Genomic DNA, 225811 nt, shown 5'->3' on the forward strand with positions numbered 1-225811 from the left:
ATGATTTTGCTGAAAATCGTTTCTTCTGCCATGACTGATTCCTTAATAATTTTTATACCGTGCTCTGGCCTGCCTCTGCAGGTAAACGCGGATGCACAGGATTCCCCTAAGAGTATGAGCGAGTTACTCCCCCTCTTTCAACCTGAATGCGTTTTTTCTTGCGCGACAAAGCGCTTAGCTGCTGATGGATTAAGCGTTTCTCAGCGGCATGCGGTGCAGCACCCGCGAAAGCAGCCTGCGGACCGCTATTTTTACCCTTGTTTACACATTAAATATTAATGCGTATATTTCTCATTTGCATTCATAACGCAAACAGTGCATTGACAATCGACCGTGGCCATAGCGCCGCAGCGAATAACGACTATCACATGATCAAGGGCTTATGATGTCTCTCTCCACCAATCCCCGGGATAGGCGAACCGCGCCGTCCCTGCTTGCTGTGGGCATAACGCTGGCGCTGTTTCCAAACCTTAGCCAGGCAGCCGGCGCCTCCGAAGACACTATCATTGTAGAAGGTTCCTCAGATAGCGCCTCGGATACACAAGAACAGGACTACAGCGTCAGAACTACCTCAGCCGGGACCAAAATGGAGATGACCCAGCGCGATATTCCGCAGTCGGTCAGCATCATCACCGGGCAGCGGATGCGGGATCAACAGCTACAAACCCTGGGCGATGTGATGGAACATACCATGGGGATCAGCGGCAGCCAGGCGGATTCCGACCGCACCAGCTACTACTCCCGCGGTTTTGAGATAGACAACTATATGGTCGATGGCATTCCAACCTGGTTTGAATCCCGCTGGAATCTGGGCGACGCGCTTTCCGATATGGCTCTCTTCGAACGGGTTGAGGTCGTGCGCGGCGCTAACGGCCTGCTGACCGGCACCAGCAATCCTGCCGCGTCGATCAATATGATCCGCAAGCACGCGACCAGCCGGGAGTTCAAGGGAGAGGTCACGGCGGAGTACGGCAGTTGGAATAAGCAGCGCTACGTTGCTGATATGCAGAGCCCGCTAATGGACGATGGCAGCGTAAGAGCGCGCATTATCGCGGGTTATCAAAACAATGACTCATGGCTGGATCGCTACAACAGCGAAAAAACGTTCTTCTCCGGTATTGTTGATGCCGATCTCGGTACATCGACCACTTTATCCGCTGGCTACGAGTATCAGCGTATCGACGTGAATAGCCCGACATGGGGCGGCCTGCCGCGCTGGAATACCGATGGCAGCAACAACCGCTATGACCGCGCCCGCAGTACCGCCCCGGATTGGGCCTATAACGATAAAGAGATCAACAAAGTCTTCATCACGCTGAAACAGCGCTTTGCCGAGACCTGGCAGGCGACGATGAATGCCACCCATTCCGAGGTCAAATTCGATAGCAAAATGATGTACGTGGACGCGTACGTCAATAAAGCGACCGGAATGCTGGTGGGCCCTTATAGCAGCTACGGTCCGGGCTATGATTACGTCGGCGGTACCGGCTGGAACAGCGGCAAGCGTAAGGTCGACGCCGTTGACCTGTACGCCGACGGCGGCTACGACCTGTTTGGTCGCCAGCACAACCTGATGGTCGGCGCCAGCTACAGCAAGCAAAATAACCGCTATTTCAGCGCCTGGGCCTACGTGTTCCCCGATGAGATTGGCAGCTTCAATAACTTTAATAGCAGTAATTTCCCGGAGACCAACTGGGGCCCGCAGAGCCTGGCGCAGGACGATACCACGAGAATGAAATCGGTATATGCCGCGACGCGTTTTTCCCTGCTTGACCCGCTGCATCTCATCGTTGGCATCCGCTATAACAACTGAAGTATCGCGACGTTGACTTACAACATGGAGAAAAACCATACCACGCCCTACGCCGGGCTGGTTTATGACATCAACGACAACTGGTCGGCCTACACCAGTTATACCTCCGTGTTCCAGCCGCAGAACAAGCGCGACAGTTCGGGTAAATACCTGACCCCAATTACCGGAAACAACTATGAAGTGGGCCTGAAGTCCGACTGGATGGACAGCCGTTTAACGACCACTCTCGCCCTCTTCCGCATTGAGCAGGATAATCTTGGCCAGGCGACCGGCGGGCAAATCCCGGGCAGCAACGGCGAAGCCGCCTATAAAACCGTCGATGGTACCGTGAGCAAAGGGGTAGAGTTTGAAATCAACGGCGCGCTCACCGATAACTGGCAGATGACCTTCGGGGCGACGCGTTTTGTCGCTGAAGACAATGAAGGCAATGCGGTGAACCCTAACCTACCGCGTACCAGCGTCAAGCTGTTTACCCGCTACCGTCTGCCGGTAATGCCTGAGCTGATCATCGGCGGCGGCGTAAACTGGCAGAACCGGGTATATAAAGATACCGCTACGCCGTACGGGACATTCCGTGCGGAACAGGGCAGCTACGCGCTGGTGGATGTGTTCACGCGTTATCAGGTCACTAAAAACTTTGCTGTGCAGGGGAACGTCAACAACCTGTTAGACAAAACCTACGACACCAATATAGATGGTTCAATCGTCTACGGTGAACCACGCAACTTCAGCATAACGGCCAGCTATCAATTCTGATAAGCAGTCAGCGTCACGGGAGCCGCCGGGTTCCCTTTTTTATGCCGGCTGCCCATTAAAAAAGGCAGCCAGTTGGCTGCCTTAGTCTCCCCAAATCACAACTTAGTTGCTGCGGATGTATTCATCCATTTCAGTTTTCAGGTTATCGGATTTGGTACCGAAAATAGCCTGAACGCCTGAACCTGCAACAACCACGCCTGCGGCACCAAGTTTTTTCAGGCCAGCCTGATCAACTTTCGCCACATCCGCTACGCTCACGCGCAGACGGGTGATACATGCGTCAAGGTTAGTAATGTTCTCTTTACCGCCGAAAGCGGCAATCAGTGCCGGAGCCATTTCGCTGGTGGCGCCAGCTTTGCTGTCTTCGGTTGCATCTTCACGACCCGGGGTTTTCAGATCCAGCGCTTTGATCAGCACGCGGAACACCACGTAGTAAACGATCGCATAGCAGATGCCGACTATCGGGAACAGCCACAGTTTGCTGCTGTTGCCGGACAGTACGATGAAGTCGATCAGACCATGAGAGAACGAAGTACCGTCACGCATACCCAGCAGGATACAGATCGGGAAGGCCAGGCCTGCCAGAATCGCATGGATAACGTACAGGATCGGCGCAACGAACATAAAGGAGAACTCGATCGGCTCGGTGATACCGGTCAGGAACGAGGTCAGCGCTGCGGAGATCATGATACCGCCCACTTTTGCGCGGTTTTCTGGTTTAGCAGAGTGCCAGATAGCGATAGCAGCGGCCGGCAGACCGTACATTTTGAACAGGAAGCCGCCGGACAGTTTGCCCGCGGTCGGGTCGCCTGCCATGTAGCGCGGAATATCGCCGTGGAAGACCTGACCGGCTGCGTTGGTGTATTCACCAATCTGCATCTGGAAAGGAACGTTCCAGATGTGGTGCAGACCAAACGGCACCAGGCAGCGTTCAATGAAGCCGTAGATACCGAACGCCACAACCGGGTTCTGGTAAGCAGCCCACTGGGAGAAAGTCTGGATTGCGGTACCGATCGGCGGCCAGATAAAGGACAGGATCACACCAGTGAAGATCGCTGCCAGACCGGAGATAATTGGCACAAAACGCTTGCCCGCAAAGAAGCCCAGATACTCAGGCAATTTGATGCGGTAGAAGCGGTTGAACATGTACGCTGCGATGGCACCGGAGATAATACCGCCGAGTACGCCAGTATCCGCCAGGTGTTTAGCCGCAATCTCTTCAGCAGGTAAATGCAGGACCAGAGGTGCAACCACGGACATGGTTTTCACCATGATGCCGTAAGCGACGACCGATGCCAGAGCGGATACGCCGTCGTTGTTAGTGAAGCCAAGTGCGACACCGATAGCAAAGATCAGCGGCATGTTAGCGAAGACCGAACCGCCCGCTTCCGCCATGACGTGGGAAACTACGGCTGGCAGCCAGCTGAAGTTTGCGGAACCGACGCCCAGCAGGATACCTGCGATAGGCAGTACGGATACCGGCAGCATCAGCGATTTACCGACCTTCTGCAGGTTAGCAAATGCATTCTTAAACATAATTGAGAGTGCTCCTGAGTATTTGGTGCTTTTTTACGTTTTCACGCATTGGCCCGGGGGGAGAACCGCGCCGTGGACAGGACATCTAAGCGCCCTTTATTTATTACACAGAGTAAAATAATTACCGGGATGATTGTTTGACGGCTATCACGTTTCAATCAGACATCCATTAAAAACTTACATTGGTTTACATAAATCGTGTCTGAATGTTGCCAAAAAACCTTCACCGCCCCATTTGTGGCGGTGAACTTTACTCGCTTTGGCTATTAATTACGAGCCTTAAAATAATAAGCAATATCAGAGAGGTTGCAGCCGGGAGGGGTCGATATGAAAAAGCGTAGCGAAATTTTCAGTGGTCTGTTGCGCCAGCTGCTCTAGCGACACGCCCTTAAGCACCGCCATATACTCGGCGACGTCCCTGACCAGGGCCGGCTGGTTCTCTTTACCGCGATGCGGTACCGGCGCCAGATACGGTGAATCGGTCTCCACCAGCAGGCGATCGAGAGGGACATAGCGCGCAGCATCGCGAAGCTGCTCCGCATTACGGAATGTCACAATGCCGGAAAACGAGATATAGAACCCCATATCCAAAAGCTTACCCGCGGTCTCCCTATCCTCAGTGAAACAGTGTAGTACGCCACCGCAATCCGTCACTTTTTCTTCGCGTAAAATTTCCAGCGTATCGGCGCGGGCATCGCGGGTGTGAACGATAACCGGCTTATTCAGCTCCCGGCCTATACGGATATGATCGCGAAAAGACGCCTGCTGACGGGCTTTCGTTTCCGGCGTGTAGAAATAATCGAGCCCGGTTTCGCCCATCGCGACCACGCCGTCCTCTGCGGCGAGTTTGCGCAGCTCTTCAACGTCATACTCTTCATCCTGGTTTAACGGATGCACGCCGCAGGAGAAAACGACGTCGTGACGCTGGCCTACCAGTTCGCGCATACCGCGGTATCCCGGCAGCGTCGTGGCAACCGCCAGGCAAAATTTCACATCGCGCGCGGCGGCCTTTGCCAGCACATCGTCCACATCTTTATGCAGCGCTTGATAATCCAGGCCATCGAGATGGCAATGGGAGTCGACTAAAAACATGATGTCTCTCTCAGAGATGGGATACGGGAAGGACCGCCCCGGGTTGCAGGTAATGTTCCCAGCGCAGAAGGCGCTCGGTTAGCAGCAGTTCGCGATTAATGCCGACCACGTTTAGCAACTGCTCGCGGCAGGCGCTGACGTCACGCGCGATCGCCTGCAGGCGCGCCGCCGGCAGCGCCGCGGCCAGCTGATTCACCAGAGGCCAGACATCAGGATTGCTGATAAGCGTAATCCCCTGCTGCCTTTTTTGCGCGTCGACCAGCAGCGATGCCAGCCAGTGCAGGCGAATCGCGGCCTGCTCATGGTTCAAAATCGGCAACAGCGTCAGCCAGTCGCCGTGGGTTAAAATATTCCCGAGGATCTGGCAAAGCTGCTGGCGTGGTGCCCAGTGTGCATCCTGAAGCAGATCCAGCGCCGCCGCTGGCGCGTTGGCGCTCAGACGCAGCGCTGCGAGAAGCGCGTCTTGTGACATTGTCACTTCACGCTCTAACCACGCCAGTGCGTAGCGTTCTGAAGGCGGAGCGAGGTGATATAACCGACAGCGGCTGCGCAGCGTCGCCAGCAGGCGAGCAGGTTCCTGACAGGCAAGGAAGAACCAGGTATTCTCCGGCGGCTCCTCCAGCGTTTTCAACAGCGCGTTTGCCGCCGCATCCGTCAGTATGGCGGCATCGCCGATCCACACCACCTTCGCGCCGCCCAGTCGGGCATGTTCATAGAGCTTTTCGCTCACTTCGCGCACGGCATCGATCCCGAGCGAGCTCTTTCCCTTTTCTGGGGTCAACGCATAATAATCAGGATGGGTGCCGGCCTGCATCAGCTGGCAGCTATGGCAATGACCGCAGCTTTTATGCCCTTCCGGCTGGCGGCACATCAGAAAGCGACAAAGCGCATAAATCAGCGCATCGCTCCCCATGCCCGGCAGCGCCTGAACCATTAGCGCATGGTGGCCGCGCCCCGCCTGATAGCTGGCAACCAGCTGTTCAAAGGGCGGGCGTAACCACGGATACCATTTCATGCGCCTTGCTCCGCGACCCATTGATTCACTACCGCACGAATGTCGCGCTCCACGGCCTCTAGCGGCTGGGTAGCGTCAACGGTGCGTATAGTGGCATCCTGCGCCGCCAGTTCAAGGTAGCGGGCACGAGTACGATTAAAGAAATCCAGTGACTCCTGCTCGATTCGGTCAAGTTCGCCTCGGGCGCGGGCGCGCTTAAGACCGACTTCCGGAGTCACGTCAAGGTAAAGCGTAAGATGGGGACGAAAGTCCCCCAGTACCGCGTTACGCAGGGTCGCCAGCATCGTTTGATCAATTCCGCGACCGCCACCCTGATAGGCCTGAGTTGAGAGATCGTGACGATCGCCAATGACCCACTGACCGCGGGCCAGAGCGGGTTTGATAACCGTCTCCACCAACTGCACGCGCGCCGCGTAAAACATCAGCACTTCCGCTTTATCATTAATCACTTCATCGCCGGTGGACTGAATATCCAGCACCAGGCTGCGCAGCTTCTCGGCCAGAATGGTGCCGCCCGGTTCGCGGGTAAACACCATATCGCTTACGCCCAGCTGTTTTAGCGTCTCTACCACACAATTACGCGCGGTAGTTTTCCCTGCGCCCTCCAGGCCCTCGATGACGATATAGTTACTGCGCATTTTTTTCCTTAAGTACTTTCAAATAGTCCTGAACCGAGCGGTTATGACTGGCCAGGTTAGTGTTAAACGTATGCCCGCCCTTACCGTCCGCGACAAAATAAAGGTACGGCGTTTTCGCCGGATGCGCGGCGGCGTTTAGCGAGGCCTCACCCGGTGCGGCGATAGGTCCCGGCGGCATGCCGTTTATGACGTAGGTATTGTAAGCGGTCGGAGTTTCCAGGTCTTTACGTGTCAACTTGCCATTATAACTCTCACCCATCCCGTAAATCACGGTCGGATCGGTTTGCAGACGCATACCGATACGTAAACGGTTGATAAATACCGATGCGACACGGTCGCGCTCGTCCGCTATCGCCGTCTCTTTTTCGATAATCGAGGCCATTGTCAGCAGCTGGTTCTTATCGTGATACGGCAGATTCTCCATCCGCCCTTCCCAGGCTTTATCGACCGCGGCAACCATCTTCTGATGCGCTCGCTTAAGGATGGCCACATCGCTGGTATTGGCGGTATACATCCAGGTATCCGGCCAGAACCAGCCTTCAACCCAATCAGGATGCTCAAGATCAAGAGCCTTCGCGACGGTTTCATAGCTGTCATCCGCCAACGTATGCTTGACGTAAGGCGCATCGCGCAGCTGGCGCAGGTAATCGCTCACCCGCATCCCTTCAACGAAGCGCAGCGGAAACTGCGCCTCTTTGCCGCTGGCCAGCAGCTGCAGCATCTGGCGGACCGTCATATCAGGCGTGAAGCGATAGGTCCCGGCTTTAAAATGGGAGAGCTCAGGCTCGATGCGCAGCAGCCACTGGAAAACCCGCGGTCGGTTAATGACTTTATCCCTATACAGCTGTTGCCCAAGCGCCAGGCGCCCCGTTCCGGTGGCAAGAGTGAAGATAGTCTCTTCTTTAATCAGCAACTTGCTATCCGCCAGCTGGCGAACTTTCCACATACCGATGCCCGCGGCGATGCCCAGCACCACCACCATCAGCAGGATGAAACGTAACATTTTCTTCATGACTAATCAGACAGCTCACACAAAGGGGCTAAAAAATGGTAAAGCTCGCGGGTGGACCAACATTTATCATTCCAGCGGCGAACAGGCACCAGCGGCATTAATGCGTTACAGACCACGACCTCATCGGCTTCGCGTAACGCCTCGGGGCGCATGGTGGCTTCGACAACGCGAAACGGCGATGGTGCCAGCTTAGCGAGAATGTACTGGCGCATAATACCGTTGACCCCCGCCTGATCGAGGCGCGGGGTAAAGACGTCGGATCCTTTACGCCAGAATACGTTCGCGGCACAGCATTCCGTAAGCCACCCGTCGCTGTCAAGGACCAGTGCCTCATCGGCGTCCGTCTGCTCAAGATGAGAACGAATCAGCACCTGCTCCAGCCGGTTAAGGTGCTTGAGTCCGGCGAGTGAAGGGTTTCGTCCCAGCCTGACAGGACTCAGCGACAGGGAAATCCCCTCCTCGCGCCAGCGCAGATAGTGGGCCGGCCAGGGCGACACGCTGAGAATTCTTGTGGGATTGACACAGCCCGCGGCGCTATAGCCGCGGCCGCCCGCTCCGCGGGTGATGATGACCTTCAGCACGCCATCCTGATGAGGCTGCGCCAGACGCGCCATCTCCTGCGCTAATAGCGCCCAGTCGCCATAGGGGATAAAGAGCTTTTCACAGGTCGTCTGCAGGCGATCCAGATGGGCTGAGAGCAGTTGAACCTGGCCTCTGAGGATGCGCGCAGTGGTAAAGCAGCCATCGCCAAACTGCACGCCGCGATCGTTCACCGCGAGCGTTTCGCTTTCAGCGCCATTGATTAAAAACATAAAAGACTCCTTATCGCTGGCCGGTTAGTTTCGCAGGAGGAGAGACATTGAACAAGCGGAGAAAACCGAATAAAAAAGGCCCGACAAGCGGGCCAATTTTCGATGGGCATTGACGTAAACTGGGATGTTACGTCAGGCGCGCATCACACCTTTTTAAAGATTAGCGAGCCGTTAGTGCCGCCGAAGCCGAAGGAGTTACACAGGGTATACTCCAGACCGCTTACCTGACGCGCTTCGTGCGGGACGAAGTCCAGATCGCAACCTTCATCCGGGTTATCCAGGTTGATGGTTGGCGGAACAGCGCCATCGCGCAGCGCGAGGATGGAGTAGATAGACTCTACTGCGCCCGCTGCACCGAGCAGGTGACCGGTCATTGACTTAGTCGAGCTCACCATTACGCGGCTGGCAGCGTCACCGAAGACAGATTTCACCGCCTGCGCTTCTGCTTTATCGCCTGCCGGCGTAGAGGTACCGTGGGCGTTGACGTAGCCAATCTGGCTAGCTTCAATACCCGCGTCGCGAATAGCGTTAACCATCGCCAGCGCTGCTCCAGCGCCATCTTCCGGCGGTGAAGTCATATGGTAGGCATCGCTGCTCATACCAAAGCCGACGATTTCAGCATAGATTTTCGCACCGCGTTTCTTCGCGTGCTCGTACTCTTCCAGCACGACCATGCCGGCGCCGTCGCCCAGCACGAAACCATCACGCTCTTTATCCCACGGACGGCTTGCCGCCTGCGGGTTGTCATTACGGGTGGACAGCGCGCGCGCTGCGCCAAAGCCGCCTACGCCCAGCGGGGTACTGGCTTTTTCCGCACCACCGGCGACCATTGCATCAGCATCGCCATAGGCGATAACGCGCGCGGCGTGACCAATGTTGTGTACGCCAGAAGTGCATGCGGTTGCGATGGAAATGCTTGGTCCACGCAGACCAAACATGATGGTCAGATGCCCGGCCACCATGTTAACGATTGTGGAAGGAACAAAGAACGGGCTGATCTTACGCGGTCCGCCTTTTACCAGCGAACTGTGGTTTTCTTCGATCAGGCCAAGCCCGCCAATACCGGAACCAATAGCGGCACCGATGCGGGTAGCATTCTCTTCCGTCACTTCAAGGCCAGAATCCTGCATGGCCTGAATGCCAGCGACAATTCCATATTGAATGAAGGCATCCATCTTGCGCTGCTCTTTGCGCGAGATGAAGTCATCACAGTTAAAATCCTTTACTAAGCCAGCAAATTTCGTTGCATAGGCGCTAGTATCGAAATGGTCGATCAGGCTGATGCCACTCTGACCGGCAAGGAGAGCTTTCCAGGTAGACTCTACGGTATTGCCGACAGGAGACAACATGCCCAGTCCGGTCACAACTACACGACGCTTAGACACGGTTGTCCTCCAGGGAGGGAAAATAGATTCTTGTGGGACAAAATTTAGATAAAACTCAGGCGGTCGAATGACCGCCTGGAGATGTTCACTTACGCCTGGTGGCCGTTGATGTAATCAATGGCAGCCTGAACAGTAGTGATTTTCTCAGCTTCTTCGTCCGGAATCTCAGTATCAAACTCTTCTTCCAGAGCCATTACCAGCTCAACGGTGTCAAGAGAATCAGCGCCCAGGTCTTCAACGAAGGAAGCATTGTTGGTAACTTCTTCCTGCTTAACGCCCAGCTGTTCGCCGATAATTTTCTTAACGCGTTCTTCGATAGTGCTCATACTCTTAAATTTCCTATCAAAACTCGCTTTCGCGATGGTTTTCGTAGTGTATAAAATGTTGAAAAATTTGCAACTAAATCCCGGCAGGTCTTACCACGATTTTACGCTATTTTGCGGCTGTTTGCCCTCATAACGCAAATCATTTTGTACAAAACATTACAGTGAACCGCACAGACTGCGCGGTTCCTGAGCGTTTTGCGCAAATCTCGGTCAGACCATATACATTCCGCCGTTGACGTGCAGAGTTTCACCGGTGATGTAACTCGCTTCGTCAGAGGCTAAAAATGCCACCGCACTGGCGATTTCATTTGGAGAGCCGAGGCGCCCCGCAGGAACTGCCGCCAGAGTACCCGCACGCTGCTCATCGGTCAGCGCACGCGTCATGTCCGTTTCAATAAAGCCCGGAGCAACAACGTTTACAGTAATACCGCGGGACGCAACTTCGCGAGCCAGTGATTTACTGAAGCCAATCAGACCCGCTTTCGCCGCAGCGTAGTTGGCCTGACCCGCATTTCCCATGGTACCAACCACAGAACCGATAGTGATAATACGTCCATGACGCTTTTTCATCATAGCGCGCATTACCGCTTTTGACAGACGGAAAACAGATGACAGGTTGGTTTCGATAATATCGTTCCACTCATCATCTTTCATGCGCATTAACAGGTTATCACGAGTGATCCCGGCATTGTTCACCAGGATATCAACTTCACCAAATTCTGCGCGAATATTTCCCAGAACAGATTCAATAGATGCAGGATCGGTCACATTCAGCAGCAAACCTTTACCATTAGCACCTAAATAATCGCTGATCGCCTGCGCGCCGCTTTCGCTGGTCGCCGTACCGATAACTTTCGCGCCGCGGGCAACAAGCGTTTCAGCGATTGCGCGGCCAATCCCGCGACTTGCACCGGTAACCAGCGCGATTTTTCCTTCAAAACTCATGGTTTTCCTCTTTTATTGCTCAAGCGCCGCAGACATGGCCGCCGGCTCGTTAAGCGCGGAAGCGGTCAGGGTGTCAACAATACGTTTAGTCAGGCCAGTGAGGACTTTACCTGGGCCAACTTCATACAAATGCTCTACGCCCTGTGAAGCCATAAACTCAACAGTTTTGGTCCACTGAACCGGGCTATACAGCTGGCGGATCAGGGCATCACGAATAGCCTCAGGCGCCGTTTCACTTTGCACGTCGACGTTATTCACAACCGGAATCGCCGGCGCGTTAAAGGTGATTTTCTGCAGCTCAACGGCCAGTTTTTCCGCCGCAGGCTTCATCAGCGCGCAGTGGGAAGGTACGCTGACCGGCAGCGGCAGCGCGCGTTTAGCGCCCGCAGCCTTACAGGCAGCACCAGCGCGCTCTACGGCCTCTTTGTTACCGGCAATAACAACCTGCCCTGGCGAGTTAAAGTTCACCGGAGAAACAACCTGACCTTCGGCAGACTCTTCGCAGGCTTTCGCAATCGCCGCGTCGTCAAGCCCGATGATCGCGGACATCGCGCCGGTACCTTCCGGTACCGCTTCCTGCATAAACTTGCCGCGCATCTCAACCAGGCGTACGGCATCGGCAAAATCGATAACACCTGCGCATACCAGCGCAGAATATTCGCCGAGGCTGTGGCCCGCCAGCAGAACGGGGGTTTTACCGCCCTGCTGCTGCCAGACGCGATACAACGCAACGGAAGCGGTCAACAACGCTGGCTGAGTCTGCCAGGTTTTATTCAATTCTTCCGCCGGGCCCTGCTGCGCAAGCGCCCACAGATCGTAACCCAACGCCGCAGAGGCTTCACGGAATGTCTCTTCAATTACCGGGTAAGCGGCCGCCATATCTGACAGCATCCCGACACTCTGAGAGCCCTGTCCCGGGAACACAAAAGCAAATTGCGTCATGTTTAAATCCTTATCCTAAAAACGAACCAGCGCGGAACCCCAGGTGAACCCACCACCAAAGGCTTCCAGCAGAATAAGCTGACCACGTTGAATGCGGCCATCGCGAACGGCTTCATCCAGCGCACAAGGGACGGAAGCCGCCGAAGTATTGCCGTGTCGATCGAGCGTGACGACGACATTGTCCATCGACATTCCCAGCTTCTTCGCCGTGGCGCTGATAATGCGCAGGTTGGCCTGATGCGGCACCAGCCAGTCAAGCGCCGAACGCTCGAGATTATTCGCGGCTAAAGTCTCGTCCACGATATGCGCCAGTTCGGTCACCGCAACCTTAAAGACTTCATTACCCGCCATCGTCAGATAGATCGGGTTTTCCGGTTCAACGCGATCGGCGTTCGGCAGCGTCAGCAGTTCGCCGTAGCTCCCATCCGCATGCAGATGCGTGGAGATAATGCCCGGCTCTTCAGAAGCGCCCAGCACGACGGCGCCAGCGCCATCGCCAAAAATAATAATGGTTCCGCGATCGGCAGGATCGCAGGTGCGCGCCAGCACGTCAGCGCCAATCACCAGAGCGTAATCAACCGCGCCGTTTTTCACGTATTGATCGGCAACGCTGAGCGCGTAGGTGAAACCCGCGCAGGCCGCAGCGACGTCAAACGCCGGGCAGCCTTTGATACCCAGCATTGATTGAATCTGGCAAGCCGAGCTAGGAAACGCATGGGTACCGGAAGTGGTCGCAACAATAATCAGACCAATTTGCTCCGGCTTGACGCCTGCCATATCCAGCGCATTCTTAGCGGCTTCAAGGCCCATCGTAGCAACTGTTTCATTCGGTGCGGCAATACGACGCTCGCGGATACCGGTACGAGTAACAATCCACTCGTCAGACGTATCAACCATATTTTCCAGTTCAGCGTTCGTACGCACGTGCTCAGGCAGATAGCTGCCGGTACCAATAATCTTCGTATACATGTACGCTCAGTCACTCTTGGGTAATATACCGGGTTAACTCAAACTGCGAGGCGTCAGTCGTTTCCGGTCATCCGGGTTTGAGGCCTGGAACTTCCGCTTCTGCCGCCTTCAGGCAATTCGAAACCTGCAGGGTATAAAGATTCCAGGCGAGCGGCAATTCGCTGAGGAACCTGCCGCTGCACAGCCTGCACTGCCTGCTCTATCGCGACGCAAAAAGCGCGCTGATTGGCAGCCCCATGACTTTTAATCACGGAACCGCGTAATCCTAACAGACAGGCACCATTATACTGGTCGGGGTTGAGGTGACTGAATCGCCTCGACAGGCTTTTTTGTAACCAACGCTTTAATAAAAGCAGCCACCACGACCTTTTTTTCCCCTCTCCCTGTGATTTCAACAGTGAAAGGAACATTCTGACAACACCTTCCATCGTTTTTAATGTGACGTTGCCCGTGAATCCATCACAAACTAAAACATCCGTTTTGCCCGTCAACAATTCGTTGGCTTCCAGATACCCAATATAGTTGAGGGTTGGCAGGGTTTTCAAAACCGCCGCCGCGTCACGAATGCTGCTGAGACCTTTCATCTCTTCTTCGCCGATATTCAGAAGCGCAACGCGGGGATTCTTAATACCGATAACTTCTTCGGCAAGAACCGCCCCCATGACGGCAAACTGCACCAGCATCGTGCTATCGCAATCGACGTTAGCGCCTAAATCCAGCACCACCGTTTTGCCCTTAAGCTGATGCGGTAACATGGTAACCAGCGCAGGGCGCTCAATTCCCTCAATAGGCTTGAGCAGCAGCTTCGCCAACCCCATCAGCGCTCCGGTGTTACCCGCGCTGACGCAGGCCTGCGCCCGTCCTTCTTTTACTAACTCGAGCGCAATGCGCATTGAGCTACCGCGACTGGCGCGAATGGCCTGCGCGGGTCTAGCATCACTGGCAATAACCGACTGCGCAGGGATAACCTGCAGACGTGAACGTTGTTCAAAATCAGCTTTGGCAAGTAATGGCGCGATAGCGTCGGGATCGCCGACTAAAAGAAGTGTGAGTTGTGAATTAGAGTTCAGTGCCTGCAATGCTGCAGGCACTGTCACGGAAGGGCCAAAATCCCCGCCCATGACATCTAACGCCAGGGTTAGACGTGTCAAGGTATCGTCGCTGCCCGGTTCGGTTATTCCCCAGTTACCCGGGGAAATCCTCACTAAGCTTCATCACGCTTTTACTCTTCGTCTTTCACGCTGCAAGTGCGTTGACTGCGCTCGTTCACACCTGTCACATAGTGAGCTATGCTCCCGGTGCTTCTCTCGCTTGCGTCTTCTTGCAACGCGAAATCCATGGAGTAATGCGTGATTACTTAGCGATAACCTTGCGACCGCGGTAAAAACCGTCGGCAGTGATGTGGTGACGCAGGTGTTTTTCACCAGAAGCTTTGTCTACAGACAGGCTGGTGACTGCGGTCAGCGCGTCATGGGAACGACGCATGCCACGTTTGGAACGGGTTGGTTTATTCTGTTGTACGGCCATGGACCTTACTCCTCAATTACTTATGCTTTAAGCTGGCTAATACGGCAAATGGATTTGGTTTTTGTGCCTCTTCAGGCAGTTCACCAAAGACCATGTCCGCGTCGGACACTTCACAGTGTTCAGAATCATGCACCGGAACTACGGGCAAGGCGAGGATGATTTCATCTTCAACCAGCGCCAGCAGATCGATTTCACCGAATTCGTTAACCTCAATCGGCTCATACGCTTCCGGCAGTGCCTCGGCCTGTTCGTCATTTCTGACGGGGCTGAAACAATACGTTGTGTGGACATGATGGGGGAACGGTTTCCCGCAACGCTGACATTCGAGGGTCACCGACACCGTCGCATCGCCGTTTAACACGGCAAGACGTTGGTTATCGATAGCGAACGACATGCTGCATTCCACATCGCTGTCCACGCTGACAACAGAATCAGCGACACGCACAGCTTGATCACGGGTATAGATACCTTGGTAATCTAAGCGTTTTTGAGCCGTGCGAACCGGATCGAGAGTCAGGGGTAATTTTACCTTTTGCATAGGGCGCGCATATTAACTTTGTAACGTCATAGAGTCAAAGAAAAAGGCAGCCTCAGGTTGCCTTTTGCCATTTATTCGCACACATTGCGGCGCATAGTTTAAAATGATGCTCTGCGAAGCGCTATATGTGGATGAAAAAATATGTCTGAACTAATCCTCGCGTCAACCTCGCCCTGGCGGCGAATGCTGCTGGAAAAACTGTCGGTGCCTTTTGAATGCGCGGCGCCGGAAGTTGATGAGACACCGCTGCCCGGCGAACCCGCCCGCCAGCTGGTGCTGCGTCTGGCGCAGGCAAAGGCGCAGGCCCTTGCTGCGCGCTACCCACACCACCTCATTATAGGCTCCGATCAGGTTTGCGTCCTGGACGGTGAGATCACCGGTAAACCGCACACGGAAGAAAACGCCCATCGCCAGTTGAGAAAGGCCAGTGGCACCATCGTCACGTTCTATACCGGCCTGGCGCTGTACAATTCCGCCAACGGTCACCTGCAAACCGAATGCGAACCTTTTGACGTTCATTTCCGTCGTTTAAGCGATCAGGAAATTGAGAGCTATATCCGCAAGGAAAACCCGCTGCAGTGCGCCGGAAGTTTTAAAAGCGAAGGGTTGGGCATTACGCTGTTCGACCGCCTCGAGGGGCGCGATCCCAACGCGCTGGTCGGTTTGCCGCTCATTGCCCTCTGCCAGATGCTGCGCCGGGAGGAGTGTAACCCTCTGCTCACCTGACCGCGATTCCATGCGGCCTCTTTATGAGGCCGTCAGCCGCCTTTAAACAACGTTTTAGCCGCTGACCGGCGGCGCGGAATCCGTTTTACCCCAACTTAATTAATGCATCGCCTGTCACAGTTTATTTTTCCAGCGCCATTACAATCCAATTAAATAATGAAACGATGTTTTATTTTTAAATGGAGACATTATGCCTACCCGCGCTACGCTCTTGTCCCTCGCCCTGCTGGCCGCCGCCAGCGCCAATGCCAATGACTGGCAGCGCCAGGGCATCGTAGAGGACAATCTTCCCGCCTCTTGGCAGCAGCTGAAATCGCAGATGACCTACCCGGACTCGTGGCTTTCTGGCAACTATCGTAATTTTAATCAATGGCGTCAGCAGGCTCGTACGCTGCTTCGGCAGTCTCTGCTGACCCCGGCGTCGACAATCCCCTACGCGCCGCAAACGCTCATGAGAGAAAACCGGGGAACCTATATCGCCGAGAAGCTGGCCTTCAACGTAACCGACGAAAACAGGATTGCCGCGCTGATGTTGACGCCAAAATCACCCGGCCCTCACCCGGCTATTGTCCTGTTACACGATCATGGCTCAAAGTTTGATATTGGTAAGGAGAAGCTGATCCGACCCTGGCGTGACGCCGCGCGGCTAGCCAGCGCTCAGGCGTGGGCGGATAAATTTTTCAGCGGTCGGTTCATCGGTGATGAACTGGCGCAGCGTGGTTACGTCGTGATAGCCATCGATAGCCCAGGCTGGGGAGATCGAGGGCCTATGGTCTACGAGCAGCAGCAGGCCCTGGCCAGTAACTACTTTAACCTTGGGCGTTCGCTGGCAGGTGAAGTCGCCTATGAAGATCTGCGTACCGTTGATTTCCTCAGCACTTTAAAAACGGTTGATAGTCAACGCATTGGGGTACTGGGTTTCTCAATGGGCGGTTTCCGCGCCTGGCAACTGGCCGCCCTGTCTGACAAAGTGGCCGCGACTGCCGTTATCTCCTGGTTTGGTACCTGGCGCGGCCTGATGCAGCCGGGCAACAACGTCCTGCGCGGGCAATCGGCCTTTTATATGCTTCATCCAGGCTTATCCGGCCGTCTCGACATTCCCGATATTGCCAGCATCGCCGCGCCAAAACCGATGCTCATTTATAGCGGCGGCAAGGATAAGCTGTTCCCGGCAGAAGCCGTTAACGATGCCTTCGCAAAAATGCATAAAGTGTGGGAGTCGCAAAACGCGCAGGATAAGCTGGAAACGAAGACGTGGCCGGAACTGGGCCACGTCTTTTATAAAGAACAGCAGGATGAGGTTTTCCCCTGGCTTGCCAGGTGGCTCAAGCCCTGAGCCTGGTGGCGGTTATTTGGCGCTACGCAAAACCTGCAGGCAGCGCTTAAGCTGATTATCCAGAGGCGCTTCAACACGCATTATCTCGCCGCTCCCCGGATGGGTAAACTTCAGCGCCGCCGCATGGAGAAACAGTCGGTTAAGGCCGGTGCCTGCCAGCTGCTTATCAAATTCACGGTCGCCGTAGCGATCGTCGAAAGCGATGGGATGGCCGGCATATTGCGTATGCACGCGGATTTGATGCGTACGACCGGTTACCGGGCTGCAGCGCACCAGGGTCGCATGGGTAAAACGCTCTTCGACTTTAAAACGCGTCTCAGAAGGTTTCCCCTCTTGGTTAACCCGCACAATACGCTCACCGCTCTGCAGAATATTTTTCAGCAGCGGGGCCTGCACCACTTTAGTATGCGATTGCCACTGCCCGCGCACCAGCGCCAGATAATCCTTCTGCATGCCTTTGTCGCGCAGCTGCTCATGCAGGGAACGCAGCGCTGAACGCTTTTTGGCGACCAGCAGAACGCCAGAGGTGTCGCGATCCAGGCGATGCACCAGCTCCAGGAAACGCGCTTCCGGGCGCAGCGCGCGCAAACCTTCGATCACGCCAAAGCTCAGCCCGCTACCGCCATGGACCGCAGTGCCTGAAGGCTTGTTAAGCACCAGAATATGATCGTCTTCATATAAAATCACATCGGCCAGCGCGGCCACTTTTTGCAGGTGCGGAGAGACCGCCTCTTCTTCTTTCTCAGTTACGCGGACCGGCGGGATGCGCACTTCATCGCCGGCTTCCAGCTTATATTCCGGCTTCACGCGCTTTTTGTTAACCCGCACCTCGCCTTTACGCAAGATGCGATAAATCATGCTCTTCGGTACGCCCTTCAGCTGCGTACGCAAAAAGTTGTCGATACGTTGCCCGGCTTCATCATCAGCAATGGCAACCATTTTTACGCTTGGGATCTCAGTTTTCATGGTGCGCGATTTTAAATAGCCCGACGCATTAGCGCCACTCATTTTTATATGCTTATATTTATCATCATCCGGATTTCACCGTATGCTTCATCATCGTTTTGTTTGTTATTAGAACAATCTGTATACGCAGGTGAAAAAACTGTGAGTAACCGGGTGATAAAAGGTGAAAGTCAACTTGCTATAACAAGCTTAGCAATGGAATAATGATGCAGTATTCCGTGCTGAAACTTGTTAGAACAAGAAATTAGCGGAATGACCAATTTTGTCTGACCGATCATCAACGCAGCAATGGCGTAAGACGTATTGATCTTTCAGACAGTTAGCGGGCTGCGGGTTGCAGTCCTTACCGGTACAGGCTCTATGGATTTCACGTCGCAGGAAGGCGTTCACACTGGGATATCCCGGCGCTCATCTGGATCCAATGATTAAGATGAGCAGGTTAAGCCGCCACGCCGGCTACGTGAAAAACGATGGGTATAAATGGAATCTTCTCTGGTGATACATCCCAGGCAGTTCCCCTGATAATTGCGCTGTGTTTCCGTTTGAAATACAGGCGACCGACACTCTGCGCCTCTTAAGCGCGCGACAACCGTGAGGTTGGCGACGTGAAACAGACACGAGGCCATCGGTTTCCCCCGGTAAGGCGTTACTCTGCCCGTAGCTTAGTCGTCAATGTAAGAATAATGAGTAAGTTACGATGAAAAGAATGTTAATCAACGCAACTCAGCAGGAAGAGTTGCGCGTCGCCCTTGTTGATGGGCAGCGCCTGTACGACCTGGATATCGAAAGCCCCGGGCACGAACAGAAAAAAGCGAACATCTACAAAGGCAAAATCACTCGTATAGAACCTAGCCTCGAAGCCGCGTTTGTTGATTATGGTGCCGAGCGTCATGGTTTCCTCCCTCTTAAAGAAATCGCCCGCGAATACTTCCCTGCCAACTACAATTCTCATGGTCGTCCGAACATCAAGGACGTGCTGCGTGAAGGTCAGGAAGTTATTGTCCAGATTGATAAAGAAGAGCGTGGCAATAAAGGCGCCGCGTTGACGACCTTTATTAGCCTGGCGGGCAGCTATCTGGTGCTGATGCCAAATAACCCACGCGCTGGCGGTATTTCACGCCGCATTGAGGGTGACGATCGCACCGAACTTAAAGAAGCGCTGGCCAGCCTTGAGCTACCGGACGGCATGGGACTTATCGTTCGCACCGCAGGCGTCGGCAAGTCCGCCGAAGCGCTGCAGTGGGACTTAAGCTTCCGCCTGAAGCACTGGGAAGCCATCCATAAAGCCGCAGAAAATCGCCCAGCTCCATTCCTGATCCATCAGGAAAGCAACGTGATTGTGCGCGCTTTCCGCGACTATCTGCGCCAGGATATCGGCGAAATTCTGATTGATAACCCGAAAGTGCTTGAGCTGGCTCGCCAGCACATCGCGGCGCTGGGTCGTCCGGATTTCAGCAGCAAAATTAAACTGTACACTGGGGAAATCCCGCTGTTCAGCCACTATCAGATCGAATCGCAGATTGAATCCGCTTTCCAGCGTGAAGTGCGTCTGCCTTCCGGTGGTTCTATCGTTATCGACAGTACCGAAGCGCTGACCGCTATTGATATCAACTCCGCACGCGCCACCCGCGGCGGCGACATCGAAGAAACAGCGTTTAACACCAACCTTGAAGCGGCAGATGAAATCGCTCGTCAGCTGCGTCTGCGCGACCTTGGCGGCCTGATCGTTATCGACTTCATTGATATGACCCCGGTTCGCCATCAACGTGCGGTGGAAAACCGCCTGCGCGAAGCTGTCCGTCAGGACCGAGCGCGGATCCAGATCAGCCATATTTCACGCTTTGGACTGCTGGAGATGTCGCGCCAGCGCCTCAGCCCATCGCTCGGCGAGTCCAGCCATCACGTCTGCCCGCGCTGTAGCGGAACGGGTACCGTGCGCGATAACGAATCGCTGTCGCTTTCCATTCTGCGTTTGATCGAAGAAGAAGCGCTGAAAGAGAACACCAAAGAAGTTCACGCTATCGTGCCGGTGCCGATTGCTTCTTACCTGCTGAACGAAAAACGTGCTGCGGTAAGCGCGATTGAAACCCGTCAGGCCGATGTGCGCGTCATTATCGTGCCAAACGACCAGATGGAAACGCCGCACTACTCCGTTCTGCGCGTGCGTAAAGGCGAAGAAACCTCCACGCTGAGCTATCTGCTGCCGAAACTGCACGAAGAAGAGATGGCCATGCCTTCTGATGAAGAGCCGGCTGAGCGTAAACTCCCGGAACAACCAGCGCTGGCCGCTTTTGTCATGCCAGAAGCCCCTCCGGCTCCGGCACAGGAAGAGCCGGCCAGGGCAGCGGCTACCGTTACGCCTGCCGCATCCGCACCGAAGGCCGCAAAACCGGCCCAGCCGGGTCTGGTTGCCCGCTTCTTCAGCGCGCTGAAAAATATGTTCTCCGGTGCGGAAGAGACTAAACCGGCAGAAGTTCAGGTTGAGAAAAAAGCGGAAGAGAAATCCGAACGTCAGCAGGAGCGTCGTAAACCGCGTTCTAACAACCGCCGCGATCGCAATGACCGTCGTGACAACCGGGATAATCGCGATAGCCGCGATAATCGTGCCGAGAATAGCGAAGGCCGGGAATCTCGCGAAGAAAACCGCCGTAACCGTCGTGAGAAGCAGCAGAACGCCGAGCCGCGCGATATTCGCCAGACCACGGTAGAAGATAGCGAAAAAGGCAAAGCTCGCGACGAGCAGCAGCCGCGTCGCGAACGTAATCGTCGTCGTAACGATGATAAACGTCAGGTTCAGCAGGAAGCCAAAACGCAAACCCGCGAAGAGCCAATCGTACAGGATAGCGAGCAGGAAGAACGCGTGCAGACTATGCCGCGTCGTAAACCGCGCCAGCTGGCGCAGAAGGTTCGTTTCGAATCTGCTGCCGTTGAGCAGGTTGTCGAGCCGGTAGCCGCAGCGCAGGTAACAGAAGCGCCTGTCGTCCAACCGGAAACCGCTGCTCCACGTACTGAACTGGCAAAAGTCGATCTGCCGGCGGTTGTTGAGACAGCTGCGGAACATGACGACAACGGTGAAGCTCGCGAATCTAACGGCATGCCGCGCCGTTCGCGCCGCTCGCCTCGTCACCTGCGCGTAAGCGGCCAGCGCCGTCGTCGTTACCGTGATGAGCGTTATCCGACACAATCCCCGATGCCGCTGACCGTTGCCTGCGCATCACCGGAAATGGCGTCTGGTAAAGTGTGGATCCGCTATCCGGTGGTTCGCCCGCAGGACCAGCAGCAGGAAGACGCTCCGGTTCAGGAGTTCTCCGTCGCTGCGGCTGAGCCGATCATCACGCCAGCGGCTGCCGCCGAGCCGGTTGTTTCTGAAGTGATTGCGCCGGCAGCAGCCGAAGATAGCGCAGCCATCTCCGAACCTGTGGCGGTGATTAACGAACCGGAAGTTTCGGTCGTTGAAACTACCCATCCGGAAGTTATCGCCACCCCGGTTGATGAACAGCCGCAGCTGATTGCGAAAGCCGATGAAGCCGTAGTTGAAGACGTTGTCGCAGAAGCCGTCGAAGTTGATGCGAAAGACGCCGTCGAGCCGGAAGCAACGGCCCCTGTGTCTGAACCAGTTGTAGCCGAAGAAGCGCCTGAGGTTGTTGAAGAAACGCCTGAGGTTGTTGAAGAAGCGCCTGTCGTTTCTGCGCCAGCGCCAGTAGCGGAGCCGGTGGTTGAGACTAAGCCAGCAGTCGACGCCGCGCCGGTAGTTAAGGTCGCCAATCGTCACGCGACGGCGCCGATGACGCGTGCGCCTGCACCGGACTACGTGCCTGAAGCGCCGCGTCAAAGCGATTGGGTTCGCCCGAACTTTGATTTTGACGGTAAAGGCTCTGCTGGCGGCCATAGCGCCACGCATAAAGCCACAGCCGGACCTACCCGTCCGCAGTCCGTAGAGTAACCTCTACAAGACCGGCCCTGGTGGCCGGTCTTTTTTATTCCCCTTCCGGCCGCTGCATCCCCGCCACCTGAGGCATAACCTCGCGCATCAGATCGAGAAACTTACGCAACCGCGTCGGATAGTAGCGCGCCCAGGGATAGACGAGGTGTACCGGCAGCGGCGATGCTTGCCACTGCGGGAACAGCTCTACCAGCCGCCCGGCGGCGATATCTTCCACGACCGCCCAGCTCGACACGATCGCCGCGCCTAGCCCCGCCAGCGCGGTATTACGAGCAACATGCACGCTATCGGTACTCAGGCACGGCGCGATACCGAAGGTGACGATTTGCTCATCCGTCTGAGACCGCAGCGTCACCTCATGCTGATAGAACGTGCTGATGGCTATCCACGGTAGCATTGACATCTCCTGCGGCGCGTTTAACGGCGGCGAGTTCGCCAGCAGCGCCGGCGAAGCGACTACGCTACGCGGAACCTCGGCCAGCAATACCGATACCGTAGCCGGATCCACCTCCGCTCCCACGCGAATCGCGCAGTCGATACCATCGCTCAGGAAATCAACCGTCTTATCGTTCAACATCCATTCCACCGACAATTGGGGATAGCGCTGCAAAAAATCCACCAGCGGCCCCAGCAGCTGCTGCTGACCGAACGCATGCGGCGCCCGCACTCGTAATATTCCCACGGGCCGATCATCGGTAATCCGCAGGTCGTCCTCGAGTGCCAGCCAGGCATCGACGACCTGTCGGGCGTGCTGATAGCAGCGTTCACCATCATCGGTCAGCTTCATCGCGTGGGTGGTACGCAGAATCAGCTTTGCGCCAAGCAGCGCCTCCAGTGACTGAAGCCGTCTGCTTACCGTCGCCTGGGTCGTATTCATCTGTGCCGCCGCAGCGGAGAGAGAACCGGCCTCGACAATACGAATAAACGTACGCATCAGTTCGATCCGATCTATACGCTCTTGCTTCTTCATTTTTATTTTGCCTATACGTTTAACGTATAACCGTTTTACCACCGGGCTATCTACCGCGCCAGCGCGATTAGGGGAAAAATAGCGCCATCGCTTCTAAGAGGAATCCATCATGACACCAGTTCCACTCACCTCCCGCGCCGCCGGGTGGGTTATTTTCATCCTTGCGCTGGGCGCGGGCTTCAGCGTCGCCTCAATCTATTACGCGCAACCACTGTTACCCCTGATGGGAGCTAACCTGCATTTGAGCGTTGAGGGTATGGGCCTGGTTCCGACTTTGACCCAGGCCGGCTACGCACTGGGCATACTGTTTCTTCTCCCGCTTGGTGACCGTCACGACCGCAGGAAATTGATCCTGATGAAAAGCGCCGCGCTGGCCGTCCTTCTGCTGCTTTGCAGCCTCACCGGTCAGCTGACCTCCCTGCTGATTGTCAGCCTGCTTATCGGTATGGCCGCGACCATGGCCCAGGATATTGTACCGGCAGCCGCGATTCTGGCTCCCGCGGGTAAGCAAGGGAAAATGGTAGGGACGGTGATGACCGGACTGCTGCTGGGGATCCTGCTGTCGCGTACCGTCAGCGGACTGGTGGGCGCCCTCTTCGGCTGGAGGGTGATGTATCAGGCGGCGGCGGTCAGCATCGCGCTGATTGGGCTGGTGATGTGGCGCGTCCTGCCGCGCTTTGAGATTCACTCAACCCTGTGCTATCCGCAGCTGATGAAATCGATGGCCCATCTGTGGAAACGCTATCCGGCCCTGCGTCGCGCCGCATTCGCTCAGGGATTCCTCTCTATCGCCTTCAGCGCCTTCTGGTCAACGCTCGCGGTCATGCTACTGGCGCACTACCAGATGGGCAGCGCGGTAGCCGGCGGTTTTGGTATCGCAGGTGCCGCCGGGGCGCTCGCCGCGCCGCTGGCCGGTGGCCTGGCCGATAAGTTCGGCGCGGAAAAAGTTACGCAAATGGGGGCCGCGCTGGTTACCGTTTCGTTTGCCCTGATGTTTCTGCTGCCTGCACTACCGCCGCATGGCCAGCTGATCCTGATTGCCATTTCGGCCGTCGGTTTCGACCTTGGACTGCAATCCAGCCTCGTGGCTCACCAGAATCTGGTGTACGGTCTGGAACCTCAGGCGCGCGGTCGACTCAATGCGCTGCTGTTCACCGGCGTCTTTATTGGCATGTCGCTGGGTTCAGTACTGGGAAGCAAACTGTATGTGATGGCCGGCTGGAGCGGTGTGGTGACGCTGGCCGTCATTACCGGCGCAATTGCCCTTGGGATCCGCCTACTGGAAAGCGCCAGGGTCGTATCCGCGCAGCGAACCCTCAGATAAAAAAAGCCGCTCTGCAGAAACTGCAGAGCGGCTTTTACTGCGTTCAGTCAGTTCAGGCCGTACGGCGAGCAAACTCTTTCACGCGAAATCCCAGCAGCAGCAGCGTCGCGAAATAGGCGATAACGCCCGCGATTACGACCACCATTAAACGCAGCAGACGGAACGGCATCGTCCCCTGCGACCACTCTGGCATCAGGTACATCACGCCCAGCAGCGCCGCTGACATGATAATCACCGCAATAACCAGGCGCAGCAGAAACAGGAACCAACCCGGCTGAGGCGTAAAAATTTTCTGTTTCCGCAGCTGCCAGTAGAGCAGCGCGGCGTTAAGACAGGCCGCCAGGCCAATCGACAACGACAGGCCAGCATGCTTCAGGGGGCCAATAAAGGCGAGGTTCATCACCTGCGTCATGAGCAGCGTGACGATAGCAATTTTCACCGGCGTTTTAATGTCCTGGCGCGAATAGAATCCGGGAGCCAGCACTTTCACCACAATAAGCCCCATCAGCCCGACAGAATACGCCACCAGCGCACGCTGGGTCATCGCGGCATCAAAAGCGGTAAATTTCCCGTACTGGAATAGCGCGACCGTCAGCGGCTTGGCCAGGATCCCTAACGCCACCGCGCTCGGTAGCGCAAGCAGGAAGCACAGGCGCAATCCCCAGTCCATCAAACGGCAGTATTCATCGTGATTGCCGCTGGCGAAGCTTTTTGACAGCGACGGCAGCAGAATGGTCCCCAGCGCCACGCCCAGCACGCCGGACGGAAACTCCATCAGACGATCGGCGTAGTACATCCACGACACGGAGCCGGATACGAGGAATGAGGCAAAGATCGTGTTAATAATCAGTGATATCTGGCTGACTGAGACGCCGAGGATCGCCGGCCCCATCTGTTTCACCACCCGCACCGCGCCAGCATCTTTAAGGTTGACCCGCGGCAGCACCAGCATGCCGATTTTTTTCAGATGCGGCAGCTGCCAGGCAAGCTGCAAAATACCGCCAACCGTTACCGCCCACGCCATTGCCAGCATCGGCGGATTAAAATAGGGGGCCGCAAACAGCGCAAAGCCAATCATGCTGACATTAAGGAAGGTTGGGGCAAAAGCGGGAACCGAAAAGCGGTTCCAGGTATTCAGGATAGCGCCAACCAGTGACGCCAGGGAGATCAGCAGAATATAGGGAAAAGTGATGCGCAAGAGCTGAGTGGTCAGGGCGAACTTTTCGGGCGTATCGGCAAACCCCGGCGCGGTGACGGTAATCACCCACGGCGCCGCCAGCATACCGGCGACGGTGACCAGCGCCAGAACCAGCGTCAGCAATCCCGATACATAGGCGACGAAAACGCGGGTCGCATCCTCGCCCTGTTTGCTTTTATATTCCGCAAGAATCGGCACAAAAGCCTGAGAAAATGCGCCCTCAGCAAAAATACGTCGTAAAAGGTTCGGGAGTTTGAAAGCAACGAAGAAGGCGTCGGTGGCCATCCCCGCGCCAAAAATACGTGCGACAATCGCATCGCGCGCAAAGCCCAGCACGCGCGAAAACATGGTCATCGAACTGACGGCCGCCAGTGATTTTAAAAGATTCATTAACGTGTTATTCCACAACCCTGGAGTAAAACGCCCGCAAATGCGGGCGCGGGAAAGTGGCGATAGTCTACCGGGTTCATACTGAATTACTACTGCCAGTTGTTACAACGGATTATTCGCTCATCGCTTCGCGCCAGAGCTTATCCACCACCCGCTGAGCCAGCAGCGCCTGCTCCCCGGACGTTTCAGGAACCGTCTGATTTTGCACGCATTCGATAAAATGCCGCGCGCAGCCGGTGAAGCCTCGCTGCTCAAGTGTTGTCTGCCAGCCGGGAATTGGGCGCTGTATCACTCCGCGTCCCCGCTCCTCCTGCCACTCCCGCATATCGCGGACTTCATATAATCCGCCGTCGGTTACCGCCTGAACCCACTCCCGCTGGCTTCCGGCGCGGCGGTGCATACTGGTTGTGATCTGTATCATCCCGGACGTGAAATGATGCTCGGCATACAGCATCTCGCCTTGAGCCGTGGTATGCAGCGCTCCGCCGCTTAAACGCGCCTTATCGCCCGCCAGCCATAAGGCCGTATCAACCACGTGCAGATAGTCATCCAGCAGCGTGAAGCGCAGATCGTGGCCGACGCTGTCGCTGCGATGTTTGTCCATCCGCAGCGACGCTGCGTTTCCGAGCTGCGCCTTCAGCTCGCGATAGAGCGGAGCAAAACGGCGATTAAACCCGACCATGAGCGTGAGATGACGGCGGGCGGCCAGCTCAACCAGTGTCTCCGCATCGCTAAGCTTATCCGCAAGCGGTTTATCAACGCAGACATGAACGCCGGCATTGAGCAACCGACAAACCACTTCATAATGTGAAGCCGTGGAAGTATGCACGAACACGGCGTCACACTGAGCCGCCAGCTGTTCCAGAGAATCCGCATAGGGGATCCGCCAGGTTTCGCAGATACGCTGCGCTTTCTCTTTGCCAGGCGACCACGCTGCCTGTAGCGTCCAGCCATCGGCGGCCCCCAGCACCGGTAGCCACGCCTTTTGCGCAATACCGCCCAGGCCAACCACTCCTATACGTAGTTTTGCCGACATGCTTAATCTCCCAAGTGAGCCAGCAGTGAATCCAGTCGCGCTTTCAGCTCGGCGACTTCCGCTTCCAGCGCCTCTACGCGCATCTGCAGATCGTCGCCAGCGGGCGACACGGCCTCAACGACGGTAATCAGTGAATCCATATCATCGCAAAACAGATGCATATAGCGGCTTTCACGCTTGCCGGGCTCCCGCGGCAGACGCGCGACATAGGGGCCATCTTCCCGCGTCGCCAGATTTTCGAGGACGCTTTCAACCTCCGCCATATCGCTGAATTCATGCATCCGCTGCGCGCGACCGCGAAGTTCACCAGGCGTCTGCGCCCCGCGCAGCAGCAAGGTGGTAATAATAGCGACTTCCGCCGGGGATAATTTCAGATCGCCAAATTCAGAGTTGCAGAAACGCTGCTCATATTTGGTCACCCGATTGCCGAAACCGCTGACCGTTCGCAAATAATGGCGCTTCACTAAGGTATCGAGCAGATCCTGGACATCGCTTTCGCTGAGCGACATCACCGGTTCACGGTTCGTTTTTTGGTTACAGGCGGTGACCACCGCGTTGACCGATAGAGGGTACTGCTCCGGCGTGGTGACCTGCTTTTCCAGCAGGCAGCCAATGACCCGCGCTTCATGCAAGGTTAACTGATATTTCATGATGTCTCCTTAGCGACCCGGGGTCCAGTCCGGTGTCGTCAACGCCGTCAGTACGTGATCGCGCCACTGCCCATCAATAAGCAGGTAATCTTTGGCGTAACCCTCTTTTTCAAAGCCCAGACGCGCCAGCAAATCGCCGCTGCGCTGATTATGCGGCATGTAGTTTGCCATTATGCGATGGATATGCTGCGTGCGCTGCATATAGCGAATCGCCGAGGTCAGCGCTTCATACATTAGCCCTTGCCCCTGCCATTTCTCACCGATGGAGTAGCCGAGGTAGCAGGCATGAAACGAACCGCGCACCACGTTCGAAAAATTCGCCACGCCGATGATCTCTTTTTCCTCCGGGTCAAGCAGGGCAAAATAGAACGCCGAGCCCTGCTTATGGAACTCAGAAATCATCGATAAACGCGCCTGCCAGCCGGAAGGATAACAGTGGCTGTCGTCGCGCACCGGCTCCCAGGGTTTTAAGAACCCTTTATTTTCCGCGTAATAATCGGCCAGACGCCAGGCGTCACGATCGTGCACCAGCCGTACCACCAGCCGGTCCGTCGTCAAACGCACCTTCGGTACGTTACTGCGATAGCCAAACATTCCCCTCTCCTGTTCCCCAGACGAAATACTTGCTGACTTTACTATACCTGTCCTGCGCGGTTGAGTGAAAACAGCAACATACCATTTTCTGCACCACCTCTGCTTTTCGATGAATAGGCTCTATCGTTCTTGCATTTTGATAAAAAAATATTGTCGCAAGTTAGCTGGGAAAATAGCCGTTATCCCCGCAGAATATCAACGCTTATCCTTATTTTTCCCGGGAGGGGAAATGTCCCGCGTATCGCAGGCAAGGAGCCTGGGTAAATATTTCCTGTTAGTTGATAACATGCTGGTCGTACTCGGCTTTTTCGTCGTATTCCCGCTTATCTCCATTCGCTTTGTCGACCAGATGGGGTGGGCTGCGCTGATGGTCGGGATTGCGCTCGGCCTGCGTCAGCTGGTGCAGCAAGGTTTAGGGATATTTGGCGGCGCCATTGCCGACCGTTTTGGCGCCAAACCGATGATCGTCACTGGTATGCTGATGCGCGCGGCCGGTTTCGCGGCAATGGCCGTCGCCCATGAACCCTGGGTGCTGTGGCTCTCCTGCATTCTCTCAGGTCTCGGCGGCACGCTGTTCGATCCCCCGCGGGCGGCGCTGGTGGTCAAGCTGGTACGCCCGCACCAGCGCGGACGTTTCTTTTCTATCCTGATGATGCAGGATAGCGCAGGGGCGGTGATCGGCGCGCTGCTGGGAAGCTGGCTGCTGCAATATGATTTTCGTCTGGTGTGCAGCGCCGGGGCGGCCCTGTTTATCGCCTGCGCGGCATTCAACGCCTGGTATCTCCCGGCCTGGAAGCTGTCGACGGTCAAAACGCCGGTTCGTGAAGGGCTGGGACGCGTGCTGCGCGACAAACGCTTTGTCACCTACGTATTGACGCTTACCGGATATTACATGCTGGCGGTGCAGGTGATGCTAATGCTGCCGATCATGGTTAACGATATTGCGGGTTCTCCAGCGGCGGTAAAATGGATGTACGCCATTGAAGCGACCATTTCGCTGACGCTGCTGTACCCGATTGCCCGCTGGAGCGAAAAGCGTTTCCGCCTCGAGCATCGCCTGATGGCCGGCCTGCTGATCATGACCCTCGCGATGATGCCGATTGGCCTGAGCAGCAATCTACAGCAGCTGTTTACGCTGATCTGCGTATTTTATATGGGTTCAATTATCGCTGAACCCGCGCGCGAGACGCTGGGCGCTTCGCTGGCTGATGCCAGAGCGCGCGGCAGCTATATGGGCTTTAGCCGTTTAGGATTAGCCTTCGGCGGCGCTTTCGGTTACGCAGGCGGCGGATGGCTGTTCGACGCCGGGAAGGCCGCAGGTCAGCCGGAGCTGCCATGGCTGATGCTGGGCGTTATCGGCCTCGCGACGTTTATCGCTCTGTGGTGGCAGTTCAGCCCGAAACGTTCGGCCTCCGGAATGCTGGAGCCGCGTACCTGATTTGCCGGGCCTTCGTTTCTCCTCCATACTGAATTGAGGATGTTCAGCCACTATGGAGGAGAAACGTGAAGTTATATATCTACGATCACTGCCCGTTCTGCCTTAAAGCCCGCATGATTTTCGGCCTGAAAAATATCCCTGTCGAACTGATCGCGCTCCTGAACGATGATGAAGTAACCCCAACCCGAATGATCGGCCAGAAGATGGCGCCAATCCTGCAAAAAGACGATAGCCGTTACATGCCGGAAAGTATGGATATCGTGCACTACGTCGATAAGCTGGACGGAAAACCGCTGCTTACCGGCGCGCGTAATCCGGCGATTGAAACCTGGCTCAGGAAGGTCAACGACTACGCTAACCGCTTGTTAATCCCTCGCTTTGCTAAATCCGCTTTTGATGAATTCGCAACGCCAGAGGCGCGTGCTTATTTCGTGAAAAAGAAAGAGGCGGCTATCGGCAGCTTTGCCGACCATCTCGCCCATTCCCCCGGTCTGGTCAAGAACATCAGCGATGATCTGCGGGCGCTGGATAAATCGATCGTCCAGCCTAACGCCGTTAACGGTGAACTCTCTGAAGATGATATTCATCTCTTCCCTCTACTGAGAAATCTGACGCTAGTTGCCGGCGTGAACTGGCCGAGCCGTGTGGCCGCCTATCGTGACAACATGGCCAAACAGACGCAGATCAACCTGCTTTCCTCAATGGCTATTTAACCTCAAGGCAGTGGATGGGTTTGCCCTTCGCTGCCATACGCCTCTTTTTCAGTCTTTTCCGCTAGCACCTCCTGCGCTGGCGAGCCATGCTGCTTTGTGTCAGGATGAACCCATGGCATGACATTAAGGAATCCAATGAAAAAGATGTTTATCGCGGCCGTGCTTATCGTTAGCGGCCTGCTCAGCGCCTGTAACCAGCTCACGCAGTATTCCGTGAGCGAGCAGGAAATCAATCAGGCGCTGCAGAAACGTAACCACTTCGCTAAGGATATTGGCCTGCCAGGCGTAGCGGATGCCCATATTGAACTGCAAAATCTTACCAGCGCTATTGGCCGTGAAGAACCGAACAAAGTGACGTTAAGCGGCGTGGCTAATTTAGATCTGAATTCACTCTTCGGGAACCAGAAAGCGACCATCGATCTGAAGCTCAAAGCGCTGCCGGCGTTTAATAAAGAAAAGGGAGCCATTTTCCTGCAGGAGATGGAGGTGGTCGATGCCAAAGTTCAGCCGGAAAAACTCCAGTCTGTGGTACAGACGCTGATCCCTTACCTGAATCAGTCCCTGCGTAGCTACTTCAATCAGCAGCCTGCCTACGTCCTGCGCGAAGATGCCAGCACCGGTGAGGCGCTGGCGAAAAAGTATGCTAAAGGTATTGAGGTGAAGCCCGGCGAGATTATTATCCCATTCACAAACTAATATCTCGGGCGCTGAAGCGCCCGATTTTTTACGGAAGTTGATGCAAAGGAAAACGTTTACGCTTATCCTTAGTGCCCGGCAAAAACAGCCCTGATGACTGAACCTATTAGCCGGAGCCTTCCATGACAGCACAATCCCAGGTATTGAAAATCCGCCGCCCTGACGACTGGCATATCCATCTGCGCGATGACGATATGTTAAAAACCGTCGTGCCTTTTACCAGTGAATTTTATGGCCGGGCGATCGTGATGCCGAACCTGGTACCGCCAGTCACTACCGTCGAAGCCGCCCTCGCCTATCGCCAGCGTATCATTGATGCGATCCCTGCGGGTCATGATTTTACGCCGCTGATGACCTGCTATCTGACGGATACGCTCGACCCGGCGGAGCTGGAGCGCGGATTTAACGAAGGCGTATTCACCGCTGCCAAACTCTACCCGGCCAATGCCACAACCAACTCGAGCCACGGCGTCACCAGCACGGATGCCATCATGCCGGTGCTTGAGCGCATGGAAAAACTGGGTATGCCCCTACTGGTTCATGGTGAAGTCACTCATCCTGATATCGATATTTTTGACCGGGAAGCGCGATTTATCGAAACGGTCATGGAGCCGCTGCGCCAGCGCCTGCCCGGTCTGAAGGTAGTCTTCGAACACATCACAACCAAAGATGCCGCCGAATACGTGCGCGACGGTAACGATTTGCTGGCAGCCACCATCACCCCGCAGCACCTGATGTTCAACCGCAATCATATGCTGGTTGGCGGCGTGCGGCCCCACCTTTACTGTTTGCCGATACTGAAACGCAATATTCACCAGCAGGCGCTGCGCGAACTGGTGGCCAGTGGTTTTGACCGCGCTTTCCTCGGCACCGATTCCGCACCCCATGCCCGTCATCGTAAGGAAGCCAGCTGCGGATGCGCAGGCTGTTTTAACGCGCCGACCGCGCTGGGCAGCTACGCAACGGTGTTTGAGGAGATGAATGCTCTACAGCACTTTGAAGCCTTCTGCTCGCTCAACGGCCCACGCTTCTATGGCCTGCCGGTCAATGAGGGCTATGTTGAGCTGGTGCGCGAAGAGAGCCAGGTGGTCGAGAGTATCGCCCTGCCCGGCGACGCGCTGGTGCCGTTCCTTGCCGGGGAAACCGTGCGCTGGACGATGAAAAAATAAATAGTACGCCCCCTGTTGAAAATGCTCACCAAAGACTGTATAAATAAACAGTACACTATCCAGGGGGCAATTATGCGTATTGAAGTCTCTATCGCCAAATCAACAGCCTTACCCAACGGCGCCTTAGATGCGCTGAACAATGAACTCTCTCGTCGTATTGAACAGCAGTTTCCCTCTACATCAAGCCAGGTAACGGTTCGATACGCGGCTAATAACAATCTGTCGGTTATCGGCGGCCTGAAAGAAGACAAAGACCGGATTAGCGAAATCCTGCAAGAAACCTGGGAAAGCGCTGACGACTGGTTTGTCCGCGACTAGTCAATTAAATTTGCTCCCTCATTGTGCTTTTTTTGCCGGGTCGCCCCGGCTTTTTTATTTTTTCACACTCAGATTTTCCCCTATTGCTTTTACTTAGCACCTTCAAAAATAACAAATAACCCACCCTTTTCTGCCTAAAAAAGCAGCATATTCGCGCGTATGTATCTCTATTTCATTTAATTTCTCGAGTTTATGCTTGACTACTGATATAATTAACTTGCTTCAAAAAACATGCATTAAACCTCGAGAACTGTTGTCTTTTAACATATGAATAAGGGGTTATGATGGAAAAGAATAATGAAGTCATCCAGACCCATCCCCTCGTCGGATGGGACATCAGCACCGTTGATAGTTACGATGCGCTGATGTTGCGCCTGCACTACCAAAACCCCGCTCAAGAAAGTAGTAAAGACGCAGAAATTGGCCAGACGCTATGGCTAACGACGGACGTCGCACGTCAGTTTATTTCTATTCTGGAAGCAGGTATTGCGAAGATTGAATCTGGCGAATACCAGGAAAATGAGTATCGAAGGCATTAATATTTAGCGCTAATGTCTGAATATTCACCTAACAGGCACCTCCGGGTGCCTGAATTATTTTCGGGCTTGTATAACAGCAGGTTGTTATTTACCCTGCTAACAAAGCAATAACCTGGAACCCACCATGCAATACGATCTTATCATTATCGGTAGCGGCTCGGTCGGCGCTGCCGCAGGCTTTTATGCGCGGCAGGCAGGGCTTAACGTGCTGATGATCGATGCTCATCAGCCGCCGCATCAGGAAGGCAGCCATCATGGCAGCACTCGCCTGATTCGTCACGCCTACGGTGAAGGCAAAAGATATGTTCCCCTGGTACTGCGCGCGCAACAGCTGTGGGATGAGTTTGCCGCCGCCAGCGGTGAAGCCGTCTTTGAACGTACCGGGGTGATTAACCTCGGGCCTGCCGATTCCGACTTTCTGCGCAATGTTGCCAGCAGCGCGCACGAGTTCCGGCTGAATATTGAAGAGATGGATGCGCAGACGGTAATGACTCGCTGGCCGGAAATTCGTGTACCTGATGATTATCGGGCGATATTTGAACCCGCATCCGGCATACTGCGCAGCGAGCTGGCCGTTGAAACCTGGATCCGTCTGGCGCGCGAAGCGGGCGCCGCCCAGCTGTTCAACTGTCCGGTGTCAGCCATTCACCACCAGCCGGACGGCGTTACCGTCGAGACGCTGGATGGCGAGTACAGCGGTAAAAAACTCCTGATCAGCGCCGGAACCTGGGTCACACGCCTGTTGCCAGAACTTCCGGTCCAGCCGATACGGAAGATTTTTGCCTGGTTTCAGGCTGATGGCCGCTACAGCAGCAAAAATAACTTCCCGGCGTTTACCGGTGAGTTACCGAATGGCGATCAGTTTTACGGTTTTCCCGCCGAAGATAATGAATTGAAAATCGGTAAGCACAACGGCGGGCAGCTCATTTCCACGCCGGAAGAGCGCAAACCGTTCGGTGCGGTAGCCACGGACGGCGCCGAGTCTTTCAGCTTCCTGCGTAACATATTGCCCGGTATTGGCGGCTGTCTGCACGGCGCATCCTGCACCTATGATAACACAGCGGACGAAGACTTTATTATTGATACACTACCCGGCCAGCCGGATACGCTGCTGATTACCGGCCTGAGCGGTCACGGCTTTAAATTTGCACCGGTTTTAGGCGAACTGGCCACACGGTTCGCGCTTGACGAACCCTTTGGGTTTGATCTATCTGCGTTTTCACTGGCGCGGTTTAAGAAATAATCGCCCGCCGTATGACCAGACAACCACGCTAAAGAAACGGCCTCACTTGAGGCCGTGAATAATGAGAGAGATGATGCGTCGCCTGTTCGAATTACTGGTTAACAACGTCCGTGAACATTTTATGATTTATCTGGCGCTGTGGCTTCTGCTGGCGTTTATCGATCTTATCTGGCTATGGTTTTTCTGAAGGCACAGGATCCGGGATGCCCAGCTTCGTATTCAGACGACCGCGAGATTTATTAAAGATCTTATTGCCATTCTCGCGGCCGGCGCGCAGTTTTCTCTGCTCCTCTTCCGGCAGCTTATGCTCTTCCATGCAGACTTCGCTACAGCAACCGGCAAATTTCTCCGCACAGGAAGGACACTGAATAAACAGCAGGTGGCAACCATCGTTCAGGCAGTTGGTATGGCTATCGCAGGGCGCGCCGCACTGATGGCAATGGGCGATAACATCATCTGAGATACGCTCTCCCATACGCTCATCGAATACAAAGTTCTTACCGACAAAGCGAACCGGCAGCCCCTGTTCGCGCGCGCGTCGCGCGTACTCGATAATCCCGCCCTCAATATGCGAGACTTTAGTGAATCCATTATGTTTCATCCACGCGCTGGCTTTTTCGCAACGGATACCGCCGGTACAGTACATGACAATATTTTTATCTTTATGTTCCTGCATCATCTCAACGGCCTTCGGCAGCTGGTCGCGAAACGTATCCGCCGGGATCTCCAGCGCGTTCTCGAAATGGCCGACCTCATATTCGTAATGGTTACGCATATCAATAAAGACCGCATCCGGGTCGTCCAGCATCGCGTTGACCTCCGCAGCCTTTAAATAATCACCCACGTCCGATGCATCAAACGTCGGATCATCAATCCCATCCGCGACGATCCGATCGCGTACCTTGAGACGCAGAACCCAGAAGGATTTACCGTCATCATCAAGAGCGATATTCAGGCGCAGACCATTCAGGGCGGGATCGAAAGCGTATAAAAATTCGCGCAGCGCATCGACCCGGCTCTGCGGAACGCTAATTTGCGCGTTAATACCTTCGTGAGCCAGATAAATTCGGCCAAAGACATTCAGCTTAGTCAACGCAATCCACAGCGCATCGCGCGTGGCTTTTGGGTCGATAATAGTGAAATATTTATAAAACGAGATCGTCGTGCGCGGCTCGGTCTCAGCCAACATTTGCGCCTTTAACGTCTCATTTGAAATGCGGTTATGTAACACTGGCATGGTGTACCTGCTCGGCATAGTCAATGAGTAAAATAAACGGCGGGCATCATATAGCAAACAGGCTTAATTTACATCCCCACATTTTGCGCTACATTTTTCTCACCCAAATTTGCTCGCATTAACATTAAATGCCATCAACAGCCGGTATTTTGGCTGAAGCATAAAAAAATGCGATAATAGAACACGTTGCTTAATTGAACAGGTATGAGATGAGCCATTTACCTAAATTTTCCGCAGCGTTGCTGCACCCGCGTTATTGGTTGCTTTGGTTCGGAATCGGTCTGCTCTGGTTAGTTGTACAGCTTCCCTATCCGGTGATATATCGGTTAGGAACCGGTCTTGGCCACCTAGCAAGACGGCTGATGAAGAGACGGGCAAAAATAGCTTATCGTAATCTGGAACTCTGTTTTCCCGATAAGAGTGAGCAAGAGCGTCACCGGATGGTGGTGGCAAACTTTGAATCCGTCGGCATGGGGTTGATGGAAACCGGCATGGCCTGGTTCTGGCCAACAAAGCGTATCGCGCGCTGGACTGACTCGATTGGCGTCGAGCATATCCGGGACGTACAGACGCAAAAGCGCGGCATTTTGCTGATTGGCATTCATTTCCTGACGCTGGAGATGGGCGCGCGCATGTTCGGTATCAATGAGCCTGGCATTGGCGTCTATCGCCCAAACGATAACCCGGTTATCGATTGGCTGCAGACCTGGGGACGCTTGCGCTCCAACAAAGACATGATCGATCGTAAGGATCTCAAAGGCATGATCCGCGCGCTGAAAAAGGGCGAAGTGATCTGGTACGCGCCGGACCATGACTATGGCCCCTCCGCCAGCGTATTTGTACCGTTTTTCGCCGTTGACCAGGCCGCGACGACCTCGGGCACCTGGATGCTGGCAAAGATGTCTAAAGCCTGCGTTGTGCCGTTCGTGCCGCGCCGTAAACCCAACGGTAAAGGCTATGAGCTGATTATCCTGCCGCCGGAGTGCGATCCGCCGCTGGACGATGCGGAGACTACCGCCGTCTGGATGAACAAAGTGGTAGAGAAGTGCATATTGATGGCGCCGGAACAGTATATGTGGATGCATCGCCGCTTTAAAACGCGTCCTGAAGGCGTTCCTTCTCGTTACTAACGCACTCTCCGCGCTCAGTCGCGCGGCGATCCCGCATTCGAATACGGATGCGGGGTCAATTCCCTCTCTTTAGCTTTAAAAGCTCCCCTGCATTGCGGCAATCATTTCTCAGGCGCATAATTAGCGTGCTCATATTTTCAATTATTTGACCTGCGCTGCAGGCCAGTGGAATCCTATGCCGTCTGCTGATACCCCCATTAACTGGAAACGCAATCTTACCGTCACCTGGCTCGGCTGTTTTTTAACCGGCGCCGCTTTTAGCCTGGTGATGCCGTTTCTCCCCCTTTACGTCGAACAACTGGGCGTAACCGGTCATAGCGCCCTCAATATGTGGTCAGGTCTGGTTTTTAGCGTCACTTTTTTATTTTCAGCCGTCGCCTCCCCCTTCTGGGGCGGCCTTGCCGATCGTAAAGGGCGTAAAATCATGCTGCTGCGCTCAGCCCTCGGTATGGCAATCGTCATGCTGCTGATGGGCCTGGCGCAGAATATCTGGCAATTTCTGATCCTGCGCGCGCTGTTAGGCCTGCTCGGGGGATTTATTCCCAACGCCAATGCCCTGATAGCGACGCAGATCCCCCGCCATAAGAGCGGCTGGGCGCTGGGGACGTTGTCTACAGGGGCCGTCAGCGGCGCGCTGCTAGGGCCGCTGGCTGGCGGCTTCCTTGCCGATCACTGGGGATTGCGTACCGTCTTCTTTATGACCGCAAGCGTCCTGTTTATTTGTTTCTTATTTACCCTTTTTCTCATCCGCGAGAATTTTGTCGCGGTCAGTAAAACAGAGATGCTCAGCGCGAAAGACGTTTTCTCGTCGCTTAAAAATCCGAAGCTGGTGCTGAGCCTGTTTGTCACTTCGTTGATTATCCAGGTTGCAACCGGCTCGATTGCTCCGATTCTGACGCTATACGTGCGAGATCTTGCAGGCAATGTGAGTGATATTGCGTTCATCAGCGGCATGATTGCTTCAGTCCCAGGTATTGCCGCTCTGCTTAGCGCGCCTCGTCTCGGGAAACTCGGAGACCGCATCGGCCCGGAAAAGATCCTGATCGTCGCGCTGGTGATCTCCGTCTTGCTTCTGATACCGATGTCGTTCGTTCAGACGCCGCTGCAGCTGGGGATCCTGCGCTTCCTGTTAGGCGCTGCCGACGGCGCGCTACTGCCCGCCGTACAAACCCTGTTGGTGTATAACTCTACCAGCCAAATCTCGGGCAGAATCTTCAGCTATAACCAGTCGTTCCGCGATATCGGCAACGTTACGGGACCGCTTATCGGCGCGTCAGTTTCCGCCAACTACGGCTTCCGGGCGGTCTTTTTAGTCACCGCCGGTGTGGTCTTGTTCAACGCGGTCTACTCGACCCTGACTCTCGGCCGCTCTCGCCGCCCTCGGGCAACCAACAATCCGGGTTCCGGCACGCATTCGGTAAATTAATGCCCCATCCTTGACGCATCGCCAACCGCATTCTATAGATTGAATCGTGTTCATTTCTATTCATCTTAGGAGGTTAGCCATGCCAAAGGATTCGATGTTCTATGCCACGCTTGAAGAAGCAATCGATGCAGCCCGCGAGGAGTTTCTGGCTAATAATCCCGATAGCGACGAAGAGAACGCCAGCATCGAGCAATTAAATATTCAGAAATACGTACTCCAGGACGGCGACATTGCCTGGCAGGCAGAATTTTTTGCCGACGAGGATGAACAGGGTGAATGCCTGCCTGTTCTTAGCGGTCAGGCAGCGCAAAGCGTCTTTGACGGCGATTATGATGAGATTGAGCTTCGCCAGGAGTGGCTGGAAGAAAACACGCTGCACGAGTGGGATGAAGGCGAATTTCAGCTTGAACCCTCTCTCGATACCGAAGAGGGCCAGGCCGCAGCCGATGAATGGGATGAACGCTAATTAGTTATAGGGGCCATGACTGGCGTCAAGCGGCAGCAGTAGCGTATCAAATACCAGTGAAAAGGGCAGATCGAGAATGGTGATATAGCGCCATGAGGAATCGCGGACATCCCACTGAACGCCGGGATAGTACTGGTTTCCATGCCCCTGCCCAGGCACTGTGCGACTGATAATACTACCGCAGCCGCTGATAAGCAGCGTCATTGCGATAACCAGTAAAACTCTCATCAACAACCTCGATTCTCAGATAAAAAAATACCGGCACCATTGCCGGTATTTTCCTTTACCTACGACTTACTTCGTTTTTAACGCCAGCGGGTTCAGCGTCAGCTGCTGATAGGCACCCACCCACGAAGAGTATTTCTCCGGCGCGGCCCACACGCGATAGTGCATGCGAGACATCGTGACCGGATCGCTTAGCAATACCAGACGACGGTCGCGGTTGAGCTTATCCGGCGTCTCGTTGAGCGCCTGTTCAACATGGCGCTCGCGAGCAATATCCAGAATATGCCCGTGGCGGTGACGCGCGGTAGCCATCGCCGTTGCCAGCGCGTTAAATGATGGGTTAAATACCGCATGCATAAAACCATCTTCCAGAGAACGCTGACGGTTAAGCGTCAGGTAAGCATCGGTATCTTTAAGCACCTGCGGCGGCGAATACTCTTCCGGAATCAGGAACAGCTTCCAGCGCTTGGTGCGCAGGCCAATGGTAGCGCGGCTGGAAATGGCCGACACGAACGGCGACAGAATCAGCGAGACCACGATCGGCGCCAGCCAGAACAGGAAACGCAGATCCAGCCACGCCATACCCACCGCCCAAACCAGCCCCAACAGCATCTGCGAGCCGTGACGCATAAACGCTTCGCCCCACGGAGTCGAGTCGTCATCACGCTGCGGCGAGTTCCACACCACTTCCCAGCCGAGGAACGCGCTGACCACAAACACGGTGTGGAACAGCATGCGTACCGGCGCCAGCAGCACCGAAAAGAGCACCTCCAGCAGCAGAGAAAGGGTCACACGGATAAAGCCGCCGTACTCTTTCGGCCCTTTACACCACACCAGAATAATACTCAGTAGCTTCGGCAGGAACAGCAGCACCATGGTTGAAGCAAACAGGGCGATAGCCAGCTCCGGGCGCCACTGCGGCCAGACCGGGAACAGCTGACGCGGTTGCAAAAAGTACTGCGGCTCGGTCAACGCATGCACAACCTGCAGCGCAGTAGAGAGCGCAAGGAACATGAACCACAGCGGCGCCGACAGGTATGACATCACGCCGGTCAGGAATACCGCTCGGTGAACCGGGTGCATCCCTTTGACCAGGAACAGGCGGAAGTTCATCAGGTTACCCTGACACCAGCGGCGATCGCGCTTCAGCTCGTCAAGCAGGTTCGGCGGAAGCTCTTCATAAGAGCCTGGGAGATCGTAAGCAATCCATACCCCCCATCCGGCGCGACGCATCAATGCCGCTTCCACGAAGTCATGCGACAGAATGGAACCTGCGAAGTTACCCTCACCCGGCAGCGGCGCGAGAGCACAGTGCTCAATAAACGGTTTCACCCGGATAATGGCGTTGTGTCCCCAGTAGTGCGACTCGCCCAGTTGCCAGAAATGCAGACCGGCGGTAAACAGCGGGCCGTAGACGCGGGTGGCAAACTGCTGACAGCGCGCATAAAGCGTATCCATGCCCGACGCGCGCGGCGATGACTGGATGATGCCGGCATTCGGGTTCGCTTCCATCAGGCGCACCAGGCCACTCAGGCACTCACCGCTCATCACGGAGTCGGCATCCAGCACCACCATATAGCTATACTGGCTCCCCCAACGACGACAGAAGTCATCAATGTTACCGCTTTTGCGTTTCACGCGGCGGCGGCGGCGGCGATAGAAGATCTGCCCTTCGCCCTGAACTTCAGCAATGAGCTCCATCCACGCTTTTTGCTCCGCCACACAGATGTCCGGGTTGTAGCTATCGCTCAGGATATAGACATCAAAGTGCTCGGCGTTGCCGCTGGCCTTTACCGACTCCCAGGTCGCACGCAGGCCCGCGAACACGCGGTCAACGTCTTCGTTGCAGATCGGCATAATCAGCGCCGTGCGATGCTCCGGGTTCAACGGCTCATTCCCAACGGTCGAGGCTGAGATACTGTACTTGTCGCGCCCGATCAGCAGCTGCAGGAAGCCCATCAGCGCGGTCCAGAATCCAGCGGAAACCCAGCAAAAAAGCACGGCGAACAGAATCAGGATCCCCGACTGCAACACATATGGCAGCAGCTGCATAAAGGAAACCCATAGATTCTGCCCCACCATATCGGCCGGGTTAATCAGCGCCCAGCCCTGGTAGGGCAAAATGGTTTTCATGTACCAGGTCGCCACAACGGTCTGCGCCAGCGTCAGCAGCAGAAGAATATAGCGGCGGATAGAGCCGACGGTACGCCATTTCTGCTCGCTCTCCTGCTCTTCTTTGCTCAGGCGAGAAAGATAGCGCGGAGTCACGTCGCGTCCGCGCAGCCGATCCCAGAAACGGCCGACCGGGTTGGTACGCCAGGGGTCCGGAAACATAGAGGAACGTTTTGCTTTCGGCATGGCGTTCAACTGAGTGCGCCCTTCGTCATCCTTAACCAGCTGGTTACCGGCCAGCGAATCAGGCCAGCTATGCTCCAGCCGCGATTTTACCGACCCCAGCGGGGCGTCATCTTCGCGTTTAAAAACGTGATGTTCAGCGTCCAGTGCTTCATGTACGGCCTGCAGACTTACGTCAGGTAACGCGCGTTTTTCTGCATCCGACAGCGGCAATGCGTCGATGTACTTCGTTATCTTATTCATTGGCAGGCAGCTGATAGCTCCAGGTTTCGCTCAGCGTCTGGTCGGTATTGACCAGCGCAGCGCGCATATCCGTGGTTTTCTTAGGATCTTTCACTTTGACGCGCAGGATCATACGCCAACCCTTAGTTACCGGGTTGTAGCGCACGGTATTTTCGACGATTTCAGCGTTATCACCGATGCTTGCCTGCGCGGTTACCGGGGTATCTGCGGGCAGCTTTTTCATCTCGGCGCCGGTGAAATCAACAATGAAGGCAATGGTGCCATCAGGCTGGCGGATCAGGTTCGATTGCTTGACATCGCCGGTAGAGCGGCGGGTCTGCATCACGTAGGCGTTATCCGGCGCATGCAGCTTGTCTTCGTCGCGGCTGAAAGTGATGGTGTATTTGAAGTTCATCTCTTTGCCGGGTTCCGGCAGTTGATCCGGCGTCCAGTAGGTCACGATGTTATCGTTGGTTTCATCGTTGGTCGGGATTTCGACCAGTTCGATTTTCCCTTTACCCCAATCACCTTTCGGCGTAATCCACGCGCTTGGGCGCAGATCGTAGCGGTCATCAAGATCTTCAAAACGCGAGAACTGGCGGCCGCGCTGTAGCAGGCCAAACCCCTGCGGGTTCTCCATTGCGTAGCTGCTGACGGCGAGGTGCTTCGGATTATTCAGCGGACGCCAGATCCATTCGCCGTTGCCGGCAAGGATCGAAAGCCCATTTGAATCATGCAGCGACGGACGATAGTTGGTAGTCGGAGACGGCTGATGCGGCCCGAACAGGAACATACTGGTCAGCGGAGCCACGCCCAGCTTACCGACTTTGTCACGCAGATAGACCTTAGACTGCACGTCCACCACGGTATCGCGACCGGGCATGATCACAAAACGATAGGCGCCGGTTGCGCGCGGGGAATCAAGCAGCGCATAAATCGTCAGACGTTTATCGGTGGCTTTAGGACGCTCAATCCAGAATTCACGAAAACGCGGGAACTCTTCTCCAGACGGCAGCGCGGTATCGATCGCAAGCCCACGGGCAGAAAGACCGTATACCTGACCCTGGCCGAGCACGCGGAAGTAGCTGGCTCCGAGCATGCTGACGATCTCATCGTTCTTGTCTTTGCTGTTGATCGGATACAGCACCTTGAAGCCCGCAAAGCCGAGGTCTTTAACCGTGTCTTTATCGTGCTGCACGTTGCCAAAATTAAAATAGTCCGGGCTGTATTTAATTTTGCGCACGCTGGTTGCCGTCACTTCATTAATGGTGACCGGCGTATCGAAATACATTCCCTGGTGATAAAACTCGAGTTTGAACGGGCTTTTCAGATTATTCCAATAAGCTTTATCGTGATTAAACTGAATTTGCTGATAGTCCGCATATTTCATGTCGCGGAAGGCAGAGGGCAGGTTACTTTTAGGCGCTTCAAAGCCTTTGCTGGCTAACGTTTGTGCCTCTTTTGCGACGTCATCAATGCTGAATGCCCATGCAGATGAAGTACACAGGGACAACATTACGGCTGCGCTTAACCAACGCATTTTCATCATCTGTGGTTTATGTTTCATATAAGTAAGCACTTCCCCCTTTGTGTGCTTAAATCGATCCGATCTATTTTAATGGAAACTCAGGCATTCCGACAACATAATCCCTGCATTGTTCGGCATGGCGGCACAGGGAATACACAGTTCACTGCCCCGATTGCACTTTGCGTGCTTATCCTGGAGACAGTTAACCAGAGTTCATGTAGGGTTGCAGTGAATTTAAACGTTATCACGTTGAGTGATAAGACGAATTGTCTGAGAATGTAGTGATATTGTATGAATAATACTCCGGTACAGCGTGAATATTTTTTCGATAGCATCCGCGCATGGCTGATGCTATTGGGTATCCCTTTTCACATTTCGCTCATTTACTCCAGTCACAGCTGGCATGTTAACAGCGCCGAGCCTTCATGGTGGCTGACGTTGTTTAACGACTTCATTCATGCCTTTCGCATGCAGGTCTTCTTTGTGATTTCCGGCTATTTTTCCTACATGCTTTTTCTGCGCTATCCGCTGAAGAAATGGTGGAAAGTCCGCGTTGAGCGCGTCGGCATCCCCATGTTAACCGCGATCCCCCTCCTGACCCTACCGCAGTTTATTATGCTGCAGTACGTCAACGGTAAGGCGGATAACTGGCACACGCTTTCCGGCTATGACAAATTCAACACCCTCGCCTGGGAGCTGATTTCCCACTTATGGTTTTTGTTAGTGCTGGTGGTTCTGACGTCGCTGGGCGTAGTGATGTTTAAATGGCTGACGCGCCCGCGTTCTGCCGCGGCACCAATCTTTGGTGACACCGTCACATTAGGCCAACTGTCGATGATTTTTCTCGCGCTGGGCGTGCTGTATGCGGTCATTCGCCGCACCATTTTTATCCTCTACCCGCCCATTCTTAGCAATGGCCTGTTCAACTTCATCGTGATGCAGACGCTATTCTATCTGCCTTTCTTTATCCTCGGCGCCCAGACGTTTATTAACGCGCGCCTGAAGACGATGTTTACAACCCCATCGCCATGGTGCTTTGCGGCGGCTTTACTCGGGTTTATCGCCTATCGGCTGAATCAGCAGTACGGCTCTGGCGACGGCTGGATGTATGAGACGGAGTACGTGATTACCATGGTGCTGGGGCTATGGATGGTCAACGTGGTCTTTTCGCTTGGCCACCGCTTGTTGAATTTCCAGTCAGCGCGGGTGACCTATTTCGTTAATGCATCGCTATTTATCTACCTGGTGCACCACCCGCTGACCCTTCTCTACGGGGCGTGGATAGCGCCGGTCATTAAATCCAATACCCTTGGGTTTATGACCGGGCTGGTTTTTGTGGTCGGGATTGCTCTGGTGCTATATGAAATCCATCTGCGGATACCGCTGTTGCGCTTCCTTTTCTCCGGAAAATTCCAGCAAAAGACGGCTAAGCCGCAAATATCCGCCAGTTGAAACAGCAAGCTGCTGTGTGGAACGCACATAGCAGCGCTATTTTTGTGCAAACAGCAGTTGAAAAACATCGCGGTACAGGTTTTCCATTGCTGCTTTATCTACCGTCGGGGTCGTCGCAAAGTCGCAACGATAGGCAGCCCCTTCGGTTAATATCGCGATAAATTCGCAGGCGACGCTAATTTGCGCCTCGGTCATCTCAGGGTGATAGTGCCGGGTTAGCCGCCCGCCCTCCTCTTTCAGGCGGCGATCGGCCTGGTTCATGATTTCGCGCAGGCGTGGATTTCGGGACGCCTCGGCGTTAATTTCCATCAGCAGATAATTATCGTTTTTCGTAGACCCGGTCACGAGTGTTGCGCCGGCTAATACTGAAGCCATGCGGGCTAAATCATGATTCCCGGCAACGATTTCGCCCACTCTGGCATTCACGATCTCACTGACGATGACTTCAACGATCTCTTCTTTGCTGGCGAAAATGCGATATAGCTGACCTACGCTAAGGCCAGCCTGATGCGCAATATCCGCTACGGAGGCGCCGTGCAGGCCCTTTTCCGCAAAGCATTTCTGTGCCGCGGCTACGATTTCCATCCGCCGAAGCCGTTGCTTTTGTAGAACCTTCCCTTCAGCCACCGATACCTCTCCCGTTATGATAATTCCAGGCCTGCGCAGGAAACTATCATATCTTATTCTGATGGCCGAGTTGCGCGCGACTTGCCTCAAGTAATCGCGTATAAATGCCGGCGGTTTCGGCATCAAAGCATACGAAACACACGCGTTCCAGCGGGTTATAGCGAGTGAGGAAAGCATTCACCGTCCGTACGGCTATCTCCGCGGCGGCCTCTTTAGGGTAACCATAAACGCCGGTGCTGATAGCAGGAAATGCAATAGAACGATAATTGTTTGCCGAAGCCAGCAGCAGGCTATTTTTATAGGCGTCAGCCAGTAACTCCGCCTCCTGCCTGTCACCGCCGTGCCAGATGGGTCCAACGGCGTGAATAACCGCGCTGGCGGGCAAATTTCCTGCCGCCGTAATCACCGCATGACCTGGCGGACACTCTCCCTGCTGTTGCCGCACCACTTTACAGGCAGCAAGCAGTTCTGGCCCTGCCGCGCGGTGAATCGCGCCGTCCACGCCACCACCGCCAAGCAGCGACGGGTTTGCCGCATTGACGATAACGTCCACCGCGAGCTTTGTAATATCGCCGAGAACAACCTCAGGTTGAACAGCCATTTCTCCTCCTGTCGGCATAGGTCTTCAAATGAATACACGAGGATAATATGGCACGATAGCCCCCGGGACGAAAGCCTGGGGGCAGAGGGTTACCGATAATCAACATCCAGAATAGCGAGGGTCCGTTGCGGATTAATATATCTTAATTGCGCAGAGCGAATATTTTCGTTGTGTATATTCCCTTTCTCAAGCTGTTGAGCAGAAATTTTAATCGCATCCGCCCTCGGGCAATCCATAATAATTTGGTCTTTTATCGTATTGAGCTGGCAGGGTGCTTCCACCACCCGCCCGTAAAAATGGATGACGCCAGCCACGGTCTGTTCTGCGAGCACAGGGTTAACAAAAGAAGGTAAAATAAACAGCGCGGCAAGTGGTGCATATATGATTGTTTTCATTATAAAACTCCTCTGCATATCGGTATAGCTACTGAAAAGCACCAGCCATCCATGAGTGCATCGAGTTATATTTTTTTACTTCAAGTTAATTATATTAACAATTTGAAAACAAAAAATATCATTTATTTAAATATGCTAACAAAATCGATTCACTGACTGTCGGTACAGTTAAAGTCTCAGATATATAAGGAAAAATAGAATACAGGGAATATTAATGATGGGGTAAACAGGCAGCAAAAAAGCAAAAGAGCCCGGCGGGCCCTTTTGTGATGGAGACGGGGATAAATTAAAAGCGATTAGCTGCTTTGGTTAGCAAGAGATTTATTTTTCTCAGCCCGGGTCGCCAGCCACAGGCCGCTATTTTTCATGGCGTAGCCAAATACCAGACCCAGCGCGAGTGAAGGCACAACCAAACGCCAGTCGCCGCTGCCGGCAAACGTCGCGCACGCGCCGATAAAAGTTCCCGGCACAAAAGAGAGCATCAGCTGACGCGCCTGAATGCACATCAAAAACGCCACGATGCCGGTCATAATATAGCTGACAATTTCCAGCTGCGGCGCCAGCGCGCTGCCGTGAATAATTACCAGCGCCCACACAACGCCGCTCATGACCGTACAGGTTGAAATAAACAGCCCTTTTAACCCACCTTGCGGACAGGCAAAGTAAGCCGTACAGCCAAGGAACCCCGCCCAGCTCAGCAGACCCAGTGCGACAGCCACCCATCCCCAGATACCGGAGAGAATGCCTGTCGTTAATGCGATTGCGAAGAGTATGTTCATGGCGCGTATCATAGCAGAAACGCACCCGTCAAATGCGACTCAGAGCACACTAAATGAAATCAAAAATATTTCATTGCATTTAAAGTGTGATTTTAATCACAAATTATTGTTCGTTTTCTTCCTGCAGCTCATCCCACATGGCGGAGACCGCTTCGCGAGTCAGCGGGGCCATCGTGCGCCAGAACGGCGTGGTGGCATGCGCTTCAACTTTGCCCAGGAACTCACCGCACCAGGGCAGGATATATTCCGCGAACAGGGTTTCCAGAACTTCGCTTTCATCTTCCGCCGCGTGATCTTCCAGCCAGGAAGCGGCCAGCAGTAAGGAGCCGAAATGATCCGCCGCCCCCTCCCCCGTAGGTACGCCATGCGCGGCGAGGAAACCACGGACTTCAGCTTCCGTCGCGCCGTCTACCCATGCGCTACGGTAAGGCGCCACGCGGCACTCTTCACCGACAAACAGCACGTTGTATTCGGCGGCCAGCGACTGCATATCACAGCTTTTTTGCAGGCGCTCCAGCAGTTCATCCTGTTCCAGCGGCCAGCTCGCCGCCAGCTTCCCTTCGCGGATAAGGGTAAAGAGCGGAACCAGCAGCGGGTCCTGCGGCTGACGATAATAGAGAGAGCCCAGCACGCGGCAGAGGATTGAAAACTCGTTCATTCATTTATTCCAGTTATTCAAATTAAAGTTCAGCCAGCTCAGGAATCGCAGGCATGCCGCGCGATTCAAGAAAATTAAGCAGACGCCGGGGCGTTACGTTAAGAATTCGGTCTTCCGGAAAACCGACGGCATCAAGAATTTTTCGGCATTCGCTAAATTCACCGAGCGTAAATGCCGTATGGGAATCCGAGCCCAGCGCCACCCAGCCACCGGCATCGCGTACGGCCGCCGCAACGGCACGGCAGTTATCTTCGCTGCCGATACGCGACGAGACAAAAGAGGAGTTATTGATTTCCAACGCCACATGGTGCTTCGCCGCGGCGGCGGCAATGGCAGGGATATCCACGGGAAATTTAGGGTTACCCGGATGGCTGATGATATGCACCGCGCCGCTCGCTATCGTGGCGATCATCGCTTCGGTATGCGTCGCTTTATCCTGAGGAGGGAATACCGGCTCATGAAAGCCAGCGATAATCAGGTCCAGCGAGTTCAGCATCGGGCCGGTACAGTCGATTTCGCCCTGGGTATTTTTGATATTGGCTTCGATACCTCGCAGGATGCCAACGCCATCCACTAGCCGCGGCCAGATACGCATATTAATAAAATGCCAGTAGTGCGGCGCATCGGCCATATCGGGCCCGTGGTCGGTAATGGCAAAGAGTTTGATCCCCTTGCGCTTTGCTTGCGCGATATAATCGTGCAGGGTGCTGTAAGCGTGGGTGCTGGCGACGGTATGCATGTGCAGGTCAACAGGATACATCACAATCTCCTTCTCTGTTTGTGGCAAGAATAGCAGGAATCTGCGCCCATGATCAGCAAAAACCCCGCTCAGGCGGGGCTATCGCTTAGTATCCCAGTTGGCGATCGACCTGCCCGCTGACCGTTTCGCCCCGTTCTAACTGACCGATGGTTTTAGCGATATAAGCGATGGCTTCCAGAGGCCGGGTGACGGCAGCAATATGCGGCGTCATCGCCACTCGCGGGTGCCGCCAAAGCGGGCTCCCTTCCGGCAGCGGTTCGCGGCTGAACACATCCAGCATCGCCCCTTTTAACTTGCCGCTATCCAGCGCGGCCAGCAGATCCTCTTCCACCACATGAACCCCGCGAGCGAGATTCAGCACATAGCTGTTATCCGGCAGCTGCGCCAGGCGCGCGCTATTAATAATGCCAACGGTTTCCGCCGTGTTGGGCAGCAGGTTAATCAGCACTCGTGTACCGCTCAGGAAGTCTTCCAGCTCGGCTTCCCCCGCAAAGCTCGTTACCTGAGGCCAGGATTTGCGGCTACGGCTCCAGACGCGTAGCGGAAAACCCCAGCGTTGCAGGCTTTCTGCCACTTTCGCGCCCAGTACCCCCGCCCCCATAATGCCGATGGCGAAGTCCTCACGCTGATACTCCTCCAGCGGCTGCCATCGCGCCTCCTGCTTTAAGGCCTGATAGTCATCAAAACGACGGAACCAGTGCAGCACCTGGCTCACCGCATACTCTTGCATCTGCAGACCCATGCCGGTGTCTTCCAGACGGAACAGCGGCGTCGACAGAGGCAGCATTTCCGGGTTTTCCCGCAGTTTGCTTAGAATTGAATCAACGCCGGCGCCAAGGGCAAAGACGGCTTTAAGTTTGCGGCCTTGCAGCATTTCAACCGGCGGATGCCAGACCAGCGCATAGTCAGCGGGTTGATTATCACCGGATTTCCATTCGCGGACTCGCGAGCCGGGGAGCTGTTTTTCCAGCTCCGCAATCCAGAAAGGGGTATCGAACGTCGGGTGGTAAAAGATGATATCCATAAGGGCTCCTGACAGCTGACGCTATCGGCAGGTTAGGCTAGCGTCGCGTTTTACTCGTTGTTTTCTATTGGTTTGCCAGCATAGCAAATTTCGTCAGGCGAGCGTGTGAAAAAGGGAATGGCGACAAAAAAATCGATTCTCGCGCATTTAGAGAGCAAGTTGCTTGAAGTTTGGCTAAACGGTCGATTTTTTAAAAAAGTTGATTGACGGGAGATACGTATTTCCCTAAATTAGCGCCCGTTCCCGGCAACAACGGGAAAGACAATATGGTGAGGTGTCCGAGTGGCTGAAGGAGCACGCCTGGAAAGTGTGTATACGGCAACGTATCGGGGGTTCGAATCCCCCCCTCACCGCCATACTCAAAGAAGAGCTCGTACGCAAGTACGGGCTTTTTTTTCGCATATAGCACCTGCCGGGGGGAGGAGAAGCCCCGACCGGGGTTCGACAACTGGCGACAGCCAGTTGGACAGATGACGAGCCTGCGAGGAATCTGCCCCCCTCACCGCCATCTTCGAAGAAGAGCTCGTACGCAAGTACGGGCTTTTTTTTCGCCTGTTGCACTCCGCCCGGTAGCCCGGACAGGCGCATCGCGCCGCCTCCGGGAACAGTCGCCATCCCGCGGCTTCAGACTCTCTCCGATAGCGCAGCGCCGCCGGGATAGCGGCAAATGCTAATCCTCCTCCATCCGCTGATACTCTTCGCTCAGGAAATCAACCAGCGCCCTGACCGAGGGCAGCAGCCCGCGGCGCGAGGCAAACACCGCATGGATCACCTCCCTGCGCGGTTGCCACTCATCAAGGACAACCACCAGCTCTCCGGCGGCCAACTGATCGCGCACCATTAATAAAGGAAGCTGTACCACCCCAACGCCGGCAATGGCCGCTTCACGAAGCGCCAGCATATCCGTGGTCACCAATCGGGGAGTGAAATAGATCTCCGCCCTTGCGCCCTCTGGACCGGTCAACTGCCACTTATGCTGATGTTTACCTGCGCCCAGGCTCAACCCCGGCCAATCGCTTAATTCTGATGGAACCCGCGGCTGCCCTTGCCGCTCAACCAACCCGGGACTGGCGACCAGACGGTGCCCGCGATCGGCCAGGACACGCATCACCAGGTCGCTGTCTTCTATCGGTCTTGGGCGCACGCGAATCGCCACGTCGACGCCCTCGCCAACGACATCCACTCGCCGATTGGTGGCTTCCAGTTGAAGATTGACGCCCGGGTAGCGCACCATAAACCGTGCCAGCATCGGCCCAATATGCGCATGCAATAACGTTACCGGACAGGTCAGCTTCACGCTGCCGCGCGGTTCGGAACGCAGGGTTTCCACCGCCTGTTCTGCCGCTTCCGCCTCGATCAGCATCGCCTTGCAGTGTTGATAAAAAGTAAGCCCAACTTCCGTTACCGCAAATTGGCGGGTTGTACGTTGAATCAAACGTACGCCAAGGCGTTCTTCTAACTGGGCGATTCGACGGCTCAATTTTGATTTGGGTTGATCGATCGCCCTTCCCGCCGCAGCAAATCCACCGTGATCGACCACCTGCACAAACCAGGCTAAATCATTAAGATCCTGCATCCTTCCTCCATCGTTCCATTTTTAGAACAGTATAGGTCGTTTTTGCTATCTAGCGGACTATTAGTGGCGAATATATGCTTATTCACATCAGAAACAGACATTCAGGAGACTGCCATGAAACAAATTACAGGTATCTACACTGCGCCTTCACAGCACTGGGTAGGCGACGGTTTCCCGGTTCGCTCAATGTTCTCTTATCAGACACACGGCGAACAGCTAAGCCCCTTCCTGCTGCTTGACTATGCAGGACCGCATCACTTCCCGGCGGGAACGGAGAAACGCGGCGTCGGCGAACATCCGCATCGCGGATTTGAAACCGTCACCGTGGTCTATTCCGGCGAAGTTGAACATCGTGACTCAACCGGTAGAGGCGGCGTTATTGGGCCGGGTGATGTGCAGTGGATGACCGCGGGCGCCGGGATCCTGCACGAAGAGTTCCACTCCGCGGCGTTCACCCGTACCGGCGGCGAGCTGAAGATGATCCAGCTCTGGGTCAACCTTCCGGCTAAAGACAAAATGACGCATCCGGGATACCAGAGCATTACGGCTGATGTGATTCCTGACGTTGACCTGCCGAACAATGCCGGCCGCATACGGGTTATTGCCGGGCGCTACGAGGATACGGTTGGCCCCGCCCACACGTTTTCTCCGCTGAACGTATGGGATCTTCAGCTTAACCAGAGTCAGGAGATCACCCTGCATCAGCCTGCTGGCTGGAGTACGGCGCTGGTCGTCCTGGAAGGTGAGATTGTCGTGAACGGCGAGGGCAACGCCCACGAGAGACAGCTGGTTGTGCTCAGCCAGAAAGGAGAAGCGCTCCACCTCGCGGCCAGTACCAACGCAAAAGTACTGCTGATGGCCGGCGAGCCGCTGCAGGAGCCGATCGTGGGCTACGGCCCGTTTGTGATGAATACCAAAGCGCAAATCGCAGAAGCGGTTCGTGATTTTAATAGCGGCCACTTCGGCCAAATCTGATACTGAATGAGGTGTAGAATATGTCTACCCCAGCTAACTTTAATGGTTCTCGTCCGGTTATTGATGTCAATGATACCACCATGCTGCTGATCGACCACCAGAGCGGTCTGTTCCAGACCGTGGGCGATATGCCGATGCCGGAGCTACGGGCGCGCGCCGCCGCGCTGGCGAAGATGGCCTCGTTAGCCGGCATTCCAGTGATCACCACGGCGTCAGTGCCGCAGGGCCCGAATGGCCCGCTGATCCCTGAGATCCATGAAAATGCGCCGCATGCGCAATATATTGCGCGTAAAGGAGAGATTAACGCGTGGGATAACCCGGAATTTGTTGCCGCGGTAAAAGCGACCGGGCGTAAAACGCTGATTATCGCCGGTACCATTACCAGCGTCTGCATGGCGTTCCCGTCCATTGCCGCCGTCGCCGATGGCTATAAGGTTTTTGCCGTCATTGATGCTTCCGGTACCTATAGCAAGATGGCGCAGGAAATCACACTCGCCCGCGTCGTCCAGGCTGGCGTCGTGCCAATGGATACCGCGGCGGTTGCTTCTGAACTGCAGCGCACCTGGAATCGACCGGATGCCGCTGAGTGGGCCGAGGTGTATACCAAGGTCTTCCCGGCATACCAGCTGCTGATCGAGAGCTACGCCAAAGCTCAGGACGTGGTCAAGAACAACGAACAGCTTGATTCACAGCGTTAAAATGCCTGCCTCGCCGCACTACGGCGGGGCAGTGTTCATTGCTTAACCGAACGATAGCAAAAGAATAAATACTGCTTGACCGTTTTAGCGCAACTCCCTATAGTAGCGCCCCGTTGCCCACCCAAGGTGAGCAGCAAAACAATATGGTGAGGTGTCCGAGTGGCTGAAGGAGCACGCCTGGAAAGTGTGTATACGGCAACGTATCGGGGGTTCGAATCCCCCCCTCACCGCCATATTCAAAGAAGAGCTCGTACGCAAGTACGGGCTTTTTTTTCGCCTGTTGCACTCCCCCGGGGGGGATGAGAAGCCCCGACCGGGGTTCGACAACTGGCGACAGCCAGTTGGACAGATGACGAGCCTGCGAGGAATCTGCCCCGACAAAATTGCCGGGAGCAATTTTGAACAGCGCCTGCGCTGACCCCGAAGGGGCGAGGCCCAGGGATGGGCCGAGTAACGGCGAGCGCAGCGAGTCAATCCCCCCCTCACCGCCATATTTTAAGAAGAGCTCGTACGCAAGTACGGGCTTTTTTTTCGCATATAGCACCTGCCGGGGGGGGAGAAGCCCCGACCGGGGTTCGACAACTGGCGTCAGCCAGTTGGACAGATGACGAGCCTGCAAGGAATCTGCCCCGACAAAATTGCCGGAAGCAATTTTGAACAGCGCCTGCGCTGACCCCGAAGGGGCGAGGCCCAGGGATGGGCCGAGTAACGGCGAGCGCGGCGAGTCAATCCCCCCTCACCGCCATCTTCGAAGAAGAGCTCGTACGCAAGTACGGGCTTTTTTTCGCCTGTTGCATTCCACCGGGGGCAACCTGTTTTATCAAGCGGCGTGACGCCTTTTCCAGTATCTCCCCATCTCCAGCAACATGCTAAAAGACGCCGGAAGCACGGTTAACGTGACGAGCGTGGCGACGATGAGCCCGCCAATGATGGCATACGCCATCGGCCCCCAGAAGACCTGGTGAGAGATGGGGATCATGCCCAGGATCGCGGCGCAGGCGGTCAGAAATATTGGCCTGGCCCGGTGCTCTGCGGCGGCAATAATGGCGGCCTCGCTTTCCATACCCTGAGCCAGATTATTATCGACCTCACTGATAAGTATCACGGCATTGCGGATAATCATCCCCGCCAGCGCGATCGCGCCGAGCAGAGCCACAAATCCCATTGGCGTATCGCTCGGCAGCATGGCCATGACGATCCCCGGTAAGCCGAACGGGGCCATTAACAGAGCCAGCAGCATACGAGAATAGCGCCGTAGCTGGAGCATCAGCAGTAACAGCATCACCCCGAGGGTGACGGGTAAAATATCAAAAACCGAGCTATTGCCTTTTTCGGACTCCGCGACCACCCCGCCTTCTACAATGCTGTAACCGATGGGTAGACCCGCGCGCAGTTTATCCACCGTCGGGCGCAAACCGTCCGATACGCCTTCTGCCCGCATCCCCGGCGCGAGGTCGGTTTGCACGGTGATGAACGGCAACCTTTGCCGACGCCAGAGTACCGGATCGTCCACTCCCCAGTCCGGCGTGGCTACCGCGCCAAGGGGAATTTTTTGTCCATCGCGCCCCTCCACCGTCAGCGATGACAGGGTAGCAAGATTCAACCGCTCGCTATCATTCGCCCGCAGCACCACGTCAATCAGCCGATCGTCATCCCTTATCGACGTCACCGTCGTGCCGGACCAGACAGTATTAAGCGTCTGCGCCAGACTCTGCGACGACACCCCCGCCGCCCGCGCAGCAGTCTGGTTCACCTGCAGAACGAGGGTTCTCTCCGGCTCGCCCGCGGTCTGATTCACCTCCCGGGTTAACGGCGAGCGCCCTATCGCCTCGGCCAGACGCCCGGCATACTCTCTGACCTTGAGATAATCCGGACCGCTGATCCGGTATTTGATCGGCCAGCCCACCGGCGGCCCCAGCTCCAGCGGCGAAACGCGCGAAGTCAGATCGCTGAATTGCGTGGCCAGCAGCGTATTTAACTGTTCCCGCAGGCGGTCCCGGGCGGCCAGATCCTTCGCCACCACCACCAACTGCGCCGTATTTTCATTATCCAGCAGAACATCCATCGGTAAGTAAAAGCGTATAGCGCCCGAACCCACATAGGTCGAGTAATGATCAATATTGCGATTCCCGGCAAGCGCCCGTTCCAGCCTTTCCGTTTGTTTCTCCGTGGCAGACTGCGAAGCATTGGCCGGCAGCGTCAGGCTGACCAGCAGCTCCGGACGATCGGATGAAGGGAAAAACTCCCCCTGCATAAACGTTGTGCCATACACCGATACCCCTAGCGCGGCCAGCGCAATTCCCAGGGTGGCGAGCCGGTGGCGCAGCGCCGTTCGCAGAAGTCGTCCATATCCCCGCGCCATTCGGCCCGGGCCCGCGGCATGATGTTTAAGCTTTTCCGGCAGCAGCCATGCTCCGGTCAAAGGAGAGAACAGAATCGCCACGATCCATGAACTCAGCAGCGCCATCAGTACCACGGCAAACAGCGAAAAGCAGTATTCGCCAGCGCTGGATGAGGCAAAACCGACGGGAATAAACCCGGCAATCATAACCAGCGTACCGGTCAGCATTGGAAATGCCGTGGTTTTGAAAGCATAGGTCGCCGCCAGCCGTCGCGTATCCCCGGCCTCCAGCCGGGATACCATGGTTTCCACGGCGATCATGGCATCATCCACCAGCAGCCCAAGCGCAATAATCAGGGCCCCGAGAGAGATTCGCTGCAGGCCGATGCCTGCCAGCATCATTCCGGCAAAGGTCATCGCCAGCACCAGCGGGATCGCCGCGGCCACCACCAGCCCGGCCCTTAATCCCAGGGAGACAAAAGAAACCGCCAGCACAATCAGCACGGCTTCCACCAGCACCCGGACAAACCCGCTTACCGCGCCGCTGACCACCGCCGACTGGTCAGCCACTTTCACCATCTCGATACCGTGCGGCAGCCCGGCGCCGATGGCGCTCATTCTGTTGTTCAACGTCGCGCCAAAGCGCAGCATATTTCCCGTTGGCGCCATGGAAATCGCCAGTCCAATGGCAGGACGCCCGTTAACGCGAAACGCCGCAGAAGGCGGTTCGGCCGCTCTTCTCTCGATGGTGGCAATGTCGGTCAGGGGAAGATAGCGATCGTTAATGCGCAGGGTGACGGCGCGTAAGCTCTCTTCGCTCCTGAGCGCCCCGCTGACTTTTATCGTCATCTTCTCCTGCCCGGTGCGCAGAACGCCGGCCGGAACTACCGCATTCTGGGCCCGCAGAGCATCCGTAACCTGCTGAATGCTGAGCCCCATACCGGCCAGTCGGGCGGGTGAAAAAGCGATCGCAATCTGCTCCTGCTGTTCGCCAAGCAGAACCGTTTTGCCGATATCCGGCACGGACATCAGTTCACGGCGGATCGTCTCCACCTGCTGGCGCACCTCCTGGAGGGTATATCCGTCAGGAACAAAGCCATAAATCGTGCCGTACGTGTCGTCAAACTCATCGTTCACGCTCGGCCCCTGCGCGCCTTCGGGCAGCGATGGCGCGATATCCTGCATTTTTTTGCGGATCTGATACCAGATCGCCGGGACTTTTTGCGCTGGCGTGTCATCGCGGAGATTAATATAGATAACCGTTTGTCCGGCCCGGGTTTCACTTTCGATATAATCGAGCCAGGGCGTTTCCTGCAATTTTTTTTCCAGCACATCCGTCACCAGATGGGTCGTATCCGTTACCGATGCGCCCGGCCACTGTGCGGATACCACCGCCGTTTTGATAGTGAACGCCGGATCTTCATTACGCGGCAGCAGCGTATAGCTGAGCGAACCGATAACTATAATCAGCAGCATAAAAAAGCTGACCATTTGCGGATTTTCCAGCGCCCAGGCGGAGAGGTTAAAGGTATATTTTGACGACGCTATTTTCACGGCTGCTTCTCTCCGGCGACGACTTTTTCCCCCGGACGAAGTTTACTCACGCCAGCGGTAATAACCCGGTCGCCGGGCATAAGGCCTGAGGCGATGATAACGAAAGAAGCCGTGTAGCTAGCGGGAACGACAACGCGCAGCTGCGCCTGCATCTGCGGGGTAATCACAAAGACGGCCGGTTTTTCTCCGCAACGGCTCAGCGCCGAAGCCGGTACCGCGTAACCCGCCGAGCCTGATGCCGGTAGCCTTACCGTGACGCTGGAGCCCAGCGCCATCGCAGCGGGCGGTTTCTTGAGAGTAGCCCTGACGCGCCATGTCCGGGTCTGGGGATCGGCCTGTGGGCTAATATCACGCAAAATGGCGAAGGCGTTCACTCCGGCATCGCTGAGCAAAGCAACCTGAAATTCCTCCGCCTTTTGCGCCTCAATCTTAGCGGGATCCGGGATATCAAACACCACGTCGCGCGCCTGCCCGGCCGCCAGCGTCACCACCGTCTCACCGGCGTTGACGACCTGACCGGGAGAGGCGCTGACCGCCGTAATGATCCCCTCGCCCGGCGAGGTCAGCCGAGTCCAGCCAAGGCTTTCCCTGGCGTTGCGCAAAGCGGCCTCGCTGCTCTTCACCCGGGCGCTGGCGACCAGCCAGTCCGCCCGCGCGCTGTCGAGCTGGGAGCGGGCGATTGCCCCTGTCGCGATGAGTTTTTGCATCCGGCTAACGTTCAGCGCGGCTACCCGGGCGGTCGCTCTGGCGCTCTCTTCGTCAGCCGTCGCGCTATCCAGCTGGTTTTGTGCGCTGGTATCGTCAAGCGTGGCCAGCAGCTGCCCGTAATTGACCCGATCGCCAATATCCACCGCGCGCGTCATCATCCTGCCCGCCGTGCGGAAGCTCAGGGCCGTCTCATCGTGCGCATGGATCTCGCCGGTTCTTTCCAGAGAGGGAAGCGTTGCCGGGGAGCCGATGACCACGTAGCGCACCGGGCGGGCGGGAGCCGGCTTATCGCCGCTTTTATCGCCACAGCCCACCAGCGGTACGATCATCAGGGCCAGTACGATCGGCGGCAACAGCGCAAACCAGGGTAGCGACCGCTCGGCGCCGAGCAAAGCGTACACGCACTGACGAAGGGAAAGAACTAACTCATATAACATAACGCCACTCCGTTCGGGAAATGGCGCCATTACATGACACATTAATCGAGAATGGCTCGACGTTCTGTCAAGGGATTATCAAGACGGGCTCTTTTCTTCCACGCCGGGATCGTACGGCAGATGAACGCGAATCAGCAGACCGCCGCTCGCCGGTAACGACGCGCTAATGCGCCCCCCGTGCGCCGCGCAGATAGCGCGCGCAATGGATAATCCCAGGCCGCTGCCGCCGGAGTGTCTGGCGCGGGACGCCTCCTCGCGGGTGAAGCGCTGGAACATTTCCGGTAAAAAATGCCGCGCCACGCCGGGCCCGTCATCAATAAAATCGATGAGGTAAGCCCCCTCTTCGCGGCGCAGTTTAATGGCGAGATGGCCCCCCTTGCGCCCATAGCGAACGGCATTTTCCATCACGATGGTAAAGACCTGCCCCATGCGGAAGGCGTCGCCGCGAAAGGGGCATGACGGCGAAGGCTGAATGGCGATCGTGACGCGCTGAGCGTCCGCCTGCGGCGTTAACCATGCGGCTCGCTCCTGAAGGAGCTCATCCAGAGAGAATGGCTGGTCATCCAATACCAGATTGCCGGCATCCGCGAGGGAAAGGAGATGCAGCTCATCCGTCAGCCGATTCAGATGCTGGAGCTGTTTCATCACCATCTCCAGCTGCTGCGGCTGGGTATCAAAAACGCCATCCAGCATGCCCTGCAGACGGCCAATCGCCGCCGTCAGCGGGGAGCGAAGCTCATGCGCCATCGCCACATGCGAGGCGCGGAGTTCTTTATCGTAGCGGGCCAGCTGGCCGGTCATTTTGTTAAAGTCGGCGGCAAAGCGGATCATTTCCGCCGGCGCGTCCTCAATCAGCTCCGCCTGGCGGCCAAATTGCCCTCCGGTCACATCCTTCGCCGCATCATGAAGACGGCTGAACTGCAGCGATAGCGGACGGGCGTAGCGCAGCCCCATAACAACAATGAAGGGGATCATGACCAGCACCAACACCGCTACGGTCACCCAGTCCGCCGAGGCGATAGAGGGAGTGGAATAACTCAATCCCCACCAGGTATCGACAATCTGATGAAAACGCGCCGGATTGGCCTCAGGATTGCGGCTGAGCGCGACAAATTCCTCGCGCAAGGCGGGCGGCATTTTGTACATGATCCAGTAGTTCTGCACGGCAAAGCGCAGCCACATACAGGTGGCGATAACAATCACGCTGCCGATAGCCAGCGCCAGAATACGCCCGCAAATCCAGCGCCAGAGAGAAGAGTGTCGGGTCTTGATCATGGTTGTCTGAACCTGTAACCCACGCCGCGAACGTTGACCAACGCGCCGGATACTCCCGCGGCCTCCAGTTTTTTACGCAGGTTATAAATATGCGTATCCACCACGCGCTCCAGCGCTTCGCTCTCGGGAAGGCAGCGCTCCAGCAGATATTGTCGCGAAAAGGGGCGAACGGGGGCGCGCATCAGCGTGGCCAGAAGCGAAAACTCGGTCGGAGTCAGGTCGAGAATAGACGCAGGTTCCCCCGAGCGACTGACGGTCGCGACAATGGCCGCGACATCGACCTCCAGCCCCTGCCAACGCAGAATGTCTTCCCGGGCGTCGTCTTTGCGACTACGCCGGAGCACGGCCTGAACGCGCGCCACCACTTCGCCAGGGTGGTAGGGCTTGACCACATAATCGTCGGCGCCGTAGCGCAGCGCGCCAATACGATCGGGCATGTCTCCCATTGCGGTCACCATAATCACCGGCACATCGCTTTTTCGCCGCAAGCTGGCCAACACCTCGGTTCCGTTTAGCCCGGGCAGCATCACATCCAGCAAGATCAGGTCAGGCTTCCAGCGCTGCGCCATATCCAGCCCGGAGAGTCCGTCCATGGTCACCGCCACGTCATAGTTTTCCCGGCGTAAATAGGCCTCAAGCACGCCGGCCGCGTCAGCGTCATCTTCAATTATCAGCACTCTTCTGGACAACATCTGTTCACCTTGACCGTTTCTTAACACTATCCCGACCGTTTATTGATTTAGCAAAACCATACTGCAGCAGCATTCTGCGGCGTCCCCGATCGGACGGCGCCCGTTTCCATATGGAGAACAGTATGATAGCCAGAAAAATTTCGCCGTATATGGTCGTGCCGTTTTTAATGGTGATAACGCCCGGCGCGCGCGCCGATGAAGCCGCCGCGCCTTCCGATGGGCTGACTATCGGGGTGGGGGGAAAGTACGCGCCTCGTTACAGCGGTTCTGACAAGCAGATTTGGCAGGTGGTTCCCGTAATACAGGGGCGGAAAGGCGCTTTCTTTATTGATAGCCAAAAAGGCATAGGCTACGACCTGTCAGGCGACAGCGGCCTCTACTTCGAGCACACGCTCGGTTACGACCTCGGGCGAGCGGAAAAAAACTCGAGCTGGCGCGATGGGGCTAATACGCTGAAGGGGATGGGTAATATTAAAGCCACCATGAATACCGCCTTTGCCGTCGGCTGGTCGGTCACGCCGTGGCTCACCGTTGAAGGCAAGGCTACACTTCCGCTCACCGACGCCCAGGGCGTGCATTATCAAACTTCCGCCACCCTCCTGCTGGTTCAAAACACGCAAGATATCGTTGCTTTAAAGTCCGCCGCGCTGTTTGGCGACAGCCGGTACGTCAATACGTTTTACGGCGTTGACCACCGGCAGAGCCTCCGTTCCGGCTATCGCCCCTATCGCTCAGCCGGCGGATTTTACGGCATCGATAACGCGCTGACCTGGAGCCATCAATATGACGAGCATTGGGGCTCCATTCTCAGCGCCGGCTATAGCTGGCTCGGGGAACACGCCGCTGACAGCCCGCTCGTCTCCCGGCGCAATGAAGGTTCCGTAACGGCGGCAATCACCTGGACATTTTGAGCTATAGGTCAGCAACAATTATCCGCTCTATAGCAGTAAACCGCCGTTATTTTCGTTTGTAGCGCGCCTGGATAACGTGATGAAAAAAGCCAGAAACCCCATCCACGCTAATGATAAACTTCTGCAGCGTTACCTTTAAATGTTAAGGAAGGAATATGAGCACCATTGCCGTTGTTGTTCTGACTTACGTTAAACCGCTTGAGGAAGTTGACGCCCAGCTTGCTGCACACGTGGAGTGGCTGAAGCAAGGGTACGCTGACGGAATATTTCTCGCTTCGGGGCGTAAAATCCCCAGGTCCGGCGGCGTGATTCTGGCTAAAGGCGATGATCTGGATGCGCTGCAAAACTGGCTGAGCCAGGATCCGTTTCAGCAATCGGGCGTAGCGAAAGTCGAGATCATTCCTTTTGAAGCAACGATGGCCAGCCCCTCGCTGCAGGCTCTTCTGTAGTGCGCTAAAAACAAAGCCCGGTCGCCCGGGCTTTGCAGACTCAAAAGGACTCAGTAATAGGCTTTCAGCGCGCGCTGGCAAAGCGTTGAGCGCACGCAATCGTCGGTCGTAAAACGCACAATACCGACCATCTCATCCTCCTCAAAACGCGCCAGCGCATCGCTCAGGCCCGAGCGGACTCCAGAAGGCAGGTCGCACTGGGTAATGTCGCCGTTGACGATAACCGTCACGTTCTCCCCGAGGCGGGTCAAAAACATCTTCATTTGCGCAGCGGTCACGTTCTGGGCCTCGTCCAGAATCACTACCGCATTTTCAAATGTACGTCCGCGCATGTAGGCGAACGGCGCGATTTCCACCTTGCCGATTTCCGGGCGCAGGCAGTACTGCATAAAGGAAGCCCCTAGCCTTCTCACCAGCACGTCATAAACCGGGCGGAAATAGGGAGCGAACTTCTCGGCGATATCTCCCGGTAAGAAGCCGAGATCTTCGTCGGCCTGCAGAACGGGACGGGTAACAATAATTCTGTCCACATCCTTATGGATCAGGGCTTCAGCTGCTTTTGCCGCGCTAATCCAGGTCTTACCGCACCCGGCCTCGCCCGTGGCGAAGATCAGCTGTTTATTGTCGATGGCATTCAAATAATGCGCCTGAGCCTCATTCCGTGCTTCGATTGGCGATGCATCGCGGCTGTCCCGCGCCATGCCAATGGCTTCTACGCCACTCATTTGCACAAGCGATGTGACCGATTCTTCTTCGCGCTGCTTATGGCTTCGCGAATCCTGTCTCAGCACACGTTTGGCCTCACGACGAGCTCTGGTCACTGCTTTTTGTCTTCCCATGGATAGCACCTTGCGTTGTTGGTTTACATCACACGCGCCACGATCGACGCGATTATGCGCACTAACGATTGAGGTTTGGCTTCCTTGTAAGCCATTGCTTGCCTGACGAATTGGCAGAGGGTCACGGCTACGCGCACCGGTAACCTTGCCTGGGTTCGGGTTTTCTTTGCGAGAGGAGGAGGATTTTGCGGTGTGAAAATCGCGGCCGGAAGTTGGGCTCCCGTGCTGATGAGTACGGTCTGGGGTTTGACGTTTTCCGTTACAGCAATCGGGCATTCGCGATCTCCATAATGAAACGAGACTACTGCCGAGAACTACCGCGCCTGTAATAAGTACATCAGAAATAATTCTAAGCGCAACTTATTTTTCACATACAGACAACAAATAATTCTCATCACAGCTGAGGAGAGTTTCCGACTATAAGATTACAGAAAAATGAAACAAGGCAGGAAATACAAAAAATGAATGGAAAAACAGCAGAAAACGCCCTGCCCTTGCGGGCAGGTACGTCAGGCTTCGAGCAACGATTGCCCAAGATAATGCCGATCGTTGATAACCCCCGGCAGAACAAAGAAATAGCCGCCGCCAATGGGCTTCACGTACTCCTCCAGCGCTTCTCCGTTCAGGCGCTTTTGCACCGTCAGGAAGCCTTTTTCCAGATCGTGCTGATAGCAGACAAACAGCAGCCCCATATCCAACTGCCCGGAATTGGTCACCCCCAGCGAATAGCTGTAGCCCCGGCGCATCATCAGGCTGGATTGCGTTTCCGGGGTGCGCGGATTGGCCAAACGAATATGGCTATCGAGCGCAATGGTATCGCCGTCAGGGTCTTTGCTGTAATCCGGCACGTCGTGCTCGTGCTGCATCCCAAGCGGCGCGCCGCTCAGCTTATCGCGGCCAAAAATGGTCTGCTGCTCTTTCAGCGGCGTACGATCCCAGAACTCAACGTGGAACTGAATAATCCGCGCCGCCTGATAGCTGCCGCCCGTCGCCCACGCGGGCTCTCCCTGGTCGGCGGTAACCCACACCACCTTATCCATTAGCGCCTTATCGGTGCTGATCGGATTCGCGGTGCCATCTTTGAAGCCCAGCAGATTCACCGGCGTCTCTTTACCCTTGCTGCGCGCGGCGCTGTCGGAGATGAACCCTTCCCGCTTCCAGCGCACGCTGAGCAGATCCGGGGTGTGCTTAATCACGTCCCGCAGGGCGTGAATCACCGTATCCTGGGTATTGGCGCAAATTTGCAGCAGCAGATCGCCGTGGCACAGCGCCGCATCCAGCGAATCGTTCGGAAAACGCGTCATCTTCTGCAGCGCCTTCGGCGCCTGATTAGCCAGGCCGAAACGCTCGTCAAACAGCGAATGCCCCACCGAGACGGTGATCGTCAGGTTATCCGGCGCGATCCACGGCCCGAGAATACCTGAGTCCATCGGCGGCAGCCGCGGGTTCGGCGTCTCCGGCGCAGGGCCGCCTTTGGTCAGAAAGGCGATACGCCCGGTCAGCAGGCGAAACAGCCGCTCAAGGTCCGCTTTATCGCTGGCGAGCACGTCAAAAGCGACCAGCATCATCGATGCCTGCTGCGGCGTCAGCACGCCGGCCTGATGCGGACCATAAAACGGCTGCGCTTCCATACGCGCGTTTGGCGACAGCGTGCCCGGAGAGCTATTGTCTTTTGCCGCGTGCGCCACCGGACAGCCGCCGGTTATCGCCAGCGCGCCGCCAAGCGCGCCGATCCCTTTTAATAACCGCCGCCGGGACGGTTCATTAACATCATATTTTTGCTCAGCCATCGACTTAGTCCAGACCCAGGATCCCGCGCAGCTGGGCCAAATCTTCCGCCAGCGTGGTGATCGGGCCTTTCAGCGCGTTACGATCGGCATCCGTCAGCTTGTCATAGGTCTCGAAGCCGTCTTTGGTGCGGTATTTGCTGAGAATGGTATCCACTTTTTTGAAGTTGGCGTCCACCTTCGCCAGCAGCGCGCTGTTCTCTTTCTGCAGCTGCGGACGCAGCAGGTCGACGATTTTCTGCGCGCCGTCAATGTTGGCCTGGAAATCCCACAGGTCAGTATGGCTGTAGCGATCTTCTTCGCCGCTGATTTTGCTGGCGGCCACTTCTTCAATCAGACCGGCAGCGCCGCCGACCACTTTTGACGGCGGGAACGCCAGTTCGCTAATGCGTTTTTGCAGATCGAGAACGTCGGCGTTCAATTGATCGGCATAGTTATCCATTCCCTTGACGCTATTATCGCCAAACAGCGCTTTTTCCAGCCGGTGGAAACCGGTGAATTTCGGATCTTCGGCTTTTTTCTCGTAGTCATCCTCGCGGGCGTCGATGCTGCCATCAAGATCGGAGAACAGTTCGGCGATCGGTTCGATACGTTCATAGTGCTGGCGCGTCGGCGCGTACAGCGCTTTCGCCTTCTCGATATCGCCCGCTTTCACCGCATCGGTAAAGGCTTTGGTGCCGCTAACCAGCTCCGCGGTCTCGGCGGTAACGTAGGCTTTATAGGCGGTAATAGCCTCACCCAGGCTGAGCAGCGCATCGGCTTTGGCGGCATCTTTGGTCGCCTCGCCGGTCACCGTCAGTTTGCCTTTCGGGTTGGTCAGCAGACCACAGGTCATATCATATTCGCCCGGCTGCAGGTTGGCCGTCAGCTTTTGCGTAAAACCGGGAGCGATATTCTCCCGCTCCTCCACCACCATCACCCCTTTCAGAATTTCCCACTCCAGCGCTTTCTGGCTGTGGTTCTGAATGATGAACTGGGTTTTACCCGCCTTCACGGTGACGTTCATCGGCTCGCACTGTTTGTCGGTGACGGTCACTTTGACCTGCGGAATATCGGCCGCCTGGGCGTAAAAAGCCGAGCTGAACAGCGCAGCGAGCGTAAGCTGCAGCGCATTACGACGAAAATGATTCATCATGACCATCCCTTTCGATAAGTATGTTGTCACTATTGCAATCCGCGATGCCCGACTACGCTGCCCGGGATGCGGTGGTTTTTTTACCCGGCGGCGAGACGTACAGCGCCAGCGCCGGGATCAAATAGATAAAGTATACCGCCACTTCGCTGACGGTCGGCGTTTCCTGATAGCCAAAGATCCCCTCCAGCAGCGTGCCGAATAGCGTGTGCGTCGAAATGACGTTGCTCAGGTCGAAGGCGACCTCCTGGAAGTGGTTCCACAATCCGGCCTCATGGAAGGCGCGGATAGCTCCCGCGGTGAGGCCAGCGGCCACCAGCAAAATAAACAGGCTGGTCCATTTGAAGAAGACGCCGAGATTCATGCGGATACCGCCCCAGTAGATCAGGAACCCTAAAACGATGGCCGTCGCCAGACCGAGCATCGCCCCAATGGGCGGCCAGATCCCGACATCCTGCTGGAAGGCGGCGAGCAGGAAAAAGACCGATTCCAGGCCTTCACGCGCGACGGCGAAAAAGACCATCATCACCAGCGCCCACCCGTGATTGTTCCCGCGCTGGAGGGCATTATCGACCGCCTGCTCAAGCTGCTGTTTGACATTGCGCGACACTTTACGCATCCAGAACACCATCCACGTCAGAATGCACACCGCCACCACCGCCACGATGCCCTCAAACAGCTCCTGCTCGCGCTGCGGAAACTCACCGGTGGTTTCGTTGATAAAGATTCCCAGGCCCAGGCACAGCGCCGCCGCAAGCAGCACCCCAATCCACATTACGCCAATCCAGCTGCCGCGCTGGGTGCGTTTCAGATAGCTGGCAATCAGGCTGACAATCAGCGCAGCTTCCAGGCCTTCACGTAACATGATGAGAAATGGGACAAACATGCCAACACCCTTAAATGTGAACCGCAGTCAACTGATGCAAAGATAGGTAAATATTTCTGATAGTGATTATCATTACAATAATCAGAAACACAAGTGAAATGTGGAGTGAATGATGACGATTTGTAAATTAGTCGCGAACAAATAATGACTTGCGCGATTATCTCGCAGCCCTGGCCCCACGGGTCAGGCGGACGGGATTTTTAGCGCCAGATATTTACCCGGCAGCCCAGCTGTGGCTAAATGGCGGCCTTATTGACCTGCGAAATAAACGACATGACTCAATTCTTGCACTTCCTGCTGGCGCTGGTGGTTATCCTCGCCCTTGCCTGGCTTGCCAGCTATGACCGTAAAAAAATCCGCATTCGCTATATTATCCAGTTAATTGTTATTGAAGTTGCCCTGGCTTTCTTTTTTCTCCACGCCGAAAGCGGCCTGTGGCTAGTGAAAAATATCGCTTCCTTTTTTGAGTCCCTACTCGGTTTTGCCGCCGAAGGTACCAATTTTGTATTTGGCGGCATGAGTGAAAAAGGACTGGCGTTTATTTTCCTTGGCGTGCTGTGCCCCATCGTCTTTATCTCCGCGCTCATCGGTATTCTTCAGCACTGGCGTATTCTGCCGATTTTCATTCGCCTGATTGGCACCCTGCTGTCAAAGGTTAACGGAATGGGTAAGCTGGAGTCCTTCAACGCGGTCAGTTCGCTGATCCTCGGTCAATCAGAGAACTTTATTGCCTATAAAGGCGTGCTCGGCGACCTCTCTTCACGCCGCCTGTTCACCATGTCGGCCACCGCGATGTCGACGGTTTCGCTCTCCATCGTCGGCGCTTATATGAGTATGCTCGACGCGAAATACGTCGTCGCCGCGCTGATCCTGAATATGTTCAGCACCTTTATTGTGCTGTCGATCATTAACCCGACGCGTCCGGGCAGCGAGGAGGAGATCAAGCTTGAAAAACTGCATGAGTCGCAGAGTTTCTTTGAAATGCTCGGTGAATATAATCTGGCCGGTTTTAAAGTCGCGATGATTATTCTGGCGATGCTGATTGGTTTTATCGCCTTAATTAGCGCGATTAATGCCCTATTCGCCACGATATTTGGCCTGAGCTTCCAGCAGATCCTTGGCTACGTCTTTTATCCGCTGGCGTGGCTGATTGGTATTCCGCTTAGCGATGCGCTGAATGCCGGGAGTATTATGGCGACGAAACTGGTGGCCAATGAATTTGTCGCCATGATTGAGCTCCAAAAAATAGCCGCCAGTATGACGCCGCGCGGGCTGGGAATTTTATCTGTGTTTCTGGTTTCCTTCGCCAACTTTGCCTCTATCGGCATTATCGCCGGGGCAATTAAAGGCCTGAATGAGCAACAGGGGAATATCGTTTCCCGCTTCGGTCTGCGCCTGGTGTATGGCGCAACGCTGGTCAGCCTGCTCTCCGCCAGCTTTGCGGGACTGGTACTGTAACCGAAGCGCGTTTGGCCAGTTATCCCGGGGGCGGCGCAGAGCGCCTTACCCGGGAATGTCATCGGATTCAAGTTAAAAATGTACGCACACCGGCTGGTCAACGCGCATCACCGACTCCTGCGCAAAGCGTGATTTATAGGTAGTGCGCAGCGCCTCAATCCCCTCTTCGCTCTTCGCATCTTTACCGTGAATCAGCATCAGCGCCTTGCTCTGCTCGCGCGCCACGGTACCGTCATTGCCCAGCCACTGCCCGCGCGCGTCAAAGACCGTCAGACCATCGCGAAAGCGCGGCGTCACGTCGCGGTCAACGAACTGCTGCCACTCCTGAGCGGTGATATCCTTCCCGGCCGGACGGCTTAAGCCGAAATAAAGCGTGGTTTGCACCATCGCGTTATCCGCCGGGCAGGCGTTTGCATCGACCGCCGGGGTGGTCTTCGCGGCAGGCGCTACGCAGCCGCTCAATAATCCTGCCAGCACCAGCGCCACTGCACCCTGTCTGAAACTCATTTCGCTACCCTCATTGTTATTTGTGCTGAGATATCAGCGTATTTTCAAACGATTAGCAAGAGGCATAAATAACAAAGCCCGCAGAGCGCGGGCTTGATGGGGTTGCAGGGGCTTACTCGGCGGTCGCGCGCACCGGCGGCGCGGAGTGATAATGGGCGTCCGCTTCGGCAAAGCGTCGCTGCATCTCGGCGGAAGGCGCTTTACCCAGCAGGCTGAAGACCACAATCCCCAGGCTACCAAACATAAAGCCAGGGATGATTTCATACAGGCCCAGCCAGCCGAACTGCTTCCAGACGATGACCGTGACCGCGCCGATGATCATCCCGGCCAGCGCGCCGTTACGGGTCATTCGTGACCACATCACCGAGAACAGCACTACCGGGCCAAACGCCGCGCCAAAGCCTGCCCATGCGTAGCTTACCAGGCCCAGTACGCGGTTCTCCGGGTTGGCCGCCAGGGCGATCGCAATTAACGCGACGACCAGCACCATAAAGCGTCCTACCCATACCAGCTCTTTCTGACCGGCATTTTTACGCAAAAACGCTTTATACAGATCTTCGGTAATCGCGCTGGAGCACACCAGCAGCTGGCAGCTCAGGGTCGACATCACCGCCGCCAGGATCGCCGACAGCAGGATCCCGGCAATCCATGGATTGAAGAGAATTTGCGCCAGTTCGATAAAGACGCGTTCGGCGTTCTGATTAACCGCACCGGCAAGGGCCGGGTTGTTATTGAAGTACGCAATACCAAAAAAGCCGACGGAACAGGCACCTGCCAGGCAGAGGATCATCCAGGTCATGCTGATGCGACGAGCGTGAACGATGCTGTGATGCGAATCCGCCGCCATAAAGCGCGCCAGAATATGCGGCTGACCAAAATAGCCCAGCCCCCAGCCCATCAGCGAAATAATCGCCACGAAGTTCAGGCCCTTGAGCATATCAACGTTCTCGATGCTCTTTTGCTTAATCACCTCCAGGGAATCGCCAAAACCGCCGACGGAAATCACCACCATCACCGGCGTCAGGATCAGGGCGAATATCATCAGGCTGGCCTGAACGGTATCGGTCCAGCTCACCGCGAGGAAGCCGCCGACAAAGGTATAAATAATGGTTGCCGCCGCGCCAGCCCACAGCGCGGTTTCGTAGCTCATGCCAAAGGTGCTTTCAAACAGACGCGCGCCGGCCACAATACCGGAAGCGCAATAGATGGTGAAAAATAACAAAATCACCAGCGCCGAGATAATTCGCAGCACGCGGCTTTGATCTTCAAAGCGGCCGGTAAAATAATCCGGCAGCGTCAGGGCGTTATTATTCGCCTCGGTATGCACCCGCAAACGCCCCGCCACCAGCTTCCAGTTAATCCATGCGCCTAACGTCAGGCCAATGGCAATCCAGCTTTCGGAAATACCGGAAATAAATATCGCCCCCGGCAGCCCCATCAGCAGCCAGCCGCTCATATCTGAGGCCCCGGCGGAGAGCGCGGTGACGAATGGGCCAAGGCTGCGGCCGCCGAGAATATAATCATCAAAGTTCTTTGTCGAACGCCATGCAATAAAACCGATGAGTACCATGCCAAAAATATAAACAATAAAAGTCACCAACATGGGTGTGCTAATAGCCATGTAAAAATCTCCAGAATTTTTGTCGACAGCGTCCAAATTTGTCGTTTTATCCACTACCGGAACGGGGCAATGGCCTATTGGTTGTATTGGGCGACCGTATCCTGACGGAAGCTTTGTTTTTTCACAAACGATTTAACACAGCATTTACACGAAATGCTTCCAGGACCAAACTTCATTTTGTTATAGGTTGCACTCTCTCACGTTTTTAACGGTTGCACCACGCAAAAGTGTTAACTGACGCATAGAAATACCTTATTAGACAGGGGATAAATACCTGCTATTTTCGTCATTATTTTTAACATTACCGGCGTTTTACTACCTGCCACACATTTATCAATTAACAAGGTTGCACAAAGTTGCAACATGGTAGATATTTCTACGCAACCTCATCTTGGCACGAAGACGTTCTATTACAGGAGTTCCTGACATGGGCACCACCACCATGGGTGTAAAACTTGACGACGCGACGCGCGAACGCATTAAATCCGCGGCGAGCCGTATTGACCGCACGCCGCACTGGCTGATTAAACAGGCCATTTTCAACTATCTGGAAAAGCTGGAAAACGACGAGACGCTGCCGGAGCTGCCGGCGCTGCTGTCCGGCGCGGCCAACGAAAGCGATGAGGCCGGTAACCCGGCTGACGAACCTTATCAGCCCTTCCTCGATTTCGCCGAGCAGATCCTGCCGCAGTCCGTTTCCCGCGCGTCGATCACCGCCGCCTGGCGCTGGGCCGAAACCGACGCCGTACCGATGCTGCTGGAGCAGGCTCGCCTGCCGCAGACTCTCGGCGAACAGGCGCACAAGCTCGCGTATCAGCTGGCGGAAAAGCTGCGCAATCAGAAAACCGCCAGCGGCCGTGCCGGAATGGTTCAGAGCCTACTGCAGGAGTTCTCGCTCTCCTCGCAGGAAGGCGTGGCCCTAATGTGCCTGGCGGAAGCCCTACTGCGCATTCCGGATAAAGCCACCCGCGATGCCCTCATCCGCGACAAAATCAGCAACGGCAACTGGCAGTCGCATATCGGCCGCAGCCCGTCGCTGTTCGTCAACGCCGCCACCTGGGGACTGCTGTTTACCGGCAGGCTGGTCTCGACCCATAACGAAACCAGCCTGTCGCGCTCGCTGAACCGCATTATCGGCAAGAGCGGCGAACCGCTAATCCGCAAAGGCGTCGATATGGCGATGCGCCTGATGGGCGAGCAGTTCGTTACCGGCGAAACCATCGCCGAAGCGCTGGCCAACGCCCGCAAGCTGGAAGACAAAGGCTTCCGCTACTCCTACGATATGCTGGGCGAAGCGGCGCTGACCGCCGACGATGCCCAGGCCTATATGGTCTCCTACCAGCAGGCGATCCACGCCATCGGCAAAGCCTCCAACGGACGGGGCATTTATGAAGGACCGGGCATTTCGATTAAGCTCTCCGCGCTGCACCCGCGCTACAGCCGCGCCCAGTACGACCGGGCGATGGAAGAGCTGTACCCGCGCCTGAAGTCGCTGACCCTGCTGGCGCGCCAGTACGATATCGGCATCAACATTGACGCCGAAGAGGCCGATCGGCTGGAGATCTCTCTCGATCTGCTGGAAAAACTCTGCTTTGAGCCGGAGCTGGCGGGCTGGAACGGGATTGGCTTTGTGATCCAGGCCTACCAGAAACGCTGCCCGTTCGTGATTGACTACCTGATCGACCTCGCCACCCGCAGCCGTCGTCGCCTGATGATTCGTCTGGTAAAAGGCGCCTACTGGGACAGCGAAATCAAACGCGCGCAGATGGACGGCCTTGAAGGCTATCCGGTCTATACCCGCAAGGTCTACACCGACGTCTCCTATCTGGCCTGCGCGAAAAAGCTGCTGGCGGTGCCGAACCTGATCTACCCGCAGTTCGCGACCCATAACGCCCACACCCTGGCGGCGATTTATCAGTTGGCCGGGCAGAACTACTACCCTGGACAGTACGAATTCCAGTGCCTGCACGGCATGGGCGAGCCGCTGTACGAGCAGGTCACCGGTAAGGTCGCCGATGGCAAACTGAACCGCCCGTGCCGTATTTACGCGCCGGTTGGCACCCACGAAACGCTGCTGGCGTATCTGGTGCGCCGTCTGCTGGAAAACGGCGCCAACACCTCATTTGTTAACCGTATCGCCGACAGCACCCTGCCGCTGGATGAGCTGGTTGCCGACCCGGTCGCCGCGGTGGAAAAACTGGCCCAGCAGGAAGGTCAGGTGGGTCTGCCACACCCGAAAATCCCGCTGCCGCGCGATCTTTACGGTCAAGGGCGCAGCAATTCCGCCGGCCTGGATCTCGCCAACGAGCATCGTCTGGCCTCACTCTCCTCCTCGTTATTAAACAGCGCGCTGCATAAATGGCAGGCGCTGCCGATGCTGGAGCACCCGGTGGCCGAAGGCGAAATGCAGGCGGTCGTGAACCCGGCGGAGCCAAAAGATATCGTCGGCTACGTGCGCGAAGCCACCGATGACGAAGTCCAGCAGGCGCTGACCAGCGCGGTTAACAACGCGCCAATCTGGTTCGCCACCCCGCCGCAGGAGCGCGCGGCGATCCTCGAACGCGCCGCGGTGCTGATGGAAGGCCAGATGCCGACTCTGATGGGCATCCTGGTACGCGAAGCGGGGAAAACCTTCAGCAACGCGATTGCCGAAGTGCGCGAAGCGGTGGACTTTCTCCACTACTACGCCGGTCAGGTGCGTAACGATTTTGACAACGAAACTCATCGCCCGCTGGGCCCGGTCGTCTGTATCAGTCCGTGGAACTTCCCGCTGGCGATCTTTAGCGGACAAATTGCCGCCGCGCTGGCGGCCGGCAATACCGTGCTGGCAAAACCCGCCGAGCAGACGCCGCTCATCGCCGCTCAGGGCGTGGCTATCCTGCTGGAAGCGGGCGTGCCGCCGGGCGTTATTCAGCTGCTGCCGGGCCGCGGGGAAACCGTCGGCGCCGCGCTAACTTCCGACGAGCGCGTACGCGGCGTGATGTTCACCGGCTCTACCGAAGTCGCCACCCTATTGCAGCGCAACATCGCCAGCCGGCTTGACGCTCAGGGCCGCCCGACGCCGCTGATCGCCGAAACCGGCGGCATGAACGCGATGATCGTCGACTCTTCAGCATTAACCGAGCAGGTGGTGATTGACGTACTCGCCTCGGCGTTCGACAGCGCGGGACAGCGCTGCTCCGCCCTGCGCGTACTCTGCCTGCAGGATGATATCGCCGACCATACGCTGACCATGCTGCGCGGCGCGATGGCCGAGTGCCGGATGGGTAACCCGGGCCGTCTGACTACCGATATCGGGCCAGTGATTGACGCCGAAGCCAAAGAGAATATCGAGCGCCACATCCAGACGCTGCGCGCCAAAGGGCGCAAAGTCTTCCAGGCGGTGCGCGAAAACGGCGAAGATTCCCGCGAATGGACCAGCGGCACTTTCGTTCCGCCGACGCTTATCGAGCTCGACAGCTTCGACGAGCTGAAAAAAGAGGTCTTCGGTCCGGTGCTGCACGTGGTGCGCTATAACCGCAACGAGCTGGACGGGCTGGTCGAGCAGATCAACGCCTCCGGCTACGGCCTGACCCTCGGCGTGCATACCCGTATTGACGAAACCATCGCTAAGGTCACCGGCAGCGCCAACGTCGGCAACCTGTACGTCAACCGCAATATGGTCGGCGCCGTGGTCGGCGTGCAGCCGTTCGGCGGCGAGGGCCTGTCGGGTACCGGTCCAAAAGCCGGCGGTCCGCTGTATCTGTACCGACTGCTCTCCAGCCGCCCGCAGAACGCCGTCGGGATCACCCTCGCCCGCCAGGACGCGGAGTACCCGCTGGACGCGCAGCTGAAGACGCTGCTGGAAAAACCGCTGGTCGCTTTACAGCAGTGGGCGGGGGATCGCCCGGAACTGCAGGCTCTGTGCCAGCAGTTCAGCGAGCAGGCGCAGGCCGGAACCCAGCGTCTGCTGCCGGGGCCAACCGGCGAGCGCAACACCCTGACCTTTATGCCGCGCGACCGGGTGCTGTGCGTGGCCGATAATGAGCAGGATGCGCTCACCCAGCTGGCGGGCGTGACCGCCGTTGGCTGCGAAGTGCTGTGGCCGGACGCCCCTCTGCAGCGCGAGCTGGCGAAAAAGCTGCCGCGAGAGGTCAGCGAGCGGATCCACTTCGCCAAAGCGGAAACCCTGACGACCGAGCCTTTCGATGCGGTTATCTACCACGGCGATTCCGATCAGCTGCGGGAGCTGTGCGAACAGGTAGCGGCGCGCGATGGCGCGATCGTTTCGGTGCAGGGCTTCGCCCGCGGCGAGAGCAATCTGCTGCTGGAGCGCCTCTATATTGAACGTTCGCTCAGCGTCAATACCGCCGCGGCCGGCGGCAACGCCAGCCTGATGACGATTGGCTAAGCCTGCTTCCCGGGTTGCGGCTGATGCCTTACCCGGGCTACCCCAACGCAGGCCGCGCGTACCTGTAGCCCGGGCAAAGCGCTTTGCGCCGGCCCCGGGAAAGCAGACGGCACGATGTCAGCTAATGACACCAGACGCAGGCTGTGGTTAATTAAGGCTCCCGGACGGGAGCTTTTTTTATGGGAGTTGACCAATGAAACGCACTTTACTCGCTTTTGCCGCGCTGCTGGCAAGCACCCATGCGCTGGCGGACGAATGCAGCAACGCCAGCAATCAAACGGAAATGAACCAGTGCACCGCCGCGCAGTACCAGGCTGACGACAAAAAATTAAATGAAACGTATCAGGAAGCGCTGAAGCGCGCCTCCGGCAAGCAGCAGGAATTGCTGAAAAAAGCGCAGCTGTCGTGGATTGCGCTACGCGACGCCGACTGTCAGTTCCTCGCCTCCGGCGCTGAGGGCGGCAGCGTACAGCCGATGCTGATCAACCAGTGCATGTCCGATAAAACCGTCGAGCGCGAGTCGTTCCTCGCCTCGCTGCTGCAGTGCGAGGATGGCGATCAGAGCTGCCCGCTGCCGCCCGCCAATTAACGCACGCGGATCCCTTCAATAATCATCCGCTGGACATTATCGACGGTTTGCTGAAAAAACGTCTCATCGCGCAGCGTCGCGCCGGTTACCGCCTCAACCTGAGTGGCGAAATCGGCGTAATGCTGTGTGGTCGCCCAGATCATAAAGATCAGATGCTGCGGGTCAACCGGCGCCAGCCGGCCGCTCTCGACCCAGCCGGAAATAATCGCCGACTTTTCATCCACCAGCGCTTTCAGATCGCCGGTCAGTTCACCCATCAGCAGCGGCGCGCCCTGCAGCATCTCCAGGCAGAACAGCCTTGACGCTTGCGGGTGATCGCGGGACACCTCCAGCTTGAGGCGAATATATTCGCCGATAGCCACCAGCGGGCTGATATCTTCGCGAAAGGCCTTCAGCGGCGCCAGCCAGATAGCCAGAATCTGCTGCAGCACGGCAATATACAGCGCCTCTTTCGACGGGTAGTAGTAGAGCAGGTTCGTTTTCGATACCCCGGCCAGCTCGGCGACCTGCTCAAGCCGCGTACCGTGGATACCAAACTGCGAGAACGCATCGAGCGCGGCGGCCAGGATCGCCTCTTTTTTCGCGCTCACCGCCAGTGAACGTTTGCCGATCTTTTTCACGCTGCCCTGTGCCATTCGTCATCTCCTTCTTTTCACGCCATCAGCATAGCAAATGCCCAGCGCCGACACGACTCTCTGCACCCTGATTGCGCACGACTGCGGTTTTTTCGTGCACCGATTTTGACCATTCAGTCCACTTTTATTGCTGCTATTTTCGGCAACCATCCAGTAACACATTAATAACATTAGCCTTTGTAAAACTGGCATCGCCTTTGCTTTATTTTTCAGGCGAGGTGATTGAGGGAGATGCAGGATGCAGCGCCGCGCGCCTTCTTGTTCAACGACATGCAGAGAGGTAGGTATGAAAATTGGTGTTTTCGTTCCGATTGGTAATAACGGCTGGCTGATTTCCACCCATGCTCCCCAGTACATGCCGACGTTTGAGCTGAATAAGGCCATCGTGCAAAAAGCCGAACACTACGGCTTCGATTTCGCGCTGTCGATGATTAAACTGCGCGGCTTCGGCGGTAAGACCGAATTCTGGGATCATAATCTGGAGTCCTTCACCCTGATGGCCGGGCTGGCTGCCGTCACTTCGCGCATTCAGATCTACGCCACCGCCGCCACGCTGACGCTGCCACCGGCGATCGTCGCCCGCATGGCCTCGACCATCGACTCCATTTCCGGCGGCCGCTTTGGCGTCAATCTGGTGACCGGTTGGCAAAAACCGGAATACGAGCAGATGGGTATGTGGCCGGGCGACGACTACTTCGCCAGCCGCTACGACTATCTCACCGAATATGTCCAGGTGCTGCGCGACCTGTGGGGGACCGGGCGTAGCGACTTTAAAGGCGACTACTTCACCATGAACGACTGTCGCGTCAGCCCGCAGCCGTCGCAGCCGATGAAAGTGATCTGCGCCGGGCAAAGCGACGCCGGTATGGCGTTCTCCGCCCAGCACGCGGACTACAACTTCTGCTTCGGTAAAGGGGTCAACACCCCAGCCGCCTTCGCCCCCACCGCCGCGCGTATGATGCAGGCGGCGGAAAAAACCGGCCGCGACGTCGGCTCCTACGTCCTGTTTATGGTGATCGCCGACGAGACCGACGAGGCGGCCCGCGCCAAATGGGATCATTACAAAGCCGGCGCCGATGACGAGGCGCTGGCGTGGCTTACCGAACAGAGCCAGAAAGACACCCGTTCCGGCAGCGACACCAACGTGCGCCAGATGGCCGACCCCACCTCGGCGGTCAATATCAACATGGGTACCCTTGTCGGCTCTTACGCCAGCGTCGCCCGCATGCTCGACGAAGTGGCGGCAGTTCCCGGCACCGACGGCGTGCTGCTGACGTTTGATGATTTCCTGATCGGAATTGAAGCTTTTGGTCAGCGCATTCAGCCGCTGATGCGCTGCCGCGACCATATCGCCACCATGACTCAAGAGGTTGCCTGATGATTACCCTACCCGCTCGCCCGGAATCCCTGACCTTCGCGCCGCAGCAGAGCGCGCTGATCGTCGTCGATATGCAGAACGCCTACGCCAGCCAGGGCGGCTATCTCGACCTCGCCGGATTTGACGTTTCCGCCACCCGACCGGTTATCGACAATATCAACCTCGCCGTGGCCGCCGCGCGTGCCGCCGGGATGCTGATTATCTGGTTCCAGAACGGTTGGGACGACCAGTACGTAGAAGCAGGCGGCCCCGGCTCGCCGAATTTTCATAAATCCAACGCGCTGAAAACCATGCGTAAGAACCCGGAGCTGCAGGGTAAGCTGCTGGCAAAAGGCGGCTGGGACTACCAGCTGGTCGATCAGCTGAAACCGCTGCCAGGCGATATCGTGCTGCCGAAACCGCGCTACAGCGGCTTCTTTAACACCGCGCTCGACAGTATCCTGCGCAGCCGCGGCATCCGCCATCTGGTGTTTACCGGTATTGCCACCAACGTCTGCGTGGAATCAACCCTGCGCGACGGCTTCTTCCTCGAATATTTCGGCATCGTGCTGGAGGACGCCACCCATCAGGCCGGTCCAGCGTTCGCCCAGCAGGCCGCGCTGTTCAATATTGAAACCTTCTTTGGCTGGGTCAGCGATGTCGCCAGCTTCTGTACCGCCCTTGAGCCCGCCGCGCCGCGCGCCTTTTCCGAGGAGAAACGTTATGCCTAAACAGGTGATTATTCCGCCAGGCACCACCACGCCTATCGCCCCATTTGTCCCGGGCACGCTGGCCGACGGCGTGGTTTACGTCTCCGGCACCCTGCCGTTCGATAAGCAAAACAACGTGGTGTATATCGGCGACCCAAAGGCGCAAACCCGCCACGTGCTGGAAACCATCAAGAGCGTTATCGAGACGGCGGGGGGCAGTATGGCGGATGTGACGTTCAACAGCATTTTTATCACCGACTGGAAAAACTACGCCGCGATTAATGAGGTCTACGCGGAGTTCTTCCCCGGCGACAAACCGGCGCGTTTCTGCATTCAGTGCGGGCTGGTGAAGCCCGATGCGCTGGTGGAGATAGCGACCGTCGCGCATATCGGGAAACCGGCATGATGAAGCTGAACATCTCCCCGGCGCCTTATCCGGGCGCGCCGGTGGTGGTTCTGAGCGCCGGGCTCGGCGGTGCGGGCGGCTACTGGCTACCGCAGCGGGCGGCGCTCGAACCGCACTATCAGCTGGTGAGCTATGACCATAACGGCACCGGCGAAAACGGCGGCCCGCTGCCGACAGGCTACAGCATGGCGGCCATGGCGCAGGAGCTTAACGCGGCGCTGCAGGCGGCGGGAATCGAACGTTTTGCGCTGGTCGGCCACGCCCTGGGTGCGCTGATTGGCCTACAGCTGGCGCTGGACTATCCCGCAGCGATAAGCGCCCTGGTACTGGTAAATGGCTGGCTGACGCTCTCCCCGCATACCCGCCGCTGCTTCCTGGTGCGCGAACGCCTGCTGCACGCGGGCGGCGCGCAGGCATGGGTGGAGGCGCAGCCGCTGTTCCTCTACCCGGCGGAGTGGATGGCCTCGCGCCTGCCGCGGCTGGAGGCCGAAGACGCGCTCGCCATCAGCCATTTCCAGGGCAAAGAGAATCTATTGAAGAGGCTGAACGCCCTCAAGCAGGCCGACTTTTCGCGCCGGGCGGCAGCGATAACCTGTCCGACGCTGATTATCAGCGCCGCTGACGATCTGCTGGTCCCGGCCTCCTGCTCCCGGGTGCTTCAGGCGGCAATCCCCGGCAGCCAGCTGGCGGAAATGGCCTGGGGCGGCCACGCCTGCAACGTCACCGATACCGCCACCTTTAACCCTATTTTATGCGACGGGCTGGCCGCGATGCTGCCCGTCCCCCAGGAGAACCTATGAGCGAAGCCATTAGCCCGGCCGCCTGCGCCGCGCTGTTTACCGAGGCCCGAACCCACAACGGCTGGCTGGATAAGCCGGTCAGCGACGAGCAACTGCGTGAAGTCTACGACTTGCTGAAAATGGGGCCGACCTCCGCCAACTGCTCCCCGGCGCGCATCGTCTTCGTGCGCACGGTGGAAGGCAAAGCGAAGCTGCGCCCGGCCCTGTCGAGCGGCAATGTCGAGAAAACCATGCAGGCGCCGGTCACCGCTATCGTCGCCTGGGACCGCGCATTTTACGATCGGCTGCCGGAGCTGTTCCCCCACGGCGACGCCCGCAGCTGGTTTACCTCCAGCCCGCAGATGGCGGAGGAAACCGCCTTTCGCAATAGCTCACTGCAGGCGGCATACCTGATTTTCGCCTGCCGCGCACTGGGCCTGGACACCGGCCCGATGTCGGGCTTTGACCGCGACAAAGTCGATGCGGCGTTTTTTGCCGACGGCGCCTGGAAGAGCAACCTGCTGATCAATATCGGCTACGGCGATCCCGGCAAGCTGTATGGCCGCCTGCCGCGTCTGCCGTTTGATGATGCCTGCCAGCTGGCATAAGGAGCCCGTATGTCTCTTGCCGATAAACAAAGCTTTCGCGACGCCATGGCCCACGTCGGGGCGGCGGTGAACATTATCACCACTGATGGTCCGGCTGGCCGCGCCGGCTTTACCGCCAGCGCAGTCTGCAGCGTCACCGACGCGCCGCCCACGCTGCTGGTCTGCCTGAATCGCTCCGCCTCGGTGTGGCCGATCTTCAGCCAGCACCAGGCGCTGTGCGTCAACACCCTGGCGGCTGGCCAGGAAGAACTCTCGAACGTTTTCGGCGGTAAAACGCCGATGGCGGAGCGCTTCGCCGCCGCCGACTGGCAAACCGGCGCGACCGGCTGCCCGCGTCTGGAAGCGGCGCTGGTCAGCTTCGACTGCCGCATCAGCCAGATCGTCAGCGTCGGGACTCATGACATTCTGTTTTGCGAAGTGGCGGCGATTGTACGCCATCCGGAACCGCGCGGACTGATGTGGTTCGACCGCGGCTACCACACGCTGATGCGTCCAGCCTGTTAACCCTAAACCCAGGATCTCATCATGGCTCTCTTCGATTTTCCTCGCTGGCAGTTAACCTCCCCCTCCGCCGCCTCCGGCGTCGTCGCTCCCGATGAACGGCTGTCGGTCGGGCAAACCATGGTGATGGGCGTGCAGCACGCGGTGGCGATGTTTGGCGCAACCGTTCTGATGCCAATCCTGATGGGGCTGGATCCCAATCTGTCGATCCTGATGTCCGGCGTCGGCACCCTGCTGTTCTTTTTGGTTACCGGCGGGCGCGTGCCGAGCTACCTGGGCTCCAGCGCCGCCTTCGTCGGCGTGGTGATCGCCGTCACCGGCTTCAACGGCCAGGGGCTTAACCCGCACCTCAGCGTCGCGCTGGGCGGGATTATTCTCTGCGGACTGGTTTATACCCTGATTGGCCTGGTGGTGATGAAAATCGGCACCCGCTGGATCGAGCGGCTGATGCCGCCGGTAGTCACCGGCGCGGTAGTCATGGCGATCGGTCTTAACCTCGCGCCAATCGCGGTGCGCAGCGTATCAGCGACGCCATTTGACGGCTGGATGGCGGTGCTGACGGTGCTGTGCATCGGTCTGGTGGCGGTGTTTACCCGCGGAATGCTGCAGCGGCTGCTGATCCTCGTCGGGTTGATTATCGCCTGCGCGCTCTACGCGCTGTTGGCCAACGGCCTCGGGCTGGGCAAGCCCCTGGATTTTAGCTTGCTTGCGCAGGCAGCGTGGTTTGGCTTGCCGCAGATAACCGCCCCGACCTTTAACGGCCAGGCGATGATGCTGATCGCCCCCGTAGCGGTGATTCTGGTGGCAGAAAATCTCGGTCACCTGAAGGCGGTGGCCGGGATGACCGGACGCAATATGGACCCGTATATGGGGCGGGCGTTCGTCGGCGACGGACTGGCAACGATGCTTTCCGGCTCGGTTGGCGGCAGCGGGGTGACCACCTACGCGGAGAATATCGGCGTAATGGCGGTCACCAAAGTGTACTCAACGCTGGTGTTCGTCGCGGCGGCGCTGATTGCGATGCTGCTTGGATTTTCACCGAAATTCGGCGCGCTGATCCATACCATTCCGGGACCGGTGATCGGCGGCGCATCGATTGTGGTGTTTGGCCTGATTGCCGTCGCGGGCGCGCGAATTTGGGTGCAGAACCGCGTGGATTTGAGTCAGAACGCGAATCTGATTATGGTGGCGGTGACGCTGGTGCTGGGGGCGGGCGATTTCGCGCTTTCTCTCGGCGGCTTCACCCTCGGCGGGATCGGTACGGCCACCTTCGGCGCGATCCTGCTGCACGCTCTGCTTAACCGCCGTCCGCGTGAGGCCGGGCAAACCAACGTCACCCCGGTATGAAAGCGTGCGACGCCTGAAGACCCGTTAACGGAAGCGGCGCTTAACGCGCCTTGCCCCGGATACCGGTCCGCAGGCAACGGTAAACCCGTAGCCCGGTTAAGGCGTTTACGCCGTGAGCCGGGCGTTCCTCCCGCTCAACGGCAGCTGCAAAGAGACAAAAAAACCGCCGACGTGACGTCGGCGGCGAGGGTGATGGGGTCGGGCCCGGGAGATTAACCCCCATCAGCAAACAATCAGGGGACGCTAGCTTTCGCGGCTGCCATGACTGTTTTTACCCCCTTTCTTACCCGCTTCGGATGCGCGTTGAGGATCGTTTTTAAAATTCCCCCCGCTGTGCTGGCCACCTTTACGACCTGCTTCTGATGCTCTTTCACGGTCTTCGGCAAAGTTGCCGGCACCGCCACGATGGTTTGCCATTACTGACCTCCATTTAGGTTAGACATCATGCTGCATTAGGTGAAACACGAGGCTCAGGCCTCCGCGATACGGGTTGCGTATCACGTGCTTTTAAGGTTAGCGAAGGAAAACCGCGTCGGAGGGATATCGTCACATTCTGAAATAGATTTTGTATAAGAACTGCTGCTATTACGCCGGGTGCGCGCTAAGCGGCTCTTATGACAGCCTAAAATAGCGCCACTAAAGATGTATCTTTTTGCAACAGCCCTCGTTTTTTGCAATTTTGTTATAAATCAAATAAATGATTGTTGCATTTGCACTCTTCGCCACAAGTCTTATCTTTAAAGATAGCCAGTCAACTGGCTGGCACATAACGCAACCGAGGAGTGATGCAAATGGCTAAGATTCTGGTGCTTTATTATTCTATGTACGGACACATCGAGACCATGGCGCATGCCGTCGCCGAAGGGGCAAACAAGGTAGATGGCGTTGAAGTGGTCGTGAAGCGCGTACCGGAAACCATGCAGGCAGAGGTTTTTGCCAAAGCAGGCGGGAAAACGCAAAACGCGCCCGTCGCCACGCCGCAGGAGCTGGCGGAGTACGACGCCATCATCTTTGGTACCCCTACCCGTTTCGGCAATATGTCCGGACAAATGCGCACCTTCCTCGATCAGACCGGCGGCCTGTGGGCATCCGGCGCGCTGTACGGCAAGCTGGCCAGCGTGTTCAGCTCAACCGGCACCGGCGGCGGCCAGGAACAAACCATTACCTCAACCTGGACCACCCTTGCGCACCACGGGATGATTATTGTGCCGATCGGCTACGGCGCCCAGGAGCTATTTGATGTCTCGCAGGTTCGCGGCGGTACGCCTTACGGCGCCACCACCATCGCCGGCGGCGACGGCTCGCGTCAGCCGAGCGAAGAGGAGCTGGCGATTGCCCGTTATCAGGGAGAGCACGTTGCGGGCCTGGCAGTAAAACTACACGGTTAATCTTCAGCAGGAGGAAAGCATGCCGAATCAAGAAGCAAAGGCCCATCGCGTCGGTGAGTGGGCAAGTCTGCGCAATACGTCTCCTGAAATTGCCGAGGCGATTTTTGAATTAGCCCATTACGATGAAAAGCTGGCGGAGAAAATCTGGGAGGAAGGCAGCGATGAAGTCCTGCCCCTCGCCTTCGCTAAAACGGACAAAGACTCCCTGTTCTGGGGCGAACAAACTATCGAACGCAAGAACGTGTAGCCCGAACAGGTACACAGTACCGCCTCCGGGAATTCTTGCATGAGCTTCCCGGAGGCGACGCGTTGCGCCTGTCCGGGCTACAAGACCAGGCTAAACATCGGCAGTAAGACCCGGATTGCTCCGGGTTTTTTATGCTCTGTTATTTTGTCGCCTCGGCCATCACCTTTTTAAAGGTGTCCATCGGGCAGAAGCCGTTATCATCGACCGGACAGCCGTTCAGCGCCAGCGTCACCCGCTGCGGCGGCGACTGCAGGGTTAACGCATCGGCATTGCGCAACTGCTCGGTGCTTTGATAGACGTACTCAATCTTCATCAAATCACGATTGCCGCCGTTATCATGCCAGCGCTGGAATACCAGCTTGCCGCCGATAGGCGTGCGCTCGTACTGGTTATGCAGCTGATAGGGTTTAAAATCCAGCGCCGTCAGCAGCGAAGCGATGTTGGAGTCGTGTCCCACCAGCAGCGTCACTTTCGCCGCCTTCGCCGCATCGCCCACCAGCGCGTTATCAATATATTTCACCAGCGGCTTAGCCACGTTGCGCGCCACTTCAGGGGAAGTAAACAGGCTATCCTGATAGCCGTTTTTCAGCTTCGACAGCACCTGCCACTGCTTATCGGTTTTGATTTCGCCCCAGGCGACCTGGTCTTTCGGGAACCCCTCGTAATACTGCAGCGTAAAGGCGTCAACCAGCGAGTTACCGACCTTAAGCGGACCGGAAACGCCCGGCTCCTGCTGATATTTGGCGCTAAAGGTATCTTTCCCTTCGCTCAGGGAGCACTGCTGTTTCTCTTTGCAGGACGGAGAATTGCGGTAGTCGGTTATCGCCTCCAGCAGCTTATAACTTTCGCCCAGCTGCATCCCCTGCAGCTCTTTCTCCATCGCCTGCACCGCCTTTTCGCTGAAAGCGGCGGAATCGTCGACGATCACCGGATTAAACGTTGGGTCCATGGTGCCCATTTTTTCCTGATGGTGCACCGTCACCCCGCAGCCGGGAAACGCGCCGGTAATAAAGAACTGCGCGGTCGCGACGGTACGCTGCAGGCTATTGGCATAGGCGTAGACCGCGTTCTCCGGCGGACATTCGCCGCTGGTCACTAGCCCCTGCTGCGCCAGCCATTCACGCATATAGTGCCCCATATAGACTTCCAGTACTCCGCCCTTGGTCGTCAGCTGACCGCCGGGAACATCCCACTCCGGCCAGGATTTCGGCGTGGATTGCTCCAGCACGCTGCCGTTGTTCGCCAGCGGCGCGCGCAGGTTATGGCGGCTCATGATCAGTACCTGCTGAAGCTGATACCCTTCCGGTGCGGCCTGCTCCTGCGCCTGGACGCCAGCGGACAGTAAGACAACGCCGGCCACGGCGGCGGCGAGTAGACTTTTTCTCATCCCTTAACCCTCAGTCAGTGATTATCATCGCCTTAATTGTGACAAATTTATGACATTTTTCCGGGCAATGGCTCGCAAAGTGCGGAAAGAATTACGCTTTCCGCCATGACGCAGGAAGAGTGAAATCAGAGGGATGGCGTTACTCCGGCAGCGGCACCGCCGCAAGGGTACAGATAGCTTCATGCTTGCCGCCGCGATGGTCGACGATCAGCACTTTATCGCCGGCTTTTTTACCTTCGCAGGGTTTTAAAACCTGATCGACAATACGTTCGCGAATTGACGGGTTCCCGGGTTCGGCCAGGCTATTGAATGACGTCAGAACCAGCAGCGGCCCAACAACAGCGATGATTTGCTTATTAACCATTTGTTACTCTCACCCCTTATTTAGCGGGCCAAGGGTAGCAGCCCGTCGCGCGCTCGTCTGTAAATTCGCTTAACCGAGTGTTACTCGTTCATTTTTTCACCATCATCGCGCTTTACTCTTCACATTTATTCATGTAAATAATAATTTCAGTGCATTGCTGGCAGTCTATTCTCGTCTGATTCATCGGGTCATCTTTAAGAAATATCCCGATGCTATTATCCCGATATCACGGTATTTTTTCTTCATGTTAAACATAACATTAGGTTAATCTATGTCAGGTATCCTGCTCTTTATCGTCGCGGTGGTTTTGCTGGGAGTAGCCATCTACAGCCTGGTCTCCTATGTCAAGGATCGGCGCTCCGCACAGCTGCCAACCCATAAGAAAAAGAAATAATTCATCCTCACTATTCTTACCTTCTGCCCCTGCTATTTCTCCCCGACTGCCTGATTTCAAACGAGAATGAAAAAAAGAAGGCAGGCTCGCCGGCCTGCCTTTATGTGTGAGTTAAAAATCGTTACGATTCCCAGGCCTGTTCCGCTTTAGCCCCGTCAAACTGCGGCGGCGGGTTACGGAAGCGGCGGGTCAGATAAGTCAGATACAGCAAACCCAGCCCCGCCCATATCAGACCGAGCGTCAGCGAGGTCGCCTCCAGGTTAATCCACAGAACGCCCACCGTCAGCGCACCGACCATTGGCAGCAGCAGATAGTGAAAGCGATCTTTCCAGGTTTTGTTAAACCCCTTACGCCGCCAGAAGTGATTAAACACCGACAGGTTAACGAAGGTGAACGCCACCAGCGCGCCAAAGTTAATTAGCGCCGTGGCGGTAACCAGGTCGAAGAACAGCGCCGACAGCGCGACGATGCCCACCATGATCACATTCAGCGCCGGAGTCCGCCATTTTGGATGGACATAGCCGAAAATGCGCTCCGGGAAAACGTTATCACGGCCCATAACGTACAGCAGGCGAGAAACGCTGGCGTGTGAGGCCAGGCCTGACGCCAGGGTATTCACAAAGGTGGTGCACAGGAAAATCGACTGGAACAGCTTGCCGCCGACGTAGAGGGCGATCTCCGGCAGCGCCGCGTCCGGGTCTTTAAAACGGCTAATATCGGGGAAAAAGAGCTGCATAAAGAACGAGGCGGCAATAAAAATCACCCCGCCGTAGACCGCGGTCAGGAAGATGGCTTTCGGGATCACCCGCGCGGCGTCCGGCGTCTCTTCGGAAAGGGTCGTCACCGCATCAAAGCCGAGGAACGAAAAGCAGACTATCGTCGCCCCGGTAATAATCGGGATCAGGTGCGCATTCTGGCTAATAAACGGCTGGAGCGACCAGACGGTACCGACGCCCTCCCCCTTATGCAGCCCCTGCACCACCAGCACGATAAAGACCACCATGATTGAGATCTGCACCAGCACGAACAGGGTATTGAAGTTCGCCACCAAATTGACGCTTTTCAGGTTCGCTGCGGTCAGAATGGCCACAAACGTCACCACCCATACCCAGGGCGGCACGTCCGGAAACAGCGCGGAAAGATAAATTTTGGCCAGCAGAACGTTGATCATCGGCAGGAACAGATAATCCAGCAGCGAAGACCAGCCCACCATAAACCCGACGTGCGGGCTGATCGACTTTTGCGCGTAGGTATACGCCGATCCCGCCTGCGGAAACTGGCGTACCAGCTTACCGTAGCTAATGGCGGTAAACAGCACGCCGGCCAGCGCCAGCAGATAGGAGGCCGGAACGTGGCCGTTGCTAATGCCGGAAACGATGCCGAAGGTATCAAAAACCGTCATCGGGGTCAGATAGGCGAGGCCCATCATCACCACCTGCCACAGCTTGAGAGACTTACGCAGCCGTGGTTTGCCCGCTTCAGAGGCGTTATCGAGAGAGGTGTTAATAGCCATGGCCATTTCCCCCGCTGCACATCCGGGTTTGCGGTCGTAGAGACCGGGAAACCAACCTGCTTCGCAACGGGGTTAATGGCAAATCAAAAGGTAAAAAGAACCGACGAGCGGTGGCGGCGCACTCCATGCGGCCATGACGGCCCCCTTCTCCCTGCGGATATTTAAACATCTGCATCATTTCCTACCTCGTTACACACTGTGTCGTTAACTGAAGCCCCGTTGCCGCCTGCGCTCCTTAACGCGGCATCCGGGAATGGCTGGGCTCCCAGCAAAAACGTCCGACCAGGCTCCGCTCAGGCCGTATGATGCTACTCGTGATAACGCTAAGCTGCCCCCTGCGGGGCGGCAATCAGGCGTTTTTCAACATCCACTCGATTTCGGTTTCCGTGATCAGCCGCTCAAACTGCAGTAATTCGTCGTTTTTACAGGCGTGATAAACGTGGCAGAAACGTTCGCCAAGCCGTTCGCGCAGGTGATCGTTTTGCATAAACTCCCACAGCGCATCGCTCTGGCGAATCGGGAACGGCAGCCCCTCCTGCTCAAGGCCGTTGCCTTCCACCTCTTCCTGTAACGGCAGCGGATTATCCAGACCGTGGAGGATGCCGGCGAAAATCGCCGCCATCACCAGGTACGGGTTGGCGTCCGCCCCGGCCACGCGATATTCGACGCGGTGGTTGTGCCGATCGCCGCACGGAATGCGCAGCGCCACCGTTCGGTTGTTGTGCCCCCACGACGCCTGGGTCGGCACGTACATTCCCGGTTGGAAACGACGATACGAGTTGACGTTCGGTGCCAGCAGCGCCATCGACGCCGGCATCAGATCAATCATCCCGGCGAGCGCGCGTTTTAACATCGCGGAATCTTCGCCGTCCGCGTCCGCCAGCACGTTCTCGCCTTTGTTGTTCTGCATGCTGATATGGATATGCATCCCGCTACCGGCGTGCTCTTCATAGGGTTTGGCCATAAAAGTGGCGTGCATCTTATGCTTCTCCGCCATTAAACGCACGAGACGTTTTAACGCCAGCGCGTCATCGCAGGCGTCGAGCACGTTATCGGTATGGTGGAGGTTGATTTCAAACTGACCGGGAGAGGCTTCCGCCACCGCGCCGTCGGCGGGGATCAGCTGAAGCTGGGCGATCTCATCGATTTCGTTCAGCACGTCGGCAAAGTGGTTGAGGTTGTCGACGGAGTAAACCTGGCTTTGGGTATTGCGATCGCCGGTTCCCGGCGCGCACGGCGGCTGCAGGTAACCTTCCGCGTCGCGCTTGCGGTCAAGTAAATAGAACTCCAGCTCTACCGCTACCACGGGGAACAGCCCGCGCTGGCGCAGCTGCTGCCAGAGCCGGTTAAGAACGTTCCGCGGCTCAACGTCAAAGGGAGCGCCATCTTCATCAACCATGGTCAGCAGAACCTGACCAATGTATTCCGGGTCCGCCGCCGACGGCGTTAAGGTTCCCAGCACCGGTACGCAGGTGCGATCCGGTTCGCCCATCTCCTGGCCGAGTCCCGCCTCTTCCACCACGTTGCCGAGAATGTCCATCGCGAACACCGAAGCCGGGAAATAGCAGCCCTTCTCCAGTTTGCTCAGGCCAGACACCGGGATCCGCTTACCGCGGAAGCAGCCGTTCAGGTCGGTTAACAGTACATCTACGTATTGCGTATTGGGGTAACGCTCGAGGTAGCGCTTCACTTCCCAGGTGAATGCGCTGACCCGTCTCTCTTCCGACTGCTGAACAAAATTCTCAACTTCTACGATATTAGTTTCCATGATTCACCGCCGTTGTTTAGTTTCGGACCCTGAATGGCACTGTTAAATATAATGTCCACTATTGGAATGTGTATGCAAACAAATTGTTTGTCAAATGTTAAATTAAGTTTGCAAAGGGCTATATCCACTGCTAGATTGAGAAAATATTGAACGAAATGGCCGTTTTACCCGCTAATCCGGTCATAATTTAGTCCACTTTGTGAGGGCGATCATGGAAAATATAATGTACAAGCCAGTTATTGGCGTGGTGATGTGTCGAAACAGGCTTAAGGGTCACCAGACCCAGACTCTGCAAGAGAAGTATCTGAACGCGATTGTTAACGCCGGCGGCGTGCCGATTGCCCTGCCGCACGCGCTGGCGGAGCCGGAACTGCTTTCCGCGCTACTGCCAAAACTGGACGGCATTTATCTGCCCGGCAGCCCGAGCAACGTACAGCCGCACCTCTATGGTGAAAACGGCGATGAGCCTGACGCCGATCCCGGGCGTGATCTTCTGAGCATGGCGCTGATCGACGCCGCGCTCGAAAGGCGCATCCCCATTTTCGCCATCTGCCGTGGACTACAGGAACTTGTTGTCGCCACCGGCGGGACTCTGTATCGTCGTCTGTTCGAGCAGCCTGAGCTTCTTGAGCACCGCGAGGACCCCGAACTTCCCGTCGAGCAGCAATATGCGCCCTCGCATGAAGTTCAGGTTCAGGAAGGAGGATTACTTTCTCAGTTAATACCGGGCTGCAACACGTTTTGGGTAAACTCGTTACACGGACAGGGAGCGAAAACCACGGGTCCACGGCTGCGCGTGGAGGCGCGTTCTCCCGACGGGCTGGCGGAAGCGGTCAGCGTTAACGACCATCCTTTCGCCCTCGGCGTGCAGTGGCATCCTGAATGGAACAGTAGCGAATACGCCCTGTCGCGAATGTTGTTTGAGGGTTTTATCACCGCCTGTCAGAACTATAGCCAAAATAATTCAAGTTGCAGGAAAGCGGCAAGTGAGCGACAAATTCGTCGGGAACGAATTTGACCAGCCGAAGGCTGGCCTCCGGTGAGAGGCAGGAGCCTCTCATTAATCCCCAGGAGCTTACTGGAGTAAGTGACTGGGGTGAGCGAGCAAAGCCAACGCGCAAGCGACTTGAAGTATGACGGGTATATGTCGCTGAAAAACAGCGACTCTGACCACTACCGTTAAGGAAATGCAAATATGAGCGATGACGGACTGGCGCCAGGGAAACGTCTGTCAGAGATCCGCCAACAGCTGGGTCTCTCACAGCGTCGTGCCGCCGAACTGTCTGGGTTAACACATAGTGCCATCAGCACCATAGAACAGGACAAAGTCAGTCCTGCCATCAGTACGCTGCAAAAGCTGCTGAAAGTCTACGGGCTGTCGCTCTCGGAATTCTTTTCTGAACCAGAAAAACCGGCTGAACCTCAGGTGGTTATCAATCAGGACGATCTGATTGAAATCGGCAGTCAGGGGGTGTCGATGAAACTGGTTCACAATGGCAATCCGAACCGCACGCTGGCGATGATTTTTGAAACGTACCAGCCTGGAACCACAACCGGGGAGAGGATTAAGCATCAGGGTGAGGAGATAGGCACCATACTGGAGGGTGAAGTCGTGCTGACCATTAACGGTCAGACGTATCACCTGGTGGCTGGGCAAAGCTATGCCATTAACACCGGCATACCGCATAGCTTCAGCAACACCTCGGCGGGTATCTGCCGAATCATCAGCGCCCATACTCCCACCACATTCTGATTTTTTAGCCTGAGGTTTTCTCAGGCTTTCTTCAGGCCTGCACCGTCGGAGTTTATTCCGGCGGCGCGAAGAAAACGCAGTTCACCTTGCGCGATGCGGAAAAACGTATTCCGCTGGCCCCGGATAATTTACGCCCGTTAACGGGCAATTTAAACGGTACTCAACCCCGGGGACGCCCTACGCCCTGAGGGTCTGAAATCACCACTTTTTTATTTTTCCGATTATGTCATTAAGGAGTCATGATGGATTTTCACAACCTGGCTTACTGGCAACAAAAAGCACGCGAATTGACGATTGAAACGCGGCTATTTATTAACGGCGAGTACAGCGCCGCCGCCGATAATAGCGTGTTTACCACCGTCGACCCGGCGGCGCAGCAGACCCTTGCCGAGGTCGCGCGCGGCAAAAAAGCCGACGTCGATCGCGCGGTCCAGGCCGCCCGCGGCGTTTTCGATCGCGGCGACTGGTCGCAGGCGTCTCCTGCCCAGCGCAAAGCGGTGCTGCATAAATTCGCCGACCTGATGGACGCCCATCGCGAAGAGCTGGCGCTGCTGGAAACCCTCGATACCGGCAAACCGATCCGTCACAGCCTGCGCGACGATATCCCCGGCGCCGCTCGCGCGATTCGCTGGTATGCCGAAGCTATCGATAAAGTCTACGGCGAAGTCGCCCCCACCAGCGGCAACGAACTGGCCATGATCGTTCGCGAACCGATTGGCGTGATTGCGGCGGTAGTGCCGTGGAATTTCCCACTGCTGCTGGCCTGCTGGAAGCTTGGCCCGGCGCTGGCGTCAGGCAACAGCGTGGTGCTTAAGCCGTCGGAAAAATCCCCCCTTACCGCTCTGCGTCTGGCGGGCTTAGCAAAACAGGCCGGACTGCCGGACGGCGTATTTAACGTGGTGAGCGGTTTCGGCCATGAAGCCGGTCAGGCGCTGGCGCTGCATCCGGACGTCGAAGTGATTACCTTTACCGGCTCCACCCGCACCGGTAAACAGCTGCTGAAAGACGCGGGCGACAGCAATATGAAGCGCGTCTGGCTGGAGGCGGGCGGTAAAAGCGCCAATATCGTCTTTGCCGACTGCCCGGACCTGCAAAAAGCGGTTAACGCCACCGCCGGCGGTATTTTCTACAATCAGGGCCAGGTCTGTATCGCCGGTACTCGCCTGCTGTTGGAAGAGAGCATCGCCGACCGCTTTCTCGATCTCCTGAAAGAGCAGGCAAAGGCCTGGCAGCCGGGCAATCCGCTCGACCCGAATACCACCATGGGCATGCTGATCGACAACACCCATGCCGATAGCGTCCATAGCTTTATTCGCGCCGGCGAGGCGCACAGCACGCTGCTGCTGGATGGACGTAAAAATCCGTGGCCTGCGGCGGTCGGCCCGACCATCTTCGTCGATGTCGACCCCGCCTCCCCGCTCAGCCAGGAGGAGATCTTCGGCCCGGTGCTGGTGGTGACCCGCTTTCACACCGAAGAGCAGGCGCTGGCGCTGGCCAACGACAGCCGCTACGGCCTCGGCGCGGCGGTCTGGACCCGCGATCTCTCCCGCGCTCACCGCGTCAGCCGCCGTCTGAAAGCCGGCTCTGTCTTCGTGAACAACTACAACGATGGCGATATGACCGTGCCGTTCGGCGGCTATAAGCAGAGCGGTAACGGACGCGATAAGTCCCTGCACGCCCTGGAAAAATTCACTGAACTGAAAACTATCTGGATTGCCCTGGAGTCTTAATCATGAGCGAACATACCACCAGCTATTATGCCGCCAGCGCCAACCGCTATGAGCCGTTCCCGATGCTGGACGAATCAATCAGCTGCGACGTCTGCATCGTCGGCGGCGGCTATACCGGCCTCTCATCGGCGCTGCATCTGGCCGAAATGGGCTACGATGTGGTGCTGCTTGAAGGCGCGCGCATCGGCTTCGGCGCCAGCGGGCGGAACGGCGGCCAGCTGGTTAACTCCTATAGCCGCGATATCGACGTTATCGAGAAAACCTACGGCCCGGACGCCGCGAAGATGCTCGGCAGCATGATGTTTGAAGGTGGCGACATTATTCGCGAGCGCATCCAACGCTATCAAATCCAGTGCGACTATCGCCCCGGCGGGCTATTTGTCGCGTTGAACCATAAACAGCTGGAGACGCTGGAAGAGCAGAAGGCGAACTGGGAGCGCTACGGCAATACCCAGCTGGAGCTGCTGGATGCCAGCGCTATTCGCCGCGAAGTGGACAGCGACCGCTACGCCGGCGCCCTGCTGGACCACAGCGGCGGCCATATTCATCCGCTGAACCTGGCGATTGGCGAGGCGGACGCCATTCGGCTGAACGGCGGTCGGGTTTACGAACAATCACCGGTCACCCGCATTCAGCACAGCAGCCCTGCGGTGGTGACCACCGAACGCGGCCAGGTCACCGCCCGCTACGTGATCGTCGCCGGTAACGCCTATCTCGGCGATAAGCTCGAGCCGGAGCTGGCGAAGCGCAGCATGCCGTGTGGCACCCAGGTGGTCACTACCGCGCCGCTGGCTGAGGATCTGGCGCGCTCGCTGATCCCGAAAAACTACTGCGTGGAGGATTGTAACTACCTGCTGGATTACTACCGTCTGACCGCCGATAACCGCCTGCTGTACGGCGGCGGCGTGGTGTATGGCGCGCGCGATCCGGACGACGTTGAGCGACTGATTATGCCGAAGCTGCTGAAAACCTTCCCGCAGCTGCAGGGGGTAAAAATAGACTACCGCTGGACCGGCAACTTCCTGCTGACCCTCTCGCGGATGCCGCAGTTTGGCCGTCTCGATAACAATATCTATTATATGCAGGGCTACAGCGGCCACGGAGTGACCTGTACGCACCTCGCCGGACGGCTGATTTCGGAGCTGCTGCGCGGAGACGCCGAACGTTTCGACGCCTTCGCCAGGCTGCCGCACTATCCGTTCCCCGGCGGGCGCAGCCTGCGCATTCCGTTTACCGCCATGGGCGCGGCGTACTACAGCCTGCGCGATCGCCTGGGCGTTTAATCCCCCCGGCCGACGGCACCTGCCGTCGGCAATATTGCCTCGTCGTACTGCTGCGGAAAGCGCTGCTGGAAGTAGCGGCGCAAAAACTCCACGGTGGCGCGAATTTTGGCCGAGGTCGCCAGCCGCGAGACGTATACCGCCCAGATATTGGCGGGCTGATAGTACTCCGGCAGCAGATGCAGCAGATTGCCGCTGGCAATATTCTCCCTGACGTCCCACCATGAGCGCAGCGCGATCCCCTGCCCCTCGAGGCACCACTGATGGACGATTTCGCCGTGGTTTGACGACAGCGGTCCGGTTACCTTAATAGCGTGCTCACCCTCTTTATCGCGTAGCTGCCAGACGCCAAAGGGCCGGTCGCGCTCTTTGATCACCAGACACGGCAGCGCGGCGAGATCGCTTAGCTGTCTCGGCCGGGGATAGCGGGCGACAAACGCCGGCGAGGCGCAGAGGATGCGGTGATTGCTGGCAAGCTGGCGGGCAATCAGGTTGGGGGCGATATCGTCGCCAACGCGAATATCCAGATCGACCCCTTCATTGGCTAAATCCACCAGCCGGTCAGCAACATCAAAACGGATTTCCAGCTGCGGGTAGTGACGGGCCAGCTCGGAGAGCGCCGGCGCGACTACTCGCCGGCCAAAGCCAAAGCTGCTGATAATCCGCAGCGTCCCCTGCGGTACCTGCCGCACATCGGTGAGCTCATCCATCATCTGATCGACGTCCTGCAGGATGCGCTGCCCCCATTCGTAGATGCGCTCCCCCTCCTCGGTGATAGCCACGCGCCGGGTGGTACGGTGCAGCAGCTGGACGTTGAGCGTTTGCTCCAGCAGCGACACGCGCTTGCTGACGAAAGCCGGAGAGACCCCCAGCTCTTCAGCGGCGGCGGCGAAACCGGCGCGGCGGGCAACCAGCATAAAAACGCGCAAATCGTTCAGCAGCGGCAGATTATTCATGATTCGTGTTTTATGTTTCACCAGTTGGCGGGATTAATTATGAATCAGTCAATTATAGGATAGAGATGAAGTCAATTTCCCTTACCTGAAACTGAGAACAATGATGAATAAAACCTTACGTATTGCCGCCATCCCCGGCGATGGCATCGGTAAAGAAGTGCTGCCGGAAGGCGTCCGTGTGCTGCAGGCCGCCGCCGAACGCTGGGGGCTGGCGTTAAGCTTCGAGTATTTTGAGTGGGCCAGCTGCGACTATTACGCGCAACACGGCGCCATGATGCCCGACGACTGGCGCGCGCAGCTGCAAACATTTGATGCGATCTACTTCGGCGCGGTCGGCTGGCCGGATATCGTGCCGGATCACATCTCCCTGTGGGGCTCGCTGCTGAAGTTCCGTCGCGAATTTGACCAGTACGTCAACCTGCGTCCGGTGCGCCTGTTCCCCGGCGTCCCCTGCCCGCTGGCGGGTAAACAGCCCGGCGATATCGATTTTTACGTGGTGCGCGAGAATACCGAAGGGGAATACTCCGCCCTCGGCGGGCATGTGAATCCGGGTACCGAACATGAAGTGGTAATTCAGGAGTCGGTATTTACCCGCCGCGGCGTTGACCGTATTCTGCGCTACGCCTTTGAATTAGCGCAAAGCCGCCCGCGCAAAACCCTGACCTCGGCGACTAAATCTAACGGTCTGGCCATCAGCATGCCCTTTTGGGACCAGCGCGTTGAAGCGATGGCACAGGAATACCCTGAGGTGAAATGGGATAAGCAGCATATTGATATTCTGTGCGCCCGCTTCGTGCTGCAGCCGGAGCGTTTTGACGTGGTGGTCGGCTCTAATCTGTTCGGCGATATCCTCTCCGATCTCGGCCCGGCCTGTACCGGCACCATCGGCATTGCCCCATCGGCAAACCTCAATCCGGACCGTACCTTTCCGTCGCTGTTTGAAGCGGTGCACGGTTCGGCGCCGGATATCTACGGCAAAAATATCGCCAACCCGATTGCCACCATCTGGGCCGGCGCGATGATGCTCGACTTTCTCGGCAACGGGGACGCGCGCTACCAGGCCGCCCACGACGGTATTCTGGCGGCGATTGAGCAGACCATTGCCAGCGGACCGAAGACGCCGGATATGCAAGGCAGCGCCTCCACCCAGCAGGTGGGCGAGGCGATTTGTCGGGCGATTGCCGGGCAGTAGATCGCCCAGACGGGCGCGGCAGCGCCGCCTCCGGGACGATGTTCGTGCAGCTACGATATGCCTCTGAAACAACGTGATATGCAGCGATGCCCTGGTGCCCGCTGAAATCGGCGAACCGGAGGTCGGAAGACAAGGGCTGGCCGCCAGGGATGGCGGCCAGAGGCGAATCGAGACAGCGATGTCGAGTTGAGCCGACCGCGGGCTGAGGACCGGGAGGTGAGCGCAGTGCGCAGCACCGATTTCTTTGCGGGACCGCGGGGATTGTAAAGGGGGAGACGGTTTTCTCCCCCTTTACCCGTTCACCTACCACGGTGAGACATTTTCTGCAGGATAGCGGTGAACGGAACCCCTGCACGCTTTCCCGGAGGCGGCGCTTGACGCGCCTGTCCGGGCTACCCAATCTGCCTCCCTCAGGCACCGGGCCCGGAAATCCCGGGTCGCGGCGTAAACGCCTTACCCGGGCTACTCCCCACTACCGTTTCGCAAACGGCTGGAAACCCGTAGCCCCGGTAAGCGCAAGCGCCACCGGGGAGATGCTCCGGACCGAATTACAACTCCAGTTCGCGCTGCAGCAGCGCCGCGATCGCCTCGCTGCTCTGCGCCGTCACCAGCGATTGCCGGAACTCCGCATGCATAATGCGCCGCGCCAGCCGCGAGAAAATACGCATATGCTGATCGCCCGCCGAATGTTTGTTCAGCGTCAGCATAATTACAAACTGCGCCTCGTCGTCGCCCCACGCTACCGGCTGCGCCAGACGGGCGACGCTGATGGTCGACTGCTCGATATGCTCCGATTTACTGTGCGGAATGGCGAAGCTAAACCCTAACCCGGTGGAGAACACCGCTTCGCGGGCCCACAGATCCGCTTCCAGCTTACGCGGATAGCGGCAGCGACCAGCCAGCAGCAGATTGTCGGTCATGCCCTTAATCACCTCCTCTTTACTGCGCCAGTCGCTGTTCAGCGTAATGCACTGAGGGGTAATCAGCGGCGCGTCCTGCTGGGTCATACGGAACTGGGCCAGCAGGTGCTCGACCTCCAGCGAAGTACGGCACTGCATCGCCTGGTTAAGCAGCTGACGGCAGGCGCGGCTGTCAAGCTGCGCCAGACGCGCCTTGGTCGCGGGGATCGACGGCGCGCTCATGCTCAGCTCATCCAGCCCCAGCCCTACCAGCAGCGGCAGCACGGAACCTTTAGCCCCGAGTTCACCGCACAGGCCGATCCATTTACCCTGGCGATGCACCGCCTGAACCGCGTAATCCAGCGCGCGCAAAAAGGCCGGATTGAGGCTGTTGTAGTGGCGCGTCACCTTGGCGTTATCGCGATCCACCGCCAGCAGATACTGGGTCAAATCATTGCTGCCGATACTAAAGAAATCAATCTCTTCGCAGCACTGGTCAATGATAAACATCACCGACGGCACCTCGAGCATAATGCCCAGCGGGATCTTTTCATCGAACGGAATATGTTCGCTGCGCAGCGACTGCTTTGCATCCGCCAACTGCTCCTTCACCCACAGAATCTCCTCCATCGAGGAAATCATCGGGATCATGATTTTCAGCGCGCCGTGCGCCGAAGCGCGTAGAATCGCCCGCAGCTGGGTGCGGAACAGCGCCTGATACTCTGCGTAAATACGTACCGCCCGGTAGCCGAGAAACGGGTTGTTCTCCGCCGGAATGTTGAGGTAGGCCACCGGCTTGTCGCCGCCGATATCCATGGTGCGGATGATAATGCTGCGCCCGTTGGCCGGCTCCAGCGCCTGGCAAAATATGTTGTAGAGCTCGTTTTCCGACGGCGCGCTGGGCCTGTCCATATAGAGCATTTCGGTGCGGAACAGGCCTACCGACTGCGCGCCGTTGTTAAAGGCCGCCGTCGCCTCTACCGAATGGGCGATATTCGCCGCCACTTCCAGACGAATACCGTCTTCGGTACGCCCCTCTTTATCCAGCCAGGCCTGCTGCTGGCGGCGGATCTGCGCCTGCACCCAGGCCTCCTGCTGATAGTAACGCGCCACCGCTTCATCAGGATTCACCACCACCAGCCCGGCGTTACCGTCAATCTGCACTCGCCGATCGACCCACGGCAGCAGCGCCTCCATATCGACACCCACCAGGGTGGGAATATTGAACGAACGCGCGAGAATCACCGTATGTGAAGTTGTGCCCCCACTGCGCAGCAGCAGGCCTTTCAGCAGGGTTTTATCCAGCTCAAGGAACTGGCTGGGAGTGAGCTCATCGGCGAGGCAGATGGCCTCTTCCGTCAGCTTACCCGGCGCCGGAAAGCGCGCTTCGCCGTAGATATGCTGCAGCAGCTGGAAGCAGACATCGCGGACGTCCAGCACGCGCTCCTGCAAATAGTCGTTGCCGGAAGCGCTGAACTGGGCGCAAAAATGCTCCCCGGTGGCGACCACCGCCTCGGCGCAGCTCAGGCCGCTCAGCAGCCCGCCCAGCAGATGCTGGCGCAGCGAGGCGTCGGTGGCCAGGGAGCGATGCGCTTCCAGGATCGCGCTGGCGGTGCCGTCGTTATCCAGCAGGCGAAACTCAATGTTTTTTACCAGCAGGGTCAGCCCTTTATCGAGCGCCGCCTGCTCCTGTTCGGTGCCGCCCGCCGCCGGTAGCGCGCCTAAATCGTGCAGATCGAGGGACTTAAGATGGATAAGCCTGCCGCCCGCGCTGCCGGCGCAGACCGGTAAGGCGTGAAACAGCGTGGGATTAAGGCGCGAGAGGGATTCAGGAACCGGCTGAACGTCCATTTGTTCCACCGTCGGCAGCGGCGCATCGCAGTGCGGAAATTCGTCGCGGATAAACGCCGACAGCGCGGTGAACGCCTGTTCTTCGTCTTCCCCGCTGACGATCAGCTCACAGCGGTCCCCCTTTAAGGTATTAGTGCCGATAATCGACAGCGCGCTTTTCGCGTTCCCGCGCCCTTCCGTGCGGATATTTAACCATTCGACCGAAGACGAAAAAGTATTGCACAGCGTTTCGACCAGGCTTGCCGGGCGCGCATGTACGCCGTTGGGCAAATCACATATGAATTCAATTACCAGAGCCATCGCCTTCCTCCTGAATAATGCGTATTAGCCAAAAGGTAAAGAAAGAAGTCGCCCGCCACTACGCGATAAAAGTGGTAATTACTGGATAATTGTATGCCCGACTCTTTTTTATGCTCGTGGTCACAAATCCCCCATTAACGTCGTCAGAAAGCCGCCAGGACTAAGATTTGAGGTGGATCGCAATTTTCTTTTCGTCTTACAAATATCCAGTAAATGCACTTTTTCTCTACTATTTTATGCGCCGCCCTTTTTCTAATGTTGAGACATCAACTCAGTCACGGGCCACGCAGCGCTCAGGAGAAAAATAATGAATGAACTGGTGCAAATATTAAAAAATACACGCCAGCACCTCATGACCGGGGTTTCACATATGATCCCGTTTGTCGTGTCCGGTGGGATCTTGCTGGCAGTCTCCGTCATGTTGTACGGCAAGGGCGCGGTGCCCGATGCCGCCACTGACCCTAACCTGAAAAAACTGTTTGATATCGGCGTGGCCGGACTGACGCTGATGGTGCCGTTTCTGGCAGCCTATATCGGCTACTCCATTTCCGACCGCGCGGCGCTGGCCCCCTGCGCCATCGGCGCCTGGGTCGGCAACAGCTTCGGCGCCGGCTTCTTCGGCGCGCTGATTGCCGGGATCATCGGCGGGCTGGTGGTCTACTACCTGAAGAAGATCCCGGTGCACAAAGTGCTGCGCTCGGTGATGCCCATCTTCGTTATTCCGATTCTCGGCACTTTTATTACCGCCGGGATCATGATGTGGGGCCTCGGTGAGCCGATTGGCGCGCTCACCGCCAGCCTGACCGGCTGGCTGCAGGGCATGCGCGAAGGCAGTATCGTGATTCTCGCCATCATTATGGGCCTGATGCTGGCCTTCGACATGGGCGGTCCGGTGAATAAAGTCGCCTACGCCTTCATGCTGATTTGCGTTTCCCAGGGCGTCTACAGCGTGGTGGCCATCGCCGCCGTCGGCATCGCCGTGCCGCCGCTGGGCATGGGCCTGGCAACGCTGATTGGACGTAAATACTTCTCCGCGGAAGAGCGTGAAACCGGTAAGGCCGCGCTGGTGATGGGCTGCGTAGGCGTGACCGAAGGCGCGATCCCCTTCGCCGCCGCCGATCCGCTGCGCGTTATCCCGGCCAACATGATTGGCGCCGCTGCTGGCTGCGTGACCGCCGCGCTGCTCGGCGCCCAGTGCTATGCCGGCTGGGGCGGGCTTATCGTTTTGCCGGTCGTTGAAGGAAAAGGCGGATTTATTGCCGGCCTCGCGGTTGGCGCCATCGTCAGTGCCGCCTGCGTCATCCTGCTCAAGGCCCTGGCGAAAAAGAAAACGTCTGACGCCAAAGCCGATGACGAGATGGATCTTGATTTCGAAATTAACTGAGACACTGGAAGGAATATTGTATGACTAAAATTATCGCCGTTACCGCTTGCCCGTCTGGCGTCGCCCACACCTATATGGCCGCCGAATCCCTGGAGAGCGCCGCTAAAGCTAAAGGCTGGCAGGTCAAAGTAGAAACTCAGGGCTCCATCGGCATCGAAAACGAGCTGACCCCGGAAGACGTCGCCAGCGCCGATATGGTGATTCTGACCAAAGATATTGGCATCAAGTTCGAAGAGCGTTTTGCCGGTAAAACCATCGTGCGCGTCAACATCAGCGACGCCGTGAAGCGCGCCGAAGCCATTATGAACAAAATCGACAGCCACCTTTCACAAAATGCCTGACTGAATACACGGGGCGCGGCCTGCGCCCCGCAAAATAACATGGAGTTTGTCATGACCAATCGCACTCAACGCTTAAAAGATCGTCTGTTCGCCAACCCGCGCGAAATCTCCCTCGAGCGGGCCCTGCTCTACACCGCCAGCCATAAACAGACCGAGGGGGAGCCCGTGATGATCCGCCGGGCGAAAGCGACCGCATGGGTTCTCGACCATGTGCAGATTTCGATTCGTGATGATGAACTGATTGCCGGAAACCGCACGATCAAACCGCGCGCCGGGATTATGTCGCCGGAGATGGATCCCTACTGGCTGCTTAAGGAGCTGGACCAGTTCCCGACCCGCCCACAGGACCGCTTCACCATCAGCGAAGAAGACAAGCGCATCTACCGCGAAGAGCTGTTCCCCTACTGGGAGAATCGCTCAATGAAGGACTTCATCAACAGCCAGATGACCGATGAAGTGAAGGCCGCCGTCAGCACACAGATTTTTAGCGTTAACCAAACCGACAAAGGCCAGGGGCATATCATTATCGACTACCCCCGCCTGCTGGAAAACGGCCTCGCCGCGCTGGTGGCAGAGCTTAAGGCGCTAAATAAGCAGCACCCGCAGAACAGTTTTTATCAGGCGGTGCAGATCCTGCTGGAAGCCTCCCAGCGCCATATTCTGCGCTATGCGGCGCTTGCCGATGACATGGCCGCCGGCTGCGTCGACGTTCAGCGGCGCAAAGAGCTGGAGACCATCGCGGAAATTTCCCGCCATAACGCGTTGCACCGGCCGGAAGATTTCTGGCAGGCCTGCCAGCTCTTCTGGTATATGAACATCATTTTGCAGTATGAATCCAACGCCAGCTCCATTTCACTGGGGCGCTTTGACCAGTACATGCTGCCGTACTATCAGGCTTCATTAAATCGCGGCCAGGATCCGCAGTTTCTTCAGGAGCTGCTGGAGTCGCTGTGGGTGAAGTGCAACGATATCGTCCTGCTGCGCTCCACCAGCAGCGCGCGCTACTTTGCAGGCTTCCCAACCGGCTATACCGCCCTGCTCGGCGGTCTGACCGAGACTGGGCGCAGCGCGGTCAATATCCTGTCGTTTTTATCCCTCGACGCCTACCAGAACGTGCGCCTGCCGCAGCCGAACCTCGGCGTGCGGGTCAACGAGCTGATCGACCGTCCGTTCCTGCGCAAAACCGCCGAAACCATTCGCCTCGGTACCGGTATTCCGCAAATCTTTAATGATGAAGTGGTGATCCCGGCGTTTCTCAACCGCGGCGTCTCGCTGGAAGACGCGCGGGATTACTCGGTGGTCGGCTGCGTTGAGCTGTCGATCCCGGGGCGCACCTACGGCCTGCACGATATCGCCATGTTTAACCTGCTGAAGGTGATGGAAATCGTGATGCTGGAAAACGAAAGCAATCCTGATATCACCTGGGATGGGCTGATTAACCAAATCCGCGACAAGATTCGCTATTACATTAAGCTAATGGTCGAAGGCAGCAATATTTGCGATATCGGCCACCGCGACTGGGCGCCGGTTCCCCTGCTCTCTTCCTTTATTGAAGACTGCGTGCAGCACGGCCGGGATATCACCGAAGGCGGCGCGCGTTATAACTTCTCCGGGGTGCAGGGCATCGGCATCGCCAATCTCAGCGACTCGCTGCACGCGCTCAAAGGGATGGTGTTTGAGCAAAAACGACTGAGCTTCGCCGAACTGATCGCGGTGCTGAAAGCCAACTTCCAGACGCCGGAAGGCGAAAAGATCCGCGCGCGCCTGATCAACCGCTTCGAGAAATACGGCAACGATATCGATGAAGTGGATAACATCAGCGCCGATCTGCTGCGCTTCTACTGCAAAGAGGTTGAGCGTTACCAGAACCCGCGCGGCGGTCATTTCACGCCGGGCTCCTATACCGTCTCCGCCCACGTGCCGCTAGGGTCTGTGGTTGGCGCGACGCCGGACGGACGCCTGGCCGGGGAGCAGCTGGCGGACGGCGGGCTGTCGCCGATGCTTGGCCAGGACGTTCAGGGACCGACCGCGGTGCTCAAGTCGGTCAGCAAGCTGGATAACTTTCTGCTCTCCAACGGGACGCTGCTGAACGTCAAATTCACCCCGGCGACCCTTGCCGGCGATAGCGGCCTCAACAAGCTGGCCGACTTTCTGCAGGCCTTCACCAAGCTGAAGCTACAGCATATTCAGTTCAACGTGGTCAACGCCGACACCCTGCGCGAAGTCCAGCAGCGGCCGCAGGACTTCGCCGGTCTGGTGGTGCGCGTCGCCGGCTATAGCGCCTTTTTTGTCGAGCTGTCGCAGGAGATTCAGGATGACATTATCCGCCGCACCGCGCATCAGCTGTGAGGTGATGGAAACGCGCGCCGATAAGGCGCGCATTTTTAACATCCAGCGCTACTCTTTGAATGACGGTCAGGGGATCCGTACCGTCGTGTTTTTTAAAGGCTGCCCGCACACCTGCCCGTGGTGCGCCAATCCGGAATCGATCTCGCCGAAAATTCAGACCGTGCGCCGGGAGAGCAAGTGCCTGCGCTGCTCCCGCTGCCAGCAGGACGTGGTCGAGTGTCCCTCCGGGGCGTGGGAGCAGATTGGCCGCGACGTCACCCTGGATAATCTGCTTAAAGAGGTGCTGAAGGATGAAGTCTTCTTCCGCGCCTCCGGCGGCGGCGTTACCCTGTCGGGCGGCGAGGTACTGATGCAGGCCGAGTTTGCCGCGCGTTTTCTGCGCCGCCTGCGCGAATGGGGAGTGAGAACGGCGATTGAAACGGCGGGCGATAGCGCCTTTAGCCGTTTTTTTCCGCTGGCGCAGGCGTGCGACGAAGTGCTGTTTGATCTGAAAATCATGGATGAAGCGCTGGCCCGAGAGCAGCTGCGGATGAATATGCCACGGGTGCTGGACAACTTCGCCCGTCTGGTGGAAGCGCATATTCACGTGATACCCCGAGTGCCGCTGATTCCGGGGTTCACGCTGAATGACGCGAATTTCCGTCAGATTCTGGCGTTTTTGGTCCCCTTTAAGCTGCCCGAAATTCATCTTCTGCCGTTCCATCAGTACGGCGAACCCAAATATCACTTACTGGGAAAAACATGGTCGATGTCGATGATTAAAGCTCCTGCGGAATCTGAGATTCAACCATTCAAGACGCTGGCCGAACAGGCCGGTTTTAGCGTGACCATCGGCGGATAACGCCTGGAGGATGCTATGGATTTCAATATCGTTGCCGTCACGGCCTGCGTCAGCGGCGTCGCTCACACCTATATGGCGGCCGAGCGGCTGGAAAAAGTCGGCCACCAGGAGAAATGGAATATCAAAATAGAAACCCAGGGCGCGTTGGGGGTGGAGAACAAAATCACGGCTGACGATATTGCCCACGTCGATGTCGTTCTGCTGGTGACGGATATTGAAATTGACGATGCCCAGCGTTTTAACGGCATCCGCACCATTAAGACCAGCATTAAAACCTTTCTGCTGCAGCCGCAGCAGATTGTCGAGGCGGTGAAATGCATTATGAAAAAACCGGTGGTTTATATCGAGCTCCCCTGAGGGCGTCGGTGATTTTGTCGCCCGGACAAAGCACTTGCGCCGCGGCCCGGGGAAATAGCACTGCGCCCGCTCAGACTTCCCCCGGTCGCGCTGCGCTTACCGGGGCTACAGGTTCACCGCCGTTTGCCGTTTTGTAGCCCGGGCAAGGCGCTTGCGCCGCGGCCCGGGGAAATAGCACTGCGCCCGCTCAGACCTCCCCCGGTCGCGCTGCGCTTACCGGGGCTATAATTCCATGCGATTTTTACGCCACCCCCAGCAGCCATTTCTGCGCGGGCGTCAGGCGGCTGGCGGTTTCCGGCGTCAGCCAGCGCTGCTGATCCTGCTGCGCGGTATCCGCTCTGTCGATATATAAACCGTGCAGCACGCGCCTTCTGCTGCCAACGCGGTTGCGCGTCCCGCCGTGCCAGGCGTGGGCGTTATAAATCATCACGCTACCCGCCGGCGCGGCGAACACTACCTCATCAGGATGCGCCAGCTCTGGATCGTCCAGCACCTCTTCAGGCAACTCCGGGCGAAGATGGGTACCGGGAATAATGCGCGGCGCGCCGTTTTCCGCACTCAGGTCATCGATAGCCCAGATGGTATTCACCAGATGCACTTTCGGAAAATCGGGACGCGGCTTTTTCCAGTCCGCATGCAGCGGCTGATGGCCGCCGTTAAACAACGCTTCCCGCGCGTTCAGGCTGGAGACTTTAAAATCCCCCTGAAAAACATGCCGACAGGCGGAGAGAATCAGCGGGTGGGACCAGACCTTTTCCCAAATCGCGCCTTTGTTAATCAGGTTGGCGATGCGGGTTGCCGTCGCTTCCTGGTGGTGCTCCATCGCCAGATTATCGCCCTCCCTCTCGACGATGGCGTCGATAAGCGTACGCATCGCCGCCAGCCACTCCGCGTCCGCCACGTTATGCACGACGGTGTAGCCCAGGGTATCCAGCTCCTGTTTCATTGTCGGGCTCAACGTAACGTTCGCCCCCAGCGCATCCAGATAAACCGCAGATTGTTGTTCCATATTTATATTCCTTAACTTATCGATAACACAAAACAAACTCTAATCTGCGGCGGGCGGGAATACATGAGGCCAAAACTACGAAAAACTGGACAAGCGTACGCGGCAGGGAAAAGTGTGATGGCCATCAAAATCCAGCTTTTCCCCCTTTCTGCAGGGCCATCATTAGTGAAGTCGCCTGATACAGAACAAACCTGTGTAGATAAAATAGATTATAATCAACAGGATAATTGCTCTCTTCTAAGGCATACGGAATGATTGACGATCTGGCGGATATTTTAAATCGTTTAGTAAATCAGAAAGATAATCTGCACGTCAGGTTCCCCGACCCGGATATCTCCGAGCCCGCGCTGGCGTTTAAGGTACCCTTTCCACGGCTGGAAATTGTGCTCGAGGGTGAGCTTAAGGAGAGCGGGCTTCCGCTGTCGGAGACGATGCTCTCCGCCTCGCAGGTACTCTACGTTCAGGCGGGTAAATGGACGCTGCCGGAATGGACCGCGCCGGCGTCGACGTTAAGCATTCTGTTTGGCCGCCAGAAGCTCGGGTTTTGCGTTCAACACTGGGACGGCAGGCAGCTGCGCACGGAAAAGCAGAATGTCGCCCGCCTGGGGCCGCGCGTGGGCTCCTACCTGCTGCTGTCGCTCAATGAAATCTGCCTGCAGCCGGACCCAGTCACCGCCAGGCTGGTGGTCGCGGCCCTGTTGAGCCACTGCCTTGAGCAGCTGGTCGGGCTGGAGATGCGCGTCAGCCGCAGCCGCGATCTCTTTCTGGCGGTACAGGATTATCTCGAAGAGCATCTCAGCCAGCCGCTGACCCGCGAGTCGGTGGCGAAGCGCTTTCATATTACGCCCAACTACCTGTCGCATATATTCCAGAAATCCGGCTCCGTCGGTTTTAATGAATTCCTCACCAGCGTGCGCCTGGAAAAAGCGAAAAAGCTGCTGCGCGGTTACGACCTCAAGGTCAAAGAGATCGCCCACAACTGCGGGTTCGTCGACAGCAACTATTTCTGCCGGGTGTTTAAACGCTATACCGAGCGCTCGCCGTCCGAATATCGCCGCCACTGCCGCAGCGCGCAGCAGGGATAGTTCACACGGCCCATTCAACCCGCCCGCGGCCATTATTTTTTGCTTTATAGAGCGCGTCATCAACCTTTTTAATAAACTGATTCTGCGGCTCGTCTTGATGCCGCAGGCCAACGCCAATGCTAATCGACAGCGGGTTGTCGTGGTTAATCAGGATTGCCCGGGCGTTTTGCAGAATAGAGTGCGCCAGTTCATCCACTTCCTGCGCCGACAGGCCATCAACGATAATGGCAAACTCTTCGCCGCCAATCCTCGATGGCAGCACCTTATCGCTGGTGAGTTTTGCCAGCTGTTTGCCGAGGGCAAACAGCACTTCGTCCCCCACCAGATGGCCGTAGGTGTCATTAATTTTCTTAAAGTAGTCGATATCAACAATCATTAGCGCCTGCGTATTCCCCGCCTTTTCGCGGACGGTGTCGATAAAGAAACGGCGGTTTGGTAGTTGAGTCAGCTCATCCTTAAGCGATTGAGAACGCGCGTCGACGTACAGAAGATTGATGCGCTCGATGATTTTGTAGACCCCGACCGCGCTCAGCAGCATGCCGGTCAGACGCAGCAGATCTTCACAGTAGTATCCCATCCAGCGCGGCTGGCGGAAGATTTCGTCCATCAGATCGAACGTGCCTCCGGCAATCCATAGCAGCAGCCCGTAGCGTACCCAGTTGACCGCCACGTGGTTCATGCGCACCTTGGTTGAGCTCCAGAGCATAAACAGCAGAAAAAGCAGCGCCAGAAGATCGATATACATACCGGGATTAGACAAAATCACGCGCCACGGCCCCAGCGGCGGCGAGACGAACGCGCACAGGCCCGTTACGGCGGCGATCGCCAGCAGCGCCGGAAAGATATGGGTTCGGGAAATAGAAGACGAGGGTTGAATATGGATGTTTTTTTCGCGTTCGGCCATGGTCAGGTCTCTTTACAGCGCGGCTTGCCAGGGTGTTAGCATAACAGCGGAAAGCGTTTGCGCGAACTGTAAAGGCGCGATGCCTGACGATGCGCAGCAGCGAGCAGAGGAGAGTGGCCTGACCCCGCGGAATGTTCCAACCTACTACCAATCCATGGCGACGAAGTCAGTGGCGCGAATAATAAAGAGTTAACGCTACGAGGATGTGGCAATCGGTGCTGGGGGAAAGGCCTTTTCTGGACTCCGGGAGCGGTCTTCCATTTTTAGCCCGATGGCCGATGCTGAAGGGGCGGACTCCGCTATGCAAATAAGGCAGTGCTGACGCAGTTTATAACGCTCTGGTCCGCCGCAGACTCAGCCTCAAGGCTATCTCGAACTATCAGCTTCAACGTAAACGCTGACGTTCAGTCTCTTCGCCTCCATGGTTATTATCTTCCGGGCAAGGGCCCTGTCGCCGCCGTGCACCCGATCTATCAGCGCCTGGACGATTGTCATCATAAGAAAGTGCTGATTAGCCGGAGAGAAATCGGTCATATCAATCCCGCAATCCGCCAGCTGCTGGTGCGCATCGCGCTCTGTCTGAGTAATAAGGTCAGTCACTTGCTCTTTCATTTGTTCGACGCGCGCAAAAACCACGCGATTAATGATTTCGATTTGCTCAGGTGTAAAATTTTTGTCCATTATTATGCTCTCATCACAGTCTGAAGTAATTAATCAGCCAACCAGCCTCAACCCTTTCGCCACCACTCTTTTGAACTCTTCACAATGCCTATGCTCCGGCTGCGTGCAGCGCGCTGCGTGCTTCAGCCCGCGGCTTAACAGCTGCAGCTTGCGCACGGTGGCATCAATCTCTTTCGCACGCTGGAGGAGCAGCCCCCGGTCAATCGTGACCCCGGCTTGCGAACCAAACATCGCGGCGAGTTCATCCAGCGTAAACCCTGCCGCCTGCCCCAGCGCAATGAGCTGCAGCTTATTGAGCACATTTTCATGGTACTGCCTTCGCAAACCATTACGGCCAATAGGCTGAATTAATCCCTTTTTTTCGTAATAACGCAATGCTGAGGGTGTAACGCCGGAGAGGTCGGCAATTTGTCGGATATCCAGCGCTTTCATGGTTGACTTAAACCTCGCTTTAAGTTGCACACTGGCTACCAGCCTGACATGCATTGGAAAAGGAGTACACCCTGGATACGATTATTGTTGTTAAAACTGTCATAACGGGTATTGGCGCAACGCTGCTCATGGATTTGTGGTCATGGTGTCAAAAATACATCCTCAAGATACCGCCGCTGAACTATGCCCTGGTCGGTCGCTGGATATTATGGCTAGCCAGAGGAAAGCTCTGCCATCGCACCATCATCTCAACGCCGGAAATGGCTGGGGAGAGGCTTACCGGCTGGGTATTTCACTACCTGACCGGGATCGCTTTTGCTTTTGTCCCTCTGCTACTGAGCGGCGCCGTCTGGCTGGACGCCCCCTCGCTTACATTAGGCCTGCTGGCAGGCGGGTTAACCTTATTTGCGCCGTTCATCATTCTTCAGCCCGCATTGGGCTTTGGCATCGCGGCGTCGCAAACACCTCGCCCATCGCTGGCTCGCTTGCTCAGCGTGCTCACGCATCTGGCCTGGGGATTCGGACTCTATATCGCGGCTCTGGCAATCAGAGCGTGGGAATAATGGCTTAACAGACCACCGGGGGTCAGAGTGAGGCTAACTGCCCCCTTCGCGGTACGGGAATATTGCGCGGCTCGCTCACCCGACCAACCGTTAGCAACCCATATCACCTGTTTTGCCGCTGTAGCTGATTATGCTGCTCAAGCTCATACTCAATAAAGGCGTCTATCATGGACCGATACACTTTCTCAATAATCACTTCGGGCAACCCTGCCGCAGCCGCCTTCTCGCGAACCCGATCAATAACCTGCTGCACGCGTTCTGGCGCGCGTACGGCTGCGTGGTCTGTTTTAAATGCGGCGGCGGCCTGAACACACTCAGCGCGCTGAGCAATCAGGCTCACCAGTTCGCTATCAATCGAATCGATCTGACTTCTGACATCGGCAAGGGTGGAAAACGTCATTATTTGAACCTCCAAACTAGTACGTGGGTTCATAATGATATAGTAAATTTCGCCCGATTCCACGCCTGGCGTCTATTCAGGCAGCGTTGGCCAGCTTTTCTTCAAGGCCGATGCCGGCGGCGCGCTGCAGCGGTGACCTTTCGTTTTTATCCGCGGACGCGCGTATTTGTTAGTGATAGAGCTTAGCCGGACAGCGGTGGTCGCTGGGTACGCATAGCCGCATAGAGGGAACAGAGCTCCTGCAGGCTGTTGGTCCCCATACGCTTCATCAGCCGGGTACGCTGGACGCTGACCGTGGACGGACTGACCCCGCGGATACGGGCAATATCATCCAGAGAATGGCCGCGTAAACTGAGCCTCATGATCTGTTGCTCGGCGTGGGTAAAATTAAACGTATCGGGCAGATAAGCAACGCTTTGGTTCTGGGCCGAAAACAGGCCCATCACTTTTAACGCCTGACGCAGTTCTTCGACCGTCAACCTCTCTGACAAACAGAGCTTTAGCAGGCCAGGAAACAGCCGATTGATGGCCTCAAAATGGCGCTCAGAGGTGATGAAGATGGCGTAGTGCTCCGGCGGATGGCGAAAGAACAAAGCATAAATCTCCTGGATATCCATCCCGCAGGTGACATACACACAGTTGCTTAACCCTGCATCCGCGCCATCGCTCAGTTCCTGCAATAGAGTCTCTACGCCAGAAATAAATACACGATCCTTTCCATGAATAGTCATCTTGAAGTCCCGAGGTTACTGTCTTTTATTATCCTTCCATATGGATACTTTTCTGAGAGTGTTATGTCGTCAGTCTGGCAGATCAATAGCGCAATCTTTTCCGTTTAGCTTTCGTTTAGGTTAAAGGAATCGGAAGTATTGACTTCGGTTTAACCATTGAAACTATCAGAGTATTTTTAAGTTTTAACAAAATGAGCATTTAAAAATATAGGAATACGATTACCGCCAGTTCAAATAAAGCCTTAAATTAAGGTATAAAAAAGCGTCAAAAAACCACAAAATAATATGTAACTCCATGATAAAAATGGCAAAAACATAATTAGGATTATCTTTATAAATAACATAAAAAATATTTCTTCTCTCTTTTTAATATTCAGATCTCGATCTCAAAACATCATTTCATTTTGTGTAAAAGTTATTTTCAATAAAATTACAAACAGTGTGAGTTAGTCATCATCAGGGAATAAAGAATAATGTGTGGTGAATCCCCCTAAGCGGCGGGGTCATGCTGAATGGAGGAATACCCTCATCTACGTTTCGTTTTTATTGACGAATCAGGAAGTCAGCGCCTGATTCACCGGGAGGCACCCGGCACCACACCACCATCTAATAATTTAATGTGTATCGTTCTGCCTGCTTTACGGCAGGTAATTTCTTGTACCTTTGGAAAATATAAAAAGTAGAGGCACCCTATGTTTCGCTCATTATTATTAGTCACGATTCCTTTTATCAGTATTGCTGCCCACGCGGTGACGTTTGATTATCGTCATGAAACCAATGACAAAGCCGGCAATAATCATAAAGACAGACTGTTGATGTCGCACCGTTTTGCTAATGGTTTTGGCTTGTCGCTGGAAGGGAAATGGAAAGGTTCGCAGGATAAAAATAAAGCCTATGATGAAACCGTCAGTAACGGCACCGAAGTGGTGGCGAGCTATGTGCATAAAATAAATAAAACCTTTCAGATAGAGCCTGGCTTCTCTCTGGATACCAGTTCGTCTTCAAACAACTACCGCCCTTATCTGCGCGGCAAAGCCAACCTGACGGATGACCTCAGCGCCTCACTGCGCTACCGCCCTTACTACAAGCGCAATTCAGGCAATATCGGTACATCTAAAGATACCTCAGAGAACGGTTATAATCTGACCAGCGTTATTTCCTGGAAATTCCTCAAAGATTATCAGCTCGATTATGAACTGGACTATAAAAAAGCCAACTCCGCCGGGGTTATTTTAGCGGATAACGAAAGCTACGACTGGACCCATGATTTTAAGCTGACCTATAAATTCGATAAAAACTGGTCCCCTTATATGGCCATCGGCAACGTTTCCGGCAGTAAAGCCACCGATGAACGCCAAACGCGTTATCGCGTTGGTGTGAAATACTCCTTCTGATAACTTCCTGTCAGCCAGATAATAAATAAGGGTTTCATTAAACCCTTATTTTCATTAAGAGGAAAATAATGAAGATTGCAAAAATCACCCTGGCATTGGGCGCACTGAGTCTCTTCTCGCTGAGTGCTGGCGCCCAGGAGAACGCGCGGCTGAGCAGCGTAAAGCAGTTCGCCGACGTCGTGCTGGATAAAGCGGGAGATCGGTACGGCCATCACTCTCCTCTGCTGGCAAACGGCGTGGATCCTCGCACCGGCAAGCAAATGGAGTGGGTTTTTCCGGACGGTAAAGTTACCGTACTGTCGAACTTCTCCGCCCAGCAAAATTTGATGCGGGTGCTGGTAGGGTTAAGCAACCTGACCGGCGAAGCAAAATATAAGCAGCGGGTCGCGGAGAATATTCGCTACTACTTTGACCACTATCAGGACGCCAGCGGGCTGCTGCTGTGGGGAGGGCATCGCTTTGTTGATTTGAAAACGCTGCAACCTCAAGGCCCAAGCGAAAAGGAGATGGTCCATGAACTTAAAAACGCGTACCCCTATTACGACATGATGTTTGCCGTCGATGACAAGGCCACCGCGCGCTTTATCAAAGCGTTCTGGAATGCCCATGTTTACGACTGGAAAACGCTGGAAACCAGCCGTCATGGGGAGTACGGCAAAGCGATGGGCGCGCTCTGGCAAAGTGATTTTGAGCAACAGCCGCCGTTTTTCGCCACCAAAGGCCTGAGCTTTCTCAATGCCGGCAACGACCTTATCTACTCCGCATCGCTGCTCTATAAATACGATGGCGACGCAGGCGCGTTGACGTGGGCGAAGCGTCTGGCCGAACAGTATGTACTGCCGCGAGATAAGAAAACCGGACTGGGCGTCTACCAGTTTACCCAACCGCTAAAACGCGCCGACACCACCGATGATAGCGACACGCACTCGAAATACGGCGACCGTGCGCAGCGTCAGTTTGGTCCCGAACTGGGCCCGGACGCGCTGGAAGGCAATATGCTGCTGAAGGGCCGGACCAGCACGCTCTACTCAGAAAATGCGCTGATGCAGCTTGCCCTGGCCAAATCGCTGGGCACAGCCGGCGACGATCTCAAAAAATGGACCCTTGATGGCCTCAAGGCCTTCGCGACCTACGCTTACGATGAGCAGAACAATACCTTCCGCCCTCTGCTGGCCAACGGCACGGACCTCTCCGGCTATGTGTTAAAACGCGACGGCTATTACGGTAAAAAAGGCACGGTGCTGAAAGCCTATCCGGCAGGAAATGAATTTCTTCTCTCCTACGCTCGCGCCTGGACGCTTGAACCGGATCATGCCATCTGGAAAGTCGCCCGCGGTATCGCCAAAGGCCAGGGACTGGGTGATATTGGCGAACCCGGAGGCGCAAACCGCAGGCTGAACAGCCAAACGGAAAATCATCAGCCGTATGCGATTTTCGCGCTTATCGACCTGTGGCAGGCCACCGGGCAGCAGGACTATTTGATGCTGGCGGATCGGATCAGCGCTAACATCATCAAAAACCAGCGCATCAACGGCTTTTTTGTCGATGATCCTGAGGCCGAATATGCCAGTATCGATAGTATCGCCCCCTATGCGCTTCTCGCCCTGGAAGCCGCCTTCCGCAACACCCCGGAAGCGGTGGCGCCGTTCCTGAACGGCGCGGGATTCACCGAGGGTGCTTATCGACTGGCTGACGGAACGGTTCGCTACTCCACCCGCGATGACGAGCTATTCCGCCTTAAACCCGGTGAACAGCTCAAACCGAACGGCAAAAAATAAAACGGTCCCCCTCCGCCACCGGTGGGGGACCGTTCCGCGACGGGACAGCTCCACTTGCACAGCGCCGGACCGCCCGGCGCTTACTTCCCGACATCCAGCGCCGACACCGCGCGCGAATAGGCGTCTATCGCCAGCGCCACATCGTCGGCGGTGACCGACTCGGCGGGATGATGGCTGATGCCGCCTTTGCAGCGCACAAATAGCATCGCTGACGGCCAGCGTTCGGCAATGGCGATGGCGTCATGCCCGGCGCCGCTCGGCAGCGTTAGCGAACGCCCCTGCACCGCCTGCACCGCTTCGCTCAATACCTGCTGCAATCCGCTTTCGCAGGCGGTAGCGGCAATCCGGTAAAACTCTTCGGCGCTGAACCGCAGCTGGCGACGGGAGGCAATGACCTGCGCCTCCATCAGCAGCGTATCCAGCAGCGCATCCAGCGGCTGGTCGTTCGGCCCGCGAATGTCGAGGGTCAGCGTCACTTCGCCGGGAATGACGTTAACCGCGCCGGGCGCGCAGCGCAGCGTCCCCACCGTGGCGACCAGGTTTCCGCCCTGTTCGCGGGTCAGCGTCTCTATCAGCACCATCCACTCGGCGGCCGCGGCCAACGCATCTTTCCGATGGCTCATCGGTACGGTCCCGGCGTGTCCCGCCTCGCCGGTAAAGCGGCAGTTCAGGCGACGCGCGCCGTTAATCGCTTCCACTACGCCTAAGGCCAGTCCTTCCTGCTCCAGGCACGGCCCCTGCTCGATATGCAGTTCCAGATACGCGGCGATCTCCTCCTGGCTGCGGGCGGCCAGGTGAATGCGCGCCGGATCCAGCCCGGCCAGCACCATCGCCTGCGCCACGCTGACGCCATCGGCATCGGTCTGCGCCAGCCAGCTCTCGGGCCAGGTGCCGGTCAGCCCGCGGCTGCCGAGCAGCGTAATACCGAAACGCGTCCCTTCTTCATCGCAAAAGCCGACAATCTCGATCGCCTTTTTCAGCCTACGCCCCTGTCGATGCAGGCTGTCCACCACCTCGATCGCCGTCAGGACGCCGAGCATACCGTCATAGCGCCCGGCGTTGCGCACCGTATCAAGGTGCGACCCCAGCAGGATGGCGGGCGCCCCCTCCTGCTCTCCCTCGTAGCGCCCGCAAATATTGCCGACGCTGTCCTGCCAGACGGTCATCCCGGCCTGGGTCATCCACAGCGCCGCCCGCTGGTTTGCCGCAAGATGCTGAGGAGAGAGATAAACCCGGGTCAGGGCGTCCGGCGTTTCGCTGATCGCCGCCAGCTCGTCGGCGCGGGCCATCACTCGCGCCGCGGCCTGCTGCATATCCGCCTGCTGGCGTTGTGTTTGACTCATTGCGCGCGCTCGCTGCGATAGTGGTCCCACGCGGCCTGCATCGCGGCGCCCTGGGTGGTCGGGAATTTGAGGTAGTTCAGCACCGACTCCAGGGCGCTGAGCGTAGTCATCACGCAATCTTTCCGCGCGTTATAACCCATGGTGCCGATCCGCCACACCTTGCCGTGCAGCGGGCCAAATGAGGTACCGATTTCAATGCCGAAATCTTCCAGCATCAGCTTGCGCGCCTGGTCGCCGTTGATGCCCTGCGGGATGACGACGCCAAGCACGTTGTTCATCTTGTGTTTCAGATCGCCGAAGGTCTCCAGCCCCATCGCCTGGATGCCTTTAACCAGCGCATCGCCGTGCAGCTTATGCCGGGCAATGCCGTTATCCAGCCCCTCCTGGAGGATCAGGCGGGCGCATTCCCGGGCGCCGAACAGCGCGGTAGTGGCCTCGGTATGGTGGTTAAGGCGCTCCGGCCCCCAGTAGTCCATCACCATGCCGAGATCGAAATAGTTGGAGTAGATCATCTCCTCGTCGCCGTCGCGGTGGGCATCGGTGCGGATCCCCTCTTCCACGCATTTGCGGCGGCGAATCGCCTCTTCCATGCGCGCGCTGAGGGTAATCGGCGAGGTGCCGGACGGGCCGCCAAGGCATTTTTGCATCCCAGCCGAGACCGCATCCAGTCCCCAGGCGTCGGTTTCCAGCGGGTTGCCGCCCAGCGAGGCGGTGGCGTCGGTGTAAAACAGGACGTCATAGCGGCGGCAGATCTCCCCCAGCTCCGCCAGCGGCTGCAGCATGGTGGTCGAGGTATCGCCCTGCACCGTTAGCAGCAGACGCGGACGAATACGTTTGATGGCATCTTCCACCTGGTCCGGGGTGAACACTTCGCCCCACGGCACTTCAATGGTATGCACTTCCGCCCGGCAGCGGCGGGCGATTTCGCACAGCAGATGGCCGAAGCGGCCAAATACCGGTACCAGCACCTTGTCGCCCGGCCGAATAGCCGAAACCAGGATCGCCTCAATCCCGGCCCTTGAGGTTCCATCCACCAGCATCGTCCAGCGGTTTTCGGTACGAAATACGCCGCGGTACAGCGCCATCACTTCGTTCATATAGTGGGTCATCGCCGGGTCGTACTGGCCGATCAGCTGGCTCGACATGGCGCGCAGCACGCGCGGGTCGGCGTTAATCGGGCCGGGCCCCATCAGCAGGCGCGACGGTGGGTTGAGTTGCGAAAACTGGGAGATATCCATCTTTAAGTCCTTATTGATTGAGGCCGCGCACGGAGGAAATAAACTGCTTCAGTTCGCTGGTTTGCGGGTTGGCGAACAGCGTTTTGCTATCGCCCTGCTCCCAGACGCGTCCCTGATGCATAAATACGACGCGGTCGCCCACTTCGCGGGCAAAATTCATTTCATGGGTCACGAGAATCAGCGTCATGCCCTCCGCCGCCAGCTGCTCCAGCACCTTGAGCACTTCGCCCACCAGCTCCGGATCCAGCGCCGAGGTGATCTCGTCGCAGAGTAAAACTTTTGGCGACATCGCCAGCGCGCGGGCAATCGCCACGCGCTGCTGCTGGCCGCCGGAGAGACTGGACGGGTAGTAATCGAGCCGGTCGCCCAATCCGACCTTTTCCAGCATCCGCTGGGCCAGTTCACGGCACTCGGCGGCGCTCTTCTTCAGCACCCGACGCGGCGCCAGCATCACGTTTTCCAGCGCCGTCATATGCGGGAACAGATTAAAGTTCTGGAACACCATGCCGATAGAGCGGCTGATCTCACGCGCCTGCGAGTCGCGGTCGGTAATGGTCATCCCGCCGAGCTTAATGCTGCCTTCCTGATAGCCTTCCAGCCCGTTGATGCAGCGCAGCAGCGTGCTTTTTCCGGACCCGCTGCGGCCGATAATCGAAATAACTTCGCCCATATCGATATCCAGATCGACGCCCTTGAGCACGTGGTTATCGCCGTAATACTTCTGCATCTGATTAATGGTGATGAGAGGCATTGAATTTGTTCTCCAGATAACGGCTGTAGCGGGACAGCGGATAACACAGAATGAAATAGCCCAGCGCCACCAGCGCAAAGACTTTAAACGGCTGATAGGTGACGTTGGTCAGCATGGTGCCCGCTTTGGTCAGCTCGACGAAGCCGATAATCGACGCCAGCGCCGTGCCCTTGATAACCTGCACAGCGAACCCCACCGTCGGGGCGATGGCGATCCGCAGCGCCTGTGGCGCGACGACGCGATACAGCGTCTGGCCAAAGCTCAGCCCCAGACAACGCGAGGCTTCCCACTGCCCCTTTGGCAGGGCGCGAATGCTGCCGAACCAGATATCGAGCAAAAAAGCGCTGGTGTACAGCGTCAGCGCCAGCGAGGCCGCGGTCCACGCCGAAACGTCGATGCCGAAAAGCGCCACGCCGAAAAAGGCGAGGAACAGCTGCATCAGCAGCGGCGTCCCCTGAAACAGTTCGATATAGCCGCGGATCAGGCGTTTTACCTGGCGCCCGCCGGTCATGCGCAGCAGCAGGAGCGGCAGAGTCACCAACGCGCCGCCGAGAAACGCCACCAGCGACAGCAGCACCGTCCAGCGCCCGGCCAGCAGCAGATTGCGGACAATGTCCCAATCGGTAAAGGTGGTCATCATGCCTGTACCCCCAGCCATTTACGTCCCGCCGCCAGCAGCAGCTGACGCATCGTTATCGATAGCGCTAAATAAATCCCTGTCGTCACCAGATAGACCTCAAAACTGAGGAAGGTGCGCGACTGAATCAGGTTGGCGGCAAAGGTCAACTCTTCATAAGAGACCTGCGACACCACCGACGAACCGAGCATGACGATGATGCACTGGCTCACCAGCGCCGGATAAATGCGCTGTAGCGCGGGCGGCAGAATGACCTGAATGAAGGTCTGCGACCGGGTCAGCCCCAGCACGCGCCCCGCCTCCCACTGCCCTTTCGGCGTCACCTGAATACCGGCGCGCACGATCTCAGTACTGTAGGCCCCGAGGTTCACCACCATCGCCAGCAGCGCGGCCTCGCCCGCCGTCATCTTCAGCCCCAGATTCGGTAAGCCGAAGACGATAAAAAACAGCTGTACCACAAACGGCGTGTTGCGAATCAGTTCGACATACCCGCCCCATATCCGGCTGAACCACGTCGGACGTCCGCTGCGAACGGCGGCGCCGAAAATGCCAATCGTCAGGCCGCCTATGGTCGCCAGCACGGTCAGCTGAATGGTCACCCACAGCCCCGCCAGCAGCTCCGGCCAGTGCGGCCAGAGCTCAGAGAAATGAAGTTGCTCCGTCATGCCCGAACCTTACGCGCCGAGGCTGGCAGGCAGCGGCGCTTTCAGCCACTTCTCGGACAGCCCGTTGAGGGTGCCGTCTTTTACGCCCTGCTCAATCAGCGCATCCACTTTCGCCTTCAGGGCCGGTTCATTTTTCTTCAGGCCGATAAAGCACGGCGAGTCTTTCAGCATAAAGCTCGGCACCGGGGCTTTGTCAGCGTTCTGCCGGGAGATCGCCGCCACCACCAGATTGCCGGTCGCGACGTACTGCACCTGGCCGGAGAGATACGCCGACAGCGTGGTGTTGTTGTCCTCGTAGCGCTTAATCTGCGCCTCTTTCGGCGCCACGCTGGTCAGTACCATGTCTTCCACCGCGCCGCGGGTTACGCCAACGCTTTTACCACTCAGCGCCGCCGGGTCTTTCAGCTCTGCGCCCTTCGGACCAAATACGCCGAGGAAGAACGGCGCGTAGGCGCGGCTGAAATCGATCACCTTCTCGCGCTCGGCGTTTTTACCGAGGCTGGAAATCACCAGGTCCACCTTATCGGTTTGCAGATAAGGCACGCGGTTGGCGCTGGTGACCGGCACCAGCTGCAGCTTGAGCTTCATCTGTTTGGCGAGGTAGCGCGCCATATCGATGTCGTAGCCCTGCGGCTGAAGGTCGGTACCCACCGAGCCAAAAGGCGGAAAATCCTGCGGCACCGCAATGCGGATCGTGCCGCGCTTTTCAATATCCTGGAGCTGGTCAGCCTTCGCCGCCGAGAGGTTGGTTAACAGACAAGCGGCCCCGGCCAGTGCGATCAACAGTTTCTTCATGATGTTTACCCGTTACGTTAGCATGAAACAAAAGATTCTTTAAAGTCACTTTTGCAACTAATGTGCCAGATAAATCGCCGCGCATCGTGTTAGCCCGGCATTTGGCTAAACAGAGGTAAAACAAGGGAAAGTGAGGAATTAAGAGGAAACGACTGCGCGTTTCCTCATTATTTTATCGCACCAAAACCATGCAAGGCACCACGCTGGCGCCCCATTATCGTTGTTCCAGCTCGTCCAGCTGCTGATAGAGGGTGGCAATATCGTGAATCCGCGGGCGGCCTTTATCGAGAATTTCGTGCAGAAATGCGTTCGACAGTAGATTGATCAGGCTATTGACCGACGCGTAGCTATCGTAGGCCGATACGCTATCCAACGGCGCGCAAAGCTGCCAGCGCGCCAGCGGAAACAGGCCGTGGGCCTGCGGTTCGCACATCAGCAGCGCCGGAATACCGCTGCTCTGTAGCTGCTGCAGCAGCGGGCGAATAATTCGCGGACGGCGGCGAAATGCCATCACCACCACCACATCGTCGGCGGTTAAATCTACCAGCTCCTCGCTTAAGCTTTGTCCCGGCTGCGGCAGCACCAGCACCTGCCCGCGCGCCTGTAAAAGCTGCTGGCGCAAATGCAGCGCCGCCGGATAAGCATTGCGCATGCCGATAATCACGATACGCCGGGCGCTCACCAGCGCCTGAATCGCCTCGGCGAACTGCTGGACATCAAGGGCGTTAACCCACTGGGTCAGGTTGGCCATCTCCTGTTTATAATGGCGCGCCAGCAGCGTGTTGCCCTGCACTGCATCGCGATTATCGGTCAGCGGCATTCCGCTCTGGCGCAGGGTGCGCAGCTCATCGCGCATATCTTTATATTTCTCATAGCCCAGGCGCTTGAACAGCCGGCTGACTGTGGCTTTCGATACCCCGCTAAGCTGCGCCAGCTCCGCGCTGTTGTAGCTAATCAGGTCATCAAAATGATCGAAAATAAAATCCGCCACCCGCTGTTCCTGCGGCGATAAAGACGGGTACTGCTCTTTTAGTCGTTCATCAAGCTGTTGCATAAGACCTCTGTAACTTTCGTTTCACCGCACTATACCGTTAACGCCTTTCATAATGCATGCCAGTTCGGCAAAAAACGCCCCTCACCAGCAGCGATTGAAACTTTACGTTCAGACATGGAACAGCTTTTGCAACCCTCTCGGACGATTTGGTTAATTGAGGACACCCCATGCAAAGTCATGTTGCCGCCCACGGGATGGCGGTCGCACCCCATCATCTGGCCAGCCAGAGCGCGCTGGCGGTTCTGCGCGAAGGCGGAAGCGCGATAGAAGCGATGGTCGCCGCCGCCGCCACCATCGCCGTGGTTTATCCGCATATGAACGGCCTCGGCGGCGACGGCTTCTGGCTTATCGTGCCGCCCGAAGGCGACCCCATCGCCATTGACGCCAGCGGCGCGGCGGGCTCGCTGGCGACGCCGCAGGCCTACGCCGGCCTGGCGCAGATCCCCCACCGGGGTCCACAGGCGGCCCTCACCGTGGCGGGTACCGTCAGCGGCTGGGAAGAAGCGCTGAAGGTTTCGCGCGAGTTAAGCGGAAGATCGCTGCCGCTGTCGCGGCTGCTGGAAGACGCCATCGGCTACGCCGCAAGCGGCATCCCGGTTACCGCCTCGCAGGCCAGCGCCACCGCCGGGAAATTCAGTGAACTGCGCGACCAGCCCGGCTTCGCCGAAACCTTTCTGGTGGACGGCCAGCCGCCGAAAGCCGGGAGCCGCTTTTTGCAGCCGGCGCTGGCGAACACCCTGCGCCGGCTAAGCGAGGAAGGATTGGACAGCTTCTATCGCGGGCCGCTGGCGGAGCATCTGGCCCGCGGCATGGAACAGTATGGACTGCCCGTGACCCTCAGCGATCTGCAGCAGCATCGCGCCCGCCGCCCGCTGCCACTCAGGCTTGAGCATCAGCACGGGGAACTGTGGAACCTCGCGCCGCCGACCCAGGGGCTGGTTTCGCTGGCCATTCTCGGCATCACCGACCGGCTGGCGATGGCCGAGGCCGACGATGCGATGACCATCCACCGCATTGTTGAGGCGACCAAGCTGGCCTTCGGCCTGCGCGACGCGCATATCACCGATCCGCGTCACCTTGATGTCGATATCCAGAGCCTGCTGGCAGCGGCGGCGCTGCAACCGCTGGCGGATAACATCGACGACCAGCAGGCCGCTCCGTGGGGCGCGGGCAAAGGTCCTGGCGATACCGTATGGATGGGGGTTATCGATAAAAGCGGACTGGCGGTCTCCTTTATTCAAAGCCTTTATCACGAATTCGGCAGCGGCGTGGTGCTGCCGGAGAGCGGAATTGTCTGGCAGAACCGCGGGGCCTCTTTCAGCCTCGACCCGAGCCACCTGCTGGCGCTGGCGCCCGGCAAACAGCCGTTTCACACCCTCAACCCCGCCGCCGCAAGGCTGAACGATGGCCGGGTGATGGTGTACGGCTCCATGGGCGGCGACGGCCAACCGCAAACCCAGGCCGCTATTTTCACCCGCTACGTGCTGCAAAACGCGCCGCTGCAGGAGAGCATCACCCGACCGCGCTGGCTGCTGGGACGTACCTGGGGGCAAACTTCCGACTCGCTCAAGCTGGAAGGCCGCTTCAGCGCCGAATGCGTTGCCCGCCTGCGTCAGCTGGGGCACGACGTTGAAGTGCTGGCCGATTTCAGCGAAGCCATGGGCCACGCCGGGGCGATCGTTCGCCACCCCAACGGTCTGTTCGAGGGGGCCAGCGTGATGCCGGGCGCGATAAATGCAGATGTGGATGCGCGATAAATGCAGAGAATGTCTTTTACAGTGGATGAAAAGGAATTGCAGTTTTCTATTAAAAACTGCAATTCGTCAGAAACTATAGTTCGGTTATTCCCCAGGCTGTACTGAGATACGCGCTAACGCTGTCTAGTACTGATGCGACTTGTGCCTGAGTCAATGCAACATCGAATATGAGTTCAAGCCCCATAGTAATATTGGCACCGGCAGGATAGGCAGCAGGTGCATGATGTGACCCGATACGAATAGTCCGGTCGGTGTATGCCGTCCTGTTGGTCAGAGCCTTTGAGTTTTGCCAGTTAAGAGATCCTCCTTGCCGGGCGGCAATCCTCGCTATACCGTTATCACCATCAACCAGTTCCACGAAAGCTGCCCACTTCGATGTGTCATATGCTGCGCTGTAGTAGTTGATCATGTTCAACGGTGTAGCACCATTGTCTTCTACGAACGCTCCATACAGACTTTGCCCGGAGAACAGAAAAGCGAGCCCGTCACCACGGTAGACTGCAGGCGCACCGGAATAGCTGTAATTCCCCATCATAAAAGCCTGCTGGGTCTCGGTGGCCGCCGTCGGCTTTACCGGTTTGCAGATCACGATGTGAGTCTGGTTTTTTGTGGAAACTTTTCCAGTATCAAAACATTTTCCAAAACCACATACCGCCCCAAATCCGCTGGCAATCTCGGGTGAGCCGACCAGGGTCAGTGGTGCTGAATTATCAGCCCGGTTTCTGATGCTCAGATCAACCGAACCGCCGTGGATGTACATCGCTTTTAACCCTGCAGTGACAGGCAAGTCAGGCTGCATAAAATGGCCGATTTTGGGATGTGTGCCCGGAATAACGACGTCACCGAGTTTTGGAATGTAGATATCATTTGTCATAATTCATTCAGCCTTTAATCTGTGCGGTATTCAAAGTGGATGCGATCAGGTTGCTGCCTGTAGCACTGGGGTGCAGATTGTCAACAAAACAGCCCAGGCTGTTCATCTCAGTCCAGGTATCAAACAGGTCGTAAATACTGAAGAACTCAACATTCAGTGTCTGCGAGAGGTCGAACATCACGTCGCGGAAATCCACAAGGGGAGTGACTGCCGTCCCGTTTGTTCGCGGTGGTGCCATCAGAATAAAGCCGACGTCCGGCAATACTGAGCGACAAGAAGCCATATAGGTTTGCAGAGCAGTACGGAATGTGGCTGTCGATTCTGAAATTCGGTAATCGTTATTCCCGATCACGATGCAAATGACGTCTGGCTGCATTGTGCTCAGGTACTCCGCTATTTTGTCTGAGAACAACAGGAACTGGTCCGCCAGAATCCCCGCATTACCCGCTTTGCTCATCACACAGCCTGCCACGCCACTGCGCCAGAGATAGAATCCGTGGATAGCAACACGTCCGGCGTTGCCATCGGTTTTAACATAGATAGTTCGGACCTCATCCGGCATTCCCGTCAGCAGCACTGATTTGGTCGTGCCGGAATTCCCGCAGATAACTTCAGTCCACTGCGTGACGCCGCCAACGTCGTAACCGTACTGAAACTTGCCGTTCAGGTCCTGATAGTAAATCCGGCAATCAGTACAGCGCACGTTAGTCACATTGAAATAGGCGGTGTTTGTCGTCGTATTAATGGTTTGCCCATCAATACCGCAGCCATAAAGCGGCGCTCCGCTGGTCGGTGACGAGTCGTACAGGTCCCACCCGGCGGAGCGGAAAATATTTGAACCGTCCCGCGCGGCACCATAGTTAACGGTACGCCAGCCTAAACCAGCATCGCCGTAATCCGCGTGCAGTATTCCCGCAATAGCGGTTGCAAGTTCGTTATTTTGCGTCCAGCTGTCCCCCGTCAGCATGAAGTGTGGACGGACTGCCAGGCCTGCTTTGAGCTGTGCTTTCTTCGCTTTCCAGCGCCAAAGGGTTCGACCGTCAGTATGTAGCGGAATGCTATAAGCGGCGGTATACATCCGGCGCTGGTACAATCTGGCTAGCGATCCGCCAATGTTTGGACCAATACCGCCTGCATCCAGCTCACCATTCTGGAACCAGAACAGCACATTCCCTGCACCGTCAGTCATCCCAGGGACAAATCCAGGCGAGATACCCGTAACTTTTAAATTCAGGGCATCAGCAATAATTGTATTGATGTAAGCCCATATTTTTTCCAGCAGCCCTGTTGATATTGCTGATGCGCACAGTCCGCCATCCCAGTACACAGGAACATTACCGGCGCTGTCAGTGAATAACGGGAAAAAACCTGGGGAAACCCCTGTTACCTGCTTATTCAGTGCATCCCCCAGGCGTGCGTGAACATCAGCATAAATCATCTGATACAACGATGTGGCAATGCGGGAAACAGCGAAACCATTATCCCAGTACACAGGTACATTTCCTGTCCCATCCACGAAAAAAGGGAAAAAATTGTCATCAACCAAGGCGATGGTAGACAATTTTTTGATAAGTTCACGAATTGCCTCAATAGCTTCATGTGTTGGAATTTTTCGTCCAGTGGGCTGCAATGCCCCTGCGTCGTTAATAAACTCATCTGCAAGAATGGAATCAGAAGAACTAACAATCCAGCAATAAGCACCGGCAAGGATATTTCCTGCATCTACATCTTGCTTCGCTTTAATATCAGAAGAGTAAATGCGAATGTTGTTGGAAATAGAGCCCTGTCCAATCAACCATGCAATTAACCTTGGAGTGCCTGAATCGTTCAGGTAATATTTGAATGAAATAACTTCAGCAATACCCTGAGCAACCCGGAAAACCTTTCCGCTCTCAGTCCCCTGAACCCCTGCAATAGTGCCATCAGGATCAGATTCTGTTTTATAAAATGTATACTCTTTCCAGTCAGCAATAGATTCCATCATTGCTTTTAAATATTGGGTACGATTAGCAAGCTGTTGCGCCTGAAGATTTGCCGGGCCATCCCCCGGGACATCATCCTGCTTACCGAGTACCGGGGTCTCTTCAGTAAGCTGGTAGATACCACTTACCCAGACAGGAGTTTCCTGCAGATTTGACATACTACTTACCTCGGTATTGATATTGCCCGTCATAATTGGCCCGACCATCATAAGTCAGGGCGATTTGCGGTGGTTGCGGTGACTGCGGAGCAACAACCTGCATCCGCCCGAAATAGCTGAAAGCCTCTCCTGTCTGCTGATTAAAATCAGGAAGGATCAGCGAGGTCATATCCATGACTGCGATGTCCGTGCCGCTACTAATCATTTCTAATGTCGCCAGGGGATCAACAGAAACTCTGTACAGTTCCAGCAGTACAGGATCTGAATCCTCAGCAATATTCACTCCCTGAAAACGCAAATAAAACTCCTGCGTTTTCGCTGAGAAAAACGGTAACCACTGGTTAAACAGGTGCTCGTAAGCAACAACAAGACCTGTCGATTCAGGGGACACCAGAAACTCAATCGTGCCGAACTGGCGGTCAACAACATAATCGGAATTACGTTCCAGCCCATTAATATTGACGTTAAAAACCGTGGTATGGGGCAGCGCGATAATATCCCCTTTAACCACTCCATCAGGTACGGCGAACTGCTCATTAAATGAAAACGGTTCATCCACCGGTTGAGCACCCAATAACAGCGCCAGATTTTCAACCGAGAAATTATGCCAGGTTGAACTGATAGAGCCGCTGGCTCCGGTAATGATTCGCTGATTCTGATAGAGCTGTCCGCCACGTGATGCTTTTGTTATTTGTTGCTCATACGAAAACGCTATTTTCAATGATGAAACATCGCCGACCCAACGGAATGCGCGTTTATTATCTCTGGGTGCCAGGAACACCTTACCCTGACCATAATAATAGTTTTCCCTCATGGCCCGATACTCCGTTCAGTCAGTTCCAGGGAAATTATGCCCTCGTTCAAAACGGGACCGCCTGCCGTGAAAATAGTGATATCCGTTTCTGCGAGATAAATACCGGCATCCCATTCGATAGCTGCGGCTGACCCGGTTACGGAATCCAGCAGCAGCGCAGAGGCATCTCCTTCCAGCGCCAGCACGGTCAGTGGCCCGCTGGTTTCAGTCCACTGCGCGATGGCCAGCACCGGATGGGGGCCGAACGACCACGGCGACGTTGGCCAGGTACCGGCTGGCCATTCAATATCATCGCCTGGAATGGAAAGACTGCTGGCCAACAGGTCGGGTGGATACCAGGCCGTGACTCCGGCAGCATCAGCAATAGCGTGCAGCTCTGGCACTGCACCAGAAGTGGTATCTTCCGGCGTTACCGTGGCCCAGTCGCTACCATCAACAATAGTCAGGGACAGGGTGACGGTGAGCGGGAACGCCTTATAACGACCTGAAGGCAGTCCCGTCCCGAATGTATAAAGCGACATCAGTCCATCACGGCGGCTCTGCAGCGTCAGAGTATGCACATCAGCATCATCATCACCGGTGACATAGGGGATCGGGATGCTGGCGTCACTGGTGGCCAACGACCAGACCTCGCTCCCGGTGCTCTGAGCAATCAGTTTCACCACATACTCTGTTCCGGGTTCGGGGCCGATGCTGTTTTCGGTACAGTCAATCAGGCGGTCGGCCTGCAGCAGGCGATCACGATGAGAGAATGCCAGAGTAAAGTTATCTGCGCTGGCCGCCACATCGGGATACAGCACGCCATTCACACGGATATTCCCGGGCAAATACGGTCGGGCCTGACGCCCGGTTATGGTCAGCGCCGCCACCGGAGCAGCTGATTCCCCCAGCGTCTCCGTGCTGGTCCGGGTGAGCAAACGAGCCTCAACCGTTTCACCGGACAGGTATTCCAGCCCGTCCGAGTCCAGCGCATCCTGATACGCCCAGCAGCGGTCCCCTGCAAAATGCCCTGACGGCAGGGAGTCCATGCAACCACGCCCGACCGCGAGGGTGCCAGCAGGAATATCGACCGCGTCCACACGCATGATTTCATCATTAACCATCAAACCATCACCAACGGTCGGGAAGATGGCCATGTTGACATGCAGGACGGTATCGAGTCGCCCGACGGGAGCCGTCAGCGTTCCTGATGGCGTCCAGTCACCCTGGCCACGGTCGGCGAACGTGGCTCCCGCTGCGCGGGTCTGCAGTTGATAGTTGATGCTGAGTGAGGTTGGTGCGATGGCCATCACGCCAGGATAGCCGGATTCAGGTTTCAGATAGTTCAGCTCAGCCTCGCTGACGGTCCCGGCCAGAACAGCATAAGGCAGCTCAATCAGCCGCTGAATGGTGACAGGTCGGGCGGATTTATCCGGCGGTGTCCAGCCGCTGTCCTGTTGCCCGGAGCTGTAAGAGGTGGATGGGAGGCCAAAAACATCCTGAACCACAGTCAGCGTCAGGACGCCGGTGTCGCCTTCCTCTATTTTCCCCACGCGCAGCACCATATTGTCGATATTGCGGTCGGGCAACCGGACGCGAAAAACATCACCCGGGCGCAGAATACCCCCGCGCCGGTCAAACTGGATGACCAGGCGGGTCAGTTCTGACTGGGCCGTCTCCAGGTCTCGCTGGGCTACGCGGGCGGCAAGTGAATGTGTGGGGATCGCTTTGTACTCGACCGAACTGCTGTTGAGTCCGGTATTCTGTATCGCCCCGAGGTTCTGCGCCCGGACCTCGCCATCAGCATTTGTAACGGGGTCATTCCAGGTCACGACAATCTCATTCGGATTCGACGTGGTGCTGGCGCTGTCGTCATCCTGAACGGCGATAATGCCGTTATCGTAAGTGAAGAGCGGCAGGTCATCGACACGGTAATCCCCGCGCAGCAGCTTCAGGGTCAGTTTGCCGGTTTCGAGGTCGGCATACTGCACCGCGCCCACGTGGTCGAGGATCTGCTGCACAAACGTGTCCAGGCCATCTTGGCGGTTGTAGCGAAAGCACAGGCCAAAACCTTCATCAAACAGTGTGTCGGCGGCGACACGGTAGCTATCGAGGTTCAGATCATCTGCGAGCGTCAGCTGGCGTCCCCAGTCGCGGTTAGTGGCACATTCCACAAGGATGTGGGCCGGGTTCATGGCATGAATGGCCCGGAGGTTGGCGAGCTGCTCCGAAAGGAGATCAGCTTCATCATCAAGCTGTGCCTCGCTGTTCTCCAGCATGATGGTGGCTTTCTCAGGGTACCAGACATCACCGTCCCAGCCTTTTGTTGTACGGCGAACCCGGTATAACCACGGTTTGGGGCTGGCGCTGTAGCAACTGACCAGGCCACTGAAGAAGGTGGTCACCACGCCACGGAACCCCGGCACTAACCCCGTCAGCAACTTCAGGAGCGATGCCGGTGGCACCTGATCCGGTTCGCCCATCATGATATCCAGTTGACCCTGTATGCCACCCTCACCACCGGTATCATCGCCGCCGAACAAACCGGGTTTGTCGATGTACACCGAGGTGCTGGATGAAATCTGCCCCGGCGTACCGGCAAAGACCGTCTTTTTATCGGCCATGATCGACACAATTTCGTTAACCGGACCGCGCCCCAGCCCCGCCTGTACATCCCAGGAATAGCGATAGCCAACGGTGACTTTTTTTGAACCTTTACCGCCCATTTATGCTCCCGCTTCTTTCTGAGTCTGTTGCGCCAGTTCGACGATCTGAATCGCCAGCGCGTCGCCGGTTCCGGCCAGCTGGTCTGAATCAATCCCGCCGTCACGGATGAACGCCTGCAGGTCGAGGTTATAGCGGGAAAAGAAGGTCCGCAGCCCCCATGCACAGCCGCCACCTGCGCGAATATGTTCCATCGTGATCCACATAGCGCCTCCGTTATTTTTTGATGGCCTGATAGCGATAATTGCCGTACCCGAGCACGAACCAGTCCGCCGTCCAGCAGTCACCAAAGAAGACGCACTGCGGTGTGCCCTCATCGGGCATGGGCATGTTCCAGTCGTCCTCGGTGGCCGCTTCCGGCGTGGAGTTTTTTTGCTTGGGTGCTAAGGCCGTGTTGAGGACATACGATGCGACCAGAATCGCCACATATTTCGCTACAACCCACCACATGGCATATCCCTCCTAAAACAGTTTGATGATGGTATACGGCGACTTACCCGGCATATGCGGCTGGCCACCGTAGTTGAGATGGTTGGAAAACTTGCTGTCACAGGTTGCGATCGTGCGGTCGCAACCCGGGTACAGCGTGACGGACTGCCCGACCTGCAGACCGGCTGTGCCGCCAAACAGATGCAGCGTGTTTCCGTTCTGCGCACGCAGGCCGCGCCGCTCGGTATAGCCACTGCGGTCAAACTCAATGTAACCGCCCGAGAACCAGTCACTGGCCAGCCCGGCTGGCAGGCTTGCGGTAATGGAGGAGCCATCAAGGGCGGTGACCACCACACCGCTGACCGCAAATCGGAGAGGATCAACACGGCAGTTATGGTCGTACAGCGCATACGGGCACTGACGCCCCCAGGTGAGACGGAGTCCGACCCGTGTAAACGTGCTGGCCAGGCTGATGGTGATCAGCTTGCAGGATTCAATCTGCTCACGTTTGACGCTGCTGATCTCCCCGATCCAGACGACGCGAAACTCGCCGGAGGAATCCGTCGCGTGCCAGCGTATGACCCGCACCCTGACGGTGCGCGAGGGTGGTGTGGCACGAAACAGTAGCGCCACCGGATTACTGGCCGGAACAGTGATATCCATTCCGTCACCGCTGCCGGAACTGAGGCCGCTGTTGCTGATGGCCTGTGCCTCCCAGACCTGACCGGCAAAGTCGATATCTTTGTCGGCGTTGCTATAACGCCAGAACAGGCTGTCGCCCAGCCGGAACTCATACAGCGTCAGCGGCTGGCCATCGGCCACGGAATATTCAAACTCACTCCAGCTCATCACGTACTCCGGTAAAAGTGGTGGCAATCCGGGCCACGCCGTCGGCGTCGGTCGCATGCTCCCAGGACACGCTGTCGGCGTCCTGGCGAGCCAGGGTCATCAGGGAAATGGAAACAATCTGGTGCTGGCCTGCTGAAATGGCGTCGCCGTCAAGTGCAAGACGCTCCGCACCGCTGACCAGACTGACTGCGGTGATGCGGCGATAATGCCGGGAGCCATCCGTTAGCAGAATGCAGATATCGCGGCGACCCGGGCGGATGCCCAGTTCAGTAAAGCCTGCCTCGACAACATCAACAGCATTGCCGCTGATGGCGGACGTCGGGGAAAAGTCCAGTGTCTGCCCCGGCACCCATATCGGGCGCTGACGCCCCCGTAGGTACCACAGAAGCTGACGCAGGGAAGTCTGTGCCGGACGATTGGTGGTGAACCAGTTGTGCGTCTGCCGCCAGAACGGACGACCTGCAGTATCAATGCGAAGAGGCATGCTACTGCCGTTATCCAGCTCACGGATCAGAGGCTGATAGCTCCCGCTGACCGATTCACCCCAGTCGGTTTCGGACTCGAGCACCGGGTGGCCACGGTACTGTGTGAGCACCGGCGCATCGCTGAAGGCATTGTGCTCTGCGATGCGGAAGCGCACCTGCGCGGTCGTCGCGGTATCGGTGATACGTGACAGCGACGGCGGCTCCGTCAGCACTGCCGGGCGTACCGGATAAACCAGCGAGCCCGCAGGCCAGCTGTCGGTCAGCGGAGAGCCCAGCTGCAGGGTATCCCCGGTTATACCGGCAATGGTGGCCATCCGGCTGGTTGCATCAGAGGACTCATCGGTTTTCAGCAACACCGTTCCGCCGACGGTAAAGTCACGCCCGGCGGTCGGAATGGAGAGCGCGGTCGCGCCACTGGACACCGCTGCCGGCAGCGCGTAAACATCCGGATAAACCGGCATGGCCCAGGTACCTGCGCAGCCCTGCCAGAGCATATGCTCGAAGCGCTGGCGGGCGGTGTCATACAGCATTACCGTGAACTCAAACGTCCGGCGCGGTGAAAGTCGACGGGAAATCCGCTGCTCAGCACCGGTTGGCGACTGCAGTACCTCGGTCTTCCACTCCAGTGTCTCAGTCACGCCACGGGACCAGTCGGGATCTGCCAGCCAGGGAAATATCGTTGTCATTTATTCAGCCCCAGCCATTGTTTCAGGGTCGGCACCTGCGCCTTGAGCGACGTGGTGAACTGGCGCTGGCCAGCCAGCGTCTGCGCTCCGGCGGTATAAACCTCGGACGGGTCCAGCACCAGTTGCTGCTGCAGGCTGATGGGCTGCTGCGACGCAGCGGCGGGTGTGGCCATCGCGGTTTCAGGCACGGAGGTCGGGACCGGCATATTCTGCGCGGGGATGCCCGCCAGACCACCGGTGGCATGACGAACGCGCGGGAGCCAGCCTTCAACCGCAGCCATACCGTGGCGGTTAAAGGCGTGCAGAAAGTCCAGCGCACCAGGCTGCTGAACCACAGCGGCGCGGGTCACAAACTCCTGGTCGGAGAGCATCGCCGGAATGGAGTCGGACGTGGTGCTGCCCGGACCGCGAACCTGACCGCCATCGGCGGCAAAGACGCTGGCCATCAGTCCGCCCATACCACCTGAAGCTCCCATCAGGCTGGACGTCGCCATCTGCGCCAGCTGCTGTGCCGCCAGCTGTGCCATGCTGTTAATGATGGTGAGGGCGAGGTTTTTCACCGCATCACGCAGGTTCATGGTGCCTTTGGCCAGCCCCATCAGAGAGCTTTCGATACCGCTCTGCAGACCGTCGCGGAATGCCTGAGTCAGCTCATTACCCGCCTGATTTAGCTTGCCGAGTTCTTCTTCAAGTTGGCGGATCATCTCCCGGATTTTGTCACCGGCTTCACCGGGGGCGGTGGCCATCTCTTTCAGCTGCGGGAGGTAGCCCTTGATTTTGTCGCCAACTTCCTGGTGAAGCTGAACGAGGCGCTGCCGCCCCTGAATCTCATTAAGCAGACCACCCTGAACCTGCGCCTGAATGCTGGTTTCCTGCTGGGACTGCCAGGTGAACAGGTCGTCGAGCTGCTTTTTGAGGTCATCGACGCGGATTTTGGTTTCAGCGACCGGCAGCAGCTTATCGAGCCAGTTCAGACCTTCGGTGTTGCCGCTGGCTTCAAACTCGCGGCGCAGGTCAGATACGCGATTCTGTAGCTCGAGCATTGATGCGCCAGCGGTGTCGCCGGTATCGCGCATGTATTCCAGCTGCAGCTGGAGGTTCTGCCCCTTAAACTCCTGGGCGGTGATGGCGGCGTTGGCTGCTTCCGCCTGGCGACGTTGCTCGGCGGTCAGGTTGCGGGTGGCAATCTCCTGGGCGCGGGTCGCTGCGGCACCCTGAGTGCGTTTTGCGGCCTGATCCTCAAGCTGTTTGACGAAGTTTTTATTCGAGGTTTCCTGCTGCTTGGCCAGCGACTGTCCTTCTTTTGTCGCCTTATTGGCCGCGTTGGCCGCGTCAATTTTTTTGGCCAGCGCCCGGGCTTCATCCTGTTGTGCTTTGGTCGCACTTGAGAGCGTGCCGTTGCGGATTTCAGCCTCGACGCGGTCCAGCTCGGTGATGGCTTTTTTCTGGTTCAGCGTCTGCTGCAGCTGTTTGTTGTACTGCTCCGCCTTCTGGCCAGATTTATCCAGCGCTTTTGTGTCGGTATCCCACTGACCGCCGGAAAAGTTTTTACCGTCGGTGGAAGTGACGCCACGGGACTGGAGCATGTCCCGACCGCTGGCGCTCTTCCATAACGTTTCATAGTTCTTACGGGTTTCTTCTACCGCATCTGCTTCTTTTTCAATCTCGGAGCGGTTGCCTTTCCAGAGTTTCTGGAGTTTCTCGGCTGCAGCAATGCTCTCGGCATCGGTTTGTTTGCGCTTTGCTTCGACTGCAATGGCTTTTTCTTCAGCCTGTTGCTTTTCCTTCAGTACAGCCAGATCCTCTTTGTATCGCTTCACTGACTCCTGGTATTCACGAGGCTGCATGGCAACCTCAGTATCACTACCCGCAGCTGCAATTTTGGCTTCTAATTCCTTAATTTTATCTGTCAGTTCGTCAGCCGGAACATCCAAACCAAGAGCACCACCGGCTTTATCTTTAAACGATTCCCATGCGCCAGTGGCCGCAATTTTTACATTATTCCATGCTCTCGCAGCCCGGTTGAGCTGTTGCTCCATTGTGCGAAGGCGTTCTTCGCTTGCCTTCTTAAATGCCTGAGATGCGACTTCTATCGCTTCTTCTTTTCTCCCCTGGTCTTCCAGGCTCTGGATGCGCTGATAAGTCTCCAGATCCAGAAAATGATATTGCTGGTTGGTGTTGGCGGCCCACGTGGTTGCGCTGTCGCTCATCTTCAGGAAGTTTGACACAACCTGATCAGCCGAGTCGCCGGACAGCTCTGCCATCAACGTCGCAGCCTGGGCCACAGAGGTCAGCGTTTCGCCGGTAAAGCGGCCGCTACTGACCAGACCATTCAGGATATCGCGTACCTGACTGTAATTACCGCGCAACTGGCCACCTTGCTGCGCCATCTGCTCCAGTTCGCCGGAGGTCACACCGGCATAGTTGCCGGTTTTCTGGATCGAGCGGTTTAATTCATCCTGGTCATTCATCGCCGAAACAGCTGCAATGCCCACAGCAGCAACAATACCAGCCAGCCCTCCCATCGCTAAACGGGCGGGGGTGATGATACTCAGAAGCGCTTTAAAGGTGTTGCCCACGCCCCCAAACGAGTCCTTGATTTGCCCGCCTTGCTGAATGGCCACGAGCCATACCGGCATTCCGCTGGCCAGCGAGGTGACGACGTCGGTTATCTGCATTGGCAGGTAGCGCATGGCCTGAGCATACTGACCGGCGCTGATGCCACCTTTGTTCATGGCGGCGTTCTGGTCGGTAATCTTCTGGATAAACGGCGCAGCTTCCGCCGAAATGCCAAGCTGTGCCGCTTTATACTGCAGCAGCTCGGCGGTGGTCAGGTTCATGGTCTCGGCCTGCTCGCGCAGCCGGTTGATGAACTGTTCTTTAGTGGCCGCAGCCTGTGCTTCAGCCTGAGCGGCTTCCCGGGCTGCAGCCGCTTCCTTGCGCCCGGCATCGGACGCGGCATGAGCGGATTTTTCCACCTGCAGGCGCAGTTCGTTCAGACGCGAGGAATACTGCTCGAAATCATCATCACCAACGAGACCCGCGCCACGGAATGCACTCAGCTGCTCCTGCATGTCATCCAGTCGGCCATAGGCGGCGACGACTGGATCGATACGGTTGACCAGGGCGCTCAGCGCAGCACGCTGGGTATCAATATCTGCCGTGGTGCCGTCCATACCATTCTGGAGCGAGCCCATCTCGGCCCGGGTACGGGCGATTGCTGCCTGATAACCGGCATAATCTGTCGCCGCCTGCTGGGCCGCATCGCCGGTCTGTGACGCAGCGGCGGCGGCGCTCTGTTCTGCCTGAGCGTGGCTACGTGCTGATTCGGCGACGCTATCCTGTGCCCGGGCAGTGGTACTGAGTTTCTGCGAGCTGGTTGTTGCTGCAGAGCCAACGTCTTCCACATCTCCGGCCAGCCCCTGCAGGGCACGGCTGGCATCCGCGAGGTCGGCGCGGATTTTCAGCATTAAATTGAGGGTGGAGTTATCGGCCATGACGCACCTGTATATAAAGGAAGAAAAAGCCCCGATCAGGATTTCAGGGCATTCACCCGCTGGGTGGCGGTATTGCCACCGGCAAATGCGGCATTGACGTCAAATACGCGGTCAATGCACGCCTGCCGGTGTTGCCGTAGCGCTTCGCTGTAATACAGCGTCAACTGGCGGAGGGTGTAGGTTCCGAGCCTGCCCGGGTCGTGTCCGGCCCGGATGAGGGTTGCGAAGATGCTGCCGAAGCCGACAATTTCGCCCGTGTTGCCCTGATGGTTTCCAGCCGGACGACAGCGTTCATAAAAAAACGGCGGTTCTGGGTCCACCACCAGTCCATCAGAGTCTGCCCCTCACCGGCGGGCAGCAGCGCCACCCACGGGATAGGTTGTTCTACGGTACAGGCAATGAGTTCCGGGATATCTCCTGCATGCTTTCGCAGCACGGATTCAACCTCTTCCAGCGGTGGCCACGGTGTCTGCATGACCTCTGCAAGACTGTGGGTGAGCGCATCAAGCTTGTCGCCCAGCTGCAGCATGTCCATCAGGGTGTATTCGCGGATAACCAGCCCCCGGCCCGCAATGGTGATATTGCGGGTCGAGAGCAGCACGCTCAGCTCGTCTTCGGTATCGGCGGGTTTCTGCTTGCTCATGCTACAGGCTCCGCAACATCAATGACGCGGCCAAAGCGACCGATGGTCGGGTCGTCCGGGCGGGCATTGTCGTACAGCACGGTGGAGGTGGTTTCCAGCCCGGCCAGCGAGGTATCGCCCTGAATCAGCGCCAGCGCTGAGGCCGGGGAGAAGGAGATTTTGTAAAGCTCCAGAATCTTCGCCGCACCGCCTTCGGCAAGGTTGATCCCCTCGAAACGCAGGTAAAAATCTTCCGGCTGCTGCGTGAACAGTGTGGTGTTGACCGAACCTGCATACTCATAATTCACGGACGGTGCCGTTGCCTGAGCGGTCAGGAAGGTGATCGCCCCGTAGGTATAATCCACTTCATAGTCGGTCCCTTCCACCAGAGTACCGATAACCACGTCACTGACGCGCTGATGGTCCAGAATGTAGCGTTCACCCGCCGCAATACCTGCCGGAAGAAGTTCGCCGGTGATGGTGCCTGCGGGGATCACAACCTGCTCACCGTACAGCACCACGGCCAGATTCTCCGGGGCCAGATCGTGCCACGTTGACGTCAGCGTACCGTCCTGGTTGGTGACAAAGCTGCGCACCGTGCCCCGGCGTCCGGAATAACTCTCTTTGTGGTTAAGACGCTCAACCGTCAGCGCCAGCGATAAGGCCGATACATCGCCAACCCAGCGGAATGCACCGGGCTTGCCGTTAGCCAGACGACGGGCCAGAAACACTTTCCCCTGGCCGTAGTAGTAGGTTTCAAGCTGTGCCATTGTCTTCCGGCTCCTGTTGTTTGCTTTTGCCACGGTTGCCCTGAGTGTCGCTGACGACCGGAGTGGCAACCCCGATAAGTTGATGGTCCCGGAGCCAGACTTCTTCGGCTTCGGTCACGGTGATGGTTTCACCGGCTGCAAAGCGCTTACCCTGATGGGTATGCGGCTGCAGGAGTTTTACGTCGGGCATCGTCTGCCTCCGATAACATGATTGACCTGGAAGGTATCCATCCAGAGCAGGGTACCGCCGTCATAGTCCAGAATGTCGCCCTTGAGCCACTGGATACCGGTGGTCGCGAGCTTGCCGGGCACCCAGCCAATCAGCTGGTCGCGTATCTGGCCTACCAGCGGGCTGATTTCATGGGTCAGACCGTCTGCACCCTGGCCATAGTTGCGCACGGCAACGGCCACGCCGAAGACCGCCTCGGCAACCTGTGCCCGACTCCCGTTCCCCGGAACGCCGCGCTCAGGCCCCATCAGCACATACGCCCCGGGGACCGCAAAACCGGATAACTCCGTCACCTGGCTGTATTCGACGATGGTGCCAAGGAAGCTCAGCGGGGACGGCGTCAGTGGGTGCAGGCGCTCGACGATCAGACTGATGGAAAACGGTTCGCTGCTCATTTTCCGAAATCCCTCAGTGAGTCCATGCTGAACGTGCGACCGGGGCCATCCACCATCGGCGGACCGCCAGCGGGTTTCTGCGTATCGGTTGCGCCGAGGCTGAATTTGCCGTTGGCCAGCTGCTCCATCAGTTTCATTGCATCGCGGTAATCACGGACGATAGGGTCTGTCCGTTCATCAGAAATACGATGCTGATGCAGTTTGTAGCGGACAACTGAGCGGCCCCAGCTGCTCAGAATTGGGTGGACCTTCACCAGCGGCAGGGTGTAACCGCGCTGACGGAGATAACCATCAATGAGGTTCTGGGCTTCCTCCACCGCCCCGCCAATGCGCTCCACCACCTCAAGGGCCACCGCCACTTCAGCAGGAGGCCATGACGTGGTCTCTTCCCCACGCAATACCGCATCCAGCAGCTCCGGTCGGGCCGGAGGCTTGCCCGGAAGCTGAGTCACCTGAGACAGCTCGACCGCGCCCGGGCGGTCAGCCAGTTCAGCAAGGGAGATATACCAGGTCACGGCCATCACTCGCCTCCGCTTATGCCGATACGGCATTCTGGAAGAAGTAGCCGCAGTCTGGAGCAACAATCAGCTCGCGCACTGACTCACCGACACGGACGCGCTGGCCACCGCGCATACCCATGTCCGGATCAGGAATAGAACCGGAGACACGGGAGCCAAACTGCGCGGTAAAGCCGAAGGTCACGCCACCCTGGGTATCAGCCAGCAGATTACGGTAGATAAAGGCGGCATGGTTGGCCCAGGCACGCACCAGTACAGGCTTCTGGCCCGGTCGGGCGATATTGACGAACGCCGAACCGACGACGATTTCGTCGAGTTCCAGCAGGCCGCGAAGGAAGTCCAGCGGTACCAGGCCATCTTCGCCCAGTGTGCCGTTATAGGCTTTCACGACCGACGGGTTCTGACGCAGGGCTGTTGCCGTAGAGCGTCCCAGTACTGCCACGTTCGGACGCATGATCATCTTGTCGAGCGCAGTGACAATTTTCTTAATCGGTTTGCTCGCGTCGTTGTCCCACTGGTCAGCAGCAGCCAGATTTTCTTTATTACCCACAGGGTAATTGGCCGCGTTAAACACCTCTTTACTGGTGCGAACTTCGCGGTCGAGCATGATGATATCGGACACGCGCTCGGTCGCACGGCCCAGTGGATCGTAATTGGCCGGAGCATTGTCGATATCGGACTGCGGAACCGGTGCATCAAGGGCGTAATCGTTGGTCGAGGAGGTCTCATCCTCTGCATCAAACTCAATCTGATTGGGTTGCGACGTCCGTCCGACGGTGGTGGTCGGTACGGTGAAGCCCTGACCGAGATCGAACTTCCACCATTTAAATTCTGCTTTCCCAACCGGCACGCGCGGTAACACGCTGTCGGCAATCAGGGAGAGGTTACGGTACCCGATGGCAATCGCCGTCAGGTGGGGGTCAATGGGAAACGGTGCTTTGGACATACTCTTGAACTCCTGAAAAGGGCCGGATAAACCGGCCATAAACGTTAAATGGCCGGTTACTGGTCAGCTAACTGCAGTACGCCGCTTTGCTCTGATTCGGAATAAACAATCAGGCCGGTATATTCGGGAACCACCGAGCCATCGTCAGCTTCAAAAGCCGGGATGCTTCCGTCGGTGATGATGTAAGCGGGCTGTCCTTCACCCTCAGCAAAAGAGTAAAGACTCCGTATCTGGTCGAGGGTCAGTACAATACGCGACATAGTGTTCTCCTGATGCTGCTGCCGGTTTAGCTGTCAACCGCCACTGGCGGCCGGAAGTTTGCCTGGAGCAATCCAGACAGAACCGAGATCGTCTTCGGCACCGTCATACTCCGCAAAGCCGAGATAGAACTGACCCGCTGTAGCCGGAATTGCACGACCGTCAGCATCAGCCGTCAGCGGGTCACCGGCGACAACATCACCACCATAGATGACCGGGGTCAGTTGGCTGCGAACCACATCAGCGGGTTCACCGACGCTGGCAGCAACGAGGGTGGTGACACCGATAATCAGCTTGCTGCCATCGACGGCCAGAGTGATTTCGTCCGGCACCGTTCCATGCGTGACCATACGACGCGCAGCCAGTGCCACTTCTGCCTTATGGCAGGTAATCAGACCCGGAATATTCATTGCTGGGCTCCTTTCTTCACGTGGTTAACGGCGTCCGTCATGGAGATGGTGCGACCCTGTTTAGCCTGCTCTGCCTGATAGTTCTGTGCGGCAGTGGCCAGCGCGGAAGCGTCGGCGAAATCGACCGGAGCATCAGCCGTGCCGGTTTTTTCGCTGAAGTCCATCACTTTGGGCTTCTGGCTCAGCACATCACGCAGCAGCTCTTCCGGAGTTTTGTTCACCGTGGCGTCGCCATCAGCAAAAGACAGCGGTGTGGAGTCAAGGCAAAGCAGTACCTCAACCACAGTATTCTTCTGGCGTGGCAGGATAGATCCCGCTTTAACCAGCCCGTCTGCATAGCTGACAACCGCGTCGCGGCGCACCTTCGCATCGCGTTGTTTTGCGGCTTCTTCATCCTTGCGTAGTTTCTCTTCACGCTCTGCCAGCGCTGTTTCGCGCCGGGCGAGCTCCTCCGCCGTAACGGTGGGCGTTTGGTTCGGATCCACATTATTCTCCTCGGCATATGCCAGTGGTGAGATTGACTTACGTTCATCGGTGGCCGAGTCCAGAATCGACTGGATACGCCACTGAGGAATGATGGAATCGGCCTGCTCGATGGTTGTCTCCTGAATCACCCAGTCGCGAATCGACTGAAACAGGCTGGCCAGATTGTCGGCTTCCCACGGCAACGCGAACTCCAGCGGGCCGTTATCGCCGCTGGCCTCTGCGAACTGCGCATCAGGGAGCCCTTTGACGCCAGGAGGGACGGCCCCCAGAAAACCCACGTGGCGGGCATAGAAATGACCAGGTTTCGGGTTGCCGGGGCTGTCAGGCTGATAAATAGAGAGGGAGCGTTTTTTGTAGCTGCCCGCGTTGAAGGCTTCTGCGAAGGCCGGATTCACCTGACGCGGCGCGGCGTAGACGATGCCGTCACGGTATTCAAGGCGTTCCGCCCAGCCATACGCCGGAGCGGTCAGGCTCGGGTGCCCGATGACAAAAGGGGCTTCCGATACTGAAGGATCGTAGCTGTTGGCCAGATCAATGCAGTCTTCAGGGGTGAACGTGATGGTCCGGCCATCCATCGCGGTGTGGGTGCCGGGGGCAAAAACCGCAAGTGTCGCTTTAGCTGTGCTCGTCGTCATGGCTGTCGTCATTCTGGTTGTCAGGGGTTATGGCGACATCATGACGAAACGTGCTCAGGGGGTAATCTGCCCACGGACAGATAAAACGGGACGGAAGGTAAAACTGAGGGCCAGCGCAGGGGAGGAAAAGGGCCGGGAACCGTATTAAAACGTATTATAATACGGGTCGCCAGCGTGGATTGCGTCATCGTAGCCTGGCGACCACCAGAACGCGTTACAGGGCGTCTGACGGCGACATCAGTTAAACGCCCCCTGCAGGTAGTTTTTTGCCATATCGATAAGGGTTTCCCCTTCCGCTTTCGACACACCCAGCCACTTTCTGGCGGGGATCGTGATTTTGTAGGCCGGAATGGTGTGCCACTGTGAGTAGTTTGATTTCGACTTACGGACGAACTGACTGGCAACCTTGCCGTTTTTCTTCTGCCGGTAATACGCCTGCTGACTGCGGGCGGCGATTTCGATGGTCCCGCCAAACTGGTGAATGGCACCATAGACCCGGTTCGTACCGAACAGCAGTTCATCAGCATTCACCTGCCAGCGCAGGGTGTTATGCAGATAACCGTCGCGGGTGAGAACCTTGTCCGCATTTTTCCGCTTATGTTTCCGGTACCGGGCCGACAGCTCCTGCCACGGTACGCCCTCCGGCGATGTCTGCTCCGTGAAACGCTGCTGGTGAAACTCCAGCAGGCGCTCTCCCATTGAACGCAGCAGCGGTGCCGGGCGCATCATTTCGGTCCGTGCATCCCACAGTCGGTTCAGCGCATCCTGAGCATCAAACGTCAGCGTCACACCCGACATCGTCAGTCCTCCCGCGACCACAGGCTGATACCCTGTCGCAGGGACTGCAGCAGCGTATCATCAGTTGAAATATTCCCGGCCCAGCCATCGCGCCCGGTCGCGAACACCACCGACAGTGGGTCCGCTTCACCTTCCTGCTGCAGGCGTGCCAGGTAATAGCGCCTCACCAGCGACTGCTGTTCTTCCCAGACAATCTGCGCCCATATTTCATCGGGGTGACGGACAGCCTCGGCCAGCTGAAGTGCCTGCGCCAGTGTCAGCGGTATCTGGCCCTGACCGTTCGGCGATGTGAACATGTCGCTGCCAATGGCAATGCGCTGGCCTGTCGGGTCCCGGAACGCTGCATCGCGATCAGCGGTCGCGCCAAACAGTTGCAGGAAGGTGTCCACCGCATCAGTATCGCCTTCAGGCACCGGAGCCGGACGGGGCGCTGGCAACGGTGCCGCTGTGGCTGGCGATTCCGCCACCGGCGTGAATGGTCCGTCACCGACCGGGTTACTGCCCCGGGGTGGGGGCACCTCGCTGAAATACCGGCTGCGGCCCGGGGTATGCTCAAAGCCCGGGTCAATCCCCTCCGGCACAATAACGGTCCTCGGGCCACCCGGGCTGCGCTGACCAATCACGCGGGCCATGAATTTAATCGGGGGCGCAGTATCCGGGCCGTCTTTGCCCATGCGTCGCAGGTCGTCTTCGGTGCGGGCAATCACACTGCACTGACAGCCCCAGGCATTGATCGGGAAATGGTAAATCCACCACGGGTCATCTGCCCGCAGCACCATACCGTTCCAGCCCAGATGCTCCTGGCGGGGATGCTCCACCGCATCGCTGTGGACATACTCCCAGTACGGATGGGTGTCGCGCATGTCCATCAGCTGCTGGTAGCGTCCGGCCATGTAAGCGCTGCGCAGGTTCGTCTCGTAAATGGTGCGGGAGCGCCACTCAAAGCCGCCGTTATAACTCCAGCCATATCGCGCAACGATGGCCGCAAAATCCTTGCGGAAGGTTTCCAGCGTACCACCGTCAAGACTTTTCTCGACTGCGGTACGCAGGTCTGCCAGCAGGGCATCCCGGCTGGCTCCGGCAACCATAAACTCATTGTCATGCGCGGAGCCATAGACATCTGTCCAGGCATCGGTCTTCGTGCTGAACTTGCGACGGAAGAAGGCGATCTGCTCGCTGAACGGCAGCGAGCCATAGCTGACGTTACCGGCCATTCATTTCCTCCAGCAGATCGTTACGTCCTGCCAGGGCGGCAGCGGACATGGCTTCGCCCAGAATACGGGCATAGTCATCAAGCGACATCTCAGGTATCAGCGCCGTCAGGCCGTCACGCAGCTCGTCGGCGGTCTCCGCAGAGTCGACCAGCGCTTTTATCTGATTGATCCAGCCATCCATGACCGGTCGCAGTTCGGTGTTGAGGCGACCGGCCATCAGCGTGGCGGTATCGTTATGGTCCGGGTCATGCTCCGCAAATGACGATGGCGCAGCGCCCCGGGGAACGGATACCGGCTCAGGCTTCGGCTCCCACTCGCCACCATAGGTCTCTTTGACGTAAGCCAGCGTCGGGCGATAGCCGGTGCTCTCGCTGATGGTTTTGTCACGTTCGGACCGGTCTTTCAGGTCTTCCGCCTCTTCGAAGACGCGGGACACCACCGGCACTGCGGCATCGGGGAAATTAAACTCGGTAAACCATTTCCCCGGCCCCCGGTTCCAGGACTCGCAGATAACATCCGCATCGGCCTTGACGATGGAGTCCAGCACCTTGTCCTGCAGGGACTCGTTACCACCGATACCTTTTGCCGCACCACCTGAGCTGGATATCTGCCCCACCGTCACGCGGCGGATGGCCTCATTCATCGCGTTGTACATCGCCTGATAGTCAGCTGCACCGGAACGGGCAGCAGACATCAGTTCGACGCTCATCCCCTCGGGCATAATGACGCCGCTGTCGGTAGAGATGGCCCGGGTCAGCGCCAGCAGGTTACGTTTCTGCTCCTGCGTGGCCCCTTCGGGGTGTTTCCCGGCGACGGTCGGCATTCCGAACTTGTCCAGGAAAATCAGCCAGAACTTGATATCGTTGCGCTTGAAGAACGTCGGCCAGTACAGCCAGTGCGCCAGCCCCAGACCGTAGGGTTCATCATCATGATCTGCGCCGGTGGAAAATGACCAGAAGTACGGCCCCTCGCAGGGCTCACCGGCCATCATGTTCTGTGGGGTCAGCAGGCGCAGTTCGCCTTTCGGGCTGAAACGGAAGCGGCGACGGTCGCGGACCTTAATGTCGTCAATCCACAGTAAATTATCCCGGACACCATAAATCAGCTCTGACACCGCATAGCCATAGAACACGCCATAGTGCATCAGACGGGTGATGCGGTCGAAGCCCAGCGCGTCTATCTGCTGGCGCATGGCGTCTGCCGCCTCGATATCCACTGGGCGCTCGCCTCCGGCCTCGACCTTAATCTCACGGGATATCAGCGCATCCTGCCGCTGGCTGAAGGCTGACTTGACCTCATCGTCACTCAGTACCTCGCGGTAAATCTTCAGGTCAGGTGCGCCGCGATGCTGCAGAACGCTGTCATCGGATAATGCCAGCGCACCAATCCACGGGCGGGTGATATCGCGCCCGTCACCGGTCGAGGCAAACTCGCGCCCCAGTTCAGGACGCGGTGTGGATGAGGGTTTTGATGGCATTTGTCTTTTTTGTTTTTTGCGACTCACAGGAATCCTCCAAAGTCATTAATGCCACGCACGGTACCGAACCCGGTGTCAGTGAATTCACCGGCGCTGCTGCTGTCGCCGAAGCCTGACAGCACGCGGAAAATATCGCGCTCACCGGTGGACTCAAATGCTATCTCAGTGGCCAGATTCAGGGCGGCATAGTTCGCCAGACAACCGGCAATCGCCGTATCGCCGTGACGCACCAGTTCGGGGTCTTTGAGGTCTTTTTTCTCCAGACTGGCCACCATCGGCACGCCATCGATATTTTCCACTGCCCGCAGATCCTGCGCCGTGTTCTCATCGCGTGGCAGAATGATCATGCAGTCCTCAAACAGACCGGTGAATTTCGGCATCCAGAAGCCGTACCACTTGCGGTTCAGGGTAATCTCGGCGATGCGCGGGCGACCATAGCGGTCGGCGGTATACTCGGCCAGTACCATCCCCGGTCCGGTGGCATCCATCGCACCGCCTGACTGGCGGGGAAGATGCTCGATGATCCAGAACAAAATCTGCTGCTGCAGCGCTGAGGGCACGTTGTTCAGCTCCAGCAGGAACGGAACGTCGCGACACAGGTTCTGCATGATGGCCATCGGTACGATGGAGGAGAAGTGACGGTGGCGGGCGAAGTCCATACCAAACACGTGACGCAGCTCCGGGTTCAGAGTCTCTGCCATCACCGGGCGCAGCTCCCTGTCAATCCAGTCATTACCCCATGACGCGCGCTCTGCCTCGGTCATATGGATAAAGTCATCATCAAGCGCGAGACGTATGACTGGCCGTTCCTCCGGCATGGCCCGCTCGATCCAGACACCGGGAATACAGATACCGTTACCGTCACGCGGGATGGCGTCCAACTCCTCGCGCATCGCCGCTTTACGCGGGCCATAGGCGTTACGGATGCGGTTATACCAGGTCTTTTTCCCTTCGACGGTTGCCGCTTCGCCTTTCATCGCGCAGACCCGCTCAAACAGGCCATTGGCGACAGCATCATCAAAGGTCACGGTAAATACGGCGGCGTCATTGCCATAGCGGCCCGCTTCAATATCGTTACAGAACTGACAGAACGGGTTGTTCTTGCCGTTATGGGAACTGATGATAACGATACGCCCGCCCCAGATAAGCAGTGCCGTCGCTGCATCCAGTACGCCCTGTACATCCTGGTGGAATGCCGCTTCGTCGATAACCACCACGCCCTGCAGACCACGGATGTTGGCTGGCCTGGACGAGAGCGCAGCAACCTGGAACCCGCTGGCAAAGCGGACCCGATAGGCCGCAATCATCCGGGTGTTGCCCTGTTCGTCCTGGTCCTCGAAGAGAAACTCCTCGATGGCAGAGACGTCCTGTGCCTGCTGTGCTGCGATGACCCTGGCGAACTTGGCCACGTAGCCGATGAATTCCAGCCCTTTCTCTTTGGTATCACCGATGTAGTAGACGTTGTCGCCGCCAGCGGCTTTCTGCGCCCCGGCTATCAGGGTCGAGTTAAGCCCCCAGGCAAAGGTGATGCCGGTACGACGGCCTTTCGGGATAGCCAGAATAGAGACGTCATACTTAAGGCATTCGACCTGGTGGGCCATCAGCACGCCGTCGGCAAACGGGTTGAAGCCGAACGGGATTTCCCTGGCCCGCGCCGGAAGCTCATCCCATTCAACGGTACGGATAGTGGACGCTAATGGTTTCATCACTTGATCCCCAGCACGCGCTCACGCCAGAACTGCACCTGGTCTTCGCTGAGTCCCTGCGCTCTGGCCGTCTCTTTCAGATTCTCTTCCTGCTCGCGCAGCAGCCGCTCACGGGCGGCACGCTCAATCTCGCGGCGCTCATCGAGGCTGGCCTTACGCGACTGCAGGACGTCTTTTGCTGCCCGGGCAAGGTGGCGCACCGTATCAATATCCGGATCTTCTTCCTGTTGGGCGGTAAAGGCGGCATGGGTGGTGAGCGTGGTGACAGCCTGAACCATCAGGGCACCGGCGCGTTCGTCGGGATTCTCACCCAGCTCACTCACCAGCAGGCGGGCCATCTGGTCCTGCTCGCGCATGCGACTGACCATTTCGCCAAACGTCTGCTTATAACGACCCAGCGCACTGCGGCTGGGTGCATCCTCGCCCGGGAAGTGCTCGTGGATATCGGCCAGCAGCTCATCCAGCGTCATACGGTCTTCCCGCAGACGGCGCTCGATATGGGCGCGGACGTCAGGCTCCAGACGGTGAATCGTGGACTTTCTTCCCATATCAGCCCCCCGCGCCGGGACGCTTCACACCAGGCACAATCGCCCGACCCGCAGCCACATCAGCGCCGCGTTCGGTCAGGCGGGCAACCAGCACCGTCCCGATATCTTCAACTGTCACCAGACCCTGCTCTTCAAGCCAGCGCAGCTCTGATTTAATCTGATCGCGGCTGGGGGCGTGGCCATAGCGGGTCAGTGCCTGGTAAATGACGGAACTGTTGGAGCTGTAGCTCGGCATTTCGGATAAAAAACGCAGCATGACGAGGCGCTGGTCCTCACGCAAAAAACTGGCAAAGTTCATGGGTCCTCCGTTATTTCTTCTGCAGCAGATAGGCTTCAATATTCTCAGTACGACGATAGGTGGCCGCTATCTGCTCCTGCATCCCGTGCATCTGGGCTTCAGTTCGGCTCAGTTTTGCGATGAGTTCGGTGATTTGCGACTGCGTTGGCACCGATTTAATCTGCGCCTCAACGGTGGTGATGCGGGTGCGCAGCTCCAGCAATTCCTTCTGACTGGCGGACTGGCGACCAATCAGCCAGGTATAGACACCGACCACCGCCATCACTGCCCATTGCAAAAATGCCCAGTCGAATCTCAGTTCATTTATTCCCACAGTTACCCTCCTGGGCACACTTGATGACTTCAACCAGTTGACCGGCGCACAGGCCGTACTGGTCATATAACTGCTTCTGAGCCACCGCGAGATCGTCCATGCTGCTACTTGCCGGAAACACCGGACGAGGGCATGGTACGGTCATCCTCGCGGGCAAGACCCGAGGAAGCGGCTGTTGCTGCTCTCTCACGGGCTCCGGCGAGTTCCTGCATGACGTCAGCATCAAACCTGCAACCAGCACGGCTGGCAGCGTTCTTTTTGAGAGCCTCACGAATGGCCTCCGTGGATTTTTCATCCGCCTGCTGGCGGGCGTTAATTTGCTGTGCCAGTAAGCTGCTGGCCTGATTCGCCTGCGCAGTCAGTTGCCTGGCCCCGTCGATAAACTGATTCAGGGAGTCGGCGGCCTGCTGAGTCTTCTGATTCGCAACCTCAAGTCGCACATCCGCTTCCCCGCGCTCGTATCCCTGATGCCAGATAAACCAGACCGATCCCAGTATCAGCGCTGCCCACAACAGATAACGGGCGAACACTTTCACCCACTCAGTCGACGTCATGGCACTCTCCCGGTCCCCAGCCCGCTGCCAGATAGCGCGGTTGCCAGGTGTAGATGATTTTCAGGGGATAGCCCCGGTTCTCGCGAAAGTTGGCTGCGCTCCGGCCCGCATTCACCTTTTCGACCTGGTTCCAGTAACGACTGGCATCCAGCCCGCGACTGGTGGCCAGCTTCCGGTCTTTCTGGACCCAGCCCAGACCGCCATTATAGGCCGACAGCACAAAAGCCATGCGGTCACAGTCGCTGGCGGTACCCGGGATACGCTGCCAGTGCCAGCGGTTGTACTGTACCAGCGCCCGCATGGCCCACGACGGGTTGTATGGCTGATGGTTTTTCAACTGGTCGGGGTAAATACCGGCAATCCAGCTGGCGGTGGCAGGCATAAACTGTGCCAGCCCCTGCGCTCCGACCGGAGAACGGGCGCGAGCGTTCCACTGTGATTCCTGATGGATTTGGGCGGCGAAGGTGGATACCGGAGCGTTGAGCCCCCAGACAGCGCGGGCATTGCGGGTCAGCTCGCGCTGGTATTGCCGGGCCTCAACCGGAATGCTGGCCGCAAAGACCGGATGGCAACCACTCAGCAGGCAAAGCAGGACGAGGGACAGCGCGAGTCGGATCATCGTCAGAGCCCCATCGTCACGCCGATACAAATCGCCGCGACAATCAGTGCCCGTCGCAGCAGAACGGCGGCAAAAATCAGCTCATAGCCGTGCGAGACCGGAAATTCCACTCTTCCCTCGCAACCGTGAGGTAGTGGTGGAGGGGCATCAGAATGGCTGTTATTTCCGGTGCTTCGCTTCTTCGCTTCTCGGGTTTTCCAGTTCTCAGTCAGATAACTCCCCGGGCTGGCATAGGGAAACAGTGCCCGATCAAGGTGGTAGCCGAGAATGGCGGCGATAGAAACCAGCGACAGCTTGTACAGCGTGACGCCGAGCTGTTCCGGGGAAATGACGGCAATAGCGGCCAGCAGCGCAACGGCAAGGATGATCCAGTTGCGCAGCCGCTGGTGACGGACCTTGTGAAGTAACGACATGAGGTGACTCCTGAAGATGAATGTGCCCGTGGGCTAAATAGATCAGGAGATAGTGTGTGTCAGAATGGGGTGCAGAGTAATTTGCCCCCGGGCAGAAAAAAGCCCGACAGATATCGGGCTTCCTGAAGGTTAATTCTGTTGTTGAGGTGTATTACCTATTTTCTTCAGTTGATCGCTGTGAACGTCAATAAAAGGAGCCATCTTACGCTGGAACCAGCCGATGTTAACCATTTCTGATTTCGGATAGTTCATTGCACGAAGCTGCTCGTTATAACACAACGCATCCAACACGCGGAGAACCGGTGGCTCATCCATTTCGATGGTCAGGCGCTTATCTGTGAATTCAGCAATGTTTTCCTCCGAGGGTTCGGTTTTCATCATCGCCTTCTCGATCTCTACAAATTGACGTGCCAGATCGAAGTGAAGTCGAGCCCTCTGAGAAGACCCCAACACCAGATTAATAGCTGATAGACCAGTCACCAACCCAAGGGCAACAAGTGCCACGGTTTTCCACGATTGTTCGAGTACCCCGTAAATGGCTGTTGAACCCAGCATCACGGATAACATATTGCTGACTTGATCTAACCTGTCGTAAAACGCCCGACGACGGTTGTGATATCTTACAGAACGACGGATATCAAACAGCAAGTGATGCCATTTTTTGGTGATGTTATCTTGTGCTTCCTCCATTTTTATCCCCTTTTGTTGGAAGTGGGTCCGGTGGAGCGAATGTGTTCGATATTACAATACCATCACGGATATCGCCAAAGTCAGTTGGTCGCTTGTCCTTATGGCTTTCTGTTATTGGGCCGGAGGGTCTTTGAGGCCTGCCATTAGATGGTTTTTGTTTTGATTTATCATTCATCTTTAATATCTCCTCTCAAGTCTACAGATTTGTCAAATAAATCCAATACGTCTAACAGGCTGTTGGGACGCGAGGAAATTTTCGAGATCGCCCTCGTAAAGAGCCAGTATTATTTTATGTAATGCATTGAAAAAAACGGTATAGCTTGCATCCTTATCAGGTTGAATGTCATGGATTTTATCAATGTGCTTAACCGCAACCTGGAAATCACCATCCGATTGTCTCCTCACCATGAAAACAATCTCAATTTGTGGTCTGAAATCACTTTTTTGCTTATCAAATACCGTAATTCGCACCCCAAAATGCCAGAAGGTATCATCATCCAGATACATAGCGCCTGGTATAGTGACCCTACCCTCGGACGGCTCAACAGTATCAGGGTTAAACCATTCAACGTTTTCTTCAGGCACCTCAAGGTATCTGATAAAACGCATTCCAAAATCACGAGCGAACTTATGACAATGGGCGCGATACACAATAAATTTTTTTTGTGACTCATCAAACGCTGCGCAAATCTCTTCAAATTTACTCATCAAATCCCCCAGAGTTTATTAGTCCACGGACAGATTAATTCTTGTTTTCTTAGTGTTAGCGTTTCTGGAGAAAGAGCGGCCTGCGGGATGCGTCAACATCCTGCAGGCCAGTAACACACAGAGCATTCCTGTGAGTCACATCATGGCTCAGTCCGTCTCGCGAGACAGATTCAGCCTACTGCATTTTCATTCAATGAAAAAGGCTTACAGAATATGAAATCTCAGTTTTTGCCAGTATTACCGTGGATGGGGGGCAAACGCCGCCTGGCCAGACATATTCTTCCGTTATTTCCGTCACACACCTGCTACGTGGAGCCGTTCTGCGGTGCAGCTGCGCTCTACTTCATGAAAGAGCCCAGCAAGGTAGAGGTCATCAACGATATCCACGGAGAACTGATTAACCTGTACCGGGTGATCAAGCATCACCTTGATGAGTTTGTCCGGCAGTTCAGGTGGGCACTGGTCAGTCGGCAGATATACCGCTGGATGAAGGATACCCCGGAAGAAACACTGACCGACATTCAACGGGCGGCCCGCTTCTTCTACCTGCAGAAACAGGCGTTTGGCGGCAAAGTGGCCGATCACACCTTTGGCACTACTACCACCAGCGCACCACGCCTTAACCTGCTGCGCATCGAAGAAGAACTGTCGCTGGCTCACCTGCGACTTTCCAGAACCACCATTGAGCACCTTGACTGGGCTACCTGCATTAAGCGGTACGACAGGCCACATACGCTTTTTTACTGTGACCCACCGTACCTGAAAACTGAGGGGTATGGCGTTGAATTTGGGCTGGAGGAATATGTGCGCATGGCGGAACTGGCGCGCACCATCAGCGGGAAAATGGTTATATCGGTGAACGATATTGAGGAAATGAGGGAAACCTTTGCCGGACTACGGATTCAGACGGTCGATATCCGCTACAACCTGCAGACAACGGGTAAAGCTGAACTCAAGCGAGAGCTAATTATCTGCAATTTCTAATCATATCCTGAAGAGAATGGCCGATATCGGCCATTCTGACTCTAGTTCAATTACTCTGCGTTCTATGCGTTTGAGGGCGTTTTGGACACACCTGGAGTACAGCCATTTTTTACCCTAAGTAGTTGCAGTTGTGACAGTCGGGTATTTGCACTCTCAAGAGCACTATTTTTTTCCATAGTATTGCCGATGCCAAAATCACCCAAAAAGGAAAGAACTGAACGACCATCGAACTCACTTTCTTTATCAACATGTTGCAGAAAACCATGAACTTTGGCTTCCTCTAACTCTATTTCACGGCAAGACATAGTCTCCTTCTCATACTGAGTAAGTTCACCTTGTCGACCATAATTCTTTGTTGAACACCCAGTCACTAAAACCAAAGCAACTGCACTAACCCAGAGATAACGCATATTTATTCCTTACTTTGCTGTGCTAGTGGGGCAAATCAGCCCCAAAGACATCCCCGTAGCTCAATTATTACTATCGGGTGACGTTTTATTTTTCAGATAGTCAGCAATGCTCACCACATTACTTTTCCCAAACTCTCATTACTAGCTTGCGAACTTGCTTGGTTTTGGTTGTGCAAGCCCTTTGCCGACCTCAAGAATCGCCCTCCGTTGCTCTGGTGTCATCCCATCGAATGCATCCAGTAACTCTTTTTTTTCTGGAGACATCGCCTGCACCTCCTTTACAGAATGATCATTGCTCACTCCTGTGAGCAACCATGTTATATCAACGCCGAACTCCTGATGTATCCGTAGGAGGAAATCTCCGCCAGGCATAGCTTTACCATTTTCAATTTGGCTAATGCCTCCATTGGATATCCCCAGGCGAGCGGCAAAATCACGCTGGTTTAATCCAGCTTGTTTTCGAATAGAAATCACTCTCTCACCCACAGAAATGCTCATAAAAATGAATCTCGACATTGATATGCTCAAAATAATGAGCAATAATCTAACACACATAAGGCAAACATCATTGCATCAATAAAGGGGACAACGATGACTGCAGAACAAGTCAAAGCACTCTTTCGCCAGCGAGGGGTCACTTTCACCCAGTGGGCTGAAGAGCATGGCTACTCCCGGAACGAGGTCTACCGGGTTCTCAACGGCCAGACCAAAGCCAACTACGGTAAATCGCACGAGATCGCCGTCAAGTTGGGCCTCAAATCCGGCAACGTTGCAGCCTGAAATACCTGCAATAAGTGTAACAGTGTTTCGTATATAGAAAAGAGGTATGTGACATGAACAAGGTAATCACATCCACATCCGGTGGTCGCATCCTGCGGGTGCTCAAGGCGCTTAAAGGTGCCTCACTAACAGGCCGCTCCAACAGCGAGCTTGCTAAAGCACTGGACGAATCACCGGCCAATATCAACCGCGCCCTCAATACCCTTATTGAAGAAGGATTGGCCCAGAAGCTGGACAATGGTCGTTTCGCTCTGAGCGTTCAGCTTCTGCAAATTGCCCTTGCTCACAGCAATGAAATGGCTCGTGCTCAGGGCCGCATTGATGAGATGAACCAGCGCATCGTCTCTGGTAGCCACTAATTAAGGAAAGACACAAATGGCACGTACCAAATCGCAACCTGCTGAACTAATACCGGACGTCGCGTTAAATCCAGAACTTGAGGCCACCCAGAACCTGATAGCCACGGTCAGCAGCCAGATGAATGACGAACGTGACCTGCTGAACCAGCTACTTGGTCAGGCTCAGATGGCGGGTGCTTTCGAAGATTTTTCCCGCACGGTGCGGACTTCTAAACTGGCTTTTGTTAAGGAAAACAAGCTGTACCGGAATTTAAAGGATGCAAAAAATCCGCACGGTGCGGAAAAACTATCTGGAACTTGGGAAGAGTTTTGCGGCTTGCTGGGCAGGTCTGTTGATCAAGTAGACAGAGATATTGCCAATCTTACCGCCTTCGGCGAAGAAGCCCTTGAATCCATGTCCCGCATGGGCATCGGCTACCGCGAACTGCGCCAGTTCCGTCGCCTGCCGGAAGACCAGAAAAGTGCCCTGATCGAAGTGGCCAAAGAAGGCGACAAAACCGCGCTGCTTGAACTGGCCGAAGAAATGATCGCCAAACATGCTCGCGAGAAGGAAGAGCTGAAGACCGACCTTGAAATCAGTCGCCAGATGCTGGCCGAGAAAAAGGAAGAACTCGGCACGATGCGCAATGAAAAAGAAGAACTCAAGTCCCGTCTGGTTCGCCGCACCACCACTGAAACCCCGGACGAAGAAGGCGTGGCGCTTGAGACGGAAGTCACCGGCTTTAAAAGCGGGGTTCTCAGCGCATTCTTTGACCTTAAAAGCGGTTTCAACGCGCTGACCGAGCACACCGAACGCACCGGCATCAACCATACCGGCATGATGGCGGGCCTGCTCGATGACCTTCAGGCGCAGTTTGAAGAGCTGCGTCAGGAATTCAGCCTGCCGGAAGCCCGCGAGACCAGCGTGATACCGGACTGGGTAACAGAAGCACAGCAAGAGGCCAGCAATCATGATGACGAATAAAACAAACCAGTTACTGCAGGCTGCAACCAGAGCTAATGGTAAATGTCTGCTTAATCAGGACGATGTAAATCAAATGCCCCCTGAGTTTTCAGCATCCCATAAAGCATCTTTCGGGCCTCAAGTAATCGGGCAGACTGCCCTACGTGGCGGTTCTGAACAGCATGATTGTAATCGTCATATGCCTCTTTCCACTGGGGTTCAAGGCGGCTCAGGACTTCAGGATGCTCATGCGCCATTGCCATTAGTACATCAAACAATGCAACAAAAACCCCACTCGCCCAGTCGTCCGTGTGGTCGGTTTCTTTCTTTAATTGCTCGTATTCGTTGCTTTTCATTATTTAAACATCCTGCCTCAAAGGAAGAGAGTTCAAGGTATCACAATAAATAAGGGCAATAACTATGAATCCAGTCCTTACTCAGCGACTCGTTGCCATTGCTGAAGCGGCCAGTGCAGCCGGTCATGGCAACAAAGAAGCGGTGTATCAGGCCGCCTGCGAGGAATTGTGTATGTCACGTGCCACATTGCTCAAAAAACTGAATGCTGTCCGCCTGCAGAAGCCGAGAAAACAACGCTCTGATGCCGGTGATTCCGCGCTGACCCGCGAGGAGGCGATGACCATTTCCGGCACTCTGATGGAAACCATTCGCGGGACGGGCAAACGTACCCTCAGCGTGGAAAAAGCCATCAACAGCCTGCGCGATAACGGTCTGATCGTCAGCGGCAGGCTTGATGAGACCACCGGTGAGATTGTGCCGCTGTCGGCCAGCGCCATTATCCGCGCCCTGCGCCAGTACCGCCTGCACCCTGACCAGCTGCGGGCACCGGCTCCGGCAGTGCAGCTGGCCAGCCGCCACCCGAACCACGTCTGGCAGCTGGATGCGTCTATCTGCGTGCTTTATTACCTCAAGAACCCGGCCAAAGGGGTTAAAGGTGATACCGGACTGCGCATCATGGATGAGAAAGAGTTCAACAAAAATAAACCTGCCAACGTGGCCAAAGTCGTCAATGATCGCGTCTGGTCTTTTGAAGGAACCGACCACACTACCGGGTGGATCTACCTGGAGTACCGGTTCGGTGGCGAAACCACCGAGAACTTCACCTCGGTGCTCATCAATATGATGCAGGAGCGCGGCGGCGCTGACGTGCTGCACGGGGTGCCGAAGGTGCTGTTCACAGACCCCGGCGCAGCCCTGAAGTCCCCCACGATGGGCAATCTGTGCCAGGCGCTGGGTATCAGGCTGATTGCGCACAAAGCCCGCAACGCCCGGGCCACCGGCTCGGTGGAAAAGGCCCGTGACATTCTCGAACGGGATTTCGAACATGGCCTGCGCTTCTGTCGGGTGGAGAGCATCGACGAACTGAACCGCCTGGCGCGTCTGTGGCGGATGAAGTTCAACCGCACGGCCATTCACAGCCGTTACGGCATGGCCCGCACGGATAAATGGTTGCTGATCACCGAAGAGCAGCTGGTCAAGGCCCCCTCTGTTGAGGTCTGCCGGGAAGCAGCAGTGTCAGCGCCGGTCTGCTGTAAGGTGGACAGCTTTGTCCGGGTACGTTTCCGGGGGCGGCAGTACGACGTTTCCGCTGTGCCGGGTGTCTGTGTGAATGACCGGGTGATGGTTGCCCGCAACCTCTACCGGGACGATCAGGCTCAGGTGGTGATGACCGGTGAGGATGGTCTGAAATCGTTCTTCCTGGTTGACGAGGTGCAGAAAGACGAACACGGCTTTGCTGTTGATGCCCCGGTTATCGGTGAGAGCTTTAAACCGCTGCCCCAGACCGTTGCTCAGCAGCATCTTGATGAAGTTGAGCAGCACGTCTTCGGCACGGCCAGTAAAGAAGAAACCGAGGCCGCGAGAAAAGGCAAAGCCCTGCCGTTCGGGGGACGTTTCAACCCATATCTCGATATTGAACGCGACGATCACCCGACCTACCTGCCAAAACGCGGCCAGGAAAGTCAGGTTCGTGGCCCGCGCATCGAGCAGCGTCCGTTATCCCATGTTGAGGCGGCTAAATTACTGCGTGAGCGTCTGACGGCAACTGGCCATAACTGGTTCCCGGAACACTACGCGCAGCTGGTCAGTCGCTTTCCGGAAGGCGTTCCGGCAGAAGATATTGACGCCATCGCGCAGGAGCTGGCCGGGAACAAAGCGCCACGGCTCAGCATCGTTAACGGCCATTAACGGGAGGCACCCATGCTGGTATTGAAAGACCTGATGAAGCAGCACGGTATTGAACAGACGGAAGTCGCTGCAGCAGCAGCTGTTTCGCAGCCCGCCGTTTCACAGCTGATTAACCACGGCATCTGGCCAAAGCGTCGCCCTGAAGAAGTGCGGCAGAATATTATGACATTCCTGGCATCACGCGGGCTCGGGGAGGAATTATCCCGGGCGTTTGATGAGGTACTGACGGCGGAACCCGCCAGTACCTCCGTCCCGCAACAGGCAAATAACGAAGAGGACGAAAATATGTTACTGGCAAAACAGGTATTAAATCCAGTCACCAAAAAGCAATTCGGTATTTTCCGTGACCCGTTTGCGGATGACGCCATGCAGAGTTCAGAGGACGTGTTCACCACGCCGGATATTCGCTATGTCCGCGAGGCACTGTATCAGACGGCCCGTTTTGGCGGATTTATGGCGGTTATCGGGGAATCCGGCGCGGGGAAAAGCACGCTGCGCCGCGACCTGATTGAGCGTATTCACCGCGAAAATGCGCCGGTCATCGTCATTGAGCCCTATATCATCGCGATGGAAGACAACGACAACAAAGGGAAGACCCTGAAAGCGGCCAGCATCGCCGAAGCCATCATTAACACCATTGCGCCTCTGGAGAACGTCAAACGCAGTCAGGAGGCCCGTTTTCGCCAGTTACACCGCGTACTGAAGGACTCCAGCAACGCCGGTTACAGCCACGTTCTGGTGATTGAGGAGGCACATTCACTGCCGCTGCCCACGCTGAAGCACCTGAAACGCTTCTTTGAGCTGGAGCATGGCTTTAAAAAGCTGCTGTCCATCGTGCTGATTGGCCAGCCGGAACTGGCGATGAAGCTGTCTGAACGCAACCAGGAAGTCCGTGAGGTAGTTCAGCGCTGCGAAGTAGTTGAACTGCTGCCGCTGGACACAGAGCTGGAGCGCTTTCTGAAGTTCAAATTCGAACGAGCCGGAAAACCAATAACTGATGTGCTGGATAACACCGCTGTCGACGCTATCCGTGCCCGCCTCAGTAACAATATCGGCGGTCGCAGAGGGGTTGTCAGCCTGTTATATCCTCTGGCGGTCAGCAATCTGGTGATTGCAGCCATGAATATGGCGGCGCAGCTCGGTGTTCCGGTTGTTAATGCCGACGTTATTAAGGCGGTTTAAATGAAAACAATACCGAACGTTAATAAACAGCTGGCTGATTTGATGAATGCCATTGCGGCACTCAATGCAATGAATACGCCTGTCACCAGCATCATGATTTATTCAGGAAAGCCGGTTATTCGTGTTTCTCGCGACAGTCCGTGCGTCAGTCATTTCAGGGGGAAAAAGTCGGGTTATACCATGACAGGTATTGACCATCAGGGGCGTTACCGTCAGGGGGAAGTTGAGATGTATGGTTGCAGGGTTATCTGGTCAGAGTCATTACTTCACTGAAGGGAAAATATAATGGCAATAAAGATAGAGATTTTAATCGCGCTGACGCCAGAAGGATTTATCTATTGCAAAATGACCGGCGCAAATACAAAAGACGCGAGTGAAAGTGAGCTGGCGACGCTTGAGTCATTAAAGCCCGTTGTAAATGAATCTGTTCTCAACAAACTGAAACAGAGCGGATATCGGGTTGCAGCTGATTATCTGCAGCCTTCCGGCAAATCACATTAAACACTGAGGTCATATTATGACGACAATTAATCAGGACGAATACATGAAAGACCGTAAAGGTCGCCTGGTTCCGATAAGCCAGATTTCTGATTACGATCTGGCAATGGACAGTTTTGTCCGGGAACAGGTTTCTGCTGCAAAGATAAAGCGTGATGAACTCAGCGAGTTTAAACGTCGCGCCTTTGATGAATGTTATGCCTGGCTTGACCTTGTGGCTGAAAAATATGGCAGAACTCGCGGCGGCGCAAAGGGTAATGTGACATTCAGCAGCTTTGACGGTAGCGAGCAAATCACTATTCGTGTACAGGAAACGCTGACGTTCGGGCCGGAGCTACAGATTGCTAAAGATCTGTTTGATGAATGCGTCACTGAATGGTCGAAAGATGCCAATGTTAACCTGCGGGCTATTGTGAGCGATGCTTTCCAGGTTGATAAAGAGGGACAGCTTAACACCGGGCGTATTCTCTCCCTGCGAAGGGTAAAAATCCAGGATGAGCGCTGGATTAAGGCAATGGATGCGATATCGGAATCGCTGCAGGTGGCCATGTCCAAAACCTATATTAATTTCCGGGAGAAAGATAAGTCCGGGAAGCTGGTTAATATACCGTTAGATATCGCTGCTATTTAATTTATTTCTCCATTTCTTTTTAATCCGGCGTCAGTGCCGTGGGATTCTGCACGCCGGATTTAGCAATAGGACTATTTATGCTGACATTAGCCGGTTTTATTTTACTGGTATCAGCCTGCGGAACAGATGCCTGTGACGCACTGCCTGTTACTGAAGATATCTATCTGAATAAGCAGTCCTGCGAGCTGGTCGCAGACGTCATTCATGAGCGTTCACCGGGCGCTTTATTGATTTGTGGGGAAGTCTGGCGGGAGGAAGAATAAATGTCTCTGTTATGCAAACGTTGCGACAACCCGGTCGATGATCTGGATTTTGAGCAAGCGACCATTATGGAAAGTTTTGATGGTACGTGGTGTATCGACCTGATTCTGAAATGCCCTCACTGCGGACTTTCCTATAACGCTTTTGTCCCCACCGCTGAATTACAACCTCTGACTGGTGATGAAAATGACAAATGAAACTGAAAAGTACCTGGCAAAAATCAAAAAGCTTCTGAATCTGGCCCGTCGCAGTTCGAATTCTCATGAAGCGGCCACTGCGCTCAATCAGGCGCAGGCATTGATGCGTAAGCACAAGCTGAGCCAGAATGATATCGATCTGATGGATATCACCAGCAAGGCCAGTAAAGGTGCGCCATCCCATGCACAAAGCATCCCCCGTTACATGACGTTTCTGGGCCAGTTAATTTGCCGTGCTATGGGTGTTAACTGCTATTACTCTTTCCGCCGCAACTATATGAACGGCCAGAAGCAAAATACCGTCATTTTTTATGGTCCGGATGAGCGCCCGGAAATTGCCGCTTATGCCTTTGATGTGCTTTCCCGCCAGATGGTCAAAGCCCGCCGTATCTTTATTAGCTCTCTGCGTAAGAATATTAAGCCTTCCACTAAAACGGCCCGCGCAGACCAGTTCTGCGAAGGGTGGGCTGAAGGCGCGTATCAGGCGATAGAGCCATTTATAGTGACTGAAAGCGAAGAAACATTGATGGCGAATTTTCTGGCGAAGATGAAGAAAGAGCAGGAATTATCCGATCTGAAACCCCGTGAAGCTAAAAAATGCCGGGGTGATCAGGATGCAGCGGAAGCGGGGTTTAACGAGGGATTAAAAGCGCGTTTAAATCACGGCGTATCCAGTAAAGATTCTGCCCTTTCTCTGGAGTACAAGTCATGAAGCTGACTGTCGGGAATATCCTTTTATTGTGCGTACTGGGCTGCCTTGTCATCTGGGTTGCTGTCGGGTTTATCGGTTATTACACCGTTATCGCTGCCCTGGATTATTTTAATAAACCGTAAGGGACTTACATATATGAATAAAAAACTTATAGCTGAAGCCTCCCGCTTTCAGTCATCGCAAGAGCGAAAAGGGTTCTGGTGGTTAATTCTGGGAACTGTAGTTGCTGCTTTAATTGTTTTATTCATTTTTAATTTACTTTGATGGAGATAAAATGATTATTGGCGCACTGATTTTAACCATTATCGGCCTTTTACTCGCTATCATGGCTGGGTCTTTATCGGCAAATAACCTAAGCCCTGTACCAGCCATGCTGGGAGTCATCGGTTCAGTTATTGTTATTGCAGCACTTGCCCTGGCTCATGGTCCGGGCAAGGTCAATGCCCCGGATTCGCCCCTTGTTACTCAGGAGGCAGGTAAATGACACGAACCCAGCTGATTAAAATAATCCATGTGGCAAAGCGTGAGCTGCGCATGGATGAAGATACTTACCGCCAGTTGCTGAATACCTACGCTGGCATTGAATCCACGCGAGAAATGAATATTGGGCAACTGAACCAGATCCTCGATGCGATGAAAAAAATCGGGTTTAAGGTTCGGACTCAGAAGAAAGAAAAGCTCACGGCCACCGACGATCAGTCGAAGAAAATCCGGGCACTGTGGCTGGAAATGGCTGACGAAGGTTTTATTCACGACCGCACCGAACGGGCAATCAACGTCTATGTGCATCGCATTACGGGCGTCAGCCGCCTTGACTGGCTCAATACATCGGCAGCAAGCCGTGTGATTGAGACACTCAAGCAGTGGCAGACTCGCGAACGCAAGGCTCTGGAAGAACTGCAGGGCGCAAAGTGATTTCTGGAGGTCACCATGACAACACCAATGGAGCATAAGCGGCATAAACTGCTGTCTGAAGTTGCCGACCACGTTACTGAGACTGGCGTTGATTACGGTTTATCATCCGAACAGGCTGAACAATTGGGGCTGGCTGTGGCAGATTTTCTGGCATCTCACTTTGGCGGGCAAAACTTCACCTTTCCTCGTGACTACGCATATAAGCTCTCTCTGCGTGATATGCAGATTTATGAAGAGTTCCGGGGGAATAACTGGGCTGAGTTAAGTACGAAATACGGCATTACTGAACGGGGGCTACGGAAACTGATTCACCGTGTACACAAACAAGTGATGGCTCACCGCCAACCACAGCTGTTTTCGTTCGGCGATAACGAGTAAAATTATGGGCAGAATTTCTGCCCTTTTTTTCATATCAACCGCAGTATAATGGGATAAAATATGGCTAGAACGACTGCTGTAGATAAGTTACCACCGGAAATTCGTCAGGAACTGAATGACGTATTGATCAGAACCAACTTTAGTAACTTTGATTATTTAACTTTCTGGCTTGAAGAGAAAGGCTATCCAATCGCGAGGTCCGCGATCAACCGTTATGCTATAAAGCATCGGGAGGAGATCTTGGGCCTTCATGTAGGGAGTCGATATGAGCTGGCAAGCCTAAAGCTATCAGCGCTACAGATTGCCGCTAAGCTATCACCAGAGCATATCCTTGAGGATTTGAAAAAGGATGCTGAATCCATACTTGAATGGGCGATAAAGCAATAAATTATAGGGGCGTGTTTTTTTTCAGTATTTGCAAATTAATTACACTCACGTCCCGATAAATCTTGGAACCTGCCACAGAATCCCACAATTATCTCGCTTATCCCTGTCCATTTATCTCACTTCTAATCACCAGCGATCCGCGCAGCAACGGCTCCGCCGCCGGATATTAGGAGCTGATGATGAACACACCGCACAACGAATGGGACGCTTACCTCACGCAAATGGAACAGCTGTTGGCGCTGGAGCTGGACGATGCGCGGCGCGCAGAGCTCAGGGTGCAGTTTAGCCGCATTGCCGCCATGGCCGGGCCGCTGCTGGCCTTTCCCCTCGACGATCGCGTCGAAATCGCCGGAGTTTATAAAGCATGAAGCTGCCTGAAATGACGATTCACGAAATCCAGCGCGCGCTGGCCAGCGGCGAACTCAGCGCCAAAGAGATCGCCCGCCACACCCTGGAGAACATCGCGCGGGTTAACCCGCAGATCAACGCCTGGACCCACGTCAGCGAAAAACGCATGCTCGCTGAGGCGGAGAATATCGATACCTTGCGGCGGGAAAAAAAGCCCCTGCCCGCGCTGGCAGGCGTTCCCTATGCGGTGAAAAATCTTTTCGATGTCGCCGGACACACGACCCTTGCCGGGGCCCAGCTGCTGAGCGATCGCCCCGCCGCCGTTGCCGACAGCTGGGCGGTGCGCCAGCTGCACAGCGCGGGCGCGCTGCTCTCCGGGATGCTGAATATGGATGCCTACGCCTACGGGTTTACCACCGAAAACAGCCACTACGGGGCGACGCGTAATCCGCACGATCTCTTGCGGATCGCCGGGGGTTCCTCGGGCGGGTCGGCGGCAGCGGTGGCCGCCGGGCTGGTGCATTTTTCGCTGGGAAGCGACACCAACGGATCCATTCGCGTCCCGGCATCGCTGTGCGGGATCTTCGGCCTGAAGCCGACCTTTGGCCGCTTGTCGCGTTCCGGGAGCCATCCTTTCGTCGCCAGCCTCGACCATATCGGTCCGTTTGCCCGCTGCGTCAGCGACCTTTCCGCGGTTTACGATGCCCTGCAGGGTCGCGATCCGGGCGATGGTTTTCAGGCCGACAAGGCCAGCGAGCGCACGGCGAATCTGCTGTCGCGCGGGCTCGAAGGCCTGCGCTGCGCCACCCTCGGCGGTTATTTTACAACGTGGTGCGATAACGACGCCCGTGCGGCCGTCGCTCGCGTCGCCGGGGCGCTGGCGGCGCATGAGGAGCTGATCTTCCCGGAGGCGGAGCTGGCCCGCTCGGCGGCGTTTATTCTCAGCGCCGCCGAGGGCGGCAACCAGTACCTGCCCGCGCTGCGTAGCCAGCCCGAACGTTTTGAGCCGAACTCACGCGAGCGCCTGCTGGCGGGCGCGATGATCCCGTCGGCCTGGTATCTTCAGGCCCAGCGCTTCCGCCGCCACGCGCAGCAGGCGTTTAAAGCCTTGTTCGCCCATGCGGATGTGCTGATCGCCCCGGCCACGCCGTGCAGCGCGACGCTCATCGGCGCGCAGACCATGGAGATCAACGGCCAGCCGCTGCCGATCCGCGCCAGTATGGGGATGCTGACCCAGCCCATCTCCTTCCTTGGTCTACCGGTGGTCACCGTACCGCTGCGCACGGCGAGCGGGCAGCCGATCGGCCTGCAGCTGATTGCCGCGCCTTTTAATGAACAAGCCTGTCTGCGGGTCGCGCGGGCGCTGGAAGAGACGGGCGTGACCGACGCCCGCCCCCTGGAGATAGCAGCATGATGACGCAAGAGCATATTAATCGCCCGCGGATCCTCGCCGAGGTCACGGCGGCGTTTTACCGCTATGAGGAAGCGCTGGTCAGCAACAATATCGCGGTGCTGGATGAGCTGTTCTGGCACGACAAGCGCACGGTGCGGCTGGGGGCTGGCGAAAATCTCTACGGTATCGACGAAATCCGCGCCTTTCGCGCCGCCCGTCCTGCCGCCGGCCTGCAGCGCGAGCTGCGGCATACCACCATCACCACCTTCGGCGAGGATTACGCGGTGTGCAGCACCGAATTTACCCGCGATGGCAGCGAACGCATTGGCCGCCAGCAGCAAACCTGGGTGCGTTTCCCCTTCGGCTGGCGCATCGTCGCCGCCCAGGTCAGTTTGATGAGTTAAGCCCCGCGCCTTTCCCGGTATCCCCCGGGTTGCGCTGCGCTTACCCGGGCTACGGGTTAACTCGCGCCTGCAGGCCAGTACCCCGGGTAAGCCGCTTGCGGCGCGACCCGGGGAACGATTTTACCCTCTAAACGGATGAACCTCGCGCCAGTGTTCGGCGATCTGCTGACGGGTGCAGACCCAGACCCGGTCGTGCTGCTGCACATAATCGAGGAAACGCTGCAGCGCGCGAAAGCGGCCCGGTCGTCCCAGCAGGCGGCAGTGCATACCGATGGACATCATCTTCGGCGCGCTGGCCCCCTCTTCATACAGCACATCGAAGCTGTCTTTCAGATAGGTGTAAAACTGCTCGGCGGTATTAAACCCCTGGGCGGTGGCAAAGCGCATATCGTTGGCATCGAGGGTATAAGGCACGATCAGGTGCGGCTTACGCGTCCCGTCGCCGCACGCCACCTCGCTCCAGAACGGCAGGTCGTCGCCATAATAATCGCTGTCGTAATCAAAACCGCCGTGCTCCACCACCAACTGGCGGGTCTGAGGACTATCGCGCCCGGTATACCAGCCGGTGGGCGGCTTGCCAAACAGATCGGTTAACACCTGAACGGCTTTATTGAGATGCTCCCGTTCCTGCTCGACGGGCATATTCTGGTAATGGATCCAACGCCAGCCGTGGCTGACCACGTCATAGTTCGCCGACTTAATCGCCTCGACCACCCCGGGATGACGCGCCAGCGCCATGGCGACGCCGAACACGGTCAGCGGCAGTCCCCGCTTGCTGAACTCATTATGGATGCGCCAGAAACCGGCGCGGCTGCCGTACTCATACAAAGAGTCCATAGACATATGCCGGTCAGGGTAGCTGGCGGCGCCGATAATATCGGACAGAAACTGTTCAGAACCGGCATCGCCGTGCAGCACGTGGTTTTCCGAGCCCTCTTCGTAGTTCAGCACAAACTGCACAGCGATGCGCGCGTTGTTCGGCCACCGGGCGTGCGGCGGCTGTCCGCCGTAGCCGCGCAGGTCGCGCGGGTAATCTTCTGTCAAAAATGCCATCTGCCACCTCTTTAATTTAAAACGGGGTTAATGCCTGAAATTTGCCGCTCAACGCCTTGGTTTCGGGAAAAGCTAAATCGCCGTGCTTGCTGGTCGACAGGCCTAAGGCCACCAGTGACTCAACCATTTTGACCGCCGCGCTGACGCCATCGATCACCGGTACGCGCAGCTCACGAGTCAGCTCCTGGGCCAGCGTCGCCATCCCACCGCAGCCCAGCACGATGGCCCCGCAGCCGTCCTCTTTTAGCGCCTGAATACAGCGCGCGCGTACCTTCTCCTGCGCCACACCGCTGCCGTCCTCCAGCGCCAGCACCGGTAAATCAATGGCGTGCAGGGCCGCGCAGTGGTCATGAAAACCATACTGATGCAGCAGATGACGGGCGATGATCAGAGTGCGCGGCAGCGTGGTCACAATGGAGAAACGGGTGGCCACCAGCGTCGCCATATGCATCGCCGCTTCGGCAATGCCCACCACCGGCCCCTGCGCCAGCTCGCGCGCCGCCAGCAGACCGGGGTCGCCAAAACAGGCGATCACGTGCCCGTCGACCCCCTGTTGACGACCGGCGTTGATCAGCTCCAGCACGCCCACGGCGGCGATGGCTTCATCAAAGTGGCCCTCTATCGATGGGACGCCTTCGCGGGGGCAGACCGCCAGAATCTCGGTTCCCGGCGCGGCGACCGCCCGCGCGGCGGCGCCGATGGTTTCCGTCATGGCCAGGCTGGTGTTGGGGTTGATGACTTGTATACAAACAGCGGCCATTACGGCTCCTTATAACCGGCAAACAGCCGGGCAAAATCAGGTAGGGTCACGCCAGAACGCTCAAAGCAAAGGCTGGCGACGATATGTTCAAAATGGTGACTTAACGCATCGCTCAGCGGCTGCAGCGCCTTGTCGCGCAGCAGTTGGACAAGCCGTTCGTGATCGTCGCAGCGGCAGCCCTGACGCCACGGCGATCCCCACGCTGCGATAACTAATGAAGAGCGCTGGCTCAGGCGGGTCACCATCTCGGTGAGCACCTGATTGCCGGAGATCGCCTGCAGCTGAATATGAAACTCGGCGGAGTAGCGGATCGCCGCCGGGCCGTCATAGCGTTCATGGGCCTGCTGCTCCTCACGGATAATGGCCTCCAGCGCCGCGAGGTGCGGCGGCTGACAGCGGGCCAGCACATCCGGCAGGTTGGCCACCTCCAGCAGCGCGCGGGTGCGGAAGATCTCTTGCGCCTCTTCTACCGTCGGGCTGGCGACCTGTGCACCGCGTTTGGGCGTCAGGGCGACCATTTGCACTGTCGCGAGTCGTTGCAGCACCTTTCTGATCCCGGTACGGCTTACGCCGAACACTTCCGCCAGGGCCTCCTCCGGCAGTTTGCTCCCCGGCGGCAGCTGATGCTCGACGATCGCGGTCATCAGCGCCTGATAGATGGATTCGTCTTTATCCTGCAGTTCTGGCGCGGCCTGCAGACGATGTTGGTTGCTCATTCACCACTCCGGTTTTTGCTTTTTGATATCGGATCGTATACATAAAATTTAATTCTTGCATACAAAAATAACTACTTTGGCCTAAATCCTGCAACAGCCTCAGCAATCCATTTAAACGGGTGTTCATTTACAGGAGCAGGTTTCATGCCAAATCAACAAAATACGCATCAGGTTAAGGCCGCTGATCCCCACGCTGGATACAGTCCGCGACTTTGCAATGAGGATCTGGCGCCGACGCGCGACCAGAACTGGAGCTGGTACAACATCTTTTCTTTTTGGATGTCGGACGTGCACAGCATGGGGGGCTACGTGGTGGCGGCGAGCTTCTTTACGCTCGGGCTGGCGAGCTGGCAGGTGCTGCTGTGCCTGCTGGTGGGGATTTGCATCGTTCAACTGTGCGCCAACCTGGTGGCGAAGCCCAGCCAGATGGCGGGCGTGCCCTACGCAGTCATTTGTCGTCAGGCGTTTGGCGTGTTTGGGGCCAATATCCCGGCGGTGATCCGCGGGCTTATCGCCTTCGCGTGGTACGGCATTCAGACCTATCTCGCCGCCAACGCGCTGATGCTAGTGCTACTGAAGTTCTGGCCATCGCTATCGACGCTCACAGCATCCAGCGTCCTCGGCCTGTCGCATCTGGGCTGGCTCTGCTTCGCCACCATGTGGCTGCTGCAGGCGATGGTGTTCTGGCACGGAATGAACGCCATCAAGCGCTTTATCGATATCGCCGGCCCGGCGGTCTACGTGGTGATGCTGGCGCTGGCGGGCTGGATTGTATACAAAACCGGTTTTGACGGGATCTCCTTCACCCTCGCCAGTAAGTCGCTGAGCGCCGGGGAGCAGACCTGGCAGATGATCACCGCCACCGCGCTGGTGGTCTCCTACTTCTCCGGCCCGCTGCTCAACTTTGGCGATTTCTCGCGCTACGGCAAAAGCATGGGTGATATCCGCCGCGGCAACCGCTGGGGCCTGCCGTTTAACTTCCTGCTGTTCTCCATCGTGACCGTGGTGATTGTCTCCGGCACGCAGTCGCTGTTTGGCCGCATGATCACCGACCCGATTGAGACCGTGAGCCGCGTGGGCAACGACCTGGCGGTCGCCATTGGCCTGCTGACCATGATCACCGCCACCATCGGGATTAATATCGTGGCCAACTTTGTCTCCCCGGCGTTCGATTTCTCGAACTGCTCGCCGCAGAAAATCAGCTTCCGCACCGGCGGGATGATTGCCGCCGTGGGGTCTATTCTGCTGACGCCGTGGAACCTGTTTAATTCGCCGGAGCTTATCCACTACACCCTTGATGTGCTGGGGGCGTTTATCGGCCCGCTGTTCGGCATCCTGATTGTGGATTTTTACATCATTAAGCGCGGTAAAGTTTCCGTCAACGACCTGTTTGACGACACGCCAAAGGGCCAGTACTGGTACCGCAACGGCTTTAACCCGAAAGCGATCGCCGCCCTGATACCCTCCGTCGCTATTGGTCTGGTCATCAGCTTTATTCCGGCCCTGCACGAAGTGGCCAACTTTAGCTGGTTTATTGGCGTCTTCTTGAGCGGCGTGGCCTACCGCTGGATTGCCCGCGACGAGCCCGTCGGCGCGACGGCCGGTTTCAGCGCCCTCGCCCAGAAAGAGTAACCCCGTCCCCCCGCCGCGGCGTCACGTCGCGGCGGCTCTTCGCCTGCGCAAACTGGCATTATTCTTGCTGAATCAACCTATCCTTTCGCTAACCCACAGGGCAGCTATGATGTTTGACTACCATGCCGCAGTTCGCGGCGCATTTTTCGATATCGCCGCCGTTGCCGAGAGCGCTGACGATATCGCCCGCCATGCGCGCTATCTGGAGGATGGCGTGCTGTTTCTTCGCGACGGACGCGTTCAGGCGCTCCTGCCATGGCAGGAGGGCGAAAGGTACCTGCACCCGCAGAAGGGCTATCGCGACCTGCGCGGTAAGCTGCTGCTGCCGGGGTTTGTCGATGCCCACGTCCACTATCCGCAAACCGAGATGATTGGCGCATTTGGCGAGCAGCTGCTGGAGTGGCTCACCACCTATACCTTTCCGGTGGAGAGCCAGTTTGCCGATGCCGACTACGCCGCCGAGATCGCGCAATTTTTTGTCAACCAGCTGCTGAGCCACGGCACCACCACCGCGCTGGTTTTTTGTACACTGCATCCGGAATCGGTGGATGCCCTGTTTAACGAAGCGCTGCGCCTGAATATGCGCCTGCTCGCCGGGAAGGTCATGATGGATCGCCACGCGCCCGATTATCTGAGCGAAAGCGCGGAGCAGAGCTACCGGCAAACCCGCGAACTGATTGAACGCTGGCACCAGCGCGGCCGCCTCGGCTACGCCATTACGCCGCGCTTCGCGCCGACCTCGACGCCGGAGCTACTGGCGGCGGTGCGGCAGCTACGGGAAGAATTTCCCGATACCTGGCTGCACACCCATCTGAGCGAAAACCTCAACGAAGTGGCGTGGGTAAAAAGCCTGTGGCCAGAGCATGAGCACTATCTCGACGTCTACCATCACTATCGGTTGACCGGCGAGCGCAGCGTGTTTGCCCACGGCATTCACCTTGCGGACGCCGAGTGGCAGTGCCTGCACGAAACCGGTTCAGCGCTGGCCTTTTGCCCAACGTCGAACCTGTTCCTCGGCAGCGGGCTGTTTCGTTTACCGGTCTGCTGGCAGAACAAGGTGCGCATGGGCATCGGTAGCGATGTTGGCGCGGGCACCACCTTCAGTATGCTGCGCACCCTCGGCGAGGCGTATAAGGTCAGCCAGCTGCAAAGCTATCGCCTTCGCGCCAGTGAAGCCTTCTACCATGCGACCCTTGGCGGCGCGCGCGCTCTGCGCCTGGATGAGAAGATTGGCAATTTCCAACCCGGCAAAGAGGCCGATTTTGTGGTTATCGACCCGGCGGTCACGCCGCTGCAGCGCTTACGCAGCGGGCGCTGCAAGGATATCTATGAGCAGCTGTTCGTGCTGATGACCCTGGGCGATGAACGCAATATCAGCGAGACGTGGGTAAACGGCGAGCGCGTGTGGGGGGATGCAGCTGCGCAGTAGTCCCTTTCCCGGGTCGCGGCGCAAGCGCCTTACCCGGGCTACCAGAGGACAAATGACATTGAACGCGCGGCGCCGCCTCCTGGGAAATTTAGCTGCCGCGATAGGTGGACCAGCCGCCGGGAGCGATTAAAAACGGTAAGTGATAGTGCCCGCCAGCCGCTTCGCGGATGGCGAAATCAATCTGCGCGCTCAGGTAGAGCGTCTCGCGCCCGCTGGCGGTAAACCACTCGCCAATTTCCGCACTCAACCGGTAACGCCCCATCGCCAGCGGTCCGGCGCCGAGTTCGCCAATGCGGCCGTTCTCATCGGTAGTCCCGCGGGCAATCAGCGCGCCTTCGCGCTCCAGCACAACCTTCACGCCCTGCGCCGGTCGGCCGGTAGAGATATCCAGAATATGGGTGCTTAAGGTACTCATTCGCCAATTGCTCCTTCCAGTCTTAATAAGGTGATTTCGCGCAGCTGCGCTAACGCATCCTGAACTTCTGCGCGATCGCTGTTTTGCAGGCGACGCGACAGCGCCGCTAAGATTTCATCCCCGCTGCGCCCTTTCGCGCGAATCAAAAAAATCCGGCCAAATCGCGCTTCGTAGCGGGCGTTGCCCTCTTTCAGCGCCAGCGCCAGCGCAGCATCGCGCTCATCAACGCTTCCCTGCTCCTGACGCGAGAGCGCCGCGTGCGCCTGAGACCCGGCGGGCTTTTCGCCGATACGCGGATGGGCGCTTAGCGCCTCGGTCAGCTCCGCTTCGCCCCACGCCGCCATCAGCCGCTCGGCGGCGCTGAGCAAATCAGCGCGGCTACGCCAGGGCCGGCCGGCGGCGAGCGCCGCCGCCCAACCAGCAACGGCAACGCAGGGCGCCAGCAGGGAAACGGCCTCTTCGCCGCTCAGTTGGTTAAAGTGATTCAGCGCGATCATCGGTGCTCCTTGTGGCCGCCGCCGCGGCCGGTTTCTCTTCCGGAATAATCAGATTCAGGACAATCGCCACCAGCCCGCCGCTGGTCGCCGCAGAGCCGAACAGGTTACCCACGATCGGCGGGAAGTGGGTCAGAAACGCCGGGACTGCCTCAATGCCAAGACCAAAACCGAAGGCCAGGCCAACGATCAGCATATCGCGGCGGGTCAGCGGTTTCTGGGTGATAATGCGGATCCCTGCCGCCACAACGCAGCCAAACATCACCATCGTCGCGCCGCCCAGCACCGGCGCCGGGATCTGGCGCAGTATCTCGCCGAACGGCGGAAACAGTCCCAGCAAAATCAAAATCACCCCAATGTAGCGGCCAACGTAGCGGCTGGCGACGCCGGTCATCTGAATCACGCCGTTGTTTTGCGCAAAGGTGGTATTGGGGAACGCGCACAGCATCGCCGCCACCATGCAGCTTATGCCATCGGCAAGAATGCCGCCTTTCAGCCGGGAACGGAAGGCCTCGTCATCTATCGACTGCTGAGAGATCAGGCAGTTAGCCGTCAGATCCCCCACCGCCTCAAGAATGCAGACCAGCGACACCAGCGCAATCGGCAGAAAAATCGCGCTGTTAAACTGAAAACCAAACGGAAACAGCTGCGGCAAGCGGAACCAGACATCGCCGACGCCTTTAAGCTGGAACGATCCGCTCAGCGCCGCCGCCGCGCAGCCGACGGCAATCCCCACCACCACTGAAGAGAGGCGCAGCCAGCGGTTTTTCGCGCAGCTTAGCAGGACGATGGTCCCGAGTGTGCCCGCGCCGAGGGCGATATTGCTCATGCTGGCAAATGCTTTCGCCTGCTCGCCGCCGCACCAGTTAATGACGCTGACTTTAATCAGGCTAATGCCGATCAGCGCTATCACGCTACCGGTAATCACCGGAGTAAAAATGCGCTTCAGCGGTTCAATAAAGCGGCTGACGAGGCATGGTACCAGCGCGGCGACGAAGTTGACGCCAAACAGCATGGCCATAATATCCTGCGGCGTACCACCCTGCCCTTTTACCCACATACCGCCGGCAATGGCGACGCCGAGGAACGCAAAGCTAGTGCCCTGCATACAGATCATGCCCGCACCGATCCCCCAAACGCGGTTGGATTGCAAAAAGGTGCCAATGCCGGAGGCCAGCAGGGACATGCTGATCAAATAGGGCAGCCACTCCCCCAGCCCCAGCGCCGCGCCGATAATCAGCGGTGGGGTGATAATGCCCACCAGCCCGGCGAGTACGTGCTGTAAAGCGCTAAAAAAAGCCGGAAGCGGCGGTATCCGCTGCTCGAGGCCGTACAGTAAGCCGCCGTTTTTTTCATCTGACATGGTCGTTTCATCCCGTTGCGAATAAGCGTGCGGGAACGGGTGCACAAAACAGGCCAAATTCGCTCACACTTGCGCAACATTTAATTTTTCCTCTGTTTTACAAAGAGATAAATCATCTACCGGGTTAACACCTGTGCGCCCAGGCTGGCCACCGTAATGAAACTTTAGATTCTACATTCCCAATATAGAAATTATTGATTCATAAAAAGGCAACAAAACCCCCATCACGCACCACGACTGTGCAACCGCACGATGGCGGGGAGGCCGAATCGGCGAAATCCGCGCCTGCGCCAAAGTGGTACGCAAATTGCTCAAGCCAATCACGACGTATGTAAAGGAGAAGCAAATGAAAGCATTAGTTATCGGCGGCGGAATCGGCGGCCTGAGCGCGGCGGTGGGGTTAAAAAATGCAGGTATCCATTGCGAAGTCTTTGAAGCGGTGAAAGAAATCAAACCGGTGGGCGCGGCCATCTCCATCTGGCCGAACGGCGTGAAGTGCATGAAGCATTTAGGTATGGGCGATATTATCGAGAACTACGGCGGGCCGATGCATTTTCTCGCTTATAAGGATTATCTGCGCGGGGAGGATCTGACCCAGTTCAGCCTCGCTCCGCTGGTAGAGCGTACCGGCGGCCGCCCCTGTCCGGTTTCCCGCGCTGAACTGCAGCGCGAGATGCTCGCCTTCTGGGGACGCGACGCCGTGCAGTTTGGTAAACGCGTCACCCGCTGCGAAGAACACGCCGACGGCGTTCGCGTCTGGTTTACCGACGGATCGATGGCAGAGGGAGATTTTCTGATTGCCGCCGACGGTAGCCATTCGGCGTTGCGTCCTTACGTGCTCGGCTATACCCCTGAGCGCCGCTACGCTGGTTACGTTAACTGGAACGGTCTGGTAGAGATTGATGAAGCGATTGCGCCGGGCAACCAGTGGACCACTTTCGTCGGCGAGGGGAAACGGGTGTCGCTGATGCCGGTCTCCGATGGCCGGTTTTACTTTTTCTTTGATGTTCCGCTGCCGGCAGGGCTGGCCGAGGATCGCAGCACGCTACGGGCGGATCTCAGCCGCTACTTTAGCGGCTGGGCGCCGCAGGTGCAGAAGCTGATCGCCGCCCTCGATCCGCAGACCACCAACCGTATTGAAATCCATGATATTGAACCTTTTGCGCGGCTGGTTCGCGGCAAGGTAGCGCTGCTGGGCGATGCCGGGCACAGCACCACGCCGGATATCGGCCAGGGCGGCTGCGCGGCGCTGGAGGATGCGGTGGTGCTGGGAGACCTGTTCCGCGAGAGCCGCGACATCGCCGAGGTATTGCGCCAGTACGAAGCGCTGCGCTGCGATCGGGTCCGCGACCTGGTGCTGAAGGCGCGGAAACGCTGCGATGTGACCCATGGTAAAGATATGGCGCTGACGCAAGCCTGGTATCAAGAGCTGGAAACCGAGACCGGAGAGCGGATTATCAACGGCCTGTGCGAAACCATTCAGGGCGGCCCGCTGGGGTAAAAATGTTGGCATCGGCGCCCTTCCCGGCTCGCGGCGTAAACGCCTTAGCCGGGCTATCGGCCAACAGATGGTAGTGAACCCGCTGCCCCGGCCTGCATCTCCTCCATCACGGCGGTCAGCTTCTGGATCGCCATCTGCGCCGGGCGGGAGAGCTGGCGCGACGGCGCGGCGCACAGGGCCAGGGTGAGCGGGCGCAGCAGCTTGTTGCGTAGCGGGACAAACGCCAGCTGCCCGAGCTTCACCTCTTCCAGCACGTCCAGACGGCTGAGAATCGTCACGCCGCCGCCTTTCAGCACCAGCGATTTGATCAGCCGGATATCGTTACAGCTAATACTGTTGGCCGGAGCAAAATCATAATGGCGATAAAGCATCGCGACCCGATCATGGACGATCAGCGGCGCGCCGGGGACAATATGCCGCTCCTCGCTTAGCTCCCCTGGCGACAGCATCGCGGCCTGCGCCTGAGGATGATCCGGGCGCATTACCGCGCCCATCTCCAGCTCGGCAAAGGCCAGCACGCTCAGCCCCGCCTGGCCTTCAGGATCCAGAATCAGGCCGAAATCGAGATCCGCCTGCCGCACCTTCTGGCTGATGGTATGGCTATCCGCCACCTGCAGATTCAGCTCCAGCCACTGCCAGCTGGCGATAATGTCCGCCAGCGCGCCGGCAAAGCTCCCTTCCGCCAGCGCCTGCACCATGCCAAGACTAACGCTGCCGCGCTTCAGCCCCTGCAGCTCATCAAACTTTTGCCGCGTCAGATGAAACTCCTTTTGCCAGCGCAGCAGATTGTCGTACAGCAGCTCCCCGGCGGTGGTCATGCGCAGCCCTTCCGGCAGGCGCTCAAACAGCGGCGTGCCAAAGGCCTCTTCCGCCTGCAAAATTTGCCGGTTGATGGCCGAAGCGGAAATATGCAGCTTTTCCGCCGCTCGCCGCAGGCTGCCGCTGCGGGCAACTTCGGCAAAATAGATAGCGAAACGTGAAAATGGGCTCATCGGTAACCTGTTCTCTTTTTTGCAACGGCTGGGTGAATTCTTGCTGATGGATGTCAACACCCTAATATGGCAACAATAAACTCACAACAATTAAACAAATGTTTTTGTGAGCAGGAAGAGAAGCCATGAACAAACCACAACCCACCCCGCCCGCCCATTGCACCTTTGAGCCCGAGGACTGGCTGCGCCTGGCGAAATGCTGGCATCCCGTCGCCCGCGCCTGCGATATCGGCCCCGCGCCGGTAAAAGCCACCCTGCTTGATGAACAGCTGGTTATCTATCGTATCAAGGGCCAGGTGGTGGTCGCTCGCGACGTCTGTCCCCACCGCGGCGTGCCGCTGACGCTCGGTTTTCACGACGAAGAAGGGATCGTCTGCCCGTACCACGGCCTGCGCTTCGGCGAAGATGGCCGCTGTAACCGTATCCCGTCCAGCCCCGACCAGCCGGTACCGGCGAAGCTCAACCTCACCAGCTTTGCGGTTGAGGAACGCTATGGCCTGATCTGGACCTGCATGGCCTTCGACCCGGAGAACCCGATGCCGCTGCCGGTGATGCCGCACTGGCACGACGACGGCTTTCAGCAAATCAACTGCCCGGCCTTTGAGGTCAACGGCTTTGCGGGCCGCCAGGTCGAGGGCTTTCTGGACGTCGCCCATTTCGCCTGGATCCACACCGATACCTTCGCCGACCCGGATAACCAGGTGGTGCCAAACTACACCCCGCAGGAGACGCCGTTTGGTTTTATCGCCGATTACTGGAGTTCGGTCGGCAACTATCCCGCCAGCTCCGAGTTTCGCGCGCCGGAAGGCTTTCAGTGGCTGCGCCATTTCGAGATGCATCTGCCGTTTACCGCCACCCTGACGATTCATTTTCCCGGGGAGGCCCGGCTGGTGATTATGAACGCCGCCTCGCCGGTTTCTTCACGGATCACCCGGATGTTCGCGCCCATCGCGCGTAATTTCGATCTGCACGTGCCGGTAGAGGATGTTCACGCCTTTAACCTGCGCGTCTTTGAGGAAGATCGCCTGATGGTGGAGACCCAGCGCCCGGAGAGACTGCCGCTGGATTTAACGCTCGAAGCGCATATCCCCGCCGATCGCAGCTCCATCGCCTACCGCCGCGGGCTGAAAAAAATGGGCTTCGGCGACTTTTTCCTCGTTTAAGTGGAGAGCCATCATGAGCGATGTAGTAGAGGTTATCGTTGACGGCATCTGGCGCCAGGGTAGCCAGAGCCTCGCCGTCAGGCTGGTGGCGCAGGACGGCCGACCGCTCCCCGCCTGGCAGCCCGGCGCGCATATTGACGTACATCTGCCGTGCGGCATTATCCGCCAGTATTCCTTGACCGGCCCGGACGATCCTGACGACGGCTACCTGATCTGCGTGGCGCTGGAGAAAGCATCTCGCGGCGGCTCGCGCTATATCCACCAGCAGCTGCGCCCCGGCCAGACGCTGTTGATTTCTCCCCCGCGCAATCTGTTTCCTTTACGTACGGCGGAACGGGTGACGCTGCTGGCGGCCGGGATCGGCATTACGCCGCTGTACGCGATGGCGCTTAGGCTTAAGGCGGAAGGCGTGCCGTTTACCCTGCACTATTACCTGAAAAACCGCGCGCAGGGGGCGTTTGTCCGCGAACTGCAGCGGCGATTCAGCGCCGAAAGCGTGGTGATTCACAGCTCTTGCGAAGGAGACAGCGCCCGGCAACATTTAGCCGCCGCGCTGAACAAGACGCATAGCGGATATCCGATTTATCTCTGTGGACCTGAGGGATTTATGGTCGCCGCGCGTCGGGCGGCCATGGAACGGGGCTGGGCGGAAACGCAGATCCATAGCGAAGCCTTTCAGCCCACCGCTGCGCCAGCCGGCGCTGGGGAGGGAGAAACCTTTAACGTGACGCTTGCGTCCTCGGGAGAGCGGTGGCCGGTGCCCCCGCATAAAACCATCGCCCAGGTGCTCCAGGAAAACGGCGTCGCCGTCCCGCTCTCCTGCGAGATGGGGATTTGCGGCGCCTGCCTGACGCCGGTTATCGAAGGGGTTGTCGATCATCGCGACACCGTACAGTCGGAGGCGGAGAAATCCGCCAGCGCGCAGCAGATCGCCCTGTGCTGCTCGCGCAGCCGGTCGGCGAATCTGTGCATTGATTTATAGCCCGGCGCCGCTAGCGGGCGAAAACTCGCGCCTCGCCCACCACCTCAATACGTACCGCTGCCCCCGGCCGCCATAACTGCCGGCTGACGGTTTTAACGAGCAGCGGCTCGCGCTGGCCGGGCAGCGTCAGGGTTAACGTGGAGAGATGGCCGCTAAAGTCCACATCGCGTACGGTAAGCTGCGGGTCATCCGCCCGGCAGGGAGAAATAACCAGCTGCTCGGGGCGCAGCATCACCCTTCCCTGGCCGACGGCCTGCGGATTGTCGGTTAAGACTTCGCCTATCGCGCAGCGCGCTCGGCCGCCGCGCAGTTCGGCGGGCAGCACCAGCGCATCGCCGAGAAAAAGCGCGGTCTCTTCATCAACCGGGTGACTGTAGACCTCATACGGCGTACCAACCTGGGCAAAGCGCCCCTGACGCATCACCGCGACCTGGCTGGCAAAGGAGAGCGCTTCATTCTGATCGTGGGTGACCAGAATCGACGCGATACCGGCCTGCGCCAGTAAATCAGCGGTGGCTTTACGCGTAGCCGCGCGCAGTCCGGTATCGAGGGCGGAAAAAGGTTCATCCAGCAACATCAGCGCGGGCCGCTGTGCCAGCGCGCGCGCCAGGGCCACGCGCTGCTGCTGACCGCCGGAAATTTCGTGCGGCCAGTGGTTCGCCAACTGACTGTCCAGCGAGACCCTCTCCATTAGCGCCGCCACCTGCTGGTATTTCTCCTGGCGACTGCCATCGAGCCCCCAGGCGATATTGTCCGCGACGTTCAGATGGGGGAACAGCGCGCCCTCCTGCGGCACGTAGCCCACCCCGCGCAGGTGGGCGGGAATAAATGTCCCCTGCGCAAACAGCGTGCGCCCCTGCATAACAATCCGCCCGCTATCCGGCGTTTCGAAACCCGCCAGGATCCGCAGCAACGTGGTTTTACCGGAGCCGGAGGGGCCGACAATCGCCGTGCGGCTGCCTGCGGCCACCGTCAGATTGAGGTTTTCGAGCACCCGCGTACCGGCAAAAGATTTTGAGATTGAGGAGAGTTCAAGCATTTACAGGCCTGCGATTTTTTTCGACTGAATATAGAGAATGCCGGTCAGCGGCAGCGAAAGCAGAATCATCAGCATCGCGTAAGGGGCGGCGGCGACATAATCAATTTCGCTGGTCAACGCCCAGAAGCCGGTTGACAGCGTGCGGGTGCCGAGCGGAGAGAGCAGCAGCGTGGCGGTCAATTCATTGGTGATGCCGAGAAACACCAGCGCCGCCCCCGCCGCCGCGCCCGGCGCCGCCAGCCGCATGGTGACACTCCACAGCGCCCGGCCGGGGCTGCGGCCTAAACTGCGGGCGACGTTTTCCAGCTCGACGGGGGCCTGCGCGATCCCGGCCCGCAGGTTAACCAGCGCCCGGGGCATAAACATCAGCAGCCAGGCGAGCAGCAGCGTGACCTCGGTCTGATAGATGGGGCGCGCGTAGTGAATGGTGACCGTCACCAGCGCCAGCGCCGTCACGATGCCGGGCAGCGAGCTGGTCATGTAGTTACACCCTTCCAGCAGACGAAAAAGAGGCTGCGGATAGCGAACGCCCAGCCAGGCGATGGGAATTGCGCAGGCGGTGGTAAGGAGCGCGCCCACCGCGCCGAGCAGCAGCGTTTGCCGCAGAGAGAGCCACAGGTCGGCGCTCATCCAGTTTTCCACGCCGCCCAGCCAGAGCCAGCGGCAAAGCACCATCAGCGGTATCCCCAGCGCCAGCATCACCAGCGTCAGCAGCGCGAGCTGGAGAGGGATCGCCGCCAGCCGACTCAGCGGCTGCCGCTGCTGTTCGCGCGCGGCGCCCGAACCGATGCGGGCATAGCGCGCCTTCCCCCGCGATGCTCCTTCCAGCAGCAAAATGGCCAGGCAGCAAAGCGCCAGCACCCCGCCCAGCATATTTGCCGCCGGGCCGCTGAAGGTTGACTGGAACTGATCATAGATAGCGGTGGTAAAAGTATCGAAACGGACCATCGCGAAGAGGCCGAACTCCGCCAGCAGATGCAGCGCCACCAGCAGCGCTCCGCCGCATATCGCCAGCCTGAGCTGCGGCAAAACCACGCGGAAAAAGATCCGCCACGGCGGCGTACCTAATGAAGCGGCAACATCTTCCAACGTCGGGTCCAGCCGCCGCAGAACGGCGGCAACCGGCATATAGATAAACGGGTAATAGGCCAACAGCGAGAGAAAAACCCCGGCAGACAGGCCGTGCATTGCCGGCACCGCGCTGACCCAGGCGTAGCTTTGTACAAAGGCCGGGATCGCCAGCGGCGCAACCGCCAGCACCGACCAGACTCGCCGCCCCGCCAGCAGCGTACGCTCCGTCAGCCAGGCCAGGCCAACGCCCAGCACAATGCACAGCGGTACCGTCAGCGCGATAAGCCACAGGGTGTTGCTCAACAGCTCGGCGACGCGGGGGCGAAAGACCAGCGCCTGGATTGTCTCCCAGCCGGTATCGACCCCTACGGCAATAACAAAACCCGGCGGCAAGAGCGCCAGTAGAGAAAACAGAACGGCTAACGCGATCATCGGAAAAGCAGGACGCCTGCGCTCGGGCAGGCGTTGGGCTTTTTTTCCGAGCGCGAAACTCAGAGAAGACATAGCGTATTCACTTTAACGGACGATTACAGCAGGCCAGCCTGGGTCATCAAATCGACCACTTTTTTGCTGTTCAGCGAAGACGGTTCAACTTTCGGCGCCTCTAACGCCTGCAGCGGCGTCAGCTTCGGGTTGGATGCGGCGTTAACGCCAACGGCATATTCAAAGGCGTTGTTGGTGCGCAGCTCATCCTGCCCCTGCTTGCCGGTGATCCACTTGATAAAGGCCTGAGCCTGTTCCTGATGTTTGCTGGAGGCCAGAACGCCGCCGCCGGAAATGCTGACAAAGGCGCCAGGATCCTGGTTTTTAAAATAGTGGAGACGGGTATTTTTGCTGTTCTCGCCGGTTTTCGCCTGATCGACAAAGCGGTAGTAATGATAGATAACGCCGCCATCAATCTGACCGGCATTCACCGCTTTCATCACCGTGCTGTTGCCCTTGTAGGCCACAAAATTGGTTTTCATCGCTTTAAGCCACGCCAGGGTGGCCTGCTCGCCTTTCAGCGCCAGCATCGCGCTGACGATGGCCTGGAAATCCGCGCCGGATGGCGAAGCGGCCCAGCGCCCTTTCCACTGCGGTTGCGCCAGGTCCATCAGCGACTTCGGCAGCTGCGCTTCGCTGATTTTCGCCGGATTGTAGACGAATACGGTGCTGCGAGCGGCAATGCCTATCCAGCGGCCGTGCTCAGGGCGGTACTGCGAGGCGACCTGCTGAAGGGTCTCGGCCGCCAGCGGCGCAAACAGCTTCGCGTTATCCACCAGCACCATCGCCGGGGAGTTTTCGGTCAGAAAGACATCCGCCGGAGATGCCGTCCCCTCCTGCACCAGCTGATTCCCCAGCTCACTATCGCCGCCGTTCCGCAGCGTCACTTTAATTCCCGTCTCTTTGGTAAAACCGTCAACCCAGGACTTAACCAGATTTTCATGCTGCGCGTTGTAGACCACAATCCCGTCGCTGCTGGCCGCCGCCAACGCCTGCGGAGCAATAAACGCGGAAGAAGCCATCAATGCAGCGGAGCAATAAGACACCAGACGAAAACGCATACGCTAATCCTTAATAGAGGTGGGCAAAAGGTAACTGGCAGCCGGCCGGCAAGGATTAAATCACAGAGAAATGTGAATGATAATGCAAACAATTACCATCTAATTAAAAAAGAGAAATATACTGCGCGCGGGCGGCAACAGGCGAGGAAAATGCTATAAAAAAATAGCTGCCGCGATGAACATTAAAATAACCTTAAGACAGCTTAAGTTTATTTTACACTGCCTTCAAAACCCCACTGCGGGCGGGTTTTCGCCACTGCGTTAGCGAAAACTCCACTGCACGCTCACCACAAAGACGGCAGGAAGAATAATTCCGCTTTCCACGCCGAAATAATCGGTAAAGTTGTACTGAAAACCATGGTAAATATAGGGAGAAAAGCCAATGCCGGTCGCATCTTTAAAATCCTTGTAAGAACCATGGTCGCCGCAGTGCTCAAAGGCCGAGAAGAAAAACTCGCCAACGTAGCCATAAATTCCCTTAAATACCCAGCCGTTGCCCAGCGAGGCCCAGTCGCGGCGTACCCCCAGCGCGATGCAGCGATCGTCAAAGCTGTTTTTCATCGTTCCGGCCAGCAGGCTGTACTGAGAATCTTCGGAGAACTTGCGCTCAACGGAGGCAAACTGGTTGTCAAAGCCTTCGGTGTACTGCCCGTGGTTGTTCGACAGATGGTAAATCCAGGAGCCGGTATTCACCGAATAAAGATTGATTTCATCCGCTCGTAGGGCCGTAGAAGACATCAACAGGGCGGCGGCGGCCACCGCAGGCTTCATCATTTTTCTGCGCATCAACATCATCCCCTGATTCAGGCGTCGGCCCGGCTGGATAATAAGAGTATATACCCGTCGTCTTTCAAGTTGCTTCTTTGTTGGCTACGTTAGTTCACCCCAGTCACTTACTTGAGTAAGCTCCTGGGGATTAATGAGAGGCTCCTGCCTCTCACCGGAGGCCAGCCTTCGGCTGATCAAATTCGTCCCCGACGAATTTGTCACTCCCTTGCCGCCTCGAAGCAACTCGACATCTATTGGGTATAGAAACCGCCGGTTGGCTCTGCCGGACAAATGCGCGATTTTCTGCAAAGAGATATTTTAATGAAATTCTGGCGGGTTAATTTTAGTAATACAGCGTATTTCATCCGGTCATCATTGTCTGATGAACAAGAGTAAAGCGAGGTAGCTTAAATAGTTTTCAGAGGAGGAGTTGAGCGTTAATAATAAAATACCTGGCGTCTTACCAGGCATTTCTTCAGGTCTGTTTAGCGCTGGCAAATTTTTATCAACAGTTCCGCCATCCAGCGGTGGCTTCTCTCCTGGCCCGCCGTTTCATGCCACGAAAGATAGCAGGTACGGCTGTCCATGTCTAAAGGCAGAGGCAGCAGCTGTAGCGCAAACTGCTCTTCAAACTCTTTCGCCAGCCATTCCGGCGCGATAGCCACCATATTGGTTTGCGACACGACGCTCAACACGCTGACCATCGCATTACCGTGAAAAGCGACGCACGCCCGCTGCTCTTCAGAGCTATACCAGGGATAGCTGAAGGAGGCGTAGCGATCCAGCGCGACGGTGGCGTGCTGCTCGCGATAAATATCCTCCTCGCTCAGCGGCGATGCGATACGCGGATGGTTGCGTCTGGCCACCAGCACCATCCGGTCATGGAACAGCGGGATACTGGTAAATTCCGGATGATTGAATTTGTTGTAATCGAGTACAAATTCCACCTCCTGATAGCGCAGCTGATTTGTCACCTGCTGACTTAGCGAAGATTTAAAGGACAGACTGACCCTGGGCGCAATCTCACTTATTTTGTTAAAAATAAGCGGCGTCAGATAGTTATCCAGCGGGCTACAGACGCAAAGGTTGTAGAGACGTTCGCAGTCCAGCGGATCGAAAAGCGTATCCGGTAGCTCATTTTGCACCAGCGATAGCGCGCGTCGAACCGAGCTAAAGAGTTGAAAGGCGCGCTCTGTCGGTTTAATGCCGCGGCCGTTGCGGACAAACAGTTCATCCTTAAACAGCACCTTCAGGCGAGAGACCGCGCTGCTGACCGCAGGCTGAGACATGCCCAGCGTTTGCGCCGCTTTGGTTAGGCTTTGTTCCTGCATGACAGTATCAAAAATGGTCAGCAGGTTGAGGTCGACTTTCCGCAATACCGGCTGCAGGACTTTCGGTTCAGAGGTTGGCTTAGATGTTGTATTTTCACTCATGTAGGGAACTCCACCAGCACATTAATCAGCGATTCTGCTGCGTAACACTGAGACTTTTCGCCAAAGGAAAAAAATGGGCAGATAAATCACCATCGGCCCCAGCAGCCATGTGTTATCGGTTTCCAGCAGCACGCTCAAATGTATGAAACTTATTATCAAAATGGTAAACAGCAGAAGAATATGAAACGTATTATGTTTTCTGGAGAAAACGGCATAGCGGTAAAGCATTCATTTTTCCTTCGTTCACTCCTTGAACAACGGAGAATACCATATAAAAAGTGATGAAATTTCTGAAAAATACGCGACTTAATCCTAATAAGTAAATTCTCATTAAAATTAATCGACTGGACTTAGCTAAATCGAGAAGCAGGCAGGACGCTGATATTCCTTTGCCGCAAAGGGGGGGCTAAAACCGGATAATAACCTTCTGTGACTCACAGAGGCTAAAGAATAGAAATGATTTCACAGGAAATAGTCACGTATAAGCAGCAATAGCCGGGAGGAGACCAGGGCGCTGGGCGAAATAAAAATTGTGCGGAAGCGGGAAGCACTCTGTTAACGTACTAAGTCGATATTGGGCCGCCATCGAGGCCTCGAACCCCGTTCCCTACAACGTATGTCGTTCGCTCTTCCAGATGAGCTAATGGCGGTCAGGTGCTAATCAGCAAAGTTCAGCAGTGGCGTGCCGATACCAATTAGCGACGCGCATACTAGCCCGTTGAATGGGCGGTGTAAATAATATAAATGCACGAAATATCTGGATCCCCCCTCTCTGCGCCGCCGATTCGGGTCACCTTTGAGGATGCAGACAAAACCTTACACGCCAGCCTCTTGTGCATTGATAAGGATTGTTTATGATCCCCGGGTTCTGAAATGTCCTGGTACCCTATGCGCAACCGTCGACTCCCTGGTAAATGGTTTTTGATACTGACCTGCTTCGTCATGGCTTTCTGCCTTGTTCAGCGGGCGGCCTATCTGCACCATTTTTTGGCGGACGCCAGCGCCCAGGCGCAGGACAGCGCTCTCAGCGCGCAGGCCAAGCAGCCCTCTTCAGAGGAGGCTGAGCAAGGGCCTTCGCCCTGTCAACTGAGCGCCAAATCCCTGCTCTGCGCGCAGCCGCTTTTCTTCGATGGCGCGTTACCGGCCGTTATTTTATTCCTTGCCCTGCTTCAGCTGCTCGCCGCGGGCCGTACGGTGGTTTTCCGGGACGATCCCGTCCGGCCTCCCACGCTGCGAATACATCTCAAAAACTGCGTTTTCCGTGAATGAAAAAATCGTTCTCAGACGATTAGTTTTTTAAATTCACGGAGAAAAAAATGCTGAATATCTTCAGGGGCTTCGTCTTCCTGGCGCTGACCTGCGCGGGCGTTGCCCACGGGGCGGACACAGGATGGCTGACATCCCCGCAAAACGACCACGCCCGGATCCGCTTTCAGGCGGAAAAAGGCAAAGATCGGATCGACGGACTGCTCTCTATTGAGCTGGCTTCCGGCTGGAAAACCTACTGGCGCTCGCCGGGTGAAGGCGGCGTCGCCCCGCAAATAATCTGGAACAACGGCGAACGGGCGCGGTGGTACTGGCCTGCCCCGTCAAGATTCAAGATTTCCGGCCTGACGACCCAGGGCTATCACGATCGGGTAGCGATCCCGATAACGATCGCCGCCGCGCCCGGCGACGTGCTGGAAGGCACGCTCACGCTGTCGACCTGCAGCAACGTCTGTTTGCTGACCGACTATCGGCTGCGTCTCGATTTCAATCAGCCCGCAGACGGCGAGTTCCGGGAAGCCTTTGCCCGGGCCATGCGCGCCGTCCCGGTGGATAACGGGGTGACGAACGATCTCGCCGCGCATCTTGTCGGTAGCCAGCTGGTCATCACCGCGACCACGACCGGCGGATGGAAAAATCCCGGGATTTATTTTGACCCGATGGACGGTGGGATTGTGGCCGGCGATCCGGACGTACGCGCCGAGGGCGACCGCCTGAAGGTGACGGTGCCGGTCACCGATGAATGGGGAGAAATACCTGCCACGCTGGCGGGAAAAGCGCTGTCGTTGGTGCTGACAAATGGCGAAAAAGCGCAGCAGATGAACCTTATCACTGGTGCGGATCTCGCGCCAACGGCGACGGTTAGTCTCGGGAAAATAGTGCTTTTCGCGCTGCTCGGCGGCGTCATCCTTAACCTGATGCCCTGCGTGTTGCCGGTGATGGGTATGAAGCTCAGCGCGGTGCTGCAGGCTGGGGCAGATCGGGGCCCGGTCCGGCTACGTTTTCTGGCCACCAGCGCGGGCATCCTGACCTCGTTTGCCCTGCTGGCGCTGATGGTGACGATGCTCAAGCTCACCGGCGCTTCACTGGGCTGGGGGATCCAGTTCCAGAATCCCTGGTTTATCGGCGTAATGGTTGCCGTCACCTTTCTCTTCGCGCTGAATCTGTTCGGGATAGTCGAGATGCTGCTTCCCTCGACTGCCGTTAGCCGGATGGCGACCGCCGGCGGCGCCGGGATAGCGGGGAGTTTCTGCGAGGGCGTTTTTGCCACGCTGCTGGCAACGCCCTGCTCGGCCCCCTTTCTGGGCACGGCCGTCGCTTTCGCGCTTGCCGCTCCGCTTCATGAGCTGTGGCTGATTTTCATGGTGCTCGGGCTGGGGATGGCTGCGCCGTGGCTGTTCGTCGCCCTGTTCCCGCAAACCGCCGCCCTGCTCCCCCGCCCCGGCCGCTGGATGAACACCCTGAAAATGGCGCTTGGCGTCATGATGCTGGCCTCCAGCTTCTGGCTGGCGACGCTGCTCGGCGTTCACCTCGGCGAGACCGCCAGCGGCATGATGGCGCTGGCTCTCACCGTAGCGGCCCTGATCGCCTTGTTAGTCGCCCATCAGCGAACGACTCCCGCCCTCTGGCTGGTGGTTATCGTCCTGGCGGCGTATGGCGGTTTTCAGGTTCGCGGTCTGCTGGCGCAGGGTTCCACCATCTCGTCGTCGCAGGCTAACGCTCAGCAAATTCGCTGGCACCCCCTCAGCGAGGAGGCCATCCGCAGCGCGCGGGCTGAGGGCAAACGGGTGTTTATCGATATCTCCGCCGACTGGTGCGTAACGTGCAAAGTGAATGAACACCGGGTGTTAAATCAGCCCGCGATCATCCGCGCGCTGGCTCAGCCCGATGTCGTGGCGCTGCGCGGCGACTGGAGCAAGCCTTCTGAGCCGATCGCCCGTTTCCTGCAGAGCCGAAATCGCTACGCCATTCCCTTCAACCAGGTCTACGGTCCGGGCCAGCCGCAGGGAGAAATACTGCCGCCGCTGCTCGATCAACAAACCGTCCTCAACGCCCTCAATCATGCCAAAGGTTAAATTAACGATGAAAAAAACGCTGCTCACCCTCGCTCTCCTCCCGGCATCTTTGACGGCTGTGGCGTCTTCGCCCCTTACGCCGGCGCAGGAGGCCCGCGTGCAGGAACTGGTTCAGGAGACGCTAATCGGCCATCCTGAAATTTTGATCGCCGTGGCCGAAAAACTCGATCGGCAGAATGCCCAGGCTGGGCAGGAATCGCTAAAGCAGGTGCTGTCGCAGGACGGCGATTTTCTCTTTCACGATCCCAACTCACCGCGAATCGGCGCGCAAAATCCGAAGCTGACGCTGGTCGTCTTTACCGATCATAACTGCCCGTATTGTAAAAAGTTTGACCCCTATCTGGAGAAAATTGTGGAAAAATACCCGGATGTTGCGGTGATCTTTAAGTTTCTGCCCTGGCGCTCCGAAAGCTCAATGACCGCGGCCAGGGATGCGCTCACCCTGTGGCGCACGCATCCTGCACAGTTTGTTAAATTTAACCATATCCTGATGGCGAAAAAGGGGTATCACGACAGTGCCAGCATTGAGCAGGCGAAGAAGAAGGCGGGAGTCATTGTGGCTCAGCCGGATGCGCAAAGCCTGGAGACGATTAAGCGCAGCTTTGCTGTCGCCGAAAAGCTTGGCATTCAGGGAACGCCGGCCACGCTTATCGGCGATGAGATGCTCTCAGGCTGGATCCCCTGGGAGCAATTTGATGCCACAATCGGCGACGCGCTGAAAAAACAGTAACCCACGTCAGGGGGAGCGATCCCCCTGCATTGCGAGGCGATATGATGAAATACTTTTTACTGCTGGCGGCCTGGATGATGCCAGGCCTGGCGCTTGCCGAGGGGGCGATCCCCCAGATAGTTAAAAATTTTGGTGAACAGCAAGGGATTAAAATTATTAAGGAGATAGATTCCCCCGGCGGCGTGAAAGGCTGGGTCGGTCAGTATCAGGATATGGGGGTGACCCTGTTTTTGACGCCGGACGGGAAGCACGTTATTTCCGGGTATCTTTACGATGATAAAGGGCAAAACCTCAGCGAGGGCTACTTTAAAGAAGCGATCTATACCCCGTTAGGCCGCGAAATGTGGAAAAAGCTGAACGATGCCCGGCCGCTCAAGGAAGGCGCTGATTCCGCTGCCAGAAAAGTGATTGTCTTCGCCGATCCGTTCTGCCCCTACTGTAAGACGTTCTGGTCAGCGGCGCAGCCGTGGGTAAAAGCCGGTAACGTCCAGCTGAATACCCTACTGGTTGCCTTTCTCAACCCGAAAAGCGGCCGCTACGCCACGGCAATCCTGAATGCCAAAGATCCGGTAGCCGCCTGGCAAGAGTATGAACTCTCTGGCGGCAAAAAAATCCCGCGCTTTGACGGCGTGACGCCGCGGGAAACCTTTACTCTTCTTCAGCATAACCAAAAGCTGATGGATGATTTGGGCGCCAGCGCGACGCCGGCTATCTATTACATGAATGAACAAAACGAGCTCCAGCAGGTGATCGGCATGCCCGATAAGAAGCAGCTGGTGGAGATGTTCGGGCCCGAGCCCTGATGAAGAGCGGGCGTCCCGCGGGGCGCCTTGCTAACCCAAGCCTGACTGCGTATTTTTAGTCTTACGCTGCCCTTCCGGGCATTCAACGTTTGAATGAATGAGGAATAATGGAACGCTTATTTGTCTACGGTACGCTGCGTCCGGGCCACTCGAATGCCCATATTATGGACAACATTGGCGGAGAGTGGCTGCCCGGCTATGTGAAGGGTCTGTTTTATGAACGCGGCTGGGGAGCAGCCGCGGATTTTCCGGGGATCGTGCTCGACAACAACGGGCCTCGGGTCAACGGCTACCTGTTCCTGTCCGCGAATCTTAGCGCCCACTGGCCAATGCTGGATGCGTTTGAAGAAGGCTACGATCGCGTTGCCGTGGACGTTACCACGGAAGACGGTCAGCGCGTGACCGCCTGGATCTATCAGCTACAGCCGAAGGTCGCAGCGTAAAACCCTTTCGCCCCGCGCGTGCGGGGCGTCGCTCAGCGCGGGTTTATGCGTCGCGCCAGCCCATTGCCGGCGCAACGTGCTTCAGTATGGACTCAATCACGTGGGCGTTATACTCCACGCCAAGCTGGTTCGGCACCGTCAACAACAGCGTATCCGCTTCGGCAATCGCCTCGTCCTGCTTCAGCTGTTCGACCAGCTTTTCCGGCTCTGCGGCGTAGCTGCGGCCAAAAATGGCGCGGGTCTTCTCGTCGAGGAAACCTATCGAATCGCTCTCGTCACGGCCTGAACCGAAATACATCCGGTCGCGATCGTTCATTAGCGCGAAAATGCTGCGGCTGACCGACACCCGCGGCGTGCGCGTATGGCCCGCTTCTGCCCAGGCCTCGCGATAGGCGCGGATCTGCTTCGCCTGCTGAATATGGAACGGTTCGCCGGTTTCATCGTCTTTCAGCGTCGAACTTTGCAGGTTCATCCCCAGCTTTGCCGCCCACATTGCCGTCGCATTCGAACCGGCGCCCCACCAGATTCGCTCGCGCAGCCCTTCAGAATAAGGCTCAAGCCGCAGCAGGCCCGGCGGGTTGGGGAACATGGGCTGCGGGTTAGGTTTCGCAAACCCCTCTCCGCGCAGCGCGTCCAGCAACACTTCGGTGTGGCGGCGCGCCATGTCCGACTCGTTTTCGCCTTCGCCGGGAACATAGCCAAAATAGCGCCAGCCGTCGATCACCTGTTCCGGCGAGCCGCGGCTGATACCCAGCTGTAAACGGCCGCCGGAGATTAAATCCGCCGCGCCCGCATCCTCGGCCATATACAGCGGGTTTTCATAGCGCATATCGATCACGCCGGTGCCGATTTCAATACGTTTGGTTTTCGCCCCGACCGCTGCCAGCAGGGGGAACGGCGAGCTGAGCTGGCGGGCGAAATGATGCACCCTGAAATAGGCGCCATCCGCGCCCAGCTCTTCGGCGGCAACGGCCAGATCGATGGATTGCAGCAGCGCGTCAGCGGCCGAACGCGTCCCGGACTGCGGCGACGGCGTCCAGTGACCAAATGATAAAAAGCCAATCTTTTTCATGACGTGGGTGTCCTGGGTTGCAGGGAAGTCGTCGGCAGATGGCGCATAATGAAAAACGTGTCTGCCACATTATGCCTCTACTCTACGCATAACCAGGTGAGAATAAATATCGTTTGTTTAACCGAATGCTTCAAATAAATTGATTGAGTCTGCTCGGCGGCGCAGACCGCGGCCCGGGCAATAAACACGGGCTCACAGGCCGAATATCGCCTCAATTTCAATTTTGAGATCCGCAGAAAACAGACGGCTGACTTCTACGAGCGAGCTGGCGGGTAGGTGATCGCCGTAATTCCGGTAAAGCACTTTGCGCAGCTCGCCGATCTCATCAAAAGAAGTGATAAAGATCGTGACTTTGATAAGAGACGAAAAATCAATGCCTTCGGCGCGGGCAACGGCTCGTATCTGCATAAAAATCTCCTCCGCCTGGGCGGCAATACCGTCACGCTGCGCCCGGGTGCCGAACGCGGTGAGCCCTGAAATGTAGAGCGTATTTCCGTGCTTAACCGAATGAACATAGGGCGCCTTGACCTCGCCCAGTTCGGGGTAATTTTTTCGTACCATCTGACTCATACCGATATCCTTATTTAAGTTAAAACTGACAACCCTCTGACGCGCTGTTGTGACCACCCAGCGTTGCCGTATCAACGGTATTTTTACCGATTCACTAAAAGCCGGTTCTTACTGGCGCCAGCCGCGGACGCGTTTGATTTCACGCCAGGGCTCGTCACAGCCAGCCTGCTCCATCTCCACTCCATAATCTGAACAATATCACTCAATCCTCCTTCGTCAGAATGTTCATTACGCTCAGGAGGAACCATGAACAAGCTGAACTACTCTCTTAAATACGTCGAATACTTATTCAGAAAATGCCGGGGAATGATGACTTCGGATCTTTATTTTCATACTGCCAAACTCAACAAAACGTCGCAAACCTTTGCTAATCTCAAAAAACCCATCACGCTGAGTGAGAAGATATGCCACCGCCTCGTCTTCGATCATAACGCCCTTTATACTCTGCTGGCCGACAAACTGGCGGTCAGAGAATATGTCCGCACACGAACGCAGCTTGTGCAGGTGATACCGTTAATTGGCGTTTACCAGCGCGCAGAGGATATTGATTTTAGCAGACTCCCGGCGAAATTCGTGTTGAAGTGCAATCATGACTGCGGCAGCACCGTTATATGCAGCGACAGAGACAATTTTAATCCAGCCAATACCTTAAACCGACTCAAGCTGGCGCTTAAAAAGAATATGTATTACACAACCCGAGAGTGGCAATATAAGCATATTGCCCCGGTTATTCTCTGTGAGATGTTTATCGACTTATTTTCTGACCGAGATAAAAACGTTACGCCTGAGATGTTAAGAATACATTGTTTTCATGGGGTAGCCTGCTTTGTGGAGGCTGATTTCACCGATAAACAGGGGCGCGAATATATTAATGTCTATGACAGATCGTGGCGGCTGCAGCCTTTTCAGATGGAATATCCAAACACACTGGGGCCGGTTCCTGAACCCGAATCCTTTCATCGCGCCGTCACTGCCGCGCAGGAATTGGCAAAAGAGATTGATTACTGTCGTGTCGACCTGATGCTAAAAGAAAATGAAATTTATTTCAGTGAAATAACATTAAGTCCGAAGCGAGGTAAACTTAATATCACACCGGCGATATGGGATGCTAAACTCGGAGACATGTGGCACTGATGTCTCCAGAAACAGGCTCAATTGAGCCTGTTTTCTCAGGGCAGGTTGACAGGCCATGATAATTTAAAAATCGAGTGATTTTCTCGTGACAACCGATAGCTCACACTACCGCCGTGAGCGAGCATAATCGCTTTGACGACCGATAATCCCAATCCGCAGCCTTGAGGATTAATATGTCTGGCATATTCTCCGCGCTGAAAAGGTTCAAATAACAGCCGCTGGAGTTCTTCAGGGATTCCGGGACCACGATCCTGAACCAGAATATAATTTTCTTTGCCAGAGGTTCCATTCTTTATCAGCAAAGTTCGGGAGGTGGAATATTTTAAGGCATTATCGAACAGCACCGTCAGGCACTGCGTCATACGCAAAGGATCGCAAACGCACAACTGCTGCTTGAGTTCAGTGATAAGGGTGAACTGCTTGCTGCGAAACTCCGGTAAAAAAGTGTCAAGCGCGCTGGTAATCGTCGCTTCGAGATCGACCTCACTGAGCGTCAGCGTATAACCGGCGCCGCCGGAGGAACTCACGACCCGCAGATCCTCAATTAAATTAGTCAGGCCTTCCGTTTGTCTCAGCAGGTTTCTGAATAGCGCGGGCTCTGGCTCAAATACCCCTTCTACCAGCCCCTGAAGCCTTCCGCGCAGAATAGTGACGGGGGTTCTGAGTTCGTGAGCGATGGCCGCGTTCCACAGGTTCCTCTGAACATCGAGGGTCTGCAGTTTTTCCGCCATTTCATTGAAATCATTAACAAGATTATTAATCTCGCCCAGCTGAGAGCTGGTGCCGGACGCTCGTGCGCCAAGATTGCCCTGCGAAATTTGTTTCAGGCTCTGGGCGACGGCATTTAACGGCGTCAATATTCTGGCGGAGAGTTTAACGGTAAAAAACAGCGATACCACCAGACTGGTGACTGAAGCTATCGTGATCCACAGCCAGTCCAGCAAGGTCATATCATCTTCGCTCCCGGAGACGGCGCCTCCCGGCAGGTAATCAATCAAGAAGCTATAAAATAGATAAGAGCCCACCACGGCGATAGCGATAATAATGAAGGTTAACGACAGCATATAGGTCAATATCTGACGGCTCAGAATCGTTTCTTTGTTCATTTTTTCTCACCTAACCGATAGCCCACTCCTCTGATGCTCTCCGGGATGCCTTTGAGCCCCGCGTGTTCAAGCTTTTTCCGCAGCTTACTCATATGGCTATCAACGGTTCGATCGAGTGAATCCCCCTCGGGCAGGCAGGCATCCAGTAACTCTTCGCGTGAGCACACCTTTCGCGGACTGCGCGCCAGGTAGGTCAAAAGCTTAAATTCGGTGGTGGTCAACACCGGGGTGACAATCTTATTCTCGACGGTAATTTCCACGTAAAATTCATCGGGATAGATTGTCAGAAACGGCAATCTCAATGGCCTTGAATTGGCGACTTCGGCATTCGGCCGGGTTCTGCGGAGTACCGCTTCCACTCTGGCGATCACCTCGGAGGGATTAAACGGTTTTATCACATAGTCATCTGCGCCGAGCCTCAGTCCCATCAGTTTATCGACATCCTGGTCAAGCGCGGTCACCATGATAACCGGCACGTTAGTCTCTTTGCGTAAGGTCGTCAGCACGTTCCAGCCATCATAAACGGGTAGATGGATATCCAGTAACACGAGGTCCGGTTTATGCAGACGGGTAAGATTGATCGCCTGCTCGCCGTCCTCCGCCCGACAGGTTTTCATTCCCGCCCGATGTAAATAGCCTGTCAGAATAGCGGCAATTTCATCGTCATCCTCGGCGATAATTATCAGATTGCTTTTGTTCATTTTAGTTTCCACATTACCGATAATAGATTTTATTTTATCTTAAAAAGATTTTATGCCGTACTTGTTTAAAGGTTCTACAACCAAATCTCAGGCACCTGCCGCGAGCGGATATTTTTCCGGTTAAAAGCAATGTGACAAGCCCGGAGTTAAAAAGTTGCACACGCCGCATTTTTTCCTGCCGATATAAAGCACGCGGAACGCGTCTCCATACTGGCTACACAATCACGAAATAAACAATCAACATACCGCTGCGACAATCCATCATCGAGGAAGAAAAGTGCAAGCGTGAGTGTGACACGCACGCCTGTGAATTCAGCTCGCCAGACAACTGATGTGGGCCCCTGTCAGAGAAAACATTATGGAAAGCTTAAGTAATATTCGTCGTGAAAAAGTTCTCGCTGCCTTTATATTTTCCCTGACAGCATGGGCGTTACTTTATTTATGGTTATACCTGGTGCATGCCATTGATGAAAAGGTAGCTTCCACGACGCTGTCATCGCCATTGGTCGATGCCAGTATCACCTTCTCAGTCCTGGCGTTTATATTCCAAAAGAAACCTGGTGCGTTAAGAGAATTAGCGATCATCGTCTTCTGGCTGGTATTAATATTTATTTATAGCATTGTTGTTTTTAATATTCTTTTGAATATTGTACCCGGCATATATGATATTGTCTTTTATTATGAGTGCTTTTTGCTGATCGTTTTCTGCGGATCCCCGGTGTATTTATTGATGCGGATGATTTGATTTTACGCCATGAAAAAGATAGCCCTCTTAAGCAGAGTGCGGTAGCCGCGCTCATAAGGTTAACCGGGAGTACACATACACACTCCCTCCATAAATCGGCCATTGGCGGTTAACATCGCGCATTTAGACTTCGCCTCTTCCTCCTCGACCTCGTTCTGGCCGGATCGCGATATATGCCATTCGCGCAGGAGACAATTGCTCGAACGTTGCCGCCCGGATGACGCTATCGCGCGAGTTTACCGGAGGATAGGCCCCGGGAAACCGAGCGGTCATCCTGAATTTACTGACCTTTTTGTTTGTTGACTGGATGTCTATCTGATGCCGCACTTTTTTATTGAACGTCCTATTTTCGCCTGGGTGGTCGCGCTGTTTATCGTGCTGACGGGAATATTGTCCATTCCGCGCCTGCCGGTTGCGCAATATCCTGCCGTCGCACCGCCGGGCATTATTATTTCGCTCAGCTATCCAGGGGCCAGCCCGGATGTGATGAATACGTCGGTCGTTTCACTTATCGAGCGTGAGATTTCTGGCGTGGATAATTTGCTTTATTTTGAATCCACCAGCGATACCACCGGAATGGCTTCCATTACGGTAACCTTCAGGCCGGGAACGGACATTAAGCTCGCGCAGATGGATCTGCAAAACCAGATTAAAATCGTCGAGCCGCGTTTACCGCAGGCGGTAAGGCAAAATGGCATAACGGTTGAGGCGGCAAATTCCGGCTTTCTGATGATGGTGGGGTTAAAATCCCCGACGGGAGAGTATCAGGAGGCTGATTTAAGCGACTATTTTGCCCGCAATGTGATCGATGAGCTGCGCCGCGTCCCTGGCGTTGGCAAAGTTCAGCTCTTCGGCGGGGAAAAAGCGCTGCGTATCTGGCTGGATCCTATAAAGCTCCACGGTTACGGGCTTTCCGTCACGGACGTCGTGACCGCTGTCGGCCAACAAAACGTGATTGTTTCTCCCGGCAGAACGGGAGATGAACCAACAACGCCGCAGCAGGCCGTTACTTATCCGATAACCGTTAAAGGTCAGCTCTCATCCGTTGAGGCGTTTCGCAACATTACCTTAAAATCTGAGGTGACTGGCGCACGGCTAAAGTTGGCTGATATTGCGCGCGTGGAGTCTGGGTTACAAAGCTATGCGTTTGGCATACGAGAAAACGGCGTTCCCGCCACGGCTGCCGCTATTCAGCTCTCTCCCGGCGCAAATGCGATCGGCACGGCATCGGGGGTCCGCGCGCGGCTCGCAGAGCTTTCAGGCGTGCTTCCTGAAGCAATGGCGTTCACGGTTCCGTTTGATACCGCCCCCTTTGTGAAGCTTTCTATTTTGAAGGTGGTGGAAACATTTGCCGAAGCAATGGTGCTGGTCTTTCTCGTTATGTTGTTGTTTCTGCACAAAATCCGCTGCACGTTTATACCTGCTATCGTGGCCCCGGTGGCGCTACTGGGCACCTTAACGGTGATGCTGCTTAGCGGCTATTCCATCAATATCCTGACCATGTTCGGCATGGTGCTGGCAATCGGCATCATTGTTGATGACGCTATTGTTGTTGTGGAGAACGTTGAGCGCCTCATGGAAGAAAAGGGGCTCTCCCCGAAGCAGGCCACGCGGGAAGCGATGAGCGAAATCACCCCAGCCATTATGGGTATTACACTGGTGCTGACCGCGGTATTTATTCCCATGGGTTTTGCCGACGGGTCGGTAGGGATTATTTACCGGCAATTCTGCATTTCTATGGCGGTGTCCATTTTATTATCGGCATTCCTGGCGCTGACGCTCACCCCTGCCCTTTGCGCTACGTTACTTCGGCCTCATCAGCCTGACCGGAGTAAAGGCGGCAGGTTTTCCGCATGGTTTAACGCCCGTTTTGACCGCCTCGCCTCATTTTACGCCTCCGGGCTCGGGTTTGTTCTGAAACGGACCGGACGCATGATGTTGCTGTATACCGCGCTCTGTCTCGCGCTGTATGCCGGTCTATCCTCATTACCTTCGTCATTTTTACCGGATGAAGACCAGGGTTACTTTATGTCGTCGATCCAGCTCCCTTCCGACGCCACGATGCAGCGTACGCTTAAAGTGGTACAACGATTTGAAGATGAAATCGCCGCGCGGCAGGCCGTTGAAAGCAACATCATGATCCTGGGATTTGGCTTTTCAGGCTCGGGGCAGAACTCAGCCATGGCTTTCACCACCCTGAAGGACTGGAAAAATCGCGAGGGCGCGACCGCCCAGGGTGAAGCAGAGTATATTCAACGCAGTATGGAAAGCGTTCCCGATGCCGTAACGATGAGCCTGCTCCCTCCGGCTATCTCCGACATGGGGACCTCATCCGGGTTTACCTGGTATTTGCAGGACCGTGGCGGCAAGGGCTATCCGGCCCTGAAAAAGGCAGCGGATGAGCTGGTAAAGCGTGCGAACCAGAGTCTCCTGTTGAACGATGTCTATATCGATGGGCTCCCTGAAGGGAGCAGCCTGATGCTTAACGTCGACAGGGAAAAAGCGGAAGCGATGGGCGTATCGTTTGATGAGATTAATCAAACGATTTCCGTCGCAACGGGCTCCAGTTACGTCAATGACTATACCAATAATGGCCGGGTTCAACAGGTGATCGTTCAGGCGGATGCGCCCTACCGTATGCAACCGGAGCAGTTATTGACGCTGTCGGTGAAGAACCGCTCGGGGCAGATGCTTCCTTTGGCGACGTTTGTGACGCTCTCCTGGAACGTTGCCCCACAGCAGCTCAATCGTTATCAGGGATATCCGGCCATCCGCATTAGCGGAAGCGCCGCCGCGGGCGAGTCCACGGGTAGCGCAATAGGGGCGATGGAGAGGCTGGCGGACCCGTTGCCGGCGGGTTTCGCCGGAGAATGGGCGGGGAGTTCGTTACAGGAAAAGCAGTCCGCGTCACAGCTGCCGGGGCTGATAATACTCTCGGTGCTGGTCGTATTTATGGTGCTGGCCGCACTCTATGAAAGCTGGTCGATTCCCTTCGCGGTAATGCTTGTGGTTCCTCTCGGCCTGCTCGGCGCGGTTGTGGCCGTGACGGTGGCGAATATGACCAACGATGTCTTTTTTAAAGTGGGCCTGATAACCCTGATTGGCCTTTCCGCTAAAAATGCGATTTTGATTGTGGAATTTGCCAGACAACTGATGAGCCAGGGAATGAACGTGGTGGATGCAACATTACTCGCCTCAACCCAGCGCTTACGCCCAATACTCATGACCTCGCTGGCATTTACATTAGGCGTCGTACCGCTGATGCTGGCCAGCGGAGCGAGCGACACGACACAGCATGCCCTGGGAACGGGCGTCTTCGGGGGCATGATAAGCGCAACGGTGCTGGCTATCTTCTTTGTCCCCGTCTTTTTCGTGATGATTACGCGGTGCATTGAACAACGTCGGAAAGGGGAAAAAACCCCGCGCCATATTAAATAGCACGAGGTTGGTACGAGCGTTGCCGGAACGACAGGATGGGTTTTACGCCGCGTTAAGGGGAAGTATGTCGCAGCGCTTTAGACTCGCTTGCCTCACTCGTCGGCGGTCTGGTCGTCATCCATTATTCTGGCCAGTCGCTAAAAAGCGGCTGGCTAATGGCGCGCGCTTTTCATTGCATCCTGCCTGCCCGGATTGCACGGTTCTTTTGTGCCCGGGAGATAAAATTTTCCGGACGAGTCAGGCTGCGTTCCGCCCGGACACCCAGGGCGTCCAGACGCGGTCGCGCTGCCATCAGAGCCATTGCCCCCATCCGAGTTATTCCCATTCCCACCGTCGCCGCCATTACCGCCGTTAGCGGCATGGACTGAGAATGCGCACAGCATGAAGAAACACACCACAAAGCGTCTGACCATCACCATCCCCTGTCATCGGATTTAAATACTGACTGAAAGCCGGTGAATTGTACTCGCTTCCAGAATCCGTCGAACGCATTTCTGCCGCATTGCCGGATAAGAAAAACCGTACGCGACGCGACGGTCGTGGTGCTCAGGGACAGGGCATGGAATAAGAGAGGAATAATCCAGAGACAGGCCGTCGCGATATCGCCAACACGGCTTTCACTATCGCGGCCGTAACGCTATAAATCGTTATTTATCGCACAGTATAACATGGGTAGCAGCAGGACCTTTGTCGTCTCTATGGAGTACAGCATATTCAACTTTCTGGCCTTCAAACAGGGTATTAAAATTATCCCCACGAAGCGCCGTGCAATGGACCGAAATATCTTTGCCGCCATCGAGAGGTGAAATGAAACCAAATCCCTTCGACTCATTATACCACTTGACCAGACCTTTAATTCTTGAGGACATACTGACTCCAGTTGCGCATCAGGTAATTGACAGAAAACGTGTCGGATTAAACGTATGGACTCAAAAGAAAGGGGGTATCAGCGATAGCGCCTGGTAATGAGAACGGCCGATAAATTTTTTAAGCTCATGCGTTTTTTTCGAATTAATAATTTCATTAATGCATGAATACCATTCATAAGCAAATTAAATTTTAGCCATCCAGATGCCCCACTGGGGATAAAATAATGAGAAATGGCCTTAAATTTATCGCGCTGCGACGCATGATATGGCTTCACCACCGCATGAGCCTGTTCGCAAAAATAAAAAAATACCCCCTCCAGATTCATCCACGTTATCGTAATCCAAAATCTAGTTAACCCAATGAAACTATGATAGTTATTATCATTAAACCCTCAACAAGGCGCTGGCGAATCACTCCCCCTCTTTCCGTATTACTCTCCGTCCCGGCCATATCAATTGAAATAAGTCTTGCTATCCGCGGTGAAGTATGTGACTAATGATTAGTCGGTTAAGTACACAGACATAATAAAGCGGTTTAGTAAAGCAGTCCTCATCTCAAGTGTTATCCGTTGATAATTCTTCCTTTTGAGTCTCCTTATCGTTATTAATTAGATTCTGTGCGAAACCTTTTCGCCGTAAGGCTCAGATATGTTGAGGTATTATCAATGTCTAATAAAATGACTGGTTTAGTAAAATGGTTTAATGAGTCGAAGGGCTTTGGTTTCATCACCCCGGACAACGGTAGCAAAGATGTGTTTGTACATTTTTCGGCTATCCAGAGCGGCGGTTTTAAGACCCTGAACGAAGGCCAGAAAGTCGAATTCACCATTGAAGATGGCCAGAAAGGCCCTTCAGCGGGTAACGTCTACGCCATCTAAGCTGCGCTTTATTCACTGGCGTAGATTTCAGCTTCGCTGCCGATGATGGAGTCACGCCAGTTCAAAAACCCTGACATCATGTCGGGGTTTTTTCGTTATGTCGCGAGCCGCCAGGTTCAAATAAAAATGCAGGCCGGCCTCAAAGTATTCCGTGCTGAATCAAAAAGCCCCACCACGGAATGCCAACAACCATATGAACCAGAAAAGTTAATAACGCTATTATGGTCCCGGTTAACCACCAGGATTTAATATCATTATAACCGGCGGCAAAAATAATCGGCCCGGCGGCACCACCATAGTGCGTGATACAGCCCCCGTAAGAGTTAGAAAACAGGATCGCGAGCGCCAGCAGCGCAGGCGCCGTTCCGGTAACCAGTCCGACGGTAGCGAAGACGGGAACCATAGCCGCGACGTATGCACCGCCGGAGGCGAATAAATAACGCACGATGATGCTTAAAAAAACAATAATCACAATGGTCGTGTTACCGGCGCCGAGGAAATCCAGATGCGCGGACATAAAGGCGGCAAGCCATTTAAAAAATCCCTCTTTGCTTAAGGTCGCACTCAGTCCAATAATGCCGCCGTACCAGATTAACGTATTCCAGCCGCCCTTATTTTGCAGCACATCATTCCAGCAAATAACATTCGCGAGCAAAGCGCCAGCCATGGCGATCACCGCAACGGAGGATTCATTCAGCCCCAGATAATGAGAAAATATCCAGCCTGAGAGCGCGGAGATAAATACGACGATCAGCCCTTTCTCTTTCGAACTGATGGCACCCAATTCATTCAGGCCCGCAGTGGCTATTTTTATATTGTCTATTTCTTTTAATTGCGGGCGCACTATTTTGTAGGTGATATAAGGAATAACAGTTAACATCAATAGCCCAAGCGGTACCCCCGCCAGAGCCCATCCTACCCAGCTTATGCGAATATGAAAAATATCGGAAATTAACTGTAACGCTAAGGCATTTCCGGCAAACGCGGTCAAAAACATATAGCTGGTGGTCTTAGTCACCATATACACATTCACCATCAGGTAACGTCCGGCCTTACGCGGACTCTCTTTTGGCGTCGAACCTAACACCAGGGCAATGCTATTGATAATCGGGAATACGACGCCGCCGGCGCGCGCAGTGTTAGAAGGCGTCGCCGGTGACAACATTAGATCCAACAGCGCCGTGACGTACCCTAGCCGTAGGGTTGTCCCACCAAATTTTAAAATAAACCAGTACGCCAGACGTTTCCCCAACCCGGTAGTGACAAAAGCGGCGCTCAAAGTAAACGCGCTAAATACCAACCATGTCGTTCCCGAGGAAAAACCGCTCAGTACATCCATTGACTTGACGGGAGAGTCATCAAATCTTGCCACCGTTAAGCATGACAAGCCTACCGCCGACATCATAATCACGGGCTCAGGATAAGGCTTACTCACCAGCCCTATAATGGACGCCAGATAGATGCCGGCCAGTATCCAGGCTTCTTTCGTCAATCCGTCGGGGGGTGGAATTATTATAGCTAATATAATAATAAAAATAAGCACCGCTATTTTTATTAGCTTGGACTTCAACATGCTTCACCTCGGCTACAATCCGTGTCGTTAAAAGCAGAAGCCTCATTCTTCTGAAGCTTCCGCTGAACAAGTGAGCTATTCACCGTTATTGTTTAATGCAGTAAAGAATTAGCCAGCAAATGTTTTAATAATATTTTTTTCATTATTCGTTGACTGATACTCTGGCAGCCGATCGAAGTTCAGGTAACGATAAATGTCGTCCCTTGTTGCTTTGATTTTATCCATGTGCCAGAAATATTGTTCAACGGTCGGCATTTTCCCTATCATCGCCGCCACGGCGCTCAGCTCCGCCGACGCTAAAAAAACGTTCGCATCGGTGCCAAGACGATTCGGGAAGTTACGAGTCGATGTTGAAACAACGGAACTGCCCTGACGTACCCGCGCCTGGTTCCCCATACACAGCGAACAGCCGGCGGGTTCGATTCTGGCGCCCGTTTTTATGAACTGATTAAAGTACCCTTCACTGGCAAGCTGACGCGCATCCATTTTCGTCGGCGGAGCCAGCCACAGCCGTGCGGGTATCTCGCGGGCGTCGGCAATAATTTTACCGGCGGCGCGGAAATGGCCAATATTCGTCATGCAGGAGCCAATAAAGACTTCATCTATCGGCGTACGCGCGACTTCCGACAGCAGCCGGGCGTCATCAGGATCGTTCGGCGCACAGACGATAGGTTCGGTAATTTCCCTAAGATCGATCTCAATCACCGCGGCATATCCGGCGTTCTCATCGGCCACCAGCAGCGACGGATTCGCCAGCCACGCCTCAATTTCCGCAATTCGCCGCGCCAGCGTGGCGGCATTTTCATAACCCTGATTAATCATCCAGCGTAGCAATGTGGCATTGGAGCGCAGATATTCCGCCACGTTCTCTTCTTCCAGACGCAGCACGCATGCCGCTGCGGAGCGTTCGGCCGAGGCGTCAGCCAGTTCAAAGGCCTGCTCCGCTTTCAGCATGCCGAGTCCTTCGATTTCCAGGATACGCCCGGAGAAGATATTGATCTTATTTTTTTTCTCCACCGTCAGTAATCCCTGCTTTCTGGCATAGAGCGGAATGGCGTGCACCAGATCGCGCAGGGTTATCCCCGGCTGCATCTCTCCCGTAAAACGGACCAGTACTGACTCCGGCATATCCAGCGGCATAATGCCCGTTGCCGCAGCAAAGGCCACCAGCCCGGAGCCACCGGGGAAAGAGATGCCAAGCGGGAAACGGGTGTGAGAATCCGCCCCGGTCCCTACGGTATCAGGAATTAGCATACGGTTAAGCCAGGAGTGGATAATGCCATCCCCCGGCTTCAGCGCCACGCCGTTCCGGCGGCTGATAAATTCAGGCAGCGTTTCATGCAGCTTCACATCAACCGGCTTGGGATAGGCTGAAGTATGGCAGAAAGACTGCATAACCAAATCAGCGGAAAAACTCAGGCAGGCCAGATCGGTAAGCTCATCGCGCGTCATTCCTCCGGTAGTATCCTGCGAACCGACGGTAGTGACTCGCGGCTCGCAGTACTGTCCTGGTCGGATCCCGGCAACGCCGCAGGCTCTTCCCACTATTTTCTGCGCCAGCGTAAAGCCGGCGGCGGAGGATGCTGGCGCTTTCGGCCTGCGGAAAACGTCGGAGGGCGCAAGGTTCAGTGATTGCCGCGCTCTGGCCGTCAGGCTCCGGCCAATAATTAGCGGAATGCGCCCGCCGGCGCGCACTTCATCAAGCAGAACGTCCGTTTTCAGGGAAAATGAGGTGATAGGCTGCTGGCTGTGGGCTTCGCAAATTTCTCCGCGATACGGATAGAGATCAATCAGCATTCCCGTTGATAGCGCGGAAACATCCATTTCAAGCGGCAGCGCGCCGGAATCTTCCAGCGTATTAAAAAAGATGGGCGCAATATTTCCGCCAAAAACAAAGCCGCCGCTTCGTTTATTCGGCACCCATGAAATATCGTTGCCAAGATGCCATAAAATAGAATTAGTTGCCGATTTTCGGGAAGAGCCTGTGCCAACGACATCTCCGACGTAGACCAGCGGGTAGCCCTCTTTTTTTAACTGCTCTAGCTGCCGTATCGGCCCACGGCTTCCCGGTTCATCCGGGCTTACGCCGTCGCGCGGATGACACAACATGGACAACGCATGCAGAGGAATATCCGGACGTGACCACGCCTCGGGCGCAGGCGACAAATCATCAGTATTGGTTTCCCCCGGCACCTTAAATACTTTCAGCGTGATCTTCTCCGGCAGCGCCGGGCGACGTAAAAACCATTCGGCGTCGGCCCATGACTGAAGCACTTTTTGCGCCCAGGTATTTCCTTGTTTCGCCTTTTCTTCCACATCCTTAAATTTTTCAAAAATAAGCAGCGTAGCGCTTAATTGTTCCGCGGCGCTGCTGGCCCAGCGGGGATCGTCCAGTAAGTGGATGAGCGGTTGAACATTATAACCGCCCTGCATGGTGCCCAGCAGTTCAATAGCCTGCTGAGGCGCAATAAAACTCGCAGGGTTTTCTTCTTTAATCTGCTGATAAAGAAAATCGGCTTTAATTTTCGCCGCCGGATCGACGCCCGGCGGCACGCGATGCGCTAACAGCTCAACAAGGGCATTTTTATCTTCGCAGGTCTTGCTGGTCAGTAATGTAATTAATTCTTGCGTTTGCTCCGCGGTTAACGGCTTCGGTGGAATATTTTTTCCAGCACGTTCATCGACATGCTTATTATAAGCTTCTAACATATGCTCTCCGTTTCAGAAGTTATTTATCTGAAGGTTGTTTATGTAATCGCGATATTCGGTTGGTAACATTAAGTTTTAATAAATTGCGGTAGCCCTTCACAAAATGCTGCTAACTGCTCCAGACCATAATTCCAGTCGCCGAATCCGGACTCAGCATTAATATGCCCGGCGTCACCCAGATCGATTAAACGTCCTCCCCAGCATTCCGCCCAGTACTGCGCTCGCTTAAAGGTCATTAACGGATCGTTTCGGCTGGCAAACATGAGGCTGGACGTCCGCAGACGCTCGGGAAGTACCGCCTCGTCCAGTTCGAAGAGCGATGGCTCCGCAGGCGCAACCATGACGATACCCGCTATATTCACCTTTTGTGTCTGAATCAGGCGACATGCGGCGAGCGCCCCAAAGCTATGCCCGACCAGCACAGCCGGGAGCTTACAGGTAGCCAGCTCCCGACGGATAGCGGACACCCAGGCATCAATATCCGGCTCCAGCCAGTTCCGCTGGCTTATCCGCTTCCAATACGGAAAACGACGACTCCAATAGCTTTGCCAGTGATGCTCATCGCTGTCTCGCAGGCCCGGCACCAGAATAATCGTCAACTTTTCGCGCAGCTGTTCCAGACGTTGGGTAGTCATTAAGCTTTCCTCTCCACGTTCAGTACCGCCCGTCAGGCCGGGTAATGGGAAAGTACCCAGCCAACGGCAAGGAGATCCGCGCTGCCGCCAGGGCTGAGATTTCTATCAATCAACGCCTTATCCATGTGTCTCAGCGCTTTTCTGAGCTTTTCACCCGCCAGGTGTTCCATCTTCAGAATGCGTTTTGCATAGCGCTGCACATACTGCAGGCCGCTTAGCCCGCCCCGGGACACCACATTGGTATCGGGGTTGAAGGCCATCAGGGCCAGCAGCATTCTGAGCAGCGCATCCTGCTCAGGTAGCCCCTCCCGCCGCGCTTTCTGCCACTGGGGCAGCCCAAACTGCCTGACGGTATAAAAACCGTTCTCCGCCTCACCCCGCGCGCCGCTAAACCCGAAGCGCTGAAAAATATGCTCGCCTTTGGTTTTGGCGAGGCCATTTTTTTTCAGTTCATGGCTAACCAGGCCCGCGCACATCGCACTGGTTTCCCGGCACAAATTGCGCTGGCTAAGCATCTGGTTGCGCTTAACAAGGCGCCCTGCGGCGGCGCACAGCAGGCCGAGGGAAAAAATGCCGCCTTTGTGGGTGTTGACTCCCCCCGTGGCGTTGAACATCGCCTGTTCGCAGGCCAGTCCTGTGGGCCTTATCGCTAATAGCGTCTGCGGGGCAGGCAAATCCGCGGTCGCCACTCCCTGCGCAAAAAAGCGGGGGAACCAGGGCGAGACGGCGCGAATACTGGCCATAAACAGCGCGATGTTCATATCACGATGCGAGCCATTGTTCTCGCCATCAACCAGCCCGGGCTTTGGCGTTAATCTCACTTCCCGATACATCGCCTCGGCAGCCAGCCAGGCAATGCTTTCCCGTTGCTCAGCCCGTTCAGCGTTCACCGCGAAAGTAGTCATAGGCTAAATCCTCAATCACTTGCGCAAGTTCATTCTGAGAATGGCGGCGCATACGGGAACAGACGTGGGCAGCCTCATTGCAAATGAAGCATCTGCGCATCGGCTGTCGGATCGCGCTGCGCTTAATTAATCCGGATGTGGGACAAAAGACATCGATATCCCACAGACGCCCGAGAGGATGATGATCTTCAAGATGCGCCGTCACGTGCTTGATCATCCAGGCAGGCGCCGCTATGGACCAGAACGCTTCGGGCCCGGTGGGCTGAAAACTAACCTCGTGCCTGGAAACGTCCCAGCGATGTTTCCGCAGCAGCTGGCTGAACGCGTGCGTCGCCTGCGCCATAACCTGCCGGGCAAGCGGCGTATCTTTTACCTCGCCGGGCCAGACGAGCGTGGTGGATACCATCGGTTGTTCAAAGCGGCGCAGCCACGCCTGTTGTACACTCGCGCGCGCTTCTCTGGCTTTAAGGACTTCCTCAAGAGTGATAGAGGCGCAGGAAGCGTTTGTCGTTTCGTCGATCATTCTTTCACCTGCCTTACCACGTCAATGACGCTGCCATCGCGATAACGCACGACGCCGACAATGCGCGAGGTAAACTCGATCGGTTTCGGTTCGCCAGAAATCACCAGCGATGTCTGATAAAGCGCCTCGATATCAACAACCGGCAAACCGGCCGCCGTCAGCCTCTCTTTGACTTCCGGGCGGGCAGGATTCACGGCAATGCCGTGGTCGGTGACCAGCACGTCAATGCTCTCTCCCGGCGTTACGCGGGTTGTGACGTGCCTGACGACGGTGGGAATACGGCTGCGGATCAGGGGCGCGACCACGATAGTTAAATTTGCCGCCGCAGCGACATCGCAATGTCCGCCCGACGCGCCGCGCATCACGCCGTCGGAGCCGGTCAGTACGTTGACGTTAAAATCCGTATCAATTTCCAGCGCACTTAAAATGACGATATCCACGCGGTCGCAGCAGGCGGCTTTCGCCGCCGGGTTGGCGTAAACGCTGGTCGAGATTTCAACGTGGTGCGGATTTTTCGCCAGCGACTCCCCCGCCGCGCCATCAAAACTTTGTGTATCCAGCAGCTTAGTAATCAGTCCCTTTTCATGCAGATCGACAATGCTGCCGGTAATGCCGCCTAAGGCAAAGCTGGCGACGATATTGTGCTTCCTCATGCGGGATTCCAGGAATCGCGTACAGGCGGTGGACGCCGCGCCCGATCCCGTTTGCAGAGAAAAGCCATCGCGAAAATAACCGGAATGCTCAATGACGTCCGCAGCAGACCGCGCGATCATCAGCTCTCGCGGATTGCTGGTCACGCGCGCGGCGCCAACGCTGATTTTCGCCGGGTCGCCTACGCTGTCGATTTTGACAATATAATCAACCTGATCCTGAATAATGCTGGCCGGCATATAGGGGAACGGTTCGATGCTTTCCGTCAGCAAAACCACTTTGCGGGCATATTTTGCATCGACCATCGCGTAGCCAAGCGAACCGCATCGGGATTTGCCGCCGCTGCCGCTGGCATTGCCATATTCGTCGCAGCAGGAGACCGCGAGGAACGCGACATCAATATTAATTTCACCCTTTTCAATCAGATTGACCCTACCGCCGTGCGAGTGGATCTGTACCGGCTCCTCCATCAGGCCGTGTGAAATCGCATCCGCTAATTCACCGCGCATCCCGGAGGTATAGATTTTGCTAATAACGCCTTGTTTAATATGCTCGATCAGCGGCGTGTTGCAGGTCATCAGGGAACTTGACGCCAGCGTTAACCCTCGCAAGCCTTTTTCCGCCAGCCGGGTCATAACGTAGTTAATCACTTTATCACCCTCGCGGAAGGCGTGATGAAATGAAACGGTCATCCCATCGCGTAAATCGCAGCGCGATAAAACCTCATCCAGCGTGTCGAAAAGTTTGCGCTGATATTTTTGCCGGGTATCCGCAAGATAGGGCGTATGGGTATTTGCGCCGGAAAATACCTCATATTGGTGCTGGGCGCCGGATATATTATGAAGGACTTCTGTTAATTGATTCATAGTTAAATCCTGTTGCTGGTGACTGAATGGAGATTATTGACGGATGCCGGAGGCATTTTTGCGTTCAATAACCACCCGGGCATGGTTGATGATCGGCGCGTCAATCATTTTGCCGTTCAGTGAAATCACCCCAAGTCCGCTACGCTCCCCTTCTTCGGCCGCGGCAATAACACGCTCCGCGTAATCAACCTCTTCCTGAGTGGGGGCATAGGCATTATGTAAGATCTCAATCTGCCGCGGATTAATAAGCGACTTACCGTTAAAGCCCATACGCTTAATCAAATCCACTTCTTTCAAAAAGCCGGCCTCGTCATTAATATCGGCATAGACCACGTCAAACGCATCAATGCCTGCCCCACGGGCCGCATGTAATACCGCGCAGCGCGCGTAAAACAGCTCGGTACCGTCGCCGCGTTCCGTTTGCATATCCATGACGTAATCAAACGCCGCCAGCGCAATTCCCATCAGGCGTTGAGATGCCCTGGCGATAGCGACGGCATTAATGACGCCCACCGCCGATTCAATCGCCGCCATGAGCTGCGTAGAGCCCACCGGACGGCCGCAGCTCTCTTCAATACGCACAATTTCACGCTCAAGCTGATAAATATCTTCCGGCGTATCGGTTTTGGGTAAACGGATAACATCGACGCCGGCGCGCACCGCCGCTTCGAGGTCTTTTAAGCCAAACGGCGTATTCAGCGGGTTAATCCTGACAACGGTTTCAATATCTTTATACATAGGATGCTGTAACGCATGGAACACCAGCAGCCGCGCGCTGTCTTTCTCTTTCAACGAGACCGCATCTTCCAGGTCAAACATGATTGAATCGGGTTTATAAATAAAGGCGGTTGAAAGCATAGCGGCGCTTGAACCCGGTAAAAAAAGCATGCTGCGACGTAATTTTTTCATCATAATTTTTCCCACGCAATTTCGTTGCTGGCCGTTCCCCGTAAAATCGCCGCCTGCATTCTGGCGCGGATAACACAGTCCAGCGCGCCCTTATCCTCCACAATAATCTGGCCCTGCGTAACGTTTAATATGGAAAGTGTTTCATTGACCACTGCCGTAATCTGTTCACCAAATTGTTTGTACACTTCACTGTTGATAGTTATATCGAGCCCATCATCGTAGGGGCTGACTTTGACAACCAGGTCGCTGGATTCGAGCGTCCCGGCGATTGCCGCATGTAATATTTTCATATAAATATCCTGAACAATTATTTATTAAGCATCGACCATATCCAAATCGGGCTGCTTTGATTGATTCGCTGATAACCATTTATATAAATAAGGCATGGTAGTCGCTGGCACCATACTTTTAACGGTGTGCATATCTTCGTGATTTAATAATTTCCTGACCGCAGAGGCGGAGATGGGAAGATTATTAATATCGGTCATCCTCTGAATCTCATTCACCTTGATACTGGCGGCAGGTATTGTCATCTCATCCTCCAGCCAGTGATGCATTGCATCATTATATTGCGCGGTCACCTTGCAAAAGGGTTCAGTGCCAACAAAGCGCTGATTAATATTTAAAGCCGGAGCAATGTAACGGCGGAACATAAGCAAATCTATTGCGGCATACACCTCATTAATGATTTGTTTTTCTTTGAGAAAGTAACCGGGAAATGTTCCTCGAGAAATAATGTATTTTGAGCCAGGGTGAACAGTAATATTTGGCAGGTGCCGTGAACCCTCCTGAACCATGGCAAACCGTTGCCGAAAAGAAAACGTGGACAGATCTTCCTCAACGACAAAGACATGTAGCCAGTCGCACGCTTTCGCCGCCTGCTCAATCAGATACTGGTGCCCTAACGTAAAGGGATTTGCATTCATCACAATCCCGCCGATATTTACGGCGGTCACCAAATGCTGGCCCCGCAGTTGACGGCAGTAGCGATGGATGCCAACCGGCGAATTTTCCATCAGCGTCGCTCTGTTATCGAGTGTGACCAAAGGATAAAATCCGCATCCCTGGAATGACCGCACATTATCCGGACACGTCAGAAGAAAAAGCTGATGTTCGCCGTTCTGAATAGCCTGCAACTCCGCTTCATGAATGATTTTCAGGCCTAACGCTGTGCCACGCCATTCTCTGGCAACCGCAATGCATTTTAACGTATTCCCCGCAAGCCCGGCGCAGGCAACCAGCTGCCGCTGACAGCGTGCGACAACAAATTGCTCAATGTCGCCGTCGATACCTAATCCATTGTTCTTCAGAAAGAGAATGATTTCTTCTCTGAAGGTACCGTTGCTAGTTTCCACTTTCTCGAATTCTAGCGTTTGGTCGGTGTACATCTTGTTTCTCCTGCCCATACCTTAATGGGCGTCAAAAAATAATCTTGCCCGAGCCTGCGGAGACTACGACATCTGCATTTCGTGCTGCGGTTTTGATTCGATAATCGTATTCATGAGATGACCAATATTTTCAATAACCACCTCGACCCGATCGCCTTGATGCATAAAGAGAGGGGGGGTTCTTTTTTTACCGACGCCGCCTGGGGAGCCGGTAATAATGACATCGCCGGGGCTGAGAGCAGTAAATGTACTGATATAGCTAATCAGATCGGCGACTTTATGGATCATATTGCTCGTCGAATCATTCTGAACCATGATGCCATTCAAATAGGTTTGAATAGACAAGCGGTGGGGATCGGGTATTTCATCAACGGTTGTCAGGCAGGGCCCAAATGCGCCGGTCTGCCGCCAGTTTTTCCCGGCGGTAAACCAGGCATGCTGCCAGTCGCGTACCGATCCATCCATATAGCAGCTATAGCCGGCAACATGGCTCAGGGCAGCGTCGGTCTCGATATTCATACCCGGTTTGCCAATAATAACGGCCAGTTCGCCTTCATAATCAAATTCATTAGATAGCGCGGGTTTTAATATCGGCGTTGCATGCCCGGTTTGCGAGTCAGGGAAACGAACGAAAAGGGTCGGTGCATCGTTGGTTTCAGAAAACTCTTTTCTTTTTTCCGCATAATTCATACCGACGCAGATAATTTTCCCAGGGCTTTCAATAACGGGTAAAAAAGTAATATCAGCCATCATAATATCGACCGGATAATTAACATACTGCCCGGCAATCTCAATGGCGCCCCACTGCAACAAGTCCTTCAGCGTACTATATTGATGACCAATTTTGCCACCCAGGTCAATAATGCCTGTCTCCGTCAAAATTCCATAACTCTTACGACCATGATGAACATAGCTTGCTAATTTCATGATGACACCTTACTAACATTGAATTTCTTTGCTCACGCCATTGGATATGACGTGAGTAATTTACTTCGCTACAAAGAATTTAAGACTCAACCGGAACCATGGCTTTTGTTTCGCTGGAAGACAAATACGTTGCAACCACCGCACCCACGGCCAGTAGTGCAATAATGAATCCCGTCATCCCCTGCCAGCCCATAGAGTGGAAAACAAAACCGTTCACGAAACCAATCACTGAGCCGCCCATGTAGTAGAAGAACAGATACAGCGCGACGGCCTGGCCTCGTGCATGCGTTGCATTTTTACTTACCCAACTTAAGCCAATGGAGTGACAACCAAAGAAACAGCCGGTAAAAACAACCGCGCCGATAATAAAGGTGACGACGTTAGAGGTTAAAGTCAGCAACATTCCCAGCGCCATCATTACAAACAGCGCGCGCAGGACTCTCATACTGCCGTATTTTGCGGAAAGGCGTCCCGCCTGAGGGGCGGTGAAAAAGCTCAAGGCAAAGCTAAAGGAGAGCAGGCCCGCATTCGCCGGAGAAATATGAAACGGTTCGCCTTTCAGGAAGAAAGCCAGGTAGTTATAGAGAGAGGTAAATACCCCAAAAATGATAAAGCTAATCACAAAAGCTAACGCCAGTTTTTTATTTTTAAAGTGAGATGCAGCGCCTTTCACTACACGAAGAACGTTAAGGTTTTGCGTTGGCTTAAAGTTCCGAGACGTCGGGAGCAAAAAGTTAACCAGCAAAGCAACCAAAATCAGGCTGATCGCAAAACCATAGAAAATGGTGTTTATTGAGATATGGTCGATCAGCTGGCTGGCCACAATACGCCCGGACATCCCTCCCATCGAGTTACCAAAGACGAAGTATCCAGTGACCACCCCAGCCACCACCGGCGCGACCTCCTCGCTGATATAGGCGGTTGCGGCAGCAGCGATACCGCTGAGCGCCAGACCAATGACCGCACGCAGAGCCACCAGCATCGCCCATGATTCGACAAGAGGACAGAGCATCGTCAGCAGTCCGCCAAGTAGCAGCGAAACGATAATTAATTTTTTTCTGCCGTAATGATCGGACAGCGTCCCGGTGAATAATAATCCTATCGCCAGAAGCGCCGTTTCTGCAGAAAGAATGATACTCACCTGACTAACCGGCACATCATATTCGACGGCCAGAACCGGTAACAGAGGTTGAATAAAAAAAAGTGAGGCTAATTCTGCAAGGCCGGATAGCGCCAGGGCCAGGATGATCCGAATATAATTACTGACCTTGACGGGAGCAGAATTAAGCTGGTTATCTTTCGTATGAGTTATAGCCATAAAATCCTCGACATTATTTTTTTAGGTACAGAGTTATGTAGCAACTACACGCTAGAGGACATCAGTACTTCATCGCATTAATGATATAAAATATTTATAACTCCTCCGCTAAAACATATTCCGGGACGCAAACCGTGCCTTCAAATAATTTACGGGAGGTTCTAATCACTGCGGCACGTGTTTTCTCAATGTCATTTCCCTCTTTAAGTAAAGATACGGAAATTTTCCCGCTTGGATGTTCAATATTAATTATATTGGTATACGGCGTCCTGGGCTGACCGGCCACAATGTGATGGGCTACCGACCCTTCAATTATGGTGGCCGTGGATATGCCGATAGACCCCGTGATAGCCAGAGATTTATGGCAGGTATGAGGCATAAAATAACGAACTCTGATAGTCCCGCCTGCGCCGGGTTCACTCAGCAGAACCGGTTTTGGGATCACTTTATCGGCAACATCGCCCAGCCCCATTTTCGCACCCGCCTTACGCCGAATCGTTTCCAGCTTAGTCATAAAGGCGCTGTCAGCATCAAGGTCGGCCGGTGATTCGTCTCCTCTTTTTCCCATCCGCTCTGCCCTAATCAGCACCATCGGCATCGCCATATCGATGCAGGTGACTTCCACATCATCAATCACATCGACGACGTTACCGGTTGGCAGCAGCTTTCCCGTCTTGCATCCAGCGGAGTTAAGGAAAGTCAGGCCAATCGGCGCGGCGCAGCCCGGAACGCCATCAATGTGCGTATCGCCTTCATAGTTGACATAAAAATTCGGCGTTTGTACTTCCGCATCTACCAGCGTACCGGTATTCAGGTTGCGAATTCGCACTGTCGTCACCGGACTTTGCGCCTTAACAAGGCCTTTTTCAATCGCAAAGGGTCCTACGGCACAGAGCATGTTACCGCAGTTGGGCGTGGTATCGACGCGACGCTCGTTGACCATCACCTGGACAAATAAATAGTCAACATCAGCATCCGGACTGTCCGAGGGGCTAACAATCGCGACTTTACTGGTTTGGGGGCTGCCGCCGCCAATACCATCAATTTCAAGTTCGTGACCCGCGCCCATTAAGCCCAGCAGCACAGCATCGCGTTCTTCAATTTTTGTCGGTAAATCACTGGCCAGAAGCACCGGGCCTTTCGAAGTACCGCCACGCATCAGTACACAAGGAATCTTTAACATTATGTTTCTCGTTTCACGCATTGATAAGAGCAATGTCAGGATTCCACAGACGAATACATAATGCTAATGCCAATAAAACCAACCATTAATACGTTTTGCGTATAAATAGCGGTTAGGTTAGTGTGTTTGCATCGCGACAAAGTCTGGAGTGAAATCTTATGCTGCACGATCTTCAAGGTATACAAGCGTTTGTTAAAATTGCAGAAATTGGATGCTTCACAAGAGCATCACATTTTCTTCACACATCCCAACCGGCGTTAACGCGGCGGATCAAAAAACTTGAAGAGCAGCTTGGAGCTACGCTATTTGAACGGACAACCAGAAACATCAAACTCACGGCTGTAGGCAGAGAGTTTTTACCTAAGGCAAAGAATTTAATAGATTTTTATGAAAGCTCAATCCTGAGTATTAAAGAAATGGCCACTCATCAAAGCGGTGTCGTCACCCTGTCCTGTCTCCCCACCGCAGCGTTCTATTTCCTCCCCTCCGTCATCAGGGACTATAACAACCACTATCCTAATATCCGTATCCGAATCCTCGAGCACAGCGCCAGCGATTGTCTTGAAGCTGTCTTAAACGGTGACGCAGATTTCGGCATAAACATGATAAACATCACACATCCCAATATTGATTTCTCGCCGCTGGTCAATGAGCCTTTCGTATTAGCCTGCCGACGGGATCACGAACTGGCGCAGAAGTCGCTGATCTTGTGGGAAGACCTGGCCAACTTCAGGCTTATTGGCGTTAGACGCTCAAGCGGTAACCGCTCTCTGATCGATCAAGCGCTGGAGAATATGGACTGGAAGCCCAACTGGTTCTATGAGGTCAGGCATCTGTCGACATCGCTGGGTATGGTAGAAGCAGGGCTTGGCGTGGCAGTGGTTCCCAGTCTGGCCATGCCGACCGATGAGCATCACATTCTTGTCAGCCGTCCACTCGTTGAGCCGGTTATTCGCCGCACGCTCGGTCTCGTGCTGCGCAGAGAAACGGCGCTTAGCCCTGCAGCGGAAAAGTTCAGGGAGATGCTATTACAACTCTGGTCACAGGATACAAGCAGCCCGTGGATAGGGAAATTTACCCGCTAAAGCCGTTTTCATCTTCTGCACTCTATCGCCAGACGCTGCGTAAGGGGCATGGCGATATCATTTTCAGGCCGGGACGCTCGTCGGGCAAATATTGCCGCTCTTTGATGAGCCTGCCGGTCAGAAGTGATACTTTTAACGACCCCGCAAGCTATGACTCCCACCCGTTCGGTGTTTTTAAATTCGGCGACAGGAATAAACCACCTTAAAACGATAGCGTATTGAGTTATCAATAATCTGTGCAACACGCCATGATTAAGCTAAACAGCTTAGGTATCAGTAAATAACGTTCGGGCATGAGTTAAACCAGAAGAACAATAATGCACTGATAACAAACTCCGTCATCGTGTTCGCGTAATACATTGTTTTCACAAATGACTTTCTCATCAGGGTAAAAATATGCCAGGAATAATTCATAGATACGCATTGCCCACACGCAGATGGAAAAGTGGGGCTCGGCCATAGTCGTGATGAGCTAACCGATATGATGTACAACACGCTGAAGATCAACGGTATGACGGACGGCGCCCTCTGCGACTCATGGTCACCCGCGGCAAAAAGCTCACGCCAAATCAGGACCCGCGCTTTATCCTCGGTGGCGCTACTATCGTCTGCGTAGCGGAATATAAGGTTGTTGATGAACAGGCCAAACGGCGAGGCCATGCCTTGTTCACCTCGACCTATCGTACCAGCGCGCCGGATTTCTTCGATTTGCGTCTTAATTCCCACAGCCGCTGCATTAGATTCAGACGCTATTGCCGGTGCAGATGAAGCGCTGATGATGGACCCTCATGGTTTCGTCGCCAGCTGCCATTCCACCAATTTTTTCTCGTATGCCGGGGCAAACTGTGGACCTCACACGGCCTGTACTGCTTTAACGGTATTACCCACCGCACGATCTTGTCGCTGGCGCGCCGGCAGGGCATCGGCGTGCAGGAAAGATCCTTTAGCCTTGTCGAAGCATTCACTGCTGACGAAGCTTTGTCACCGGAACGCTGGCAGGTATTACCCCGGTGAGCAGGCTCGACGGCAGGCGCTTCGACCTCAACGAAAATCCCGTGACCCAATGCATCAGCGGCTGGTATCAGGATTATTTACAGCAGGTGGAGTCGCCGCCCACCGACAATCGCCGGACGAAAAAAAACCCGCAGAGATAGCGCGGGTCGATTTAAATTCAAATCCATTGACTGCAAGTAACATCACAATAACCGAGCGTTATTTTATGACTTGTGTCACAAAAACATCACCCCCTGTTCGGGGGGGATGCTAACTTCTACCCGGCCTCTCTTTATCCGTCCCGAGCGCAAGGTGAAGGGCATAAGGGCATGAAATGGCGACGCCTGCGTATTTCTGTTTCATGCGCAACTGAGATGGCCTGAGGATTTTTGCTTTTTTCGAGGCCGGATGTAAGAATCGACGTACGTTTTTGATGGGTTAACGCGTTCACTCATGCCGCCCACCGCTGGGGCATGGATATCGGTACCGGGATAACATTGCGTCTGCATCGTTGCGATGCCCGCCCGACATATCAACTGCTGACTGCTATCTACCAAAGCCCTCTGTATTACTACCTTCAACGGGAAACAGTATGAAGCCAAAACAAGCGGAAATTATCCGCCATTCTATGTCCCTGTTTAACAAAGAGGGGTATCAGTCGCCGAGTATTGACCGAATTTCGGAGAACGCGGGCATCTCCAAAATGACGTTCTACCGCTACTATCCGGATAAAGAGGCGCTCATTCTTGATATTTTACAGCAGAAAGAGTGTGAGTTTATGCAGGCGCTGCAGGACATTACCGCGGATAAGCCCACGGGGCGTGAGAAGCTATTTGCCGTCTTTGAATACTACAATAACTGGTTCACCTGTGCGGATTTTCACGGCTGCATGTTCACCCGCGCCCTGTTTGAATACGGGACCTCGTCTCCCGCTATCCGAACGATATGTTCACAGTTTAAATCGCGACTCTACCAGTTTTTCCGCGACATCCTCATCGGGCTATTAAAACCAGAGCCTGCGGAACGGGTGGCGATGATGATGCTTATGCTGATTGATGGCGCGATTGCCGCCCAACAGGCCGAGTCATCGGAGTGCCGGGAGATCCCTCCCGGAATAACGGCCTGGAGCGCGGCGAAAGCGCTTATCTATTCAGAGGGCGGCACCCTCTGATTCGCGGTCAGCGAGCGTGCGTAACGCCTCCAGCAGACAATCGTAATAATCGCAGCAAGTCTGAAGACGCAGCGCTGCGCCAGAGTAGACCTCTTCCAGCGCAGCCGGATTTTTATTGCCGATCGGTACGATAACGTTATTCAGCCATCCATCCGCATGGCCGATATCAACCTCGATATGCTCTGAGTAATAATGGACGTCGCGATCCGATAGCCCGATACGGCGGCATCCTGTCACCAGCTTCTGGTACTGCGGCGGATCCAACAGTTCCGTCATCGCCATGACGCCAAGCGATTTGTAGTAATGCTGACGGTTAACGCCGCCCAACATAAACGCGTTGTAGCCAGCGAGCCCCTGCCAGTCGTACAGATGGGCAAAATGGTTTTCAGGCAACGCAATATCCCTTCTCTTCAGTAAATCCTTATACAGATTAACGTGCGTGATCTCCTGGCTGCCCTGGCCTATTTCATCCCAGAGATTCTGGGCAATCTCTGCGCGCGTTTCAGGCAGAGAACCGACCAGCCCCATTGCCACCAGATCGAAAAACAGCAGATTCAGCGCGCTATCGCTTTTGAAGAAATAGTCTATTTGCGTAACGGAAGCAGAAGAAGCGAGAAAATCAAACAGAGGATGGTGCGAGGCCGGGTGTTTCTGACAGAGGTCACGAAGTTCCTCAACGATATTGCCGGCGTTAAGCGCGGGTATCGGGAATGCGAACCGTTTTTTTTCCACCCGTAGCCATTCTGACTCGATGTAGCTTCTAATCCCGCAGAGCAAGGGATGGAACTGGTTTTTTGCCGCTGCCGATAGCGGCTCCGCCAGCCATGCCTGGTACAGTTTAAACAGCGCGCCGTGGGCACGCTTTTTAGCCTGCGGATCGTTGGCGGTAAAAGCTTTGATGCAGGTGTTTTCGGTCAGGTACCAGACTCTGTCGGCCAGTAGCGGATTGGCCGTAAGTTTTAGTGAAAGCGCGTTGCTGTGGAGAAGCTGGTCAATCATGTCATCCAGAGAGAGCCTGGCCATTGCGGAATGCTGTTCATTCCCGGTGAAACCATTTTCTGTCTTACGCATCGATTTATCCCTGTATAATGCATGGTATAGATACGTTATCGTACAGATATATATGCTGCAATCAGATTTTTTGCACATGCGTAACAAATTTTTAATTATTTGTTTTTTAAACAAAAAATAGCAAAAACCAAAATAATAATAAAATTTAATTGATATATTAAAAAAAATAAAGTTACCATTTAGTACAGTTCGAAGCGATGCAAGGAATCAGCATGCCTTACCTGTTACTCACGCTGGCGGCCCTGTTTTGGGGAGGGAATTATGTCGTAGGGCATATTCTCGTTCAGGGCGCGGACCCGATCCTGATGACCGAAGCGAGATGGGCGTTGACCGCGATACTGCTGGTATTGCTCTATCAGCGGCAAATCCGCGACAGTCGCCTGCTGTTCCGCCAAAATGCGCCAACGCTGCTGATTTTAACGCTGTGCGGGCAGGTAAGTTTTCCCTTAACTCTCTATATTGGCCTGCAGTCGACTTCGGCGCTGAACGCAGCGATTTACATGTCTGCGACCCCCTGCATGGTGCTTATTATTAATCGGTTGATTTTCCGCGACCGGGTGTCGGCGCGTAACTGGTGGGGGGTACTTTTTAGCACCGCAGGCGTCCTCCTGCTGCTTCTGCACGGCAATCTGACCAACGCTGAGGGGCTAAAAGGCTTTAGCCAGGGCGATCTGTGGGCAATGGGGTCCGCGCTGAGCTGGGCGGTATATTGCTCTCTGTTACGTAACAAAGATCGTCGTATCCCCGCCAACGCTTTCGTCGCCGTCAGTTCGCTTCTCGGTGCCCTTATTCTGCTTCCGGTGGTGATTTTCTGGCTGTGGCGGCATCCCGCGACCTCATTCGCTTCGTACCACGATATCGCTTTCCTGACCGGACTGGCGTACCTGGTTATTTTCCCCTCATGGCTGGCCTACTTATTCTGGAATAAAGGCATCGCGGCCATTGGCGCCACTCGCGGGGAGATTTATACCCATATTATTCCGCTATCTGGCGGCATATTAAGCATTCTGTTTTTACACACCCAGCCGCACCTCTATCACTTACTGAGCACGCTGCTAATTTTGACCGGGATCGCTATTTGTTCACTCGCTAAAAAAACAGCACCGCATTAAAAATAATAACGCCACGTTTTAATCAATATTAACCGAAGAGTTTAACATGCTCAGGATATACTTATACCTTATTCTCGCCGCATCGGTTTCCGCGCTGGCGACAGATATGATCGTGCCGGCGCTACCCCTGTTACAAAAAGCGTTCCACAGCGATTATTCATCTATTCAGTTAACCATTAGTGGTTTTCTGGTGATATACGCCTGTAGCCAATTATTATCAGGGTTTATCGGCGAAAAGCTGGGTAAATTACGCGTGCTGACGGCCAGCTTTTTGCTTTTCCTGGCGGGGAGCCTCCTCTGTTTTATGGCCGATAGTTTATCAATGCTGTTGGCCGGCAGAGCATTACAGGCCGTGGGCGCCGGGGCAGGACCGGTTCTGTCTAAAGCCATCGCCAAAGAGACGTTTTCTCCCCTGACGCTCAAGCGCGCCCTTTCCGATATTTCTTCCGCCAGCGCGGTGGTTCCGCTTATTGCGCCGCTGGCCGGCGCCGCAATCCTCGGCCATCTGAGCTGGAACCATATATTCCTCGTTATGGCCCTGTTTAGCGTCGTTACCCTCCTGCTGTCTCCGCGCCGCCTTGGGCATCGCGATAGCGCTGCGGCGCCCTCTTCTTCCGGGTTTATCACGCCGGCATTTATCCAGGGAACGCTGCTGGTTTCGCTGATCCTGAGTTCGCTGTTTTGCTATATCTCGCTGTCGCCGGCCATTTTTATGCAGCAGCTTGGGCTGAGCACAATGCACTACTCGCTGCTGTTTTCCGCTTCCGTGTTGTTTTTTATTATTGGCAATCAGTTCTCAAAATTTGAGCGCATAAATAACCCCTGGATTTTGTTTATCATCAATGCGCTGGCGGTCACCCCATTTATTATCGGTAGCCACTCACTCATATTATGCATCGCTGGATCGATGATTTTTAATTTCAGCCTTGGCGCCTATTACCCGACCGCCAACTTTATCGCACTGCAAATCAAAGGTACTAAAACCGGTATTGCGGCATCGGTCACCGGTTTTATTCAAACAGTCTGCGCCGGCGCCATCAGCTATTTCGCTGTAAAACTCACGGACACCGGCCTGGGGTTTGACAGAACCCTCGGCACGAGCACGTTAACGCTGGCAATTTTATCTCTTCTGGTAGTCACGACAATGAAGGTAACGCAATGGAAAACTGGCAAAAAAGGAAAATAGATAGATCGCTAAAATATCAAACCAGGGTGTTCTCTGAACATATTAATGAACTGGTGGTAGCCAAAAGGGATGGCAAGGTCATTACCCTCGACGATGGCAGAAAAATGGTGGAGTTTGTCTCATGCTCCTATCTTGGGCTGGAGACTCATCCGGCGCTGAAAAAAGCGGTTATCGACGCGATTGAGCGTTTTGGCGTGCAGGTTTCCGTCGCCAGAACGCGGGTAAAAGTCGATCTGTTCCCGCAGCTGGAAGCGCGACTGAATCAAATCATGCATGGGGCTCATACCCTGACGTTCAACGCGGTGACGCCCTGCCATATCGCGGTATTACCGCTGCTGGCGTCCGGGACGCTGCCGCATTTTACGTTCAGTAAAAAACCCTATTTTATTATGGAGAAGACCGCCCACGCGACGCTGCAAATCAACCGTGGTCTTTTACAGCAGTTCGGGGACGTCGTCAGAATTGATTTCCAGGATACGCCGCGGATCGAAGAGGCCTTTCGCTATGCCGCCAGCCAGGGACTGACGCCGATATCGGTATCAGACAGCGTAGGCTCCATGGGCGGAGTCGCCCCGGTCGCGCAGATTGTCCGCCTGGCGCATCAGTATGACGGCTACGCATATATAGACGATGCGCATGGCACCTCTATCTACGGCGACTACGGTTCGGGATATGTGATGGCATGCCTAGGCCATCGGCTTGACGAGCGTATTATTATCGCCGGATCGCTGTCTAAAGCTTTTGGCTCGCACGGCGGATTTATCGCCTGTCACGCCGCAGAGACCATCAATTTTATTAAGACCTATGGCACAACCTACGCCTTTGGCGGACCGCCGTCATTGCCAGGGATTGCCGCCTGCGTAGCCGCCGCCGACCTCCACCTGGACGGCACCGTCGCTGCCCGCCAGGAGAAGTTACAGAATGTCATTCGCTATTTTGACGAAGTTTTCGGCAAGACCGAAATCGTAAACCGGGGTACCACGATGCCGATTCGGGGGATCCTGATTGGTAACGAAGATCTCGCCATCACGATGTGCAAAAAGCTGCACGATCGCGGCTTCGCGACGACCGTGGCGATGTATCCGACCGTTGAAGAAGGGCACGCCATTTTGCGCTGCGCTTTATCAGCTCTCCACGAGAGCGGGCAAATCGACGACTTCTATCGAAACTTCAGAGAATCACTGGCTGAAGCCACGAAATAAATAGCTGCTGCCGGCCTGCTTCGTCAGGCCGCTTACGGACACTCATTCATATGAAAGGAACAGGGTTCCCTCTGCGCGGAACGTCTCTCATGGTGGCGACCATTATCGGCGGCGGCATGTTCGCGTTGCCGATCGCGTTCGTCCACGTATGGTTTTTAAAAGGCCTGCTGATCCTCTCGGCAACGGGCATATTGATGCTGATGACGGGGCTAATCCTCGTTGACATCACGATGCGATTTCCTCCCGGCGCCAGCTTTCATACTTTCACCAGCGCGCTGCTCGGCCCCGCCGCCAGCGTTATCATCGGGGTAGCCTTCTGCTTTGTGCTCTACCTACTGACCTACGCGTACATCTCAGGCGCCGCGTCAATATTGCGCGATCTCTTACCGCCCGATGCCAGGGGCCGCAGCTGGCTGCCGATAATACTGCTGTCGCTGACGACCTCGGCGATCCTGTGGGCAGGCGGCAGATTACCCGGCTATATCCTCTCCGGCCTTATCGCCGCCAAGTTCACCCTGTTTTTTCTGCTGTTCGCCGGTGCCGCGGGTGGCGTAAAGCCGCTCAGATTGTTCGACATCTCCGCCAGCACGCCGCTCGGGTATTACCTGCCGATCGTGCCGGTCTGTATTATCGCTTTTGGCTTTCATGGCAGCGTGCCCTCCCTGAGCAGAATGTACAGACGGGATAATCATCGCGCGGTTACCCGCTCTCTCTATTACGGCTTTGCGGTTTCACTGATCGTCTACGCTTTCTGGCTGACGCTGACCATGGGCGCGCTCACGCCTCAGGCGATCCAGCATGTCAGCGACCAGGGCGGGAACATCGGGGCCTTCATTACCGCCCTTAATATCCACCAGACCACCTCGGCGACCCGCCTGACGCTGGTCTCCTTTGGGTGTATTGCCGTTTTAGCCTCACTGATGTCGGCCTCAATCGGCTTGAGTGATTATCTTGAGGATATACTGAATAAAATTAGCCGCCGGGGATCGCGCCCGCTGGCAATATTTCTGACCTATTTCCCTCCTGCTCTGGCCTGTATTTTCGCCCCACAAGGATTTTTATCTGCTCTCGCCTTTGCCGGCATTTCACTGGTGCTATGGAGTATATTATTGCCGCCTTATTTACTCATTAAGGCCAGGCGCTCCGCCCTGCCGCCGGTATATATTTTCCCGGCCAGCAATGTCCTTCTGAAAATGATGATTATCGTCGGCGCCCTACTCTGGCTACTGATGATTTACGCTTTTCTTTAGTAGATATGCATCGCAAGGTCTGTAAAAAATGCTTCAGTTGGGCCATCAAATCCCGGCACGGACGACAAGCGGCAAAAAGCCTGAGCATGGGAAACGCTTAATCAGCTCCCGCATACTCAGACCAGTGACCAAAAAAAAGAGCGGTTATCATTCAGGGGGCCAGGCTTCTTAGAATCAACGAGGAGAGAATGACCGCTGCCGTCGGCGCCGCTTCAAGGTTAAACTGCAGCTGAACAGGGTTAATGAAGGGGCACATCACCATGTATATCGCATAGGTTGCCTCGTCAAGAGGGGTTTTCCTCTCGAACTCGCCGGCCTGCCTGCCTTCGACAACAATGCTTTCAATCAGCTTTAACAGGCGTTCCGCATACCTTTCCGTTGATGGCCACTTCTCCCGGGAGGCGACGGCGGCAATGTCATAGAGCTTACGATCGTGGAAAAACAGTTCGCTTCCCGCTTCGGTGAGCGCGCGAAACAGGCGGCGTAATTTTTCGCTGGCTGATGGCGCATCCGCCACCGCTGCAAGTACCGCCGTCATGATCGTCTCCAGGCGGTTAGCGCAGATCACTTCGCCGATAGCCTGTTTGGAATCGAAAAACTTATAGATGTAGGCCTTTGAAAAACCGATAGATTTAGCCAATTCCGCTACGGTGGTTTTTTCGTAGCCGTAATGCCCGAAATGCTCAAATGCGGCGTTGACGATTTGCTCCCGGACGCTGTGATCGAGCGGGCCACGTGCTGATGGTACGTTCATTTTTTTAGTCATTCTGTTAGCTTAACGCGGTGGTCTTTGATTGACAAATAGTGACCATTTTATCATTCAGCCACAATTTCGCTTGATGCAAGGTCATATAAAATTGTATCAGACAAAATCGTCCGCCAACAAAAGCATCGGCTCCCCCCGATAAAACTTTATTTCAACCACACCACAGAGGTAAATAAGCGGTAAACGTCACGTCGCCGGCTGCTGTTCAGAAAGGTATTTTTGCCGCCATTTAGCCGGAGATACGCCGTGCATTTTCTTAAAAGCCTTAGAAAAATGCAGCTGATTTTCATAGCCTACGGAAATACCCACAACTTTAATCGCCGTATTGCTGTTTTTGAGAAGGCTGACGGCGATGCTCATACGAAAATTGAGCAAATACTCCTTGGGACCTATACCGTAGGCGCTTTTGAACAACCGGCAAAGGTAGCTACGGTTGATATTGCAGTATGCGGCCAGGCTCTCAACGGTCAGAGGTTCGTGGTAGCGATTTTCAATTTTTTTGATCGCCTTTTGCAGGTGTCTGGTCTTGTCATCACGGAGAGGAGCCCGGTGATCATGCGTATTGCTGATTAAGGTCGAAAAGAAGAGATAGCACAGCCCCTGCACCTTCAGCCGGTGTTCATCGCCATGTTCGATAATGTGCCGCAGGTAGCCGAGGGCGCTGAGGTTGTCATTATTCAGATTGGGTCGGTAAATTGGCGATTGCCGGCTCAGATGGCACTCCGCGAAAATTCTGGCGGCGATCAGCCCATCGACCTCAAGCCACATATAATGCCAGGGATCTTTTTTATCCGCGCAGTAGGTGGTCACATCATGGGGGTGGATCAGAAACCCCTCCCCCGCGACGACAGGAAAAGCGCCGGATTCACTGTAAAAGGTGCCGGTTCCACTTATCACATAATGAAATAGATAATGCTGACGGACAGCGGGGCCATAACGGTGCCCCTTATGACAACTCTCCTCGCCGTACTGGTACAAGTTCAATTCGATATTGTCGGTATGATTGAGAGTAAAAGTCTTGTGCATCAGTAACTCGCGATTTTTTCCCCTCACATTATCAGAGATACCGCCAGTAAAGTCCCCCGGTTCAGTCAGATTCAGAGCTGGCTCACACTTTCTTTGCGACATCATTTTTCGCCATAGCAATATCACATTTAGCCATATTTCCGGGTCACGCCACAGCGTACAGTCTGCCTGACGAAAACAGCAGGAACGGAGAAATACCATGATTAAAGTGACATTTATGGGCGCGGGCAGCACCATTTTCGCCAGAAACGTACTCGGGGACATTATGGCGACCCCGACGCTGAAGGAGGTGGAGATTGCACTGTACGACATCGACGGCGCGCGTCTCAATGAATCACTCGCCATGTTGAACAATATCAACAGCAATACCAATGCGGGCAGAGCGAAGATCGCCGCTTACCTTGGCGTTGAGAATCGCCGCGCGGCATTGAAAAACGCCCATTACGTGGTGAATGCCATCCAGGTCGGCGGCTACGACCCTTGCACCATTACCGACTTCACTATCGCGAGAAAATATGGTCTCCGGCAGACGATTGCCGATACCCTGGGAATTGGCGGTATCTTCCGCGCACTGCGCACCATACCCGTAATGTTTGATTTCGCGCGGGATATCGAAGCCGTCTGCCCGAACGCCTGGTTACTGAACTACACCAATCCTATGGCCACGATAACCGGCGCTATGCTGCGTCATACGGAGGTGAAAACGGTCGGACTTTGCCACAGCGTTCAGGTCTGCGCTGAAACGCTGTTGAAAAGCGTGGACATGCCAACCGACGACGTGCAATTTCATATCGCGGGTATCAACCACATGGCCTGGCTGCTGGACATTCGCCGCCACGGCGAGGATCTGTACCCGGAAATTAAGCGCCGGGCCAGCGCCCTGCAGGGCAAGCATGATGATATGGTGCGCCATGAAATCATGAAAACTTTCGGCTATTACGTCACCGAATCGTCAGAGCACAACGCCGAATACATGCCTTACTGGATCAAACGCAACTACCCGGAACTGATTGAACGATTCAATATTCCGCTGGATGAATATCCGCGCCGGTGTATTGAGCAGATTGAACAATGGCAGCAGCAGAAAGTGGCGCTGACCCATGACACCAGCCTGACCCATAGCCGTACCCATGAATACGCGTCTTATATCATCGAAGCGATGGAAACCGATCGGCCCTATAAAATTGGCGGTAACGTGCTCAACACCGGTTTGATCACTAACTTACCTTCCGAGGCCTGTGTCGAAGTCCCTTGTCTGGTGGATGGCCAGGGCGTCACGCCATGCTACGTCGGCAACTTGCCTGAGCAGTTGGCGGCGCTGAACCGTACCAACATCAATACCCAACTGTTGACCGTCGAGGCGGCGGTTACGCGCAAGCGCGAAGCTATCTACCATGCCGCTCTGCTCGACCCGCACACTTCCGCCGAACTGTCGATCGATGACACCCGCAAGCTGTGCGACGAATTGATTGACGCGCATGGCGACTGGCTTCCCACCTACCATTAATCGCCCTGCTGATCAGATACCTCCTGATAACTCACAAGGCGCGGCTTTTTCCGCGCCGTTCCCCATGGTTACCCAAAGAACAGGAGGTTTTGTATTTTCGGCGCTGTCTGCTTTTCTATTTATTGATAAATCTCTTCGCATCGAGTTATCTGCGGCGGCTTGGCCAGGGCTATCGGAAAGGAGATTAAAATTCAGCTTTTCCCGGTACGTAATAGGTTGTTTTGTTTTTCTTGCGATATTCACCGGGCGGCAAATGGAAATGCCGGGTAAATAATCGGGTGAAGGTTTGCTGCGAGTCATAGCCGTAGCGCAAACCAATACTGTAAATATTCTCATCGGTCTCGCGTAAATCGCGGGCAGCTGAATCCAGCTTTTTATTACGAATGTAGCGCCCCAGGCTCTCTCCTTTATATTGCAGGAACAAACGCTGCAGATACCATTTTGAATAGCCTGAGTAGTGAGCTATCTGTTCTATACGCAGTGGTTTATGTAAGTTATCGTCGATCCAATCAATGATAACGGCGATCACGGATTCAGAAATAAACATGGGGTCTCCTCCTTATGCATTCTCCCGGTATTATCAAGGTGGTTCTGTGGTAATTTTTGCTAAAGCCTCTGATGCTAATCGTGTTGTAATAAGCACAATATTAAGCTGATGGCATTGATAATCCTTTAATTATCAAAGACAGACCATACTCAAAAGCGGTATCCGGATGTGGCTTGACCAACGATTCGATATGGGAAATTTCTGCCGGTATTTTTGATAACTTTTTATTATCATTACCGTACGTTCGCGACTGTTCCTCTAATACGCACCCCAAAGTATATTCGCTAATCGCAAGTAATATCATTGCGGCTTCAGCCTCACTGAAACCGGCTCGGACAAGATAAACCAGCTTTGGATAAAAGGTTTCTCCTCCCACCCGGGTCGGCGATGTGCCTGCATGTAACAGAGCGCCGTCCCGATGGGCGAGCAGAGCGCGGCGGAAACTACGTGCGTTATCCGCCAGCCAACTTGTCCATTCCGAAGTTTCTTCGGGCACCGCTAGCGCATGGTGTTTGGCTAAAACAGCTGAAGCCATTTCTTCCAGCAAATTGGCCTTGTTTTTGAAATGCCAGTACAACGTCGCGGATTCCACGCCCAGTTTTTGTGCCAGTTTACGGGTCGTCAACGCTTCCAGACCGACTTCATCTAAGAGAGCTAATGCTGCCTCAATCACCTGATCTCGTTGAATTTTCGCCATGATATTGATCCTGTTGTTAATCCATTTACCCGGGCCAGCGGTCTGTGAAGAGTCATTTTGTCTGACCCCGGCGCCTGACGGAAACTTTAATGCAAATTACTCTATCAATGATAGATAAATTGATCAATGATAGATTTCTTCGCTTATCGTCTGTTAGGGGGCTTTTTATGAATATCCATCAAGACAAGCTGGTCAAGGAAACAACCCATCCGCGACCGACAAATGCCATACCGCCAGTGTTGTGGATGCAGGCAGCCATTATCACGCTGGGAGCTTTTTCCACCATGCTTTCATCAACGATGCTCAGCGCGGCGCTGCCCGCCATGGCCATCGGCCTGGGGGTGCCGGACTCGGCAATACAATGGATAGCAACAGCGTATCTTATGGCCCTTGCGGCAGGCGTTCCGCTGAGCGCCTGGGCCGTCAGACGCTTTGGCGCTACGCAGCTTTGGCTCTATGGGCTGATGTTATTTGCGATTTTCTCGGCAGTTTGCGCCCTTTCCCCGCGTTTCGAGGTGCTGCTTGCCGCAAGGATAATGCAAGGTCTGGCAGGCGGATTACTCGTACCAGCGGGGCAAACTATTCTTGGTCTGGTCGTCGGACGCGAACGCCTGGGGCGGGTCATTGGCACGATTGGCGTCGCCATCGTCATTGCCCCCTTATTGGGGACATCGCTTGGCGCACTCCTGCTTGAAAGCTGCGGATGGCGAGGGTTATTTTGGATCACCGTGCCCTTCTGCCTGTGTGCCTATCTTGCCGGATGGAAGTTGCTTCCCCGTCCGACCATAAAAAATGACAGGCCTCTCTCGTTGGACTGGCTGGGGCTGGCGCTGGTCTTTTGCAGCCTGCCGATACTGATGGAAGGCATGAAAGAGCTCAGCCTGAATAGCGGCAAATATGGCTGGAACGCCATCATGCTCAGCGTGGGCGCCCTGTTCACCTGCTTGTTTATTTATCGCTCTTTGCGCATTGAATCCCCCTTACTTCATCTCGGGCTTTTCAAACATCGGGGCTTCGCTCTATCTGCCATATTGATGACTATCGGCGGCGCGGTGAATTTTGGCGGGCAGTTCCTGCTTCCTCTATATTTCCGCGACGTTTGCCATAAAACACTGGCTGAAGTGGGCTTGCTTCTTACTCCTCAGTTAATCGGTTCGGCGATAGGATTTCCGGTGGCAGGCTACTTTTCTGATAAGCTGGGGCCACGCGCGGTGCTGATCGTGGGCGGCTTACTCGCGGCATTTGCCACCCTGCCGCTGGGGATGATTGATGCGGAGAGTCACTATACGCTTGTGGGTGGCGCAATCGCCGTCAGAGGGTTCGGTTTAGCCCTGGCGACGGTACCCGCTATGGCAGCGGGCATGGCGATGGCTGGCAGCCGTCATGTCGCTGATGCCGCGCCTATTCTTAACATCCTCCAGCGTATTGGCGCGATGGCGGGAACGGCATTGATTACCGCGAGCTACCTCCAATTCGCTCCGACTAATGGGAGCTTAACCGCCTTTCACCACGCCGGATGGATACTTACCGCTGGGGCCGTACTGCTCGCGCTTTGCGCATTTTTTATGGTGAATCATTCCGCTTTAACAACGCAGGAAGAATAAAAGTTTAATCAGAAAATTTATTGTATTCAGACCCGATCCCAACACCTGCGGGTTAAATTTGTAGAGATGGACTTCGTTGCCTGCAAAATAAACAATTCGGAGCGGCTGATAAGCCGTCATGCCGGTCCGCGGCGAAACCGACCGGCATGACGCATTCTCCGTGACTAAATCGCGCCGATCAATCCGCCATCAACCCGAATCACCGCCCCGGTAATGTAGCTGGCAGGCTGGCTTGCCAGAAACGCAGCGGCGGCGCCGTACTCCTGCGGTTCACCGTAGCGCCCGGCCGGAATGCTCATACGACTCTTTTCGGCGACAGCTTCCGCACTGCTGTTTTCCCGTTGCGCCCTGAGTGCGTCCAGCTGCCCCACGCGGTCGGTGGCGATGCGCCCTGGCACCATCACATTCACCGTCACGCCGTCGCCAGCCACTTCACTGGCGAGAGTTTTCGACCAGCCGAGCAGGCTCATGCGCAGCGCGTTCGACAGGGCGAGGCCAGGAATGGGGGTAATCACGCCGGATGACGTGGTGGTAATAATGCGTCCCCAGCCGCGGCTGCGCATGGCGGGCAGGAGTTTATCGGTGAGCTGAATCAACGAGGCGACCATCACTGAAAACTGCTGTTGCCAGACTGCGCCACCTGTCCCCTGCGCCGATGCGGGCGGCGGGCCACCGGAATTGTTGACCAGAATATCGATATCGCCCCACTGCTGGCGAATATCGGCAATCACCGTATCGAACCGCTCCGGGGCGGCCAGATCCAAAGGCCAGGCGCGGGCAGTGCCGCCCGTCTGGGTAATACGCTCCACCGTTTGCGCCAGTTTATCAGCATTGCGGCCGGTGACCGCCACCCTCACGCCTTCCTGCGCCAGCGAAAGAGCAATAGCCTGCCCAAGTCCGCTTCCGGCCCCGCACACCAGCGCCACTCGTTGTTGTATCTGCAAATCCATAAATGCTCCTGATTGTATTTTCAGAAGCAATATGTGCAAGAGCGATGCCAGCTATGCGCGACCGTTTTTGACATTGACCTGGTCAAACGCGTATTGCAGGTGTTTTCTCATCAATTCCGCCGCCTGTTCCTGCTTGTTCTCTCGCAGGGCATCGATGATAGCAACGTGCTCTTCGCACCACTCTTTTACGCGGCGCTTATTGTGATAGCTGCCAAATTCCAGCAAACGGCGCAGCCGGTTTTGTTGCTGGATAGCCTGTAGCACAAACAGATTGCCGCTGGCTTCCGCCAGCAACTCGTGGAATGCAGCGTCGGTTTCGAAAATCTCTTTTGCCGGAACCTGCGTAATGTCCGGGTGGGTAATAAGGCGCAGATGCTGGGCGCGCAGACGTTTAAGCATCTGCCTGTCAACATGCAGGTTAGGTGTCAGCAGCGCCGTCGGTTCAATCATCAGGCGAAAACCGTAGCTGTTGCGCAGGGCGACATCAGAGTTGAGGGTTTGCAGGAAGCGCCAGCCGTGCCCCGCATTACGCGCAATCAGACCATCCTCCGATAGCTTCACCAGTGTACGGGTCAGCACGCCGCGATCGACTTCATAGCGCTGGCTGATTTCAGTCTGGGTAAACGATTCCGGCAGCACGCCCGCAATACGGTCATGGACCAGCTGTTCGTAGAGCTTCTGGTCATTGCTCTTGGACTGCTCAATCTCCAGCAGCTCCAGCTCATTGCTGCGTTTAAGCAGGAAAAATCCCTGGTTTGGACGCGCTTCAACCGCCCCCATTCGGGTCAGTTCTTTTAACCCGGCGCGCACCGGCGTACGCGAAACCCCCAGTGCATCGGCAAGATGTTGCTCGCGTAAATGATGACCTGGATCGAATTTTGCTTCAGATATCAGGTCGAGTATTTGCCGGGCTATCCGGCGACTGCTCGCAGTGGAGTCAGGCTGCATGGAGAACGCTTCCCTGAAATGCATTGTTGTGGTCGATATATACAATATCATGCACAACAAATTGCAGCAAAACAAAGCAAGGACTGCACGATTAACGTGCAATATGCACCAGGATGAGACGCTTTCTTCACATGTGAAATTGTATTTATTGACACATTAAATTCAATTTAGACCTTAACCAGGAGACGACTATGTCCAGCAATTCTTTACTGTTTCGCCACGTGCGTACCTTGATGTTCGCGCTGACCGCCCTCCCGCTGGTGGGCCATGCTGCGGTGGAAACCATCGCCCCGGGCAAGTTGACCTACGGCACGGCGGCGACGTTTATGCCTTTTGAATTTGTGAAAGAGGGCAAGCTCACCGGCTTCGATATCGACCTGATTAACGCGCTAAGCAAAGAGATCCGGCTGACGCCTGCGCCGATGCCGATGGAGTTCAAAGGGCTTATCCCAGCACTGCAAGGGAAACGCCTCGATATCATCAACTCCGCCATGTACGTCAACCCGACCCGTGCCGCGCAGGTCGACTTCGTGCCCTACCTGAAGATCGGCAGCCGCGTGGTGGTGAGCAAAGGTAATCCGGCAAAAATCACCGGACGCGACCTGAGCCTCTGCGGTAAAAATATCGCCGTAACGCTCGGGGGGATCGAAGAGAGCCAGGCCCGGGCAGACAACCAGCGCTGTCTGGACGCCAAAAAACCGGCCATTAACGTCATGACCTTCCCCGCCGCTACC

General features: G+C 55.9%; 225 protein-coding genes, 2 tRNA genes and 3 pseudogenes (2 of these 230 running past the window's edge). 96 read left to right on the forward strand and 134 right to left on the reverse strand.

The window, feature by feature from the left end; genetic code table 11:
- On the reverse strand, window positions 1–32 hold the 5' portion of the coding sequence (gene hinT / locus EGY08_RS03890; protein ID WP_004131415.1) for a purine nucleoside phosphoramidase. Its footprint begins 325 nt before the window's first position; only the first 32 of its 357 coding nucleotides appear in the window; it begins with the start codon at window positions 30–32; the stop codon falls past the left edge of the window.
- A gap of 353 nt (window positions 33–385) precedes the next feature.
- On the opposite strand from hinT, the pseudogene fhuE reads away from it, so the two are divergent.
- Window positions 386–2569 (forward strand): annotated as a pseudogene (gene fhuE, locus EGY08_RS03900) (ferric-rhodotorulic acid/ferric-coprogen receptor FhuE).
- Window positions 2570–2671: 102 nt separating this feature from the next.
- On the opposite strand, the gene ptsG reads toward fhuE, so the two are convergent.
- The 14 genes from ptsG to yceD all read right to left on the reverse strand — a co-directional run bounded on the left by ptsG (window position 2672) and on the right by yceD (window position 15306).
- The gene (ptsG, locus tag EGY08_RS03905; RefSeq protein WP_004131412.1) at window positions 2672–4105 is read right to left on the reverse strand and encodes a PTS glucose transporter subunit IIBC; all 1434 of its coding nucleotides are present in this window, start codon (window positions 4103–4105) and stop codon (window positions 2672–2674) included.
- 297 nt (window positions 4106–4402) lie between these two features.
- Entirely contained in the window at window positions 4403–5197 is a 795-nt protein-coding gene (locus tag EGY08_RS03910; RefSeq protein ID WP_004131411.1) for a metal-dependent hydrolase, read from the reverse strand.
- Window positions 5198–5207: 10 nt separating this feature from the next.
- Complete coding sequence (holB, locus tag EGY08_RS03915) at window positions 5208–6212, reverse strand: DNA polymerase III subunit delta' (protein ID WP_004131410.1); 1005 nt, start codon at window positions 6210–6212, stop codon at window positions 5208–5210.
- On the reverse strand, window positions 6209–6850 hold the full coding sequence (gene tmk, locus EGY08_RS03920) for a dTMP kinase (RefSeq protein WP_123828253.1): 642 nt from the start codon (window positions 6848–6850) through the stop codon (window positions 6209–6211). The genes holB and tmk overlap by 4 nt, the downstream gene beginning before the upstream one ends.
- On the reverse strand, window positions 6840–7862 hold the full coding sequence (gene yceG / locus EGY08_RS03925; RefSeq protein WP_049112602.1) for a cell division protein YceG: 1023 nt from the start codon (window positions 7860–7862) through the stop codon (window positions 6840–6842). The genes tmk and yceG overlap by 11 nt, the downstream gene beginning before the upstream one ends.
- Window positions 7863–7864: 2 nt before the next feature.
- On the reverse strand, window positions 7865–8674 hold the full coding sequence (gene pabC / locus EGY08_RS03930) for an aminodeoxychorismate lyase (RefSeq protein ID WP_004131404.1): 810 nt from the start codon (window positions 8672–8674) through the stop codon (window positions 7865–7867).
- A gap of 143 nt (window positions 8675–8817) precedes the next feature.
- Window positions 8818–10059 (reverse strand): beta-ketoacyl-ACP synthase II, encoded by a 1242-nt coding sequence (fabF, locus tag EGY08_RS03935; RefSeq protein ID WP_004131402.1) that lies wholly within the window; start codon window positions 10057–10059, stop codon window positions 8818–8820.
- Window positions 10060–10148: 89 nt separating this feature from the next.
- Window positions 10149–10385, reverse strand: coding sequence for an acyl carrier protein (gene acpP, locus EGY08_RS03940; RefSeq protein ID WP_000103754.1), 237 nt, complete (start codon window positions 10383–10385; stop codon window positions 10149–10151).
- Between the two features lie 210 nt (window positions 10386–10595).
- Complete coding sequence (gene fabG, locus EGY08_RS03945; RefSeq protein WP_004131399.1) at window positions 10596–11330, reverse strand: 3-oxoacyl-ACP reductase FabG; 735 nt, start codon at window positions 11328–11330, stop codon at window positions 10596–10598.
- A gap of 12 nt (window positions 11331–11342) precedes the next feature.
- Complete coding sequence (gene fabD / locus EGY08_RS03950; protein WP_049112598.1) at window positions 11343–12272, reverse strand: ACP S-malonyltransferase; 930 nt, start codon at window positions 12270–12272, stop codon at window positions 11343–11345.
- Between the two features lie 15 nt (window positions 12273–12287).
- Entirely contained in the window at window positions 12288–13241 is a 954-nt protein-coding gene (locus tag EGY08_RS03955; RefSeq protein ID WP_004131395.1) for a beta-ketoacyl-ACP synthase III, read from the reverse strand.
- Window positions 13242–13294: 53 nt separating this feature from the next.
- Entirely contained in the window at window positions 13295–14392 is a 1098-nt protein-coding gene (plsX, locus tag EGY08_RS03960) for a phosphate acyltransferase PlsX (RefSeq protein WP_071988293.1), read from the reverse strand.
- A gap of 202 nt (window positions 14393–14594) precedes the next feature.
- The gene (gene rpmF, locus EGY08_RS03965; RefSeq protein ID WP_004101077.1) at window positions 14595–14768 is read right to left on the reverse strand and encodes a 50S ribosomal protein L32; all 174 of its coding nucleotides are present in this window, start codon (window positions 14766–14768) and stop codon (window positions 14595–14597) included.
- Window positions 14769–14784: 16 nt separating this feature from the next.
- Entirely contained in the window at window positions 14785–15306 is a 522-nt protein-coding gene (gene yceD / locus EGY08_RS03970; RefSeq protein ID WP_004131393.1) for a 23S rRNA accumulation protein YceD, read from the reverse strand.
- 141 nt (window positions 15307–15447) lie between these two features.
- Here yceD and EGY08_RS03975 point away from each other — a divergent pair, with 141 nt between their 5' ends.
- Window positions 15448–16032 (forward strand): Maf family protein, encoded by a 585-nt coding sequence (locus EGY08_RS03975; RefSeq protein WP_004131392.1) that lies wholly within the window; start codon window positions 15448–15450, stop codon window positions 16030–16032.
- Between the two features lie 190 nt (window positions 16033–16222).
- The gene (locus EGY08_RS03980; RefSeq protein WP_123828254.1) at window positions 16223–17368 is read left to right on the forward strand and encodes a dienelactone hydrolase family protein; all 1146 of its coding nucleotides are present in this window, start codon (window positions 16223–16225) and stop codon (window positions 17366–17368) included.
- 12 nt (window positions 17369–17380) lie between these two features.
- On the opposite strand, the gene rluC is transcribed toward EGY08_RS03980, so the two are convergent.
- Window positions 17381–18334 (reverse strand): 23S rRNA pseudouridine(955/2504/2580) synthase RluC, encoded by a 954-nt coding sequence (rluC, locus tag EGY08_RS03985; protein ID WP_177447590.1) that lies wholly within the window; start codon window positions 18332–18334, stop codon window positions 17381–17383.
- Window positions 18335–19031: 697 nt separating this feature from the next.
- Here rluC and rne point away from each other — a divergent pair.
- Window positions 19032–22277 carry a ribonuclease E gene (gene rne / locus EGY08_RS03995; protein ID WP_123828255.1) on the forward strand — a complete coding sequence of 1082 codons (3246 nt, stop codon included), beginning with the start codon at window positions 19032–19034 and terminating at the stop codon, window positions 22275–22277.
- A 34-nt stretch (window positions 22278–22311) separates the two neighbouring features.
- On the opposite strand, the gene EGY08_RS04000 is transcribed toward rne, so the two are convergent.
- The gene (locus tag EGY08_RS04000) at window positions 22312–23247 is read right to left on the reverse strand and encodes a LysR family transcriptional regulator (protein ID WP_123828256.1); all 936 of its coding nucleotides are present in this window, start codon (window positions 23245–23247) and stop codon (window positions 22312–22314) included.
- A gap of 109 nt (window positions 23248–23356) precedes the next feature.
- Between EGY08_RS04000 and EGY08_RS04005 the strand changes: the two genes are divergently transcribed.
- On the forward strand, window positions 23357–24571 hold the full coding sequence (locus EGY08_RS04005; RefSeq protein WP_123828257.1) for an MFS transporter: 1215 nt from the start codon (window positions 23357–23359) through the stop codon (window positions 24569–24571).
- 52 nt (window positions 24572–24623) lie between these two features.
- Here EGY08_RS04005 and murJ read toward each other — a convergent pair whose 3' ends face one another.
- The 4 genes from murJ to rimJ form a co-directional block, all read right to left on the reverse strand.
- A complete protein-coding gene (murJ, locus tag EGY08_RS04010; protein ID WP_004131383.1) occupies window positions 24624–26159 on the reverse strand; it encodes a murein biosynthesis integral membrane protein MurJ in 1536 nt (511 codons plus the stop codon).
- A gap of 112 nt (window positions 26160–26271) precedes the next feature.
- On the reverse strand, window positions 26272–27195 hold the full coding sequence (locus EGY08_RS04015; protein ID WP_004131382.1) for a Gfo/Idh/MocA family protein: 924 nt from the start codon (window positions 27193–27195) through the stop codon (window positions 26272–26274).
- A gap of 2 nt (window positions 27196–27197) precedes the next feature.
- Entirely contained in the window at window positions 27198–27845 is a 648-nt protein-coding gene (locus tag EGY08_RS04020; protein ID WP_004131380.1) for a YceH family protein, read from the reverse strand.
- A gap of 9 nt (window positions 27846–27854) precedes the next feature.
- Window positions 27855–28439, reverse strand: coding sequence for a ribosomal protein S5-alanine N-acetyltransferase (rimJ, locus tag EGY08_RS04025; RefSeq protein WP_004131378.1), 585 nt, complete (start codon window positions 28437–28439; stop codon window positions 27855–27857).
- A gap of 229 nt (window positions 28440–28668) precedes the next feature.
- On the opposite strand from rimJ, the gene mdtH reads away from it, so the two are divergent.
- From mdtH to EGY08_RS04065, 8 genes are all read left to right on the forward strand, one after another.
- The gene (gene mdtH, locus EGY08_RS04030) at window positions 28669–29877 is read left to right on the forward strand and encodes a multidrug efflux MFS transporter MdtH (protein ID WP_049112586.1); all 1209 of its coding nucleotides are present in this window, start codon (window positions 28669–28671) and stop codon (window positions 29875–29877) included.
- 65 nt (window positions 29878–29942) lie between these two features.
- Window positions 29943–30590: a glutaredoxin 2 gene (gene grxB, locus EGY08_RS04035; protein ID WP_049112584.1), complete on the forward strand. Its 648-nt coding sequence runs from the start codon at window positions 29943–29945 to the stop codon at window positions 30588–30590.
- Window positions 30591–30725: 135 nt separating this feature from the next.
- On the forward strand, window positions 30726–31286 hold the full coding sequence (locus EGY08_RS04040) for a lipoprotein (protein WP_004131365.1): 561 nt from the start codon (window positions 30726–30728) through the stop codon (window positions 31284–31286).
- Between the two features lie 122 nt (window positions 31287–31408).
- Window positions 31409–32455 carry a dihydroorotase gene (gene pyrC, locus EGY08_RS04045; RefSeq protein WP_049112582.1) on the forward strand — a complete coding sequence of 349 codons (1047 nt, stop codon included), beginning with the start codon at window positions 31409–31411 and terminating at the stop codon, window positions 32453–32455.
- A gap of 72 nt (window positions 32456–32527) precedes the next feature.
- Window positions 32528–32773: a DNA damage-inducible protein I gene (dinI, locus tag EGY08_RS04050; protein ID WP_004101040.1), complete on the forward strand. Its 246-nt coding sequence runs from the start codon at window positions 32528–32530 to the stop codon at window positions 32771–32773.
- Window positions 32774–33057: 284 nt separating this feature from the next.
- Complete coding sequence (gene bssS, locus EGY08_RS04055; RefSeq protein ID WP_004131358.1) at window positions 33058–33312, forward strand: biofilm formation regulator BssS; 255 nt, start codon at window positions 33058–33060, stop codon at window positions 33310–33312.
- Between the two features lie 124 nt (window positions 33313–33436).
- On the forward strand, window positions 33437–34555 hold the full coding sequence (gene solA / locus EGY08_RS04060) for an N-methyl-L-tryptophan oxidase (protein WP_004131356.1): 1119 nt from the start codon (window positions 33437–33439) through the stop codon (window positions 34553–34555).
- A gap of 73 nt (window positions 34556–34628) precedes the next feature.
- Window positions 34629–34742, forward strand: coding sequence for a YceO family protein (locus EGY08_RS04065; RefSeq protein WP_004101037.1), 114 nt, complete (start codon window positions 34629–34631; stop codon window positions 34740–34742).
- Here EGY08_RS04065 and EGY08_RS04070 read toward each other — a convergent pair.
- The gene (locus EGY08_RS04070; protein WP_123828258.1) at window positions 34728–35792 is read right to left on the reverse strand and encodes a rhodanese-related sulfurtransferase; all 1065 of its coding nucleotides are present in this window, start codon (window positions 35790–35792) and stop codon (window positions 34728–34730) included. The two genes, EGY08_RS04065 and EGY08_RS04070, sit on opposite strands and share 15 nt — an antisense overlap.
- A gap of 209 nt (window positions 35793–36001) precedes the next feature.
- On the opposite strand from EGY08_RS04070, the gene EGY08_RS04075 reads away from it, so the two are divergent.
- The 3 genes from EGY08_RS04075 to EGY08_RS04090 all read left to right on the forward strand — a co-directional run bounded on the left by EGY08_RS04075 (window position 36002) and on the right by EGY08_RS04090 (window position 38814).
- Window positions 36002–36922, forward strand: a complete 921-nt coding sequence (locus tag EGY08_RS04075; protein WP_112166314.1) for a Kdo(2)-lipid IV(A) acyltransferase — start codon at window positions 36002–36004, stop codon at window positions 36920–36922.
- A 175-nt stretch (window positions 36923–37097) separates the two neighbouring features.
- Complete coding sequence (gene mdtG, locus EGY08_RS04085) at window positions 37098–38348, forward strand: multidrug efflux MFS transporter MdtG (protein ID WP_004131349.1); 1251 nt, start codon at window positions 37098–37100, stop codon at window positions 38346–38348.
- Window positions 38349–38427: 79 nt separating this feature from the next.
- Window positions 38428–38814, forward strand: coding sequence for a MysB family protein (locus EGY08_RS04090; RefSeq protein ID WP_004131347.1), 387 nt, complete (start codon window positions 38428–38430; stop codon window positions 38812–38814).
- Here the strand turns inward: EGY08_RS04090 and EGY08_RS04095 are convergent, their stop codons facing one another.
- The 3 genes from EGY08_RS04095 to mdoG form a co-directional block, all read right to left on the reverse strand.
- A complete protein-coding gene (locus EGY08_RS04095) occupies window positions 38815–39042 on the reverse strand; it encodes a YceK/YidQ family lipoprotein (RefSeq protein ID WP_004131344.1) in 228 nt (75 codons plus the stop codon). It lies immediately after the preceding gene.
- A 66-nt stretch (window positions 39043–39108) separates the two neighbouring features.
- Window positions 39109–41637 (reverse strand): glucans biosynthesis glucosyltransferase MdoH, encoded by a 2529-nt coding sequence (gene mdoH / locus EGY08_RS04100; protein WP_004131342.1) that lies wholly within the window; start codon window positions 41635–41637, stop codon window positions 39109–39111.
- Entirely contained in the window at window positions 41630–43183 is a 1554-nt protein-coding gene (mdoG, locus tag EGY08_RS04105) for a glucans biosynthesis protein MdoG (RefSeq protein WP_004131340.1), read from the reverse strand. The genes mdoH and mdoG overlap by 8 nt, the downstream gene beginning before the upstream one ends.
- A gap of 252 nt (window positions 43184–43435) precedes the next feature.
- On the opposite strand from mdoG, the gene mdoC reads away from it, so the two are divergent.
- The gene (gene mdoC / locus EGY08_RS04110) at window positions 43436–44596 is read left to right on the forward strand and encodes a glucans biosynthesis protein MdoC (RefSeq protein ID WP_123828259.1); all 1161 of its coding nucleotides are present in this window, start codon (window positions 43436–43438) and stop codon (window positions 44594–44596) included.
- A 36-nt stretch (window positions 44597–44632) separates the two neighbouring features.
- Here the strand turns inward: mdoC and EGY08_RS04115 are convergent, their stop codons facing one another.
- From EGY08_RS04115 to ghrA, 7 genes are all read right to left on the reverse strand, one after another.
- Complete coding sequence (locus EGY08_RS04115) at window positions 44633–45223, reverse strand: TetR/AcrR family transcriptional regulator (protein ID WP_004131336.1); 591 nt, start codon at window positions 45221–45223, stop codon at window positions 44633–44635.
- A gap of 46 nt (window positions 45224–45269) precedes the next feature.
- A complete protein-coding gene (gene ymdB / locus EGY08_RS04120) occupies window positions 45270–45824 on the reverse strand; it encodes an O-acetyl-ADP-ribose deacetylase (protein ID WP_049112578.1) in 555 nt (184 codons plus the stop codon).
- An 89-nt stretch (window positions 45825–45913) separates the two neighbouring features.
- Complete coding sequence (locus EGY08_RS04125; RefSeq protein WP_004131333.1) at window positions 45914–46219, reverse strand: type 1 fimbrial protein; 306 nt, start codon at window positions 46217–46219, stop codon at window positions 45914–45916.
- A gap of 296 nt (window positions 46220–46515) precedes the next feature.
- Window positions 46516–46998, reverse strand: coding sequence for a DUF1097 domain-containing protein (locus tag EGY08_RS04130; RefSeq protein WP_087829316.1), 483 nt, complete (start codon window positions 46996–46998; stop codon window positions 46516–46518).
- A gap of 103 nt (window positions 46999–47101) precedes the next feature.
- Window positions 47102–47656 carry a TorD/DmsD family molecular chaperone gene (locus tag EGY08_RS04135; RefSeq protein ID WP_004131331.1) on the reverse strand — a complete coding sequence of 185 codons (555 nt, stop codon included), beginning with the start codon at window positions 47654–47656 and terminating at the stop codon, window positions 47102–47104.
- 22 nt (window positions 47657–47678) lie between these two features.
- A complete protein-coding gene (locus EGY08_RS04140) occupies window positions 47679–48416 on the reverse strand; it encodes a phosphatase (protein ID WP_004131330.1) in 738 nt (245 codons plus the stop codon).
- 85 nt (window positions 48417–48501) lie between these two features.
- A complete protein-coding gene (gene ghrA, locus EGY08_RS04145) occupies window positions 48502–49440 on the reverse strand; it encodes a glyoxylate/hydroxypyruvate reductase GhrA (protein ID WP_049113418.1) in 939 nt (312 codons plus the stop codon).
- A gap of 268 nt (window positions 49441–49708) precedes the next feature.
- Between ghrA and EGY08_RS04150 the strand changes: the two genes are divergently transcribed.
- Window positions 49709–49796, forward strand: a tRNA-Ser gene (locus tag EGY08_RS04150).
- Window positions 49797–50110: 314 nt separating this feature from the next.
- Here the strand turns inward: EGY08_RS04150 and EGY08_RS04155 are convergent.
- A complete protein-coding gene (locus tag EGY08_RS04155) occupies window positions 50111–51016 on the reverse strand; it encodes a LysR family transcriptional regulator (RefSeq protein WP_004131328.1) in 906 nt (301 codons plus the stop codon).
- A gap of 114 nt (window positions 51017–51130) precedes the next feature.
- Between EGY08_RS04155 and EGY08_RS04160 the strand changes: the two genes are divergently transcribed.
- The 3 genes from EGY08_RS04160 to EGY08_RS04170 all read left to right on the forward strand — a co-directional run bounded on the left by EGY08_RS04160 (window position 51131) and on the right by EGY08_RS04170 (window position 52922).
- Complete coding sequence (locus EGY08_RS04160) at window positions 51131–51991, forward strand: pirin family protein (RefSeq protein ID WP_123828260.1); 861 nt, start codon at window positions 51131–51133, stop codon at window positions 51989–51991.
- A gap of 20 nt (window positions 51992–52011) precedes the next feature.
- Complete coding sequence (locus EGY08_RS04165; protein WP_004131326.1) at window positions 52012–52689, forward strand: isochorismatase family protein; 678 nt, start codon at window positions 52012–52014, stop codon at window positions 52687–52689.
- Between the two features lie 145 nt (window positions 52690–52834).
- Window positions 52835–52922 (forward strand) — tRNA-Ser (locus EGY08_RS04170).
- A gap of 587 nt (window positions 52923–53509) precedes the next feature.
- On the opposite strand, the gene EGY08_RS04180 is transcribed toward EGY08_RS04170, so the two are convergent.
- The 4 genes from EGY08_RS04180 to EGY08_RS04195 all read right to left on the reverse strand — a co-directional run bounded on the left by EGY08_RS04180 (window position 53510) and on the right by EGY08_RS04195 (window position 59696).
- On the reverse strand, window positions 53510–56584 hold the full coding sequence (locus tag EGY08_RS04180) for an efflux RND transporter permease subunit (protein ID WP_004131324.1): 3075 nt from the start codon (window positions 56582–56584) through the stop codon (window positions 53510–53512).
- Window positions 56581–57729 (reverse strand): efflux RND transporter periplasmic adaptor subunit, encoded by a 1149-nt coding sequence (locus EGY08_RS04185; RefSeq protein ID WP_004131322.1) that lies wholly within the window; start codon window positions 57727–57729, stop codon window positions 56581–56583. Before EGY08_RS04185 ends, EGY08_RS04180 begins: the two co-directional genes overlap by 4 nt.
- 78 nt (window positions 57730–57807) lie before the next feature.
- Window positions 57808–59004, reverse strand: a complete 1197-nt coding sequence (locus tag EGY08_RS04190) for a sensor histidine kinase (RefSeq protein ID WP_123828262.1) — start codon at window positions 59002–59004, stop codon at window positions 57808–57810.
- The gene (locus EGY08_RS04195; protein WP_004131317.1) at window positions 59001–59696 is read right to left on the reverse strand and encodes a response regulator; all 696 of its coding nucleotides are present in this window, start codon (window positions 59694–59696) and stop codon (window positions 59001–59003) included. Before EGY08_RS04195 ends, EGY08_RS04190 begins: the two co-directional genes overlap by 4 nt.
- 122 nt (window positions 59697–59818) lie before the next feature.
- Between EGY08_RS04195 and EGY08_RS04200 the strand changes: the two genes are divergently transcribed.
- Window positions 59819–60607: a MipA/OmpV family protein gene (locus EGY08_RS04200; RefSeq protein ID WP_112166303.1), complete on the forward strand. Its 789-nt coding sequence runs from the start codon at window positions 59819–59821 to the stop codon at window positions 60605–60607.
- Window positions 60608–60762: 155 nt separating this feature from the next.
- Window positions 60763–61056 carry a YciI family protein gene (locus EGY08_RS04205; RefSeq protein ID WP_123828263.1) on the forward strand — a complete coding sequence of 98 codons (294 nt, stop codon included), beginning with the start codon at window positions 60763–60765 and terminating at the stop codon, window positions 61054–61056.
- Window positions 61057–61106: 50 nt separating this feature from the next.
- Here the strand turns inward: EGY08_RS04205 and phoH are convergent, their stop codons facing one another.
- The 4 genes from phoH to efeU all read right to left on the reverse strand — a co-directional run bounded on the left by phoH (window position 61107) and on the right by efeU (window position 65700).
- Entirely contained in the window at window positions 61107–61895 is a 789-nt protein-coding gene (phoH, locus tag EGY08_RS04210) for a phosphate starvation-inducible protein PhoH (RefSeq protein WP_032742089.1), read from the reverse strand.
- 509 nt (window positions 61896–62404) lie between these two features.
- Entirely contained in the window at window positions 62405–63685 is a 1281-nt protein-coding gene (gene efeB, locus EGY08_RS04215; RefSeq protein ID WP_004131309.1) for an iron uptake transporter deferrochelatase/peroxidase subunit, read from the reverse strand.
- 4 nt (window positions 63686–63689) lie between these two features.
- A complete protein-coding gene (efeO, locus tag EGY08_RS04220; RefSeq protein WP_004131308.1) occupies window positions 63690–64817 on the reverse strand; it encodes an iron uptake system protein EfeO in 1128 nt (375 codons plus the stop codon).
- Window positions 64818–64869: 52 nt separating this feature from the next.
- Window positions 64870–65700: an iron uptake transporter permease EfeU gene (gene efeU / locus EGY08_RS04225; protein WP_123828264.1), complete on the reverse strand. Its 831-nt coding sequence runs from the start codon at window positions 65698–65700 to the stop codon at window positions 64870–64872.
- Window positions 65701–65973: 273 nt separating this feature from the next.
- Between efeU and EGY08_RS04230 the strand changes: the two genes are divergently transcribed.
- Window positions 65974–67158: a NupC/NupG family nucleoside CNT transporter gene (locus EGY08_RS04230; RefSeq protein WP_123828265.1), complete on the forward strand. Its 1185-nt coding sequence runs from the start codon at window positions 65974–65976 to the stop codon at window positions 67156–67158.
- A gap of 72 nt (window positions 67159–67230) precedes the next feature.
- Here the strand turns inward: EGY08_RS04230 and EGY08_RS04235 are convergent, their stop codons facing one another.
- Complete coding sequence (locus EGY08_RS04235) at window positions 67231–67665, reverse strand: DUF3574 domain-containing protein (protein ID WP_004131305.1); 435 nt, start codon at window positions 67663–67665, stop codon at window positions 67231–67233.
- Window positions 67666–67777: 112 nt separating this feature from the next.
- A complete protein-coding gene (gene putP, locus EGY08_RS04240; RefSeq protein WP_123828266.1) occupies window positions 67778–69286 on the reverse strand; it encodes a sodium/proline symporter PutP in 1509 nt (502 codons plus the stop codon).
- Between the two features lie 427 nt (window positions 69287–69713).
- Here putP and putA point away from each other — a divergent pair, with 427 nt between their 5' ends.
- The gene (gene putA / locus EGY08_RS04245; protein WP_123828267.1) at window positions 69714–73676 is read left to right on the forward strand and encodes a trifunctional transcriptional regulator/proline dehydrogenase/L-glutamate gamma-semialdehyde dehydrogenase; all 3963 of its coding nucleotides are present in this window, start codon (window positions 69714–69716) and stop codon (window positions 73674–73676) included.
- Window positions 73677–73869: 193 nt separating this feature from the next.
- The gene (locus EGY08_RS04250; protein ID WP_004131302.1) at window positions 73870–74265 is read left to right on the forward strand and encodes a lysozyme inhibitor LprI family protein; all 396 of its coding nucleotides are present in this window, start codon (window positions 73870–73872) and stop codon (window positions 74263–74265) included.
- On the opposite strand, the gene rutR is transcribed toward EGY08_RS04250, so the two are convergent.
- Window positions 74262–74900, reverse strand: a complete 639-nt coding sequence (rutR, locus tag EGY08_RS04255) for an HTH-type transcriptional regulator RutR (RefSeq protein WP_004131301.1) — start codon at window positions 74898–74900, stop codon at window positions 74262–74264. The genes EGY08_RS04250 and rutR overlap by 4 nt on opposite strands.
- Window positions 74901–75186: 286 nt before the next feature.
- Here rutR and rutA point away from each other — a divergent pair, with 286 nt between their 5' ends.
- The 7 genes from rutA to rutG are packed head-to-tail and all read left to right on the forward strand — an operon-like array spanning window position 75187 to window position 80608.
- A complete protein-coding gene (rutA, locus tag EGY08_RS04260; RefSeq protein ID WP_087829303.1) occupies window positions 75187–76278 on the forward strand; it encodes a pyrimidine utilization protein A in 1092 nt (363 codons plus the stop codon).
- Window positions 76278–76988: a pyrimidine utilization protein B gene (rutB, locus tag EGY08_RS04265; protein WP_004131298.1), complete on the forward strand. Its 711-nt coding sequence runs from the start codon at window positions 76278–76280 to the stop codon at window positions 76986–76988. The genes rutA and rutB overlap by 1 nt, the downstream gene beginning before the upstream one ends.
- Window positions 76981–77373 (forward strand): pyrimidine utilization protein C, encoded by a 393-nt coding sequence (gene rutC / locus EGY08_RS04270; protein ID WP_004131297.1) that lies wholly within the window; start codon window positions 76981–76983, stop codon window positions 77371–77373. The genes rutB and rutC overlap by 8 nt, the downstream gene beginning before the upstream one ends.
- Complete coding sequence (gene rutD, locus EGY08_RS04275) at window positions 77370–78173, forward strand: pyrimidine utilization protein D (RefSeq protein WP_049113022.1); 804 nt, start codon at window positions 77370–77372, stop codon at window positions 78171–78173. The genes rutC and rutD overlap by 4 nt, the downstream gene beginning before the upstream one ends.
- Window positions 78170–78760, forward strand: a complete 591-nt coding sequence (locus EGY08_RS04280) for a malonic semialdehyde reductase (RefSeq protein WP_004131293.1) — start codon at window positions 78170–78172, stop codon at window positions 78758–78760. The genes rutD and EGY08_RS04280 overlap by 4 nt, the downstream gene beginning before the upstream one ends.
- Window positions 78761–78769: 9 nt before the next feature.
- Window positions 78770–79264 carry an NADH-dependent FMN reductase RutF gene (gene rutF / locus EGY08_RS04285; RefSeq protein WP_004131291.1) on the forward strand — a complete coding sequence of 165 codons (495 nt, stop codon included), beginning with the start codon at window positions 78770–78772 and terminating at the stop codon, window positions 79262–79264.
- A gap of 21 nt (window positions 79265–79285) precedes the next feature.
- Window positions 79286–80608 (forward strand): pyrimidine utilization transport protein G, encoded by a 1323-nt coding sequence (gene rutG / locus EGY08_RS04290; protein WP_123828268.1) that lies wholly within the window; start codon window positions 79286–79288, stop codon window positions 80606–80608.
- A 243-nt stretch (window positions 80609–80851) separates the two neighbouring features.
- On the opposite strand, the gene EGY08_RS04295 is transcribed toward rutG, so the two are convergent.
- Complete coding sequence (locus EGY08_RS04295) at window positions 80852–81025, reverse strand: general stress protein (protein ID WP_004131287.1); 174 nt, start codon at window positions 81023–81025, stop codon at window positions 80852–80854.
- Between the two features lie 374 nt (window positions 81026–81399).
- On the opposite strand from EGY08_RS04295, the gene wrbA reads away from it, so the two are divergent.
- Both wrbA and EGY08_RS04305 read left to right on the forward strand, forming a co-directional pair.
- A complete protein-coding gene (gene wrbA, locus EGY08_RS04300) occupies window positions 81400–81996 on the forward strand; it encodes an NAD(P)H:quinone oxidoreductase (RefSeq protein WP_004131278.1) in 597 nt (198 codons plus the stop codon).
- A 19-nt stretch (window positions 81997–82015) separates the two neighbouring features.
- Window positions 82016–82243 (forward strand): YccJ family protein, encoded by a 228-nt coding sequence (locus EGY08_RS04305; RefSeq protein WP_004131277.1) that lies wholly within the window; start codon window positions 82016–82018, stop codon window positions 82241–82243.
- Window positions 82244–82382: 139 nt separating this feature from the next.
- On the opposite strand, the gene agp is transcribed toward EGY08_RS04305, so the two are convergent.
- Both agp and EGY08_RS04315 read right to left on the reverse strand, forming a co-directional pair.
- Entirely contained in the window at window positions 82383–83630 is a 1248-nt protein-coding gene (gene agp, locus EGY08_RS04310) for a bifunctional glucose-1-phosphatase/inositol phosphatase (RefSeq protein WP_123828269.1), read from the reverse strand.
- A gap of 139 nt (window positions 83631–83769) precedes the next feature.
- The gene (locus EGY08_RS04315) at window positions 83770–83994 is read right to left on the reverse strand and encodes a hypothetical protein (RefSeq protein WP_004131273.1); all 225 of its coding nucleotides are present in this window, start codon (window positions 83992–83994) and stop codon (window positions 83770–83772) included.
- Between the two features lie 271 nt (window positions 83995–84265).
- Here EGY08_RS04315 and EGY08_RS04320 point away from each other — a divergent pair, with 271 nt between their 5' ends.
- Window positions 84266–84388: a small membrane protein gene (locus tag EGY08_RS04320; protein ID WP_004131271.1), complete on the forward strand. Its 123-nt coding sequence runs from the start codon at window positions 84266–84268 to the stop codon at window positions 84386–84388.
- 121 nt (window positions 84389–84509) lie between these two features.
- Here EGY08_RS04320 and EGY08_RS04325 read toward each other — a convergent pair whose 3' ends face one another.
- Together EGY08_RS04325 and puuA are read right to left on the reverse strand one after the other, a co-directional pair.
- Complete coding sequence (locus EGY08_RS04325; protein ID WP_123828270.1) at window positions 84510–85901, reverse strand: APC family permease; 1392 nt, start codon at window positions 85899–85901, stop codon at window positions 84510–84512.
- Window positions 85902–86250: 349 nt separating this feature from the next.
- Entirely contained in the window at window positions 86251–87669 is a 1419-nt protein-coding gene (puuA, locus tag EGY08_RS04335) for a glutamate-putrescine ligase (RefSeq protein WP_004131267.1), read from the reverse strand.
- Between the two features lie 223 nt (window positions 87670–87892).
- Between puuA and puuD the strand changes: the two genes are divergently transcribed.
- The 4 genes from puuD to EGY08_RS04355 all read left to right on the forward strand — a co-directional run bounded on the left by puuD (window position 87893) and on the right by EGY08_RS04355 (window position 92435).
- Entirely contained in the window at window positions 87893–88687 is a 795-nt protein-coding gene (gene puuD, locus EGY08_RS04340) for a gamma-glutamyl-gamma-aminobutyrate hydrolase (RefSeq protein ID WP_227631392.1), read from the forward strand.
- 177 nt (window positions 88688–88864) lie between these two features.
- Window positions 88865–89422 (forward strand): HTH-type transcriptional regulator PuuR, encoded by a 558-nt coding sequence (puuR, locus tag EGY08_RS04345; protein WP_004131263.1) that lies wholly within the window; start codon window positions 88865–88867, stop codon window positions 89420–89422.
- A gap of 242 nt (window positions 89423–89664) precedes the next feature.
- Complete coding sequence (puuC, locus tag EGY08_RS04350; protein ID WP_123829407.1) at window positions 89665–91152, forward strand: aldehyde dehydrogenase PuuC; 1488 nt, start codon at window positions 89665–89667, stop codon at window positions 91150–91152.
- Between the two features lie 2 nt (window positions 91153–91154).
- Window positions 91155–92435, forward strand: a complete 1281-nt coding sequence (locus tag EGY08_RS04355; protein ID WP_123828271.1) for an NAD(P)/FAD-dependent oxidoreductase — start codon at window positions 91155–91157, stop codon at window positions 92433–92435.
- Here EGY08_RS04355 and EGY08_RS04360 read toward each other — a convergent pair.
- Window positions 92432–93409, reverse strand: a complete 978-nt coding sequence (locus tag EGY08_RS04360; protein WP_177447586.1) for a LysR substrate-binding domain-containing protein — start codon at window positions 93407–93409, stop codon at window positions 92432–92434. The two genes, EGY08_RS04355 and EGY08_RS04360, sit on opposite strands and share 4 nt — an antisense overlap.
- Before the next feature lie 82 nt (window positions 93410–93491).
- Between EGY08_RS04360 and EGY08_RS04365 the strand changes: the two genes are divergently transcribed.
- A complete protein-coding gene (locus tag EGY08_RS04365; protein WP_049115835.1) occupies window positions 93492–94580 on the forward strand; it encodes a tartrate dehydrogenase in 1089 nt (362 codons plus the stop codon).
- A gap of 548 nt (window positions 94581–95128) precedes the next feature.
- Here the strand turns inward: EGY08_RS04365 and ptsP are convergent.
- Window positions 95129–97630, reverse strand: a complete 2502-nt coding sequence (gene ptsP, locus EGY08_RS04370; RefSeq protein WP_123828273.1) for a phosphoenolpyruvate--protein phosphotransferase — start codon at window positions 97628–97630, stop codon at window positions 95129–95131.
- Window positions 97631–97937: 307 nt separating this feature from the next.
- On the opposite strand from ptsP, the gene EGY08_RS04375 reads away from it, so the two are divergent.
- Genes EGY08_RS04375 through EGY08_RS04395 form a run of 5 tightly spaced genes read left to right on the forward strand, consistent with a single transcriptional unit; the run spans window position 97938 to window position 102902 of the window.
- The gene (locus tag EGY08_RS04375; RefSeq protein WP_123828274.1) at window positions 97938–99014 is read left to right on the forward strand and encodes a PTS fructose transporter subunit EIIC; all 1077 of its coding nucleotides are present in this window, start codon (window positions 97938–97940) and stop codon (window positions 99012–99014) included.
- Window positions 99015–99034: 20 nt separating this feature from the next.
- On the forward strand, window positions 99035–99355 hold the full coding sequence (locus EGY08_RS04380; protein ID WP_123828275.1) for a PTS fructose-like transporter subunit IIB: 321 nt from the start codon (window positions 99035–99037) through the stop codon (window positions 99353–99355).
- Window positions 99356–99406: 51 nt separating this feature from the next.
- Window positions 99407–101704 (forward strand): formate C-acetyltransferase, encoded by a 2298-nt coding sequence (locus EGY08_RS04385; protein ID WP_123828276.1) that lies wholly within the window; start codon window positions 99407–99409, stop codon window positions 101702–101704.
- Window positions 101670–102545, forward strand: a complete 876-nt coding sequence (locus tag EGY08_RS04390; RefSeq protein WP_123828277.1) for a [formate-C-acetyltransferase]-activating enzyme — start codon at window positions 101670–101672, stop codon at window positions 102543–102545. The genes EGY08_RS04385 and EGY08_RS04390 overlap by 35 nt, the downstream gene beginning before the upstream one ends.
- A gap of 15 nt (window positions 102546–102560) precedes the next feature.
- Complete coding sequence (locus tag EGY08_RS04395; protein WP_004131246.1) at window positions 102561–102902, forward strand: PTS fructose-like transporter subunit IIB; 342 nt, start codon at window positions 102561–102563, stop codon at window positions 102900–102902.
- A 241-nt stretch (window positions 102903–103143) separates the two neighbouring features.
- Here EGY08_RS04395 and EGY08_RS04400 read toward each other — a convergent pair whose 3' ends face one another.
- Window positions 103144–103911: a phytanoyl-CoA dioxygenase family protein gene (locus EGY08_RS04400; RefSeq protein WP_004131245.1), complete on the reverse strand. Its 768-nt coding sequence runs from the start codon at window positions 103909–103911 to the stop codon at window positions 103144–103146.
- Between the two features lie 251 nt (window positions 103912–104162).
- Here EGY08_RS04400 and EGY08_RS04405 point away from each other — a divergent pair, with 251 nt between their 5' ends.
- Window positions 104163–104996, forward strand: a complete 834-nt coding sequence (locus EGY08_RS04405; protein ID WP_004131244.1) for a helix-turn-helix transcriptional regulator — start codon at window positions 104163–104165, stop codon at window positions 104994–104996.
- 1 nt (window position 104997) lies between these two features.
- On the opposite strand, the gene EGY08_RS04410 is transcribed toward EGY08_RS04405, so the two are convergent.
- The 3 genes from EGY08_RS04410 to EGY08_RS04420 form a co-directional block, all read right to left on the reverse strand.
- A complete protein-coding gene (locus tag EGY08_RS04410; protein WP_004131242.1) occupies window positions 104998–105900 on the reverse strand; it encodes a GGDEF domain-containing protein in 903 nt (300 codons plus the stop codon).
- Between the two features lie 366 nt (window positions 105901–106266).
- Entirely contained in the window at window positions 106267–106581 is a 315-nt protein-coding gene (locus EGY08_RS04415; protein WP_004131241.1) for a hypothetical protein, read from the reverse strand.
- 33 nt (window positions 106582–106614) lie between these two features.
- Complete coding sequence (locus tag EGY08_RS04420; protein ID WP_004131239.1) at window positions 106615–107013, reverse strand: MerR family transcriptional regulator; 399 nt, start codon at window positions 107011–107013, stop codon at window positions 106615–106617.
- Window positions 107014–107096: 83 nt separating this feature from the next.
- Between EGY08_RS04420 and EGY08_RS04425 the strand changes: the two genes are divergently transcribed.
- Window positions 107097–107576 carry a DUF2938 family protein gene (locus EGY08_RS04425; RefSeq protein WP_123829408.1) on the forward strand — a complete coding sequence of 160 codons (480 nt, stop codon included), beginning with the start codon at window positions 107097–107099 and terminating at the stop codon, window positions 107574–107576.
- Between the two features lie 103 nt (window positions 107577–107679).
- Here the strand turns inward: EGY08_RS04425 and EGY08_RS04430 are convergent, their stop codons facing one another.
- Together EGY08_RS04430 and EGY08_RS04435 are read right to left on the reverse strand one after the other, a co-directional pair.
- Window positions 107680–107976, reverse strand: coding sequence for a chorismate mutase (locus EGY08_RS04430; protein ID WP_004131235.1), 297 nt, complete (start codon window positions 107974–107976; stop codon window positions 107680–107682).
- 182 nt (window positions 107977–108158) lie between these two features.
- A complete protein-coding gene (locus EGY08_RS04435; protein WP_004131234.1) occupies window positions 108159–108707 on the reverse strand; it encodes a helix-turn-helix transcriptional regulator in 549 nt (182 codons plus the stop codon).
- Window positions 108708–109399: 692 nt separating this feature from the next.
- Between EGY08_RS04435 and EGY08_RS04440 the strand changes: the two genes are divergently transcribed.
- Together EGY08_RS04440 and EGY08_RS04445 are read left to right on the forward strand one after the other, a co-directional pair.
- Entirely contained in the window at window positions 109400–110101 is a 702-nt protein-coding gene (locus EGY08_RS04440; protein ID WP_004131233.1) for an oligogalacturonate-specific porin KdgM family protein, read from the forward strand.
- Between the two features lie 68 nt (window positions 110102–110169).
- Window positions 110170–111879, forward strand: coding sequence for a pectate lyase (locus EGY08_RS04445; protein WP_004131232.1), 1710 nt, complete (start codon window positions 110170–110172; stop codon window positions 111877–111879).
- A gap of 80 nt (window positions 111880–111959) precedes the next feature.
- Here the strand turns inward: EGY08_RS04445 and hpxK are convergent, their stop codons facing one another.
- The 7 genes from hpxK to hpxU form a co-directional block, all read right to left on the reverse strand.
- A complete protein-coding gene (gene hpxK, locus EGY08_RS04450) occupies window positions 111960–113222 on the reverse strand; it encodes an allantoate amidohydrolase (protein WP_112165279.1) in 1263 nt (420 codons plus the stop codon).
- Complete coding sequence (locus EGY08_RS04455) at window positions 113219–114460, reverse strand: pyridoxal-phosphate-dependent aminotransferase family protein (RefSeq protein WP_049114165.1); 1242 nt, start codon at window positions 114458–114460, stop codon at window positions 113219–113221. The genes hpxK and EGY08_RS04455 overlap by 4 nt, the downstream gene beginning before the upstream one ends.
- Before the next feature lie 10 nt (window positions 114461–114470).
- Window positions 114471–115211: an amino acid ABC transporter ATP-binding protein gene (locus EGY08_RS04460; RefSeq protein ID WP_004131222.1), complete on the reverse strand. Its 741-nt coding sequence runs from the start codon at window positions 115209–115211 to the stop codon at window positions 114471–114473.
- Complete coding sequence (locus EGY08_RS04465) at window positions 115192–115848, reverse strand: amino acid ABC transporter permease (RefSeq protein WP_004871411.1); 657 nt, start codon at window positions 115846–115848, stop codon at window positions 115192–115194. The genes EGY08_RS04460 and EGY08_RS04465 overlap by 20 nt, the downstream gene beginning before the upstream one ends.
- A complete protein-coding gene (locus tag EGY08_RS04470; protein ID WP_049114166.1) occupies window positions 115848–116513 on the reverse strand; it encodes an amino acid ABC transporter permease in 666 nt (221 codons plus the stop codon). The genes EGY08_RS04465 and EGY08_RS04470 overlap by 1 nt, the downstream gene beginning before the upstream one ends.
- A 9-nt stretch (window positions 116514–116522) precedes the next feature.
- Window positions 116523–117308, reverse strand: a complete 786-nt coding sequence (locus EGY08_RS04475; protein WP_004871415.1) for a transporter substrate-binding domain-containing protein — start codon at window positions 117306–117308, stop codon at window positions 116523–116525.
- A 214-nt stretch (window positions 117309–117522) separates the two neighbouring features.
- Window positions 117523–118362, reverse strand: coding sequence for a MurR/RpiR family transcriptional regulator HpxU (hpxU, locus tag EGY08_RS04480; protein WP_004131213.1), 840 nt, complete (start codon window positions 118360–118362; stop codon window positions 117523–117525).
- Between the two features lie 167 nt (window positions 118363–118529).
- Between hpxU and hpxW the strand changes: the two genes are divergently transcribed.
- On the forward strand, window positions 118530–120119 hold the full coding sequence (hpxW, locus tag EGY08_RS04485) for an oxamate amidohydrolase (protein ID WP_123828278.1): 1590 nt from the start codon (window positions 118530–118532) through the stop codon (window positions 120117–120119).
- Between the two features lie 73 nt (window positions 120120–120192).
- Here hpxW and EGY08_RS04490 read toward each other — a convergent pair whose 3' ends face one another.
- From EGY08_RS04490 to EGY08_RS04635, 31 genes are all read right to left on the reverse strand, one after another.
- Window positions 120193–120993: a hypothetical protein gene (locus tag EGY08_RS04490; protein WP_073550085.1), complete on the reverse strand. Its 801-nt coding sequence runs from the start codon at window positions 120991–120993 to the stop codon at window positions 120193–120195.
- Between the two features lie 7 nt (window positions 120994–121000).
- The gene (locus EGY08_RS04495) at window positions 121001–123133 is read right to left on the reverse strand and encodes an SGNH/GDSL hydrolase family protein (RefSeq protein ID WP_073550087.1); all 2133 of its coding nucleotides are present in this window, start codon (window positions 123131–123133) and stop codon (window positions 121001–121003) included.
- Window position 123134: 1 nt separating this feature from the next.
- Window positions 123135–123947, reverse strand: coding sequence for a hypothetical protein (locus EGY08_RS04500; protein WP_073550089.1), 813 nt, complete (start codon window positions 123945–123947; stop codon window positions 123135–123137).
- A complete protein-coding gene (locus EGY08_RS04505) occupies window positions 123944–126652 on the reverse strand; it encodes a phage tail protein (RefSeq protein ID WP_073550091.1) in 2709 nt (902 codons plus the stop codon). The genes EGY08_RS04500 and EGY08_RS04505 overlap by 4 nt, the downstream gene beginning before the upstream one ends.
- Window positions 126653–126856: a hypothetical protein gene (locus EGY08_RS04510; RefSeq protein WP_016808567.1), complete on the reverse strand. Its 204-nt coding sequence runs from the start codon at window positions 126854–126856 to the stop codon at window positions 126653–126655.
- 10 nt (window positions 126857–126866) lie between these two features.
- A complete protein-coding gene (locus EGY08_RS04515; protein WP_065810896.1) occupies window positions 126867–127100 on the reverse strand; it encodes a hypothetical protein in 234 nt (77 codons plus the stop codon).
- A 12-nt stretch (window positions 127101–127112) separates the two neighbouring features.
- Entirely contained in the window at window positions 127113–127928 is an 816-nt protein-coding gene (locus EGY08_RS04520; protein WP_073550093.1) for a phage BR0599 family protein, read from the reverse strand.
- A complete protein-coding gene (locus EGY08_RS04525) occupies window positions 127915–129099 on the reverse strand; it encodes a hypothetical protein (protein WP_073550095.1) in 1185 nt (394 codons plus the stop codon). Before EGY08_RS04525 ends, EGY08_RS04520 begins: the two co-directional genes overlap by 14 nt.
- Window positions 129096–132596: a phage tail length tape measure family protein gene (locus EGY08_RS04530; RefSeq protein ID WP_073550097.1), complete on the reverse strand. Its 3501-nt coding sequence runs from the start codon at window positions 132594–132596 to the stop codon at window positions 129096–129098. The genes EGY08_RS04525 and EGY08_RS04530 overlap by 4 nt, the downstream gene beginning before the upstream one ends.
- Before the next feature lie 160 nt (window positions 132597–132756).
- A complete protein-coding gene (locus EGY08_RS04535) occupies window positions 132757–133239 on the reverse strand; it encodes a DUF6631 family protein (RefSeq protein ID WP_073550099.1) in 483 nt (160 codons plus the stop codon).
- Window positions 133236–133988, reverse strand: coding sequence for a hypothetical protein (locus tag EGY08_RS04540; RefSeq protein ID WP_073550101.1), 753 nt, complete (start codon window positions 133986–133988; stop codon window positions 133236–133238). Before EGY08_RS04540 ends, EGY08_RS04535 begins: the two co-directional genes overlap by 4 nt.
- Window positions 133975–134178, reverse strand: a complete 204-nt coding sequence (locus tag EGY08_RS04545) for a DUF7210 family protein (protein ID WP_025712861.1) — start codon at window positions 134176–134178, stop codon at window positions 133975–133977. The genes EGY08_RS04540 and EGY08_RS04545 overlap by 14 nt, the downstream gene beginning before the upstream one ends.
- On the reverse strand, window positions 134166–134612 hold the full coding sequence (locus tag EGY08_RS04550) for a hypothetical protein (RefSeq protein ID WP_073550103.1): 447 nt from the start codon (window positions 134610–134612) through the stop codon (window positions 134166–134168). The genes EGY08_RS04545 and EGY08_RS04550 overlap by 13 nt, the downstream gene beginning before the upstream one ends.
- A complete protein-coding gene (locus EGY08_RS04555; RefSeq protein WP_016808576.1) occupies window positions 134609–135133 on the reverse strand; it encodes a gp436 family protein in 525 nt (174 codons plus the stop codon). The genes EGY08_RS04550 and EGY08_RS04555 overlap by 4 nt, the downstream gene beginning before the upstream one ends.
- Before the next feature lie 13 nt (window positions 135134–135146).
- The gene (locus EGY08_RS04560; protein ID WP_073550105.1) at window positions 135147–136076 is read right to left on the reverse strand and encodes a phage capsid protein; all 930 of its coding nucleotides are present in this window, start codon (window positions 136074–136076) and stop codon (window positions 135147–135149) included.
- A 56-nt stretch (window positions 136077–136132) separates the two neighbouring features.
- Window positions 136133–136336, reverse strand: coding sequence for a hypothetical protein (locus tag EGY08_RS04565; RefSeq protein WP_073550107.1), 204 nt, complete (start codon window positions 136334–136336; stop codon window positions 136133–136135).
- Window positions 136337–136369: 33 nt separating this feature from the next.
- On the reverse strand, window positions 136370–136744 hold the full coding sequence (locus EGY08_RS04570; RefSeq protein WP_065782785.1) for a DUF2190 family protein: 375 nt from the start codon (window positions 136742–136744) through the stop codon (window positions 136370–136372).
- Window positions 136741–137865: a hypothetical protein gene (locus EGY08_RS04575; protein ID WP_073550109.1), complete on the reverse strand. Its 1125-nt coding sequence runs from the start codon at window positions 137863–137865 to the stop codon at window positions 136741–136743. Before EGY08_RS04575 ends, EGY08_RS04570 begins: the two co-directional genes overlap by 4 nt.
- A gap of 237 nt (window positions 137866–138102) precedes the next feature.
- Window positions 138103–138663, reverse strand: coding sequence for a phage virion morphogenesis protein (locus tag EGY08_RS04580; protein WP_073550111.1), 561 nt, complete (start codon window positions 138661–138663; stop codon window positions 138103–138105).
- Window positions 138664–138665: 2 nt separating this feature from the next.
- Complete coding sequence (locus tag EGY08_RS04585) at window positions 138666–139751, reverse strand: PBECR2 nuclease fold domain-containing protein (RefSeq protein WP_228712770.1); 1086 nt, start codon at window positions 139749–139751, stop codon at window positions 138666–138668.
- 115 nt (window positions 139752–139866) lie between these two features.
- Window positions 139867–141354, reverse strand: a complete 1488-nt coding sequence (locus tag EGY08_RS04590) for a DUF935 domain-containing protein (RefSeq protein ID WP_073550115.1) — start codon at window positions 141352–141354, stop codon at window positions 139867–139869.
- Between the two features lie 23 nt (window positions 141355–141377).
- A complete protein-coding gene (locus EGY08_RS04595) occupies window positions 141378–143060 on the reverse strand; it encodes a hypothetical protein (RefSeq protein ID WP_073550117.1) in 1683 nt (560 codons plus the stop codon).
- The gene (locus tag EGY08_RS04600; protein ID WP_016808584.1) at window positions 143060–143608 is read right to left on the reverse strand and encodes a phage protein Gp27 family protein; all 549 of its coding nucleotides are present in this window, start codon (window positions 143606–143608) and stop codon (window positions 143060–143062) included. Before EGY08_RS04600 ends, EGY08_RS04595 begins: the two co-directional genes overlap by 1 nt.
- Before the next feature lies 1 nt (window position 143609).
- A complete protein-coding gene (locus EGY08_RS04605; RefSeq protein WP_016808585.1) occupies window positions 143610–143906 on the reverse strand; it encodes a hypothetical protein in 297 nt (98 codons plus the stop codon).
- Between the two features lie 10 nt (window positions 143907–143916).
- Window positions 143917–144219, reverse strand: a complete 303-nt coding sequence (locus EGY08_RS04610; RefSeq protein WP_032742847.1) for a DUF2730 family protein — start codon at window positions 144217–144219, stop codon at window positions 143917–143919.
- A 104-nt stretch (window positions 144220–144323) separates the two neighbouring features.
- Complete coding sequence (locus EGY08_RS04615) at window positions 144324–144773, reverse strand: hypothetical protein (protein ID WP_073550119.1); 450 nt, start codon at window positions 144771–144773, stop codon at window positions 144324–144326.
- The gene (locus EGY08_RS04620) at window positions 144760–145392 is read right to left on the reverse strand and encodes a transglycosylase SLT domain-containing protein (protein WP_073550121.1); all 633 of its coding nucleotides are present in this window, start codon (window positions 145390–145392) and stop codon (window positions 144760–144762) included. The genes EGY08_RS04615 and EGY08_RS04620 overlap by 14 nt, the downstream gene beginning before the upstream one ends.
- Before the next feature lie 2 nt (window positions 145393–145394).
- On the reverse strand, window positions 145395–145805 hold the full coding sequence (locus EGY08_RS04625) for a putative holin (RefSeq protein WP_073550123.1): 411 nt from the start codon (window positions 145803–145805) through the stop codon (window positions 145395–145397).
- A gap of 129 nt (window positions 145806–145934) precedes the next feature.
- Window positions 145935–146495: a hypothetical protein gene (locus EGY08_RS31030; RefSeq protein WP_032742842.1), complete on the reverse strand. Its 561-nt coding sequence runs from the start codon at window positions 146493–146495 to the stop codon at window positions 145935–145937.
- A complete protein-coding gene (locus EGY08_RS30740; RefSeq protein WP_177945189.1) occupies window positions 146476–146670 on the reverse strand; it encodes a hypothetical protein in 195 nt (64 codons plus the stop codon). The genes EGY08_RS31030 and EGY08_RS30740 overlap by 20 nt, the downstream gene beginning before the upstream one ends.
- Window positions 146671–146702: 32 nt before the next feature.
- On the reverse strand, window positions 146703–147203 hold the full coding sequence (locus tag EGY08_RS04635) for a hypothetical protein (RefSeq protein ID WP_073550125.1): 501 nt from the start codon (window positions 147201–147203) through the stop codon (window positions 146703–146705).
- Window positions 147204–147416: 213 nt separating this feature from the next.
- Between EGY08_RS04635 and EGY08_RS04640 the strand changes: the two genes are divergently transcribed.
- Complete coding sequence (locus EGY08_RS04640) at window positions 147417–148187, forward strand: DNA adenine methylase (RefSeq protein ID WP_073550127.1); 771 nt, start codon at window positions 147417–147419, stop codon at window positions 148185–148187.
- A gap of 62 nt (window positions 148188–148249) precedes the next feature.
- Here EGY08_RS04640 and EGY08_RS04645 read toward each other — a convergent pair whose 3' ends face one another.
- Together EGY08_RS04645 and EGY08_RS04650 are read right to left on the reverse strand one after the other, a co-directional pair.
- Entirely contained in the window at window positions 148250–148597 is a 348-nt protein-coding gene (locus tag EGY08_RS04645) for a hypothetical protein (RefSeq protein WP_073550129.1), read from the reverse strand.
- A gap of 141 nt (window positions 148598–148738) precedes the next feature.
- A complete protein-coding gene (locus tag EGY08_RS04650; protein ID WP_025712876.1) occupies window positions 148739–149095 on the reverse strand; it encodes a helix-turn-helix domain-containing protein in 357 nt (118 codons plus the stop codon).
- Between the two features lie 93 nt (window positions 149096–149188).
- Here EGY08_RS04650 and EGY08_RS04655 point away from each other — a divergent pair, with 93 nt between their 5' ends.
- The 3 genes from EGY08_RS04655 to EGY08_RS04665 are packed head-to-tail and all read left to right on the forward strand — an operon-like array spanning window position 149189 to window position 150700.
- Complete coding sequence (locus EGY08_RS04655) at window positions 149189–149377, forward strand: DNA-binding protein (RefSeq protein WP_032742834.1); 189 nt, start codon at window positions 149189–149191, stop codon at window positions 149375–149377.
- Window positions 149378–149430: 53 nt separating this feature from the next.
- Window positions 149431–149736 carry a helix-turn-helix domain-containing protein gene (locus EGY08_RS04660; RefSeq protein ID WP_032742833.1) on the forward strand — a complete coding sequence of 102 codons (306 nt, stop codon included), beginning with the start codon at window positions 149431–149433 and terminating at the stop codon, window positions 149734–149736.
- Between the two features lie 16 nt (window positions 149737–149752).
- Entirely contained in the window at window positions 149753–150700 is a 948-nt protein-coding gene (locus EGY08_RS04665; protein ID WP_073550131.1) for a hypothetical protein, read from the forward strand.
- Window positions 150701–150750: 50 nt separating this feature from the next.
- Here the strand turns inward: EGY08_RS04665 and EGY08_RS04670 are convergent, their stop codons facing one another.
- Window positions 150751–151035: a hypothetical protein gene (locus EGY08_RS04670; RefSeq protein WP_073550133.1), complete on the reverse strand. Its 285-nt coding sequence runs from the start codon at window positions 151033–151035 to the stop codon at window positions 150751–150753.
- A 64-nt stretch (window positions 151036–151099) separates the two neighbouring features.
- Here EGY08_RS04670 and EGY08_RS04675 point away from each other — a divergent pair, with 64 nt between their 5' ends.
- The 17 genes from EGY08_RS04675 (at window position 151100) to hpxZ (ending at window position 160190) form a co-directional block, all read left to right on the forward strand.
- Window positions 151100–152884: a DDE-type integrase/transposase/recombinase gene (locus tag EGY08_RS04675; RefSeq protein WP_073550135.1), complete on the forward strand. Its 1785-nt coding sequence runs from the start codon at window positions 151100–151102 to the stop codon at window positions 152882–152884.
- 12 nt (window positions 152885–152896) lie between these two features.
- Window positions 152897–154066 (forward strand): ExeA family protein, encoded by a 1170-nt coding sequence (locus tag EGY08_RS04680; protein WP_073550137.1) that lies wholly within the window; start codon window positions 152897–152899, stop codon window positions 154064–154066.
- On the forward strand, window positions 154067–154339 hold the full coding sequence (locus EGY08_RS04685; RefSeq protein WP_032742827.1) for a hypothetical protein: 273 nt from the start codon (window positions 154067–154069) through the stop codon (window positions 154337–154339).
- A gap of 12 nt (window positions 154340–154351) precedes the next feature.
- Window positions 154352–154567, forward strand: a complete 216-nt coding sequence (locus tag EGY08_RS04690; protein ID WP_032742824.1) for a hypothetical protein — start codon at window positions 154352–154354, stop codon at window positions 154565–154567.
- 43 nt (window positions 154568–154610) lie between these two features.
- A complete protein-coding gene (locus EGY08_RS04695; RefSeq protein ID WP_227502559.1) occupies window positions 154611–155195 on the forward strand; it encodes a DUF3164 family protein in 585 nt (194 codons plus the stop codon).
- Between the two features lie 77 nt (window positions 155196–155272).
- Entirely contained in the window at window positions 155273–155458 is a 186-nt protein-coding gene (locus EGY08_RS04700) for a hypothetical protein (RefSeq protein WP_025712886.1), read from the forward strand.
- Complete coding sequence (locus tag EGY08_RS04705) at window positions 155459–155653, forward strand: hypothetical protein (protein ID WP_032742822.1); 195 nt, start codon at window positions 155459–155461, stop codon at window positions 155651–155653.
- Window positions 155643–156365: a DUF2786 domain-containing protein gene (locus tag EGY08_RS04710; protein WP_073550139.1), complete on the forward strand. Its 723-nt coding sequence runs from the start codon at window positions 155643–155645 to the stop codon at window positions 156363–156365. The genes EGY08_RS04705 and EGY08_RS04710 overlap by 11 nt, the downstream gene beginning before the upstream one ends.
- Window positions 156362–156487, forward strand: coding sequence for a hypothetical protein (locus tag EGY08_RS31240; protein ID WP_254901998.1), 126 nt, complete (start codon window positions 156362–156364; stop codon window positions 156485–156487). The genes EGY08_RS04710 and EGY08_RS31240 overlap by 4 nt, the downstream gene beginning before the upstream one ends.
- Window positions 156488–156500: 13 nt before the next feature.
- Window positions 156501–156629 (forward strand): hypothetical protein, encoded by a 129-nt coding sequence (locus EGY08_RS31245; RefSeq protein WP_254901997.1) that lies wholly within the window; start codon window positions 156501–156503, stop codon window positions 156627–156629.
- Window positions 156630–156639: 10 nt separating this feature from the next.
- Window positions 156640–156849 (forward strand): hypothetical protein, encoded by a 210-nt coding sequence (locus EGY08_RS04715; protein WP_073550141.1) that lies wholly within the window; start codon window positions 156640–156642, stop codon window positions 156847–156849.
- Window positions 156846–157280, forward strand: coding sequence for a gp16 family protein (locus tag EGY08_RS04720; protein WP_058911350.1), 435 nt, complete (start codon window positions 156846–156848; stop codon window positions 157278–157280). Before EGY08_RS04715 ends, EGY08_RS04720 begins: the two co-directional genes overlap by 4 nt.
- Before the next feature lie 15 nt (window positions 157281–157295).
- Entirely contained in the window at window positions 157296–157658 is a 363-nt protein-coding gene (locus EGY08_RS04725) for a Mor transcription activator family protein (protein WP_025712890.1), read from the forward strand.
- A 60-nt stretch (window positions 157659–157718) separates the two neighbouring features.
- Entirely contained in the window at window positions 157719–158045 is a 327-nt protein-coding gene (locus EGY08_RS04730; protein WP_073550143.1) for a phage protein Gp27 family protein, read from the forward strand.
- Between the two features lie 179 nt (window positions 158046–158224).
- Window positions 158225–158413 carry an oxalurate catabolism protein HpxX gene (hpxX, locus tag EGY08_RS04735; RefSeq protein ID WP_004131209.1) on the forward strand — a complete coding sequence of 63 codons (189 nt, stop codon included), beginning with the start codon at window positions 158225–158227 and terminating at the stop codon, window positions 158411–158413.
- A complete protein-coding gene (locus EGY08_RS04740) occupies window positions 158410–159807 on the forward strand; it encodes an AtzE family amidohydrolase (RefSeq protein ID WP_123828279.1) in 1398 nt (465 codons plus the stop codon). The genes hpxX and EGY08_RS04740 overlap by 4 nt, the downstream gene beginning before the upstream one ends.
- Entirely contained in the window at window positions 159804–160190 is a 387-nt protein-coding gene (gene hpxZ / locus EGY08_RS04745) for an oxalurate catabolism protein HpxZ (protein WP_004131200.1), read from the forward strand. The genes EGY08_RS04740 and hpxZ overlap by 4 nt, the downstream gene beginning before the upstream one ends.
- 120 nt (window positions 160191–160310) lie before the next feature.
- Here hpxZ and puuE read toward each other — a convergent pair whose 3' ends face one another.
- From puuE to EGY08_RS04760, 3 genes and pseudogenes are all read right to left on the reverse strand, one after another.
- Entirely contained in the window at window positions 160311–161243 is a 933-nt protein-coding gene (gene puuE / locus EGY08_RS04750; protein WP_123828280.1) for an allantoinase PuuE, read from the reverse strand.
- Between the two features lie 40 nt (window positions 161244–161283).
- Window positions 161284–162003: pseudogene (hpxA, locus tag EGY08_RS04755) on the reverse strand (allantoin racemase); the annotation flags it as partial.
- Window positions 162003–162719 (reverse strand): GntR family transcriptional regulator, encoded by a 717-nt coding sequence (locus tag EGY08_RS04760; RefSeq protein ID WP_024359599.1) that lies wholly within the window; start codon window positions 162717–162719, stop codon window positions 162003–162005. The gene EGY08_RS04760 and the pseudogene hpxA, both read right to left, overlap by 1 nt.
- Before the next feature lie 144 nt (window positions 162720–162863).
- Here EGY08_RS04760 and EGY08_RS04765 point away from each other — a divergent pair, with 144 nt between their 5' ends.
- Both EGY08_RS04765 and guaD read left to right on the forward strand, forming a co-directional pair.
- Window positions 162864–164351: an NCS1 family nucleobase:cation symporter-1 gene (locus EGY08_RS04765; RefSeq protein ID WP_123828282.1), complete on the forward strand. Its 1488-nt coding sequence runs from the start codon at window positions 162864–162866 to the stop codon at window positions 164349–164351.
- A gap of 109 nt (window positions 164352–164460) precedes the next feature.
- Complete coding sequence (guaD, locus tag EGY08_RS04770) at window positions 164461–165780, forward strand: guanine deaminase (protein WP_032742088.1); 1320 nt, start codon at window positions 164461–164463, stop codon at window positions 165778–165780.
- 88 nt (window positions 165781–165868) lie between these two features.
- On the opposite strand, the gene uraH is transcribed toward guaD, so the two are convergent.
- From uraH to EGY08_RS04785, 3 genes are read right to left on the reverse strand one after another with little or no spacing between them, the layout of a single operon-like run.
- Window positions 165869–166195, reverse strand: coding sequence for a hydroxyisourate hydrolase (uraH, locus tag EGY08_RS04775; protein ID WP_004131187.1), 327 nt, complete (start codon window positions 166193–166195; stop codon window positions 165869–165871).
- Complete coding sequence (uraD, locus tag EGY08_RS04780) at window positions 166192–166692, reverse strand: 2-oxo-4-hydroxy-4-carboxy-5-ureidoimidazoline decarboxylase (protein ID WP_049112143.1); 501 nt, start codon at window positions 166690–166692, stop codon at window positions 166192–166194. The genes uraH and uraD overlap by 4 nt, the downstream gene beginning before the upstream one ends.
- The gene (locus tag EGY08_RS04785) at window positions 166670–168052 is read right to left on the reverse strand and encodes a nucleobase:cation symporter-2 family protein (RefSeq protein ID WP_004131184.1); all 1383 of its coding nucleotides are present in this window, start codon (window positions 168050–168052) and stop codon (window positions 166670–166672) included. The genes uraD and EGY08_RS04785 overlap by 23 nt, the downstream gene beginning before the upstream one ends.
- A gap of 346 nt (window positions 168053–168398) precedes the next feature.
- On the opposite strand from EGY08_RS04785, the gene hpxO reads away from it, so the two are divergent.
- Entirely contained in the window at window positions 168399–169553 is a 1155-nt protein-coding gene (hpxO, locus tag EGY08_RS04790; protein ID WP_004131182.1) for an FAD-dependent urate hydroxylase HpxO, read from the forward strand.
- A 53-nt stretch (window positions 169554–169606) separates the two neighbouring features.
- On the opposite strand, the gene hpxR is transcribed toward hpxO, so the two are convergent.
- Complete coding sequence (hpxR, locus tag EGY08_RS04795; RefSeq protein WP_123828283.1) at window positions 169607–170545, reverse strand: LysR family hpxDE operon transcriptional regulator HpxR; 939 nt, start codon at window positions 170543–170545, stop codon at window positions 169607–169609.
- A gap of 125 nt (window positions 170546–170670) precedes the next feature.
- On the opposite strand from hpxR, the gene hpxD reads away from it, so the two are divergent.
- Together hpxD and EGY08_RS04805 are read left to right on the forward strand one after the other, a co-directional pair.
- The gene (gene hpxD / locus EGY08_RS04800; RefSeq protein WP_004131179.1) at window positions 170671–171708 is read left to right on the forward strand and encodes a molybdenum cofactor-independent xanthine hydroxylase subunit HpxD; all 1038 of its coding nucleotides are present in this window, start codon (window positions 170671–170673) and stop codon (window positions 171706–171708) included.
- 13 nt (window positions 171709–171721) lie between these two features.
- On the forward strand, window positions 171722–172690 hold the full coding sequence (locus EGY08_RS04805; RefSeq protein ID WP_004131177.1) for a PDR/VanB family oxidoreductase: 969 nt from the start codon (window positions 171722–171724) through the stop codon (window positions 172688–172690).
- Window positions 172691–172700: 10 nt separating this feature from the next.
- Here EGY08_RS04805 and EGY08_RS04810 read toward each other — a convergent pair whose 3' ends face one another.
- The 5 genes from EGY08_RS04810 to leuO form a co-directional block, all read right to left on the reverse strand.
- Window positions 172701–173729 carry an ABC transporter ATP-binding protein gene (locus EGY08_RS04810; RefSeq protein WP_004131175.1) on the reverse strand — a complete coding sequence of 343 codons (1029 nt, stop codon included), beginning with the start codon at window positions 173727–173729 and terminating at the stop codon, window positions 172701–172703.
- Complete coding sequence (locus EGY08_RS04815) at window positions 173730–175304, reverse strand: ABC transporter permease (RefSeq protein WP_004131173.1); 1575 nt, start codon at window positions 175302–175304, stop codon at window positions 173730–173732.
- A 23-nt stretch (window positions 175305–175327) separates the two neighbouring features.
- Window positions 175328–176344 (reverse strand): iron ABC transporter substrate-binding protein, encoded by a 1017-nt coding sequence (locus EGY08_RS04820; protein ID WP_123828284.1) that lies wholly within the window; start codon window positions 176342–176344, stop codon window positions 175328–175330.
- A 261-nt stretch (window positions 176345–176605) separates the two neighbouring features.
- Window positions 176606–177082 (reverse strand): hypothetical protein, encoded by a 477-nt coding sequence (locus EGY08_RS04825; RefSeq protein ID WP_162626023.1) that lies wholly within the window; start codon window positions 177080–177082, stop codon window positions 176606–176608.
- Between the two features lie 515 nt (window positions 177083–177597).
- Window positions 177598–178545, reverse strand: a complete 948-nt coding sequence (leuO, locus tag EGY08_RS04830; protein WP_004131162.1) for a transcriptional regulator LeuO — start codon at window positions 178543–178545, stop codon at window positions 177598–177600.
- A gap of 888 nt (window positions 178546–179433) precedes the next feature.
- Between leuO and EGY08_RS04845 the strand changes: the two genes are divergently transcribed.
- The 5 genes from EGY08_RS04845 (at window position 179434) to EGY08_RS04865 (ending at window position 183862) form a co-directional block, all read left to right on the forward strand.
- Window positions 179434–179814, forward strand: a complete 381-nt coding sequence (locus EGY08_RS04845; protein WP_123829409.1) for a hypothetical protein — start codon at window positions 179434–179436, stop codon at window positions 179812–179814.
- 47 nt (window positions 179815–179861) lie between these two features.
- Window positions 179862–181886 carry a protein-disulfide reductase DsbD family protein gene (locus tag EGY08_RS04850; RefSeq protein WP_123828285.1) on the forward strand — a complete coding sequence of 675 codons (2025 nt, stop codon included), beginning with the start codon at window positions 179862–179864 and terminating at the stop codon, window positions 181884–181886.
- Between the two features lie 7 nt (window positions 181887–181893).
- A complete protein-coding gene (locus EGY08_RS04855) occupies window positions 181894–182616 on the forward strand; it encodes a DsbA family protein (RefSeq protein WP_004131155.1) in 723 nt (240 codons plus the stop codon).
- A gap of 44 nt (window positions 182617–182660) precedes the next feature.
- A complete protein-coding gene (gene dsbG, locus EGY08_RS04860) occupies window positions 182661–183419 on the forward strand; it encodes a thiol:disulfide interchange protein DsbG (RefSeq protein WP_123829410.1) in 759 nt (252 codons plus the stop codon).
- Between the two features lie 107 nt (window positions 183420–183526).
- A complete protein-coding gene (locus tag EGY08_RS04865) occupies window positions 183527–183862 on the forward strand; it encodes a gamma-glutamylcyclotransferase family protein (RefSeq protein ID WP_004131153.1) in 336 nt (111 codons plus the stop codon).
- Window positions 183863–183905: 43 nt separating this feature from the next.
- On the opposite strand, the gene EGY08_RS04870 is transcribed toward EGY08_RS04865, so the two are convergent.
- Both EGY08_RS04870 and EGY08_RS04875 read right to left on the reverse strand, forming a co-directional pair.
- On the reverse strand, window positions 183906–184934 hold the full coding sequence (locus EGY08_RS04870; protein ID WP_004131152.1) for an LLM class flavin-dependent oxidoreductase: 1029 nt from the start codon (window positions 184932–184934) through the stop codon (window positions 183906–183908).
- A gap of 192 nt (window positions 184935–185126) precedes the next feature.
- A complete protein-coding gene (locus EGY08_RS04875) occupies window positions 185127–185504 on the reverse strand; it encodes a RidA family protein (RefSeq protein WP_004131151.1) in 378 nt (125 codons plus the stop codon).
- 246 nt (window positions 185505–185750) lie between these two features.
- Between EGY08_RS04875 and EGY08_RS04880 the strand changes: the two genes are divergently transcribed.
- Window positions 185751–186638, forward strand: coding sequence for an ATP-grasp fold amidoligase family protein (locus tag EGY08_RS04880; protein WP_004131149.1), 888 nt, complete (start codon window positions 185751–185753; stop codon window positions 186636–186638).
- Between the two features lie 35 nt (window positions 186639–186673).
- Here EGY08_RS04880 and EGY08_RS04885 read toward each other — a convergent pair whose 3' ends face one another.
- Entirely contained in the window at window positions 186674–187744 is a 1071-nt protein-coding gene (locus EGY08_RS04885) for an ATP-binding protein (protein ID WP_004131147.1), read from the reverse strand.
- A complete protein-coding gene (locus tag EGY08_RS04890) occupies window positions 187741–188445 on the reverse strand; it encodes a response regulator (protein ID WP_004131145.1) in 705 nt (234 codons plus the stop codon). The genes EGY08_RS04885 and EGY08_RS04890 overlap by 4 nt, the downstream gene beginning before the upstream one ends.
- Before the next feature lie 358 nt (window positions 188446–188803).
- On the opposite strand from EGY08_RS04890, the gene EGY08_RS04895 reads away from it, so the two are divergent.
- Entirely contained in the window at window positions 188804–189190 is a 387-nt protein-coding gene (locus tag EGY08_RS04895; protein ID WP_123828286.1) for a transporter, read from the forward strand.
- A 318-nt stretch (window positions 189191–189508) separates the two neighbouring features.
- Window positions 189509–192628 (forward strand): multidrug efflux RND transporter permease subunit, encoded by a 3120-nt coding sequence (locus EGY08_RS04900; protein WP_123828287.1) that lies wholly within the window; start codon window positions 189509–189511, stop codon window positions 192626–192628.
- Between the two features lie 647 nt (window positions 192629–193275).
- Here the strand turns inward: EGY08_RS04900 and EGY08_RS04910 are convergent.
- Window positions 193276–193497 (reverse strand): cold shock domain-containing protein, encoded by a 222-nt coding sequence (locus EGY08_RS04910; RefSeq protein WP_123828288.1) that lies wholly within the window; start codon window positions 193495–193497, stop codon window positions 193276–193278.
- A 665-nt stretch (window positions 193498–194162) separates the two neighbouring features.
- Here EGY08_RS04910 and cspA point away from each other — a divergent pair.
- Window positions 194163–194375, forward strand: a complete 213-nt coding sequence (gene cspA / locus EGY08_RS04915) for an RNA chaperone/antiterminator CspA (protein WP_004131139.1) — start codon at window positions 194163–194165, stop codon at window positions 194373–194375.
- A gap of 139 nt (window positions 194376–194514) precedes the next feature.
- Here cspA and EGY08_RS04920 read toward each other — a convergent pair whose 3' ends face one another.
- From EGY08_RS04920 to EGY08_RS04975, 12 genes are all read right to left on the reverse strand, one after another.
- Complete coding sequence (locus tag EGY08_RS04920) at window positions 194515–195948, reverse strand: anion permease (RefSeq protein WP_049112751.1); 1434 nt, start codon at window positions 195946–195948, stop codon at window positions 194515–194517.
- A gap of 108 nt (window positions 195949–196056) precedes the next feature.
- Entirely contained in the window at window positions 196057–198657 is a 2601-nt protein-coding gene (gene acnB, locus EGY08_RS04925; protein WP_123828289.1) for a bifunctional aconitate hydratase 2/2-methylisocitrate dehydratase, read from the reverse strand.
- Window positions 198658–198725: 68 nt separating this feature from the next.
- Window positions 198726–199292, reverse strand: a complete 567-nt coding sequence (locus EGY08_RS04930) for an RBBP9/YdeN family alpha/beta hydrolase (protein WP_123828290.1) — start codon at window positions 199290–199292, stop codon at window positions 198726–198728.
- Window positions 199293–199324: 32 nt separating this feature from the next.
- Window positions 199325–200197: a triphosphoribosyl-dephospho-CoA synthase CitG gene (gene citG / locus EGY08_RS04935; RefSeq protein ID WP_004131135.1), complete on the reverse strand. Its 873-nt coding sequence runs from the start codon at window positions 200195–200197 to the stop codon at window positions 199325–199327.
- Window positions 200172–200720, reverse strand: a complete 549-nt coding sequence (gene citX, locus EGY08_RS04940; protein WP_087828853.1) for a citrate lyase holo-[acyl-carrier protein] synthase — start codon at window positions 200718–200720, stop codon at window positions 200172–200174. Before citX ends, citG begins: the two co-directional genes overlap by 26 nt.
- Window positions 200717–202237: a citrate lyase subunit alpha gene (gene citF, locus EGY08_RS04945; RefSeq protein ID WP_087828854.1), complete on the reverse strand. Its 1521-nt coding sequence runs from the start codon at window positions 202235–202237 to the stop codon at window positions 200717–200719. The genes citX and citF overlap by 4 nt, the downstream gene beginning before the upstream one ends.
- A 33-nt stretch (window positions 202238–202270) precedes the next feature.
- Window positions 202271–203146, reverse strand: a complete 876-nt coding sequence (citE, locus tag EGY08_RS04950; RefSeq protein WP_024359623.1) for a citrate (pro-3S)-lyase subunit beta — start codon at window positions 203144–203146, stop codon at window positions 202271–202273.
- On the reverse strand, window positions 203146–203436 hold the full coding sequence (gene citD / locus EGY08_RS04955) for a citrate lyase acyl carrier protein (protein ID WP_004131130.1): 291 nt from the start codon (window positions 203434–203436) through the stop codon (window positions 203146–203148). The genes citE and citD overlap by 1 nt, the downstream gene beginning before the upstream one ends.
- Before the next feature lie 24 nt (window positions 203437–203460).
- Window positions 203461–204534: a [citrate (pro-3S)-lyase] ligase gene (gene citC / locus EGY08_RS04960; RefSeq protein ID WP_049112758.1), complete on the reverse strand. Its 1074-nt coding sequence runs from the start codon at window positions 204532–204534 to the stop codon at window positions 203461–203463.
- Window positions 204535–204597: 63 nt separating this feature from the next.
- Window positions 204598–205461 carry a fumarylacetoacetate hydrolase family protein gene (locus EGY08_RS04965; RefSeq protein WP_004131124.1) on the reverse strand — a complete coding sequence of 288 codons (864 nt, stop codon included), beginning with the start codon at window positions 205459–205461 and terminating at the stop codon, window positions 204598–204600.
- A gap of 79 nt (window positions 205462–205540) precedes the next feature.
- The gene (locus EGY08_RS04970; protein WP_004131122.1) at window positions 205541–206779 is read right to left on the reverse strand and encodes an MFS transporter; all 1239 of its coding nucleotides are present in this window, start codon (window positions 206777–206779) and stop codon (window positions 205541–205543) included.
- 94 nt (window positions 206780–206873) lie between these two features.
- The gene (locus EGY08_RS04975; protein WP_123828291.1) at window positions 206874–207962 is read right to left on the reverse strand and encodes a 4-oxalomesaconate tautomerase; all 1089 of its coding nucleotides are present in this window, start codon (window positions 207960–207962) and stop codon (window positions 206874–206876) included.
- 158 nt (window positions 207963–208120) lie between these two features.
- Between EGY08_RS04975 and EGY08_RS04980 the strand changes: the two genes are divergently transcribed.
- From EGY08_RS04980 to EGY08_RS04990, 3 genes and pseudogenes are all read left to right on the forward strand, one after another.
- Window positions 208121–209047 carry a LysR family transcriptional regulator gene (locus EGY08_RS04980; RefSeq protein ID WP_004131117.1) on the forward strand — a complete coding sequence of 309 codons (927 nt, stop codon included), beginning with the start codon at window positions 208121–208123 and terminating at the stop codon, window positions 209045–209047.
- A gap of 442 nt (window positions 209048–209489) precedes the next feature.
- Window positions 209490–210201: pseudogene (locus tag EGY08_RS04985) on the forward strand (aminotransferase class IV); the annotation flags it as partial.
- Window positions 210202–210632: 431 nt separating this feature from the next.
- On the forward strand, window positions 210633–211211 hold the full coding sequence (locus EGY08_RS04990; protein ID WP_004131113.1) for a TetR/AcrR family transcriptional regulator: 579 nt from the start codon (window positions 210633–210635) through the stop codon (window positions 211209–211211).
- On the opposite strand, the gene EGY08_RS04995 is transcribed toward EGY08_RS04990, so the two are convergent.
- Complete coding sequence (locus EGY08_RS04995) at window positions 211191–212282, reverse strand: iron-containing redox enzyme family protein (RefSeq protein ID WP_004131111.1); 1092 nt, start codon at window positions 212280–212282, stop codon at window positions 211191–211193. The genes EGY08_RS04990 and EGY08_RS04995 overlap by 21 nt on opposite strands.
- A 212-nt stretch (window positions 212283–212494) precedes the next feature.
- On the opposite strand from EGY08_RS04995, the gene EGY08_RS05000 reads away from it, so the two are divergent.
- The 4 genes from EGY08_RS05000 to EGY08_RS05015 all read left to right on the forward strand — a co-directional run bounded on the left by EGY08_RS05000 (window position 212495) and on the right by EGY08_RS05015 (window position 217032).
- Window positions 212495–213394, forward strand: a complete 900-nt coding sequence (locus EGY08_RS05000) for a DMT family transporter (protein ID WP_004131109.1) — start codon at window positions 212495–212497, stop codon at window positions 213392–213394.
- Between the two features lie 46 nt (window positions 213395–213440).
- Window positions 213441–214580: an MFS transporter gene (locus EGY08_RS05005; protein WP_004131107.1), complete on the forward strand. Its 1140-nt coding sequence runs from the start codon at window positions 213441–213443 to the stop codon at window positions 214578–214580.
- Window positions 214553–215782 (forward strand): aminotransferase class I/II-fold pyridoxal phosphate-dependent enzyme, encoded by a 1230-nt coding sequence (locus EGY08_RS05010; protein WP_004131106.1) that lies wholly within the window; start codon window positions 214553–214555, stop codon window positions 215780–215782. Before EGY08_RS05005 ends, EGY08_RS05010 begins: the two co-directional genes overlap by 28 nt.
- An 89-nt stretch (window positions 215783–215871) precedes the next feature.
- Window positions 215872–217032, forward strand: coding sequence for an aromatic amino acid transport family protein (locus tag EGY08_RS05015; protein ID WP_004131105.1), 1161 nt, complete (start codon window positions 215872–215874; stop codon window positions 217030–217032).
- A 151-nt stretch (window positions 217033–217183) separates the two neighbouring features.
- On the opposite strand, the gene EGY08_RS05020 is transcribed toward EGY08_RS05015, so the two are convergent.
- Both EGY08_RS05020 and EGY08_RS05025 read right to left on the reverse strand, forming a co-directional pair.
- A complete protein-coding gene (locus EGY08_RS05020; protein WP_004131104.1) occupies window positions 217184–217798 on the reverse strand; it encodes a TetR/AcrR family transcriptional regulator in 615 nt (204 codons plus the stop codon).
- Window positions 217799–217984: 186 nt separating this feature from the next.
- Window positions 217985–218824 carry an AraC family transcriptional regulator gene (locus tag EGY08_RS05025; protein WP_004131103.1) on the reverse strand — a complete coding sequence of 280 codons (840 nt, stop codon included), beginning with the start codon at window positions 218822–218824 and terminating at the stop codon, window positions 217985–217987.
- 199 nt (window positions 218825–219023) lie between these two features.
- Between EGY08_RS05025 and EGY08_RS05030 the strand changes: the two genes are divergently transcribed.
- Window positions 219024–220331: an alpha-glucosidase/alpha-galactosidase gene (locus EGY08_RS05030; RefSeq protein ID WP_004131102.1), complete on the forward strand. Its 1308-nt coding sequence runs from the start codon at window positions 219024–219026 to the stop codon at window positions 220329–220331.
- Between the two features lie 184 nt (window positions 220332–220515).
- Here EGY08_RS05030 and EGY08_RS05035 read toward each other — a convergent pair whose 3' ends face one another.
- Together EGY08_RS05035 and EGY08_RS05040 are read right to left on the reverse strand one after the other, a co-directional pair.
- Window positions 220516–220878, reverse strand: a complete 363-nt coding sequence (locus EGY08_RS05035; protein ID WP_004131101.1) for a RamA family antibiotic efflux transcriptional regulator — start codon at window positions 220876–220878, stop codon at window positions 220516–220518.
- Between the two features lie 100 nt (window positions 220879–220978).
- Window positions 220979–221575 (reverse strand): TetR/AcrR family transcriptional regulator C-terminal domain-containing protein, encoded by a 597-nt coding sequence (locus EGY08_RS05040; RefSeq protein WP_004131099.1) that lies wholly within the window; start codon window positions 221573–221575, stop codon window positions 220979–220981.
- A gap of 167 nt (window positions 221576–221742) precedes the next feature.
- Between EGY08_RS05040 and EGY08_RS05045 the strand changes: the two genes are divergently transcribed.
- Window positions 221743–223179, forward strand: coding sequence for a DHA2 family efflux MFS transporter permease subunit (locus EGY08_RS05045; protein WP_087828870.1), 1437 nt, complete (start codon window positions 221743–221745; stop codon window positions 223177–223179).
- Window positions 223180–223343: 164 nt separating this feature from the next.
- Here the strand turns inward: EGY08_RS05045 and EGY08_RS05050 are convergent, their stop codons facing one another.
- The gene (locus tag EGY08_RS05050; RefSeq protein WP_004131095.1) at window positions 223344–224129 is read right to left on the reverse strand and encodes an SDR family oxidoreductase; all 786 of its coding nucleotides are present in this window, start codon (window positions 224127–224129) and stop codon (window positions 223344–223346) included.
- Window positions 224130–224180: 51 nt separating this feature from the next.
- On the reverse strand, window positions 224181–225077 hold the full coding sequence (locus EGY08_RS05055) for a GntR family transcriptional regulator (protein WP_004131078.1): 897 nt from the start codon (window positions 225075–225077) through the stop codon (window positions 224181–224183).
- Between the two features lie 191 nt (window positions 225078–225268).
- Here EGY08_RS05055 and EGY08_RS05060 point away from each other — a divergent pair, with 191 nt between their 5' ends.
- On the forward strand, window positions 225269–225811 hold the 5' portion of the coding sequence (locus tag EGY08_RS05060; protein ID WP_004131076.1) for an ABC transporter substrate-binding protein. It continues 270 nt past the right edge of the window; the window shows 543 of its 813 coding nt (coding positions 1–543); it begins with the start codon at window positions 225269–225271; its stop codon lies off the right edge, out of view.

It is taken from the genome of Klebsiella sp. FDAARGOS_511, assembly GCF_003812845.1.
Taxonomy (GTDB): domain Bacteria; phylum Pseudomonadota; class Gammaproteobacteria; order Enterobacterales; family Enterobacteriaceae; genus Klebsiella; species Klebsiella grimontii.

What these genes read in the sequence shown, in the direction of transcription:
- ptsG (WP_004131412.1), bottom strand. Translation starts at nt 4,105, where the DNA reads ATGTTTAAGAATGCATTTGCTAACCTGCAGAAGGTCGGTAAATCGCTG.
- EGY08_RS03910 (WP_004131411.1), bottom strand. Translation starts at nt 5,197, where the DNA reads ATGTTTTTAGTCGACTCCCATTGCCATCTCGATGGCCTGGATTATCAA.
- holB (WP_004131410.1), bottom strand. Translation starts at nt 6,212, where the DNA reads ATGAAATGGTATCCGTGGTTACGCCCGCCCTTTGAACAGCTGGTTGCC.
- tmk (WP_123828253.1), bottom strand. Translation starts at nt 6,850, where the DNA reads ATGCGCAGTAACTATATCGTCATCGAGGGCCTGGAGGGCGCAGGGAAA.
- yceG (WP_049112602.1), bottom strand. Translation starts at nt 7,862, where the DNA reads ATGAAGAAAATGTTACGTTTCATCCTGCTGATGGTGGTGGTGCTGGGC.
- pabC (WP_004131404.1), bottom strand. Translation starts at nt 8,674, where the DNA reads ATGTTTTTAATCAATGGCGCTGAAAGCGAAACGCTCGCGGTGAACGAT.
- acpP (WP_000103754.1), bottom strand. Translation starts at nt 10,385, where the DNA reads ATGAGCACTATCGAAGAACGCGTTAAGAAAATTATCGGCGAACAGCTG.
- fabG (WP_004131399.1), bottom strand. Translation starts at nt 11,330, where the DNA reads ATGAGTTTTGAAGGAAAAATCGCGCTGGTTACCGGTGCAAGTCGCGGG.
- fabD (WP_049112598.1), bottom strand. Translation starts at nt 12,272, where the DNA reads ATGACGCAATTTGCTTTTGTGTTCCCGGGACAGGGCTCTCAGAGTGTC.
- EGY08_RS03955 (WP_004131395.1), bottom strand. Translation starts at nt 13,241, where the DNA reads ATGTATACGAAGATTATTGGTACCGGCAGCTATCTGCCTGAGCACGTG.
- rpmF (WP_004101077.1), bottom strand. Translation starts at nt 14,768, where the DNA reads ATGGCCGTACAACAGAATAAACCAACCCGTTCCAAACGTGGCATGCGT.
- yceD (WP_004131393.1), bottom strand. Translation starts at nt 15,306, where the DNA reads ATGCAAAAGGTAAAATTACCCCTGACTCTCGATCCGGTTCGCACGGCT.
- EGY08_RS03975 (WP_004131392.1), top strand. Translation starts at nt 15,448, where the DNA reads ATGTCTGAACTAATCCTCGCGTCAACCTCGCCCTGGCGGCGAATGCTG.
- EGY08_RS03980 (WP_123828254.1), top strand. Translation starts at nt 16,223, where the DNA reads ATGCCTACCCGCGCTACGCTCTTGTCCCTCGCCCTGCTGGCCGCCGCC.
- rluC (WP_177447590.1), bottom strand. Translation starts at nt 18,334, where the DNA reads ATGAAAACTGAGATCCCAAGCGTAAAAATGGTTGCCATTGCTGATGAT.
- rne (WP_123828255.1), top strand. Translation starts at nt 19,032, where the DNA reads ATGAAAAGAATGTTAATCAACGCAACTCAGCAGGAAGAGTTGCGCGTC.
- EGY08_RS04000 (WP_123828256.1), bottom strand. Translation starts at nt 23,247, where the DNA reads ATGAAGAAGCAAGAGCGTATAGATCGGATCGAACTGATGCGTACGTTT.
- EGY08_RS04005 (WP_123828257.1), top strand. Translation starts at nt 23,357, where the DNA reads ATGACACCAGTTCCACTCACCTCCCGCGCCGCCGGGTGGGTTATTTTC.
- murJ (WP_004131383.1), bottom strand. Translation starts at nt 26,159, where the DNA reads ATGAATCTTTTAAAATCACTGGCGGCCGTCAGTTCGATGACCATGTTT.
- EGY08_RS04015 (WP_004131382.1), bottom strand. Translation starts at nt 27,195, where the DNA reads ATGTCGGCAAAACTACGTATAGGAGTGGTTGGCCTGGGCGGTATTGCG.
- EGY08_RS04020 (WP_004131380.1), bottom strand. Translation starts at nt 27,845, where the DNA reads ATGAAATATCAGTTAACCTTGCATGAAGCGCGGGTCATTGGCTGCCTG.
- rimJ (WP_004131378.1), bottom strand. Translation starts at nt 28,439, where the DNA reads ATGTTTGGCTATCGCAGTAACGTACCGAAGGTGCGTTTGACGACGGAC.
- mdtH (WP_049112586.1), top strand. Translation starts at nt 28,669, where the DNA reads ATGTCCCGCGTATCGCAGGCAAGGAGCCTGGGTAAATATTTCCTGTTA.
- EGY08_RS04040 (WP_004131365.1), top strand. Translation starts at nt 30,726, where the DNA reads ATGAAAAAGATGTTTATCGCGGCCGTGCTTATCGTTAGCGGCCTGCTC.
- pyrC (WP_049112582.1), top strand. Translation starts at nt 31,409, where the DNA reads ATGACAGCACAATCCCAGGTATTGAAAATCCGCCGCCCTGACGACTGG.
- dinI (WP_004101040.1), top strand. Translation starts at nt 32,528, where the DNA reads ATGCGTATTGAAGTCTCTATCGCCAAATCAACAGCCTTACCCAACGGC.
- bssS (WP_004131358.1), top strand. Translation starts at nt 33,058, where the DNA reads ATGGAAAAGAATAATGAAGTCATCCAGACCCATCCCCTCGTCGGATGG.
- solA (WP_004131356.1), top strand. Translation starts at nt 33,437, where the DNA reads ATGCAATACGATCTTATCATTATCGGTAGCGGCTCGGTCGGCGCTGCC.
- EGY08_RS04065 (WP_004101037.1), top strand. Translation starts at nt 34,629, where the DNA reads ATGCGTCGCCTGTTCGAATTACTGGTTAACAACGTCCGTGAACATTTT.
- EGY08_RS04070 (WP_123828258.1), bottom strand. Translation starts at nt 35,792, where the DNA reads ATGCCAGTGTTACATAACCGCATTTCAAATGAGACGTTAAAGGCGCAA.
- EGY08_RS04075 (WP_112166314.1), top strand. Translation starts at nt 36,002, where the DNA reads ATGAGCCATTTACCTAAATTTTCCGCAGCGTTGCTGCACCCGCGTTAT.
- mdtG (WP_004131349.1), top strand. Translation starts at nt 37,098, where the DNA reads ATGCCGTCTGCTGATACCCCCATTAACTGGAAACGCAATCTTACCGTC.
- EGY08_RS04090 (WP_004131347.1), top strand. Translation starts at nt 38,428, where the DNA reads ATGCCAAAGGATTCGATGTTCTATGCCACGCTTGAAGAAGCAATCGAT.
- EGY08_RS04095 (WP_004131344.1), bottom strand. Translation starts at nt 39,042, where the DNA reads ATGAGAGTTTTACTGGTTATCGCAATGACGCTGCTTATCAGCGGCTGC.
- mdoH (WP_004131342.1), bottom strand. Translation starts at nt 41,637, where the DNA reads ATGAATAAGATAACGAAGTACATCGACGCATTGCCGCTGTCGGATGCA.
- mdoG (WP_004131340.1), bottom strand. Translation starts at nt 43,183, where the DNA reads ATGAAACATAAACCACAGATGATGAAAATGCGTTGGTTAAGCGCAGCC.
- mdoC (WP_123828259.1), top strand. Translation starts at nt 43,436, where the DNA reads ATGAATAATACTCCGGTACAGCGTGAATATTTTTTCGATAGCATCCGC.
- ymdB (WP_049112578.1), bottom strand. Translation starts at nt 45,824, where the DNA reads ATGGCTGTTCAACCTGAGGTTGTTCTCGGCGATATTACAAAGCTCGCG.
- EGY08_RS04125 (WP_004131333.1), bottom strand. Translation starts at nt 46,219, where the DNA reads ATGAAAACAATCATATATGCACCACTTGCCGCGCTGTTTATTTTACCT.
- EGY08_RS04130 (WP_087829316.1), bottom strand. Translation starts at nt 46,998, where the DNA reads ATGAACATACTCTTCGCAATCGCATTAACGACAGGCATTCTCTCCGGT.
- EGY08_RS04135 (WP_004131331.1), bottom strand. Translation starts at nt 47,656, where the DNA reads ATGAACGAGTTTTCAATCCTCTGCCGCGTGCTGGGCTCTCTCTATTAT.
- EGY08_RS04140 (WP_004131330.1), bottom strand. Translation starts at nt 48,416, where the DNA reads ATGTATCCTGTTGACCTGCACATGCATACCGTCGCCAGCACCCACGCT.
- ghrA (WP_049113418.1), bottom strand. Translation starts at nt 49,440, where the DNA reads ATGGATATCATCTTTTACCACCCGACGTTCGATACCCCTTTCTGGATT.
- EGY08_RS04155 (WP_004131328.1), bottom strand. Translation starts at nt 51,016, where the DNA reads ATGCAGGATCTTAATGATTTAGCCTGGTTTGTGCAGGTGGTCGATCAC.
- EGY08_RS04160 (WP_123828260.1), top strand. Translation starts at nt 51,131, where the DNA reads ATGAAACAAATTACAGGTATCTACACTGCGCCTTCACAGCACTGGGTA.
- EGY08_RS04165 (WP_004131326.1), top strand. Translation starts at nt 52,012, where the DNA reads ATGTCTACCCCAGCTAACTTTAATGGTTCTCGTCCGGTTATTGATGTC.
- EGY08_RS04185 (WP_004131322.1), bottom strand. Translation starts at nt 57,729, where the DNA reads ATGTTATATGAGTTAGTTCTTTCCCTTCGTCAGTGCGTGTACGCTTTG.
- EGY08_RS04190 (WP_123828262.1), bottom strand. Translation starts at nt 59,004, where the DNA reads ATGATCAAGACCCGACACTCTTCTCTCTGGCGCTGGATTTGCGGGCGT.
- EGY08_RS04195 (WP_004131317.1), bottom strand. Translation starts at nt 59,696, where the DNA reads ATGTTGTCCAGAAGAGTGCTGATAATTGAAGATGACGCTGACGCGGCC.
- EGY08_RS04200 (WP_112166303.1), top strand. Translation starts at nt 59,819, where the DNA reads ATGATAGCCAGAAAAATTTCGCCGTATATGGTCGTGCCGTTTTTAATG.
- EGY08_RS04205 (WP_123828263.1), top strand. Translation starts at nt 60,763, where the DNA reads ATGAGCACCATTGCCGTTGTTGTTCTGACTTACGTTAAACCGCTTGAG.
- phoH (WP_032742089.1), bottom strand. Translation starts at nt 61,895, where the DNA reads ATGGGAAGACAAAAAGCAGTGACCAGAGCTCGTCGTGAGGCCAAACGT.
- efeB (WP_004131309.1), bottom strand. Translation starts at nt 63,685, where the DNA reads ATGGCTGAGCAAAAATATGATGTTAATGAACCGTCCCGGCGGCGGTTA.
- efeO (WP_004131308.1), bottom strand. Translation starts at nt 64,817, where the DNA reads ATGATGAATCATTTTCGTCGTAATGCGCTGCAGCTTACGCTCGCTGCG.
- efeU (WP_123828264.1), bottom strand. Translation starts at nt 65,700, where the DNA reads ATGTTTGTCCCATTTCTCATCATGTTACGTGAAGGCCTGGAAGCTGCG.
- EGY08_RS04230 (WP_123828265.1), top strand. Translation starts at nt 65,974, where the DNA reads ATGACTCAATTCTTGCACTTCCTGCTGGCGCTGGTGGTTATCCTCGCC.
- EGY08_RS04235 (WP_004131305.1), bottom strand. Translation starts at nt 67,665, where the DNA reads ATGAGTTTCAGACAGGGTGCAGTGGCGCTGGTGCTGGCAGGATTATTG.
- putP (WP_123828266.1), bottom strand. Translation starts at nt 69,286, where the DNA reads ATGGCTATTAGCACACCCATGTTGGTGACTTTTATTGTTTATATTTTT.
- putA (WP_123828267.1), top strand. Translation starts at nt 69,714, where the DNA reads ATGGGCACCACCACCATGGGTGTAAAACTTGACGACGCGACGCGCGAA.
- EGY08_RS04250 (WP_004131302.1), top strand. Translation starts at nt 73,870, where the DNA reads ATGAAACGCACTTTACTCGCTTTTGCCGCGCTGCTGGCAAGCACCCAT.
- rutR (WP_004131301.1), bottom strand. Translation starts at nt 74,900, where the DNA reads ATGGCACAGGGCAGCGTGAAAAAGATCGGCAAACGTTCACTGGCGGTG.
- rutA (WP_087829303.1), top strand. Translation starts at nt 75,187, where the DNA reads ATGAAAATTGGTGTTTTCGTTCCGATTGGTAATAACGGCTGGCTGATT.
- rutB (WP_004131298.1), top strand. Translation starts at nt 76,278, where the DNA reads ATGATTACCCTACCCGCTCGCCCGGAATCCCTGACCTTCGCGCCGCAG.
- rutC (WP_004131297.1), top strand. Translation starts at nt 76,981, where the DNA reads ATGCCTAAACAGGTGATTATTCCGCCAGGCACCACCACGCCTATCGCC.
- rutD (WP_049113022.1), top strand. Translation starts at nt 77,370, where the DNA reads ATGATGAAGCTGAACATCTCCCCGGCGCCTTATCCGGGCGCGCCGGTG.
- EGY08_RS04280 (WP_004131293.1), top strand. Translation starts at nt 78,170, where the DNA reads ATGAGCGAAGCCATTAGCCCGGCCGCCTGCGCCGCGCTGTTTACCGAG.
- rutF (WP_004131291.1), top strand. Translation starts at nt 78,770, where the DNA reads ATGTCTCTTGCCGATAAACAAAGCTTTCGCGACGCCATGGCCCACGTC.
- rutG (WP_123828268.1), top strand. Translation starts at nt 79,286, where the DNA reads ATGGCTCTCTTCGATTTTCCTCGCTGGCAGTTAACCTCCCCCTCCGCC.
- EGY08_RS04295 (WP_004131287.1), bottom strand. Translation starts at nt 81,025, where the DNA reads ATGGCAAACCATCGTGGCGGTGCCGGCAACTTTGCCGAAGACCGTGAA.
- wrbA (WP_004131278.1), top strand. Translation starts at nt 81,400, where the DNA reads ATGGCTAAGATTCTGGTGCTTTATTATTCTATGTACGGACACATCGAG.
- EGY08_RS04305 (WP_004131277.1), top strand. Translation starts at nt 82,016, where the DNA reads ATGCCGAATCAAGAAGCAAAGGCCCATCGCGTCGGTGAGTGGGCAAGT.
- agp (WP_123828269.1), bottom strand. Translation starts at nt 83,630, where the DNA reads ATGAGAAAAAGTCTACTCGCCGCCGCCGTGGCCGGCGTTGTCTTACTG.
- EGY08_RS04315 (WP_004131273.1), bottom strand. Translation starts at nt 83,994, where the DNA reads ATGGTTAATAAGCAAATCATCGCTGTTGTTGGGCCGCTGCTGGTTCTG.
- EGY08_RS04320 (WP_004131271.1), top strand. Translation starts at nt 84,266, where the DNA reads ATGTCAGGTATCCTGCTCTTTATCGTCGCGGTGGTTTTGCTGGGAGTA.
- EGY08_RS04325 (WP_123828270.1), bottom strand. Translation starts at nt 85,901, where the DNA reads ATGGCTATTAACACCTCTCTCGATAACGCCTCTGAAGCGGGCAAACCA.
- puuA (WP_004131267.1), bottom strand. Translation starts at nt 87,669, where the DNA reads ATGGAAACTAATATCGTAGAAGTTGAGAATTTTGTTCAGCAGTCGGAA.
- puuD (WP_227631392.1), top strand. Translation starts at nt 87,893, where the DNA reads ATGTACAAGCCAGTTATTGGCGTGGTGATGTGTCGAAACAGGCTTAAG.
- puuR (WP_004131263.1), top strand. Translation starts at nt 88,865, where the DNA reads ATGAGCGATGACGGACTGGCGCCAGGGAAACGTCTGTCAGAGATCCGC.
- puuC (WP_123829407.1), top strand. Translation starts at nt 89,665, where the DNA reads ATGGATTTTCACAACCTGGCTTACTGGCAACAAAAAGCACGCGAATTG.
- EGY08_RS04355 (WP_123828271.1), top strand. Translation starts at nt 91,155, where the DNA reads ATGAGCGAACATACCACCAGCTATTATGCCGCCAGCGCCAACCGCTAT.
- EGY08_RS04365 (WP_049115835.1), top strand. Translation starts at nt 93,492, where the DNA reads ATGAATAAAACCTTACGTATTGCCGCCATCCCCGGCGATGGCATCGGT.
- ptsP (WP_123828273.1), bottom strand. Translation starts at nt 97,630, where the DNA reads ATGGCTCTGGTAATTGAATTCATATGTGATTTGCCCAACGGCGTACAT.
- EGY08_RS04375 (WP_123828274.1), top strand. Translation starts at nt 97,938, where the DNA reads ATGAATGAACTGGTGCAAATATTAAAAAATACACGCCAGCACCTCATG.
- EGY08_RS04380 (WP_123828275.1), top strand. Translation starts at nt 99,035, where the DNA reads ATGACTAAAATTATCGCCGTTACCGCTTGCCCGTCTGGCGTCGCCCAC.
- EGY08_RS04385 (WP_123828276.1), top strand. Translation starts at nt 99,407, where the DNA reads ATGACCAATCGCACTCAACGCTTAAAAGATCGTCTGTTCGCCAACCCG.
- EGY08_RS04390 (WP_123828277.1), top strand. Translation starts at nt 101,670, where the DNA reads ATGACATTATCCGCCGCACCGCGCATCAGCTGTGAGGTGATGGAAACG.
- EGY08_RS04395 (WP_004131246.1), top strand. Translation starts at nt 102,561, where the DNA reads ATGGATTTCAATATCGTTGCCGTCACGGCCTGCGTCAGCGGCGTCGCT.
- EGY08_RS04400 (WP_004131245.1), bottom strand. Translation starts at nt 103,911, where the DNA reads ATGGAACAACAATCTGCGGTTTATCTGGATGCGCTGGGGGCGAACGTT.
- EGY08_RS04405 (WP_004131244.1), top strand. Translation starts at nt 104,163, where the DNA reads ATGATTGACGATCTGGCGGATATTTTAAATCGTTTAGTAAATCAGAAA.
- EGY08_RS04410 (WP_004131242.1), bottom strand. Translation starts at nt 105,900, where the DNA reads ATGGCCGAACGCGAAAAAAACATCCATATTCAACCCTCGTCTTCTATT.
- EGY08_RS04415 (WP_004131241.1), bottom strand. Translation starts at nt 106,581, where the DNA reads ATGGACAAAAATTTTACACCTGAGCAAATCGAAATCATTAATCGCGTG.
- EGY08_RS04420 (WP_004131239.1), bottom strand. Translation starts at nt 107,013, where the DNA reads ATGAAAGCGCTGGATATCCGACAAATTGCCGACCTCTCCGGCGTTACA.
- EGY08_RS04430 (WP_004131235.1), bottom strand. Translation starts at nt 107,976, where the DNA reads ATGACGTTTTCCACCCTTGCCGATGTCAGAAGTCAGATCGATTCGATT.
- EGY08_RS04435 (WP_004131234.1), bottom strand. Translation starts at nt 108,707, where the DNA reads ATGACTATTCATGGAAAGGATCGTGTATTTATTTCTGGCGTAGAGACT.
- EGY08_RS04440 (WP_004131233.1), top strand. Translation starts at nt 109,400, where the DNA reads ATGTTTCGCTCATTATTATTAGTCACGATTCCTTTTATCAGTATTGCT.
- EGY08_RS04445 (WP_004131232.1), top strand. Translation starts at nt 110,170, where the DNA reads ATGAAGATTGCAAAAATCACCCTGGCATTGGGCGCACTGAGTCTCTTC.
- hpxK (WP_112165279.1), bottom strand. Translation starts at nt 113,222, where the DNA reads ATGAGTCAAACACAACGCCAGCAGGCGGATATGCAGCAGGCCGCGGCG.
- EGY08_RS04455 (WP_049114165.1), bottom strand. Translation starts at nt 114,460, where the DNA reads ATGGATATCTCCCAGTTTTCGCAACTCAACCCACCGTCGCGCCTGCTG.
- EGY08_RS04460 (WP_004131222.1), bottom strand. Translation starts at nt 115,211, where the DNA reads ATGCCTCTCATCACCATTAATCAGATGCAGAAGTATTACGGCGATAAC.
- EGY08_RS04465 (WP_004871411.1), bottom strand. Translation starts at nt 115,848, where the DNA reads ATGACCACCTTTACCGATTGGGACATTGTCCGCAATCTGCTGCTGGCC.
- EGY08_RS04470 (WP_049114166.1), bottom strand. Translation starts at nt 116,513, where the DNA reads ATGACGGAGCAACTTCATTTCTCTGAGCTCTGGCCGCACTGGCCGGAG.
- EGY08_RS04475 (WP_004871415.1), bottom strand. Translation starts at nt 117,308, where the DNA reads ATGAAGAAACTGTTGATCGCACTGGCCGGGGCCGCTTGTCTGTTAACC.
- hpxU (WP_004131213.1), bottom strand. Translation starts at nt 118,362, where the DNA reads ATGCAACAGCTTGATGAACGACTAAAAGAGCAGTACCCGTCTTTATCG.
- hpxW (WP_123828278.1), top strand. Translation starts at nt 118,530, where the DNA reads ATGCAAAGTCATGTTGCCGCCCACGGGATGGCGGTCGCACCCCATCAT.
- EGY08_RS04490 (WP_073550085.1), bottom strand. Translation starts at nt 120,993, where the DNA reads ATGACAAATGATATCTACATTCCAAAACTCGGTGACGTCGTTATTCCG.
- EGY08_RS04495 (WP_073550087.1), bottom strand. Translation starts at nt 123,133, where the DNA reads ATGTCAAATCTGCAGGAAACTCCTGTCTGGGTAAGTGGTATCTACCAG.
- EGY08_RS04500 (WP_073550089.1), bottom strand. Translation starts at nt 123,947, where the DNA reads ATGAGGGAAAACTATTATTATGGTCAGGGTAAGGTGTTCCTGGCACCC.
- EGY08_RS04505 (WP_073550091.1), bottom strand. Translation starts at nt 126,652, where the DNA reads ATGGGCGGTAAAGGTTCAAAAAAAGTCACCGTTGGCTATCGCTATTCC.
- EGY08_RS04510 (WP_016808567.1), bottom strand. Translation starts at nt 126,856, where the DNA reads ATGTGGATCACGATGGAACATATTCGCGCAGGTGGCGGCTGTGCATGG.
- EGY08_RS04515 (WP_065810896.1), bottom strand. Translation starts at nt 127,100, where the DNA reads ATGTGGTGGGTTGTAGCGAAATATGTGGCGATTCTGGTCGCATCGTAT.
- EGY08_RS04520 (WP_073550093.1), bottom strand. Translation starts at nt 127,928, where the DNA reads ATGAGCTGGAGTGAGTTTGAATATTCCGTGGCCGATGGCCAGCCGCTG.
- EGY08_RS04525 (WP_073550095.1), bottom strand. Translation starts at nt 129,099, where the DNA reads ATGACAACGATATTTCCCTGGCTGGCAGATCCCGACTGGTCCCGTGGC.
- EGY08_RS04530 (WP_073550097.1), bottom strand. Translation starts at nt 132,596, where the DNA reads ATGGCCGATAACTCCACCCTCAATTTAATGCTGAAAATCCGCGCCGAC.
- EGY08_RS04535 (WP_073550099.1), bottom strand. Translation starts at nt 133,239, where the DNA reads ATGAGCAAGCAGAAACCCGCCGATACCGAAGACGAGCTGAGCGTGCTG.
- EGY08_RS04540 (WP_073550101.1), bottom strand. Translation starts at nt 133,988, where the DNA reads ATGGCACAGCTTGAAACCTACTACTACGGCCAGGGGAAAGTGTTTCTG.
- EGY08_RS04545 (WP_025712861.1), bottom strand. Translation starts at nt 134,178, where the DNA reads ATGCCCGACGTAAAACTCCTGCAGCCGCATACCCATCAGGGTAAGCGC.
- EGY08_RS04550 (WP_073550103.1), bottom strand. Translation starts at nt 134,612, where the DNA reads ATGAGCAGCGAACCGTTTTCCATCAGTCTGATCGTCGAGCGCCTGCAC.
- EGY08_RS04555 (WP_016808576.1), bottom strand. Translation starts at nt 135,133, where the DNA reads ATGGCCGTGACCTGGTATATCTCCCTTGCTGAACTGGCTGACCGCCCG.
- EGY08_RS04560 (WP_073550105.1), bottom strand. Translation starts at nt 136,076, where the DNA reads ATGTCCAAAGCACCGTTTCCCATTGACCCCCACCTGACGGCGATTGCC.
- EGY08_RS04565 (WP_073550107.1), bottom strand. Translation starts at nt 136,336, where the DNA reads ATGTCGCGTATTGTACTGACCCTCGACCAGATACGGAGTCTTTACTCT.
- EGY08_RS04570 (WP_065782785.1), bottom strand. Translation starts at nt 136,744, where the DNA reads ATGAATATTCCGGGTCTGATTACCTGCCATAAGGCAGAAGTGGCACTG.
- EGY08_RS04575 (WP_073550109.1), bottom strand. Translation starts at nt 137,865, where the DNA reads ATGACGACGAGCACAGCTAAAGCGACACTTGCGGTTTTTGCCCCCGGC.
- EGY08_RS04580 (WP_073550111.1), bottom strand. Translation starts at nt 138,663, where the DNA reads ATGTCGGGTGTGACGCTGACGTTTGATGCTCAGGATGCGCTGAACCGA.
- EGY08_RS04585 (WP_228712770.1), bottom strand. Translation starts at nt 139,751, where the DNA reads ATGGTTGCCGGAGCCAGCCGGGATGCCCTGCTGGCAGACCTGCGTACC.
- EGY08_RS04590 (WP_073550115.1), bottom strand. Translation starts at nt 141,354, where the DNA reads ATGCCATCAAAACCCTCATCCACACCGCGTCCTGAACTGGGGCGCGAG.
- EGY08_RS04595 (WP_073550117.1), bottom strand. Translation starts at nt 143,060, where the DNA reads ATGAAACCATTAGCGTCCACTATCCGTACCGTTGAATGGGATGAGCTT.
- EGY08_RS04600 (WP_016808584.1), bottom strand. Translation starts at nt 143,608, where the DNA reads ATGGGAAGAAAGTCCACGATTCACCGTCTGGAGCCTGACGTCCGCGCC.
- EGY08_RS04605 (WP_016808585.1), bottom strand. Translation starts at nt 143,906, where the DNA reads ATGAACTTTGCCAGTTTTTTGCGTGAGGACCAGCGCCTCGTCATGCTG.
- EGY08_RS04615 (WP_073550119.1), bottom strand. Translation starts at nt 144,773, where the DNA reads ATGACGTCGACTGAGTGGGTGAAAGTGTTCGCCCGTTATCTGTTGTGG.
- EGY08_RS04620 (WP_073550121.1), bottom strand. Translation starts at nt 145,392, where the DNA reads ATGATCCGACTCGCGCTGTCCCTCGTCCTGCTTTGCCTGCTGAGTGGT.
- EGY08_RS04625 (WP_073550123.1), bottom strand. Translation starts at nt 145,805, where the DNA reads ATGTCGTTACTTCACAAGGTCCGTCACCAGCGGCTGCGCAACTGGATC.
- EGY08_RS31030 (WP_032742842.1), bottom strand. Translation starts at nt 146,495, where the DNA reads ATGGAGGAAGCACAAGATAACATCACCAAAAAATGGCATCACTTGCTG.
- EGY08_RS30740 (WP_177945189.1), bottom strand. Translation starts at nt 146,670, where the DNA reads ATGAATGATAAATCAAAACAAAAACCATCTAATGGCAGGCCTCAAAGA.
- EGY08_RS04635 (WP_073550125.1), bottom strand. Translation starts at nt 147,203, where the DNA reads ATGAGTAAATTTGAAGAGATTTGCGCAGCGTTTGATGAGTCACAAAAA.
- EGY08_RS04640 (WP_073550127.1), top strand. Translation starts at nt 147,417, where the DNA reads ATGAAATCTCAGTTTTTGCCAGTATTACCGTGGATGGGGGGCAAACGC.
- EGY08_RS04645 (WP_073550129.1), bottom strand. Translation starts at nt 148,597, where the DNA reads ATGCGTTATCTCTGGGTTAGTGCAGTTGCTTTGGTTTTAGTGACTGGG.
- EGY08_RS04650 (WP_025712876.1), bottom strand. Translation starts at nt 149,095, where the DNA reads ATGAGCATTTCTGTGGGTGAGAGAGTGATTTCTATTCGAAAACAAGCT.
- EGY08_RS04655 (WP_032742834.1), top strand. Translation starts at nt 149,189, where the DNA reads ATGACTGCAGAACAAGTCAAAGCACTCTTTCGCCAGCGAGGGGTCACT.
- EGY08_RS04660 (WP_032742833.1), top strand. Translation starts at nt 149,431, where the DNA reads ATGAACAAGGTAATCACATCCACATCCGGTGGTCGCATCCTGCGGGTG.
- EGY08_RS04665 (WP_073550131.1), top strand. Translation starts at nt 149,753, where the DNA reads ATGGCACGTACCAAATCGCAACCTGCTGAACTAATACCGGACGTCGCG.
- EGY08_RS04670 (WP_073550133.1), bottom strand. Translation starts at nt 151,035, where the DNA reads ATGAAAAGCAACGAATACGAGCAATTAAAGAAAGAAACCGACCACACG.
- EGY08_RS04675 (WP_073550135.1), top strand. Translation starts at nt 151,100, where the DNA reads ATGAATCCAGTCCTTACTCAGCGACTCGTTGCCATTGCTGAAGCGGCC.
- EGY08_RS04680 (WP_073550137.1), top strand. Translation starts at nt 152,897, where the DNA reads ATGCTGGTATTGAAAGACCTGATGAAGCAGCACGGTATTGAACAGACG.
- EGY08_RS04685 (WP_032742827.1), top strand. Translation starts at nt 154,067, where the DNA reads ATGAAAACAATACCGAACGTTAATAAACAGCTGGCTGATTTGATGAAT.
- EGY08_RS04690 (WP_032742824.1), top strand. Translation starts at nt 154,352, where the DNA reads ATGGCAATAAAGATAGAGATTTTAATCGCGCTGACGCCAGAAGGATTT.
- EGY08_RS04695 (WP_227502559.1), top strand. Translation starts at nt 154,611, where the DNA reads ATGAAAGACCGTAAAGGTCGCCTGGTTCCGATAAGCCAGATTTCTGAT.
- EGY08_RS04700 (WP_025712886.1), top strand. Translation starts at nt 155,273, where the DNA reads ATGCTGACATTAGCCGGTTTTATTTTACTGGTATCAGCCTGCGGAACA.
- EGY08_RS04705 (WP_032742822.1), top strand. Translation starts at nt 155,459, where the DNA reads ATGTCTCTGTTATGCAAACGTTGCGACAACCCGGTCGATGATCTGGAT.
- EGY08_RS04710 (WP_073550139.1), top strand. Translation starts at nt 155,643, where the DNA reads ATGACAAATGAAACTGAAAAGTACCTGGCAAAAATCAAAAAGCTTCTG.
- EGY08_RS31240 (WP_254901998.1), top strand. Translation starts at nt 156,362, where the DNA reads ATGAAGCTGACTGTCGGGAATATCCTTTTATTGTGCGTACTGGGCTGC.
- EGY08_RS31245 (WP_254901997.1), top strand. Translation starts at nt 156,501, where the DNA reads ATGAATAAAAAACTTATAGCTGAAGCCTCCCGCTTTCAGTCATCGCAA.
- EGY08_RS04715 (WP_073550141.1), top strand. Translation starts at nt 156,640, where the DNA reads ATGATTATTGGCGCACTGATTTTAACCATTATCGGCCTTTTACTCGCT.
- EGY08_RS04720 (WP_058911350.1), top strand. Translation starts at nt 156,846, where the DNA reads ATGACACGAACCCAGCTGATTAAAATAATCCATGTGGCAAAGCGTGAG.
- EGY08_RS04725 (WP_025712890.1), top strand. Translation starts at nt 157,296, where the DNA reads ATGACAACACCAATGGAGCATAAGCGGCATAAACTGCTGTCTGAAGTT.
- EGY08_RS04730 (WP_073550143.1), top strand. Translation starts at nt 157,719, where the DNA reads ATGGCTAGAACGACTGCTGTAGATAAGTTACCACCGGAAATTCGTCAG.
- hpxX (WP_004131209.1), top strand. Translation starts at nt 158,225, where the DNA reads ATGAACACACCGCACAACGAATGGGACGCTTACCTCACGCAAATGGAA.
- EGY08_RS04740 (WP_123828279.1), top strand. Translation starts at nt 158,410, where the DNA reads ATGAAGCTGCCTGAAATGACGATTCACGAAATCCAGCGCGCGCTGGCC.
- hpxZ (WP_004131200.1), top strand. Translation starts at nt 159,804, where the DNA reads ATGATGACGCAAGAGCATATTAATCGCCCGCGGATCCTCGCCGAGGTC.
- puuE (WP_123828280.1), bottom strand. Translation starts at nt 161,243, where the DNA reads ATGGCATTTTTGACAGAAGATTACCCGCGCGACCTGCGCGGCTACGGC.
- EGY08_RS04760 (WP_024359599.1), bottom strand. Translation starts at nt 162,719, where the DNA reads ATGAGCAACCAACATCGTCTGCAGGCCGCGCCAGAACTGCAGGATAAA.
- EGY08_RS04765 (WP_123828282.1), top strand. Translation starts at nt 162,864, where the DNA reads ATGCCAAATCAACAAAATACGCATCAGGTTAAGGCCGCTGATCCCCAC.
- guaD (WP_032742088.1), top strand. Translation starts at nt 164,461, where the DNA reads ATGTTTGACTACCATGCCGCAGTTCGCGGCGCATTTTTCGATATCGCC.
- uraH (WP_004131187.1), bottom strand. Translation starts at nt 166,195, where the DNA reads ATGAGTACCTTAAGCACCCATATTCTGGATATCTCTACCGGCCGACCG.
- uraD (WP_049112143.1), bottom strand. Translation starts at nt 166,692, where the DNA reads ATGATCGCGCTGAATCACTTTAACCAACTGAGCGGCGAAGAGGCCGTT.
- EGY08_RS04785 (WP_004131184.1), bottom strand. Translation starts at nt 168,052, where the DNA reads ATGTCAGATGAAAAAAACGGCGGCTTACTGTACGGCCTCGAGCAGCGG.
- hpxO (WP_004131182.1), top strand. Translation starts at nt 168,399, where the DNA reads ATGAAAGCATTAGTTATCGGCGGCGGAATCGGCGGCCTGAGCGCGGCG.
- hpxR (WP_123828283.1), bottom strand. Translation starts at nt 170,545, where the DNA reads ATGAGCCCATTTTCACGTTTCGCTATCTATTTTGCCGAAGTTGCCCGC.
- hpxD (WP_004131179.1), top strand. Translation starts at nt 170,671, where the DNA reads ATGAACAAACCACAACCCACCCCGCCCGCCCATTGCACCTTTGAGCCC.
- EGY08_RS04805 (WP_004131177.1), top strand. Translation starts at nt 171,722, where the DNA reads ATGAGCGATGTAGTAGAGGTTATCGTTGACGGCATCTGGCGCCAGGGT.
- EGY08_RS04810 (WP_004131175.1), bottom strand. Translation starts at nt 173,729, where the DNA reads ATGCTTGAACTCTCCTCAATCTCAAAATCTTTTGCCGGTACGCGGGTG.
- EGY08_RS04815 (WP_004131173.1), bottom strand. Translation starts at nt 175,304, where the DNA reads ATGTCTTCTCTGAGTTTCGCGCTCGGAAAAAAAGCCCAACGCCTGCCC.
- EGY08_RS04820 (WP_123828284.1), bottom strand. Translation starts at nt 176,344, where the DNA reads ATGCGTTTTCGTCTGGTGTCTTATTGCTCCGCTGCATTGATGGCTTCT.
- EGY08_RS04825 (WP_162626023.1), bottom strand. Translation starts at nt 177,082, where the DNA reads ATGTCTTCTACGGCCCTACGAGCGGATGAAATCAATCTTTATTCGGTG.
- leuO (WP_004131162.1), bottom strand. Translation starts at nt 178,545, where the DNA reads ATGAGTGAAAATACAACATCTAAGCCAACCTCTGAACCGAAAGTCCTG.
- EGY08_RS04845 (WP_123829409.1), top strand. Translation starts at nt 179,434, where the DNA reads ATGCGCAACCGTCGACTCCCTGGTAAATGGTTTTTGATACTGACCTGC.
- EGY08_RS04850 (WP_123828285.1), top strand. Translation starts at nt 179,862, where the DNA reads ATGCTGAATATCTTCAGGGGCTTCGTCTTCCTGGCGCTGACCTGCGCG.
- EGY08_RS04855 (WP_004131155.1), top strand. Translation starts at nt 181,894, where the DNA reads ATGAAAAAAACGCTGCTCACCCTCGCTCTCCTCCCGGCATCTTTGACG.
- dsbG (WP_123829410.1), top strand. Translation starts at nt 182,661, where the DNA reads ATGAAATACTTTTTACTGCTGGCGGCCTGGATGATGCCAGGCCTGGCG.
- EGY08_RS04865 (WP_004131153.1), top strand. Translation starts at nt 183,527, where the DNA reads ATGGAACGCTTATTTGTCTACGGTACGCTGCGTCCGGGCCACTCGAAT.
- EGY08_RS04870 (WP_004131152.1), bottom strand. Translation starts at nt 184,934, where the DNA reads ATGAAAAAGATTGGCTTTTTATCATTTGGTCACTGGACGCCGTCGCCG.
- EGY08_RS04875 (WP_004131151.1), bottom strand. Translation starts at nt 185,504, where the DNA reads ATGAGTCAGATGGTACGAAAAAATTACCCCGAACTGGGCGAGGTCAAG.
- EGY08_RS04880 (WP_004131149.1), top strand. Translation starts at nt 185,751, where the DNA reads ATGAACAAGCTGAACTACTCTCTTAAATACGTCGAATACTTATTCAGA.
- EGY08_RS04885 (WP_004131147.1), bottom strand. Translation starts at nt 187,744, where the DNA reads ATGAACAAAGAAACGATTCTGAGCCGTCAGATATTGACCTATATGCTG.
- EGY08_RS04890 (WP_004131145.1), bottom strand. Translation starts at nt 188,445, where the DNA reads ATGAACAAAAGCAATCTGATAATTATCGCCGAGGATGACGATGAAATT.
- EGY08_RS04895 (WP_123828286.1), top strand. Translation starts at nt 188,804, where the DNA reads ATGGAAAGCTTAAGTAATATTCGTCGTGAAAAAGTTCTCGCTGCCTTT.
- EGY08_RS04900 (WP_123828287.1), top strand. Translation starts at nt 189,509, where the DNA reads ATGCCGCACTTTTTTATTGAACGTCCTATTTTCGCCTGGGTGGTCGCG.
- EGY08_RS04910 (WP_123828288.1), bottom strand. Translation starts at nt 193,497, where the DNA reads ATGTCCTCAAGAATTAAAGGTCTGGTCAAGTGGTATAATGAGTCGAAG.
- cspA (WP_004131139.1), top strand. Translation starts at nt 194,163, where the DNA reads ATGTCTAATAAAATGACTGGTTTAGTAAAATGGTTTAATGAGTCGAAG.
- EGY08_RS04920 (WP_049112751.1), bottom strand. Translation starts at nt 195,948, where the DNA reads ATGTTGAAGTCCAAGCTAATAAAAATAGCGGTGCTTATTTTTATTATT.
- acnB (WP_123828289.1), bottom strand. Translation starts at nt 198,657, where the DNA reads ATGTTAGAAGCTTATAATAAGCATGTCGATGAACGTGCTGGAAAAAAT.
- EGY08_RS04930 (WP_123828290.1), bottom strand. Translation starts at nt 199,292, where the DNA reads ATGACTACCCAACGTCTGGAACAGCTGCGCGAAAAGTTGACGATTATT.
- citG (WP_004131135.1), bottom strand. Translation starts at nt 200,197, where the DNA reads ATGACTACTTTCGCGGTGAACGCTGAACGGGCTGAGCAACGGGAAAGC.
- citX (WP_087828853.1), bottom strand. Translation starts at nt 200,720, where the DNA reads ATGATCGACGAAACGACAAACGCTTCCTGCGCCTCTATCACTCTTGAG.
- citF (WP_087828854.1), bottom strand. Translation starts at nt 202,237, where the DNA reads ATGAATCAATTAACAGAAGTCCTTCATAATATATCCGGCGCCCAGCAC.
- citE (WP_024359623.1), bottom strand. Translation starts at nt 203,146, where the DNA reads ATGAAAAAATTACGTCGCAGCATGCTTTTTTTACCGGGTTCAAGCGCC.
- citD (WP_004131130.1), bottom strand. Translation starts at nt 203,436, where the DNA reads ATGAAAATATTACATGCGGCAATCGCCGGGACGCTCGAATCCAGCGAC.
- citC (WP_049112758.1), bottom strand. Translation starts at nt 204,534, where the DNA reads ATGTACACCGACCAAACGCTAGAATTCGAGAAAGTGGAAACTAGCAAC.
- EGY08_RS04965 (WP_004131124.1), bottom strand. Translation starts at nt 205,461, where the DNA reads ATGAAATTAGCAAGCTATGTTCATCATGGTCGTAAGAGTTATGGAATT.
- EGY08_RS04970 (WP_004131122.1), bottom strand. Translation starts at nt 206,779, where the DNA reads ATGGCTATAACTCATACGAAAGATAACCAGCTTAATTCTGCTCCCGTC.
- EGY08_RS04975 (WP_123828291.1), bottom strand. Translation starts at nt 207,962, where the DNA reads ATGTTAAAGATTCCTTGTGTACTGATGCGTGGCGGTACTTCGAAAGGC.
- EGY08_RS04980 (WP_004131117.1), top strand. Translation starts at nt 208,121, where the DNA reads ATGCTGCACGATCTTCAAGGTATACAAGCGTTTGTTAAAATTGCAGAA.
- EGY08_RS04990 (WP_004131113.1), top strand. Translation starts at nt 210,633, where the DNA reads ATGAAGCCAAAACAAGCGGAAATTATCCGCCATTCTATGTCCCTGTTT.
- EGY08_RS04995 (WP_004131111.1), bottom strand. Translation starts at nt 212,282, where the DNA reads ATGCGTAAGACAGAAAATGGTTTCACCGGGAATGAACAGCATTCCGCA.
- EGY08_RS05000 (WP_004131109.1), top strand. Translation starts at nt 212,495, where the DNA reads ATGCCTTACCTGTTACTCACGCTGGCGGCCCTGTTTTGGGGAGGGAAT.
- EGY08_RS05005 (WP_004131107.1), top strand. Translation starts at nt 213,441, where the DNA reads ATGCTCAGGATATACTTATACCTTATTCTCGCCGCATCGGTTTCCGCG.
- EGY08_RS05010 (WP_004131106.1), top strand. Translation starts at nt 214,553, where the DNA reads ATGGAAAACTGGCAAAAAAGGAAAATAGATAGATCGCTAAAATATCAA.
- EGY08_RS05015 (WP_004131105.1), top strand. Translation starts at nt 215,872, where the DNA reads ATGGTGGCGACCATTATCGGCGGCGGCATGTTCGCGTTGCCGATCGCG.
- EGY08_RS05020 (WP_004131104.1), bottom strand. Translation starts at nt 217,798, where the DNA reads ATGACTAAAAAAATGAACGTACCATCAGCACGTGGCCCGCTCGATCAC.
- EGY08_RS05025 (WP_004131103.1), bottom strand. Translation starts at nt 218,824, where the DNA reads ATGCACAAGACTTTTACTCTCAATCATACCGACAATATCGAATTGAAC.
- EGY08_RS05030 (WP_004131102.1), top strand. Translation starts at nt 219,024, where the DNA reads ATGATTAAAGTGACATTTATGGGCGCGGGCAGCACCATTTTCGCCAGA.
- EGY08_RS05035 (WP_004131101.1), bottom strand. Translation starts at nt 220,878, where the DNA reads ATGTTTATTTCTGAATCCGTGATCGCCGTTATCATTGATTGGATCGAC.
- EGY08_RS05040 (WP_004131099.1), bottom strand. Translation starts at nt 221,575, where the DNA reads ATGGCGAAAATTCAACGAGATCAGGTGATTGAGGCAGCATTAGCTCTC.
- EGY08_RS05045 (WP_087828870.1), top strand. Translation starts at nt 221,743, where the DNA reads ATGAATATCCATCAAGACAAGCTGGTCAAGGAAACAACCCATCCGCGA.
- EGY08_RS05050 (WP_004131095.1), bottom strand. Translation starts at nt 224,129, where the DNA reads ATGGATTTGCAGATACAACAACGAGTGGCGCTGGTGTGCGGGGCCGGA.
- EGY08_RS05055 (WP_004131078.1), bottom strand. Translation starts at nt 225,077, where the DNA reads ATGCAGCCTGACTCCACTGCGAGCAGTCGCCGGATAGCCCGGCAAATA.